A 226098-nucleotide genomic window follows, 5' to 3' on the forward strand; every position below is an offset into this window, starting at 1 on the left:
TCCTGCGGATGTCGGTCGAGCTGCCGCTGTGGCGTGCGCTCGCCGGCTACCGCGTCCTGACCCTGCTCTACGCCATCGGCCTGTGCGTCACCCGGTACGACCTCTACGTGCGCCCCTGGGTCGCCGTCGGCTACTTCGCCGTCCTGTTCGTCTGGACCCTCGCCACGTTGCCGTGCGTGCGCAACGCGGCGAGCTGCACCACGCCCTTCCTGGCCGCCGACCTGGTCATCGCCCTCACCGGCGTCCTGATCACCCCGCTCGCCGACAGCCACCAGCGGATCGCGGGCGGCCCCACGCTGCCGTCGATATGGACCGCGGGCGCGGTGCTGGCCTTCGCGATCAGGGGCGGCTGGCGCTGGGCAGCCGTCGCCGCCACGCCGGTCGCGCTGGCCAATCTGGCCGAACGCGGCCATCCCGCCCGGGACACGGTGCACAGTCTCATCCTCCTGTGGGTCTCCTGCCTCGCCATCGGCTACGTCGTCGAGGTCGCCCGCGCCTCCGAGCGCACCCTCGCGCGCGCCCTGGAGATCGAGGCCGCGACCCGCGAGCGGGAGCGGCTGGCCCGCGACATCCACGACGGCGTGCTCCAGGTGCTGGCGATGGTCAAGCGCCGGGGCACGGCCCTCGGCGGCGAGGCGGCCGAGCTGGGCCGGCTGGCCGGGGAGCAGGAGGTGGCGCTGCGCACGCTGGTCTCGGGCGGGCTGGTGCCGGTGTCCCGGGTGTCGGAGGACGCGGCCGCCGGGGCCGTCGTACGGATGGTGGAGGAGCCGGAGGACGAGGGGGCGGGCCATGACGTCGATCTGCGTTCCCTGCTCGCCCCCTACGCGTGCGGCCGGGTCAGCCTCGCCGAGCCCGGCGCCCCGGTGCCGCTGCCGCCCCCGGCGGCCCGGGAACTGGCCGCGGCGGTCGGCGCCGCCCTGGACAACGTGCGCTGGCACGTGGGCGAGGACGCCCGGGCCTGGATCCTGGTCGAGGACGAGCCGGACGAGATCGTCGTGACCGTCCGGGACGACGGCCCCGGCATCCCCGAGGGCCGGCTCGCGCAGGCCGAGAGCGAGGGGCGGCTCGGGGTCGCCCAGTCGATCCGCGGCCGGCTCCGCGATCTCGGCGGCAGCGCCGAGCTCCTCTCCGTCCCCGGGCAGGGCACGGAGGTCGAACTGAAGGTGCCGAAAACACCGAAAACACCGAAGAACGCGGAGGCAGGGCGTCGATGAGCGAGCAGCGGGACCCGATCAGGGTCATGGTGGTGGACGACCACCCCATGTGGCGCGACGCGGTCGCCCGTGACCTGGCCGAGTCCGGCTTCGAGGTCGTGGCCACCGCCGGGGACGGCGAGCAGGCGGTGCGCCGCGCCAGGGCCGCCGCGCCCGACGTCCTCGTCCTGGACCTCAACCTGCCGGCCAAGCCCGGCGTCCAGGTGTGCAAGGAACTGGTCGGCCACAACCCGGCGTTGCGCGTCCTCGTGCTGTCCGCGAGCGGTGAGCACGCCGACGTCCTGGAGGCCGTGAAGTCCGGGGCCACCGGCTATCTGCTGAAGTCGGCCTCCACCGGGGAACTGCTGGACGCCGTGCGCCGCACCGCCGTCGGCGACCCGGTGTTCACGCCGGGCCTCGCCGGACTGGTCCTCGGCGAGTACCGCCGCCTCGCCTCCGAACCGGCCCCCGCCCAGGGCGCCGACGAGCCCGGCGCACCCCGGCTGACCGACCGGGAGACCGAGGTGCTGCGCCTCGTCGCCAAGGGCCTGAGCTACAAGCAGATCGCCGAACGCCTCGTCATCTCCCACCGCACGGTGCAGAACCACGTCCAGAACACCCTCGGCAAGCTTCAGCTGCACAACCGGGTCGAACTGGTGCGGTACGCCATCGAGCGCGGCCTCGACGACGAGTAAGCCCCCCTTTCCGCGCCCCGGAATCACCCGTCCCGCCCCTCCCGGTGTGACCTGGGTCACCGTTAGCGTGACCAAATGTCAGGAAACCGTGGCGAAGGGACTTTTCCATGCGGGTCGGAGTACTGACCGGAGGCGGTGACTGCCCCGGGCTCAACGCCGTCATCCGGGGCATCGTCCGCAAGGGCGTGCAGGAGTACGGCTATGACTTCACCGGCTTCCGGGACGGCTGGCGGGGCCCACTCGAAGGCCGCGCCGTCCGCCTCGACATCCCCACGGTGCGCGGCATCCTGCCCCGGGGCGGCACCATCCTCGGCTCCTCGCGCACCAATCCCCTGAAGGCGGAGGACGGGATCCGCCGGATCAAGGACAACATGACCAAACTGGACGTCCAGGCCCTCATCGCGATCGGCGGCGAGGACACCCTGGGCGTCGCGGCCCGGCTGTCCGGCGAGTACGGGGTGCCCTGCGTCGGGGTGCCCAAGACGATCGACAACGACCTGTCGGCCACCGACTACACCTTCGGCTTCGACACCGCCGTCAACATCGCCACCGAGGCCATCGACCGGCTGCACACCACCGCCGAGTCCCATATGCGGGTCCTGGTCGTGGAGGTGATGGGCCGGCACGCCGGCTGGATCGCCCTGCACTCGGGCCTGGCCGGCGGCGCCAACGTCATCCTCATCCCCGAGCAGCGCTTCGACGTCGACCAGGTCTGCGCCTGGGTGACCTCCCGCTTCCGGGCGTCGTACGCCCCCATCGTGGTCGTCGCCGAGGGCGCCATGCCCAGGGACGGCGACATGGTGCTCAAGGACGGCTCGCTCGACTCCTTCGGGCACGTGCGGCTCTCCGGGGTCGGCGAGTGGCTGGCCAAGGAGATCGAGCGGCGCACCGGAAAGGAGGCCCGGACCACGGTCCTCGGCCACGTCCAGCGCGGCGGCACGCCGAGCGCCTTCGACCGCTGGCTCGCCACCCGCTTCGGCCTGCACGCCATCGACTGCGTCCACGACGGCGACTACGGCATGATGGTCGCCCTGCGGGCCACCGACATCGTCCGCGTCCCGCTGGCCGAGGCCACCGCCAGGCTGAAGACGGTGGACCCGAAGCTGTACACGGAGGTGGGGGTCTTCTTCGGCTGAGCGAGAGCTCGTCCTCAGCGCCGGTCGGCACAGGGCAGCCCGTCCGGCGTTCGGGGACGGGCCCCGCCGATCAACTCCCGCACGATCGCCGCCCCGTTCAGGCTGAGCACCGACTCCGGGTGGAACTGCACGCCCGCGAAGCCCGGTCCCCGTACGGCATGCACCTCGCCGTTCCCGGCCCGGCTCACCTCGATGCCGTGCGCGGCCAGCTCCCGGGCCGCCTCGTCGTCGCAGCGGGCGACGAAGCTGTTGTAGAAGCCGACCGTCTCCGCACGCCCGAACAGGTCCACGGCCGTCTGCGCCCCCTGGTACGGCACCTCCTTGCGCACGATGTCCAGGCCCAGCTCGGCCGAGATCAACTCGTGCCCGAGGCAGACGCCGAGCACCCCGTGCCGGTGCTCCCGCAGCACGGCCGCCGTCAGCTCCCGCAGGAACCGCATCTTCGGGTCGGCAGGGTCGGCCGGGTCGCCGGGGCCGGGGCCCAGCACGAGGGGACCCTCGTGCGCGAGCGCCGCCGCCCGCAGCCCCGGCTCGTCGTAGCGCCGGACGGTCACCTCCAGTCCGCCCGAGCGCAGCACGTGCGCCAGCATCGCCGTGAAGGTGTCCTCGGCGTCCACGACCAGGGCGTGCCGGTCGAGCGAGGGCAGCCGCTCCTGCATCCGCAGCCAGAACGGGGCCAGCGAGGACCGCCGTCCGTCCAGCGCGGCCCGCACCCGCGGATCGTCGGCGAGCCGGGGCGACTCCCGCTCCGCGCGCGGCCGGGCCGGCCGCACCCCGAGCGCCGCCAGCACGCCCGCCGCCTTCGCGTGGGTCTCCGCGACCTCGCTCGCCGGATCCGAACCGCGCACCAGCGTCGCGCCGACCCCGACCCGCAGCCGGCCGGCCGCGTCGATGTCGGCCGTGCGGATCAGGATGGGGGAGTCCAGGGTCTGCGCGCCCCCGGAATCCCGGCCGAGCAGCGCCAGCGCACCGGCGTAGTAGCCCCGGCCGCCCGGCTCGTACCGCTCGATGACCCGGCAGGCGTTCTGCACCGGCGAGCCGGTCACGGTCGCCGCGAACATCGTCTCCTTCAGCACCTCCCGCGCGTCCAGCGACGACTTCCCGCGCAACTCGTACTCGGTGTGCGCGAGATGGGCCATCTCCTTCAGCCGCGGTCCGACGACGACCCCGCCCATGTCGCCGACGGTGCACATCATCTTCAGCTCCTCGTCGACGACCATCGACAGCTCCTCGATCTCCTTGCCGTCGGCGAGGAAGGAGAGGAGACGCTCCGGGGTCGGGCCCTCGGCGGGATAGCGGTACGTCCCGCTGATCGGGTTCATCACGACCGTCCCGCCGGACATCCGCACGTGCACCTCGGGGCTGGCCCCGACCAGCGTGCGGTCCCCGGTGTGCACCACGAACGTCCAGTACGCGCCCCGCTCGCCCGCGAGCAGCCGGTGGAACAGCGCCAGCGCGTCCGCGCGCCCGAAGCCCGGGATCCCGCCCCCGTACGTCCGCCGGATCACGAAGTTGGCGCCCTCGCCCCGGCCGATCTCCTCGGCCAGCACCCGCCCGACGATCCCGGCGTACTCCTCGTCCTCGATGTCGAACCCGCCGCCCTCGACCCGGACTTCGTGCCCGGGAAGCTGCTCCAGGGCCTGCTCCAGCGGGATCTCGTACGACTCCTCGGGGATCAGCACCAGCAGCGGGGTGGCGTCGTCGCGGACGTCGAAGCCGCGCTCGCGGATCTGCCGGAACGGGACCAGCGCCAGGCCCTCGTCGGGGAGGTCGGCCAGCCGGTCGCGGGCCGAGACGGGGCCCCGCAGCAGCTCGACCATGTCGTGGTCGCGGCCCGGTGCGCGGCGGCGCAGGAGGGCGAACGGTCGGTCGTCGTCCAGCAGTCGGGTCAGGTCCATGGCTCCTCGGTTCCTCGTGCGGTGGGAGGAACGGCCCGGCCCTGGAAACACCGAAGGCCGCCCCTCGGGCGGCCTTCGCGATGTCTGGGTACGCGCAGTCAGTGGGCCGCCGGATGAGCGGTCCACCACCAGTTCTGGTTCATGGGCGAGTGCGCGAACATGTCCCGCACCCTACCCGATCCGGCCAAGCCTTGGCGGGTTCATCCGTCCGACACCCGCTTCCCGGAGGCTGTGTCCGGCCCCGTGCGCGTACGGCGACCCGCTGCTTCACGCCGTCCCCACAGTGCCCTCACGCCCGGCGCGCCGACACTCCGCAAACGGAAGTAGGCCGAAAAAACCGGCAATTGAGCGTCATTTATTGACGCGTACACGATCCGACTTCCAGTCTTCCCCCGGACCGCTTTCGTCCCACGGGGGAGGAGAAAGTCATTTCCACACCACTGTCCTCACGGCCGCACCCGCGGCCGAGACGGCGCGCCGCACGGGCGCTGACCGTCCTGGCCGCCGCGGCGGCACTCGGCGCCGCACCGCTCGCCACCGCGCAGGCCGCCACCGCGCCGGACACGACCGGCGGCGGCACCACCGCGATCCACTACCGGGGGCACACGTTCACCGTCCCCGCCGACTGGAAAGTCGTCGACCTCGGCAAGAACCCGGCCGCCTGCGTCCGCTTCGACCGGCACACCGTGTACCTCGGCACCCCGGGCGCCCGGCAGAACTGCCCCGCCGACGTGACCGGCCGCACCGAGGCGCTGCTCGTCCGGCCCTCGAACACCACCAAGGCCGCCGTCACCGAGAACCCCACCTCACGGACGTACAGCGCGACCGCCGCCGGCATCACCGTCACGGCCGGCTACGGCGGTGACCGTGCCGGGATCGAGCGGGTGCTCCGCAGCGCCGGGCTGCCGGTGGCCTCGGCGCGGACCGCGGCGCCGTCCGCCGCGCCGGCCGCGCTCGCCGTACCGGCCGACGCGACCTCGTACCAGGGCACCGGCTTCGACGCCTGCGACGCCCCGAGCCAGGCGGCGATGAACGCCTGGAAGGGCTCCTCCGGCTACGGCGCCGTCGGCGTCTACATCGGCGGCGAGAACCGCGGCTGCTCCCAGGCGAACCTCGACGCCCAGTGGGTGCAGACCCAGTACACGAACGGGTGGCGCTTCCTGCCGATCTACGTCGGCAAGCAGGCCACCGCCGACGCGGGCAGCTGCGGCGGGAGCTGCACGGTCATCACCGACCCGGCCCCGCAGGGCAGCGCGGCCGCCGACGACGCGGTCGCTCAGGCGAAGGCGCTGGGGCTCGGCGCGGGCTCGGTGCTCTACGAGAACATGGAGAACTACCCGCCCGGCGGCGACAACACCTCCCGGGTGCTCGCCTACCTCGACGCCTGGACCAAGCGGCTGCACGATCTGGGCTACCGCTCCGGCGCGTACGGCGGCGGGGCGTCCCTGACCCCCGACCTCGTCGCGGCGGCCGGGAAGATCACCCTGCCCGACGTGATCGACACCGCCCGCTGGGACGACCGGGCGACGACCGACGACCCGGCGATCCCGGCGGGCCTCTGGGCCGACCACCAGCGCGTCCACCAGTACGCGGGTGATCTGACCGAGAGCCACGGCGGCGCCACGATCGGCATCGACCGCGACTTCATCGACGTGGGAACCGGTGGCACGCCTCCGCCGCCCCCGCAGAAGAAGACGACCAAGCTCGCCTACACCGGCCCGAAGACCGTCTCCGACGGCTCCCCGGCCACCCTGTCCGCGACCCTCACCACCGACGCCGGCGCGCCCGTGGCCGGCAAGAAGGTGAGCCTCGCGCTCGGCGCCCAGACCTGCGACGGCACGACGGACGCCCAGGGCGCGGCGACGTGCACCATCGCCTCGGTCGACGCCCCGCTGAACGCCGACGCGACCGTCCCGGTCAAGGCGTCCTTCGCCGGCGACGACGGCTACCTGCCCGCCGAGACCACCGACACCGTGCGGCTCCAGTACGTCACCGGGCGGGCCTACGGCCTGTCGGCCGACGTCTCGCTGCTCGGCCTGCCGGTGGTGTCCGTCCCGCCGACGCCCGACACGGGCACCGTGCGCACCGCGGGCGCGAGCAGTACGGCCCCGCCCTGCACGGCCGACGTCAACACGCTCGTGCTCACCTCGAAGACGCTGTGCGCCCGGGTCGACACCAAGGCCGGACCCAGCGGCGCCACCTCCACGGCGTCCCTGGAGGAGACCACGGTCGGCCTGCCGGGCCTCCCCGTCCTCAAGGTGTCCGGGATCAAGGCCGTCTCGACCAGCACCTGCGGCGCGGTGTCGGGCAGCACGGACCTCACGCTCACCGTGGCCGGTGTCCCGGTCAAGCTCGACGGCAGCGTGAACGAGTCCGTCGATCTCGGTGTCGTGGGCGCCAAGCTCGTGGTGAACGAGCAGGTCAGGACGGCGGACGGCGGCCTCACGGTCGACGCCGTGCACCTGACCGCCCCCGGGGTGGACGTGGTCGTCGCGTCCAGCACCTCGGCGGCGCACAACTGCGGCTGACCGCCGCCGGGAACGGGCCCCCGTGCGCGGGGGCCCGTTTTCCACATCCGGGCGGGACGCGTCTCACTTGATGAGCGAATGAGGGGGTCGGTGACCGCACCCCGTAAGGTATAGAGGGTGACCGTGAACGCTAAGACCAGCGCGAGCGCTGGCAACACCTGGCGAGACCTGCCCGCGGCGCAGCAGCCCGAGTACCCCGACCTTGAGGCTCTGCGCGCAGTGATCGCGGACCTCGAGTCGTATCCGCCGCTCGTCTTCGCGGGCGAGTGCGACCAGCTGCGCGCCCGGATGGCGGCCGTCGCCAAGGGAGAGGCGTTCCTCCTCCAGGGCGGCGACTGCGCCGAGGCCTTCGACGCGGTGTCCGCGGACCACATCCGCAACAAGCTGAAGACGCTGCTCCAGATGGGTGCCGTCCTCACCTACGCGGCCGCCGTGCCCGTGGTGAAGGTCGGCCGGATCGCGGGGCAGTACTCCAAGCCGCGCTCCAAGCCGACCGAGACCCGCGACGGCGTGACCCTCCCGGTGTACCGGGGCGACTCCGTCAACGGCTTCGCCTTCACGCCGGAGTCCCGGATCCCGGACCCCGAGCGGCTGAAGCGCATGTACAACGCCTCGGCGTCCACGCTGAACCTGGTGCGTGCCTTCACCACCGGCGGTTACGCGGACCTGCGCCAGGTGCACGCCTGGAACCAGGACTTCGTGCGGACCTCGCCGTCGGGCCAGCGCTACGAGCAGCTCGCGCGGGAGATCGACAGCGCGCTGAACTTCATGCGGGCCTGCGGCACGGACCCGGAGGAGTTCAAGACCGTCGAGCTGTTCTCCTCGCACGAGGCGCTGCTGCTGGACTACGAGTCCGCCCTCACCCGGGTCGACTCCCGCACCGGCAAGCTGTACGACGTCTCGGGGCACATGGTCTGGGTCGGTGAGCGCACCCGCCAGCTGGACGGGGCGCACATCGAGTTCGCCTCGCGGATCAGCAACCCGATCGGCATCAAGCTCGGCCCGACGACGACGGCCGAGGACGCGCTGAAGTACATCGACCGTCTCGACCCCGAGCGGGAGCCGGGCCGGCTGACCTTCATCGTCCGCATGGGTGCCGACAAGATCCGTGACAAGCTCCCCGAGCTGGTCGAGAAGGTCACGGCGTCCGGTGCGACGGTGGCCTGGGTGACCGACCCGATGCACGGCAACACCTTCGAGGCGGCCTCCGGGCACAAGACCCGCCGCTTCGACGACGTGCTCGACGAGGTCAAGGGCTTCTTCGAGGTCCACAAGGGCCTCGGTACCCACCCGGGCGGCATCCACGTGGAGCTGACCGGCGACGACGTCACCGAGTGCGTGGGCGGCGGCGACGAGATCTTCGTCGACGACCTGCACCAGCGCTACGAGACGGCCTGCGACCCGCGGCTGAACCGCAGCCAGTCGCTCGACCTGGCCTTCCTGGTCGCGGAGATGTACCGGAACCAGTGACCGGCCTGCCGACAGGCCCGGGACGATCTGGGGCGCGGATCACATACGATCCGCGCCCCTTCCCACTTTTGCGGACCCTGCCCGACGGGTAAGGTTAGGTTTGCCTCACCGGTCAAGGGGACGGCGGCAATACGGAAATCCCGGCGGGAGGTGAATCCGCGTGTACGTGTGCAGCTGCTTCGGCATCACCGAGGAGCAGGTCAAGCAGCACGCGCAGGGCGGTGCCTGCACCCCCCGCCAGATAGCCTCCGCCTGCAAGGCGGGCACGGACTGCGGCTCGTGCGTCCGCCGTATCCAGGCCCTCCTCGGCCGCGGCGCCTGCCCCCGCCGCGAGCTCGCCGACCAGGGCAGGCCGGTGCTGGCCGAGCTGCCGCCGACGCCCGGGATCGCGGAAGCGGCCTAGCTCTCCGGCTGCTCGATGACCTGCGCGATGTAGAGCGCCTCGCCGAGCTTCTCCACCAGCTCCAGCTGGGTGTCGAGGTAGTCGATGTGGTTCTCCTCGTCGGCGAGGATGTCCTCGAAGATGTTCGCGGACGTGATGTCGCCCTTCTCGCGCATGACCTTGATGCCGCGCTTGAGCCGGTCGATCGCCTCCACCTCGATCTGCCGGTCCGCCTCGAACATCTCCTTCACGCTCTGCCCGACACGGACGTGGAACAGCCGCTGGTAGTTCGGCAGCCCCTCCAGGAACAGGATCCGGTCGGTCAGCACCTCCGCGTGCTTCATCTCGTCGAACGACTCGTGCCGGGTGTACTTGGCGAGCTTGTACCAGCCGAAGTTCTCCTGCATCTTCGCGTGCAGGAAGTACTGGTTGATCGCGGTCAGCTCGCCGGTGAGCTGCTCGTTGAGGAACTCGATGACCTCGGGGTCGCCCTGCATCGCAGCGGCTCCTTCCACGGGGGACGGGGGGAGGTGTGAGGCCGCATGATTGCATCGGCAACGAAGATCGTCCAGTAAGTGGACGCTTAGTAAGTTCGCCCTGACTTGACGCTCGATGTCCGGTTCGTGGGGAACGGCGGAGGGATGGTCAAGGGCACTGCCCGAGGTCTGTCAGGATGGATACATGGGTCATCCGGTGGAGCGAGAGTCTGGAGCGGCGACAGGGTCCGAGCTCCCGCCGGGTCAGCGGCTCCAGCGTGGCTGGCCGGTCACGCACTACGGACCCGTCCCGAAGTTCCGCCCCGAGCGCTGGGAGTTCCGGGTCTTCGGTGTCACCGCCGACGGCGACAAGCACACCTGGGGCCACGAGGAGTTCACGGCCCTGCCGTACACCACCGTGGTGGCCGATCTGCACTGCGTGACGAAGTTCAGCATGACCGGCGCCGAGTGGGGCGGCGTCCCGGCCGCCGCGATCCTGGACCTGGCCCCGCCCGCGCCGGACGTCACCCATGTGATGGTCTGGGCGGAGTACGGCTTCAGCTCCAACCTGCGCCTGTCGGACTTCGCCTCCGACCGCACGATCTTCGCCACCCACAAGGACGGCGAGCTGCTCACCGCCGAGCACGGCTTCCCGGTCCGCCTGATCGTCCCCCACCTGTACGCCTGGAAGGGCCCGAAGTGGGTCCGGGGCGTGGAGTACATGACCGCCGACCGCCGCGGTTTCTGGGAGGAACGCGGCTACCACAACATCGGCGACCCCTGGAAGGAACAGCGCTACTCCTACCAGGAGGAACCGGGGGAGGGCCCGGAGCTGTAGCGCCCGGCGCCCCGGTGCGGGGTCAGGCGTCGCGCAGCTTCTTCAGCCGCTCCACGTCCGCCGCGTGCCCCTCCCGGCCGCCGGGTGTCTCGATGATCAGGGGCACGCCCTCGGTCGCCGGATGCGCCATGAGCGCCCGGAACGGCTCCTCGCCGATGTGTCCGGCGCCGATGTTCGCGTGCCGGTCCTTGTGCGCGCCCACCACGTCCTGGGAGTCGTTGGCGTGGATCAGCTTCAGCCGCCCCTCGCCGACCGTCTCCACCAGCAGGTCCAGGGTCTGGTGCATGCCGCTCGGGCCGGTCAGGTCGTGGCCGGCGGCGAAGACGTGGCAGGTGTCCAGGCACACGCCCAGCTTCGGATGGGCGTCCAGCGCCTCGAAGTACGGCCCGAAGTCCCAGGTACGCGAGCACAGCGAGGCGCCCTGCCCGGCCGTGGACTCCAGCAGCAGGAACGGGTCGTCGTCGTGGGTCAGCTCGTCCAGCAGCGGCAGCATGCGCTCGCGCACCTGCCGCAGCGCCACCGACCGCTCGCGCCCGCCGGTCGCGCTCCCCGTGTGCACGACCACGCCCAGCGCGCCGATCTCCCGCCCGCGCCGCAGCGAGTGCCGCAGCGACTCCACCGACCGCTCCACGGTCGCCTCGGTGTGCGATCCGAAGTTGATCAGGTAGGGGGCGTGGACGTACGCCGGGATCGACTCCTCGGCACAGGCCGCGCGGAACGCCTCGTCCTGCCGGGGGTTGCCGACGGGCGTGGCCCAGCCGCGCGGGTTGGCCACGAAGACCTGCACGGTCTCCGCCTTCAGCGCGCGGGCGTACGACAGCCCGACCGTGTGCAGGCCGCCGGCCACGGGCACGTGCCCGCCGACGGGGTTGCGGGGCAGGGGGACACGGGGAAGCGGCGACTGCTGGGGACTCACCCGTTCAGGGTGTCATGCCCGCCCCGGCCGCCGGACCACGGTCCCCGTCGGCCCCCACGGGGCCACGGGTCAGCGGATGGTGATCGTGATCGTCGAACCCTTGGGGGCCGTGCCGCCGCCCGGCACCGACTGCTTCTTCACGGTGTCCCCGAACAGGCCGAGCAGACCGCGGTCCTCGCTCACCTTGAAGCCCGCGCCCTCCAGCGCCTTGTGCGCGTCGGCCACGCTGTCCCCGGTCACGTCCGGCACCTGGACCATCTGCGGGCCCTTGGACAGGGTCAGCGTCACCGTGTCGCCCGTCGCGGCCTGGCTGCCGTCGCCCGGGCTCTGCCGGGCCACCTTGCCGTTGTCGTACTCGGAGTTGATCCGGTCGGGCGCGATCACGACCTTCAGCCCGGCGTCGGTCAGCGTCTGCCGGGCGTCGGCCGGATCGTCGCCGGTGACGTCCGGGACGCCGACCGGGCTGCCCTTGCTGACGACCAGCGCGATGGCGGCGCCCGCGTGCCGCTTGGTGCCCGCCTGCGGGGTCGTGCCGATCACGGAGCCCTCGGTGACGCTGTCGCTGAACTCCCGGGTGACCATGCCCGGCTCCAGCCCGTCCGCCTTCAGCAGTCTGCGCGCCTCGGCCAGCGGCCGGCCCGTCACGTCCGGCACGTTCACCGTCTCCGGGCCCAGCGAGACGGTCAGGGCCACCGCGTCGTGGCCGCGGATGCGGGCGCCGGGCGCCGGGTCCGTGCTGATGACCGTGCCGCGCTGGACGGCGTCGTTGTACTGGCGCTTGATCGGCCCGACGTCGAGCCCGGCCGCCCGCAGCCGCTCGCGCGCCTGCGCCTCGGTCTTCGACAGCAGCGGCGGGACGTGCGTGAACTGGCCGGAGTTGATGTACCAGACGCCCGTGCCCAGGCCGAACACCACCAGGACAGCGGCGATGACGGTCAGCAGCAGGTGCTTCGGGCGCCTGCGACGCGGCACGGGCGGGGCCTGGAGCCGGCTGGTGCGCTGGACGCCGTCGAGGGACTCGTGCTCGCCCACGGGCAGCGGGCGGGGCACGGTGAGCGAGCGCGGGATCACGCTCGTACGGTCCCCGGCGTTGTCGTGCTCCGCGGACAGCGCCTGGGGCGGCACCGTGTCCAGCTGCTCGGCGCTCAGCCCCTGGCGCGCCTCGCGCACCCGGGCGAGCAGCGCCACGGCGTCCTGCGGGCGGACCTCCGGGGTGCGCGCGGTGGCCGCCGCGACCAGCCGGTCCAGCTCCGGCGCGAGCCCCGGCACCAGCGCCGAGGGCGGCGGCACGTCCTCGTGTATGTGCTTGTAGAGCACCAGGGCGGGGGAGTCCCCGGAGTGCGGCTTGTCCCCCGTCAGCATCTCGTAGAACACGACACCGCACGCGTACACGTCGACGCGCGGGTCCGCCGTGCCCTGCTCGATCTGCTCGGGCGCGAGATACGACACGGTCCCGAGCACGGCGCCCGTGGTGCTGGTCACGGTGTCCACGGAGCGCACGAGCCCGAAGTCGGCGACCTTGACCCGCCCGTCGTCGCCTATCAGCACGTTCTCGGGCTTCATGTCCCGGTGCACGAACCCGGCCCGGTGCGCGGCACCGAGCGCGGCGAGGACGGGCTCCAGGATGTCGAGGGCCGCGCGGGGCTGCAGCGCCCCCCGCTCGCGCAGCACGTCGCGCAGGGTGCACCCGGCGACGTACTCCATCGCCAGGTACACGTACGACCCGTCGGTGCCCTGGTCGAAGACCTGGACGACGTTGGGGTGGGCGAGCCGGGCGACCGACTTCGCCTCACGGATGAACCGCTCGACGAAGGTGCCGTCGGCCGCGAGCGTCGGGTGCATCACCTTCAGCGCGAGAACGCGGTCCAGCCGGGTGTCCAGGGCCCGGTAGACCGTGGCCATCCCGCCGACGGCGATCCGCGCGTCGACGCGATAACGGCCGTCGAGCACCTGCCCGACGAGGGGGTCCTGAAGGGTCGTATCCACGAGAGGGGAGTCTACGAGGACCGACCGACAAACCCCGATCCGAGCCCGCCTCCCGCCGGCTACTGAAGCCGACCTGTGACGCATCCCGCACGCCCGTCCGCCTGCACGGGCGTGCGCACAGACGCGCACAGACGCGCGGAGATCTAGAACGCCGGCCGCTCGGGATCCAGCCGGGCCATCCCCTCCGTGGGGGACGACGCCTCGGCGAAGTGCCTGCGGGGGATCCGCCCGGCCAGCCGGGCCAGCCGGCCGCCCTCGACCGCATGCCTCATCGCGGCGGCCATCAGCTCCGGCTCCTGCGCCCGGGTCACCGCCGAGGCGAGCATCACCCCGGCGCAGCCCAGCTCCATGGCCAGCGCCACGTCGGACGCCGTACCGGCCCCCGCGTCCAGGATCACCGGTACGCGCGCGTGCTCCACGATCAACTGGAAGTTGTGGGGGTTGCGGATACCGAGCCCCGACCCGATCGGCGAGCCCAGCGGCATCACCGCCGCGCACCCGGCGTCCTCCAGCTTCCGCGCGAGCACCGGATCGTCGTTGGTGTAGGGCAGCACCGTGAACCCCTCGTCCACCAGCGTCTCCGCCGCCTCCAGCGTCTCCACCGGATCCGGCAGCAGGGTGCGCTCGTCGGCGATGACCTCCACCTTGATCAGGTCCGTGCCCAGCGCCTCCCGGGCCAGCCGCGCGGTCAGCACCGCCTCCCCGGCGGTGAAACAGCCCGCCGTGTTCGGCAGCACGCCGATGCCCAGCTTCTCCAGCACCGACAGCACCGAGCCGTGCACGGAGGGATCCACCCGCCGCATCGCGACCGTCGTCAGCTCCGTGCCGGAGGCGATCAGCGCCCGCTCCAGCACCTCCAGGCTGGGCGCCCCGCCCGTACCCATGATCAGCCGCGACGAGAACGTCGTACCCCCGAGGACCAAGGAATCGTCGGCCATGCTTCAGCCCCCCTGTACGGCGGTGAGGACTTCCACGCGATCGCCCTCGCCCAGCGGTGTGTTCGCCCATTGCGCACGCGGGACGACGGTTTCGTTGACGGCCGCGGCCACCCCGGAGGGCGCGGCGACCAGGGAGCGGACGACGGAGTCGAGCGCGGTGCCCGCGGCGATCTCCCGGCGCTCTCCGTTGACGGAGATCGAGATGGTCATGCGGGCTGCTCCTGAAGGACGGCGGACGTGCCGACGGCGCCGAAGCGCCGCGGTGTGAACGGGCGGGCCTCCTCCGGCAGTTCGCCGTCGGCCAGCAGCCCTGCCATGACATCGCCGGTGACCGGCGTGAGCAGCACCCCGTTGCGGTAGTGCCCGGTGGCCAGCACCAGCCCGTCCAGCCCGGACGGGCCGAGCAGCGGCGCGTTGTCCGGCGAGCCGGGGCGCACTCCGGCGCGGGTCTCGGTGAGCGGCAGCTCGGTGATGCCCGGCACCAGCTCATGGGCGTCGCGCAGCAGCTCGTACACCCCGCCCGCGGTGACCGTCGTGTCCCAGCCCAGCTCCTCGCTGGTCGCGCCGACGACCAGCTCGCCGTTCTCCCGGGGCACCAGGTAGACATGGCCGCCGCGGACGACGGCTCGCACCGTGCGGCTCAGGAACGGCGCGTACGCGCGCGGTACGGCCAGCCGCAGCACCTGCCCCTTCACCGGCCGCACCGGCGGCAGCAGCGCCTCGGGCACGCCCGCGAGCCGCCCGCTCAGGCTGCCGGCCGCGAGCACCACCTGCCCGGCGCGCGGCGTGGTGCCGTCGGCGAGGGTGACCCCTGCGGCGCGGCCGGCCGTGACGTCCAGCCTCTCGGCCCACGCGCGGTGGAACACCACGCCGGAGCGCTCGCAGGCGACGACGAGCGCCGCCGCGAGCCGCCGCGGGTCGATCTGGTGGTCGCCGTCGACCCGCAGCCCGCCGCGTACCCCGGGCGCCAGCATCGGCTCCAGGCGCCGGCACTCCCGCCCGGACAGCCACTGCGACTCCAGGCCGCAGCGCTCCTGGAGGACGTGCAGTTCGCGCAGGTGGGCACGGTCGTCGGCGTCGAGCGCGACCTGGAGGGTGCCGCAGCGGCGGTAGCCGAGGTCGTGGCCGGTCAGCTCGGTCAGCTCGGCCGCGAAGTCCGGGTAGCGGCGCGCCGATTCGAGGTTGAGGGCGAGCAGGGTCTCCTCGCCGTAGTGCAGTTCGGTGACCGCGGCCAGCATCCCGGCCGCGACCCGCGCGGCCCCGCCGCCGGGCTCGGGGTCCACCACGGCCGTGGCGAGCCCGCGTTGCGCCGCGCGCCAGGCCGTGACCAGGCCGATGATTCCGCCCCCGATGACGAGGACGTCGGACGTGTCGGACGTACGTGACGACATGGGCGTCCAGCCCCTCCCTTCGCCGGCATGACCCGGATCAGGTTCGTACGGTCGGAGGCCGCCAGCCTCCCTCTCAGCCCGGTGCGTCCGGGCTCCCGCGAGTGCTTGTACGGTGGCCACCCTAGCCCGCAGCCCGCCTCACCCGTAAGGGAGCCCCTGCCCATGGCCCGCTCGCTCGACGGACTGATCCTCGCCCCGGTCGCGGACCAAGCCCCAGGTCAGGTGGGTACGCGCACCCGGTTCCTGTACCACGAGAAGGACGGCGAGATCTGGGCCGAGTACGCGGGCGGCGACGTGGTCCGCGGCCATCTGGTCGGCACCCGGGAGGGGGACCGGCTCGACTTCCGCTACGTCCAGCTGAAGACCGACGGGACGACCTCCAGCGGCCACTGCGTGTCCACGGTCGCGGAGCTGCCGGACGGGCGGGTGCGGCTCGCGGAGACCTGGGAGTGGGAGTCGCAGGCGGGGAGCGGGACGAGTGTTGTGGAACAGGTCACCGAGCACGCCCCATGACTGACGGATTGTCACGTGTCTATGGTGATCGGGTGAGCGAGCAGACAGCGGAAGAACGCACGTCACCGGGGCGGCGCGTGGTCGTCGTCGGCGCGGGCATGGCCGGGGTGCAGACCGCGGTCGCCCTGCGCGAGCAGGGCTTCAAGGGCGCCGTCACCCTGATCGGGGCCGAACCGCACCAGCCCTACGACCGGCCGCCGCTGTCCAAGGCCGTACTCCTCGGCAAGGCCGAGGACTCCGCCTTCGAGGTGGACTTCGAGTCGCTCGGCGTGGAGCTGCGGCTCGGCTGCGAGGCGCTGGGCGTGCGCCCCGCCGCGCACGAGCTGGACACCGAGGCGGGCCCGGTGCCGTACGACGTTCTGGTCCTCGCCACCGGCGCCGAGCCGATCACCCTGCCGGGCACCGAGGGCGTGCCGGGCGTGCATCTGCTGCGCACCCTGGACGACGCCGAGCGGCTGCGGCCGGTCCTGGCCGAGCAGCACGAGATCGTGGTCGTCGGCGCCGGCTGGATCGGCGCCGAGTTCGCCACCGCCGCGCGCGCGGCGGGCTGCGCCGTCACCGTCGTCGAGGCCGCCGACCGGCCGCTCGCGGGTGCCCTGCCCGCGGAGGTCGCGGCACCCATGGCCGCCTGGTACGCGGACAGCGGGGCCACCTTGCGCACCAACGCGCGCGTGGAGCGCGTCGAGCCGGGCGCGGTCGTGCTCGCCGACGGCACGCGGCTGCCCGCGGGCGCCGTCGTCGTCGGCATCGGCGCCCGCCCGGCCACCGGCTGGCTGGCCGGTTCCGGCATCGAGCTGGGCGCCCACGGCGAGATCGTCGCCGACGCCCGCCTGCTCACCAGCGTCGAGGACGTGTACGCCGTCGGCGACTGCGCCTCCTTCCCCTCGGCCCGCTACGGGGAGCGGCTGCTCGTCCACCACTGGGACAACGCCCTCCAGGGCCCGCGCACGGTCGCCGCGAACATCATGGGCGAGACCCCGACGGAGTACGACCCGGTGCCGTACTTCTGGTCCGAGCAGTTCGGCCGGTTCGTGCAGTACGCCGGGCACCACGCGGCGGCCGACCGACTGGTGTGGCGCGGCGACCCGGCGGGCCCGGCCTGGACGGTGTGCTGGCTGCGCGCGGACCGCCTGGTGGCCCTGCTGGCCGTGGGCCGCCCGCGCGACCTGGCCCAGGGACGCAGGCTGATCGAGGCGGGCCGCAGGATGGACGCGCGGGCGCTGGCGGATCCGGGCAGGCCCCTGAAGGACGCCGTCGCCGAATAGCACACCCTCCCACACCCTCCCGCCTGGACCTGCCTGACTTCCGACTGTCAGCGGGGGATGGCAGGCTTGTTCACGTGACCGAGATTGACGCAAAGATCGATGCTCTCGTCCCCGCCTGGCTCACCCTCCCCGACATCGCCGAGATGCTCGGCGTCGAGGTGACGCGTGTGCGGCAGCTGGTCAAGGAGGGCCAGCTCATCGCCGTACGCCGAGGGGAGAACCGGGCGCTGCACGTCCCCGCCGCCTTCATCGACGGGGACAAGGTCGTCAAGGGCCTGACCGGGACCCTGACGCTCCTGCGGGACGACGGCTTCACGGACGAAGAGATGCTCGAGTGGCTCTTCACTCCCGACCCGACCCTGCCCGGCACCCCCGCGCAGGCCCTGAGCGAGAATCGCGGCACGGAGGTGAAGCGCCGCGCCCAGGCGCTCGCCGTCTGAGCCGAGCCCTACCACGAGGGGGCGTACGGGCCGCAGCCGTGAGCAGTGGCCCGTACGCCACCCCGACGTCCGTCAGCGACACCGACCCCGGGGGGACCCACGCATGTCCGACATCGCACGCACCGCGCTCGCAGGCGCCCGCCTGTACCTGTGCACGGACGCGCGCAGGCGCCAGGGCGACCTGCCCGAATTCCTGGACGCGGTCCTGGCCGGCGGTGTCGACATCGTGCAGCTGCGCGACAAGGGCATGGAGGCCGCCGAGGAGCTGACGCACCTGGAGGTCTTCGCCGACGCCTGCGCCCGGCACGGCAGGCTCCTCGCGGTCAACGACCGCGCGGACGTCGCCCACGCCGCCCGCGCCGACGTGCTCCACCTCGGCCAGGGCGACCTGCCCGTCCCCGCGGCCCGCGCCGTCCTCGGCGACGAGGTGCTGATCGGCCGCTCCACACACGCCGGGTCCGAGGCCGCCGCGGCCGCCACGCAGGACGGCGTGGACTACTTCTGCACGGGCCCCTGCTGGCCCACCCCCACCAAGCCCGGCCGCCACGCCCCCGGCCTCGACCTGGTGCGCTACACGGCCGCCCTCGGCACCGAGCGCCCCTGGTTCGCCATCGGCGGCATCGACCTCGGCAACCTCGACGAGGTGCTGCAGGCCGGCGCCCGCCGGGTGGTCGTCGTCCGCGCGATCACGGAGGCGGACGACCCGGGTGCCGCCGCGGCCGAGTTCGCCAAGCGGCTGCGGCAGCTCTGAGGTCCGGCGCGGGTGATGCCGGGCCGGCCCTGTCCATGAATTTGTCCAAGGGGCGGACAGGAGAGCGACAATTCGGGCAAATTTCCGGCACCCGGTTGGGGGACCGCCGCCCCCTGGCTAACCTGCCCGTATGGCCCTCGGAACCGCATCCACCAGGACTGATCGCGCACGCACCGTGCGTGACATGCTCGCCGCCGGCAAGACGACGTACTCGTTCGAGTTCTCCGCGCCGAAGACCCCCAAGGGCGAGCGGAACCTGTGGAGCGCGCTCCGGCGGGTCGAGGCGGTCGCGCCCGACTTCGTCTCCGTGACCTACGGCGCCGGCGGCTCCACCCGCGCGGGCACGGTCAAGGAGACGCAGCAGATCGTCGCCGACACGACGCTCACCCCGGTCGCCCACCTCACCGCGGTCGACCACTCCGTCGCCGAGCTGCGCAACATCATCGGCCAGTACGCGGACGCCGGTATCCGCAACATGCTCGCCGTGCGCGGCGACCCGCCCGGCGACCCCATGGGCCAGTGGGTCCAGCACCCCAAGGGCCTGGCCTACGCGGCCGATCTCGTCCGGCTCATCAAGGAGTCGGGCGACTTCTGCGTCGGCGTCGCCGCGTTCCCGGAGATGCACCCGCGCTCCGCGGACTGGGACACCGACGTCGCCCACTTCGTGGACAAGTGCCGCGCCGGCGCCGACTACGCCATCACGCAGATGTTCTTCCAGCCGGAGTCGTATCTCCGGCTGCGCGACCGGGTGGCGGCCGCGGGCTGTGACACCCCGGTGATCCCCGAGGTCCTCCCTGTCACCAGCGTGAAGATGCTGGAACGGTTGCCCAAACTCAGCAATGCGGTCTTCCCGGACGCTCTGAAAGAGCGGATCCTCACAGCGAAGGACGATCCGGCGGCGGTACGCTCCATCGGTATCGAGTTCGCCACGGAGTTCTGCGCTCGGCTGCTCGCCGAGGGAGTGCCCGGACTGCACTTCATCACGCTCAACAACTCCACGGCGACCCTGGAAATCTACGAGAACCTGGGTCTGCACCACCCCCCGCAGGCCTAGACCGGCCGCACCGCGATAGGACACACTGCGTAGCGGTCACTGGGAGAGGGGCGTACATGGGCTGGACGGTCCTCTACATCGCGTTCGGTGTCGTCGCGCTGTGGTTGCTGGGCGAAGTGCTGCTTCAGTACAAGGCGCGGCTGCGGTGGCGGCTGCTCGCCTTCGCCGGGTTCCTCGGTGTCGTGGTCGGTGTGCTGTTGCCGTCCGTGATCGTGATCGGCGTGGGCGCCATCGCCTTCGCCGTCGGCCAGACCTACGTCACGCTGTCGTTCCGCCGCGGCTTCGCCGCCGGCTGGGCGGTCAAGCGGCCCGACGGCGAGAGCGACGCCGGCAGCGTCGGCAGCAAGCGCCGCCGCGGCAGGGCGGACCGGCAGGACCCGACGCTGGAGGTCTCCGACGCGGAGCCCGCCGCCCACGAGGACGAGCACGAGCCCGGGCAGCCCGGCTACGCGCAGGGCCACGAGGGCTACGACGACTACGACCGCGACGACGTCTTCACCCCGGCCCGGCCCGCGGAAAGTACCGCCGTCTACGAGCCCCAGCCCATGCCCGAGGACACCGGCTCCTACGGCGTCTACGGCGAGACCGCCACCCACGCGGCCCAGCCCCAGGGCACCGGCCAGCAGGCCTACGCCTACGATTACTCGGGCTACGGTCAGCAGGGCTACGGCTACGCCGCCGGCGATCAGCAGGCCTACGCCAACTACTCCGACCCGTACGTCGGCAGCCAGCCCTACGGCGGCGGGTACGACGCGGGCTACGCCGGGCAGTACGGCCAGCAGGGCTACGCCCAGGACCCGTACGCCGGTGGCGGCTACGGGGAGACCCCGCCCGGCGGGGTGTGGGTGCCGCAGCAGCGCACCGACGAGGCCTACGGCGGCGAACTCCCGCAGGAGCAGCCGTACCCCTACCAGGGCCAGGCGCACGGCCACGCGCAGCAGCCGCAGCCCGGCGCCGGGTACGACGAGCAGTACCGTTTCTGAGGCCGTTACCGCGCCTCGGGCCCGGGCCGGCTCACTGGGAGCCGCGGAACTCCGGGCCCTCCACGATCAGCCCCGCCACCAGCGCACCCGACATGCCCGCGTGCGCCAGGCCGCCGCCCGGGTGGGACCAGCCGCCGACCCGGTACAGCCCGGGCAGCCGGGTGGTGTTCGCCGGGTGCAGGTAACGGCCCCGGCCGGCGGCCAGCGCGGGGGCCGGCACCGCGCCGAGGAAGGCACTCGTCTCGTCGTCGGAGTCGTCCGGCGTGCGCACCTCCTGCCACAGGACGCGGTCCCGCAGGCCCGGTATCGCGGCCCCGGCGGCGTCGAGGAGATGGTCCGTGTACCGCCGGACCATGCCCTGGTCGTCCCAGTCGACGGCGCTCGGCACCACCGCGGACAGCACCATGGACTCGTGCCCGTCGTCCGGTCGGAGCGCGGGATCGTCGGGGCGCAGCACGGTCACCGTGGGCCACGGTGGCCGGTCCCCCTCCGCCGAGGCCAGGAAGTCCAGCTCGGACACCGGGTCCGGCGCGTGGACGACCGTGCGATGCGCGGCCCCGGCCTCGCGCCCGCCCCGCAGGGCCAGCAGCACGGCGAACCGCCCCGGACGGGTCGTGAACGGGTCGGCCCGGACATCTCCGTCCTGGTCGAGCGGACGATCCGTCATCACCTTCAGCCGCGCCGGGTCCACGTCCGCCACGACATGATCGGCCTCGGCCACCGTGCCGTCCCGCAGCTCCACGCCCGTGGCCCGCCCGTCCTGGTCCAGGATGCGCATGACCTCCGCGTCGAAGACGAACTCCACCCGCCGCTTCACACACCGCTCGTACACCGCCCGCGCCAACTCCCGGATGCCGCCGCGCACATACCAGGTGCCGAAGGCGTGCTCCATGTAGGGCAGCACGGCGGCGCTCGCCGGGGCGGTCCGCGGATCCAGGCCGTGGGCGAGCGCGCTGCTCGCCAGCAGGGCCGCCAGCCGCTCGTCGCGCAGCTCCCAGGCGCCGATCTCGGCCAGCGTGCTCGCGCGCCGCGTGCGCAGCAGCCGCTTGTGCGGGACGCCCGGGTACGGCTCCTTGTCGGCCAGCACCCGCCAGTTGGGCCACAGCGGCTCCTCCAGAAGCGGCCTGCGCGTGCGGTCCCAGGCCTCCCGCGCCCGTACCAGGAAGTCGCCCCAGCGCTCGCCCGCGCCCGCGCCCAGCGCCCCCTCCAGCGCCGAGACCACACCCGCGCGCGAGGCGTTCGGCACCGACACCTCCGTGCCGTCCGCGAAGACGTGCCGCGCGGACGGGTCGACCTGGACCAGCTCGACGCAGTCCTCCAGCGGCTCCTTGCCGGTCTTGACGAACAGATCGCGGTACACCGCGGGCAGTGTCAGCAGGCCCGGGCCGGTGTCGAAGGCGAACCCGTCCCGCTCCAGACGGCGCACCGCACCGCCGTACGTGTCCGTCCGCTCGTACACCGTCACCCGGTGGCCCGCGACGGCCAGCCGGGCGGCGGCCGCCATCGCGCCCATCCCGGCGCCGATCACCACAATCCGTGCCATGCCTGCGACTTTATCGACCGCCACTGACAATCCCGCCCGCGGGCGGCCCCCGTACAGGTCAGGGCGCCCGTGAGGCGAACCGGCGCTCCTCCCGGCGCTGGGCGCGGCGGCGCAGGAAGCGCCGGATGCGGGAGACCAGGAGGACCAGCACGGTCAGCCCGCCGGCCAGCAGGACGGCCGCGACGAGCGCCGCCGCCCGCGGGTGGAACATCGCGAGCGACACGACGCCGCCCACGCCGAGATCCTCGGCGAGGCTGAGCACGACGTTGCTGAACGGCTCCGGTGAGGTGTTGACCGCCATCCGCGTCCCGGCCTTCACCGTGTGGCTGGCCAGCGCCGTCGAGCCGCCGATCAGACCGGCCGCCACGTCCGACACCGAGCCGCTGTGCCCGGCGAGCAGGGCGCCCACCCAGCCGCCCGCGAGCGGCCGGACCACCGTGTGCACCGAGTCCCACACCGAGTCGACGTAAGGGATCTTGTCGGCGACCGCCTCGCACAGGAACAGCACGCCGGCGGCGATCAGCACCTCGGGACGCTGCAGCGTCTGCGGGACGTCGTCGCTCACCCCCGTCAGGCCGAACAGGCCGAGGAGCAGCACCACCGCGTAGGCGTTGACGCCGCTGGCCCAGCCGCTGGTGAAGACCAGGGGGAGTACGGACACGGACGCGATCGTAGCCAGGCGCGGGCCCGCGGGCGTGGGCACGCGCGCGTACGGCTGAGTATCCGTACCTAGGCGGCGAGATGAGTACCCGCGCGGATGGGCCGCGACCCGTGCGGACGGGACAGTGGAGGCACGGCAAGGGGGCGCGGCCCGGCACCGCCGACACGGGGCGGCGGAACGGCGCCCGCCACCTGGCCGCTCCTTCCGCCGATCCGTCGGCGGAAGCGAGACGGGGGCCCGGGGGAACGACCGCCCACGGGGGACCGACGGGGGAGAACCGTACGGGGAGTACGGGGAGCAAGGGGAAACCGGGGGAACAAGGGGAACGGGAAGGCGCCGGTCCGGCAAGGGACCGGCGCCTTTCCCCTGCTCTGCGACGGCGGCGCTCAGCCCCCGCCGCTCACGCGTCCCTGGAGCAGTCGGGACAGGGCCGCGTGGACGTCGTCCAGGGAGCGCTCCGGCTGGAAGGCCTTCCAGTCCAGCGCGGCCACCAGGACCATGCCGACCAGCGCGGCCGCCGTCAGCGGGACGTCGATCTCGTCGCTGAACTCCCCGCCCGCCACGCCCTCGCGCAGCACCCCCTCGACCACCGCGACGGCCTCCTGACGGACCACCATCAGCGTGGACTGCCAGGCCCGGTTGGTGCGCCAGAGCTCGGCCACGTACAGCTGGGTGAAGGCCGGGTAGCGGTCGATGAAGACCAGGCCCGCGCGGACCATCGCGTCCAGCGCGTCCACCTTGCTGCCGCCCACGCGCGCGGTGTCCTCCGCGGCCTCCTTCAGGGAGGCGGTGAGCAGGCCCACACCGTGCCGCAGCAGTTCCTCGAAGAGGACCGACTTGCTCGCGAAGTTGTAGTAGACCGTGCCTTTCGCGACCCCGGCCCGCTCGGCGATCTCGTCCACGGTGGTGGCGGAGAAGCCCTGCTCGGCGATGAGCGTGACGGCCGCCTCGTAGAGCTTCTGCCGGGTGGCCTCGCGGCGCGTGCTGCCGCCGGACCTGGCGCTGCTGCTTTCCATGGCCCCGATTCTCACAGGTACGCGCGCGTGCCGAGTCTCCTCGGGGATCACAGGCTCAGCTCCGGGTGCAGCCGGTCGAGCGTCCACACCTGGCGGCGCCGGGCCGCGACGGCGGTCAGCGCGAGCGCGCCCGCGGTGAACGCGGCCAGCACGGCGCACGCCTGCCAGACCGGGCCGAGCCCGCCGCCCGTGATCAGCCGGCGCAGCGCCCCCACGATGTAGCTCATCGGCAGGAACGGGTGGATCGCGTTGAAGAAGCCCGGACTGGTCTGCACGGGGTACGTGCCGCCCGCCGAGGTCAGCTGGAGCATCAGCAGGGCCAGCACCAGGATCCGGCCCGCCGCGCCGAAGCGGGCGTTCAGCCACTGGACGATCGCCCCGAAGCACGCGGTGACCAGGAACAGGAAGCCGACCGTGCCCGCCGCGTGCAGCATCTGGAGGCCGATCGCCCAGTGCAGCACGGCCATCAGCGCCGCCACCTGGAGCACGCCCACGGCGACCACCGGCAGCCAGCCGGCGAGCGCGATCCGCCAGGCCGGCGAACCGGCCGACAGGGCACGCCGGTTGAGCGGCTGGATCAGCATGTAGGCCACCATCGCGCCCACCCAGAGGGACAGCGGGATGAAGTACGGGGCGAACCCGGTGCCGTAGTTCGGTGCCTTGTGCAGGTCCTGGGAGGCCAGCTGGACCGGATCGGCCATCACGCCCGTGCGTGCGTCGCGTTGGCCCTTGTCGTAGTCCGGGATCTTCTTCGCCCCGTCGTGCAGCCCGCCGGCGAGCCGGTCGGAGCCGTCGGACAGTTTGTACATGCCGCCGTTCAGGGTCTGGGCGCCGGTGGCCGCCGTGCCGATGCCCCGGTCGAGCGTGTCCGCGCCGGTCCGGGCGGTGCCGAGGCCGGCGTGCAGCTTCTTGGCGCCCGCGGCGACCTTCTGGGCGCCGTCGTTCAGCTCGTCGATCTTCTTGACGGCGTCGTCGACGTCCTCGGACAGGTGCGGTGCGCGCGCGGCGAGGGCGTCGGCCTGCTTCTGGAGGGTGCCGAGGTTGGCCCGCATCGTCCTCAGGTCGCCGTCCTGGTCGGCGACCAGCGTGTCGAGGTCGTCGGCGACGGTGGCGACCTCGTCGGCGGCCGTCCTGGCCCGCTTGAGGTCCGGGCAGACGGGGTCCGGGAGGACGGCGGTCTCGCAGCGCGCCTTGTAGATCTCGTCGAGGAGGGCGGCGGAGCCGTGCGCGGTCTTGTCGGCGACGGGCGCGAGCTTCATCAGGACGTCGAGGTTGTCCTTGACGGTCTTCGCCGAGTCGGAGACCAGCCGGGCGGTGTCCCCGATGGTCTTCTCGTTGCCCTTCAGGAACGGTCCGGCCTTGTCGTGGACCCCGTCGACCTTGTCGGCGAGTTCCTGGGTGCCGTCGGCGACCTGCCGGGAGCCGTTCTGGAGGTCACCGGCGCCGGAGTCCAGCTTCTTCAGGCCCTTGGCCAGGCTGCCGCTGCCGGTCTTGGCGTCCTTCAGTCCGTCGGCGAGGTCCTTGGAGCCCTTCTCCGCCTTGCCGATGCCCGTGTTCAGCCTGTCGGCGCCCTCGGCGGCGGTGACGGTCTTGCCGTGGATGTCGGAGAACGAGACGAAGATCTTGTCGAGGAAGCTGCGGGAGGCCTTGGCGGAGGCGGCCGAGCGCACCTCGTTGAAGACGGTCCGGGAGATCTGGCCGACGATGTAGTTGTTCGCGTCGTTGGTACGCACGCGCAGGGCGCCGGTGACGGGGGTGTCTCCCGAACTGGACGCGATCCGGCGGCTGAAGTCGGCGGGCATCGTCAGCGACAGGTAGTACGTGCCGTTCTCGACGCCCGCGCGGGCCTCGTCGTCGCTCACCTCGTGCCAGTCGAAGGTCCGGCTGTCGCGCAGCCCGGCGACGATGTCGTCCCCGGCGGTGATCTCCTTCCCGCCCGCCGTGGCGCCCTTGTCGTCGTTCACCAGGGCGACCGGGATGCGGTCCAGGCGGCCGTACGGGTCCCAGAAGGACCACAGGTACAGGGCGCCGTAGAGCAGGGGCAGCACGAGCAGCGCGACCAGGGCGGCGCGGGGCAGCTTCCCGCGCCCGAAGCGCCTGAGTTCGAGCGCGGCCAGCCTAGGCGAGCGCATCGGCGTCCTCCTCGGTGTCGCTGGTGCCGCCGCTCCTGTCGGCCGCGGCTTCCTCGCCGGCCGGGGCCGCGGTGTCCCTCGCCCCGGTCCGCACGGCCACGCAGTCCGCGGGTGCGGTGCGGCAGACGGCCGCGACCGTCGCCCCCGTGCGCGTGACGGACCGCAGCAGGTCCCAGGCCTCGGCGCGCTCGGTGTCCGAGAGCTTCAGGTCGACGTCGTCGACACCGAGCAGCCCGGGCCGGCCGAGGAGGGCCAGGGCGATGGACAGGCGCAGCTCCTGGAGCCGCTCCAGGTCGCGGACGGCCGTCCGGGAGCCCTTGGGCAGCGTTTCGAGGTCGAGTCCGGCGGCGGCCAGCGCCGCGTCGACGCGCAGCCGCGCCTCGTGCGCGCGCTGGGGGCGGGGGCGCAGCAGCTCGCGCAGGGAGTCGCCGAACCGGCTCTGGAGCAGCGCCCGTTCGCGCAGGTGCTCGCCGACGGTCAGGGCCGGTTCCAGGTCGGTCACCCCGGCCGCGTTGGCCACCGCGCTGATCCTGCGCAGCGCGGCCATGCGCCGCGGGAGGGCGAGCCCGCCGACGGCAGCCGTGCCCTCGGTGGGCTTCATCCGCCCGGTGAGCGCGAGCAGCAGGCTCGTGCGGCCGGAGCCGGACGGTCCCTCGATCGCGATGAGCGAGCCGGGTTCCGCGTCGAAGGTGAGGCCGCGGAAGGCCCACCCCCGCGGTCCCTTGAGTCCGAGGCCCTCGGCCGTGACGTCCACGCCGTCCACAAGCCCCCCTGCCTGATCGCCGTTTTTGAACTGACTGGTCAGTGCAAAAATACGCCTGAACCTTCGATCGAAGCAAAACCCCAGGTCAGAACGGATTGTCAGTGGCATACCTCACGATGGGCACATACGGCGCACCCGTGTGAGGGCGTGCCGTCACCCAGACGACAGGAGGTTCGTCATGGCCAACCCGTCCGCCGCCGCCCGCCGGCGCCGCGCCACCGGCCCTGCCCCCTCACCGACCGGCCCGGCGAGCGACGTGCACCCCGTGCTCCGCCGGACCACGGCTCCACCCGCCGCCCTCGACCTGCTCGCCCAGGCCCGCGCGGGACTGGAGGAGACCGCCGTCCTGGAAACTCCGAACGAGCGCTATGCGACGGCTCACCTCGCCGCCCTGCGCACCGCCGCCGCCGTGCTCGCCGCCCGGGGCCGCCCCGAGACCAACCCGCGCCGCCGCGCGCGGATCCGCAGCGCCTGGGAGGTACTGCCCGAGATCGCCCCCGAACTGACCGAGTGGAGCGCGCTGTTCGCCTCCGGCGCCGCCCGCCGCGCCCGCGCCGAGGCCGGCATCCAGGGCGCGGCCGGACAGCGCGACGCCGACGACCTGATACGCGACGTCGCGATGTTCCTGCGCATCGTGGAGCGGATGCTCGTCCTCCAGCCGGTCCTGCCGCAGCCTCGCAGGGATGCCGGGGAGCCACCCGGCCCGAGCACCCGGGGAGGCCTTCCGGACGCGGGCTGACCCACGGCCCGGGGCGAGCCGGGGGCGAGCGCCCGCGGCGGCGGTCGGAGGGGCGGTCGAAGGGGACGACCGCAGCGGCGTCCGCCGTGCGAGACGCACCGCGACCTGCGCGGCCGTGGGTGACCGGCGGGGCATCCGAGGCAATAGGGTGGAGGTTGCCTGAAGCGTTCCGCCCTGCCGAGGAGTCAACTGCCGTGTCGGACCCGATGCGCCCGCCCGTCTCCCATCACCACCCGCAACGGGCGTCGCTGCGCTCCGACACCCCTCGCCCTCGCGCCTCCCTCCGTACGGCCGTGGTCTGGGAGGTCCTCCAGGACGCCCTCGACCGCCGGGTCAAGGCCACGGGACGGGACTGCCTGGACGTCCTCGACACCGGAGGCGGCAGCGGCAACTTCGCCGTGCCGCTCGCCCGCCTCGGCCACCGCGTGACCGTCGTCGACCCCAGCCCGAACGCGCTGTTCGCGCTGGAACGCCGGGCCGCCGAGGCCGACGTCGCCGACCGGGTCCGGGGCGTCCAGGGTGACGCACACGGCCTGTTCGACGTGGTCGAGCGCGGCGGCTACGACGCCGTGCTGTGCCACGGCGTCCTGGAGTACGTCGACGACCCGGCCGAGGGCGTGCGCAACGCCGTCGCCGCCCTGCGCGCGGAGGGCGTCCTCAGCCTGCTCGCCGCCGGCCTCGGCGGCGCCGTGCTCGCCCGCGCCCTCGCCGGCCACTTCACGGAGGCCCGGCAGGCGCTCCAGGACCCCGACGGCCGCTGGGGCACCGGCGATCCGATGCCGCGCCGCTTCACCGCCGAGCAGCTCACCGCGCTCGTCGAGGGCGCGGGCCTGGCCGTCGGCGCCGTGCACGGCGTGCGGGTCTTCGCCGACCTCGTCCCCGGTGTCCTGGTGGACACCGAGCCCGGCGCCCTCGACGCCCTCCTCAAGCTGGAGGCCGCCGCAGCGGAGTTGCCCGCGTTCCACTCCGTGGCCACCCAACTGCATGTGCTCGGTGAGACACCGGGTGCCGCAGGGGCCTGAGTCCACGGCCGGGACCCGCCGCTGATCAGGGCATCGACGGCGGATGGAGTACGACACAAGACCCCCGATCGTGGGGTTTGCGCCGTATGATCGAGGTACACCGCCCGGCATGACGGGCCGGTCGCAGGGGCATGGAAGCCTCAGCGAGCCGGGACGGCCATGGCGGAATCCGGTTGGCCAATTGGCGTAGAGGGGCGGGTTTCACGGGGGCGATTCCCTGCCTATCCTGAAGGGACCCCCCGGGTCGCCCCGGCGACTGCACGATGAGGAGGACTCCGTGCCGCTCTCGGAGCACGAGCAGCGCATGCTCGAGCAGATGGAGCGAGCGCTGTACGCCGAAGATCCCAAGTTCGCGTCGGCGCTTGAGGGAAGCGGTCTGCGTACGTACACCCGGCGTCGGGTCTACCAGGCGGTCGCAGGCTTCCTCGTGGGTATCGCGCTCCTCATGGCCGGAATGGTCGCGCAGCTGATCTGGGTCAGCGTGGTGGGTTTCCTCGTCATGCTGGGCTGCGCCGTACTCGCCGTGACCGGCTGGCGCAAGGCGCCGAAGCCGGGTGAGCAGCCCGCGGGCACCGCTCGCCGGCAGCCGCGTCCCAAGCGCTCCATGATGGACCGGATCGAAGAGCGCTGGCAGCGCCGCCGGGACGAGCAGGGCCGCTAGCGCCGCGCGGCGGATTCCGCCGGCACCGACAGACAACGTGCGAGGGGCGACCACCCGAGGTGGTCGCCCCTCACACGTTGTTGCGCCTCCTGGGCCGGTGGCGGCTCAGCTCTGCTGCTCCGACGGCCGGCGCAGGCTCGGCCGGACCGCCGTCACCCGGGCCCGCAGCGCCGACCAGCGGGCCGAGACCGCCCACAGCGCCCGCACCGACGAGCGGGGCAGGAACAGCGCCCGCAGCCGCGCACCCGTACCGACCGCGCCGCGCAGCCCCTCGATCACCCGGCGCACATCCTCCGCGGCTCCCGCCGCCGGGCGTGGCCGCGGCGCGTACAGCACCTGCTCCACGGCGTCCGCGACCCGGTGCACCGCCGCACCGGCCGCCGCGTCCAGCGCGCCGAGCCGGACGATCCGGTCGGCCGCTCTGCGCGCGGTCAGCGACTCGTCCGGTGTGATGCCGTGGTCCCAGGCGCTGTCCGTGAGCTCCTGCCAGGCCGCCAGGGTGTGCCGCGCCGCGCCCTCCTCGGTGCGGGCATGCGCCCCGAGCCGCACCGAGCGCACCCGCGCCCGCCACAGCAGCGGCGACAGCGGAACGGCCAGCACCACCAGCGCGGCCAACCCGATCAGCACGGCCCACCACGGGCCCGCGCCGCCGCCACCGCTCCCCGGCGCCGCCACGGCCGACGCGGTGTCGCAGCCCTGGATCTTGACCAGCGCCGCCGAGCAGCTCTCGCTCGGCGAGGCCGCCGTCGACGGCGCCGCGGACGAGTGGTGCGAGGGCAGGCCCTGGTCCGGGAGCGAGGTGCCGGGCGTGTCCGACACCGTGTACGACGGCGTGGTGCCCCGGGTCGGGGTCGGCTCGAAGCGGGTCCAGCCCACGCCCTCGAAGTACAACTCCGGCCAGGCGTGCGCGTCCCTCTGGCTCACCGTGACCGTGCCGTCGGTCTGCGGGGTGCCCGGGGCGAAGCCCACCGCGACCCGGGCCGGGATGCCGAGGGTGCGGGCCATCGCCGCCATGGCGAAGGAGAAGTGGACGCAGAAACCCTGCTTCTTCTTCAGGAAGTTGGCGATGGCGTTCGGCCCGCGGCCGACCTCCACCTGGGTGTCGTACTGGAAGCCGCCCGTGAGCGCGAAGTAGTCCTGGAGCTTGACCGCTTCCTCGTAGTGGTTGCGGGCGCCCGCGGTGATCTGCTTCGCCGTCTGCGCCACCACCTTCGGCAGCGCGGCCGGCACCTGCGTGTACTGGCGCTTCAGGACCGACGGCGGCTCCGGCGCGGCGGCCAGCTGCTCGGCCGTCGGCTGCACGTCAAGGCTGGTCACCTGGTAGGTTTCGCCGCGGGTGTTCTGGCCGTGGTCACCGACGAGGGTCATGCCGACCGGCTCGTAGCGCCAGCGGCCGGCGATCTTCACCGCGCTCGGCGGGTACGGCATCGGCAGCCAGTCCTGGGCGTACCAGTCCGCCGCCGAGATCGTCGTCGTCACCGCGCCCCGCTTGACGTCCGGGCTCAGGCCGATGGGCGTGGGGAAGGTGTCCGGCACGCCGACGATGTGCCGCTGGGCCGGTTTCCAGGTGGTGCCGTCGAAGTCGTCCAGGGAGACGATCCGCAGGTACAGGTCCGAGACGTCGTTCGTGCTGGTCTTCACGGACAGCACCTGACGGTCGTCGTTCGTGTTCAGACTGTCGCGCAGCGACACCAGCGGGTTGACCGCCGAGATGGTGCCGCCGTCGCCGTTGCCCGCACCCACCCCGGTGCCGGCGGCGCCCAGCAGGCCGCCGCTCATCGCGGGCAGGGTGAGCGGCACCAGCAGGGCCACGCCGAGCGCGAGCGCGCCGATCCGGCGTCCGCTGCGCACCGGGGCCACCGCGCCGCCCTCCGGGGCACCGGGGGAGCGGGGCCCGCCGCCGAAGACCCGGCCCCACTGCGCCAGCCGGTCGCGGCCCTCGGCGAGCAGCAGCATCAGATAGCCGGCCGCCGCCACCAGGAACCACAGCCAGTCGGCGCCGCCGCCGGACAGCCCGGCGGCCACCGAGTACAGCGCGAGCAGTGGCAGCCCGGCCGGGGCCGCGCTGCGGAAGGTCACCGCGAGGGTGTCCACCAGCAGGCCGACGATCAGGACGCCGCCGATCAGCATCAGCTTGATGCCGTCGGTGAGCGGCGCCGGTATCGCGTACTCGCTGACGTCGGTGGAGCCCTGCTGGAGCAGGTCGGCCAGATAGCGGAAGGTGCCCGGGCCCGGGATCAGCCCGATGAACGCGTGCCGGCGCGCGAAGACCAGGGTCAGCATGAGCAGGGTGACCAGCACCTGCGCGGCCACGGTCAGCGGCCGGCCGAGCGGCACCCGGCGGGCCGCCGCGCCGACTCCGGTCTGCACGGCCACCAGCGGGATCAGCTGGATCAGCCAGGTCGGCGCGGCCACCAGCGGCAGCAGCGCGCAGGAGGCCATCAGCGTGGCCGCGGCGGCGCACAGCGCCAGTCGTGCCCGCCCGCTCATCCCGAAGCCTCCCCGCGCACCGGGGCCGGCCCGGGCCATTCCCTCACGCCTCCGCCTCCCCGCGCACCGGCGCCCGACCGGAACGTTCGCTCATGCCCCCGCCCTCGGCTCACCACGGCCGCACCGCGCCGCCCGCTCATGCCCCCGTCTCCCCGCTCACGGCGGCCAGCCCGGACCGCACCCGGTCCGCCTGCTGCCACAACGCGTTCAGCGGGGCTCCGCGCGGCACGCTCAACACGGTCCAGCCCGCCTCACGCAGTACGCGCAGCCGCTCCTCGTGCCGGTCGCCCGGCCGGGGCACGTCGGTCGCCTCGCGCACCCAGGTGTCCGGGTCGAGCACGAAGGCGACGGCGCCGCCGGCACGCCGGCTCATCTTGGCGACGGTCGCGGCCTGTTCCTCGTCCAGGTCGCCCAGGAAGGCCACCAGCAGCCCCTCGTTGCCGCCGCGCAGCACGGCGTACGACCGGGACAGGCCCGTGCCGTCGGAGTGGTCGATCACCGCGAGGGTGTCCATCATCAGCCCGGCCGCGTCGGCGGTCTCCGGGCCGCTGCCCGAGAAACCGTCGCCGCCCTCGCCGGGCACCGCGCTGCCCGTGTCGGTCAGCAGCCGTACCGAGAAGCCCCGTTCGAGCATGTGCACCAGCACCGAGGCGGCGCCGGAGACGGCCCACTCGAAGGCCGAGTCGGGGCCCGCGCCCTCGTAGGCACCGCCCCGGGTGTCCAGCAGGACGGTGCAGCGGGAACGCCGGGGCTGTTCCTCGCGGCGGACCATCAGCTCGCCGTAGCGCGCGGTGGAGCGCCAGTGCACCCGGCGCAGGTCGTCGCCGTAGCGGTAGCCGCGCGGGATCACGTCGTCCTCGCCCGCGAGGGCCAGCGAGCGCTGCCGTCCGTCGCCGTAGCCCTTGGCCTCGCCGCTGAAGCGGACCGGGGGGAGCGGCTCCACGCGCGGGATGACCGTGAGCGTGTCGAACGCCGAGAAGGAGCGGGTCAGTTCGCACATCCCGAAGGGGTCGGTGAGCCGCAGCTGGAGCGGGCCCAGCGGGTAGCGGCCGCGCAGGTCGGAGCGGACCCGGTAGGAGACCTCGCGGCGGCCGCCCGGCTCCACGCGGTCCAGCACGAACCGGGGGCGCGGCCCGAGGACGTAGGGCACCCGGTCCTGGAGCATCAGCAGGCCGGTGGGCAGCCGGGAGACGTTGTCCATCCGCAGGTGCACCCGGGCCTCGCCGGCGGCCGGCACGCGCGCGGGGGCGAGCCGGCGGGTGGCGGCCACCCGGTAGCGCGTGCGGTAGAGCACGGTCGCGCAGAGCAGGGGCAGCACGGCCAGCAGCAGGCCGACCCGCAGCAGGTCGCGCTGGCCGAGGACGTACGCGCAGATCGCGGCGGCGATCCCGGCGGCCAGGAAGGAGCGGCCGCGGGTCGTCAGACCCGAAAGGGCCGTACGGACGCCGCCCGTCTCGCTCTGGTCGGCCGCCGCCTGCCCGGTCCCCCCGGCGCTCATCACAGGCTCCGCGGGGGCTGCTGGGGGTACGCCGGGACGGTGCGGCCGAGGCCGCCGAAGCCGCTCTGCCCGCCCTGCGCCGCGGGCACCGGGGTGTGCTGGAGGATCTCGTGCACGACCTGCTCGGCCGTACGGCGGTTGAGCTGGGCCTGGGCGGTGGGCAGCAGGCGGTGGGCGAGGACGGCGACGGCGAGCGCCTGGATGTCGTCCGGCAGCGCGAACTCCCGCCCGGCCAGGGCCGCGGTCGCCTTCGCCGCGCGCAGCAGATGCAGCGTCGCGCGCGGGGAGGCGCCGAGTCTGAGGTCGGGGTGCGTGCGCGTGGCGGCGACCAGTTCCACCGCGTAGCGCCGGACCGGCTCGGAGACGTGGACCCCGCGCACCGCCTCGACCAGCTTCACGATCTCGTGCGCGTGCGCCACCGGCTGGAGGTCCTCCAAGGGGCTCACGCCGCCGTGGACATCGAGCATCTGCAACTCGGCCTCCACGCTCGGGTAACCGACGGAGACGCGGGCCATGAAGCGGTCGCGCTGGGCCTCGGGCAGCGGATAGGTGCCCTCCATCTCGACCGGGTTCTGGGTGGCCACCACCATGAAGGGGCTGGGCAGTTCGTAGGTCTGCCCGTCGATGGTGACCTGGCGCTCCTCCATGGACTCCAGCAGCGCGGACTGGGTCTTGGGCGAGGCGCGGTTGATCTCGTCGCCGATCACGATCTGCGCGAAGATGGCGCCCGGCTTGAACTCGAAGTCCCGGCGCTGCTGGTCCCAGATGGAGACACCCGTGATGTCCGAGGGCAGCAGGTCGGGCGTGAACTGGATGCGCCGCACCGAGCAGTCGATGGACCGCGCGAGCGCCTTGGCGAGCATCGTCTTGCCCACTCCGGGGACGTCCTCGATCAGCAGATGACCCTCGGCGAGCAGCACGGTCAGCGCGAGCTGTACGACCTCGGGCTTGCCCTCGATCACGCCCTCCACCGAATCCCGCACCCGCTCCACCGTGGCGGTCAGATCAGTGAGGCTCGCTCGATCGTCATAGGTCGTCACCCGGCCCTCCTCGGCCCGTCTGTCCGGGCCGACGCTCTGTGACGCGTAACCGGCCCACCCCGAAACACGGACACCACGCGGGAACAGTTCCGCGTGACGTCACCCCCCGCATTCTTGCTGCCGTTACCGATTCGTGTCACTCGCCTGTGGACAACTGCCCGCACGATGTCGGTGTTACGGCCTTTTCGACCCTGTTTTCGATACAGGGACGGCGCGGAAGGCGCCGGGTTTCCGGGGCGGCCGGCCGGTCGGTGCGCTCAGGCCGGGTCGACCTCGCGCAGCAGGCCCGTGCGCACGTCGAACACGAAGCCGCGCACGTTGTCGGTGTGCAGCAGGAACGGCGAGGTGCGCACGCGCTGCATGGACTGGCGCACGTCCTGGTCGACGTCGCGGAAGGCCTCCACAGCCCAGGCGGGGCGCTGGCCGACCTCCATCTCCAGGTCGTGCCGGAAGTCCTCGGTGAGGGACTCCATGCCGCAGCCCGTGTGGTGGATCAGCACGATGCTACGGGTGCCGAGCGCGCGCTGGCTGATGGTCAGGGAGCGGATCACGTCGTCGGTGACGACCCCGCCGGCGTTGCGGATCGTATGGCAGTCGCCGAGCTGGAGGCCGAGAGCCTTGTGCAGGTCGAGGCGCGCGTCCATACAGGCCACGATCGCCACCTGGAGCACGGGGCGTGCGTCCATGCCCGGGTCGGCGAACTCGGCCGCGTACCGCTGGTTGGCCTCCACCAGACGGTCGGTCACAGTGCCGCCGTCGGTTATGGCGCCTTCGGATCCAGTGGGAACTGCTGCGGAAGTCGTCATAGTCATGACGTTACTGGTCACCTGCGGTACCGGCCCGCTGTGAGAGCGGACAAAGAACGCCATGGTGGCTTGTTGTGAGCTAACCCACACGGACGGCAAAACCTCGCCGAACGGGTGAATCATTTCGTATTGCAGCTTCCGCCACGATGCGGTACGCGACGCGCAGGCCGGTTGATTGACCGCGAGACAGGGTGGACTAAAGTGACGCGAAGCGGGAGGCGCGGCTCTCCCTGCTGGTGAAACCCCTGGAGACCCCGGAGAACACCCGGACCGTCTCCCCACGTGCGCGGCGCGTACGTACGGCTCGGCCTCCTCCCGCTCCCGGCCGGCCGACGCTTCCGGCGCCGGCAGGCCTCCCCTACACGAGCTGGCGGGGACCCGGCGGTGCGTACGGCCTCGCCGGAAGATGAGAGGCCCCCTTGAGCCAGAGTCGACACGTCCCGGTGATGCTCCAGCGGTGCCTGGACCTGCTGGCCCCCGCCCTGGAGCGGCCGGGAGCGGTGGTCGTCGACTGCACCCTCGGCCTCGGCGGGCACAGCGAGGCGCTGCTGACCCGGTTCCCCGAGGCCCGGCTGATCGGCCTCGACCGGGACAAGGAGGCGCTGCGGCTGTCCGGCGAGCGCCTCGCGCCCTTCGGCGAGCGCGCCACCCTCGTGCACGCCGTCTACGACGAGCTGCCCGACGTGCTGCGCCGGCTCGGCATCGCGCGCGTGCAGGGCATCCTGTTCGACCTCGGGGTCTCCTCGATGCAGCTGGACGAGGCCGACCGCGGCTTCGCCTACGCCCAGGACGCGCCCCTGGACATGCGCATGGACCAGACGACCGGCGTCAGCGCCGCCGAGGTCCTCAACACCTACCCGGCGGGCGAACTCGTGCGCATCCTGCGCGCGTACGGCGAGGAGAAGCAGGCCAAGCGGATCGTGTCCGCGATCGTGCGCGAGCGCGAGAAGGAGCCGTTCAGCAACAGCGCCCGGCTCGTGGAGCTGATCCGGGACGCCCTGCCGCAGGCGGCCAAGCGCACCGGCGGCAACCCGGCGAAGCGCACCTTCCAGGCGCTGCGCATCGAGGTCAACGGCGAACTGTCCGTCCTGGAGCGGGCGATCCCGGCCGCGGTGAAGGCCCTCGACGTCGGCGGACGCATCGCCGTGCTGTCGTACCAGTCGCTGGAGGACCGGCTGGTGAAGCAGGTGTTCGCGGCCGGTGCCGCGTCCACCGCGCCGCCCGGGCTGCCGGTCGTGCCCGAGCGGTACCAGCCGCGGCTCAAGCTGCTCACCCGCGGTGCCGAACTTCCCACCGAGGAAGAGGTCGCCGAGAACCGCCGGGCCGCCCCGGCCAGGCTGCGCGGCGCCGAGCGCATCAGGGAGGACGCCGAGTGAGCGAGACGGGCCGGTCGGACTTCCGGACTCACCAGGGGAGTCGGTTGGATTCCCGTACCCACCAGGGAAGCCGGTCGGATTCCCGCACCCACCGGGGGAGCAGTGAGTAGGAAACCCGAACTGAGGGGGCGGGCCGCGCGGCTTGCCCGGCTCATCCCGGCCGGCCGCGCACGCGCGGCCCGCACCCCGTTCGTCCTCCTCGTCGTGCTGCTCCTCGGCGGCGGCCTCATCGGGCTGCTGGTGCTGAACTCCGCCCTCAGCGAAGGCTCGTTCAAACTCGCCGACCTGCAGAAGCGGACGAAGAGCCTCACCGACGAGGAGCAGGCTCTCCAGCGGGACATCGACGACTACTCCTCGCCCGACGCCCTCCAGCGCCGCGCCCGCGAACTCGGCATGGTCCCCGGCGGCGACCCGGCCTTCCTCGGCCCCGACGGCAGGGTCAAGGGCGTCCCCGGCGCCGCCCCCGGGTCCGCCGCCCTCACCGACCCGGTGGCGCCCGAGGCCATGACCCCGGCCGTCGCCCGCTCGGCGTCCCCCTCCGCGTCGCTCCCGGCTCCGGCCCCCTCCGCCGCGGCCCCGCAGGCAGGCCCCCAGGCCGCCCCCGCGGACCCGGAGGCGGCCGTACCACCGCCCCCCACCCCCCAGCCCGCCTCCACCCCGACCCCCGGCAGGTGACGGAAGTGTCCGACAGGCAACCGCCGCGCCGTCGTGTGCCCGGGCCGGCCAGGCCGGTACGGCCCGGGAGTGCCGTGCGGCGGCCGGCCGGGCCCGGTGCCCGGCCGGCCCGCCGCCCCGGCGGCGCGCGGCCACTCGTCCAGCAAAAGCTCCGGCTCGGCAGCCCGCGGCCCCGGCTGCGCCTGGTCAGCCTCACCCTGACCCTGGTGCTGACCGCCTTCGTCGTACGGCTGTTCCAGGTCCAGGCCGTCGACGCGAGCGAGTACGCCGCCCGCGCCGACCAGAACCGTTACGTCGTGCACACCCTGACCGCCGAGCGCGGCGGGATCACCGACCGCAACGGTGTCGCCCTGGCCGTCAGTGAGGACGCCTACGACATCACGGCCGACCCGACGATGTTCAGCGCCAGGCAGCTGAAGATCGACGACGGTCCGGAGCAGGCCGCCGCGCTGCTCGCGCCGATCCTCGGGCAGGACCAGGCCACGCTCGTGCAGAAGCTGCGGCCCGCGAACAAGAACTCCCGCTACACCCGGCTCGCCACCCGCCAGACGCCGCAGGTCTGGAAGCAGATCAAGGACCTGCGCAGCGCGCTCACCGCGAAGGCGCAGACGGACAAGCACACCGTCAACGTGCTCGCCGGTGTCTTCGCCGACCCCAGCAGTCAGCGCGTGTACCCCAACGGCGACCTCGCCGCCGGGATACTGGGCTGGGTCAACGCCGACGGCCGGGGCGCCGGCGGCATCGAGCAGGAGCTGAACAAGGAGCTGTCGGGCAAGGACGGCGAGATCCGGTACGCCCAGTCCGGCGGGCGCGAGGTGCCCACGGCGGGATCGACGCAGACCCCGGCCGTGTCCGGCGCCGACGTCGAGCTGACCATCGACCGCGACATCCAGTGGGCCGCGCAGAACGCCATCACCCAGCAGGTGAAGAAGTCCCGGGCGGACCGCGGGTACGTGGTCGTCCAGGACACCCGGACCGGGCAGATCCTGGCGATGGCCAACTCGCCCGGCTTCGACCCCAACGACCTGTCCAAGGCGGACGCCGCCGCCATGGGCAACGCGGCCCTCCAGGACGCCTACGAACCCGGCTCCACCGCCAAGGTGATGTCCATGGCGGCCGTGCTGGAGGAGAACGCGGCCACCCCGCTCACCCACGTCGTCGTACCCAACCGGCTGCACCGCGGCGACCGGCTCTTCTCCGACGACGTCGACCACGACACCTGGTACCTCACGCTGAACGGCGTCCTCGCCAAGTCCAGCAACATCGGCACCATCCTCGCCACCGGCCAGCTCGGCAGGACACAGGCCGACGCCGACAAGGTCCTCTACTCGTACCTGCGCAAGTTCGGCATCGGCAGCTACAGCGGACTCGGCTTCCCCGGCGAGACCCCGGGCATCCTCGCGCCGTACCAGAAGTGGTCCACTTCGCAGCAGTACACGATCCCTTTCGGCCAGGGCTTCTCCATCAACGCGGTGCAGGCCGCCTCGGTGTACTCGACCATCGCCAACGGCGGGGTCCGCGTCGAGCCGACCCTGGTGCGCGGTTCCAAGGGCGCCGACGGGCGCTTCACTCCCGCGGCCAAGCCCAAGGAGACCCGGGTCGTCAGCGAGAAGACGGCCCGGACGGTCGCCCAGATGCTGGAGTCCGTCGTGGACGACGAGCAGGGCACCGGCATCAAGGCCCGCATCCCGGGCTACAACGTCGCGGGCAAGACCGGTACGGCCAACCGTGTGGATCCGGCCACCGGCAAGTACCACGGCTACACGTCGTCGTTCGCCGGCTTCGCACCCGCGGACAACCCCCGCATCACCGTCTACTGCGCCATCCAGAACGCCACCTCCGGCAGCTACTACGGCGGCCAGATCTGTGGCCCCATCTACAAGCAGGTGATGGAGTTCGCCCTCAAGACCCTCCAGGTCCCGCCGACCGGAGCGCCGGCCGCCAACCTGCCCGTCGCCTACAAGCCCTGATCAGCACACCGGACCACCAGGAACGAAACCCGTGACAACGATCACCCCGGAACCCGGGAACCGCGGCGCCCCCCGCCCCTCGCTTCGCTCCGGAGCGGGTGCGCCCGGTACGCTCACCGCCGTGCCACACGCTGATCAGTCCCAAACCACCCAGAAGGGCGCTTCCGTGACATATCCGGGACCGCCGCGACCGGTCCAGGTCTCCGCCACACCCCTCGCGGAGCTGGCCGATCAGCTGGGTGCCGCCGCTCCGGACAGCTCCGCCGAGATCACGGGGATCACCCACGACTCGCGCGCCGTCCGCCCCGGCGACCTGTACGCCGCCCTCCCGGGGGCCCGCCTGCACGGCGCCGACTTCGTCACCCAGGCCGCCGGCCTCGGCGCGGCCGCCGTGCTCACCGACCCGGACGGCGCCGAGCGCGCCACGGCGACCGGGCTGCCGGTCCTCGTCGTGGCCGACCCGCGCGCGCGGATGGGCGAACTGGCGGCGACGATCTACGGCCACCCGGGCCGCGACCTGCTCCAGGTCGGCATCACCGGCACCTCCGGCAAGACCACCACGGCCTACCTCGTCGAGGGCGGCCTGCGCATCGCGAAGGCCACCGGCCTCGTCGGCACGGTCGAGATGCGCATCGGTGACGAGCGCATCAAGTCCGAGCGCACCACCCCCGAAGCCACCGACCTCCAGGCACTGTTCGCCGTCATGCGCGAACGCGGCGTCGAGGCGGTCGCCATGGAGGTCTCCAGCCACGCCCTGGTCCTCGGCCGGGTCGACGGCTGCGTCTTCGACGTCGCCGTGTTCACCAACCTCAGCCCGGAACACATGGAGTTCCACTCCGACATGGAGGACTACTTCCGGGCCAAGGCGCAGCTGTTCACGCCGGAACGCAGCAGACTCGGTGTGATCAACGCCGACGACGAGTACGGCCGCCGGCTGGCGAAGGAGGCCACCGTCCCGGTCGTGACCTTCTCCGCCGAGGGCCACCCCGACGCCGACTGGCGCGCCGAGGACGTCCAGGTCGGCCCTATGGACTCGACGTTCACCGTCGTCGGTCCGAACGGCGAACGCGTCCACGCCCGCTCGCCCATCGCCGGCCCCTTCAACGTGGCGAACACCCTCGCCGCCGTCGTGTCCCTCGCCGCCGCCGGTCTCGACCCGCAGACCGCCGCCGACGGCATCGCCGCCGTACCGGGCGTCCCCGGCCGCCTGGAGCGCGTGGACGCCGGGCAGCCCTACCTCGCGGTCGTCGACTACGCCCACAAGACCGACGCGGTCGAGTCCGTACTCAAGGCGCTGCGCAAGGTCACCAAGGGCCGCCTGCACGTCGTCCTCGGCTGCGGCGGCGACCGCGACCGGACCAAGCGCGGCCCGATGGGCGCCGCCGCGGCCCGGCTCTCCGACACCGCCGTACTGACCTCCGACAATCCCCGCTCCGAGGACCCGCTCGCGATCCTCGCGGCCATGCTCCAGGGCGCGGCCGCCGTGCCCGCGCACGAGCGCGGCGAGGTGCTCCTCTTCGAGGACCGGGCCGCCGCGATCGCCGCCGCCGTGGGCCGCGCCGCGCCCGGCGACACCGTGCTGGTCGCGGGCAAGGGCCACGAGCAGGGCCAGGACATCGCCGGCGTGGTCCGTCCCTTCGACGACCGCCAGGTGCTCCGCGAAGCCATCCAGAAGACCCAGGGATGAAAATCCAGAAGACCCAGGGGATGAACTTGTGATCGCCCTCTCCCTCGCCGAGATCGCAGCAGTCGTCGGCGGGCAGACGCACGACATACCGGATCCGTCCGTCCAGGTCACGGGCCCGGTGGTCCGGGACTCCCGCGAGGTGGTGCCCGGCAGCCTGTTCGCCGCCTTCGTCGGCGAGCGCGTGGACGGCCACGACTTCGCACCGCAGGTGATCGAGGCGGGCGCGGTCGCCGTACTGGCGTCGCGCCCCGTCGGCCTGCCCGCGATCGTGGTCGAGGACGTGCAGACCGCCCTCGGCGCCCTCGCCCGGCACGTCGTACGCCGGCTCGGCGCGACCCTCGTCGCCCTGACCGGCTCGGCCGGCAAGACCAGCACCAAGGACCTGATCGCGCAGGTGCTCCGGCACAAGGCGCCGACCGTGTTCACGCCCGGCTCGCTCAACAACGAGATCGGGCTGCCGCTGACCGCCCTGTCGGCCACCGAGGAGACGCAGTTCCTCGTGCTGGAGATGGGTGCCCGCGGCCTCGGGCACATCCGCTACCTCGCCGGCCTCACCCCGCCGAAGATCGGCCTGGTCCTGAACGTCGGCACCGCCCACATCGGCGAGTTCGGCGGGCGCGAGCAGATCGCCGAGGCCAAGGGCGAACTCGTCGAGGGCCTGCCCCCGGCCGAGGACGGCGGCGCCGCGATCCTCAACGCCGACGACCCGCTGGTCCGCGCCATGGCCTCCCGTACCAAGGCGAAGGTGGTCCTTTTCGGAGAGTCGGCCGAAGCGGACGTACGCGCCGAGAACGTGCGACTCACGGACAGCGGACAGCCCTCGTTCAGGCTTCACACACCCTCCGGTGCAAGCGATGTGACCATGCGCCTGTACGGTGAGCACCACGTGTCGAACGCGCTCGCCGCGGCCGCCGTCGCCCATGAGCTGGGCATGTCCGCAGCTGAGATCGCCACCGCGCTCTCCGAGGCGGGCACCCTCTCCCGCTGGCGCATGGAGGTCACCGAGCGCCCGGACGGCGTGACCATCGTCAACGACGCCTACAACGCCAACCCCGAGTCCATGCGGGCCGCCCTGAGGGCGCTCGCGGCCATGGGCAAGGGACGGCGGACGTGGGCGGTGCTCGGCAAGATGGCCGAGCTGGGGGACGAGGCGCTCGCCGAGCACGACGCCGTCGGACGGCTCGCCGTCCGGCTCAACGTCAGCAAGCTCGTCGCCGTCGGGGGGATTGAGGCCTCCTGGCTGCAACTGGGCGCATATAACGAGGGTTCGTGGGGTGAGGAGTCGGTGCACGTGTCCGACGCACAGGCGGCGATCGACCTGTTGCGCAGCGAGTTGCGCCCGGGCGACGTCGTGCTCGTGAAGGCGTCCCGTTCGGTGGGGCTGGAGAGCGTTGCCCAGGCGCTGTCCGAGGCCGGTGCCGAGGGTGAGGTCGCCGCCCGATGATGAAGCAGATCCTGTTCTCAGGAGTCATTGGTCTGTTCCTGACGCTGATCGGCACCCCGCTGCTGATCAAGCTCCTCGCGCGCAAGGGGTACGGCCAGTACATCCGTGACGACGGACCGCGCGAGCACGCCAGCAAGCGCGGTACGCCGACCATGGGCGGTATCGCGTTCATCCTGGCGACGATCGCCGCGTACTTCCTGAGCAAGCTCATCACCGGTTACCCGCCCACCTACTCCGGCCTGCTGGTGCTCGGCCTGATGTCCGGCATGGGCCTGGTCGGCTTCCTCGACGACTACATCAAGATCGTCAAGCGGCGTTCGCTGGGTCTGCGGGCCAAGGCGAAGATGGCCGGCCAGCTGATCGTCGGCATCTCCTTCGCGGTGCTCTCACTGCAGTTCGCCGACGCGCGCGGCAACACCCCGGCCTCCACCAAGCTCTCCTTCATCGCGGACTTCGGCTGGACGATCGGCCCGGTGCTGTTCGTCGTCTGGGCGCTGTTCATGATCCTCGCGATGTCGAACGGCGTGAACCTCACCGACGGTCTGGACGGCCTCGCCACCGGCGCCTCCGTGCTCGTCTTCGGCGCCTACACCTTCATCGGGGTCTGGCAGTTCCAGGAGTCCTGCGCCAACACGCAGACCCTGACCAACCCGGCCGCCTGCTACGAGGTCCGCGACCCGCTCGACCTCGCGGTGATCGCCTCCGCTCTGATGGGCGCCTGCCTGGGCTTCCTGTGGTGGAACACCTCGCCGGCGAAGATCTTCATGGGCGACACCGGCTCGCTCGCCCTCGGCGGTGTCCTGACCGGTCTGGCCATCCTCTCCCGCACGGAGCTGCTGGTGGCCATCATGGGCGGCCTGTTCGTCCTCATCACCATGTCGGTCGTCATCCAGGTCGGCTCCTTCCGGCTCACCGGCAAGCGCGTGTTCCGGATGGCGCCACTCCAGCACCACTTCGAACTCAAGGGCTGGTCCGAAGTCCTGGTGGTGGTCCGATTCTGGATCATCCAGGGCATCTGTGTGATCGTCGGACTGGGCCTCTTCTATGCGGGATGGGCAGCGGACAAGTGACCTCCACCTCGGAGCCCTTCGACTTCCAGGGCACCCACGTCACCGTCGCCGGACTCGGTGTGTCCGGCGTCCCGGCGGCCAAGGTGCTGCACGCGTGCGGGGCGATCGTCACGGTCGTCAACGACGGCGACGACGCACGCGCGCGTGAGCAGGCCGCCGAACTGGAGGCGCTCGGCATCACCGTGCGCCTCGGCGACGGGGCGACCCTGCCGGAGGGCACCGAGCTGATCGTCACCACGCCCGGCTGGAAGCCGGACAAGCCGCTGTTCCTGGCGGCCGAGCAGGCGGGGGTGCCCGTCTGGGGCGACGTCGAACTGGCCTGGCGCCTGCGCGGCCGGGACGGTAGAAAGGCAGCCCCCTGGCTGGCCGTCACGGGCACCAACGGCAAGACCACCACCGTCCGCATGCTCGCCTCCATCCTCACCGCGGCCGGCCTGCGCACGGCCGCCGTCGGCAACATCGGCGTCTCCCTGCTGGACGTCGTCCTCGGCGAGGAGACGTACGACGTCCTCGCCGTCGAGCTGTCCAGCTACCAGCTGCACTGGTCGCCCTCCCTGCGCGCCGATTCCGCCGTCGTGCTGAACCTCGCGCCCGACCACCTCGACTGGCACGGCTCCATGGAGGAGTACGCGCGCGACAAGGGCCGGATCTACGAGGGCAATCGGGTCGCCTGCGTCTACAACGTCGAGGACAGGGCCACCGAGGACCTGGTCCGCGAGGCCGATGTCGAGGAGGGCTGCCGGGCCGTCGGGTTCACCCTCGGCGCCCCCGCGCCCTCCCAACTCGGCGTCGTGGAGGGCCTCCTGGTCGACCGCGCCTTCGTCGAGAACCGGCAGAAGAACGCGCAGGAGCTGGCCGAGGTCGCCGACGTGAACCCGCCGGCCCCGCACAACATCGCCAACGCCCTTGCCGCGGCGGCCCTCGCGCGCGCCTTCGGGGTGCCCGCCTCCGCCGTCCGCGACGGTCTGCGCGCCTTCCGCCCCGACGCCCACCGCATCGAGCACGTCGCCGACCTCGACGGGGTCGCGTACGTGGACGACTCCAAGGCGACCAACACGCATGCCGCCGAAGCCTCGTTGGCGGCATATGAACCGATCGTATGGATTGCGGGCGGTCTGGCGAAGGGCGCGACCTTCGACGAGCTGGTCGCCAACTCCGCCAAGCGGCTGCGTGCCGTCGTCCTCATCGGCGCCGACCGTGCGCTGATCCGTGACGCCCTCGCGCGACACGCGCCGGAAGTACCCGTGGTCGACCTCGACCGGACCGACACTGGGGCGATGCTCCAGGCGGTGACGGAAGCGAAGCGGCTTGCCCGGCCCGGCGACACGGTGCTCCTTGCCCCGGCCTGCGCCTCCATGGACATGTTCACCAACTACAACCAGCGCGGTGACGCGTTCGCGGCAGCGGTCCGCGAACTCGGAGCCTGACCCCGGCGCCGCCCGCCGGGCGGATCTTGGGAGGGACGCGTGGGACGGCTGACGCTACAGGGGCCTGTGGAACGGCCGAGGTCCAGGGGAGGCGCCGATGCCCGGTAGCAGTACCGGCAGGCCGCCCGTGCAACGGGCGCCCCGCCGTCCCGCCGTCTCCCGGCCGGCGCGCGAGAACCCGTTCCAGCGGTTCTGCACACGCGCGCGCAAGGCCTGGGACCGCCCGCTGACCGCCTACTACCTGATCTTCGGCGGCAGTCTGCTGATCATCGTGCTCGGCCTGGTCATGGTCTACTCGGCCTCCCAGATCACCGCGCTCCAGCTGTCGCTGCCGGGGTCGTACTTCTTCCGCAAGCAGTTCCTCGCCGCGATCATCGGCGGCGTCCTGATGTTCGTGGCCTCCCGGATGCCGGTGAAGCTGCACCGGGCGTTGGCGTACCCGATCCTCGCCGGTGCCGTCTTCCTGATGGCCCTGGTGCAGGTGCCGGGGATAGGGATGGCGGTCAACGGCAACCAGAACTGGATCTCCCTGGGCGGCTCCTTCCAGATCCAGCCCAGCGAGTTCGGCAAGCTCGCCCTGGTGCTGTGGGGCGCCGACCTGATCGCGCGCAAACAGGACAAGAAGCTGCTGACCCAGTGGAAACACATGCTGGTGCCGCTGGTGCCGGTCACGTTCATGCTGCTCGGGCTGATCATGCTCGGCGGCGACATGGGTACGACGATCATCCTGACGGCGATCCTGTTCGGGCTGCTGTGGCTCGCGGGGGCGCCGACCCGGCTGTTCTCCGGTGTGCTGGGCGTCGCCGCCGTCCTCGCCATCATCGCCATCCAGACCAGCCCGCACCGCCTCGCCCGCCTCAAGTGCATCGCCGCCACCGACCCCGGCCCGAACGACATGTGCTGGCAGGGCGCGCACGGCATCTACGCCCTCGCCTCTGGCGGACTCTTCGGATCGGGCCTCGGCGCGAGTGTGGAAAAATGGGGCCAACTTCCGGAAGCGCACACCGACTTCATCTTCGCGGTCACCGGTGAGGAACTGGGCCTCGCGGGGACACTGTCGGTGCTCGCCCTGTTCGCGGCTCTAGGCTATGCGGGTATCCGCGTGGCCGGACGCACGGAGGACCCCTTCGTGAGGTACGCCGCGGGAGGCGTGACCACCTGGATCACCGCCCAGGCGGTGATCAACATGGGTGCGGTGCTCGGCCTGCTGCCGATCGCCGGTGTCCCTCTCCCGCTGTTCTCCTACGGAGGGTCCGCGCTGCTGCCGACCATGTTCGCCATCGGGCTGCTGATCGCCTTCGCACGCGACGAGCCCGCTGCGCGGGCGGCGCTTGCGATGCGGCAACCTCGCTTTGGTAGAAAGCGGGGAGCCGGGGGCTCCGGGTCCGGTCGGAGTCCCCGGAGATGGAACACGATGCGACGGCGTGCCCCACGGGCGCGTCCGTCCGGAGAGCGGTGAATTTCGGTGCATGTCGTACTCGCCGGTGGGGGGACCGCCGGCCACATCGAGCCCGCGCTCGCCCTCGCGGACGCCCTGCGCAGGCAGGACCCGACCGTGGGGATCACGGCCCTGGGCACGGAGCGCGGCCTGGAGACCCGGCTCGTCCCGGAGCGCGGCTATGAGCTGGCGCTGATCCCGGCGGTGCCGCTGCCCCGCAAGCCCACGCCCGAGCTGATCACCGTCCCGGGCCGGCTGCGCGGCACGATCAAGGCCGCCGAGCAGGTCCTGGAGCGCACCAAGGCCGACTGCGTGGTCGGCTTCGGCGGTTATGTCGCGCTGCCCGGCTACCTCGCGGCCAAGCGCCTCGGTGTGCCCATCGTGATCCACGAGGCCAACGCCCGCCCGGGCCTGGCCAACAAGATCGGCTCGCGGTACGCGGCGCGGGTCGCCGTCTCCACGCCGGACAGCAAGCTGCGTGACGCCCGGTACATCGGCATCCCGCTGCGCCGCTCCATCGCCACCCTGGACCGCGCCGCGGCCCGCCCCGAGGCCCGCCACATGTTCGGCCTCGACCCGAACCTGCCGACGCTGCTCGTCACCGGCGGCTCGCAGGGCGCCCGCCGCCTCAACGAGGTCGTCCAGCAGGTCGCGCCCTGGCTCCAGCAGGCCGGCATCCAGATCCTGCACGCGGTCGGCCCGAAGAACGAACTGCCGCAGGTGCACCAGATGCCGGGGATGCCCCCCTACATCCCGGTAAGTTACCTGGACCGGATGGACCTCGCGTACGCCGCGGCCGACATGATGCTCTGCCGCGCGGGCGCGATGACCGTCGCCGAACTCTCCGCCGTCGGACTCCCGGCCGCCTACGTCCCGCTGCCCATCGGCAACGGCGAACAGCGGCTCAACGCCCAGCCGGTGGTGAAGGCCGGCGGCGGACTCCTCGTCGACGACGCGGAGCTGACGCCCGAGTGGGTACAGCAGAACGTCCTGCCCGTACTCGCCGATCCGCACCGGCTGTACGAGATGTCCCGCGCGGCAAGCGAGTTCGGCCGCCGGGACGCCGACGAGCTGCTCGTCGGCATGGTGTACGAGGCGATCGCCTCGCGCCGTTAGGACCGTATGACGAAAGGGCAGTGAGGGTGGCCGGACCGACTACCGCCGAGCGCGGAAAACGCCAACAGGAGTCGTCCGGCCCGCCGTCCGCCCGGCGCCTCAGAAGACGGCGCCTTCGTACGATCGTCATCCTGGCCGTGGTCGCCCTTCTCCTCGGCGGCGGTGGCACCTGGGTGTTGTACGGCTCCGCCTGGCTGCGCGTCGAGCACGTCTCGGTGTCCGGCACCCGGGTGCTGACCCCCGCCGAGGTGCGCGAGGTGGCGGCCGTGCCGGTCGGGGCACCGATGATTTCCGTCGACACCCACGGCATCGAAGCGCGACTTCGCCAGAAATTGCCCCGAATTGACACCGTTGACGTGGTCCGCGCCTGGCCCCACGGAATCGGTCTGAAAGTGATCGAGCGCACTCCCGTACTGCTCCTGCGCGACGGTGGGAACGTCGTCGAAGTCGACGGCAAAGGTGTCCGTTTCGCCACGGTTTCCCAGGCCCCGAAAAACATTCCGGCCCTGGAACTCTCCGTCTCCCGCACGGGTTCCGCGGCCGCGAGCCTGCGGCGCTTCGGCGTCGACCGGCTCGTGCGCGAGGCGGTGCGGGTCGCCGGTGACCTGCCGTCCTCCGTGGCCAGGGGCGCCCGGGCGCTCCAAGTCCGTTCCTATGACGACATCTCGCTGACGCTCGGCGACGGCCGCACGGTGGCATGGGGGAGCAGCGAGAGCGGCGGCGCCAAGGCGCGGGCCCTCACGGCTCTCATGAAAGCAGCTCCCCGCGCCCGGCACTTCGATGTCAGCGTTCCCACCGCCCCTGCGTCATCGGGGAGTTGACGCACATCAGCGCAGGCCAGCACCCTGGTTGGGCACTGCTATGGCTGATCACATAGGGTGAAAAGAAAAACGGGAGGTTCGGCGTGTTCGTTGAACGGGCGCCACTTGTCGACTTAGTGTCCTGTTCAGAAGACTTCAAGGAACAGACACACTGGTAACCCTAAACTTCAGGGTTAGGGTTCGGGTCGGCGCTACGGACCGTCCCATTCGGCATCTGCCGTCCCGGCGCGGGGCACCGCACGGCGACGGCAACGTAATTCGAGGCGAGAGGCCTTCGACGTGGCAGCACCGCAGAACTACCTCGCAGTCATCAAGGTCATCGGTGTCGGCGGCGGTGGTGTCAATGCCATCAACCGGATGATCGAGGTCGGTCTCAAGGGCGTCGAGTTCATCGCCATCAACACCGACGCACAGGCGCTGTTGATGAGCGACGCCGATGTCAAGCTCGACGTCGGCCGCGAACTCACCCGCGGACTCGGCGCCGGCGCCAACCCGGCAGTCGGCCGCAAGGCCGCCGAGGACCACCGCGAGGAGATCGAGGAGGTCCTCAAGGGGGCCGACATGGTCTTCGTGACGGCCGGTGAAGGCGGCGGCACGGGCACCGGCGGCGCGCCCGTCGTGGCCAACATCGCGCGCTCGCTCGGCGCCCTCACCATCGGCGTGGTCACGCGGCCGTTCACCTTCGAGGGACGGCGCCGCGCGAACCAGGCGGAGGACGGCATCGCCGAACTTCGCGAAGAGGTCGACACCCTCATCGTCATCCCCAACGACCGGCTGCTGTCCATCTCGGACCGCCAGGTCTCGGTCCTGGACGCGTTCAAGTCCGCCGACCAGGTCCTGCTCTCCGGTGTCCAGGGCATCACCGACCTCATCACCACCCCCGGTCTGATCAACCTCGACTTCGCCGACGTGAAGTCGGTCATGTCCGAGGCCGGTTCGGCCCTCATGGGCATCGGTTCGGCCCGCGGCGACGACCGCGCGGTGGCCGCCGCCGAGATGGCGATCTCCTCGCCGCTGCTGGAGGCGTCCATCGACGGCGCCCGCGGCGTCCTGCTCTCCATTTCCGGCGGCTCCGACCTCGGCCTGTTCGAGATCAACGAGGCCGCCCAGCTGGTCAGCGAGGCCGCCCACCCCGAGGCCAACATCATCTTCGGTGCCGTCATCGACGACGCCCTCGGTGACGAGGTCCGGGTCACCGTGATCGCGGCCGGCTTCGACGGCGGCCAGCCGCCGGCCCGCCGGGACAACGTCATCGGCTCGGCCTCGGCCTCGGTGCCGGCCCGCCGCGAAGACCCTGCTCCGGTACGGCAGTCCGAGCCCAGCCGGCCGACCTTCGGCTCGCTCGGCAGCGTGACGCCGAAGGAGGAGCCGGAGCCCGCGCCCGAGCCGGTGGCAGACATCCCGGTCGCCCCGCCGGTGCCGCCGTCGCGGACCTACTCGGACAGCGCCGCCGAGGAGCTGGACGTCCCGGACTTCCTGAAGTGATAGGACAGCGCGAGAGCGTGAGCGGCGCGCACTTCGCCTTCACCGACCGGTGGGGCGGGGTGAGCGCCGCTCCGTATGAGGAGCTCAACCTCGGCGGCGCCGTCGGCGACACGCCGGAGTCGGTCCTGACCAACCGGGAACTGGCCGCCAAGTCGCTCGGCCTCCCGGCCGATCGGGTCGTCTGGATGCACCAGGTGCACAGCGCCGACGTGGCCGTCGTGGACGAGCCCTGGGGCGAGCGCCCGGCGCCCGAGGTCGACGCCATCGTCACCGCCCGCCGTGGGCTCGCCCTCGCCGTGCTCACCGCCGACTGCGTGCCGGTGCTGCTGGCCGACCCCGTCGCCGGGATCGCCGCCGCGGCGCACGCGGGCCGGCCGGGCATGGTCGGGGGAGTCGTCCCCGCCGCCGTACGGGCCATGGTCGAACTCGGCGCCGAGCCGGGCCGGATCCTCGCCCGCACCGGACCCGCCGTGTGCGGCCGGTGCTACGAGGTGCCGGAGGCGATGCGCGCCGAGGTGGCCGCCGTCGAGCCGGCGGCGCGCGCCGAGACGAGCTGGGGCACGCCGGCGGTCGACGTGAGCGCCGGGGTGCACGCGCAGCTCGACCGGCTCGGGGTGCGCGACCGGGCGCAGTCACCGGCGTGCACGCTTGAGTCGCAGGACCACTTCTCGTACCGCCGCGACCGCACCACCGGGCGCCTCGCGAGCTATGTCTGGCTGGACTGATGGGGCATGACGGACCGTAAGACCGAACTCGCCGCAAACCTGGCGAAGGTGGAGGAGCGCATCACCGCCGCGTGTGCGGCGGCCGGGCGCGAGCGGGAGGAGGTGACCCTCGTCGTGGTCACCAAGACCTACCCGGCGAGCGATGTGCGGATCCTGTCGGAACTCGGTGTGCGTCACGTCGCCGAGAACCGCGACCAGGACGCGGCACCGAAGGCGGCCGCCTGTGCGGATCTGCCTCTTAAGTGGCATTTTGTCGGTCAACTACAGACCAACAAGGTGCGTTCCGTGGTCGGTTACGCCGATGTCGTGCAGTCCGTGGACCGTTCCCGGCTCGTCACGGCGCTGTCGAAGGAGGCGGTGCGGGTGGGGCGCGAGGTGGGGTGCCTGATCCAGGTCGCGCTCGACGCGGGGGCCAGTGGCCGGGGCGAGCGCGGTGGCGTCGGCCCGGACGGAATCGAAGAGTTGGCCGACCTCGTCGCGGACGCGCCCGGACTGCGGCTCGACGGTCTGATGACCGTCGCCCCGCTCACCGGGGAGTACGCGGGACGCGAACAGGCGGCGTTCGGGCGGCTCATGGATTTGTCGACCGACCTGCGCCGGACGCATCCGGCTGCAACCATGGTGTCGGCAGGGATGAGTGCGGACCTCGAACAGGCCGTGGCCGCCGGGGCGACACATGTGCGCGTCGGCACTGCGGTACTCGGAGTCCGCCCCAGGCTCGGGTAACGTCGCCAGGAAGTCGGACCACAGCAGAAAATATGGTCAATGCCTGCGAAGGCGGGCACAACGACCACGTGGATCGCGGGCACTTGGCAGTAGTCAGTCGATCCACCACAGAGCGGAGGACTCAGAGCATGGCCGGCGCGATGCGCAAGATGGCGGTCTACCTCGGCCTCGTGGAGGACGATGGGTACGACGGCCGCGGATTCGACCCCGACGACGACTTCGAGCCCGAGTTGGACCCGGAGCCGGAGCGGGACCACCGACGGCACGAACCGTCACACCAGTCGCACAGCGCACATCAGTCCCAAAGGGACGAAGAGGTGCGAATTGTCCAACCGCCCGCGCCCCGCGAGCCGGTGGCCCGTTCGACTTCGCTCGCCGCGGAATCAGGACGTCCGGCGCGCATCGCGCCCGTGGCATCCATCACACAAGAACGTCAGTCCCTGGAGAAGAACGCACCGGTGATCATGCCCAAGGTCGTGTCGGAACGAGAGCCGTACCGGATCACCACACTTCACCCGCGGACCTACAACGAGGCCCGTACCATCGGGGAACACTTCCGTGAAGGCACCCCGGTGATCATGAATCTGACTGAGATGGACGACACAGACGCCAAGCGACTTGTCGACTTTGCGGCCGGATTGGTGTTTGGTCTTCACGGCAGCATCGAGCGGGTGACGCAGAAGGTGTTCCTGTTGTCTCCTGCTAACGTCGATGTCACGGCGGAGGACAAGGCCCGCATCGCAGAGGGCGGGTTCTTCAACCAGAGCTGAGACGCACGACCGATCGACATTCGGAAGAGCACGGGAAACAGGGGAGAGGGAAGCGCAGGCCATGAGCGTGTTCGTCACGGTGGTCCACACCGCGCTACTGGTGTTCCTCGCCGTGCTCATTTTCCGGCTTGTCATGGACTACGTGTTCCAGTTCGCCCGCTCGTGGCAACCCGGCAAGGCCATGGTGGTCGTTCTGGAGGCCACCTACACTGTCACCGATCCACCGCTGAAGCTTCTGCGGCGGTTCATTCCGCCGCTGCGTCTCGGGGGCGTGGCGCTCGACCTGTCCTTCTTCGTACTGATGATCATCGTCTACATCCTCCTGTCCATCACGGGGAGCTTCGTGTGATGAGGGTGGACGATACGGTCTTGCCGACTGCCGATGACTACGTTGAGGTGAAGAGATGCCGTTGACCCCCGAGGACGTGCGGAACAAGCAGTTCACGACCGTCCGCCTCCGAGAAGGCTATGACGAGGACGAGGTCGATGCCTTCCTCGACGAGGTCGAAGCCGAGCTGACCCGTCTGCTCCGCGAGAACGAGGACCTGCGCGCCAAGCTGGCCGCGGCGACCCGTGCGGCCGCGCAGAACCAGCAGAACATGCGCAAGGGCCCGCCGGAGCAGGACCAGCAGCAGCATCCGCAGCAGCAGGGCATGCCGCAGCAGGGCATGCGAGGTCCCGGCGCGCCGGTGCCCGCCGGCATATCGGGCCCGCCGCAGCAGCAGATGGGTGGCCCCATGGGTGGCCCGCCCCAGCTGCCGAGCGGTGCCCCGCAGCTGCCCGCCGGTCCCGGCGGCGGTCAGGGTGGTCCCCAGGGTCCCGGTCCGATGGGTCAGGGTCCGATGGGTCAGGGTCCCATGGGCCAGGGTCCGATGGGTCAGGGTCCGATGGGCCAGGGCCCCATGGGCCAGGGCCCGATGGGCGGTCAGCCTCCCATGCAGCAGCAGATGGGTGGTCCGATGGGCGGCCCCATGGGCGGTCCGATGGGCGGCCCCGGTCAGGGCCCCGGTGGCGACAGCGCCGCCCGTGTCCTCTCGCTGGCCCAGCAGACCGCCGACCAGGCGATCGCCGAGGCCCGCTCCGAGGCCAACAAGATCGTCGGCGAGGCCCGCAGCCGCGCCGAGGGTCTGGAGCGTGACGCCCGTGCCAAGGCCGACGCCCTGGAGCGGGACGCGCAGGAGAAGCACCGCGTCGCGATGGGCTCCCTGGAGTCCGCCCGCGCCACGCTGGAGCGCAAGGTCGAGGACCTGCGCGGCTTCGAGCGCGAGTACCGCACGCGCCTGAAGTCGTACCTCGAGTCCCAGCTGCGCCAGCTGGAGACCCAGGCCGACGATTCCCTGGCCCCGCCGCGCACCCCGGCCACCGCGTCGCTGCCGCCGTCCCCGGCGCCCTCCATGGCTCCGGCCGGCGCGAGCGCCCCGTCCTACGGCGGCAACCAGACGATGGGCGGCAACCCCGCCCCGTCCGCCCCGTCCTACGGCGGCCAGCAGCAGATGACCCCGGCCATGACCCAGCCCATGGCCCCGGTCCGCCCGCAGGGCCCGTCCCCGATGGGCCAGGCACCCTCGCCGATGCGCGGGTTCCTGATCGACGAGGACGACAACTGAGCACCGGGCACGGTGAGTAGTACGCCTTAGGCGTCGGCAGCGTTCAGGGCGGGACCCCGGATCACATGATCCGGGGTCCCGCCCTTTTTACGCGCGTTGCGGACCCGTGAAGAGGACCGGCGAAGAGGGGCCCGGCCTCCGAACCGGAGACCGGGCCCTGCGCAAACCGCTCGGCGCTTACGCCTTCCGCAGCCGGAACGTGAGCGACAGCCCCTCGTCGGTGAACGGCTCGCCGTAGTTGTCGTCGGCCTCACCCTGGGCGAAGTCGGTCGCCAGAACCTCGTCCGCGATCAGCTCGCTGTGCTCGCTCAGCGCAGCGACCACCGCCGGGTCGGTCGACGCCCACCGCAGAGCGATCCGGTCGGCCACGTCCAGGCCGCTGTTCTTGCGGGCCTCCTGGATCAGCCGGATCGCGTCACGGGCCAGGCCCGCCTGCCGCAGCTCCTCGGTGATCTCCAGGTCCAGCGCCACCGTGGCACCGGAGTCGGACGCCACCGACCAGCCCTCGCGCGGGGTCTCGGTGATGATGACCTCGTCCGGGGCGAGGGTGACGGTCTCGCCGTCGACCTCCACCGAGGCCGTGCCCTCGCGCAGGCCCAGGGAGAGCGCGGCCGCGTCGGCGTTCGCGATCGCCCTCGCCACGTCCTGCACCCGCTTGCCGAACCGCTTGCCCAGCGCGCGGAAGTTGGCCTTGGCGGTGGTGTCCACCAGGGATCCGCCGACCTCGGACAGCGACGCCAGCGCGGAGACGTTCAGCTCCTCGGTGATCTGCGTGTGCAGCTCCGGGTCCAGTGCCTCGAAGCCGGTCGCCGCGATCAGCGCGCGGGACAGCGGCTGGCGGGTCTTGACGCCCGACTCCGCGCGCGTGGCCCGGCCCAGCTCCACCAGCCGGCGGACCAGGACCATCTGCTTCGACAGCTCGGGGTCGATCGCCGACAGGTCCGCCTCCGGCCAGGCGGCCAGGTGCACCGACTCCACGGCGCCCGGCGTCACCGGCACGACCAGGTCCTGCCACACCCGCTCGGTGATGAACGGGGTGATCGGCGCCATCAGCTTGGTGACCGTCTCCAGCACCTCGTGCAGCGTGCGCAGCGCCGCCTTGTCGCCCTGCCAGAACCGGCGGCGCGAGCGGCGGACGTACCAGTTGGACAGGTCGTCGACGAACGCGGACAGCAGCTTGCCGGCGCGCTGGGTGTCGAACGCCTCCATCGCCTGCGTCACCTGGTCGGTGAGGGCGTGCAGCTCGGACAGCAGCCAGCGGTCGATCAGCGGGCGCTCGGCCGGGGCCGGGTCCGCCGCGCTCGGCGCCCACTGGGACGTACGGGCGTACAGGGCCTGGAAGGCGACCGTGTTCCAGTACGTGAGGAGCGTCTTGCGGACGACCTCCTGGATGGTGCTGTGCCCGACCCGGCGGGCCGCCCACGGGGAGCCGCCGGCCGCCATGAACCAGCGCACCGCGTCCGCGCCGTTGGCGTCCATGAGCGGGATCGGCTGGAGGATGTTGCCCAGGTGCTTGGACATCTTGCGGCCGTCCTCGGCCAGGATGTGGCCCAGGCAGACGACGTTCTCGTACGACGACTTGTCGAAGACCAGCGTGCCGACGGCCATCAGCGTGTAGAACCAGCCGCGGGTCTGGTCGATCGCCTCGGAGATGAACTGCGCCGGGTAGCGGCTCTCGAACAGCTCCTTGTTCTTGTACGGGTAGCCCCACTGCGCGAACGGCATCGAACCCGAGTCGTACCAGGCGTCGATGACCTCGGGCACGCGCGTGGCCGTCTTGCCGCAGCGCTCGTGCGTGCAGGCGAAGGTGACCTCGTCGATGTACGGCCGGTGCGGGTCGAGGGCCGACTGGTCGGTGCCGGACAGCTGGGTCAGCTCCGCGCGCGAGCCGACGCAGGTGAGGTGATCGTCCTCACAGCGCCAGATCGGCAGCGGGGTGCCCCAGTAGCGGTTGCGGGACAGCGCCCAGTCGATGTTGTTGTTCAGCCAGTCGCCGTACCGGCCGTGCTTGACGGTCTCCGGGAACCAGTTGGTCTGCTCGTTCTCCTGGATGAGGCGGTCCTTGATCGCCGTCGTGCGGATGTACCAGGAAGGCTGGGCGTAGTACAGCAGCGCGGTGTGGCAGCGCCAGCAGTGCGGGTAGCTGTGCTCGTACGGGATGTGCCTGAAGAGCAGGCCGCGCTGCTGGAGGTCCTCGGTGAGCTTCTCGTCCGCCTTCTTGAAGAAGACGCCGCCCACCAGCGGGACGTCCTCCTCGAAGGTGCCATCCGGGCGGACCGGGTTCACGACCGGCAGGCCGTAGGAGCGGCAGACCTTGAGGTCGTCCTCACCGAAGGCGGGGGACTGGTGGACCAGACCCGTGCCGTCCTCGGTGGTGACGTAGTCGGCGTTGACCACGAAGTGGGCCGGAGCCGGGAACTCCACGAGCTCGAACGGACGTTGGTACGTCCAGCGCTCCATCTCGGCACCGGTGAAGGTCCGGCCCGTGGTCTCCCAGCCCTCGCCGAGCGCCTTGGCGAGCAGCGGCTCGGCGACGACGAGCTTCTCCTCGCCGTTGGTGGCGACGACGTAGGTGACCTCCGGGTGCGCGGCGACCGCCGTGTTGGACACCAGGGTCCAGGGGGTCGTCGTCCACACCAGGAGCGCGGCCTCGCCGGCGAGCGGACCGGAGGTGAGCGGGAAACGGACGTACACGGACGGGTCGACGACCGTCTCGTAGCCCTGCGCCAGCTCGTGGTCGGACAGGCCGGTGCCGCAGCGCGGGCACCAGGGGGCGACGCGGTGGTCCTGGACCAGCAGGCCCTTGCCGAAGATCTCCTTCAGCGACCACCAGACCGACTCCACGTACTCGGGGTCCATGGTCCGGTAGGCGTCGTCCATGTCGACCCAGTAGCCCATGCGGGTCGTCAGCTCGGCGAAGGCGTCGGTGTGCCGGGTCACGGACTCGCGGCACTTGGCGTTGAACTCGGCGATGCCGTACGCCTCGATGTCCTGCTTGCCGGAGAAGCCCAGCTCCTTCTCGACCGCCAGCTCCACGGGCAGGCCGTGACAGTCCCAGCCGGCCTTGCGGGCCACGTGGTAGCCCCGCATGGTGCGGAAGCGCGGGAAGACGTCCTTGAAGACGCGTGCCTCGATGTGGTGGGCGCCGGGCATGCCGTTCGCGGTGGGCGGGCCCTCGTAGAACACCCACTCAGGGCGGCCCTCGGACTGCTCCAGGCTCTTGGCGAAGATCTTCTGCTCGCGCCAGAAGTCGAGCACGGCGTGCTCAAGAGCGGGCAGGTCGACCTGTGCGGGCACCTGGCGGTACGTCGGCGCTGTCATCTGCGAGCATCCTCCAACGGACTTGCTGCCTTCCGTCGGAGGGACGAGAGCCTTCGATCCTGTCTACGCCGTGTGCGGCGCGCTCCCGCGGTACCACCCTCCTTGGCCCGCCGGTGCGCCCTGTGCTCCGGTGAGCCCCCTCATTGGGGTCGCGATGCCGGTTCTACTCGCCCCGGCCTCACGGCTGCGGCTTTCTTCCGGCGGCTCCGGGGTGATCTTCACGTCGCGCTCGCCCCCGGGCTCACACCGTCCCCGGGTCGCTCTCGGCCGCGTACGCCGCTACTCGTCCCCATCCACGCTTCTCGCTCCGCCCAGTGTACGGCGCCGCACGGACAGCGGCTGACCGGTTTTCCCCGCGCGCGGTTTCCGCGGGTCGGGGCCGTCCGCCCGGCGACCGGTCGGCATGACCCGAATGGCGAGGGCACGCGCGTGCGTGTCCGGCCGACGCGGCCGGGGCGGATTACCCGGCGGGGAGCTGGGCACAACCGATGCAGGCCCGCTGCTCGGGGGGTGCGGGCGGGCGAATCGGGCGGTGTGCCCCGTTGCCGCGGGACTCAAGTCGATTTATCGTCCCAGCACGATTCGCGAGCAAGATCACAATATGTGAAGGGGCCGCGGCCATGGTGGCGAAGAAGACCGCCGTAGAGCAGCCGGCGACCGGCCGGGCCAGGGGCGCGGCCGCGGAGAAGACGGCCGCGAAGGACGCCAAAGATGCGAAAGACGCCAAGGCCGTCAAGGATGTCAAAGCCGTCAAGTCCGTCAGGAAGGCGGCGGCCGAGACGACAGGCGTGAAGAAGGCCGCCCGGAAGACCGCGGAGGCCGCCGTGGCGCCGAAGGCCGGGAAGAAGCCCGCGGCCAAGACGGCGGCGGCCGGGAAGGCCGCCGGGAAGAAGGCGGCGGCGAAGGGGGTGGCGGTGGACAAGGCGGCCGTCGAGGCGCCGGCGGCGAAGAAGGCCGGCGCCCGCAGGACGGCTGCGGCGGCCGCCTCCACGGAGGCGGCCGGGAAGAGCACGGCCAAGAAAGCGGGCGCGGCGCGGGCCGCGAAGCAGACGGGAGCCACGACAGTGGTTGCGAAGAAGACTCCTGGCACGGCCACGGCAGAACAGACCGCCGTTCCCAAGGCACGGCTCGCCGCGGCGGAGCCCGGTGAGCTGGCGGTGCGTCCCGGAGAGGACCCCTGGACCCCGGAAGAGGTCGCGGACGCCCGCGCCGAGCTGCTGTCCGAGGTGGAGCGGCTGCGTGCCGAGATCAGCTCCTCCGAGGCGTCCCTGGTGGGCCTGATGCGGGACTCCGGGGACGGCGCGGGCGACGACCAGGCCGACACCGGGACCAAGAACATCACGCGCGAGCACGAGATGGCGCTTGCCGCCAACGCGCGCGAGATGCTGATCCAGAACGAGCACGCCCTGGAGCGGCTGGACGCGGGCACCTACGGACTGTGCGAGAACTGCGGCAATCCCATCGGCAAGGCACGGATGCAGGCCTTCCCGAGGGCCACCCTGTGCGTGGAGTGCAAGCAGAAGCAGGAACGTCGCTCCTGAGCGTGAGGGGCCGGACGGGCGTGCCGTAGTCTCGTCCTCAGTCAGGCACCTAGGTTGAGGGACTCACGTGGCAGAGGCGGAGCGCATCATCGGTACGCCGGACACCCCGGACGACGGCGGCGAGCACAGGGCGCCCGGCGCGCCGACGGGCTCCGGCGTGTCCGCCGCGACCGGCACCGGTGGGCAGGAGGCGCACGCGCGCAGTGGCCGCGGGCGCCGGATCGCCGTGCTGTTCGCGGTGGCCGCGTTCGCGTACGCCCTCGACCTGATCAGCAAGACGCTCGTGGTCGCCAAGCTGGAGGGCCACGAGCCGATCAAGCTGATCGGGGACCTGCTGGAGCTGCACGCCATCCGCAATCCGGGCGCCGCCTTCGGCTTCGGCGGCGCCTTCACTGTGATCTTCACGGTGATCGCCGCGGCGGTGATCGCGGTCATCATCCGGCTGGCCCGCAAGCTCTACAGCTTCCCCTGGGCGGTCGCCCTCGGCCTGCTGCTCGGCGGCGCGCTCGGCAACCTGACCGACCGGATCTTTCGGGCACCCGGCATCTTCGAGGGCCAGGTCGTGGACTTCATCGCGCCGAAGGGCTTCGCGGTGTTCAACCTGGCCGACTCGGCGATCGTGTGCGGCGGCATCCTGATCGTGCTGCTGTCCTTCCGCGGCCTGGACCCGGACGGCTCGATCCACAAGGACTAGCTAGGGGGTGTCGTTTGGATCACGCCGGCCGTGATGAACAGTGCGGACCGGCGGACCCGAGCGGGGTCTGGTGCGTGCAGCTGCAAGGCGGAGGAGTGAGTCGACGCGGAGCGTCGGCGTGACGACAACGCCGAAGGTGTGCGTGCCAGCCCCCGCGACGCCGGGATGATCCAAACGACACCCCCCCAGGCCGCCCGGAGTTGTCCACAGGCACGGTCGGGGGTGTCCGGGCCGTCCGGCATACTCGACGGGTGAGCACGATTCCCGAGATCCGTACCCTGCCCGTGCCCGACGGCCTGGAGGGCGAGCGCGTCGACGCCGCCATCTCCCGCATGTTCGGCTTCTCCCGCACGAAGGCGGCCGAGCTGGCCGCGGCCGGCAAGGTCCAGGTCGACGGCGCGGTGGTCGGCAAGTCCGAGCGGGTGCACGGCGGCGCCTGGCTGGAGGTCGAGATGCCGCAGGCGCCCGCGCCGGTGCAGGTGGTGGCCGAGCCGGTCGAGGGCATGGAGATCGTGTACGACGACGATGACGTGGTCGTGATCGTCAAACCGGTCGGCGTGGCCGCGCACCCCTCGCCGGGCTGGAGCGGCCCGACGGTCATCGGCGGCCTCGCCGCGGCGGGCTACCGCATCTCCACCTCCGGCGCCGCCGAGCGCCAGGGCATCGTGCACCGCCTGGACGTCGGCACCTCGGGCCTGATGGTGGTCGCCAAGTCGGAGCGGGCGTACACCTCGCTCAAGCGCCAGTTCAAGGAGCGCACGGTCGACAAGCGCTACCACACGCTGGTCCAGGGCCACCCGGACCCGACGAGCGGCACGATCGACGCGCCCATCGGCCGCCACCCCCAGCACGACTACAAGTGGGCGGTCACGGCCGACGGCAAGCCCTCCGTGACGCACTACGACCTCATCGAGGCCTTCCGCGCCGCCTCCCTGCTGGACGTGAAGCTGGAGACCGGCCGCACCCACCAGATCCGCGTCCACATGGCCGCCCACCGCCACCCCTGCGTCGGCGACCTGACCTACGGTGCCGATCCGACCCTCGCCAGGCGGCTGCGCCTGGCCCGCCAGTGGCTGCACGCGGTCCGGCTCGGCTTCGAGCACCCCGCGGACGGACAGTGGGTGGAGTTCGCGAGCGACTACCCCGAGGATCTCCAGCAGGCCCTCGACCAGGTCCGCGAGGAGACGTACGCGTGAGCGTGGCGTACACCGTCCGGATCGCCGCGGACTTCGCGGACCGCGAGGCCTGCTTCGCGGTCCGCAAGGAGGTCTTCGTGGGCGAGCAGGGCGTCCCCGAGGACCTGGAGTACGACGCCTACGACGCGGACGCCGTGCACGTACTGGCGATCCGCGAGGACGGTGTGCCGCTCGGCACCGGACGGCTGCTGCATGGCGCGGCGGCCGTGGCGAAGACCGGCGCGGATGCCTCGGTGGGCTGCCTGGGGCGGCTCGCCGTCTCCCGGGCGGCCCGCGGACTCGGCGTCGGCGCGGCCCTGGTGCGGGCCATCGAGGACGCGGCACGCGCGCGTGGCCTCACCGCCGTGGACCTGCACGCCCAGACCCAAGCCCTGGGTTTCTACGAGCGCCTCGGCTACGCGGCGTACGGCCCGGAGTTCCCGGACGCCGGCATACCGCACCGGGCGATGCGCCGCGCCCTGTAGCGGCGCGCGCTCACGGCGGCCGGATGGCAGGCTTGAGTCCAGCCGTGTGATCGTCGACCCCCGGAGCGCCGGCCGTGGATCAGTTGGCCCTGTTGTTCGTCCTGCTGCTCGGGGCCCTGGTGAGCGTGCCGGTCGGGGACCGGTTCGGGTTGCCGGCACCGGTGCTGATGACGGTCTTCGGCGGGCTCCTCGCGGTGGCCGACTTCGTGCCCAACGTGAACATCCCGCCGGAGCTGATCCTGCCCGGGCTGCTGCCGCCGCTGCTCTACGCCGCCGTGCGCCGCACCTCCTGGCGGCAGTTCGCGGCCAACATCCGGCCGATCTTCCTGCTCGCCGTCGCCCTGGTGTTCGTGACGACGGTGTGCGTGGCGTACGTCGCCAACGCGATCGTGCCCGGGCTGTCGATCGGTGCCGCCGTCGCACTCGGCGCGCTGATCGCCCCGCCCGACCCGGTCGCCGCGACCAGCGTCGCCGGACAGCTCGGGCTGCCGCGCCGGCTGGTGTCGATCCTGGAGGGCGAGGGGCTCTTCAACGACGTCACGGCCATCGTGCTCTACCACGTGGCGATCGCCGCCGTCGTGAGCGGCACTTTCTCGGCCTGGCAGGCAGGCCTGGACCTGGTGCTGTCCGCCGTGGTCGCCGTGGTCGTCGGGGTGGCGCTCGGCTGGGGCGCGAACAAGCTGATGGACCTGCTGGGTGATCCGACCCTCCAGATCGGCATGACCCTGCTGGTGCCCTACGCCTCGTACGTGCTCGCGGAGAAACTGCACGGCTCCGGGGTGCTCGCCGTGCTCACCACGGCGCTCTTCCTCTCCGAGTACGCCACCGACGCCGACGACGTGATGACCCGGCTGGCCGGGTACACCTTCTGGGACATCATCGACACCCTCGTCACGGGCGTGGCCTTCGGGCTCATCGGCCTGGAGCTGCACAACGCGATCCGTACGGCCCAGGGCCGCTGGGGCGAGCTGATCGGCTGGGCCGCCGCCGTCACGGGCGTGGTGATCGTCGTACGGCTGGTGTGGCTGCTTCCCGCGACCTGGCTGACCAAGCGGTTGCACGCGCGACGGGACTACGACGAGGAGATCCCGGTCAGCTGGCGGGAGACCGTCGTGATGTGGTGGTCCGGGATGCGCGGGGTGGCCTCGGTGGCGCTGGCGCTGGCCGTCCCGCTGACGCTCGACGACGGGTCTCCCTTCCCGGACCGGGACGAGATCGTCTTCATCGCCTTCGGGGTCATCGTCGTCACCCTGGTGCTTCAGGGGCTCACCCTGCCCTGGCTGGTGAAGCGGCTCGGGGTGCGGGCCGACTCCGAGCGGGAGAAGGAGTTCGAGAAGGAGCTGGCGGTGCGCGCGGCGAAGGCGGCGAAGGGCAGGCTGCGGGAGATCGAGCAGGTGGAGGACCTGCCCGAGGACCTGGCGGAGCAGATGCTGCGGCGCGCCTTCGACATCGGCATCCGGATCAGTCCGGACATGGGCGAGGAGGAGCGGCGCGAGGCACAGCACCAGCGGGCCAAGCGGCTCAGACGGATCCGGCGCATCCAGGGCGAGATGATGAGCGCGGCCCGGCACGAGGTCCTCGCGGCGCGGAGCGAGCCCGGGGCGGATCCGGAGATCGTGGACCGCGTGCTGCGCCATCTCGACGTGCGGAGCCTGCGGTGAACGGGTGCGCACGCCGACGCACAGGAGTGGCTCGATAGTCGTACGAATGTGTGGTGCCTGTGGAAAACTTCCGCGCCGCTCGGCGGTTCGTGCCTACGCTCGGATCATGACGCGGAACATTGTGATCAGTGGTGGGGGTACGGGCATCGGGCTGGCCACCGCCCGGGCGTTCGCGGCGGACGGGGACCAGGTGCTGCTCCTCGGGCGGCGGGCCGAGGTGCTGGAGAAGGCCGGTGTGCCCGGGGCGCTCACCTGTGCCGCGGACCTCGCCGAGCCCGATCAGGTCCGCAGGGTGGCCAGGTTCGTCGCCGAGGAGTTCGGCACCGTCGACGTCCTCGTGCACTGCGCGGGCGGCGCCGGGCAACTGGAGCCGCCGTCCGACAGCGACGACCCCCTGGACCGGGTGGCCCACGACTGGACCGTCAACTTCAGACAGAACGTGCTGACGGCAGCACTGCTCACCGAAGCGCTGAAGAACCGCCTCGCCGAGCCCGGCGGACGGGTGCTCTTCGTCAGCTCCATCGCCGCCTACCGCGGTTCGGGCAGCGGTGCCTACGCTGCGGCCAAGGCCGGCCTGCACCCCTACGCGCACGACCTGGCCCGGCAGCTGGGCCCGCACGGCATCACCGTGAACGTGGTCGCGCCGGGGTACGTCGAGGACACCGAGTTCTTCGGGGACATGATGGACGAGGCCCGGCGGGCGCGGCTCATCGGGGACACGGTGACCGGCCGCGCCGGGACACCGGGAGACGTGGCGTCGACCCTGCACTGGCTGGCCTCACCCGCCGCCGGGCACGTCACCTCACAGGTCGTGCAGGTGAACGGCGGTGCGGAGCGCGGAAACTGACGGCGGGCACCGCGTCGAAGGTGCTGTCAGGACGAGCCGGTAGGGGTGTCCCCGGCTCCGGCGGCTCCGGTGGCGTCGCACCGGCTGGCACCATGGCCTCATGAACATCATGCTCTTTCATTCGATCTACGGCCTCAGGCCCGCGGTGCGGGAGGCCGCGGACCGGCTGCGCGCGGCCGGCCACGAGGTGTGGACGCCGGACCTCTTCGAGGGGCGCACGTTCGACACCGTCGAGGAGGGCATGGAGTACCGGGGCGAGATCGGCAAGGACGAGCTGCTGAAGCGGGCTGTGCTGGCGGCGGCGCCGTACTCCGAGCGCGGGCTCGTGTACGCGGGCTTCTCGCTCGGCGCCTCGGTCGCCCAGACCCTCGCCCTCGGCGACGACAAGGCGCGCGGGCTGCTGCTCCTGCATGGCACGTCGGACATCGCGCCGAACGCGCAGGCGGAGGATCTGCCGGTGCAGCTGCACGTGGCCGAGCCGGACCCGTTCGAGACGGACGACTGGCTGAGCGCCTGGTATCTCCAGATGGGCCGGACCGGCGCGGACGTGGAGGTCTACCGGTACGCGGGCGCCGGGCACCTGTACACCGACCCGGAGCTGCCGGACTACGACGCCGAGGCCGCCGAGGCCACCTGGCGGGTGGCGCTGGGCTTCCTCGGCAGCCTGGAGAACGCGTAGTCGTACGCCCTACACGGGGTCGTACGTCCGCTCGACCTTCTGGGTGCCGCTGCGGGTGCGGTACGAACGCTCCCACGTCGAGGTCGCGTTCGGGTCGGTGCGGTCGGACAGGACGTAGTAGTCCATCTGCGCCCGGTCGGCGGTGATGTCCAGCACGCCGTAGCCGTGCCGGTCGGTGTCGACCCAGTGGACGTGCCGGTTGGCGGCCCGGATGAGCGGCGCGGCGACGGCGGAGACCGTGCTCTCGGGGACCTTGACGATGTCGTCGAGGTTGTCGGAGGTCACCGAGGTGATCACGAACTCGGTGGCCGCCGACGGCGACAGCGGGTAGGTGCCCGCGTCCACCGGCACGTCGTTGGCCCAGGACATGTGGATGTCACCGGTCAGGAAGACGGTGTTGCCGATGGCGTTCGCGCGCAGGTGGTCGAGGAGTTCACGGCGGTCGTGGGTGTAGCCGTCCCACTGGTCGGTGTTGACGCCGATGCCGCCCTGCGGCAGGTCGAGCAGCTTGGCGAGCGGCCCCAGCAGGTCGGCGGTGAGGGAGCCGATGACGAACGGCGCGATCATCACCGAGTTGCCGACCAGCCGCCACTTGGTGTCGGAGGCCTTCAAGCCGGCCTTCAGCCAGTCGAGTTGGGCGCGGCCGGTGATCGTCCGGTTTGGGTCGTCCACCGAGCCGCTGCCCGCCGACGCCTGCTGGGAGCGGAACGAGCGCAGGTCCAGCAGCGACAGATCGGCGAGCTTGCCGAAGCGCAGCCGCCGGTAGGTGGTGCCCTCGATCGCGGGGCGGACCGGCATCCACTCGAAGTAGGCCTGCTTGGCGGCGGCCTTGCGGGCGGTCCAGGTGCCCTCGGCGCCCTCGGTGTGGTTGACCGCGCCGCCCGACCAGGCGTTGTCGGCGAACTCGTGGTCGTCCCAGATCGCGACGACCGGCGCCTTCAGGTGCAGGGCCTGGAGGTCCGGGTCGGTCTTGTACTTGCCGTGCCGGGTGCGGTAGTCGGCGAGCGTGATGATCTCGTTGGCCGGCGCGTGCGGCCGGACGACCGTGCCGCGGGCCGCGTACTCGCCGGACTTGTACTCGTAGATGTAGTCGCCGAGGTGCAGCCACGCGTCGAGGTCACCGCGGGCGGCGAGGTGGCGGTAGGGGGCGAAGTAGCCTGCCTCCCAGTTGGCGCAGGTGACCACGCCGAAGCGCAGCCCGGACACGGCCGCGTCCGCCGCCGGGGCGGTGCGGGTGCGGGCCACCGGGGAGTCGGCGGCGCCGGCCGAGAACCGGAACCAGTAGTCGGTCGCCGGCTGCAGACCGCGCACGTCGGCCTTCACGGTGTGGTCGGAGGCGGCGGTCGCCTTGACGGTGCCCTTGGCGACGATGCTGGTGAACGCCTTGTCCTTGGCGACGACCCAGCCCACCTCGGTGTCCGGGCCGATCCCGGAACCCGGGACGGCCTGCGGGGTCGGAGTCACCCGGGTCCACAGCAGCACGCCGTCGGGCAACGGATCGCCGGAGGCGACACCGTGCAGGAAGGCGGGGGCCTGGCCGTCGGCGCGCGCCGGGAGGGTGGTGGCGAGCGGCGCGGCCAGCACAGCGGTCGCCGCCGCGGCCTTGACGACCGTACGGCGGCGGGGCGAGAGGGAGTTGAAGCGCTCGGAGGCCGAAAATGATCTCTGTCGACTGGTCACGACCGGTCATGTTACTGGCCGGTACGAACGCGAGGGCGGGCGAACTCCCCATGTTCGCCCGCTGTTCACGCGGAGGCCGGATTCCTCCGGGACGTCAGCCCTTCATGGCTGCGTCGAGCGCCTTGTCGAAGTCGGCCACGGTCATGGGCGGGTTCTTGCCGTCGGGGCCCGTCAGCGTCTTGCCGTCCATCTTCAGCGTCGGGGTGCCCGAGATGCCGTCCTTGTTGAAGATCTTGGACTCCTCCAGCGCCCACCGGTCGTAGGTGCCGTCCTTCACCGCCTTCTGGAAGGCCGCGTTGCCCTTCAGTGCCGGGACCGTGTCGGCGATCTGGAGCAGATAGGAGTCGTCCTTGAACTTGTCGTCCTGCTCGTCGGGGTGCCACTTCGTCGAGTACATCGCGGACCGGTACTCGATGAACGCCTCGGGGCTGACGTTGAGCGCGGCACCCAGGGCGCTGAGCGCGTTCTTGGAGCCCACGCCGGGCAGGTTCTGGTCGAGGAAGGTGGCGCCGACGTAGTGGAGCTTGATCTTGCCGTCGTCGACGTCCTTCTTCACCGTCGCGCCGACCGTCTGCTCGAACTGCGCGCAGATCGGGCAGCGCGGGTCCTCGTAGATGGTGAGGGTCTTCTTGGCGGTGCTCTTGCCGATGACGACGGTCGTGCCGTCCGAGCCCGAGGTGTTGGCCGGCTTCACGAGCGGCTGGGACTTCGCCGCGTCCCACCCGGTGGGCTTGTTGGCCTGGACGACGGCGTAGCCGATGCCGCCGGCCGCGGCCAGCACGGCCACGACCGAGGCGGCCACGATGACCTGCCGCTTGGCCTTGTCGCGCTTGGCCTGCCGCTCGCGCTCCTCGCGCAGCCGCTCGCGTGCCGCCGTCTTCGCCGTCTGGCTGTTCCGCTTGCTCATGTTGGTGATCTCCATGTGGGACGCGCACATGTCGTACGCGGGATACGTGTGGGGGACTGGATGTGCTCGGACGCCGCCGCGCACCGGCCGTTCAGGCGGTGGCGAGGGCGGGCGGGCACGGCGGTCCACGCCGTCCCAGGGAGTGCACGAGAAGCCGGTCGCGGGCTGTCGCCGGGCGGGGAGCCGGCCGCGGCAGCCGTACGGCCGGGGCCGGCCGTACGGCGGCGGAGGCCACCGCCAGCAGCAGCGGCCGGAAGGTGGTGGTGGCGACCGCCCGCAGCAGCTGCACCAGCGCCCGCTCGCCCCGGCGCAGCCAGGCGGCGGCGAGCAGCCCCACGCCGACGTGCGCGGCGAGCAGCAGCCAGGCGGCCGTCGGGCCGGCGTGCGCGAGCAGCGCCTCCGGGTGGCCCTGGCCCGCGGTCATCCGGGCGAGCGGGGTGCCGACGGCACCGCCCTGGCACAGCACGTCGAAGCCGAAGGCGTGCAGCGGGCCCGCGACCGGGCCGCCCGCCCGGCCGTAGCAGGTGTGCTGGCCCGTGGTGAACACGGTGTCTGCGGCCAGCTCCAGCGGGATCAGCAGGGCCGCGATCCGGCCGAAGCCGCGCTCGCGGCCCGCGAGCGCGTACGCGGCGGCGAAGACGCCGGCGCAGACCGCCAGCACCGTCCCCGCCGGCAGCGGGGCCTGGGACAGCAGCACGTGCGACGCGGTGCTGAGCGTCACGACGAAGGCCGTGAACAGCGCCGCGCGCACGGCTCTGAGCTGGGTCCCGGATATGTCCATAGCGATTGAAGAGTCTGTCACGTATGTGAGTAAGAGACCCCTAAAGAGGGTCTGTGAGTGTAACGAAAGTTGCCGGCTGAACGTGCCGCATGAGGCCAAGAAGGTAGGAGGGGAACGCCAGGTTTCTGTGCATGACGGCGTTGTTGTTGCCACCACAAGGCTTCCACACAGATCATTCGCGACAACCAAGCGGTGTACGTGGAAGACCTCGCGGTGTCCGGCCTCGGGCGCACCCGGCTCGCCAAGTCCGTGCACGACGCGGGATGGTCCGCGTTCGTCGGCATGCTGGAGTACAAGGCGGTCAAACACGGCCGCACCTTCGTCAAGGTGGGCCGGGCCTTCCCGTCCTCTCAGGTCTGCTCGGCCTGCGGATTCCGGGACGGCCCCAAGCCGCTGCACGTCCGGCAGTGGACCTGCGGCGCATGCGGCACCGTGCACGACCGCGACCACAACGCAAGCCGCAACGTCCTCTTCGAAGGACGCCGGATCGTCGCCACCGGACGGGTGGAGACGCTAAACGCCTCGTGGAGCGCTGGTAAGACCAGGACGAAGGTCCCGGCACAGCGCGTTGAAGCAGGAAGCCCCCGGAAGGGCCGGACGGCCCAGGCCGGAGTCCCTGGACTTTAGGCCAGGGAGCACGTCAAAGCCCCGGAATCCGGCCGTTGCGGAACAGGTCGACGAAGATCTGGTGGTCGCCGCGCGCGCGTGCGCCGTAGCTGTGCGCGAAGTCCACCAGCAGGGGCGCGAAGCCCTCCTCGTCGGCCGCGAGCGCCGCGTCGATGGCCCGCTCGGTGGAGAACGGCACCAGGGACTCGCCGGACTGGTCGTCCGCCGCCGCGTGCATCGCCGCCGTGGCCCGGCCCAGGTCGGCGACGACCTGGGTGATCTCCTCCGGGTCGTCGATGTCGCTCCAGTCCAGGTCCACGGCGTACGGCGAGACCTCGGCGACCAGCTGGCCCGCCCCGTCCAGCTCGGTCCAGCCCAGCCACGGGTCGGCGTGCGCCTGGAGGGCGCGCTGGGAGATCACCGTGCGGTGGCCCTCGTGCTGGAAGTAGCCCGCGATGGCCGGATCCGTGATGTGCCGGGAGACGGCCGGGGTCTGCGCCTGCTTGACGTAGATCACGACGTCGTTCTCCAGGGCGTCGCTGTGGCCCTCCAGGAGGATGTTGTACGACGGCAGGCCGGCCGAGCCGATGCCGATGCCCCGGCGGCCGACGACGTCCTTCACCCGGTAGGAGTCGGGCCGGGCCAGCGAGGCGTCCGGCAGGGTCTCCAGATAGCCGTCGAAGGCGGCCAGGACCTTGTAGCGGGTCGCGGCGTCCAGCTCGATCGAGCCGCCGTCCGGCGCGAAGCGGCGCTCGAAGTCGCGGATCTCGGTCATCGACTCCAGCAGCCCGAAGCGGGTCAGCGAGCGGGCGTCACGCAGCGCGTCGAGGAGCGGGCCCTCCGCCGTGTCCAGCGTGAACGGCGGCACCTCGTCGCTCTTGGCGCCCGTGGCCAGGGCGTGGATGCGCTCGCGGTACGCGCCCGCGTAGATCCGCACCAGCTCGGTGATCTGCTCGTCACCGAGCGCCTTCGCGTACCCGATGAGGGCGATCGAGGCCGAGAAGCGCTTCAGGTCCCAGGTGAAGGGGCCGACGTAGGCCTCGTCGAAGTCGTTGACGTTGAAGACCAGGCGGCCGCCTGCGTCCATGTACGTGCCGAAGTTCTCCGCGTGCAGGTCGCCGTGGATCCACACGCGCGAGGTGCGGTCGTCCAGGAACGGACCGCCGCGCTTCTCGGCGTCCAGGTCGTGGTAAAAGAGGCACGCCGTGCCCCGGTAGAACGCGAACGCCGAGGCCGCCATCTTCCGGAACTTCACCCGGAACGCGGCCGGGTCGGCGGCCAGGAGCCGGCCGAAGGCGGTGTCGAAGACGGCGAGGATCTCCTCGCCGCGCTGCTCGTCGTTGAGCCGGTGGACCGACATCGCGGGGTGCCTCCTGGTGCAAGTGCATGAGCGACAGCGTTTCTGTCGTCTCCAACGGGCGACGCCGCACGGGAGTGCCCGGTTCCGCCCGAAGGTACGCGCGAAGAGGCCGTGCGTGTCAGTGGCGAGGCATAGACTTCCCGCTGACCCCAGAACTCCCCGTCCGCCCCATGCCGAGCGTTTCCGTTGGAGGCCATACCGTGTCAAAGCCGCCCTTCACGCACCTGCACGTCCACACCCAGTACTCGCTGCTGGACGGTGCCGCGCGGCTCAAGGACATGTTCAACGCCTGCAACGAGATGGGCATGACGCACATCGCCATGTCCGACCACGGCAACCTCCACGGGGCGTACGACTTCTTCCACTCCGCGAAGAAAGCCGGAATCACCCCGATCATCGGGATCGAGGCGTATGTCGCCCCCGAGTCGCGGCGCAACAAGCGCAAGATCCAGTGGGGCCAGCCGCACCAGAAGCGGGACGACGTCTCCGGTTCCGGCGGTTACACCCACAAGACGATGTGGGCCGTGAACAGCACGGGCCTGCACAACCTCTTCCGGCTCTCCTCGGACGCGTACGCCGAGGGCTGGCTCCAGAAGTGGCCCCGGATGGACAAGGAGACGATCTCCCAGTGGTCCGAGGGGATCGTCGCCTCCACCGGCTGCCCCTCGGGTGAGCTCCAGACCCGGCTGCGTCTCGGGCAGTACGACGAGGCACTGAAGGCCGCCGCCGACTACCAGGACATCTTCGGCAAGGACCGGTACTTCCTGGAGCTGATGGACCACGGCATCGAGATCGAGCACCGGGTCCGCGAAGGCCTCCTGGAGATCGGCAAGAAGCTCGGCATCCCCCCGCTGGTCACCAACGACTCGCACTACACGTACGCGCACGAGGCGGCCGCCCACGACGCCCTGCTGTGCATCCAGACCGGCAAGAACCTCTCCGACCCGGACCGCTTCAAGTTCGACGGCACCGGCTACTACCTGAAGTCCACGGACGAGATGTACGCCATCGACTCCTCGGACGCCTGGCAGGAGGGGTGCGCCAACACCCTCCTGGTCGCCGAGATGGTCGACACGACCGGCATGTTCGAGAAGCGCGACCTCATGCCGAAGTTCGACATCCCCGACGGCTACACCGAGGTCACCTGGTTCCAGGAGGAGGTCCGCCGGGGCATGGAGCGCCGCTTCCCCGGCGGCATCCCGGACGACCGGCAGAAGCAGGCCGAGTACGAGATGGACGTCATCATCCAGATGGGGTTCCCGGGCTACTTCCTCGTCGTCGCCGACTTCATCATGTGGGCCAAGAAGAACGGCATCGCGGTGGGCCCCGGCCGAGGCTCGGCGGCCGGCTCGATCGTCGCGTACGCCATGGGCATCACCGACCTCGACCCGATCCCGCACGGCCTGATCTTCGAGCGGTTCCTCAACCCCGAGCGCGTCTCCATGCCCGACGTCGACATCGACTTCGACGAGCGCAGGCGCGTCGAGGTGATCAGGTACGTGACCGAGAAGTACGGCGCCGACAAGGTCGCCATGATCGGCACCTACGGCAAGATCAAGGCGAAGAACGCCATCAAGGACTCCGCGCGCGTGCTGGGCTACCCGTACGCGATGGGCGACCGCCTCACCAAGGCGATGCCCGCCGACGTCCTCGGCAAGGGCATCGACCTCGACGGCATCACCAACCCCTCGCACCCGCGCTACAACGAGGCGGGCGAGATCCGGGGGATGTACGAGAACGAGCCGGACGTCAAGAAGGTCATCGACACCGCGAAGGGCGTCGAGGGCCTGGTGCGGCAGATGGGTGTGCACGCCGCCGGCGTGATCATGTCCAGCGAGCCCATCGTCGACCACGCCCCGATCTGGGTGCGGCACACCGACGGCGTGACCATCACGCAGTGGGACTACCCGCAGTGCGAGTCGCTCGGCCTGCTGAAGATGGACTTCCTCGGCCTGCGCAACCTGACGATCATGGACGACGCCGTCAAGATGGTGAAGTCCAACAAGGGCATCGACCTCGACCTGCTGGCTCTGCCGCTCGACGACCCGAAGACCTTCGAACTCCTCCAGCGCGGTGACACCCTGGGCGTCTTCCAGTTCGACGGCGGCCCCATGCGCTCGCTGCTGCGGCTGATGAAGCCCGACAACTTCGAAGACATCTCCGCCGTCTCGGCGCTCTACCGTCCCGGCCCGATGGGCATGGACTCGCACACGAACTACGCGCTCCGCAAGAACAAGCTCCAGGAGATCACCCCGATCCACAAGGAGCTGGAGGAGCCCCTGGAAGAGGTCCTGGCCGTCACCTACGGCCTGATCGTCTACCAGGAGCAGGTGCAGAAGGCCGCCCAGATCATCGCCGGGTACTCGCTCGGCGAGGCCGACATCCTGCGCCGCGTGATGGGCAAGAAGAAGCCCGAGGAGCTGGCGAAGAACTTCACCATCTTCCAGGCGGGCGCCCGCAAGAACGGCTACAGCGACGAGGCCATCCAGGCCCTGTGGGACGTGCTGGTCCCCTTCGCCGGATACGCGTTCAACAAGGCGCACTCCGCCGCGTACGGCCTGGTCTCGTACTGGACCGCCTACCTGAAGGCGAACCACCCCGCCGAGTACATGGCCGGGCTGCTCACGTCGGTCAAGGACGACAAGGACAAGTCGGCCGTCTACCTCAACGAGTGCCGCCGCATGGGCATCAAGGTGCTCCCGCCGAACGTCAACGAGTCGGTGCACAACTTCGCCGCCCAGGGCGACGACGTGATCCTCTTCGGCCTCGAAGCCGTGCGCAACGTCGGCACGAACGTGGTGGAATCGATCATCAGGAGCCGCAAGGCCAAGGGCAAGTACAGCTCCTTCCCCGACTACCTCGACAAGGTCGAGGCGGTCGCGTGCAACAAGCGCACCACGGAATCGCTGATCAAGGCGGGCGCCTTCGACTCCCTGGGGCACACCCGCAAGGGCCTCACCGCGCACTTCGACTCGATGATCGACAACGTGGTCGCGGTCAAACGCAAGGAGGCCGAGGGCCAGTTCGACCTCTTCGGCGGGATGGGCGAGGAGGAGAGCGACGAGCCCGGCTTCGGACTCGACGTGCAGTTCACCGACGAGGAGTGGGACAAGACCTATCTGCTCGCCCAGGAGCGGGAGATGCTCGGTCTGTACGTCTCCGACCACCCGCTCTTCGGCCTGGAGCACGTGCTCTCCGACAAGGCCGACGCGGGTATCGCCCAACTGACCGGAGGCGAGCACGCGGACGGCGCGGTCGTCACGATCGGCGGCATCATCTCCGGCCTCCAGCGCAAGATGACCAAGCAGGGCAACGCCTGGGCGATCGCCACCGTCGAGGACCTCGCCGGCTCCATCGAGTGCATGTTCTTCCCGGCGACGTACCAGCTGGTCTCGACCCAACTCGTCGAGGACGCCGTGGTGTTCGTCAAGGGCCGCCTCGACAAGCGCGAGGACGTGCCGCGGCTCGTCGCGATGGAGCTGATGGTCCCGGACCTGTCCAACGCGGGCGCCAACGCGCCGGTGATCCTCACCATCCCGGCCACCAGGGTCACTCCGCCCATGGTCAGCCGCCTCGGCGAGATCCTCAGTCACCACAAGGGCGACAGCGAGGTCCGGATCAAGCTCCAGGGCCCGCGCAAGACCACCGTGCTGCGCCTGGACCGGCACCGCGTCAAGCCCGATCCTGCGCTCTTCGGCGACCTGAAGGTGCTGCTCGGCCCGTCCTGCCTGGCGGGCTAGCGAGCGGAGACGTACGAGGGGCGCACCCGTGGCGGGTGCGCCCCTCGTCGTGTGCCTGGGCTCAAGTGCCCTTTATGCAGATGTCAGTTGTGACCGAACCGCTTCTGCTTGCCCTTGCGCGCCAGGTCCCCGGGCGTCACCTGGGAGAGGTGCTGCTCGCTGCGCGCCTCCATCGAGGACTTCTGGGCCTGTTCCTGCCCGCGCTCGGCCTGCGAGGCGCGCTGCTGACCTCGGTCCTGCTTCTTGTTCTTGGCCATGGTGATCTGCCTCCTGTGGGGGATCTAGGGGCCAGGGCCGGATTCAGATTCACATACGCCGACATCAGGCGCATGTCGGATAATTACCGTGTGTGACAGGGCAGGTGGGCGTGCGTGCGCCGGAAACGCCACGCCGAAGATCCAGTTCCGGCCGTTAACCTCCGCGTGGTCGGGCAGACTCGAAGGAAGTCCGAAAACCAAAGCCTCCCGGGAAGAGGGTGAGTCGCGTGGACCGCTGCATCGTCCTGGTGGACGCCGGGTATCTGCTGGGCGCAGCCGCCAGCCTCCTCGCCGGTGAGCCCTCGCGGTCCCGGATCACCGTCGACCACACCGCGCTGATCCAGGCGCTGCGCGAGCGCGCGGAAGCCGAGACCGAGCGTCCGCTGCTGCGCATCTACTGGTTCGACGGCGCCCCCGACCGCGTTCCCCAGCCCGAGCACCGCCGGCTGCGCGTCATGCCCCGGGTCACCGTCCGGCTCGGCGCCCTCACCCGCAGCGACGGACGCTGGGCGCAGAAGGGCGTGGACGCCGCCATGCACGCCGAGCTGACCGAGCTGGCCCGCAACCGCGCCTGCTCCGACGTCGTCCTCGTCACGGGCGACGGCGATCTGCTGCCCGGCATGATGGCCGCCAAGGAGCACGGCGTCGCCGTCCACCTGTGGGCCGTCCAGGCCGCCGACGGCGACTACAACCAGTCCGAGGATCTGGTCGCCGAGGCCGACGAACGGCGTGTGCTGGACCGCGCCTGGATCACCCAGGCCGTCCGCGCCAAGGAGCTGACCGGCGTCTGCGCCCCGCCGCCCGTGCCCCGCCCCGAGATCGCCGCGATCCTCTCCGCGCCGCTGCCCGAGTCCGCACTCGCCGCCGCGGCCGAGCGCTCGGCCGAGCAGGGCCCGCCGCCGGCCACCGCGGCGAGCGCCAACGGCGCGCAGGAGCGGGCCGCCGCCTCCAAGGGCGTACCCACCCCCAAGGACCTCGCCGCCCTGCGCGCCCCCGGCACCCAGCCCGCCCAGCACCCGGCGACCGCGACCTTGCGCTGGTCCTCCGACAAGGGCTGGGTGGACCGCCCCGGCGTGGTCTCCGAGCCGCCCGAGGCCGCCGCCATGCCGACGCTCGCCCAGCTCACCACCGCCGAGCAGCGCTGGGCCGACCGCGAGGAGGACATCACGACGGTCGGCGGCGACCCGTACGAGGTGGGCCAGGTCTTCGCCCGGCGTTGGATCTCCCGCCTCGGCGACCAGGGCCACCTCCAGAAGCTGGCGCAGATGTACCCGCGCGTCCCGCACCGCATCGACGGGGAGCTGCTGCGCTACGCCGCCCGGTTCGGGCTGCTCGCCCACAAGGACGACCAGATCGACGAGCACGACCGTTACGCCATTCGGGCGGGCTTCTGGCGGGAGATCGACGTGCCCGCGGGGACGGAACCCGCTCCCACCGGGGGACTGAACCCGGGCGGAACCCCCATGGCTGGCCCCAAAGGCGAGTAAAGGTCCCGGACCCCGTACCCTCGTCCCTTGTGAACACGCGCGCGGTACAGGCCCCTCGGGAGGACGGGGAGGACGAGGTCGTACGCGTGCGCGGGCTCGCCAAGACCTACCCGGCCGTCAAGGGACGGCGCGGCACCCCCGGCACCCCCGAGGTGCGGGCCACCGACGGGATCGAGCTGAGCGTCCGGCGCGGCGAGGTCTTCGGGCTGCTCGGGCCGAACGGCGCGGGCAAGTCCACCCTCGTACGGCAGCTCACCGGACTCATGCGACCGGACTCCGGCAGCGTCGAGATCCTGGGCCACGACATCGTGCGCCACCCCGAGCGCGCCGCGCGCCTGCTCGCCTACCTCGGCCAGGAGTCCTCCGCACTGGACGAGCTGACCGTCTCCCTCGCCGTCGAGACGACCGGAGTCCTGCGCGGCCTCGACGTACGGCGGGCGCGGGCCGAGCGGGACACCGTGCTGGACGAGCTGGGGCTCGCGCCGATCGCCGGGCGGGCGCTGAAGAAGCTCTCCGGCGGGCAGCGCCGGCTCGCCTGCTTCGCCGCCGCCCTCGTCGGCCGGCGCCCGCTGCTCGTGCTGGACGAGCCCACCACCGGCATGGACCCGGTGGCCCGGCGCGCGGTGTGGGCGGCCGTGGACCGGCGGCGCGCCGAGCGCGGTACGACGGTGCTGCTGGTCACCCACAACGTCATCGAGGCCGAGACCGTCCTGGACCGGGTCGCCGTCATCGACCGGGGCCGGGTCATCGCCTGCGACAGTCCGGCCGGGCTGAAGGAACAGGTCTCCGGCGAGGTGCGGGTCGAGCTCGTGTGGCGGGAGCGGGCACCGCTGGAGGTGCCCGAGGTCGCCGCCCTGCGCGAGCGCGCGGCGGAGTCCGGCCGGCGCTGGACGCTGCGGCTCGCGCCCGAGGAGGCCCGGGCCGCCGTCGCCACCGTGACCGGCGGGGCCGCCTTCGCCGCGCTGGACGACTTCACCCTCGCCACGCCCAGCCTGGAGGACGTCTACCTGGCGCTCGGCGGTGCGGCCCGGCAGGGGCTGGTGAAGGCATGAGCGCGCCGGCCGCGACATGCGTATCGGTCGTAGAGGCGTACGGGGTGTACGCGACGGCCGCAGGGAAGAGGAGCAGCTCGACGTGAGTGTCGTACCCGCCCAGGTTCTGCCGGGCGGTGTCCCGGCCGTGCCCGAGACGGCACGGGACACGGACGGACTCGGTCCGCCCGCGCGGCTGTGGCCGTCGCTGGCGGCCGTCTACCGGGCGCAGCTGTCCCGGGCCCGGGTGGCGCGGATCCCGCTGCTGTTCGTGGCGACCTTCCAGTCCGTCGGCATCGCGGTGATGATGCGCGGCGTCGTCGACAGCGGTACCGAGGCCCAGTCCGTGGTGGCCGGGTCGGCGGTGCTGGTCGTCGCCTACGTCGCGCTGAACCTGCTCTCCCAGTACTTCGGGCAGCTGCGGGCCAGCGGCGGCCTGGACCACTACGCCACGCTGCCGGTGCCGCCGGCCGCGGTGGTGCTCGGCGCGGCGGCCGCCTACGCCTCCTTCACGGTGCCGGGGACCCTGGCGACCGCCGTCTTCGGGTGCGCGCTGTTCGGGCTGCCGCTGTCCAACCTGTGGATCCTGCTGCTCGTGATCCCGCTCGCCGGTGCCGCGCTGTCCGGGCTCGGCGCCGCCTGCGGGCTGCTCGCGCCGCGGCCCGAGCTGGCCACGCTGCTCGGTCAGCTGGGCATGTCCGCGGCACTGCTGCTCGGGGTGCTGCCGGCCGACCGGATGCCGGAGATCATCCGGCTCGCACGCGATCTGCTGCCGTCGACGTACGGCGTGGAGGCGTACGCCCGCACCTTCGCCGAGCGTCCGGACTGGTCCGTCGTCCTCGCCGACCTGGGGGTGTGCGCCGGTGTCGGGGTGGTCTCGCTGGCCGTGGCGACCTGGGCGTACCGCCGGGCCGCCGTCCGGTGACGCGGCGCACAGCGCGACCTGGCACGATGTCAGGGTGACCGCACCGCTGACTCCGCCACCGCCGCCGCACGACGACTCCGCGCACCACGCCTGGCAGGTTCCGCCTGCCGCGGGGCCGGGTGCGGGCACGTACGAAGAGGACGGGCCCGGAATGAAGACCGAGTTGCGGGAGGCCGCCGGCATCACGGTGGCCGTGGCGCTGGGCGGGGTGCTGCTGGGGCTGCTGTGGTGGTGGCTGGCGCCGCACGTGCCGCTGGTCGGCGACGAGGTGGACAAGAGCTGGGTGGTCTACCTCAAGGACAGCGAGGGGGAGCAGGCCATCGGGGTGGACGGCACCTTCACCCTGCTGGCGCTGGGCCTCGGGCTGGTCAGCGGGCTCGCCCTGTTCCTGTGGCGGCGACGCGGGGGCGTACCGGCCGTGGTGGGCCTCGGCGTCGGCGCGCTGCTCGCGTCACTGCTGGCGTGGCGGCTCGGGGTGTGGCTCGGGCCCACGTCCGACGTGATCGCGCACGCGCAGCAGGTGGGGAAGGGAGTCACCTTCCCGGCGCCGCTGAAGCTGGGCGCGAAGGGGGCACTGCTGGCCTGGCCGCTGGCCGCGCTGGTCGTCCACCTCGCGCTGACGGCGGCCTTCGGCCCCCGGGACCCCGAGCTCCCGTATCCGCCGGGACCGATGACCGAGGACCCCTACGGGGCGCCGCCGGCGTAGTCGGGCCCCTTCCTCCCCGCTCGGCCGGCAGCGCTGCTCGTCAGCCTCGTCCCACGGGTGCCAGCACCGCGTCCGTCAGCTTCGCCAGGTCGCCCGGTGCCAGCTCCACCTCCAGGCCCCTGCGGCCCGCCGAGACGCAGATGGTGGCGTGCGCCTCCGCCGAGTCGTCCAGGACCGTCCTGAGCCGCTTGCGCTGGCCCAACGGGGAGATGCCGCCGCGGACGTAGCCCGTCGTGCGTTCGGCCAGGGCCGGGTCGGCCATGGCCGCCCGCTTGCCGCCGACCGCCGCCGCCAGCGCCTTGAGGTCCAGGGAGCCGGAGACCGGGACCACGGCCACCGTCAGAGCGCCGTCGACGTCCGCGACCAGGGTCTTGAAGACGCGGTCCGGGGAGACACCCATCGCCTCGGCCGCCTCCTCGCCGTAGGAGGGGTGGGCGGGGTCGTGGTCGTAGGCGTGGACCGTGAAGTCCACGTCGGCCGACGTCAGGGCGACCGTCGCGGGCGTTCCCCCGGACTGCTGCGGCTTCTTCTGCTTCTTCGCCATCCGGCTTCCTCAGTTCAGGCTCGTCGGCGCCCGGGTCAGCTCGAACGCGGGCAGCGAGGGCAGATTACGGATGATGGCCGTCTCGGCGCGCAGCAGTTTCAGCTCGTCGCGCAGCCGCGAGGCGGTGTCCGGGGCCTGCAGCAGCCGTTGCTTCGTCGGGGTGTCGTGGACCATCGCGGCCGCCACCAGGTACGACACCACGCCCGGGTCGTCCGGCAGCTCCGCGCCCGAGGACAGCGAGCGCTCACGGGCGCCGGCCAGCCGCTTCTGGTACTGGCGGAAGGAGCGCAGGACGCCCTCGGCCAGCGCGCCGGCCTCGTCGCCCGGCTCCTCCGGCAGCTCCTCGCACTCCGCCGTCAGGAACGGGCCCGACGCGTCGATCGAGAGCAGACGCACGCGCGTCGTGCCCGTCGCGAGGACCTCGAACGTGCCGTCGGCCCGCTCCCGGATCGTCGCCGCGTCCGCCACACAGGCCGTCGTGTGGAGGGCCTTGAGCGGGTCCGGGCCGAAGCCCGCGGCCGGCCCGCGCTCCGGCTGCGCGGTCGGGTCCGGCATACCGGGGGCGCTCGGCGCCACCTCGTAGCCGTCGCGGATCGCCACGACCGCGAACCGGCGCGGTTCGTCCTCGGGTGTCTTGAGCAACTCGCGCATCACGGCGCGATAGCGCTCCTCGAAGACGTTGAGCGGCAGCACGAGTCCCGGGAACAGCACGGTGTTCAGCGGGAAGAGCGGGAGACGGACGGTGGTCACGGCGCCCCAGCCTAGTGGTCACCGGCGCGAACGTGTCCTTCGTGCCCGCCGAGCGGGACCGGGGACCAGGGCGCCGGCCTCGCGGGCAGGGGCCGCGCACCGGGTGCCAGCAGGTGCTCGCGCAGCCGCAGGAAGTGGCCCAGCGGGTCGTCCGAGAACCGGTCCCAGGGGAACGAGGTGGCGTACGGGCCGATGAGGACCAGCTGGGCGCGGGCGTCCTGCCACCGCTCCAGACGCAGCAGGACGTACAGGAGCTCGTTGCGGATCCCGGCCGGCCAGGGGTCGGCCGCGGGGAAGCGCTCCGACAGGGCGAGGGCCCGGTCGGCCGCCGCGTCCAGCCGGGCGCGCGGCACCTCGGGGCCACAGCCGTCGGTCAGATAGCCGAGGGCCGCGCGGGCCGGCAGCGCCTGGACCAGCGAGTCGGCGGGCGCGTCCTGCGCGGCCCGGTCGGCGAAGTCCAGGCACTCGCGGTGCGCGCCGTGCCAGGACGTGCCCAGATAGCGCAGGGCGGCCACATGGCAGCCGTGGTGGTGCGGGGCCCGCCGTACGGCCGCCTCCCACAGCTCCTCGACATAGCGATGCCCGGCCCCGGAGCCGCGCGCGTGGTCCAGCGCGATCCGCCAGGGCACCGGATCGCGGTCGTCGGCCCGGGCGGCGGCGGTGATCAGCGGGCTCACCTCGCGCAGCAGCTCGGCGCGGGCCGGGGAGGGCCAGACCCGGTCCACCGCGAGCTGCGTCCCGACCAGCAGCACGCCGGGATCCTGCGGGAGAGCCGTGTGCCAGGCGTCGAACCACTCGGGGCGCGAGCGGGCGAAGGCGGCCAGGTGCCGGACGTACCGGTCGTGGCTCTCCCAGGCGGCCGCGGTCCGGGTGGCGGTCAGCAGGGCGGCCGCCGTGGCGTACTCGCCCCGGCCGGCCGCGACCAGCGCGGGGGAGAGCCGGTCGTCGGGCGCGTCGAGTACGGCCTCGTCCCCGGCCTCGGGCCGGCCGGCCGGGCGCGCGGAGCGTCTGTTCATCAGGGCGCAGCGGATGAACGAGGGCAGCGGAGCCATGGTGTCGACCATTGAAAGTCCGCAGGTCGGGGGCGCGCCAGGGGGTTCGGGGAAGTCCAGGAAAGTTGTACGGCGCGAGGTCAAGGAGCGGTAAAGGTGCGGGTTCGTCTGGGTATCGGCTGTGGCCCACGCCCTCCTGGGTCCCCTCAGCCCCGCCGCAGCAGCCGCGTCGCCCCCGCCGCCACGGTCGTCGCGAGTATCCAGCCGAGCAGGATCATCGCGGCCTTCAGCCAGTCCCAGACGCCGTGCAGCTCCCACTCGCCCACCTGGCCCAGGTCGATCACCGGCAGCAGCAGGTCCAGCGTGAACAGGGCCGGGCTCCAGTAGGGGTGCTCGTCGTGGTTGGCCGGGAGGTGGTCCGCGTGGGCGAAGGCCAGCGTGCCCGCCGCCCACAGCACCGCCATCCACACCGCGGCCCGGCCCGGCCGGTAGCCGTAGGCGACCGTCCAGTCCTGGACGTACCCGAGGAACTTCGCGGCCAGTGGCAGCGTCTCGCGGCGCCGGCGCTGCTTGGCGAGCAGCACCTCGCGCGCGTCCTCGTCCTCGCCGGCCGCGCGCAGCACCGCCGCCAGCCGCTCGTACGGCTCCGGGGCGTACTCCGCCGTGGCCGCCGCTATCCAGTCCAGGCGCCGGGTCAGCGGGAAGGGGCCCTGCGGCACGAGGTTCTCGTACGTGAAGCCGCCCATGTGCAGGTTCCCGGTCCCCGGCCAGGCGCTCGCGCGGTCCACCAGGTTGACGATCCGCGCCCCGGACAGCAGGACCTTGCCGCGCTGCGGCCGGTCGCCGAGGAAGCGCAGCTCGGGCGTGTGCACCCGGCGCAGGGACAGCTCCTGGTCGTCGGTGAGGGCGAAGCGGGCCCGCTCCAGGTCCACGGCGTCCCCGAACCGCCCGTCGTCCAGCCGCAGTCCGCCCCGGCACTCGAAGCGCTGGATCCGCGTCCCGCGCGCGGGAGTCGTGCCGCTCAGCTGCGCGCCGCCGACGCCGGCCGGGGTCAGGTACAGGGTGCGCTCGACGGTCAGCTGCGGTGCGTTCAGGGCGAGCCGGGCGTAGGGATTGGCGAGTTTCGCGCCCCGCAGGCTGAGCGACACGCCGACCTTGGCGCTGCGCAGGCTCAGCTCGCCGTGCGACTCCAGCAGCTCCGCCTGGAGGTCCTGGCCGACGGTCATGCCGTCCGCCGCGATCGACCGGCCGCTGTGGTCGCGGTAGACGATCGCCTCGTTGAGCAGCAGATCGGTGCCGATGTGCGCGTCGGTCAGCCGGATCCCGTTCTGGAAGCGGCAGCGCGGCAGATGCAGATCGCCCTCGGTGTGCACCCGGGCGGCCTCCAGGCGCGGCACCGCGCAGTTCACCAGGCGCAGGGTCGTGAACCGGGCCTCCGGCAGCCGTACCTCGTCGTCGAAGCGGCAGCCGCGCAGCTCGACGTACGGCGTGATCTGGCCGCCCGCCAGCTCCATCGTGCCGGTGATCCGCACGCCGGCGAGCTTCAGCGCGGACACCCGGCCCGCGAGCGCCGGCGGCCCGTCCAGCAGCAGCCAGCACACGATCCGGGCCCGCACGGTCCGCTCGGGTCCCCAGGGATGCCCGCCGTGCGGATCGTCCACGACGGCGTCGCCGCTGTTCAGGTCGTACACACTGCCGTTGCGGAAGGCCTGCCACATGCCCGCCTCGGCCGCCGTCAGCTCGTCCGGCACGTCCCCGGCGACGAAGCCGGCCCCCTCGGTCACCGCCGTTCCTTCTCTCTTCCTCGCGCACGACGCTCGCGCATGACATTTCGTACAGCCGTTCATGCCCGCTGAGTGACTGCTGGAACACTAGAGGTGAAGGAGATCTTCCGAATCAGGCCACGTTCTGTATCAGCCATTGATACGCGCGCACGGTGCCCGACCCCGGTCTGAGAGAATTGAGTCCGTGATCTCCCGAATCGATCTGCGCGGCGACGCCCTTCCCGAGGGCCCCGCCCTGCGCGACCTGCTGCCCCGAGCCGACTTCGACGTCTCGGCCGCCCTGGAGAAGGTGCGTCCGATCTGCGAGGCCGTGCATCATCGTGGCGACGCGGCGCTGATCGACTTCGCCGAGAAGTTCGACGGAGTACGTCTGGAATCCGTCCGGGTGCCGGCCGAGGCCCTCACCGATGCCCTCAAGGCCCTCGACCCGGCCGTGCGCGCCGCGCTGGAGGAGTCCATCCGCCGCGCCCGCCTGGTCCACCGCGAGCAGCGCCGCGACACGCACACCACGCAGGTGGTGCCGGGCGGCTCGGTGACCGAGAAGTGGGTGCCGGTCGAGCGCGTCGGGCTGTACGCGCCGGGCGGCCGGTCCGTCTACCCCTCCTCCGTGATCATGAACGCCGTACCGGCCCAGGAGGCCGGCGTCGCGTCCATCGCGCTCGCCTCGCCGCCGCAGGCCGAGTTCGGGGGCCTGCCGCACCCGACGATCCTCGCGGCCTGCGCCCTGCTCGGCGTGGACGAGGTCTACGCCGCGGGCGGCGCCACCGCCGTCGCGATGTTCGCCTACGGCACCGAGTCCTGCGCCGCCGCCAACATGGTCACCGGCCCCGGCAACATCTGGGTCGCCGCCGCCAAGCGCTTCTTCACCGGCCGGATCGGCATCGACGCCGAGGCCGGCCCGACCGAGATCGCGGTCCTCGCCGACGACACCGCCGACCCGGTGCACGTCGCCGCGGACCTGATCAGCCAGGCCGAGCACGACCCGCTGGCCGCCGCGGTCCTCGTCACCGACTCCGTCGAGCTGGCGGACGCGGTGGAGAAGGAGCTGCGGCCGCAGGTCGAGGCCACCAAGCACGTCGAGGACCGGATCGTGCCCGCCCTTGAGGGCCGGCAGTCCGCGATCGTCCTCGTGGACGGCCTGGACGAGGGCCTGCGCGTGGTCGACGCCTACGGCGCCGAGCACCTGGAGATCCAGACCGCCGACGCCGCCGCGGTGGCCGACCGCGTGAAGAACGCGGGCGCGATCTTCATCGGCCCCTGGGCCCCCGTCTCCCTCGGCGACTACGCGGCCGGGTCCAACCACGTCCTGCCCACCGGCGGCTGCGCCTGCCACTCCTCGGGCCTGTCCGTCCAGTCCTTCCTGCGCGGCATCCACATCGTGGACTACACGAAGGACGCGCTCGCCGAGGTCGCCGCCCACGTGGTGACGCTGGCGGAGGCGGAGGACCTGCCGGCGCACGGCGCGGCGATCAAGGCGAGGTTCGGCTGGAAGGTACCGACGAGCAAGTGACCGGCATCGACGATCTGCCCGTACGGGACGAGCTGCGCGGCAAGTCCCCCTACGGCGCGCCCCAGTTGGACGTCCCCGTACGGCTGAACACCAACGAGAACCCCTACCCGCTGCCCGAGCCGCTGGTCGAGCGGATCGCGGAGCGGGTGCGCGAGGCCGCCCGCGACCTGAACCGCTACCCCGACCGGGACGCGGTCCAGCTGCGCGCCGAGCTGGCCAAGTACCTCACGAACACGGGCAAGTACCCCCTCGGCATCGAGAACGTCTGGGCGGCCAACGGCTCCAACGAGGTCATCCAGCAACTGCTGCAGACCTTCGGCGGACCGGGCCGTACGGCGATCGGCTTCGAGCCGTCGTACTCGATGCACGCGCTCATCGCGCGCGGCACGGGCACCGGCTGGATCTCCGGGCCCCGGAACGAGGACTTCACGATCGACCTCGCCGCCGCCGAGCGGGCCATCGCCGCGCACAAGCCCGACGTCGTCTTCATCACCACCCCCAACAACCCCACGGGCAACGCGGTTGCGCCCGAGACCGTCCTCGCGCTGTACGAGGCGGCCCAGGCGGCCAAGCCGTCGATGGTGGTCGTGGACGAGGCGTACATCGAGTTCAGCCACGGCGACTCGCTGCTGCCCCTCCTCGAAGGCCGCCCCCACCTCGTCGTCTCCCGCACGATGTCGAAGGCGTTCGGCGCGGCGGGCCTGCGCCTCGGTTACCTCGCCGCCGACCCGGCGGTCGTGGACGCCGTCCAGCTCGTCCGGCTGCCGTACCACCTGTCGGCCATCACCCAGGCGACCGCCCTGGCCGCCCTGGAGCACACCGACACCCTGCTGAAGTACGTCGAGCAGCTGAAGGCGGAGCGGGACCGGCTGGTCGCCGAGCTGCGCGCGACCGGCTACGACGTCATCGAGTCCGACGCGAACTTCGTGCAGTTCGGCCGGTTCACGGACTCCCACGAGGCCTGGCGGAAGATCCTCGACCGGGGCGTCCTGGTCCGGGACAACGGCGTACCGGGATGGCTGCGGGTCTCCGCCGGCACCCCGCAGGAGAACGACGCGTTCCTCGACGCGGTCCGTGAAGTCAAGAAGGAGCTTGAGGCATGACTCGCGAAGGTCGCGTAGGAAGAACCGAGCGTACGACGAAGGAGACGTCCGTCCTGGTCGAGATCGACCTCGACGGCACCGGGAGGACCGACATCGCCACCGGCGTCGGCTTCTACGACCACATGCTCGACCAGCTCGGCCGGCACGGTCTGTTCGACCTGACCGTGAAGACCGACGGCGACCTGCACATCGACTCCCACCACACCATCGAGGACACCGCCCTCGCGCTGGGCGCCGCCTTCAGGCAGGCCCTCGGCGACAAGGTGGGGATCTATCGCTTCGGCAACTGCACGGTCCCGCTGGACGAGTCCCTCGCCCAGGTGACCGTCGACCTGTCCGGCCGCCCCTACCTCGTGCACACCGAGCCCGAGAACATGGCGCCGATGATCGGCGAGTACGACACGACGATGACCCGGCACATCCTGGAGTCCTTCGTCGCCCAGGCGCAGATCGCGCTGCACGTGCACGTGCCGTACGGGCGCAACGCGCACCACATCGTGGAGTGCCAGTTCAAGGCCCTCGCCCGGGCGCTGCGCTATGCCTCCGAGCGCGACCCGCGCGCGGCCGGCATCCTCCCCTCCACGAAGGGCGCGCTGTAACCCCATGACCAGCCTTTCCACCATCCTGATCGTCGTCGGCCTCTTCCTGGTCGGCGGCATCATCTCCTTCGTCAAGCAGAAGATGCCCACGAGCCTCATCGTGCTGCTCTCCATCGGCGCGGCCATGTGCCTCGTCGCGGGCGTCATGCGGCTGGGGGTGTGGAATTGACCGCCCCCAAGAGGGTTGTCGTCTTCGACTACGGTTTCGGCAACGTCCGGTCCGCCGAGCGCGCCCTCGCGCGCGTGGGCGCCGATGTCGAGATCACGCGTGACTTCGACAAGGCGATGAACGCCGACGGCCTGCTGGTGCCGGGCGTCGGCGCGTTCGCCGCCTGCATGGAGGGCCTGCGCGCCGCGCGCGGCGACTGGGTGGTCGACCGCCGGCTGTCCGGCGGGCGCCCGGTGATGGGCATCTGCGTCGGCATGCAGATCCTCTTCGCGCGCGGCATCGAGCACGGCGTGGAGGCCGAGGGCCTGGACGAGTGGCCCGGCACGGTCGCGCCGCTGGAGGCCGACGTCGTGCCCCACATGGGCTGGAACACCGTCGAGGCCCCGGCCGACTCCCAGCTGTTCGCGGGCCTCGACGCCGACGCCCGCTACTACTTCGTGCACTCCTACGCCGTCCACGACTGGCAGTTGGAGTCGCACAACCCGCTGATCGCCGCCCCCAAGGTCACCTGGTCGACGCACGGCAGGCCGTTCGTGGCCGCGGTGGAGAACGGCGCCCTGTGGGCCACCCAGTTCCACCCCGAGAAGTCCGGCGACGCCGGCGCCCAGCTCCTCACCAACTGGATCGGAACCCTGTAGAGACATGGCCAAGCTCGAACTCCTCCCCGCCGTCGACGTCCGCGACGGCCAGGCCGTCCGCCTCGTGCACGGGGAGTCCGGCACGGAGACCTCGTACGGCTCCCCGCTGGAGGCCGCCCTCGCCTGGCAGCGCTCCGGCGCCGAGTGGCTGCACCTGGTCGACCTGGACGCCGCGTTCGGCACCGGTGACAACCGCGAGCTGATCGCCGAGGTCGCGCGGGCGATGGACATCAAGGTGGAGCTGTCCGGCGGCATCCGTGACGACGCCTCGCTGGCCGCCGCCCTGGCCACCGGCTGCACCCGGGTGAACCTGGGCACGGCCGCCCTGGAGACCCCCGAGTGGGTCGCCGAGGTCATCGCCGAGCACGGCGACAAGATCGCTGTCGGCCTGGACGTGCGCGGCACGACGCTGCGCGGCCGCGGCTGGACCCGTGACGGCGGCGACCTCTACGAGACGCTGGACCGCCTGAACAAGGAGGGCTGCGCCCGCTACGTCGTCACCGACATCGCGAAGGACGGCACGCTCCAGGGCCCCAACCTGGAGCTGCTGCGCAACGTCTGTGCCGCCACCGACCGTCCGGTCGTGGCCTCCGGCGGCGTGTCGTCGCTGGACGACCTCCGTGCCATCGCCGAGCTGGTACCCCTCGGTGTCGAGGGCTCCATCGTCGGGAAGGCCCTGTACGCGAAGGCGTTCACCCTGGAAGAGGCCCTGGAGGCTGTGTCGTCATGACGTCCGATGCCGTGCGGCGGGTGCAGAGCGGAAGTCCCTGGGAAGAGAGTTTCGGCTTCGCACGCGCCGTCGCGGCGGGGGACCGGGTGTCGGTGGGCGGCACCACGTCCTTCAAGGGCACGGTGCTGCACGGCGAGGGCGACCCGTACGAGCAGACCAAGGTCGCCTTCGGCAACGCCCTCGAAGCGCTGGAGGAGTTCGGGCTCGGCATCGAGTCCGTGATCCGTACCCGCATGTACCTGAGCCATGTGCGCGACGTCGACGAGGCGGGCCGGGCCCACAAGGAGCTGTTCGACTCCGTGCGCCCGGCGACGACCCTTCTCGTGGTCGAGGGCTTCGTCGACCCGCGCATCCTGGTCGAAGTAGAACTCGAAGCATTCAGAGGAGCCTGAGCAGTCATGACCCTGGCGGTCCGAGTCATCCCCTGCCTGGACGTGGACAACGGCCGGGTCGTCAAGGGCGTCAACTTCCAGAACCTGCGCGACGCGGGCGACCCCGTCGAGATGGCGAAGGTGTACGACGCCGAGGGCGCCGACGAGCTGACGTTCCTGGACATCACCGCGTCCTCGGGCAACCGGGAGACGACGTACGACGTGGTGCGCCGCACCGCCGAGCAGGTCTTCATCCCGCTGACCGTCGGCGGCGGCGTCCGTACGGCCGAGGACGTGGACAAGCTGCTGCGGGCGGGCGCCGACAAGGTGGGCGTGAACACGGCCGCGATCGCGCGCCCCGAGCTGATCCGCGAGATCGCGGAACGCTTCGGCCGCCAGGTCCTGGTCCTCTCGGTGGACGCCCGCCGCACCGCGTCGGGTTCCTTCGAGGTCACCACCCACGGCGGCCGCAAGGGCACCGGCATCGACGCCGTCGAGTGGGCGCACCGGGCGGCCGAGCTGGGCGCGGGCGAGATCCTGCTGAACTCGATGGACGCCGACGGCACCAAGGACGGCTACGACCTGGAGATGATCGCGGCCGTTCGCAAGCACGTCACCGTCCCGGTCATCGCCTCGGGCGGCGCCGGCAAGCTGGCCGACTTCCCGCCGGCCGTCGCGGCGGGCGCGGACGCGGTGCTCGCGGCCTCCGTCTTCCACTTCGGCGACCTGCGGATCGGCCAGGTGAAGCAGACCCTGCGGGAGGCCGGCCACCCCGTGCGCTGACGCTGCGCCGGGCTTCGTAGATGCGAAAGAGAAGTTGCGCAAAATCTGTTGTGCAATTTCTCTTTCGTATCTACGGTCGTGCCCATGGCAAGCAAAGAGAACCGGCGGATCACCGACGTCGGCACGCTCAAGGCGCTCGCGCATCCGCTGCGCATGAAGCTCTACCGACTGCTGTTCGTCGCCGAGACGGCCACCGCCTCCCATCTCGCCGAGCAGGTCGACGAGGCCGTCTCGCTGGTCAGCTATCACCTGCGCAAGCTCGCCGAGCACGGCCTGGTCGAGGAGGCCGAGTCGCGCAGCGCGGACGGCCGTGAGCGCTGGTGGCAGCCGTCCTCCGACGGCGTCTCCATCCGCGACGGAGACTTCCAGGACGCCCCGGAGAAGGCGGCGGCGCATCTCGCGGCCTCCCGGATGTTCCTGGAGCAGCGCGCCGAGATGTACCGGAGGTACCTGGACGAGCGCGCCCACTGGGGCCCGGAGTGGAGTGAGGCGGCCCATGACTCCGAGTCGCTGCTCAGGCTGACCGCCGCGGAACTGGCGGAGCTGAAGAAGGACCTGCACGACCTGCTCAAGCGCTACGACGAGCAGGGGCGAGCCCATCAGGCCGCCGGCGAGACCGAAGGGCGCGAGCATGTCGCGCTGCACGTGTACGGCTTCCCGTTCCGCGTCTGAGAGGACCCCTCCCGTGACCGCCACGCTCGCCGCGCCGCCGACCTCGACCGCCACGCCCGCCCACCGCGACGGCAACGTCCGCCGCTGGCTCGCCGCCTACACCTCCTCGATGCTGGGCGACAGCGTCTACTACCTCGCCCTGTCCTGGGCCGCCGTCCGGGCCGGAACCCCGGCGCAGGCCGGTCTCGTGATGTCGGCGAGCGCGCTGCCCCGGGCCGTACTGATGCTCGGCGGCGGAGTGATCGCCGACCGGTTCGGGCCGCGTCGGGTGGTCATCGGCAGTGATGCCGTGCGCTGTGCGGCCGTCCTCGCCGTGTCCGCCCTGCTGTTCCTCACCAGCCCGGGGCTGTGGCCGCTCGCCCTGCTGGCGCTGGTCTTCGGCGCCGTCGACGCCGTCTTCGTGCCCGCCGTGGGCGCCCTGCCGTCCAGGCTCACCGCGCAGGACCAGCTCGGCCGGGTCCAGGGCATGCGCAGCCTCGCCATCCGGTTCGCGAGCGTCGTCGGCGCCCCGCTCGGCGGGCTCGGGGTGGCCACCGGCGGCGCCCCGGCCGCGTTCGCCCTCGCCGGGCTGCTCATCGCCGTGTCCGTGCCGCTGCTGGTCCGCGTGCGCGTACGGGACCTGCCGACGCGGGACGCCGCACCGAAGGGCACGGCCTGGGCGGACCTCAGGTCCGGGCTGCGCCACATCCGCGGTCACCGCGTCCTCGCCCCGCTGATGCTCGCCATCGCCCTCGGCGACCTGGGGTTCGTCGGCCCCCTGAACGTCGGACTGACCCTGCTCGCCGACCATCGCGGCTGGGGTGCCTCCGGCATGGGCTGGATACTCGCCGGGTTCGGCACCGGCGCGGGCGCCGCCTCGCTGCTGCTGGCCGTCCGGGGGCGGCTGCCCCGCGCCGGACTCGTCGCCGGGTGCACGATCATCGCCGGCTCGATCGCCGTCGGCGCCCTCGCCTATGCCCCCACCCTGGTGACCGCCGTCGGTACGGCCCTGCTCGTCGGCCTGCTCACCGGGCTGAGCGGGGTGATGTGCGGCGCGCTGCTCCAGACCCGGTCCGACCCCGCCTTCCTGGGCCGCGTCACCGCCGTCTCCAGCCTGGTCAGCCTCGGTCTCACCCCGCTCAGCATGCCGTTCGCCGCCGCCGCTGTCGGAGCCTGGGGACTGCGCCCGGTCTACGTCGTCAGCGCCGCCGTCTGCGGACTCGGCGGGGTCGTCGCCCTCGCCGTACCGGCCCTGCGCACCGCCGAACTGCCCCGCTGAACATCACTCCCGCGACTGAATCAGCTGCACCAGATTGCCGCACGTGTCGTCGAACACCGCCGCGAGGACCGGCCCCTGCCGCTGCGGCGGGTGCGTGAACCGGACGCCCAGGGCGCGCAGCCGCACGTACTCCGCCGGAAGGTCTTCCACGGAGAAGACGATGCACGGGATGCCCGCGTCGTACAGCGCGCCGCGGTACGCCTGCGCGATCGGGCCCTGCCCGGGCTCCAGCAGCAACTGGAGATCCGGCTGGGCCCCGGGCGCGCCGACCGCGACGAACAGGGCGTCGTCACCCAGGTCCCGGTGGACCCGCGTCTCGAAGCCCAGGACGTCCGTGTAGAAGGCGTGGGCCGCCGCGACGTCGTCCACGTACACACCCGTCATCGCGACCTTGATCATGGCATCAGAACCCGAGCTGCTTGGTGCCCTGCACCTTCTCGATGGCGTCCGCGTCGCCCTCCAGGTCCACCCGGGCCGCGCTCTGCCGGCCGAAGGCGAACATGAGCAGCTCGGACGGCTCGCCGGTCACCGTCACCACCGGCGCACCCCGGTGCGCCACCGCCGTCTGCCCGTCCGGGCGGCGCAGCACCAGACCCGTCGGCACCCCCCGGCCCAGCAGCCGCGCGGTGCGCTCCAGCCGGGACCACAGGGCGTCCTGGAAGACCGGGTCCAGCTCGCGCGCGCTCCAGTCCGGCTGCGCCCGGCGCACGTCCTCGGTGTGGACGTAGAACTCGACGATGTTGGCCGCCTCGTCGACCTGCTTCAGCTGGAACGGCGAGAACCGCGGCGGGCCGGTGCGGATCAGCTGGATCAGCTCGTCGTACGGCTTCGCGGCGTACTCGGCCATCACCTTCTCCAGGCGCGGCAGGAGCTGCTTGACCAGCGTGCCCCCGGCCGCGTCCGGGCGGCGTTCGCGCACGATCACGTGCGCGGCCAGGTCCCGGGTGTGCCAGCCCTCGCAGAGGGTCTCGGCGTCCGGTCCGACGGTCTCCAGCAGGTCCGCGAGCAGCAGCCGTTCACGCTTGGCGAAGGTCGACATGGGAATCAGCCTACGACCGGTCCGAAAGTCCGCCCAGCGGACGTACTCCCCGCGTTGTCGGTGCCGCGCGGCACAATGGCACCCATGACCAGCACGACCGGAACGCCCCGGCCCAGCAGCCTCGCCCCGGAGATCGCCGCGCGCCTCAAACGCAGCCCCGACGGACTCGTCCCCGCCATCGCCCAGCAGTACGACACCGGAGAGGTGCTCATGCTCGGCTGGATGGACGACGAGGCGCTGCATCGCACGCTGACCACCGGCCGCTGCACCTACTGGTCCCGCAGCCGCCAGGAGTACTGGGTCAAGGGCGACACCTCGGGCCACTTCCAGTGGGTGAGGTCGGTCGCGCTCGACTGCGACGCCGACACCGTGCTCGTCAAGGTCGACCAGGTCGGCGCCGCCTGCCACACCGGCGCGCGCACCTGCTTCGACGAGGACGTGCTGCTCAAGGACGGCGCCGGCGACATCGATTCCGGCCCGGCCGGCTCCGATCAGTAAGGTCAGCGGCCATGGACCTCGAGACCTTCCGCAAGCTCGCCGTCGACCGGCGCGTCATCCCGGTCACGCGCAAGCTCCTCGCCGACGGCGACACCCCGGTGGCGCTCTACCGCAAGCTCGCCGCCGAGCGCCCCGGCACCTTCCTCCTGGAGTCCGCGGAGAACGGCCGCTCCTGGTCCCGGTACTCCTTCGTGGGCGTCCGCAGCTCCGCCACGCTCACCACCCGCGACGGCCAGGCCCACTGGCTGGGCACCCCGCCCGTCGGCGTCCCCGTCGACGGCGACCCCCTCCAGGTGCTGCGCGCCACGCTCCAGACCCTGCACACCCCGAACCAGGAGGGCCTGCCGCCCTTCACCGGCGGCATGGTCGGCTACCTCGGCTACGACATCGTCCGCCGCCTGGAGAAGATCGGCCCCGGCGAGCGCGACGACCTCGGGCTGCCCGAGCTGACCATGCTCCTGACCAGCGACCTCGCCGTGATGGACCACTGGGAGGGCTCGGTCCTGCTGATCGCCAACGCGATCAACCACAACGACCTCGCCACCGGCGTGGACGAGGCCTACGCCGACGCCGTGGCCCGCCTCGACGCGATGGAGGCCGACCTCACGCGCGCGGTGGCCCAGCCCCCGGCCGTCCTGCCGCCCTCGGAGCTGCCCGAGTACACCGCGCTGTGGGGCGGCCCCGACTTCCAGGCCGCCGTCGAGGACGTCAAGGAGCGCATCCGCGCGGGCGAGGCCTTCCAGGTCGTGCCGTCCCAGCGCTTCGAGACCCCGTGCACGGCGAGCGCCCTGGACGTCTACCGGGTGCTGCGGACCACCAACCCCTCGCCGTACATGTACCTCTTCCGCTTCGACGGGTTCGACGTCGTCGGCTCGTCCCCCGAGGCCCTGGTGAAGGTCGAGGACGGGCGGGCCATGGTCCACCCCATCGCCGGCACCCGCCCGCGCGGGGCCACCCCGCAGGAGGACCAGGCCCTCGCCGAGGAGCTGATGGCCGACCCCAAGGAGCGCGCCGAGCACCTGATGCTGGTCGACCTCGGGCGCAACGACCTCGGCCGGGTCTGCGAGCCCGGCTCGGTCGAGGTGGTCGACTTCATGTCCGTCGAGCGGTACTCCCACGTGATGCACATCGTCTCGACCGTCACCGGCCGGGTCTCCGCGGGCCGCACGGCCTTCGACGTGCTCACCGCCTGCTTCCCGGCGGGCACCCTCTCCGGCGCCCCCAAGCCCCGCGCGATGCAGATCATCGACGAACTGGAGCCCTCCCGCCGCGGCCTGTACGGCGGCTGTGTCGGCTACCTCGACTTCGCGGGCGACTCCGACACCGCCATCGCCATCCGCACGGCCCTGCTGCGCGACGGCACGGCCTACGTCCAGGCCGGCGCCGGCATCGTCGCCGACTCCGACCCGGTGGCCGAGGACCAGGAGTGCCGCAACAAGGCGGCGGCGGTGCTGCGCGCGGTCCACACGGCCAACCGGCTGGGCGCATAGGCGCCTTCCGCCCGTAGGGCACGTCTCATCCGAACCCCCGGGTGAGGGTTCGCCCGGGGTTCAGGCGATAGTGGAGTACGTGACTGCCGTTCCTCACCCCCGTTCCGAAGCCGCCGAGCCCGTCCGGTCCGGCCGCCGGAGCCTCGCCCTGGCCCTCCTGTGCGGTGCGCTCGGCGCGGCCGTGGCGCTGCTCGCGACCCGGCAGCGCTGGGCGGAGGGCACCGCGACGGTGGCCGGCGGAGCGTTCCCGCTCACCGCGAAGGGCAGCGACGTCACGGGCGTCCCGGCGGCCCTCGCCATAGTGGGCCTCGCCGCGCTCGTCGCCGTCTTCGCCGTCCGCCGGGCCGGCCGCCTCGTCGTCGCCGGGCTGCTCGCGCTGTCCGGCGCCGGGATCGCGGCCGCCGCCCTCGTGTCCGCCTCCGACAGCTCCGCGCTGGACGACAAGGCCGCCCAGGCCAGCGGCGACACCTCCGCCACGGTCGAGGCGCTCAGCCACACCGGCTGGCCCTACGTCGCGGCCGTCGGCGGGGCTCTGATCCTGCTGGCCGGCCTGCTCGCGCTGCGCTACGGCAGCCTGTGGCCCGCCATGTCCGGCCGCTACGAGCGCGGCACCGACCGCCCGCGCCGCAAGGCCCGCCCGGTCGACCCCGAGCGGCCCGAGGAGATGTGGAAGGCCCTGGACCGCGGCGAGGACCCGACCGGGGCCTGAGCCGTCGGCCACCATCGGGCGCGGCCGGTGTGGCCAGGTGCGGCCAGGTGTGGCGAACCAGACGCCCACCCCCGCGTCCGGAGCGCGCGCCCGTACGGGACAATGGGGGGAGCGTCCGGCTCGGACACTGACGGGCGGGCTCGGAGCCGTACGACACGTACGCCGCTCTCCCGGGACACGTACACAGCAACGAGGAGCACAGACATGGCGGGCAGCAGCCACGGCCACGGTCACACCCCGGCCGCCTGGACCGGCGTCATCATTTCCTTCATCGGTTTCCTGGTCGCGGGCGCCTTCATGGTGATGGCCAACACCGTCGGCTTCTGGGCCGGCATGGTGCTCATCCTCGCCGGCGCTGTGGTCGGCGGCATCATGCGCGCCATGGGCCTCGGCGCCGACCCGAAGCCGCTGAAGATGGTCGGCGGCTCCGTCGCGACTCCCGAGCCGGTGGCCGTGGAGGGCTGAGCCCTCCCGCTCCCGCCTTCGAGGGGCGGTCCGGCACCCGCAGAGGTGCGGGGCCGCCCCTCGGCTTTCCCCCGTACGCCCGCGACGACGCGCGGGCGGCACCGGCCCGCGGCACAATGCGAACGTGAACGCCGACAGCCGCGCGGCCCCGCCCGCGACAGCCGCGACCGCACCGCTCGGACGGCGGCTCGCCGTCCCGGGCGCGCTGTTCGCGGTCGTCGCCGCGGCCTTCGCGTACGTCGGCGCCGTCGACCCGAACGAGCCCGGCCACTACCCGGTCTGCCCGCTGTACCGGCTCACCGGTCTGTACTGCCCCGGCTGCGGCGGACTGCGCAGTGCGCACGCCTTCGTCCACGGCGATCTGCTCACCGCGCTGCACGACAACGCGCTGGGCGTGGCCGGCTACCTGGGCTTCGCGGTGCTGTGGAGCGTCTGGGCGGTCCGTACGGCGCGCGGCCGGCCGCTGCGGCCGGACCTCGGCCGGGCCCACCTGTGGGGCGTCGGCGTGTCGCTGCTGGTGTTCACGGCTGTCCGGAACCTGCCGTCGGGCGACTGGTTGCATCCTTGATCACCGGGGGAAGGTTCAGTATGGGGGAAGGACCGGCGTCCACTGGATGCGAAGGCACCGGCCCGCTGCGGATACCATCGCAATGACCACGGGTTTTCAGAACGTGAAGAGCCCGGGGCCCGAAGAACCTGATGAACCTGAAGGAACCACCGTCTGGAAGGGGGCCGCTCGCGTGAGTGTGCTCGACGAGATCATCGACGGAGTCCGTGCCGACCTCGCGGAGCGGCAGGCGCGCGTCAGCCTCGACGAGCTCAAGGAGCGCGCGGCCAAGGCACCCGCCGCGAAGGACGGAGTGGCCGCGCTCAAGGGCGACGGCGTCAAGGTGATCTGCGAGGTCAAGCGCTCCAGCCCCTCCAAGGGCGCGCTGGCCGCGATCGCCGACCCGGCCGGGCTGGCCGCTGACTACGAGGCGGGCGGTGCGGCCGTCATCTCCGTCCTCACCGAACAGCGCCGCTTCGGCGGCTCGCTGGCCGACCTGGAGGCCGTCCGCGCGCGCGTGGACATCCCGGTCCTGCGCAAGGACTTCATCGTCACCTCGTACCAACTGTGGGAGGCCCGGGCCTACGGCGCCGACCTCGCGCTGCTGATCGTGGCCGCGCTGGAGCAGCCCGCCCTGGAGTCCCTGATCGAGCGCGCGGTCTCCATCGGCCTGACCCCGCTCGTCGAGGTGCACGACGAGGACGAGGTCGAGCGCGCGGTGGACGCGGGCGCCAAGGTGATCGGTGTCAACGCGCGCAACCTGAAGACGCTGGAGGTCGACCGCGGCACGTTCGAGCGGGTCGCCCCGGAGATCCCGAACCACATCGTCAAGGTCGCCGAGTCCGGCGTCCGCGGCCCGCACGACCTGATCGCCTACGCCAACGCCGGCGCCGACGCGGTCCTGGTCGGCGAGTCCCTCGTCACCGGCCGCGACCCGAAGACCGCCGTCGCCGACCTGGTCGCCGCGGGCGAGCACCCCGCGCTGCGGCACGGCCGGAGCTGATCACCCGGTAGGCTGACCCCGATGACTCTCACCGTGACGACCGTGGACCGGTACGCCCGCCTGGCGCGCGGCTGCCGCCCCCGGGGCTGCCGCGCCCCGGCGAGGCGTGTCCACGGCCGCAGGGTGCGGTACGTCATCGGTGACGAACCCGGGCAGGTCAATGGCATGCGATGGCAGCAGCCAACCTGAGGGGCGCGGGGCTCTGTTTGATATGCGGCTACCGCCGCGCGGGCGCGATCAACCACAGCGATCCCGCAGTCGACTGATCACCCCGTCGCCCCACGGCGAACAGTGTCTTTTCACGCACTCACCGTGAGGTTTCGGCATGCCCAGCAACTTCTTCTTCCCTGACCCGGAGGGTCAGGTCCCCACCGCCGAAGGCTACTTCGGCGTGTTCGGCGGCAAGTTCATCCCGGAGGCCCTCGTCGCCGCCGTCGACGAGGTCGCCGTCGAGTACGACAAGGCCAAGCAGGACCCCGAGTTCGCCCGGGAACTCGACGACCTGATGGTCAACTACACCGGCCGCCCCAGTTCGCTCACCGAGGTCCCCCGCTTCGCCGAACACGCCGGCGGCGCCCGGTTGTTCCTCAAGCGCGAGGATCTCAACCACACCGGCTCGCACAAGATCAACAACGTGCTCGGCCAGGCCCTGCTCACCAAGCGCATGGGCAAGACCCGGGTCATCGCCGAGACCGGCGCCGGCCAGCACGGCGTCGCCACCGCCACCGCCTGTGCCCTGTTCGGCCTGGACTGCACCATCTACATGGGCGAGATCGACACCGAGCGCCAGGCCCTGAACGTGGCCCGCATGCGCATGCTCGGCGCCGAGGTCGTCGCGGTGAAGTCCGGCAGCCGCACCCTGAAGGACGCCATCAACGAGGCGTTCCGCGACTGGGTCGCCAACGTCGACCGCACCCACTACCTCTTCGGCACCGTCGCCGGCCCGCACCCCTTCCCGGCCATGGTCCGCGACTTCCACCGGGTCATCGGCGTCGAGGCCCGCCGCCAGATCCTGGAGCGCGCCGGGCGGCTGCCCGACGCGGCCGTCGCCTGCGTCGGCGGCGGCTCCAACGCGATCGGCCTCTTCCACGCCTTCATCCCCGACACGGACGTCCGCCTCATCGGCTGCGAACCGGCGGGGCACGGCATCGAGACCGGCGAGCACGCGGCCACCCTCACCGCCGGCGAGCCCGGCATCCTGCACGGCTCCCGGTCCTACGTGCTCCAGGACGAGGAGGGCCAGATCACCGAGCCGTACTCGATCTCGGCCGGTCTGGACTACCCCGGCATCGGCCCCGAGCACTCCTACCTGAAGGACTCGGGCCGCGGTGAGTACCGCGCGGTCACCGATGACGCGGCCATGCAGGCCCTGCGCCTGCTGTCGCGCACCGAGGGCATCATCCCGGCCATCGAGAGCGCGCACGCCCTCGCCGGCGCCCTGGAGGTCGGCAGGGAGCTGGGCAAGGACGGCCTGATCGTCGTCAACCTCTCCGGCCGCGGCGACAAGGACATGGACACCGCCGCGCGCTATTTCGGCCTGTACGACGCCGACGCCGCGGTCGCCGCCGACGCGACCGACACCGCCGAGATCGAGGGGGACGCCAAGTGAGCGGGAACATTCGGCTGCTGTCCGACACCCTCGCCGGCGCCAGGGCCGAGGGCCGCTCCGCGCTGATCGCCTACCTCCCGGCCGGGTTCCCGACCGTGGACGGCGGCATCGAGGCGATCAAGGCCGTCTTCGACGGCGGGGCGGACGTCGTGGAGGTCGGTCTGCCGCACAGCGACCCCGTCCTCGACGGCCCCGTCATCCAGACCGCCGACGACATCGCCCTGCGCGGCGGCGTCAAGATCGCGGACGTCATGCGGACGGTCAAGGAGGCCCACGGGGCCACCGGCAAGCCCGTCCTGGTCATGACGTACTGGAACCCGATCGACCGCTACGGCGTCGAGCGCTTCACCGCCGAGCTGGCCGAGGCGGGCGGCGCGGGCTGCATCCTGCCCGACCTGCCCGTCCAGGAGTCGGCGCTGTGGCGCGAGCACGCCGACAAGCACGGCCTCGCCACCGTGTTCGTCGTCGCCCCCAGCAGCAAGGACGAGCGGCTCGCACAGATCACCGCCGCGGGCAGCGGCTTCGTCTACGCCGCCTCGCTCATGGGCGTCACCGGCACCCGTGAGTCGGTCGGCGCGCAGGCCCAGAACCTGGTCGGACGCACCCGGGCCACCGGCACCGACCTGCCCGTCTGCGTCGGGCTCGGCGTCTCCAACCGCGTCCAGGCCGCCGAGGTCGCCGGCTTCGCCGACGGCGTCATCGTCGGCTCGGCGTTCGTGAAGCGGATGCTCGACGCGCCCGACCACGCGTCGGGCATCGAGGGGGTCCGCGAGCTGGCCGGAGAGCTCGCCAAGGGCGTGCGCGGACAGGCGTAACCGTCAGCAATCATCCGTAGTCACCTACAACGGAACATTCGGTCACTCGAACGGGTGGACCTGAGGCCGGGGAGGCGCGCTGCGCCTCCCCGGTTCGTTCTGGGGGTGTGAGCGAGAAAAACCGTGACGGAAAGCGCACCGCCCGGGAGCGGCTGGCGGTCGAGCGCGAGAAGCAGAAGTCCGCTGACAGGCGGCGGCGCACGCTGATCGTGGGCGCGAGCGTGGTCTGCGTCCTCGGACTCGCGGCGGTGATCGGCGTGATCGCCGCGAACGCGGGCAAGAGCGGGAGCAGTGCGAAGGCGGGCCCGGTCGTGGCGCCCTCGGGCGCGCAGGGCAAGGACAGCCTCGCGATCCCGGTCGGCAAGGACGGCGCCAGGTCGACGCTCACCGTCTGGGAGGACATGCGCTGCCCGGCCTGCCAGGCCTTCGAGACGGCCTACCGCCCGACGCTCCACGAACTGGTGGACTCCGGCAAGCTCCGAATCGAGTACCACCTGGTCCGGCTGATCGACGGCAACCTCGGCGGCACCGGCTCCCTGCGCGGCGCCAACGCCGTGGCCTGCGCCCAGGACGCCGGAAAGTTCCGCGACTACCACGACGTGCTGTACACGAACCAGCCGAAGGAGACCGACGACGCGTTCAGCAGCAACGACAAGCTGATCGCGCTGGCCGGCAAGGTGGGCGGCCTCGCCACCCCGGCCTTCCGCACGTGTGTGAACGACGGCACCCACGACAGCTGGGTGGACAAGAGCCACAAGGCCTTCCAGTCCAGCGGCTTCAGCGGCACGCCCACGGTCCTGCTCGGCGGGAAGAACATCTACGAGAACCAGAGCATGACCCCCGCCAAGCTGAAGCAGATGGTCGAGGCGGCCGGCCGCTGACCGGCGATTTCCGGACGCCCCCGTTATGGACCCGTAGCCGGGCTGCTTGCCGTCCCCACGGCCCGGCACGGTAGCGTCGGACCTGCCATGGAACTTGCCTACATTCCCAGCCCGTCGCGCGGGGTGCTGTACCTCGGCCCCATCCCGCTGCGCGGCTACGCCTTCTGCATCATCATCGGCGTCTTCGTCGCCGTCTGGCTCGGCAACAAGCGCTGGGTCGCCCGGGGCGGCCGGGCCGGCACGGTCGCGGACATCGCCGTCTGGGCGGTGCCGTTCGGCCTGGTCGGCGGTCGGCTGTACCACGTGATCACGGACTACGAGCTGTACTTCAGCCCGGGCCGTGACTGGGTGGACGCCTTCAAGGTGTGGCAGGGCGGCCTGGGCATCTGGGGCGCGATCGCGCTCGGCGCGCTCGGCGCGTGGATCGGCGCGCGGCGCCGGGGCATCCCGATGCCCGCGTACGCCGACGCCGTCGCGCCCGGCATCGCCTTCGCGCAGGCCATCGGCCGCTGGGGCAACTGGTTCAACCAGGAGCTGTACGGCCGTGAGACGCATGTTCCCTGGGCGCTGCACATCACCTCGTCCGAGGGCGGCCGGGTGCCGGGCTACTACCACCCGACCTTCCTCTACGAGTCCCTGTGGTGCATCGGCGTGGGCTTCCTGGTGATCTGGGCCGACCGCCGATTCAAGCTGGGCCACGGCCGGGCGTTCGCCCTGTACGTCGCCGCGTACTGTGTGGGCCGCGGCTGGATCGAGTACATGCGCGTGGACGACGCCCACCACATCCTGGGCCTCCGCCTCAACGACTGGACCGCGATGATCGTGTTCCTGCTGGCGGTGGCCTACATGGTGGTGTCCGCGAAGCTGCGGCCGGGCCGTGAGGCCGTGGTGGAACCGGGTGCCTCGGAGGCCGTGGCCGACGGTACGGAAGAGGCCGCCGAGAGCGGGACCGAGGACGTCGAGGACAAGGTCGAGGACAAGACCGAGCCCGATGCCGAGCCCGCTGCCGCGGAGGCGAAGGCCGAGGCCGAGGCCGAGTCGGGGACGTCGAAGACCTGACGGCAGGCCGTACGAGTACAGGGCGCCCTGACCGGGGCGCCCTTCGCGTGTGCGGTCAGCTCCGGCGTGCCGGCGCCAGCGTGCGCTGGGCCACGGCCACCAGCGCTGTGCCGACGAAGCGCCCGTCCGGCAGGGCCCGGGCGCCCGCTTCCGTCGCCGCTGCCTCAAGAACCGTCTGTCCCGCCTCGATCTCCTCCGGCGTGGGCAGGCAGGCCCGTTCGATCACCGGCAGCTGGCGGGGGTGGATCGCGGCGCGGCCCAGGAAGCCGAGGGCGCGGCCGTGGGCGCAGGAGGCGGTGAGGCCGGCCAGGTCGCGGGTGTCGGGGTGGGCCGACCGGGGCGGTGGCGCGAGCCCCGCCGCGCGGGCGGCGACGATCACCCGGGAGCGCGGCCGGTCGAGGCCCGCGTCGGCCCCGTACCCCCAGGTCGGCCCGGAGATCCGCCCCGCCGAGGGCGATGCCCCGCAGGGCGGGGTGCGCGGTGGCGACGGCGTAGGCGCGCTCGATGCCGAGGGCCGTCTCCAGCAGGGTGGCGGCGAGCGGACCGGCGAAGAGGGTCGCGAGATCCAGCACCCGCAGACCGGCGAGGGGCGGTGCCGACGGGAGTGTCGTCGGGGGTGCCGTCGAGGGTGTCGCCGTCCTCATGCGTGGTACTGGTCCTCGATCTCCGGGCGGTACGGCATCGACGCCGACGCCCCGGCCCGCTGGACGGAGATCGCCGCCGCGGCGGCCGCCCAGGACAGGGCCTCCCGCACCGGCTTCTCCTCGGCGAGGGCCACGGCGAGCGCGCCGACGAAGGTGTCCCCGGCGCCCGTGGAGTCGACGGCGGTCACCTGCGGCGCGGCGACGACGAGCGGTTCGGTGCCCCGGGACCGGTACAGACAGCCGGTCGAGCCCAGGGTGACGACGACCTCCGGCACCAGTTCCAGCAGCGCGGCGGCGGCCTCGCGCGGGTCGGTGCGGCCGGTGAGGGTGACCGCCTCGTACTCGTTGGGCACCAGCAGGTCGGTCGCGGCGAGGAGTTCGGGCGGCAGCGGCTGGGCGGGGGACGGGGTGAGCACCGTACGGATGCCGTGCCGTCGGGCGGCCTGCGCGCCCGCGACGACCGCGGCCAGCGGGATCTCCAGCTGGAGCAGCAGCGCGTCGGCGGAGGCGATCAGTCCCTCGTCGCCGGGGGAGAGGTGGTCGACGGTGCCGTTCGCGCCGGGGATGACGACGATCGCGTTGCCGCCCTCGTCGTCGACCACGATGTGCGCGGTGCCGGACGGGCCCTCGACCGTGCGCAGGAAGTCGGTGTCCACGCCGGAGTGTTCGAGGGTGTCGCGCATCCGCAGCCCGAAGGCGTCGTTGCCGACCGCGCCGACCATCGAGACGGTGGCGCCGGCGCGGGCCGCGGCGATCGCCTGGTTGGCGCCCTTGCCGCCGGGGATCGTGCGGAACTCCCGTCCGGTCACGGTCTCGCCGCGCTGCGGGGCCTTCGCGACGTAGGTGACGAGGTCCATGTTCGTACTGCCGAGGACGACGATGTGGGTCATGAGCGGGTCGTCTCCACAAGGGTGAGGTGGGCGAGGGTGTCGAAGCCGGTGCCGTCGAAGTCGGCGACGGTGCTGGCGAGCCGGTTCTTCAGCGGGGCCCGCCAGTGTTCGGGGAGCGCCGCCGGGCCGCCCGCGAGGAGACCGGCGACGCTGCCGGCCGTGGCACCGTTGGAGTCGGTGTCCCAGCCTCCGGACACCGCACGGCGGATCGAGCCGGTGAAGTCGCCGTCGGCGTGGGCGAGGGCGGCGACGGTCAGGGCGGTGTTGGGGACGGCGTGCACCCAGTGGTGGGTGGACCCGTACAGGGCGTGCAGCTCGTCCACGACCGCGTCGAAGTCCTCGTGGGAGCAGGCGAGTCGCAGTGCGTGGTCGATCGCCTGCGCGAGCCGTGAGCGGGGCGGGACCACGCTGCGGCCGGTGCGCAGACAGGCGTGGACGTCCTGGGTGCCGGTGGCGGCGGTGGCGATGACGGCGGCTGTGAACATCGCCGCGTAGACGCCGTTGGCGGTGTGCGTCAACGCCGCGTCGCGGTAGGCCTGTTCGGCGGCGCCGGCCGGGTCGCCGGGGTTGGTCCAGCCGTGCACGTCGGCGCGGATCAGGGCGCCGATCCACTCGCGGAAGGGGTTGCGGTGCCGGGCCGTGTACGGGGGTTCGATGCCGGAGAGGAGGTTGCGGTAGGCGATGCGCTCGGCGGTGAACGTGCGGCCGGGCGGGAGTTCGTCCAGCCAGAGCCGGGCCACGTCCGTGGTGGTGAACGTCCGTCCGTGCCGCCGCAGGAGCAGCAGGTTCAGCAGGGGGTAGTTGAGGTCGTCGTCCTCCGGCATGCCGTCGATGTTCTCGGCGAGGGAGGTGGTGGCCGAGCGGCGGTTCCAGGGGTGCTCGGCGAGCAGGTCGTCCGGTACGCCGACGGCGGTGAAGTAGCCGGCGAGTGGCCAGTTTCCGGCGGCGCGGGCGAGGGCGCGCAGGGCGTCGAGGGGGAGTTTCTCGACGGGTTTGCCGAGCAGACAGCCGACGGCCCGGCCGAGCCAGGCGGCTTCGAGCGCGGCGCGGGTGGCGGTACCGCCGGACGGGGCGGGCCACTGGGGGCACCGGGACCTGATCCCGTCCAGGTCCGTCGGCTCGTCGTCGGCCAACCGGCTGGGCAGGTCGGCCAGTTCGTCCAGCAGGTCCTCCGCCAGCAGCCGCAGATACCGGGACACCCGGTGCGGCGACGCCCCCGCCCGTTCCGGCGCGTCCGGGCCGCCGGCCGCCCGCCAGCGGGCCTCGATCGCCGAGGGCGACCGGCCGTCCAGGCGGGCCTGGCGGAGTTCGTGGCCGAGCAGGTCCTCCGGCTGGACCCAGGTCAGTCGGAGCATGCGGCGCCTCCGAGTGCCGTGACGGCCCGCTCGTGCGCACGGCGGCGGCGTACGTCCGCCGCGAAGATCTCGCGCGTGACCTCGGTGAGCGTGCGGGCAGGCGCCCACAGGTCGAGCCGGCTGGCCTCCGCGACCGTCTTCGCCCACTCCTCGGGGACGGGCGAGCCGAGGGCGCCCGCGAGGGCACCGGCCATCGTGGCGATCGAGTCGCAGTCGCGGCCGTAGTTGACCGCGCCGAGCACGGCGTGCCGGTGGTCGCCGCCGGAGACGAGCAACATGCCGAGCGCGACGGGCAGTTCCTCGATCGCGTGCAGCCGGGAGGGGCGCCGGGCGGCGAGCGAGGGGGCGCGGTAGTCCGGGCCGACGGTGTCGTACGGGGCGACCGCCGCGCGCAGCGGCCCGAGCGCCGACTCGAAGTCCCGGTGCCGTACCGCGACTTCGCAGACCTTCTCGATCGCCTCGCGCGTGCCGTCCTTCGCCAGGGCGAGGCAGGCCGCGACGACCGAGTCGGGGGTCGCGCCCGGGGTCGCGGCGGCGGCGACGGCCGCGGCGAGGACACCGGCTGCCTCCCGGCCGTACGACGACTGGTGCGCACCGGCGATGTCCAGCGCCTCGGCGTAAGCGGCGGCCGGGTTGGCCGCGTTGACCAGGCCGACGGGAGCCATGTACATCGCCGCACCGCAGTTGACGATGTTGCCGACGCCCGCCTCCCGGGGGTCGGCGTGACCGTGGGCGAGCCGGGCCACCAGCCACTTCTCGGCGAGGAAGAGGCGGTGCAGGGGCAGGGCCTCGGCCTCCAGCTCCGGGATCCAGCGGGGGGTGGTCATCAGGTCCGGGACCAGGTGCTCGGCGACGGCGTACGCGTCGAGGTGGTCGCGGACGCGGGCGTAGACCCGGACCAGCGCATGGGTCATCAGCGTGTCGTCGGTGACGTGGCCGTCGCCCTTGTGGTACGGCGCGATCGGGCGGGCGGTGCGCCAGGCGTCGCCGTGCCAGGGGCCGACGACGCCGTGCACCCGGCCGCCGTGGCGTTCGGCGATCTGCTCGGGGGAGTACCCCTCGACCGGGCCGCCGAGGGCGTCGCCGACGGCGGCGCCGACGAGGGCCCGGGTGATGCGTTCGTCGAGACCGACGGGGTCTGTTTCATGAATTAGTTCTGTTTCACAGCTCAGTTCATGTTCTGTGACGGCATGGGAATTTCTGGGCGTCATGCCCCGAATCATCCTCCTGGCCGGGCCGGTTGTGCGGCTTCCAGGAGTCCGGCGAGTTCCACCAGGTCGGTGCCGGTGAGGCGGGGCAGGGCGCAGCCGGACAGGGTGCGGCAGGCGTCCCGCCAAGCCTGCGGGATGCAGGCGCCGCCGCCCAGCGCCCCGGTGAGGGCACCCGCGAGGGCGGGCGCCGAGTCGGCGACACGGGACAGACAGGCGGCGGCGGGTACGGCCGTGTCGATCCGGCCGCCGGCCGCGGTGGCGAGGGCGAGGGCGACCGGCACGGTTTCCGCGGCGGCGATGCCGTAGCTGTAGACGTGGTCGACGATCTGGTGCTCCAGCAGCGGGACGAGGGCGAAGGCGGACTCGCAGCCTTCGGCGAGGGCCAGGGCGTGGCGCGCGTTGCGGCCGATCTCGGAGTCGGCGGGGAGCTCCGCGAGCGCGGCGCCCACGCAGCGCTCCGGGCCGGCGCCGGTGAGGGCGAGCGCGAGTGCCGCGGCCATGGCGCGGGCGCCGTGCACGCCGTCGCCGTCCTGGGTGTAGCGGGCGTCGAACTCGGCGAGTGCGGCGGCGCGTTCGGGATCGCCGGGGTGGGCGACGGCGAGGACGCAGGCACGGACGCAGGCGGCGTCGTCGAAGTAGTGCGGGTTGTCGTGGCCGGTGGCGGGCGGGCGCAGGCCGGCGGCGAGGTTGCCGAGACCGGCGCGGACCGAGATGCGGGCGCGCAGCGGGAGGACGGCGGACTCGATCTCGGGCGCGCGCTCGGCCGCGGCGGCGACCTCCGCGGCCACGGCGGTCCAGGTGAGGTCGATGGCGGCGCGGGTACGGCGCTCCCGGCTGAGGTCGCCGAGGACGTCGTCGTCGCCGGCCCGCAGCACCGCCTCCGCGGCGAAGGCCGCCCACTCGGCGTCGTCGGAGGGGCCGAGGTGCAGCGGCTCGGGCGGCTGGTTGAGGGCGATCGGCACCGGGAGAGTGGTGGTGGCGTTCTGCTCGGCGAAGGTGTCCAGCTCGCGGGTGAGCCGGCGGGTCCACTCGGGCATACGGGCGGCGCGGTGTCGCGCGGCCGGCCAGCCGGCGGCGTCGCCTGCCGCGAGGCCGAGCAGGAGCCCCTCGATACGGCGTACGGTCATGACAGCACCTCACTGTCCGAGTGCCCGGCCAGCGGGCTTCGTACCGTGGGGCGGGGCGGTCCGGGTTCGGGTACCAGCAGCTCCGCCACCTCCAGCACATGGTGGCCCGCCATCGACGGCAGACAGCGGCCCCGGGACGGGCCGATCGCCGCGGACCAGTGGGCGGGGATCGCCGCCGCGCCCCGGGTCGCGCCGGACAGGGCGCCCGCCACCGCCGCCGTCGTGTCCGCGTCGCGGCCCATGTTGACAGCCGTCAGGACCGACTCCCGGAAGTCGCCGTCGGCCGCCGCGTACGCGCCGAAGGCGAGGGCGACCGCCTCGGGCGCCAGGTCGGTCCAGGGGTAGCCGCCGATGACCACCGCGCAGCGCACCGCCCGTGCGCCGCGGTGGGCCACCGCCACCGCACGCCGCAGGGAGCGTGCCGTCCAGGAGTCCTCGGGGATCACCGCCAGGGCCGCGGCGATCACCAGCGGGAGCGGGGCGCCGGTCATCGCCGCCGCCACGCCCGCCGCCACCGCCTGGCCGCCGTAGATGCCCTCGCCCTCGTGGCTCACCGAGCCGTCGATCGCCACGAGGCGGGCGGCCTCGGCGGGGCGGCCGGCCGCGAAGACGCCGAACGGTGCCGCCCGCATCGCCAGACCGTCGCTCCAGGCGTGGCGGTGCTGGGCGGAGATCGGGGCCGCGAGGCCCCGGCGCAGGTTCTCCAGCGTGCCGCGCTCGCTGAAGCCGGCGCCGCGGAAGGGGCCTTCGGCCCGGTCGGCGATCCACTCGTGCCAGGCCGCCTCCACATGGGCCGGGGTGAGCGCCGAGCCGTGCCGGGCGAGCAGCAGTCCCGAGAAGAGCGCGTACTCCGTGTCGTCCGTCCCGCAGGGGTGCTCGGTGACGTAGTCCGTGATGCGGCCCCAGCGGGCGCGGATCTCGGAGGGCCTGAGGTTCTCCGCGGGCGCGCCCAGCGCGTCGCCCACGGCGAGGCCGAGCAGCGCGCCGCGCGCCCGTTCGCGCGGCCCGGCGGTGTCCCCGGCCCCGGCCCCGTCCCCGGCGGCCGGGGCCGGGGACGGGGGAGTGCAGGCGATCGATGCCATGGCGGGCTCCTTCGGCGGGACCACGAACACGCTTTGCGGATGTGTCCCACGGGTCGCCGTCGGGTGTGCCTCCGAGCGGCTCCCGTCACCCAGTCGGCATCTGAGCCTCAGTCGGCACGGATGAGCAAAGTCGGGTAAAGCCGCAGGTTAGCCCAGCCTTCCCTTGCTGGCGAAGAGGAAGTGATCGGCGTACCTTCGCTGTTGTCGAAGAATAGAACTCGTCCAAAGTTAGCTTTGGCTAAGCTATCCCGGGGGCTCCCATGGCCATCATCGAAACCGAGGCCGCGCTGCACGAGGCGCACCGCGACAACCACACGCACCGCGATGTCAACGGCGGCTGGCTGCGCCCCGCCGTCTTCGGTGCGATGGACGGCCTGGTCTCCAACCTCGCCCTGCTGACCGGCGTGGCCGGCGGTTCCGTCGGCCACCAGACGATCGTCATCACCGGGCTGGCGGGGCTCGCCGCCGGTGCCTTCTCGATGGCCGCCGGCGAGTACACCTCCGTCGCCTCCCAGCGCGAGCTGGTCGAGGCCGAGCTCGACGTCGAGCGCTGCGAGCTGCGCAAGCACCCGCAGGACGAGGAGAACGAGCTCGCCGCACTCTACGTCTCCCGGGGCGTCGAGCCCGGGCTGGCCCGTGAGGTCGCGCGGCAGCTGTCCAAGGACCCCGAGCAGGCGCTGGAGATCCACGCCCGCGAAGAACTGGGGATCGACCCCGGCGACCTGCCGTCGCCGCTGGTCGCGGCCGTCTCGTCGTTCGGGTCCTTCGCGCTCGGCGCGCTGCTGCCCGTGCTGCCGTTCCTGCTCGGCGCGACCGCGCTGTGGCCCGCCCTGCTGCTGGCCCTCGTCGGGCTGTTCGGCTGTGGTGCCGTGGTGGCCCGGGTGACCGCGCGGAGCTGGTGGTACAGCGGCCTGCGGCAGCTCGCGCTCGGCGGTGCGGCCGCCGGTGTGACATACGCCCTGGGCAGCCTGTTCGGAACGGCCGTAGGATAGTGCTACCGGTACTTATGCGATGGGCCGCATAAGTACCCGTTACTCGCTGGTTTCGAATGCTTAACCACCGGGCATGAGCCGTAAGCGCCGCGGGCAACGACGCCTGTCGCACCCCCATGGGGCGAGTGAAGACGCTCTCCCCGCCCCCCGTGGGCCGCCGGACGCCGATCCGATCGATCTTTGTCCGCGACGGTCCCCTCGCCATGTCGCCGCCCCGCGCGGTACCGCCGTCACCCCGCGGCACCACTCGCCGTCTCGTGCGGCACCGCTGCCATGTACCCCGTGGCGTCCGCATGTTGGAACGCGGTATCCGGTTCCCGAGAATCGCTCCATCATGTAACCTGCACGAAATTTTGATCTCACATAGAGATCTTTCGCAGAGGGCCAACGTCGTCCCTCGGCACCTGCCACATGCCACATGACGACGACGGGAGAGCCGATGCGTACGCCGCGCCAGCCGTCCCAGCACTCCGCGAATGGCCAGAACTGGTCGTTCATGGATGCTCGCCCTGCTGCGCAGGGTATGTACGACCCCCGCAACGAACACGACGCGTGCGGCGTCGGTTTCGTCGCCACCCTCACCGGCGAGGCGTCCCACACGCTGGTCGAGCAGGCCCTCACCGTCCTGCGCAACCTGGAGCACCGCGGTGCCACCGGCTCCGAGCCCGATTCGGGGGACGGCGCCGGCATCCTCTCGCAGGTGCCCGACGCCTTCTTCCGTGAGGTGGCCGGATTCGACCTTCCCTCGGCCGGCTCGTACGCGGTAGGCATCGCCTTCCTTCCCGAGGAGGGGACCGAGGACGCCGTCTCACGGATCGAGACGATCGCCGGTGAGGAGGGCCTCACCGTCCTCGGCTGGCGCGCGGTCCCGGTCGCGCCCGAACTGCTCGGCGCCACCGCCCGCTCCACCATGCCGGTCTTCCGGCAGGTCTTCGTCACCGACGGCGCCAGCGAGGGCATCGCGCTGGACCGCAAGGCCTTCGTGCTGCGCAAGCGCGCCGAGCGCGAGGCCGGTGTCTACTTCCCGTCCCTGTCCGCGCGCACGATCGTCTACAAGGGCATGCTGACCACCGGCCAGCTGGAGCCCTTCTTCCCGGACCTGTCCGACCGCCGCTTCGGCTCCGCGGTCGCGCTCGTCCACTCGCGCTTCTCCACGAACACCTTCCCGTCGTGGCCGCTCGCGCACCCGTACCGCTTCGTCGCGCACAACGGTGAGATCAACACCGTCAAGGGCAACCGCAACTGGATGCGCGCCCGCGAGTCCCAGCTGGTCTCCGACCTGTTCGGCCCCGGCGACCTCGACCGCGTCTTCCCGGTCTGTACGCCGGACGCCTCCGACTCCGCCTCCTTCGACGAGGTCCTGGAGCTGCTGCACCTCGGCGGCCGTTCCCTCCCGCACTCCGTGCTGATGATGATCCCGGAGGCGTGGGAGAACCACGTCTCCATGGACCCGGCCCGGCGCGCCTTCTACGGCTTCCACTCCACGATGATGGAGCCCTGGGACGGCCCCGCCTGCGTCACCTTCACCGACGGCACCCAGGTCGGCGCCGTGCTCGACCGCAACGGTCTGCGCCCCGGCCGCTACTGGGTCACCGACGACGGCCTCGTCGTCCTCGGCTCCGAGGTCGGCGTCCTCGACATCGACCCCGCCAAGGTCGTCCGCAAGGGCCGCCTCCAGCCGGGCCGGATGTTCCTCGTCGACACCGCCGAACACCGCATCATCGAGGACGACGAGATCAAGGCGACGCTCGCCGCCGAGCAGCCGTACGCCGAGTGGGTCGAGGCCGGCGAGATCGAGCTGGGCGACCTGCCCGAGCGCGAGCACATCGTCCACACCCACGCCTCGGTCACCCGCCGCCAGCAGACCTTCGGTTACACCGAGGAGGAGCTGCGCGTCATCCTCGCCCCGATGGCCCGCACCGGCGCCGAGCCGATCGGCTCGATGGGCACGGACAGCCCGATCGCCGCTCTCTCCGAGCGCCCGCGGCTGCTCTTCGACTACTTCACCCAGCTGTTCGCGCAGGTCACCAACCCGCCGCTGGACGCGATCCGCGAGGAACTGGTCACCTCCCTGCGCTCGTCGCTGGGCCCGCAGGGCAACCTCCTCGACCCGACCGCCGCCTCCTGCCGGTCCGTCACGCTGCCCTTCCCGGTGATCGACAACGACGAGCTGGCCAAGCTCATCCACATCAACGCCGACGGCGACATGCCGGGCTTCAAGGCCGCGACCCTCTCCGGTCTGTACCGGGTCTCCGGCGGCGGCGACTCCCTCGCCGCGCGCATCGCCGAGATCTGCGCCGAGGCCGACGCCGCCATCGACAGCGGCGCCCGCCTGATCGTCCTGTCCGACCGGCACTCCGACGCCGAGCACGCGCCGATCCCGTCGCTGCTGCTCACCGCGGCCGTCCACCACCACCTCATCCGCACCAAGCAGCGCACCCATGTGGGCCTGCTGGTCGAGGCCGGTGACGTCCGCGAGGTCCACCACGTCGCCCTGCTCATCGGCTTCGGCGCCGCCGCCGTCAACCCGTACCTGGCGATGGAGTCGGTCGAGGACCTGCTGCGCGCCGGTACGTTCCTGAACGACGTCGAGCCCGAGAAGGCCATCAAGAACCTGATCTACGCCCTCGGCAAGGGCGTACTGAAGGTCATGTCGAAGATGGGCATCTCCACCGTCGCCTCCTACCGCGGCGCCCAGGTCTTCGAGGCCGTCGGCCTGGACGAGGCCTTCGTCGAGAAGTACTTCAACGGCACCGCCACCAAGATCGGCGGCGTCGGCATCGACGTCATCGCCGAGGAGGTCGCCGCCCGCCACGCCAAGGCCTACCCCGCCTCCGGCATCGCCCCCGCGCACCGTGCGCTGGAGATCGGCGGCGAGTACCAGTGGCGCCGCGAGGGCGAGCCGCACCTGTTCGACCCGGAGACGGTCTTCCGCCTCCAGCACGCCACCCGCACGGGCCGCTTCGACATCTTCAAGAAGTACACGGACCGCGTGAACGAGCAGTCCGAGCGTCTCATGACGCTGCGCGGCCTCTTCGGCTTCACCTCCGGCCGCGCCCCGATCTCCGTCGACGAGGTCGAGCCGGCGAGCGAGATCGTCAAGCGGTTCTCGACGGGCGCCATGTCGTACGGCTCCATCTCCAAGGAGGCGCACGAGACCCTCGCCATCGCCATGAACCAGCTGGGCGGCAAGTCCAACACCGGTGAGGGCGGCGAGGACCCGGAGCGCCTGTACGACCCGGCGCGTCGCTCGGCGATCAAGCAGGTCGCCTCCGGCCGCTTCGGCGTGACCTCGGAGTACCTGGTCAACGCGGACGACATCCAGATCAAGATGGCCCAGGGCGCCAAGCCCGGCGAGGGCGGCCAGCTGCCCGGCCACAAGGTCTACCCGTGGGTCGCGAAGACCCGGCACTCGACGCCGGGCGTCGGCCTGATCTCCCCGCCGCCGCACCACGACATCTACTCCATCGAGGACCTGGCCCAGCTGATCCACGACCTGAAGAACGCGAACCCGCAGGCGCGGATTCACGTGAAGCTGGTCTCCGAGGTCGGCGTCGGCACGGTCGCGGCCGGTGTGTCCAAGGCGCACGCGGACGTCGTCCTCATCTCCGGCCACGACGGCGGCACGGGCGCATCCCCGCTCACCTCGCTGAAGCACGCGGGCGGCCCCTGGGAGCTCGGCCTCGCCGAGACCCAGCAGACCCTGCTGCTCAACGGCCTGCGCGACCGCATCGTCGTGCAGACCGACGGCCAGCTGAAGACCGGCCGCGACGTCGTCATCGCCGCGCTGCTCGGCGCCGAGGAGTTCGGTTTCGCGACCGCGCCGCTCGTCGTCTCCGGCTGCGTCATGATGCGCGTCTGCCACCTGGACACCTGCCCGGTCGGCATCGCCACCCAGAACCCGGTGCTGCGCGACCGCTTCGCCGGCAAGGCCGAATACGTGGTGAACTTCTTCCGGTTCATCGCGGAGGAGGTCCGCGAGCTCCTCGCCGAGCTGGGCTTCCGCTCCATCGAGGAGGCCGTCGGCCACGCCGAGGTCCTCGACGTCCAGCGCGCCGTCGACCACTGGAAGGCGCAGGGCCTGGACCTGGAACCGCTGTTCCACGTGCCGTCGCTGCCCGAGGGCGCCGTCCGCCACCAGCTGATCGCCCAGGACCACGGCCTGGAGAAGGCGCTCGACAACGAGCTGATCAAGCTCGCCGCCGACGCGCTGAGCGCGGGCTCGGCCGAGGACGCCCAGCCGGTGCGCGCCCAGGTCGCCATCCGCAACATCAACCGCACGGTCGGCACCATGCTCGGCCACGAGGTGACGAAGAAGTTCGGCGGTGCGGGCCTGCCCGAGGACACCATCGACATCACCTTCACCGGCTCGGCCGGCCAGTCCTTCGGCGCGTTCCTGCCGCGCGGTGTCACGCTGCGCCTGGAGGGCGACGCCAACGACTACGTGGGCAAGGGCCTGTCCGGCGGCCGGATCGTCGTCCGCCCGGACCGCGCGGCCGACCACCTCGCCGAGTACTCGACCATCGCGGGCAACACCATCGGCTACGGCGCCACCGCCGGCGAGCTGTACCTGCGCGGCCGTACCGGTGAGCGGTTCTGCGTCCGCAACTCCGGCGCGCTGGTCGTCTCCGAGGGCGTGGGCGACCACGGCTGCGAGTACATGACCGGCGGCCGCGCGGTCGTCCTCGGCCCGACCGGCCGTAACTTCGCGGCGGGCATGTCCGGCGGCATCGCGTACGTCATCGACCTCGACCGCGACAACGTCAACGTCGGCAACGTCGATGCCGTCGAGGCGCTGGACGACACGGACAAGCGGTGGCTGCACGACGTGGTGCGCCGCCACGCCGAGGAGACCGGCTCGACGGTCGCCGAGAAGCTGCTCGCCGACTGGGACGCGGCCGCGGCCCGGTTCAGCAAGATCATCCCCAGCACGTACAAGGCAGTGCTCGCCGCCAAGGACGCCGCCGAGCGAGCGGGTCTCACCGAGACCGAGATCACCGAGAAGATGATGGAGGCGGCGATCAATGGCTGACCCGAAGGGCTTCCTGAACCACGGCCGCGAGGTCGCCCGGACCCGTCCCGTCGGTGAGCGCGTCAAGGACTGGAACGAGGTCTACGTCCCCGGCTCCCTGCTGCCGATCATCAGCAAGCAGGCCAGCCGCTGCATGGACTGCGGCATCCCGTTCTGCCACAACGGCTGTCCGCTGGGCAACCTCATCCCCGAGTGGAACGACTACGCCTACCGCGAGGACTGGGCGGCCGCCCAGGAGCGCCTGCACGCGACCAACAACTTCCCGGAGTTCACCGGTCGCCTCTGCCCGGCCCCCTGCGAGTCGGCCTGCGTGCTCGGCATCAACCAGCAGCCGGTCACCATCAAGAACGTCGAGGTCTCGATCATCGACAAGGCGTGGGAGACCGGGGACGTCGCCCCGCAGATCCCCGAGCGCCTGTCCGGCAAGACGGTCGCGGTCATCGGCTCCGGCCCCTCGGGTCTCGCCGCCGCCCAGCAGCTGACCCGGGCCGGCCACACGGTCGCCGTCTACGAGCGCGCGGACCGCATCGGAGGCCTGCTGCGGTACGGCATCCCCGAGTTCAAGATGGAGAAGCGGCACATCAACCGCCGTATCGAGCAGATGCGCGCGGAGGGCACCCGCTTCCGTACCGGCGTCGAGATCGGCCGCGACATCAACGCGCGCGACCTGAAGAAGCGGTACGACGCGATCGTGATCGCCGCCGGTGCCACCATGGCCCGCGACCTCCCGGTCCCCGGCCGCGAGCTCAAGGGCATCCACCAGGCCATGGAGTACCTGCCGCTGGCCAACAAGGTCCAGGAGGGCGACTACGTGGCGCCCCCGATCTCGGCCGAGGGCAAGCACGTCGTCGTGATCGGCGGCGGTGACACCGGCGCGGACTGCGTGGGCACCGCCCACCGCCAGGGCGCGGCCTCCGTCACCCAGCTGGAGATCATGCCCCGCCCGAACGACGAGCGGCACCCGACCGGCCAGCCCTGGCCGACCTTCCCGATCCTGTACAAGGTCACCTCGGCCCACGAGGAGGGCGGCGAGCGGATCTACTCCGCCTCCACCACCCACTTCGAGGGCGACGAGGACGGCAACGTGCAGTGGCTGCACCTCGCCGAGGTCGAGTTCGTCGACGGCAAGCTGACCTCCAAGCCGGGCACCGAGCGCAGGATCCCGGCCCAGCTGGTCACCCTCGCCATGGGCTTCACCGGCACCGACCGGGAGAACGGCCTGGTCGAGCAGTTTGGTCTGGACCTCGACGAGCGGGGTAACATCGCCCGGGACGCCGACTTCCAGACCAACGTGCCGGGTGTGTTCGTCGCCGGTGACGCCGGCCGCGGGCAGTCCCTCATCGTGTGGGCGATCGCGGAGGGCCGCTCGGCCGCCCGCGGTGTCGACCGCCACCTGACCGGTGCCAGCGACCTGCCGGCCCCGATCCGCCCGACGGACCGCGCCCTGTCGGTCTGACCCCGGACCCCTCGGGTCCCCTGCAGACGTCCCGTACAACGGCGTACGGAACACTGACGACGCCTGCCCGACTGTCCCCGACCGGACGCTGGGCAGGCGTCGTCGCATGTCCGCACAGCCGAGGGGAAAGCATGACCGCGATCAGCCTGCGCAAGGTGGAGGAGACGGCCCCGGCGCTGGTCAGCCTGTACAAGACCGCCGGCGTGTCCCTGCGCGAGCACGGCCTGGACGGGCAGCGCGCCGCTGTCTACCTCGTGCTCGACCACTCGGGCTCCATGCGGCCGTACTACCAGGACGGCAGCGTGCAGGCGCTCGCCGACCGGGTGCTGGGGCTGTCCGCGCACCTCGACGACGACGGCCGGGTGCCGGTGGTGTTCTTCTCCACGGACGTCGACGCGGTCACCGACATCGCCCTCGACCGCCACGAGGGCGCCGTCGAGCGGATCGTGGCCGGGCTCGGGCACATGGGGAAGACCAGCTACCACCTGGCGATGGACGCCGTCATCGACCACTACCTGGACAGCGGCGCCACCGACCCCGCCCTCGTCATCTTCCAGACCGACGGCGGTCCGATCAGCCGGCCCGCCGCCGAGCGGTATCTGTGCAAGGCGGCGAAGCTCCCGCTGTTCTGGCAGTTCGTCGGCTTCGGCGACCCGGGCAGCCGGCAGTTCGACTTCCTGCGGAAACTGGACGAGCTGGCCGTCCCCGGCAAGCGGATCGTGGACAACGCCGGCTTCTTCCACGCCGGCGAGGACCCGCGGCGCCTGTCCGACGCCGAGCTGTACGACCGGCTCTGCGGGGAGTTCCCGCAGTGGCTGGCGGCCGCCCGCGCCGCCGGGATCCTCCGGACGCCCGCCGCGTGAACCGGCCGTCGGTCAGGGCGAGTCCGAGGGCGCCGGCGTCTTGAGCGCGTCCTCCAGGAACACCTCCCGGCACTCCTCGGGGCTGCCCCACGCGGTGCGCAGCGCACGGGCCTTGGTCAGCCACAGGGACAGGTCGTACTCGGCGGTGTAGCCGATCGCGCCGTGCAGTTGCAGCGCCGTGCGGGCCGTCGTGTACGCCGCCTCGCAGGCCGTGAGCTTGGCGGCGGCCACGTCCGCCGGGCGCAGCGATATCGCCGCGCCGAACAGCAGCGGGCGCGCGAACTCCAGGGCCGTCGCGGCGTCGGCGAGGCGATGCTTGACCACCTGGAAGGAGCCGACGGGGACGCCGAACTGGGTGCGCTGCCCGACGTACGCCACGGTGCGGTCGAGCAGCGCCAGCCCGACCCCGAGGGCCTGGGCGGCGACGGCCAGCCGGGCCCACGTGAGCGCGCGGTCGAACGGCGGGCCGGGGTCGAGGAGTTCGCCGTCCGGCGCGAGCGGGGTCAGGCGGCGGGCCGGGTCGAGGGAGCGGCGCACCGGGCCTGCGGAGGCCAGGCGCAGCCCGTCGGGGGCGCGGGCGAGGCGGACCGCGGCCGCGTCGCCGTCGAGGGCATGGCCGTGCGGCACCACTGCCGTCGTCGCGAGGTCCGTACCCGCCAGGAGGCCCGGCAGGAACCGCTTCGCGAGCGGGGGATCGGCAAGCAGTACGGCCGCCGCGACCGTCTCCGCCAGCGGACCCGGCACCGCATGCCGCCCCAACTCCACGAACGCGAGGGCCAGTTCCACCGGATGCCGACCCAGGCCGCCGTGCTCCTCCGGCACCGCCAGGCCGAACACCCCCGCCCGGGCGACACGGCGCCACAACGCGCGCCCGCGCGCATGGTCGCCGCGGCTCCAGTCGCGGATCACCGCCGGGGTGTCCGCTGCCGTCAGCATCGCGTGCAGCGAGTCGGTGAAGGCGCGCTGCTCGGCGTCGGGCAGGAAGCGCATCAGCGGCGTCCCTTCGGCAGGCCGAGCAGCCGCTCGGCGACGATGTCGCGCTGGATCTCGTTGGTACCGGCGTAGATGGGCCCGGCCAGCGCGAACACATACCCCTCCGACCAGCCGGAGCCGGCCGACTCGCCCTCGCCGTCCAGCAGATCGAGCGCCGTCTCGTGCAGCGCGAGGTCCAGCTCGGACCAGAACACCTTGTTCATGCTGGACTCGGGGCCGAGCCGCTCGCCCTCCAGGAAGCGGGCGGCGGTCGCGTAGGTGAACAGCTGGTAGGCACGGGCGCCGATCAGGGCGTCGGCCACGCGTGCGCGTGCGTGCTCGGGGCAGCCGCGCTCCCGCCACAGCTCGGCCAGCCGGCCGGCCGCGGCGAGGAAGCGGCCCGGGGAGCGCAGGGTGAGCCCGCGTTCGTTGCCCGCCGTGGACATCGCGATCCGCCAGCCCTGGCCGGGCTCGCCGATCACGTCCTCGTCCGGGACGAACACGTCGTCCAGGAACAGCTCCGCGAAGGCCGGTCTGCCGTCCAGGCGGCCGACGGGGCGGACGGTGACACCGGGCGCGCGCAGGTCGAACATCAGGTACGTGAGCCCCTGGTGGGGTTTCGGGGCGTCGGGGTGGCTGCGGAACAGCCCGAAGGCCCGGTCGGCGAAGGCCGCCCGCGAGGACCAGGTCTTGTGCCCGTTGAGCAGCCAGCCGCCCTCCGTCCGCGCCGCACGGGAGGTGAGGGCGGCCAGGTCGGAGCCCGCCTCCGGTTCGGACCAGGCCTGCGCCCAGACCACCTCGCCGGTGGCCATCGGGGGCAGCACGCGCGCGCGTTGCTCCTGCGTGCCGTGGTCGAAGAGCGTCGGCGCGAGCAGGCTGACGCCGTTCTGCCCGACCCGGCCCGGCGCGCCCGCCGCCCAGTACTCCTCCTCGAAGACCAGCCAGCGCAGCAGACCGGCGTCCCGGCCGCCGTACCGCTGCGGCCAGGACACCACCGACCAGCGGTCCGCGGCCAGTTCGGCCTCCCAGGCGCGGTGCGCCGCGAAGCCCTCCGCCGTCTCCAGGGACGGCAGCGGTGTGCGCGGCACGTGCGCACGGAGCCAGGCGCGGGCCTCGGCGCGGAACTCCTCGTCGGCTTCGGTATGGGTCAGGTCCACGGCGGCTGCCCCTTTCTCCAGCGGCCTTCCCTAACAAGTGTTTGGTAGGTTAGCGTGCCTCCATGACAGGCGTCGAGAGCCCGGCCTACGTCGTCGGGCACGGACTGCTCCGGGGCCGCACCGCCGTCATCACCGCGGCGGCCGGCGCCGGCATCGGCGGGGCGACCGCGCACCGCTTCCTGGAGGAGGGCGCGCGCGTACTGATCAGCGACGCGCACACACGCCGGCTGCAGGAGCACGAGAGCGAGCTGCGCCGCAAGTTCCCGGGCCGGGTGGCGGCGGTGCCGTGCGACGTCACCGACGAGGCGCAGGTGCGGACCCTGTTCGAGACGGCCGCGCAGGAGCACGGCAGACTCGACATCGTCGTCAACAACGCCGGCCTGGGCGGCACTTCGGACCTCGTCGACATGAGCGACGAACAGTGGTCCCGGGTCCTGGACGTGACCCTGAACGGCACCTTCCGCTGCACGCGCGCCGCCCTGCGGTCCATGCGCGAGACCGGCGGCGGGGTGATCGTCAACAACGCCTCCGTCGTCGGCTGGCGCGCCCAGGCCGGGCAGGCGCACTACGCCGCCGCCAAGGCCGGGGTGATGGCGCTGACCCGCTGCGCGGCGATCGAGGCCGCCGCCTACGGCGTCCGGGTCAACGCGGTCGCCCCCAGCCTCGCCATGCACCCCCACCTGGTGAAGGTCACCTCCGCCGAACTGCTGGAGGAGCTGACCGGGCGGGAGGCCTTCGGACGCTGGGCGCAGCCCTGGGAGGTGGCCAACGTGATCGTGTTCCTGGCGTCCGGCTACTCCTCGTACCTGACCGGCGAGGTCGTCTCCGTCAGCAGCCAGCATGCCTAGGGCCTGTCGTCGAATTCCCGCCTGCCGTGCGACGCCTGGCACGCGCTCCCCCGGAGGGGGCACCCCCAGCCGCGTTGTCGTCGGCCGCCGACTTCCCCGCGCTCGGCTTCGCTCGGGCGGGAGGGGCCCCATCGCGTCGACTCCCTCCTCCGCCGTGCAGCCGCACGCACCGGACGCCGCGCGGCCCGCCCTTCGGGCGGACGACGGGAAGGTGACGACAGGCCCTAGGCCCACCGGTCCCGGCACCGGAAAGTGGCCGGGTACCAGAATGGGTCCGTGCCGACCAAGAAGAAGCCCCAGGTGACCCCGGCAGCGGCCCGGCGCGGCGAACTCCTCACCACCGCCGCCGAGGTCTTCGCCGAGCACGGCTACAACGCCACCACCGTCCGCAAGATCGCCGACCACGCCGGGATGCTCGCGGGCAGTCTCTACTACCACTTCGACTCCAAGGAGTCGATGCTCGAGGAGATCCTGCGGACCTTCCTCGACGAGCTCTGGGACGGCTACGACACCGTCCTCGACTCCGCACTCGGCCCCCGCGAGACGCTGGAGGCCCTGGTCACCGAGTCCTTCCGGGAGATCGACCGGCACCGCGCGGCCGTCGCCATCTACCAGAAGGAGAGCCGGCAGCTCGTCGCCCAGGACCGGTTCGCGTTTCTCGCGGAGTCCCAGCGCCGGTTCGAGAAGGCCTGGCTGTCCACGCTGGAACGCGGCGTGGCCGAGCACGTCTTCCGCGCCGACCTGGACGTCCGCCTCACCTACCGGTTCGTCCGCGACACCGTCTGGGTCGCCGCCTCCTGGTACCGGCCCGGCGGACAGCACAGCCCGGAGGAGATCGCCCGCCAGTACCTGTCGATGGTGCTGGACGGGATCGCCGTACGCGAGTGACACCGTCTGCATCACGCCCCTTTCCTGTGAGGGAGTTGTCATGGCCGAGGCCTACATCGTCGAAGCGGTCCGCACGCCCGTCGGGCGGCGCGCGGGAGGGCTCAGCGCGGTCCACCCGGCCGACCTGGGCGCACACGTGCTCACCGCGCTGGTGCGACGGGCCGGGATCGACCCGGCCGCCGTGGAGGACGTGGTCTTCGGCTGCCTGGACACGGTGGGGCCGCAGGCCGGGGACATCGCCCGCACCTGCTGGCTGGCCGCAGGCCTGCCGGAGGAGGTGCCGGGCGTGACCGTCGACCGGCAGTGCGGGTCCTCCCAGCAGGCCGTGCACTTCGCCGCGCAGGCCGTGCTCTCCGGCACCCAGGACCTGGTGATCGCCGGCGGGGTGCAGAACATGTCCCAGATCCCCATCGCCTTCGCCTCCCGGCAGGCCGCCGCCCCCCTCGGCCTCACCGACGGTCCCTTCCTCGGCAGCTCCGGCTGGCGCGCCCGCTACGGCGACCGGCCCGTCAACCAGTTCGCCGGCGCCGAGATGATCGCCGCCAAGTGGGGCATCAGCCGCGAGGACCAGGAGAAGTTCGCCCTGCGCTCGCACCGGCGCGCCCTCCACGCCCTCGACACCGGCCGCTTCGAGCGCGAGACCGTCCCCCACGGCGAGGTCACCGTGGACGAGGGCCCCCGCCGGGACACCTCCCTGGAGAAGATGGCCGCGCTGAAACCCGTCCTCGAAGGCGGCACCATCACCGCGGCCTGCTCCTCCCAGGTCTCCGACGGCGCCGCGGCCATGCTGCTCGCCTCGGAGCACGCCGTCCGCGAGCACGGGCTGCGCCCCCGCGCCCGCGTCCACCACCTCTCCGTGCGCGGCGAGGACCCGATCCGCATGCTCTCCGCGCCGATCCCGGCCACCGCCCACGCCCTGAAGAAGACCGGCCTGACGCTGGACGCCATCGACCTCGTCGAGATCAACGAGGCCTTCGCCCCGGTCGTCCTCGCCTGGCTGAAGGAGACCGGTGCCGATCCCGACAAGGTCAACGTCAACGGCGGCGCGATCGCCCTCGGCCACCCCCTCGGCGCGACCGGCGTCCGCCTGATGACGACCCTGCTCCACGAACTGGAACGCACCGGCGGCCGCTACGGCCTCCAGACCATGTGCGAGGGCGGCGGCCAGGCCAATGTGACGATCATCGAACGCCTCTGAGTCCCGGCAGACGAGCCAGCACCTCCTCCGCCTCCTTCGCGATCCGCTCCACCAGCTCCGCGCACGACGGCAGGTCGTCGATCACCCCGGCGACCTGCCCGGACGCCATCACCCCGAGATCCGTACGGCCGTCCACCATCGCGGATCTCAGCAGCATCGGCGTGTTCGCCGCCAGCAGCACCTGGCTCCAGCTCAGCTCCCTTCCGTGCTTCATGGCCAGGCCCTCCCGCACCATCTCCCGCCAGCCGAGCCCCGACAGCCGCCGGAAGCCCGCCGCCTTCCGCACCGCGTGGGCCAGGGCCCGGATCCGGCCCGACCGCTCCAGCGCGGCCACCAGGTCCGTGCGCAGCATCCGGTGCGGCAGACCGTCCACCGCCCGGGTGACCGTGATGTCCCGGACCGTCGCGGCCAGATAGCGGGCTTTCACCGCGTCCGGCACCGTCGAGTCGGAGGTGAGCAGGAACCGTGTGCCCATCGCCACCCCGGCCGCCCCGTACGCCAGCGCCGCCACCAGGCCCCGCCCGTCGAAGAAGCCGCCCGCCGCCACCACCGGTATGTCCACCGCGTCCACGACCTGCGGCAGCAGCACGCTCGTCGCCACCTCGCCGGTGTGGCCGCCGCCCTCGCCGCCCTGCACGATCACCGCGTCCGCACCCCACGCGGCGACCTTCTCCGCATGCCGCCGCGCCCCGACGGACGGGATGACGACCACGCCCGCCTCCTTCAGCCGGGCGATCAGCCCGGCCGAGGGGGCCAGGGCGAAGGAGGCCACCCGGACGCCCTCCGCCAGCATGATCTCCACCCGGTCGGCCGCGTCGCCCGCGTCGGCCCGCAGGTTCACCCCGAACGGCGCGTCGGTGCGCGACCTCACCTCCCGTATCGCGTCCCGCAGTTGACCGGGCGTCATCGTCGCCGAGGCCAGGATGCCGAGCGCGCCCGCGTTCGCCGCCGCCGAGACCAGCCGGGGGCCGGCCACCCAGCCCATCCCGGTCTGCACGATCGGATGCCGTATGCCGACCAGCCGGGTCAGCGCCGTCTCCATCCGCCCTTCACCCCCCGGCCGCCTCGGGGACCTCGCGCGTCCGCGCGCCGCTCGGGTCCAGCACCTCGCGGATCAGCCGCAGTTCCGCCTCCGCCGGCTCCCGGGTGCGGGGCACCTCGTCCGGCACGGCGAGCGCGAAGCCCGTCGCCTCGCGCACCTGCTCCACGCTCACCCCGGGATGCAGCGAGGCCAGCCGCATCGAGTGGTCGGGGGTGGCGAAGTCGAAGGCGCCGAGGTCGGACACCACCCGCCCGAGGCGGTGGAAGCGAGCCGCGCCGCCCAGCCCGGCCGCCCGGTCGTACCCCACCCCGCAGACCACGTCCACCCGCTCCACGAACACCCGACGGGAGTGTCTCGGGATCCAGTAACTCGTCGGATTGTTCAGTGTGTTGAGCGGTGCTCCGCGCATTCCGAGCAACTGGCGGCGGGGGTGCGCCCAGTCGCCGATGCAGGAGATGTTCTGGTTGCCGTACCGGTCGATCTGGCTCGCGCCCATCATCACGTGCCGGCGCCCGCCCGCCACCAGCTCCAGATGCTGCCGGTACGGCAACCAGCCCTCGGGTGTGCCGTCCGGGCCGACCAGCAGGGCCTCGCCGTCGGTCAGCAGCAGATCCGGCGCGAAGGTCAGCCGGGCCAGCCGCGCCCCCAGCGAGGGGATCAGACCCATCGGGCTCGCCAGGATCTCCCCGGCCCCGCGCCAGGCCTCGGCGCAGGCGATCACGCAGTACTCGGCGCGGGTGGGCGGGGGAAGGGGGGCCCGCGTGCCCGCCGTCTCCGGTGTGTTCGTCTTCGGTGTGCTCATCCCGTCTGCTCCTTCCGCCACTCCCGCACCCCCGCCCGGTAGGCCTCCTCGTCCGGGCCGAGGAACCGCTCGGCGAACTCCGGCCAGGGCGTGGTGGCGTAGAGCCGCTGGAACTCCTCGTCCCTGTCGTAGTCCGGTGCGCAGGACGTGAAGTGCGCGCCGTTCGGGGCCTCCACCACGCCGGTCACCGCGAGGCGTTTGAGCAGCAGCGACTGCGGAGGCGCCGCCTTGGTCAGCTCGGCCGTGTCCACGATCCGTTCGCAGGAGACGTAGGCCGCGTCCGCCGCCGCGCAGAACAGGTCGTCGAAGTAGGGATCCGGGCCCAGGTACTGTCCGTTGCCCAGCCGGTCGGCGCGGCCCATGTGGACCAGGGCCGCGTCCAGCCGCAGGGCGGGCATCGCCACCAGCGTCTCGCCGTCCTCGTAGGGCGACGTGACCGTCTTCAGGTGGGGGTTGATCCGCATGACGTCCGAGCCGAGGCCCGCCCGCACCGGCAGGAAGGGCAGCCGGTGCGCGGCCGCGCGCAGGCCTGAGAGGAACATCCCCTCGTCGACCTCCGTCAGCTCGAACCCGGCCCGCTCGCGCGCCGCCCGGTAGTGCGGTTCGAGCGGGATCGAGTCGAGGGTGACGAAGGCGGTGACCAGCTTGCGGATCCGGCCGGCCGCGGCCAGCATCCCGACGTCAGGGCCGCCGTACGACACGACCGTCAGGTCCGTGATGCCCGTGCGCAGCAGGGCTCTGACCAGCGTCATCGGCTTGCGCCTCGATCCCCAGCCGCCGATGCCGAGCGTCATCCCGCTCCGCAGCCGGGAGACCACCTCGTCCGCGCTCATCGTCTTGTCGCCCACCTACGCGCCCTCCTTCCCTGACGTTTCGCTCTCTGCTGATGCGCCGCCGTTCCCGGCTGTGCCGCCGCTCCGGGCCGTGCCGTCCCTGACGTCCGCACCGCCCCTGCCCGCCGCACCGCTCCCGTCGTCCGCGCCATCCCTACTGCCCCCCGCACCCCCGCCCCCGTCACCCGTCCCGAACGTGTCGCGGACCCGGTCCGCCAGTCCGCTGAGGTTGGCCTCGAAGGTGAAGCCCTGTTCGAAGCGGTAGCTGCGGCGGACGTCGACCGGGTCGATGCCATTGATCGCGGCCTTCGCCATGCGCAGCAGCCGACCGTCCTTCGCGGCGATCTCGCGCGCCAGAGCCAGCGCCGCCTCCCGCAGTTCCGGCCGGGGCACCACCTGCCACACCGAGCCGTGCCGGTGCAGCTCGGCGGCGCTCGCCGTGCGCCCCGTGTAGTACAGGGCGCGCATGAGGTGCTGCGGGACCAGCCGGGCCAGATGGGTCGCGGCGCCCAGCGCGCCCCGGTCCAGCTCGGGCAGTCCGAAGGTGGCGTCCTCGCTCGCCACGATCGCGTCCGCGTTGCCCACCAGGCCTATGCCGCCGCCCAGACAGAAGCCCTGCACCGCTGCGACCACCGGGACCGCGCACTCGTACACCGCCGCGAAGGCCTCGGCGCAGCCGTGGTTGGCACCGATCAGGGCCTCCTGGCCGGCCGCCTGTATCTCCTTGATGTCCACGCCCGCGTTGAACCCCCGGCCCTCGGCGGCCAGCACGACACAGCGGACGTCCGCGTCACGGCCGGATTCGCGCACGGCCGCGGCCAGCTCGGACCAGCCGCGCACCGGCAGCGCGTTCACCGGCGGGAAGTCGACCGTGACGACGGAAATCCCTTTTTCCGGGGACGAACGGGAGACACCCATGGCCGCATCAGCTACCTTTCCACCAAACATTTGTTAGGTGCGATGGCTTCGAAGCTAGCAGCCTGCGCAGACAAGCGGGAGGCCCTGTGGACAACTCGACGGCGCGCCCTGTGGACGACGCATCGCGCGCCACCACCGTGGTGGTCACCGGCGGCACCCGGGGCGTCGGCGCCGGAATAGCGCGGGCCTTTGCCGAGGCCGGAGCCCGTGTCCTGGCCTGCGCCCGCCGCCCGCCCGAACTCCTCGTCGCCGGCGTGGAGTTCGCCCCCCTCGATCTGCGCGATCCCCCTGCCGTGCGGGACTTCTTCGCCGGGCTGCCCCAGCTGGACGTGCTCGTCAACAACGCCGGAGGCACCCCGTACCGGCTGCTGGCCGACGCCGACGCCGAGCGGCACGCCAGAGTCGTCGAGCTGAACCTGATCGCCCCGCTGACCGCGTCCCTCGCCGCGTACGAGCACCTGCGGCGCAGCCGGGGCTCGGTCGTCATGGTCGGCAGCGTCAGCGGCACCCGGCCCTCGCCCGGCTCGGCCGCGTACGGCGCCGCCAAGGCGGGCCTGGCGAACCTGGCCGCCTCCATGGCCGTGGAGTGGGCGCCCGAGGTCCGCGTCAACACGCTCGTGGTCGGCATGGTCCGCACCGAACTGGCACATCTGCACTACGGCGGCCCGGACGGCGTCGACGCCGTCTCCCGCACCGTCCCGCTCGGCCGGCTCGCCGCCCCCGCCGACGTCGGCGGCGCGGCGGTCTTCCTCGCCTCCGACGCGGCCGCCTACATCAGCGGAGCGAGCCTGCACGTGCACGGCGGCGGGGAGCGGCCCGCCTTCCTGAACGCCACAACAGCCAACCGTCAACCGGGAGATGTGAGATGAGCGCACTCTGCGACGGCCGGGTCGTCGTCGTCACCGGCGCCGGCCGCGGTCTCGGCCGTGCCCACGCCCTCGCCTTCGCGGCCGAGGGGGCCCGGGTGGTCGTCAACGATCTGGGGGTCGGACTGGACGGAGCCCGCGACGCGAAGAGCCCGGCCGAGACCGTCGTCGCCGAGATCCGGGCCGCCGGCGGCGAGGCGGTGGCGCACGGCGGCGACATCGCCACGGCCGGGGGCGCCGCGTCCCTGGTCCGGACGGCACTGGAGGCGTACGGCCGGCTCGACACGCTCGTCAGCAACGCCGGTTTCCTGCGCGACCGGATGCTCGTCAATCTCGACGAGGACGACTGGGACGCCGTGATCCGCGTCCACCTCAAGGGGCACTTCCTGCCGCTGAGACACGCGGCCGCGCACTGGCGGGCCGAGGCCAAGGCCGGGCGCACGCCGGTGGCCCGGATCGTCCACACCAGTAGCGGCGCCGGACTGCTGGGCTCGGTCGGACAGGGCAACTACAGCGCGGCCAAGGCCGGGATCGTCGGCCTGACCCTGGTGGCGGCCGCCGAGCTGGCCCGCTACGGCGTCCAGGTCAACGCCGTCGCGCCCGCCGCCCGCACCCGTATGACGGAGCGCACCTTCGCGGAGACGATGGCGGCACCGGCGACCGGTTTCGACGTCATGGCGCCCGGGAACGTCTCGCCGCTCGTGGTCTGGCTGGGCTCCGCCGCGAGCGAGGGCGTGACGGGCCGGGTGTTCGAGGCGGAGGGCGGCCGGATCACGGTCATGGAGGGCTGGCGGCCGGGCCCCACCGCCGACAAGGGAGCACGCCGGACCCCGGCCGAGGCGGGCGAGACGGCGCGCGAACTCCTGGCGGCGGCGCGGGAACCGGGGCCGGTGTACGGCGCGTGAACCCCTCGGGGCTCCGGCCCACCGGCGGAAGACGGGCTACGTGTCGCACTCCAGCACCGTCCGGCACACCCCGCACCGCGCGCGGACGCGCCCTTTCACCGGCACCCGGATCCGCTGGTGGCAGGTGGGACAGGGGAAGCTGACGCGGAGGTGGCCGGCGGGGTCGGGGGTGAAGGCGTAGGAGGCGCCCGGCGTGGTGGAGGGCGCGTGCCGGCGGTCGTGGGCGTAGCGGCGCCGGCCCGCCCAGCCCGCGCCGGTCAGCGGTGGCTGCTGCTCGTCCCGGCGGGCCTGGGCCATGCCCTTGGTGTAGGCGGTGTAGGCCTGCGGGCTGGTGAACCACACCGACGGGTCCTCCTGGAACAGCAGCGCCCGCTTGGCCAGGACGTAGCCGAACTCCTCGGGGGTGAGATAGCCGAGCTTCTGCGAGGAGACCGCGTCCTCCCGGTAGGCGTCCAGCAGCAGCCAGCCCGCCCCCAGGTAGGTCGTCACCGTGTCCGTGAGGATCTCGTTCTCCGCCGTGGTCGGGAAGGAGAGGTCCAGCCGGTGCAGATAGACGTGCGCCACCTCGTGCGCGAGGGCGGCGCCGATGTCCCGGCGATGCGTGCGGAAACGGTCGTTCAGCTCGACGAAGTACTCGGGACCCGCCGCCAGTTCGACGTTCGCCGCGTGGGTCATCTCCCGGAAGCCGACGATCAGCCGCGCGTCCGGCAGCCGGAAGTGCCGCACGATCTCGTGGGCCACGCGCTGAGCGCCCAGGTGCAGGTCGTCGGTGTCGCAGAAGGCCACGTCGGCGGGGGCCAGACTGGTCGAGAACGTCTGGACGGTGTCGTAGGACAATCGCCTGTACAGCGCGTTGACGGCGGCCCGCACCGTCTCCAGGTGCGGGTAGCCGTGCTCGACGGGTCCGCCGTTCGCCACGTCCGCACCCCCAATGACGCCGGAACTCCTCTCCACTCTAGGCGCGGCGGGCCGCCGGTCATACGGGGCACAGGCGGGGCGCCCGCCGGGCCGGGGTGCTCTCCTCCAGCTCCAGCACCCACAGCTCGTTGTCGCCCTCCCGCAGCACCGGACCGGGGACGTACAGGGACCGCTGGGGGCCCGCCGACCAGTAGCGGCCGAGCCCGAAGCCGTTGATCCAGACGAAGCCGCGCGTCCAGCCGGGCAGCTCCAGCCGGGCGTCCCCGGCCCCGCGCACGGTGAGCGTGCCCCGGTACAGCCCCGGGGCGCCCTCCTGCGGCGGCGGGCCGAACGGCACCGCGTCCACGCCGGCGTCGAAGGCGTCCAGATCCAGCCCACGCGCGCGTACCCCGTGCAGGAACTGCCGCTCGTGCACGATGCCGCCGGTGACGCCCTTCGCCTCGCCGAGCCGGGGTCCGTAGTTCACCCGGCCCAGGGACTCCACCCACAGCTCCACGCGCGCGGGGCCCGCGACGGGCTCCTTCAGGGCCGGCTCCTCCTCGGTGAGCACCCCGGCCCGCGCCCCGTCGACGTACACCACCGCCAGATCCCGCAGCCCGCGCACGCCGAGCGGGTACGGCTGCCGCGGCCCCGGAACCTCCACCACGTAGCGCACCAGGCCCCGGGTGACCCCCAGCTCCTCGAAGGACGGCGGCACGGGCGTCGCACGCTCCTCGCCGCCCAGCGTCTCCAGTACGGCGTCCAGCCCTGCCCAGCCGGTGAGTGACGCCTCGGACGGTGACTCCAACACGGGTGGCCGCGGCGGGAGTTCGGGCAGCGGGCCGGAGCGGTACGCGGCGAGGACCTCGCGGAACGCCCAGAACTTCGCGGTGGAGCGACCCTGTTCGTCGACCGGGGCGTCGTAGTCGTACGACGTCACGTCCGGCTCCAGCGGGCCCTCGTGCAACGCGCCGCCGCCCCGGTTGGCGCCGGCCCAGCCCCCGAAACTCGTGCCGCCGTGCGCCATGTACAGGTTCACCGAGGCCCCCGCGTCGAGGATCTCCCGCAGCGCCCCCGCGGCCTCGTCGGGGTCGCGCACGACGTGCTCGCCGGACCAGTGGTCGAACCAGCCGCACCAGAACTCCATGCACATCAGCGGGCCCTCGGGGCGGTGGCGGCGCAGCGTCTCGAAGGCCACGCGCGCGTGCGAGCCGAAGTTCACCGTGGCGAGCACCCCGGGCAGCGAACCCCCGGTCAGCATGTGGTCCTCGGGCCCGTCCGAGGTGAACAGCGGGACCGTGATCCCTCCCGCACGCAGCAGGTCGGCCAGCTCGCCCAGATGGCCGGTGTCGCTGCCGTAGCTGCCGTACTCGTTCTCGACCTGGACCATGAGCACCGGGCCGCCGCGGTCCAGTTGCCGGGGCACGATCTCGAGCAGCAGACGGCGGAACCAGGCACGTACATGCGACAGATACCGTTCGTCGCGCGTACGCGCGCGTGTGCCCACCTCATGTGTCAGCCATGCCGGCAGGCCGCCGTTCTCCCACTCGGCGCAGATGTAGGGGCCGGGCCGCACGATCGCCCACAGGCCCTCTTCCCGGACCGCGTCGAGGAACCGGCCGAGCGCCGGCACGTCCCGGAACGTGCCGGGGCGCGGCTGGTGCAGATTCCACGGGACGTACGTCTCCACGCAGTTCAGGCCCATCGCCCGCAGCATCGCCAGCCGGTGCCGCCACTGCGCCTCGTGCACCCGGAAGTAGTGCAGGGCCCCGGACAGCAGCCGTACCGGTCGCCCGTCCAGCAGGAAATCGCTTTCCCCCACCGTGAACTCGCTCATGCCGCCCAGCCTCGCCCCTGGCGGAGCGCCACGCCATGGACGAAGATCGGCGGTGCTTGGACAAAACGCCGCTCGGCGGGAATCCGTGGTGGCCGACGCCGGGAGGAGCGCCGATGTACCAGACCTGGATGCGGTTCTTCAGCCCCGCTCCCGCCCACCACCGCCTCGGCCTGGTCTGTCTCGGCGTCGGCCTCCAGCACGGCGCGCTGCCCACGGTCGGCCCGCGCACCCTCGACCACCACGTGGCCGTCGTGATCAGCTCGGGCGGCGGCTGGTACCGGGCCGCCGACGGCCGCCGTACGGCCGTCGCCGGGCCCGCGCTGCTCTGGCTCACGCCCGGCGTGCCCCACCACTACGCGCCCGACCCGGGCACCGGCTGGGACGAGGGCTTCGTCGACTTCACCGGGCCCGCCGCCGCGACGTACACCGAGCTCGGCTACATCGAGCCCGATCGGCCCGTCGTGCCGCTCTCCGACGCCTCCGGGCCCCGCGCGGTGGTCGCCCGCATCGTCCGCGCCGCCCGCCGGGGCAACCCCCTGCTGGAGGTGGAGACCGGCGCCGCCGTGCACGAACTCCTCGTCGCCCTGCGCCGGGCCCGCGCCGACCTCGCCCCGGACGGCGACCAGGTGCTGGAGGCCCTCGCCCGGGACGCCTGCACCCCGATGAGCGTCGCCGACCACGCGCGCGTGCACGGCATGACCCCCGCCGAGCTGCGCGGCGCCGTCCGCCGGGCCGCCGGGTGCAGCCCCAAGGACTACCTGCTCGGCATCCGCCTCGCCCGTGCCAAGGAACTGCTCGCCGCCACCGAGCTGCCCGTCGTGGCCGTCGCACGCCGCGTGGGCTACGACGACCCCGCCTACTTCTCCCGGCTCTTCACGCGCCGTGTGGGCCTCGCCCCCGTCCGCTTCCGCGCCCAGCAGGGCCGTGCCGTCCCCGGCGGCTGGAGCGACCGGGTGCCGGACCCCGCCGACCCCCCGATGATCCACTCTCCGGACACGCCGTAGACGTGGGCCGACAACCGCATAGGGTTGACGGCCATGACCACCAGCAACACCGGCACCGGTGACATGCAGCCCGAGGTCCGTCAGGAACTGGAGCGGCTGCGCGACAGCATCGACAACATCGACGCGGCCGTCGTCCACCTGCTCGCCGAGCGGTTCAAGGCCACCCAGCAGGTCGGCCGGCTCAAGGCCGTGCACCAGCTGCCGCCCGCCGACCCGGGCCGTGAGTCCCGCCAGATCGAGCGGCTGCGCCGGCTCGCCGAGAACGCCAAGCTCGACCCGGCCTTCGCCGAGAAATTCCTGAACTTCATCATCGCCGAGGTCATCCGCCACCACGAGCGGATCGCCGAGGACACCGCCAACGCCCAGCCCGCGGAAGACTGACCCGGGGGCGGGCGCGGGGTAGGGGGCGGAGCGGGCGCGGGGCGCTCCGGTGATCGGAACGGGCCCGGTCGACGATCCGGACATATGCGGCGAACCAGTCCACCCCCTGTCCGCTGTCAGTGCCATCGGGCAGCATGGCCTGCATGTCCGTACTCACGCGCGACGAAGCGCAGCTCCGAGCACAGCTCCTCGACGTCCACCGCTACACGGTCGAACTGGACCTGACGACCGGGGACGAGACCTTCGCCTCCCGCACCGTGATCCGCTTCACCGCGCGGTCCGCCGGGGACACGTTCGTCGAGCTGAAGCCCGCGGAGCTGCGCACGGTCACGCTCGACGGACAGCCCCTCGACCCGGAGTCGCTCGCCGACGGCCGGCTGCCGCTGAAGAACCTCACCGCGGGCCAGCACGAACTGCGTGTCGACACGGCCATGCGCTACTCCCGCACCGGCGAGGGCATGCACCGCTTCACCGACCCCAGCGACGGCGAGGCGTACGTCTACACGCAGATGTTCATGGACGACGTCCAGCGTGTCTTCGCCGCCTTCGACCAGCCCGACCTCAAGGCCGTCTTCGAGGTCTCCGTCAGGGCGCCCGAGGGGTGGACCGTCCTCGCCAACGGCGTCACCGAGCAGCGCGCCGACGGGGTCTGGGAGGCCACGCCCACCCCGCTGATCTCGACCTACCTCGTCGCCGTCGCCGCCGGCCCCTGGCACTCGGTGCGCACCGAGCACCGCGGACTCCCCTTCGGCATCCACTGCCGCCGCTCCCTCGCGCCGTACCTCGACACCGACGCCGACGAGATCTTCGAGGTCACGCGTGCGTGTTTCGACCGCTACCACGAGGAGTTCGAGGAGCCGTACCCCTTCGACTCCTACGACCAGGCGTTCGTCCCCGAGTTCAACGCGGGCGCCATGGAGAACCCGGGCCTGGTCACCTTCCGCGACGAGTTCGTCTACCGCTCCGCCGTCACCGACACCGAGCGGCAGACCCGCGCCATGGTCATCGCGCACGAGATGGCCCACATGTGGTTCGGCGACCTCGTCACCCTCAAGTGGTGGGACGACATCTGGCTGAACGAGTCCTTCGCCGAGTACATGGGCTACCAGACCATCGCCGAGGCCACCCGTTTCACCGACCCCTGGACCGAGTTCGGCGTCACCCGCAAGGCCTGGGGCTACGACGCCGACCAGCGCCCCACCACCCACCCGGTCGCCCCCGAGAACGTCGACGACACCGCCTCCGCGCTGCTCAACTTCGACGGCATCTCCTACGCCAAGGGCGCCTCCGCGCTGCGCCAACTGGCCGCCTGGCTCGGCGAGAAGGACTTCCTCGCCGGCATCAACACCCACTTCGCGCGGCACAAGTTCGGCAACGCCACCCTCGCCGACTTCATCGACTCCCTCGCCTCCGCCACCGACCGGGACGTGCCCGGCTGGGCCGACAGCTGGCTGCGCACCACCGGCGTCGACACGCTCACCCCCCGGATCGCCGCCGCCGACAGCACCTTCACCCTGACCGTCGACCGCACGGGCAGCCGCCCGCACCGCCTCACCGCCGGCCTGTACGACCGCGACGTCGCCGACGAGGGCCGCCTGGTGCTGCGCGAGCGCCGCGACCTCGACGTCCCGCAGAGCGACCCACAGCCCCTCGGCAGGCGCCCCGCACTGCTCCTGCTCAACGACGGCGACCTCACCTACGCCAAGGTCCGCTTCGACGCCGACTCCTTCGAGGCGCTGCACGCCGGACTGTCCGGCCTGCCCGACCCGCTCACCCGCGCGGTCGTCTGGAACGCCCTGCGGGACGCCGTGCGCGACGGCGAACTGCCGCCCGCCGCCTACCTGGAGACGGCCCGCGCCCACCTGCCGCGCGAGACCGATCTGGCGATCGTCCAGGGCGTCCTCGCCTTCGCCTCCGGTCAGATCGCCGACCAGTACCTGAGCGCGCGGGAACGCCCGGCGGCCCTGTCCACCCTCACCTCCCTCTGCCGCGACCTGCTGCGCCGCACCGAGGACGGCGACCACCCCGGCCTGCGCCTGATCGCCGTACGGCACCTGATCGGCGTCGCCGCCCACCCCGACACCATCGCCGCCTGGCTCGCCGACGGCACGGTGCCCGGCGGGCCGGAGATCGACCCGGAGCTGCGCTGGCGCATACTCGCCCGGCTCGCCGTCCTCGGCGCCACCGACGAGGCCACGATCGCCGCCGAGCTGGAGCGCGACCCGAGCGCCACCGGCCGGGAGGGCGCCGCCCGCTGCCGCGCGGCCCTGCCGGAACCGGAGGCCAAGCAGGCGGCCTGGGAGGCCATGTTCGCGGGCGATGACCTGTCCAACTACCTCTTCACGGCCACCGCACAGGGCTTCTGGCAGCCCGAACAGGCCGATCTGGTACGCGAGTACGTGCCGCGCTTCTACCCGGACGCGGTCGCCGTCAGCGCCCGCCGCGGCCCCGCCATCGCGCAGGCCGCCGCTCGCTGGGCCTTCCCGGTGCACGCCGTCGACGCCGAGAACGTGGCCCTCGGCGAGGCCTGTCTGCGCGACGCCGATCCCACCCCGGCCCTGCGCCGGACCCTCGCCGACCGCCTCGACGACCTCTCCCGCGCCCTGCGCGTGCGCGGCGGGCAGGAGGCACCGGGGGAGCCGCACGAGACGCGGGAGGCCTAGGGGCTGTCGTCACCTTCCCGTCGTCCGCCCGAAGGGCGGGCCGCGCGGCGTCCGGTGCGTGCGGCTGCAAGGCGGAGGAGGGAGCCGACGCGTGGGGGCCCCTCCCGCGCGAGCGAAGCCGAGCGCGGGGGAGCCGGCGACCGACGACAACGCGGCTGGGGGTGCCCCCTCCGGGGAAGCGCGTGCCAGACGCCGCACGGCGGGCGGGAATGTGACGACAGGCCCTAGGGGGCGTAGAGGCAGCACCGCGATCGCAGTGACCGGAGCGGCCGGCGACGTCGGCCGCGCCCTCCGCCTCAACGCGCGGGCGGGCATGACCTCGCAGGCATAATCCCAACGCATTTTCCCCGCACGGCAGTACCCACTTTCGGGTTCTGATCGTCGGTATTTCGGGACACACGGGCCACTTCCCGTACAAGCTGGAAAGCGAAGGCCGGCCCGAGAGCGCCCGAAAGCGGAGGACAGCCGATGCCCGGTGACCACCCTCTGCCCGCCCCGGCCCTCGCCTCGGGATCCGGGAGACCTGACGGCCCCGCAGCCCTGCGCCCCCTGCTCGGCACCGTCCTCGACGCGCTCGCGGCCGGTGCCCGGGCGCGGGGCGGGCCGCTGCCCGCCGGGGGACCCGAGGCGGTCGCGGCGCGCGTCGCCGACGTGCTCGGGGACGCGCTGCCGGAACGCGGTGACCCCGACGCCCTGCGCACCCTCGTGCAGGCCCTCGCCGAGGGTGCCGCCGACCCCGCCGACCCATTGTGCGCGGCCCACCTGCACTGCCCGCCGCTCGCCGTGGCCACCGCCGCCGACCTCGCGGCGAGCGTGCTCAACCCGTCCCTGGACTCCTGGGACCAGGCCCCGGCCGCCTCCGTCCTGGAAGCCGCGGTCACCCGCGCGCTCGCCCACGCGGCCGGGCTCGCCGACGCCCTGGTCACCACCGGTGGCACCGAGTCCAACCAACTCGCCCTGCTGCTCGCCCGCGAGGCGCACGGCGCCGGCGTCCGGCTGGTCTGCGGGACGAACGCCCACCACTCGCTCGCCCGTGCCGCATGGCTCCTCGGCCTGCCCGATCCGGTCGTCGTCCCCGCGCCGAGCGGCATCCTCGACCCGGCCGCCCTGGACGACGCCCTCACCATGCTCCCCGGTCCGCTGCTGGTCGCCGCCACCGCCGGCACCACCGACGCCGGCCTCATCGACCCGCTCCCCGAGATCGCGGGCCTGTGCGCCGCCCACGGCACCCGGCTGCACATCGACGCCGCCTACGGCGGAGGCCTGCTGTTCAGCGACCGGCACCGGGACCGACTCGCCGGACTCGAAGCCGCCCACACCGTCACCCTCGACCTGCACAAGCTCGGCTGGCAGCCGGTCGCCGCGGGCCTCCTCGCCCTCGCCCGCCCCGCCGAACTCGCCGCGCTGCACCAACGCGCCGACTACCTGAACGCCGACGACGACATCGAGGCAGGCTTCCCCGACCTGCTCGGCCGTTCCCTGCGCACCACGCGCCGCCCCGACATCCTCAAGATCGCCGTCACCCTGAAGACCCTCGGCCGCACCGGACTCGGCGCCCTGGTGGACCAGGTCTGCGCCCACGCATGCGCGTTCGCCGCCCTGGTCGACGCGCACCCCGGCTTCGAGCTGTACGACCGGCCGGCGATCAGCACGGTGCTGTTCCGGCCGGCGGGAGCCGACGACGACGCCGTGGCCGCCGTACGCCGCCGGCTGCTGCACGAGGGCCGGGCCGTCCTCGGCCGGGCCCGGCTCGACGGCCGACTCTGGCTCAAGGCCACCTTCCTCAACCCCCGCACCCGGCCGGACGACCTGACCCGGCTGCTGGAACTCACACACACCCGGCCGGTGAACCCCGCAGAAGCCGGTCGGACGGAACCCGCAGAAGAAGGCACCCCCGCATGAGCAACCCCCCACGCCACGAGCCCGCCTCCCCCCGCGACCTCGTCGGCATCGGCATCGGCCCCTGCAACCTCTCCCTGGCCGCGCTCGCCCACCCGCTCACCGAACTCGACGCCGTGTTCTACGAACAGCGCCCGGGCTTCGACTGGCACCCCGGCCTGCTCATCGAGGGCGCCACCATCCAAGTCCCGTTCCTCGCCGACCTGGTGACCCTCGCCGACCCCACCAGCTCCTGGAGCTTCCTGAGCTTCCTGCGGTCCCGCGAGCGGCTCTTCCCCTTCTACTTCGCCGAGCGCTTCCACATCCAGCGCGCCGAGTACGACGCATACTGCCGCTGGGTCGCGCAGAACCTGCCCGGGCTGCACTTCCGGCACCAGGTCGACTCGGTGCGCTGGAACCCCGAACGGGACGTGTTCGAGGTCGACTTCGCCCAGCAGGGCGCCGAGGGCGAGGCCGAGGCCCTCGGCCGTACGTACACGCGCAACATCGTCCTCGGAGTCGGCACCGCACCCCATGTGCCCGACCCGCTCAAGCCGCTGGTGGACGCCCCGGGGGTGCCGGTCGTCCACGCCGCCGACTACCTGGACCACCGCGCCGCCGTCCTGGCCGCCGAACACGTCACCGTCGTCGGCTCCGGACAGTCCGGCGCCGAGGTCTTCCTCGACCTGCTGCGCCACCGCCCGGCGGGCCGTGAGCAGTTGCACTGGATCGGCCGCAGCGAGGCGTTCGCGCCGATGGAGTACTCCAAGCTGGGCCTGGAGCACTTCACGCCCGACTACACGCGCTACTTCCACGCCCTCGCCGAGCCTGTCCGCGACCGGCTGATCGCCGCCCAGTGGCAGCTGCACAAGGGCATCGACGCGGGCACCCTCGCCGCCATCCACGACGAGCTGTACCGGCGCACCCTGCACGGCGGCTGGCCCGACGCCGTCCTGACCCCCGGCGTCCGGGTCCGCACGGCCGGCCGGATCGCGACCACCCAGGTCGAACTTCACCTGGAACACCTCCAGCAGGGCACCCGCACCCGGCTCACCACCGGCGCCGTCGTCCTCGCCACCGGCTACCGGGAGCGCCCGCTCGACCGCATCCTCGCCGGACTCGACCCCTACATGCGCCGCGACAGCAGCGAACGTCCGCGCATCGACGAGGAGTTCCGGCTCGTCCTCGACCCGTCCGTGACCGGCTCGGTCTACGTCCAGAACGCCGAGCTGCACACCCACGGCGTCGGCGCGCCCGACCTCGGCCTCGCCGCTTGGCGCAGCGCCACCATCCTCAACTCGCTCACCGGAAAGAACCCTTACCCGCTGGCCGAGCGAACGGCCTTCACCACCTTCGGACTTCAGGACGGTCTGCCGCGGGTGCCGCAGGCCCGGCAGGCCGTCCGGCAGCTGACGCCCCTCGCCGACGGGAGGTGAGAACCTCGCGAGGCCGGAAGAATCCCAGCGACGGCGGTGTTGGCGGCTTCCATGACCACGACATGGATCGCCGCTCACCGCACCGCCGTCATCGACCCCGACGAGGACTTCGCGCTCTTCCAGAGCCGGGGCTTCACCGATCAGACCGTACGGCAGACCCTGCGGCTGGCCGGGGGAGGCGAGGCGGTACGGATCACCCTCAGCAACCGTTACGGCAAGCAACCACTGGAGATCGGCGGCGCGCACGTCCGGGGCGACGGGATCGACACCCCGCTCACCTTCGACGGCACCGGGGCCGTCACGGTCCCGGCGGGCGGGGACCTCGTCTCCGACCCCGTCGAGCGGCCCGTCACCGCGGGCCAGGTGCTCACGGTCGGCCTCTATCTGCCCGGTGACACCGGTCCGACGACCTTCTCCGCGGTGCCGTACGACGTCGGCCGGGCGGCCCCCGGAGACCAGCTGACCGCGCGGACCCTGCGGGATGCCGAGGAGGTGCCCACCGGGCACTTCGGGATCGGCGCCGACGTCCGCGCGCCCGAGGGCACCCGGATCGCGGTCGCCTTCGGGGACTCCTGGATCGAGGGCGCGGCCACCACGCCCGGCCTCGACAACAGCTTCCCCTCCCAGCTCGGCCGCCGGCTGCCCCACGGCTGGATCGTCAACCAGGGCATCTCCGGCAACCGCCTGCTGACCGACCAGATCGGCGAGCGCCTCCTCGCCCGCGTCGACCGGGACGTCCTCGCGGTGCCGGGCGTGAGTCACGTCCTGATCCACATCGGCCTCAACGACCTCGGCCTGCCGGGCCACATCGCCTTCCCCGACCCCGGCGAGCCGCCCACGGCCGACGCGCTCATCGCCGGGCTCACGGCCCTCGCCGACCGGCTGCACGCCGCCGGGCTGACCGTCGTCGGCTCCACCATCGGCCCGTACCGCGGCACGGTCTACGACGGCTACGACAGCGAGGCCGGGCAAGCCGTCCGTCGCGAGGTCAACGCCTGGCTGCTGGGACAGGAGCACCCCTTCGACGGCATCGTGGACGTCGCCGCCGCCGTCGCGGACCCGGCCGAACCCGACCGGATCCGCGAGGAGTTCGACAGCGGTGACGGCCTGCACGTCAACGACGCCGGCGCGAAGGCGATCGCCGAGGCCGCCGAGCTGTCCCTGCTGAGGCTCTGAAGGCTGCGGAAGTCTTGCCGGATGCCCCGCCGGATGCACCGCCGGGAAATTCGCTCATCGGAGCGAGTGACCGCACAATTCAACACTTGTCAACGGCCCTTTACTCAAAGGTTGTTGAGTGGTCATGTGGGGCCGATTCTCTACCGGCGGGTAAGGCCTAGGCTCAAGGTATGCGCCGAGCAAAGATCGTCTGTACTCTGGGGCCCGCCACCGACTCGTACGACCAGATCAAGGCACTGGTCGAGGCCGGAATGGACGTCGCCCGCCTCAACCTCAGCCACGGCACGCACGCCGATCACGAGGAGCGCTATCAGCGCGTACGAAAGGCGGCCGACGAGACCGGCCGCAGCGTCGGAATTCTCGCCGACCTTCAAGGTCCGAAGATCCGGCTCGGCCACTTCGGCGAAGGCCCCGTACTCCTTGAACGCGGCGACGAGTTCACCATCACCGTCGAGGAGGGCGTCGCGGGCGACCGCCACCGGTGCGGCACCACCTACGCCGGCCTCGCCGCCGACGTCACCCCCGGTGAGCGCGTCCTCGTCGACGACGGCAAGGTCTGCCTGGAGGTCACCGCTGTCGACGGCCCGTGCGTGCACACCCGGGTGGTCGAGGGCGGCATGGTCTCCGACCACAAGGGGCTGAACCTCCCCGGCGTCGCCGTGTCCGTCCCCGCCCTCTCCGCGAAGGACGAGGACGACCTGCGCTGGGCGCTGCGCACCGGCGTCGACGTCATCGCCCTGTCCTTCGTGCGCAGCGGCAGGGACGCCGAGGACGTGCACCGCATCATGGCCGAGGAGGGCCGCCTCCTCCCGGTGGTCGCCAAGGTCGAGAAGCCGCAGGCCGTCGAGAACCTCGACGAGATCGTCGCCGCCTTCGACGGGATCATGGTCGCGCGCGGCGACCTGGGCGTGGAGATGCCGCTGGAGCAGGTGCCGATCGTGCAGAAGCGCGCGGTCAAGCTCGCCCGGCGCAACGCCAAGCCGGTCATCGTGGCCACCCAGATGCTCGACTCGATGATCGAGAACTCCCGCCCGACCCGCGCCGAGGCCTCCGACGTGGCCAACGCCGTCCTCGACGGCACGGACGCGGTGATGCTCTCCGGCGAGACCAGTGTCGGCAGGTACCCGGTCGAGACCGTGCGCACCATGGCGAAGATCGTGGAGGCCGCCGAGGAGGGCATGCTCGCGGCGGGCCTGCCCCCGCTGACCGAGAGCAACAAGCCGCGTACCCAGGGCGGCGCGGTCGCCCGGGCCGCAGCCGAGATGGGCGACTTCCTCGGCGCGAAGTTCCTGGTCGCGTTCACCCAGTCGGGAGACACCGCCCGCCGGCTGTCCCGCTACCGCTCGCCGATCCCGCTGCTCGCGTTCACGCCGGAGCCGGCCACCCGCTCCCAGCTCAGCTTCACCTGGGGCGCGGAGACCTTCCTCGGCCCGCACGTCGACTCCACCGACGCCATGGTCGACCAGGTGGACGAGCTGCTCCTGAAGTACGGCCGCTGCCGCGAGGGCGACGTCGTGGTGATCACGGCCGGCTCCCCGCCCGGGGTCTCCGGCTCGACCAACATGGTCCGGGTCCACCACATCGGTGAGGACGACAGCCCGAAGTAATCACGGGTGACACGAAAAGGGCCCCTCGGTCGAGGGGCCTTTCATGTCTTTCTGCACTGACCTTGGGATCCAAGGAAAAGTGCCCCGGGTCGGACTCGAACCGACACTGTACGGGTTTTGAATCCGTTGCCTGCTGCCAATTGGGCTACCGGGGCTCGCAGAATCCAAGGTTTCCCCCGACCCTCCGCGCGTCCACCATACCGTAGCTAGGTAGGCTCTTGTCAGCAGTACCCGTGCCCTGAACGAGGAGCCCCCGTGACCGCCGAGTCGCCCCAGCCCGTAGACGCGCCCGACGACGACAAGTCGCACGTGCCTCCGCTGACGACCCGCGTCGTCATCGCCGAGGACGAGGCCCTGATCCGGCTCGACCTGAAAGAGATGCTCGAAGAAGAGGGGTACACGGTCGTCGGCGAGGCCGGAGACGGCGAGCAGGCCGTCGAGCTGGCCCGCGAGCACCGGCCGGACCTCGTCATCCTGGACGTGAAGATGCCCAAGCTGGACGGCATCTCCGCGGCCGAGAAGATCGCCGAGGAGTCCATCGCCCCGGTCCTCATGCTCACCGCCTTCTCCCAGCGCGACCTCGTGGAGCGCGCCCGGGACGCCGGTGCCATGGCGTACCTGGTCAAGCCGTTCAGCAAGAGCGACGTCGTGCCGGCGATCGAGATGGCCGTCTCCCGCTTCACCGAGCTGAAGCAGCTGGAGCAGGAGGTCGCCGACCTCACCCAGCGCCTGGAGACCCGCAAGCTGGTCGACCGCGCGAAGTCCATCCTCCAGACCGAGTACGGCCTGACCGAGCCGGCCGCCTTCCGCTGGATCCAGAAGACCTCCATGGACCGCCGCATGTCGATGCAGCAGGTCGCGGAGGCGGTGATCGCGGACAGCGAGGAGAAGAAGGCGGGCAGGAAGGGCTGAGCCCACCGCTCGTACGACGAGGCCCGCGCCCCGGAGAAGAGGGCCCGGGCCTCGCCGTCGTCCTGGTCGGTCCTGGTCGGTCCTCGTCAGTCCTCGCCCAGATAGGCCTTGCGCACCGACTCGTCGTGCAGCAGGTCCTGTCCGGTCCCGGACAGCACGATCGTGCCGACCTCCATCACATGCCCCTGGTCGGCCAGCGACAGCGCGGCCTGCGCGTTCTGTTCGACCAGCAGGATCGTCGTGCCCTGGGACTTCAGCTCGGCGATCGTCGACATGATCTTCTGCATCATGATCGGCGACAGACCCATCGACGGCTCGTCCAGCATCAGCAGCTTCGGCTGGGACATCAGCGCCCTGCCCATCGCCAGCATCTGCTGCTCACCGCCGGAGAGGGTGCCCGCGGCCTGCTTCCTGCGCTCCCCGAGGATGGGGAAGAGGTCGTAGGCGCGCTGGATGTCCTTCTCGACGCCCGGCTTGTCGCTGCGCAGGAACGCGCCGAGGCGCAGATTGTCCTCGATCGTCATGCGCGGGAAGATGTGCCGCCCCTCGGGGGAGTGGGCGAGGCCCAGCGCGACGATCTGATGGGCCGGGACCTTCTTCAACGACTTTCCGTTGAACCGGATCTGGCCGCCGACCGGCCTCAGCAGCCCGGAGAGCGTGCGCAGCGTGGTGGTCTTGCCGGCCCCGTTGGTGCCGATGAGGGTGACCACCTGACCGGCCTCGACCGTGAACGAGATGCCCTTGACGGCCTCGATCTTGCCGTAGGCGACCCTCAGGTCCTCGACTTCGAGCAGTGCGGTCATCGGTCGTTCTCCTTGCCGGGCGCGGCGTCGGTCGTGTTCTCGGAGTCCGCCGCGTCCGCTTCCGCGGGCTCGGCCGCCGCGGCCGTCTCGGTCTCGGCCGCCGCCTCCGCCGCCTCGACCTCGGCCACCTCCTCGTCGCCGGGCGCGTCCTCGAAGGGTTCGCCGAGGTAGGCCGCGATCACGCGCTCGTCGCCCTGGACGGTCGCGCTGTCGCCCTCGACCAGCTTCTCGCCCTGCACCAGGACGGCCACCCGGTCGCAGAGGTTGAAGATGAAGCGCATGTCGTGCTCGATGACGAGGACGGCGATGCCCTGGTCCCGGATGGCGAAGACCAGTTCCTCGGTGGCCCGGGTCTCCTGCGGGTTCATGCCGGCCGTCGGCTCGTCGAGCAGCAGCAGACCGGGCTCGCTGGCCAGGGCGCGGGCGATCTCCAGCTTGCGCTGCTCGCCGTAGGGGAGGTTGCGGGCGAGGTGCTCGGCCTTGCGGTCCAGGCCCACGAACCGGAGCAGTTCCATGGCCCGTTCGCGCGAGGCCGCCTCGGCGCGGTGGAATCCCGGGCCGCGCAGCAGCGCGGACCACAGGCCCTCCTTGGTACGGGTGTGGCGGCCGACGAGGACGTTCTCCAGCACGGTCATGTTGGCGAACAGCCGGATGTTCTGGAAGGTACGGGCGATGCCGGCCGCGGTGACCTTGAAGGACTTCGGCGGCAGCACCTGGCCCCGGTAGCGGACCTCGCCCTCGGTCGGCACGTACAGGCCGGTCAGGCAGTTGAAGAAGGTCGTCTTCCCGGCGCCGTTGGGGCCGATCAGGCCGACGATCTCGCCGCTGTTGACGGTCAGGTCCACATCGCGTACGGCGGTCAGACCGCCGAAGCGCATGGTCACGCCGCGGGCGTCGAGGACGACCTGGCCGGGGGCGGGTGCGCCGGGGGCGGCGTCCTTCGTGGTGGTGTCGGTGGTCATCGTGGTCAGGCCCCTGCCTTGCTGAGGACGGCGGGCGTCTCGGACTCTTCGTGGAACTCCAGCTGGCGGCGCCGGTTCGGGATGAGCCCCTCCGGGCGGAAGCGCATCAGCAGGATGAGGGTGACGCCGAACGCGAAGAGCTGGTAGTCGCCCAGGAACTGGAGCTTGGCCGGGATCAGGTACAGCAGGGACGCGCCGACCAGCGGACCGGAGATGGTGCCCATGCCGCCGAGGACCACCGCGGCGAGCAGGAAGGCCGAGTTGGGCGGCACGGCGTAGGCGAACTGGTACTGCTCCGGGGTCACCGTGTAGGTGACGTGGCCCTGGACGGAGCCGGAGAGCCCGGCCAGGCAGGCGCCGAGCGCGAAGGCGATGAGCTTGACCCGGAAGCCGTTGATGCCCATGGCGAGTGCGGCGGTCTCGTCCTCGCGGATGGCGACCCAGGCGCGGCCGATCCGGGAGTCGCTGCTGCGCCGGAACACCACGACCACCACGAGGGTGATGATCAGCATCAGCAGCAGGTAGTTGGCGAACCGGCCGATGGTGGTGCCGAGGATCTGGTGCTGCGCGCCGAAGTCGAAGCCGAGGATGTTCAGGTTCGGGATCGAGGAGATGCCGTTGGAGCCGTTGGTGACGTCCGGGCCCGAGGTGCCGTCCATGTTGAGGACGGTGATCCGGAAGATCTCACCGAAGCCGAGCGTCACGATGGCCAGGTAGTCGCCGCGCAGCCGCAGGGTCGGGGCGCCGATGATGACGCCGAAGACCATGGCCACGACCGCGCCGAGCAGCGCCGAGGCCCAGAACGGCCAGTGCACGTGCAGCGGCGAGGACGGCGAACCGGAGACCAGGGCCGCGGTGTAGGCGCCGACACCGAGGAAGGCGACGTAACCGAGGTCGAGGAGGCCGGCGAGGCCGACGACGATGTTCAGGCCCAGCGCGACGGTCGCGAAGATCAGGATGTAGACGCCGATCGTCGCGTACTGGTCGCTGGTCTGGGTGAACGGGAAGGCCGCGGCGGCGACGAAGGCGCCGATCATGGTGATGTTCCGGTGCTTCGCGGTGATCGCCGAGACACGGGCCACGAGCCCGGCCTTGGAGACCGCGGCGAAACCGAAGCCGGCGGTGATCAGGAAGCCGACGAACAGCTCGTCGTACGCCGTGCCGACGCCGTAGCTGAAGACGGTCAGCCCCACGGCCATGACGGCGACGATGACGAGGATCTCGGCCCAGGAGGGCAACGGGCGCGCCGGGGCCGGGGTTTCGGCGGCGAACGCCGCGCGGAACGTGCTCCAGCGCTGGCGGGCCTTGTGCCGGAACAGCTCCCAGCCGGTGTCGTCGGGGTCGACCGGGTCCGGCTCCGGCCGCGTGAACGGCAGGGCCAGCGCGCCGATCAGGGCGACGAGCGTGGCGATCGCGACGACGACGCCGCCCGGGTCCAGGTTGACCAGGCCGCCGAGTTCCACGCTGATGGCGATGACGGTGTACCAGGCGGCGCCGAAGGTGCCGAGCGCGGCCATCTTCAGCGCGGCGTCGGCGCTGCCGGGCGCCAGTGCGCGAAGGCCCCTGACGCCGTAGGAGGCGAGGCCGAACAGGGTGGTGAGGACGCCGCCGATCAGGACGAGGACCTGGAGGCCGCCCGGGTAGCCGTAGACGGTGAGGTCGCCGGGAAAGTCGGTGGTCCAGGTCCAGGACAGGAAGGTGGAGGCGATGGTGAGGACGCCGCCGCCGGTGGCGAGGGCCCGGCCGAGCGACGCCGGAAGGCCGATGAGGCCGGTGCGGGCGGCGGCGGGGGTGCTCGAAGTCTCCGGGGTCCCGGGGGACTCGGGGGACTCGGACGGTGTGGTCTGTGTGGTCATCGCTGTCACGCCCTGTCCGCGACGCGCTCGCCGAGCAGGCCCTGTGGCCTGAACAGCAGCACGAGGATGAGGAGTACGAACGCCCAGACGTCTGCCCAGGACTGGCTGCCGAACTTGTCCATACCGGGGATGTTCGCGATGTAGGCGGTGGACAGGGCCTCGGCCACACCGAGGACGAGGCCGCCGAGCATGGCGCCGTAGATGTTGCCGATGCCGCCGAGGACGGCCGCGGTGAAGGCCTTGAGTCCGAGGAGGAAGCCCATCTTGAAGTCGATCTGCCCGTACTTGAGGCCGTAGGCCACGCCTCCGACGGCCGCGAAGGCGGCGCCGAGGGCGAACGCGATCACGATGATGCGGTCGGTGTTGACGCCCATCAGCCGTGCGGTGTCCGGATCCTGGGCGGTGGCCTGCATGCCGCGGCCGGTACGGGTGCGCATCACGAAGTAGGCGAGGAACGCCATGCTGAGCGGGGCCGCGACCACCAGGAAGATGTCACCGGTCTGGATCGTGACGTTGCCTATGTCGAAGGGGCCGCCCGGAATGGTGGGGAACGTGCGGGCGGACTTCGCCTGCGGGTACCAGGCCCACACCGCCTGCTGGAGCGCCAGGGACAGACCGATGGCGGTGATGAGGGGCGCGAGGCGCGGCGCGGTGCGCAGCGGGCGGTAGGCGAACCGTTCCGCCCCGACGGCGACGGTGACGGAGACCAGGACGGCGCCGATCAGCATCAGCGGCAGGGCCACCCACATCGAGGTGCCGTCGGGAAGGATGTAGACGTAGACCGTGAGCGCGCCGAACGCGCCGGTCATGAAGATCTCGCCGTGGGCGAAGTTGATGAGCTGGACAATGCCGTAGACCATTGTGTAGCCGATGGCGACCAGCCCGTACATGGATCCCAGTAGCAGGCCGTTGACCAGCTGCTGCGGCAGTTCGTTCACCGCATGTCCTCCGAGATGTTCGGACGTTCGACGGATGGAGCCGGATGCGAGTGCGCGCGGGGCGCCAGTGGAACAGCGCCCCGCGCGGCTCGGTCGGTGCGGATGGGTGGGGTCAGCCGCCGTTGTAGGTGCCGGACTCCACGGCCTTCCAGGCGCCGCCCGTCACGGCGTAGACGGTGAGCTGCTTGTTGGTCGCGTCACCGTACTGGTCGAAGGAGACCTTGCCGGTCACGCCGTCGAAGGACACGTTCTGCACCGCGGCGGCCACCTTCGCGCGGGCGTCGGACGGAAGCTTGCCGCCGTTGTCGTCGACGACCTTCTTCACGGCCTCGATGATCGACCAGGCCGAGTCGTAGGAGTAGCCGCCGTAGGCCGCGTAGTCCTCCTTGTAGCCCCCCGCCTTGTAGTCGGCGACGAACTGCTTGGCGGAGGCCAGCGTCTCGACCGGCGCGCCGACCGAGGTGGCGAAGTCGCCGGTGGCGGCGGAGCCGGCCAGCTTGATGAAGGTCGGGTCGTAGATGCCGTCGCCGCCGATCAGCGGGATGTTGGCGCCGGCGGACTTGATCTGCTTGCTGAGCGGACCGGCCTGCGGGTACTCGCCGCCGTAGTAGACCACCTCGGCGCCGGAGCTCTTGACCTTGGTGGCGACCGCGGAGAAGTCCTTGGTGTCGGGGTTGATGTGCTCGGTGCCGACCACCTTGCCGCCGAGCTTCGTGAACTCCTCGGTGAAGGTCTTGGCGAGACCGGCGCCGTAGGTCTTCTTGTCGTCGATGACGAAGACCTTGCTCTTCTTGGCCTTGTTGAAGATGTACTGGGCGGCGAACGGGCCCTGGACGGCGTCCGTGGTCGCCGTGCGGAAGTACGACTTGTACGGACGCACCTTTGTCTGCTGCCAGTTGGTGCCCTGGGTCAGGTCCGGGCTGGTGTTGGCGGGCGAGACCTCCACCAGCTTGTTGTCGTCGAAGACCTTCTGCATCGACTGTGCGACCGAGGAGTTGAGCGGGCCGACGACGCCGAGGACGGAGGTGTCGCCGACGAACGCGGTGGCGTTCTGCTGGCCGGAGGAGGGCTGTGCCTGGTCGTCCTTGGCCGAGATCGCGAAGGTGACGCCCTTGACGAGGTTCTGCTTGTTGGCCGTCTTGACAGCGAGGTCCACGGAGTTCTTGATACCCAGGCCGAGCGCGGACAGGTCGCCGGTCAGCGGGGCGTCGACGCCGATGGTGACGGTGGTGCCGCCCTTTCCGGAGTCGGAACCCTTGTCGCCGCCGCCGCCGCGCGAGCCGCAGGCGGTGAGGGTGAGTGCTCCCGCTGCCAGCGCGGCGGTGATGGCGATGAGCGAACGTTGACGCACGATCAGTCCTTTCCCCAGGACGACCGCCTCCCCATGGAGACGGCCGAGCCGCGCGCCTGAACGACATGACAAGCCCTGAAGGCGAGTCGAAGCGGTAATCCGACGGGCGCGGTGACTGGCGGTGACTCTAGGCGTGTGCAGGGAACGTGGAGGAGTACCTGTCCGAGGCTGTGACTCTCTTGTTATGACACGACGTAATGCAGAGCGGTACGCGCTGGGCGGAAGGTCGGAATTCCGTCCGGTTCGCCCTGTCCGGATGATGAGAACCCGCAGGAATTACCATGATCAATTCAGGCGTCTCGGGGGTTTTGGTGATGACGTGATCTCGTTGTCGCAGGCGGCTTTCAACGCCTGGGAGAGGTGGTGCGCATACTGCGAACCGAGGATGAAGCTCTGAATCTGCATTGCGCGCACATTACGCAGGGTTACGTCCAGGAAAGGGAGTCCGGCGTCCTTGGGCACTTTTCCGCATTCCGTCACGTGCATCGTTATCGTGATCTTGCGCTCGGAACTCTCCTTGGCGGCAAAGGGGGTTCGCGGGGTCGTCACCAGCGACAGGCCCGCGTAGGGCTGGGTCACCCGGGCCACGGTGACCGCGGGCCCGGACTCCACTCTCAGTAGCACTGCGAAGCTGAAACTGCGGGGCGGTGCGCCGGGCGGAGTGGGCCGGCCGCCCGCGTAGAACATGTCCACCATCTGAGCGGGATACGGCGTAGGCGGCGGTGGGGGAGACGCGGCCTGCCGGGGGCGGGTGGCGTAGAGGTAGCCGCCACCGCCCAGGAGTGCGGCGGCCGCGGTGAGGGCGAGGGCGGCGCGGCGGTGGCGGTCGAACCGGGCCGCCGCGGCCCTGCGGATCCGGCTCGCTGGACCGGGAGCCGGGCCGGCCGTTTCCACGGTGTCCCACGCGCGCGTGCCCTCGCCGGGCTCCAGGGGGCCGATGGCGTTCACTGCCAGGCGCTTTCGCTCGGAGCGCCGTACCGGTAGCGGTCGGCGCAGGCCTGCCGCGCCCGACGGTCGAGCAACGTGTCTGCCGCAGCGGCTCCTTGGCGCCGTTTCACCACCCTTGCGGCGTCCACGACTTCACGCAGGATCTCGTACTGCCCGTTGGACAGCCCCATCGACTGGTAGTCGCCGTAGGTGGTGCCGTCCAGCACCGCGCGCGACCAGTGGGAGACCAGGCGGGTGCACAGGTCGGCGGGGGAAGTGGGGCCGGGGGAGGGCGAATCGGAGCCCGTGGGGTGCGCGGAGGTGTGCTGCGAGGGGGCGTGCTGCGAGGGGGCGTGCTGTGAGGAGGTGCGCTGCGCGGATGTGTGGCGTCCGGTGCCGCCGGTCCCGTGGCAGGCCGTGGCGAGCAGCACCAGCAGCGCGGGCAGCACCGGCCCGAGCAGCGGGAACCTCACCCCCGGCCGGGGGTCCCCTCGCTGTCCCATGCCCTGAAGCTAAGGGGCGGGACGGCGCGGGGCAACGGCCCGGCGAGAGACGCTCAGCCCGCGGTGGGCGGCACCTGCGCCGCGTCGCCCGGCCGCGCGTCCCGCAACAGGCAGGTCAGCCGGGCACTGCACACCCGGCGGCCCTCCTCGTCGCTGATCACGATCTCGTACGTCGCCGTCGACCGGCCCCGGTGCACGGGCGTGGCCACACCGGTCACCAGGCCCGAGCGCACCCCGCGGTGATGCGTGCAGTTCAGGTCGACGCCGACCGCGATCTTCGAGCTGCCGCCGTGCAGCATGGAGCCGACCGAGCCCAGGGTCTCCGCCAGCACCGCGGAGGCGCCGCCGTGCAGCAGTCCGTACGGCTGGGTGTTGCCCTCCACCGGCATGGTCCCGACGACCCTGTCCGCCGAGGCCTCCAGGATCTGCACGCCCATCCGTGTGCCCAGGTGTCCGGCCGAGAACAGGGCGGGCAGGTCGACACCGAGCGCCGCGTACTCGTCGATGACCTCCTGCGGGAACTTCACTCGCTGCTGCTCACCCATGATCCCGGCTCCGTTCGTCGGCCAGCTGTCCGCTCACAGCTGTCTGCTCGCTGAGCAAACGCTCAGTCGGTCGCTGATTGTTCCAGACGACCCGCCGTCGCACCGGTGTGATCTTCGAGACGTACGACGACGGACTTGCTGGCCGGAGTGTTGCTGGTGTCGGCGGTGGCGTCGAGCGGGACCAGGACGTTCGTCTCGGGGTAGTAGGCCGCCGCGCAGCCCCGTGTCGTCGGGTAGTGCACGACGCGGAAGCCGGGTGCCCGCCGCTCCACGCCGTCCTTCCACTCGCTGACCAGGTCGACGTACGCCCCCTCGGCGAAGCCGAGCGCCCGCGCGTCCTCGGGGTGCACCAGCACCACCCGGCGGCCGCCCCTGATACCCCGGTAGCGGTCGTCGAGGCCGTAGATCGTGGTGTTGTACTGGTCGTGCGAGCGCAGGGTCTGCAACAGCAGCCGGCCCTCGGGCAGTTCGGGGTACTCCACCGGCGCCGCCGTGAAGTTCGCCCTGCCCGTGGCGGTCGGGAAGCGGCGCTCGTCGCGCGGGGCGTGCGGCAGCGTGAAACCGCCGGGCCGGGCCACGCGCGTGTTGAAGTCCTGGAAACCGGGGACCACGCGCGCGATGCGGTCACGGATCGTCGCGTAGTCCTTCTCGAACTCCTCCCACGGCACCACGCTGTGCCCGCCGAGCACCCGGCGGGCGAGGCCGCAGACGATCGCGGGCTCGGAGCGCAGCAGCGGGCTCGCGGGCGCGAGTCGCCCGCGCGAGGCATGCACCATGCCCATCGAGTCCTCGACGGTCACGAACTGCTCGCCGGCGGCCTGGAGATCCCGCTCGGTGCGGCCCAGCGTGGGCAGGATCAGCGCCCGCGCGCCGGTGACCACGTGCGAGCGGTTGAGTTTGGTCGACACGTGCACCGTCAGCCGCGCGCGCCGCATCGCGGCCTCGGTCACCTCGGTGTCCGGGGAGGCGGAGACGAAGTTGCCGCCCATGGCGAAGAACACCTTCGCCTCCCCGTCGCGCAGGGCGCGGATGGCCCGTACGACGTCGAAGCCGTGCGCGCGCGGCGGCGCGAACCCGAACTCCTTCTCCAGCGCGTCCAGGAATGCCGGGGCGGGCCGCTCGAAGATGCCCATCGTGCGGTCGCCCTGCACGTTGGAGTGGCCGCGCACCGGGCACACGCCGGCGCCCGGGCGGCCGATGTTGCCGCGCAGCAGCAGGAAGTTGACCACCTCGCGGATGGTCGGGACCGCGTGCTTGTGCTGGGTGAGGCCCATGGCCCAGCAGACGATGGTGCGCTTCGAGGCGAGGGCCATGGACAGGGCCCGCTCGATCTCCGCGCGCGTGAGGCCCGTCGCCGCCAGAGTCTCGTCCCAGTCGGCGGCCCGGGCGGCCTCGGCGAACTCCGCGAAGCCGTGGGTGTGTTCGCGGACGAACTCCTCGTCGACCGCACCCTCCGTCTCCAGGATCAGCTTGTTCAGGAGCCGGAAGAGCGCCTGGTCGCCGCCGATGCGGATCTGCAGGAACAGGTCGGTGAGGGCGGCGCCCTTCAGCAGGCCCTGCGGGGTCTGCGGGTTCTTGAACCGTGCCAGGCCGGCCTCGGGCAGCGGGTTGACGCTGATGATCTTCGCGCCGTTCGCCTTGGCCTTCTCCAGCGCGGAGAGCATCCGGGGATGGTTCGTGCCCGGGTTCTGGCCCGCGACGATGATCAGGTCGGCCTGGTGGAGGTCCTCCAGCAGGACGCTGCCCTTGCCGATGCCGATGGTCTCCGAGAGCGCCGAACCGGACGACTCGTGGCACATGTTGGAGCAGTCCGGCAGGTTGTTGGTGCCCAGCTCGCGCGCGAAGAGCTGGTACAGGAACGCGGCCTCGTTGCTGGTACGGCCCGAGGTGTAGAAGACGGCCTCGTCGGGGGAGGCGAGGGCCGCGATGTCCTCGGCGACGATGTCGAAGGCGCGCTCCCAGGTGACCGGCTCGTAATGGGTGCCGCCCTCGGGGAGGTACATGGGGTGCGTGAGCCGCCCCTGCTGGCCCAGCCAGTAGCCGCTGCGGCCGGCCAGGTCCGACACCGGGTGCGCGGCGAAGAACTCCGGCGTGACCCGGCGCAGGGTGGCCTCCTCGGCGACCGCCTTCGCGCCGTTCTCGCAGAACTCCGCCGCGTGCCGGTGGTCCGGCTCCGGCCAGGCGCAGCCCGGGCAGTCGAACCCGTCCTTCTGGTTCACCCGCAGGAGCGTCAGCGCCGTGCGCCGCACGCCCATCTGCCGCTGGGCGATGCGCAGGGTGTGGCCGATGGCCGACAGCCCCGCGGCCGCGTGCTTCGGCTCCTCGACCTGCGGCGCGTCCTGGACCGGATCACCCTTGGGCGGCTTCGTCGCCATCGCCCGCTCCCCTCCGACTGCGTGTGCGTGTGCGTCGCCGATCCTCCCACGGGCCACCGACAACGGTGCCGCCCCGGTCTCCTCCTCTCCGTGTCCCCTGCTCCTCCCCGCTCCCGCGACACCGCCCGCACAGCGAGTGACCGCGCCGCGACCCTCGGCCGCCCCGGAACGGAGTGTCAGTGCGGCGTGGCAGGATCGGGGACGTGGCAGAGACAGCAGCGAAGAAGACCGACCAGACCCCCGGCGCCGCCCGTCCCCGGCTGATGCTCATGGACGGGCACTCGCTGGCCTATCGCGCGTTCTTCGCGCTGCCCGCGGAGAACTTCACGACCGCGACCGGCCAGCCGACGAACGCGATCTACGGCTTCGCGTCGATGCTGGCCAACACCCTGCGTGACGAGGCGCCCACGCACTTCGCGGTCGCCTTCGACGTCTCGCGCAAGACCTGGCGCTCCGAGCGCTTCACCGAGTACAAGGCGAACCGGTCCAAGACCCCGGACGAGTTCAAGGGCCAGGTCGAGCTGATCGGCGAGCTGCTCGACGCGATGCACGCGCCCCGCTTCGCCGTCGAGGGCTTCGAGGCGGACGACATCATCGCCACCCTTGCCACGCAGGCCGAGGCAGCGGGCTTCGAGGTGCTCATCGTCACCGGCGACCGCGACTCCTTCCAGCTGGTCACCGAGAACATCACGGTGCTCTACCCGACGAAGGGCGTCTCGGAGCTGACCCGGTTCACCCCGGAGAAGGTTTTCGAGAAGTACGGCTTGACGCCCGCCCAGTACCCCGACTTCGCGGCCCTGCGCGGCGACCCCTCCGACAACCTCCCCGGCATCCCCGGCGTGGGCGAGAAGACCGCCGCGAAGTGGATCAACCAGTTCGGCTCCTTCGCCGAGCTGGTCGAGCGCGTCGAGGAGGTCAAGGGCAAGGCCGGGCAGAACCTCCGCGACCACCTGGAGTCGGTCAAGCTCAACCGCGTCCTGACCGAGCTGGAGCGCGCGGTCGAGCTGCCGAAGACGGTCGCCGAGCTGGAGCGGGCGCCGTACGACCGCAAGACCGTCGCGATGATCCTGGACACCCTGGAGATCCGCAACCCGTCGCTGCGCGAGCGGCTCTACGCCGTCGACCCCGGCGCGGAGGAGGCCGAGACCACCCCGGTCACCACCGAGGGCGTGGAGATCGACGGCGCGGTCCTGGGCACCGGCGAGCTGGCTCCCTGGCTCACCGGGCACGGTGCCGACACCCTGGGCGTGGCCACGGTCGACACCTGGGCGCTGGGCACCGGCTCGGTCGCCGAGGTGGCCCTCGCCGCGGCCGGGGGAGCGGCCGTCTGGTTCGACCCGGCCGAGCTGGACGAGGCCGACGAGAACGCGTTCGCGGCCTGGCTGGCCGACTCCGCCCGCCCCAAGGTGTTCCACAACGCCAAGGGCGCCATGCGCGTCTTCGCCGAGCACGGCTGGAGCGTCGACGGCGTCGCCATGGACACCGCGCTCGCCGCGTACCTGGTCAAGCCGGGCCGCCGCTCCTTCGACCTGGACGCGCTGTCCCTGGAGTACCTGCACCGCGAGCTGGCCCCGGCCGCCGCGGCCGACGGCCAGCTCGCCTTCGGCGCGGACGACGGCGCCGAGGCCGAGGCCCTGATGGTCCAGGCCCGCGCGGTCCTCGACCTGGGCGGGGCCTTCGGGACCCGCCTGGCGGAAGTCGGCGCGGCGGACCTGCTGCGCGACATGGAGCTGCCCACCTCCGCCCTGCTCGCCCGTATGGAGCGGCACGGCATCGCGGCCGACCGGGCGCACCTGGAAGCCATGGAGCAGACCTTCGCGGGCGCGGTGCAGCAGGCCGTGAAGGAGGCCCACGCCGCCGCCGGCCGGGAGTTCAACCTGGGCTCGCCCAAGCAGCTCCAGGAGATCCTCTTCGACGAGCTGGCCCTGCCGAAGACCAAGAAGACCAAGACCGGCTACACCACGGACGCCGACGCCCTGGCCTGGCTCGCCACCCAGACCGACAACGAACTGCCGGTCATCATGCTCCGCCACCGCGAGCAGGCCAAGCTGCGCGTCACGGTCGAGGGCCTGATCAAGACCATCGCGGCCGACGGCCGTATCCACACGACCTTCAACCAGACGGTGGCCGCGACCGGCCGGCTGTCCTCCACGGACCCGAACCTGCAGAACATCCCGGTGCGCACCGACGAGGGCCGGGCGATCCGCCGCGGCTTCGTGGTCGGCGACGGCTTCGAGTCCCTGATGACCGCCGACTACAGCCAGATCGAGCTGCGCGTGATGGCCCACCTCTCCGAGGACGAGGGCCTGATCGAGGCGTTCACCTCCGGCGAGGACCTGCACACCACGGTCGCCTCCCAGGTGTTCGCGGTCGAGCGGGACGCGGTGGACGCGGAGATGCGCCGCAAGATCAAGGCGATGTCGTACGGCCTCGCCTACGGCCTGTCCGCGTTCGGCCTCTCCCAGCAGCTGAACATCGACGCGGGCGAGGCACGCGCCCTGATGGACACCTACTTCGAGCGCTTCGGCGGGGTTCGCGACTACCTCCGCCGCGCGGTCGACGAGGCCCGGGCGACGGGCTACACGGCGACCCTCTTCGGCCGCCGCCGATACCTCCCCGACCTCAACAGCGACAACCGCCAGCGCCGCGAGGCGGCCGAGCGCATGGCCCTCAACGCCCCCATCCAGGGGACGGCGGCGGACATCGTCAAGATCGCCATGCTCAAGGTGGACAGCGCGCTGCGGGCGGCGGACCTGAAATCCCGGATGCTCCTCCAGGTCCACGACGAAATCGTCCTGGAGATCGCCCCCGGCGAGCACCGGGCCGCGGAGGAGCTCGTCCGCCGCGAGATGGCGAACGCCGTCCATCTCAAGGCCCCCCTGGACGTCTCGGTGGGCGCGGGCCCGGACTGGGAGTCCGCGGCGCACTAGCCCGCGGTGCTTCGGCGGAGGGGCGTTGCCGGCGAAGGCCCGGGATGGCGCCCCTCTTCGGGTGCGGGGACTTTCTCCGCACCCGCCGAAGCCCACCCGCCGAAACCCACCCGGACCCCACCCGCCCGGACCCCCACCCACCCGCAGCACCCGACCGACACCACCACGGCGAACCGGCCAAGCCTCCCCCGCAAGGGCCGTCACTCACGTGGCCCCCGCCAAAACGCCCCGCACCCCCCGCAGCCGCAACACTGCGGGCATGGGTATACGCATGCTTCACCGCCGGACGCCCGAGGCCCACACCCGGGCGGCCTGGCAAGGCATCTCCTCGACGCAGGCCCGGCTGCCTGTCTCGCCGGTCCCACCCCTCGCGGCCGGCGCCAGCACAGCCCGTGTCCCCGTCGACCTCGCGAGGACCGTCCGTACGGCCACCGCGGACCTGCGCCGCAGGTGCGCCGGTCCGGCCGCCCGTGCGGACCGCGTTCCGGACTGGCGCCAGTGGGCCGACCTGGCCCGCGGCTACCTCGCCCTCGCGCTCAGCCTCGTCCCGAGAGCGCGCCCCCGGCCCACCCTCACGGTCTTCGTCGCCTCCCTCACCGACCGGCGGGCCGGCGCCGGGCCGCAGCGGCCGCCGCGCCGCGATCCCCGGGACCGTCCGGCGCCGGGACCGGACGCCACGCCCTGACCCCGGCGGCGTACAGCAGCAGCCCCGGGACCAGCCCCGCACCCACCCCGAAACACAGGGCCGCCACCAGGTCCCCCGGCCGGGCCGGAGCACCCCCGCCCGCCCACTCCCGCGCCACCCGCTGCACCGCCCCGGCCGCCGCGCAGCCGCCGACGAGCACCCCGGCCCACCAGCGGTCCCGCACGGACAGCACCGGCACCCCCGCCGGCTCCCCGCCGGGCAGCCTGCGCAGCGCCCGTACGGCGAACGCGGCGAGCACGGCCGCACCCGCCACGGACGAGCCGTACCGGAGCCACGCGACCAGCGGCACGCCCAGCGGCCGGTCCCGTTCGACGTCCGGAATCAGCCGGGTCCGTGGCGGGCTCCTTCGCACCCGACATGACCTTCTGCGCGGCGAATGTCCTGCCCGGTGGCATGGAGTTCGGCGCGGTCACACACGCGTTCTTCGGGGTCGTCACGGTCGATGTGCTCATCGCCTGGGCGCTGGTGGGACTGTGGCTGCTTGGTCCGCGAACCATTGCTCGCGCTGTTGCCCCGGGCCGCGCAGGGGCGGCCGGCCGCGCTGCTGCGCTGCGGTGCGCCACGCGAGCACCGCCGTTACCAGCGGGCCGCGCCCGGTCCCGTCCCGGCGCACCGCCGGCTGGACGGCCGCCGCATGGCTGAGTGTGAACGGCAACAGGGCCCCCTCGAAGGGTCCTTGGCCGTGCCACCGGTGGCGGTGATCAGGCCCGTTCAGTGTGCGGGACCTCCCTGAGCGCCCGCGGGCAGGAACGAGAGTCGGCCAACCGGTGAAAACCGGACGTGAACAGGTGCCCGTGTCAGACAAGTTGCCGTAGGGTCGCGAGCGGCGCCGGACCGGCGCGCCGGGCGCACGCACCGCACAGCGGGCACGGTGCAACAGACGCAACCGGAGCGCCGGGTCAACCGTCACACCAGAGCGAGACGGACGGACGGAGACGGACGCAGGGGCGTCCACAGGAGGGGTCACTTTATGGCGGCGCATTTCGGCAGGCGGCTGCGCAAGGGGGCGGCGACCACCGCCGTGGCCGCGGCGGCGGTCGCGGCTCTGTCCGCGTCCCAGGCTCCGGGAGCGACCGGCGGGGACCACGGCAGACAGACGGCGGCCGGGGCCTCCGCTCCCGTACCCGGCGCGGACGGAGGCGGCGCCACCGGCAACTCGCCGTACTACACGGACCTTCCGCCGCTGAACAGCCCCAACCCCAGCCCGAGCCCCAGCTCCACGCCGACCGCGGGCACCCCGGTCCCCCAGGGCGACGGGGAGGCCGGCATACCCGCGACGGTCCTCGACGCCTACAAGAAGGCCGAGGCCGAACTGCGCTCCTCCAAGCCCGACTGCAACCTGCCCTGGCAACTGCTCGCCGCCATCGGCAAGGTCGAGTCGGGCCAGGCCGACGGCGGCCGGGTCAGCGCCGACGGCACCACGTTGACCCCGATCCTGGGCCCGGTGCTCGACGGCAACGGCTTCGCGCTCATCAAGGACACCGACCACGGGGCGTACGACGGCAGCGCCGCGTACGACCGGGCCGTCGGCCCGATGCAGTTCATCCCGTCGACCTGGGCCTGGGCCGGCCGCGACGGCAACGGCGACGGCAAGAAGGACCCCAACAACGTCTACGACGCCGCCCTCGCCGCAGGGCACTACCTGTGCCGCAACGGCTGGGACCTTTCGCGCGAGGCCGACCTGAGCAGCGCGATCCTCAGCTACAACAATTCGCAGGACTACCTGAACACGGTTCTGAGCTGGCTGGAGTACTACCGCAAGGGCAGCCACTCCGTGCCCGACGGCACCGGCGGCCTGCCCAGCCACCGCAGCGACGACGGCACCGGGCGCACCACGTCACCGTCGCCGACGCCCTCTGGCCCACCGAAGGCCGAGCCCGGCCCGAAGCCGCACCCGAAGCCCAGCGCACCGGGCAAGCCCGGCGGAGGCGGCAGCCCCGGCCCGACCCCGTCCAAGCCGCCCGCGCCGACGCCCACACCGACCCCCACGGACACGGTGGACCACCTGGAGAACGCGGGCACCACCCAGCTCACCGCGATGGCCGGCGACACCTTCACCGAGCGGATCTCCACCCGCGCCGCGACCAAGCTGGGCAACGCCGTCGCCAAGGTGCGCATCCGGTTCACGATCAGCGGCGACACCGACACCGCGTTCGCCGGCGGCGAGAGCGTCGCCACGGTCGTCACGGACGCCAAGGGCGTCGCCCTCGCCCCCGCGCTCCAGGCGGGCGAGAAGACCGGCGACTTCAAGGTCACCGCGACCGTCGTGGGCCGCTCGACCCAGGGCGTCGACTACACGGCCACCGTCACCGCGCGCGCCGCCGACACCCTGACCCGCACCGGCGACACCCCGCTGACCTGCACTCCGGGCGGCGAGTTCGCCGACCAGGTCCAGGTGAAGGCGACGTACAAGGGCGCCGTCGCGGACAGGGTCGCGGCCACCGCCACCCTGATCAAGTCGCCCCTCGACCCGAGCGAGAACGACAAGGGCCCCTACTTCAAGGACGCGAAGGGCAAGACGGTCCGCACCCTCACCGGTCTCCAGACCGACGCCAAGGGCCTGCTCACGCTGCCGAAGCTGTACGCCGACGACGCCACCGGCACCTTCCTGCTCCGGATCACCACCACCGGCGGCGCGGTCCTCACGGTCGAGCTGAAGGTCGCCGCCGCCGACACCTCGGCGAGCCCCAGCCCGTCGCCGAGCCCGTCCGCGTAACCGCTCGTCGCCCGAGGGGCGTTCCTCCGCCACGGCGGTGGGGCGCCCCTCATCCATGCGTGCAACGTGTTCTCTTCTCGCCCGGGCGTTGCTACGGTGCCGGACCTGACGGAGTATCAGCTCAGGCCTGTCGGGAGGCCGTATGCGCGCCCTGATCGCCGCCGCGACCGGTCTCGTCGTCGCGGTCGCCCTGGTCCTCACGATCACCGCGATGGGCACACCGGACGGCGCGACCTCCCCGAAACCGCTGCTGACCACGGTGCCCGCGCACCCCTAACCGACCGGCAGGGAGGCCGAGATGCGCCGCAAGGCCAGTCTGATCCTGCTCGCCTGCGCCGTCTTCTGCGCGGCGCTGTCCCCGCTGATGCGCTGGTACGCCTTCCCGCGCCTGGCGAGGATCCCCGCGAACCAGTACCAGGACATGGTCCTGGAGGCCAAGGACGCCACCCTCCTCGACTACGGCACCATGCAGGCCAGGAAGGTCCCCGAGGTCACCATCGTGCAGACCCTCAAGGGCAACGTGGCGGCCGCGAAGAGGATCGAGAAGACGGCGGGGCGGCCGGTCGTCGTCTGGGACAGCCTGTCCTTCGTCCAGGGCCCCGACGGCAAGATGGTCTCCAAGGTCCCCGAGCGCTACATCTTCGACGCCCACACCCAGGACCCCGTGCACGCCACCGGCGAGATGGTCGACGGCGACCCGGTCACCCGCCAGGGCATCGAGTTCAAGTGGCCCTTCCTGACCCAGAAGCGCGACTACGAGTACTTCGACGCCCAGACCCGCACCACCAGCCCCATCCACTACAAGGGCACGCAGACCTTCCGCGGCCTGAAGGTCTACTACTTCGAGCAGACCATCCCCTGGACCAAGGTCCCCATGCCGAAGACGATGCCCGTGCAGGGCATCACGCCGGAGTCGGTGGCCAGGACGGGCACGACCCGCTGGTACAGCACGGTCCGCAAGTTCTGGGTCGAGCCCGTCACCGGCGCGCCCGTCTACGGCGAGGAGGACCACAAGGAGGAACTGCGCGGCGGCACCCTGCTCGGCGGCCGGGCGAGTGTCACGGCGTTCGCCGGTACCGTGAAGATGCGCGAGGACTACATCGAGCACACGGTCGCCCTGGTCAAGCACAACCGCACCCTCGTCCTGGCGCTCACCTCCTACGTCCCCTGGGGCTCGCTCGTCCTGGGGATCCTGCTCCTGGCGCTCTCCCTCCTCCTGGAGGCCCGCTCCCGCCACCCCCAGGATCCCGCCCCGGCGCAGTCGGCGGAGCCGGAGCCGGTCAGCGCCTGAGCCGCGCGTTGGTGTGCCGGGTGGGCTCGGCGGTCGCCGGGTCCTCGGGCCACGGATGCTTCGGATACCGTCCGCGCAACTCCGCGCGGACGCCCTTGTAGCCGTCCTTCCAGAAGGAGGCCAGGTCGGCCGTGACAGCGGCGGGACGCCCGGCAGGGGAGAGCAGATGCACCAGGAGCGGCACCCCCGCCACGGCCGGTGTCTCGTCCAGCCCGAACATCTCCTGCAACTTGACGGCGAGCACCGGCCGTTCGGGATCGTCGTAGTCGATCCGGATGCTGGATCCGCTGGGTACGGCGATCCGCTCCGGCGCCAGCTCGTCGAGCCGGCCCGCCTCCCCGCTCGCCCACGGCAGCAGCCGCGTGAGCGCCTGTCCGGCGTCGATCCGCGCGAGATCGGCCCGCCGGCGAGCCCGGCTCAGCTCCGGCTCCAGCCACTCGTCCACGCGCGCGTGGAGCGCGTCGTCGGACACGTCCGGCCATGGCTCCCTGAGATGCGTTCGCAGAAAGGCCAGCCGCCGGCGCAGCGTCTCCGCCCCCGGCGACCAGCGCAACAGCCCGAGCCCGTCCTGCCGGAGGCCGTCGAGGAGAGCGGCGCGCACGAGGGCGGGCTCGGCGTCCCGCAGCGGCCGCACGGCCAGCTCGATCGCCCCCAGCCGCTCGACCCGCCGGGCCACGACATCCCCGCCGTCCCAGCGCACCTCGTCCCGCTCGCTCAGCAGGGACCCGGCGGCGGACCGGGCCACGTCCTCCCGCACCGCAGCCGCGAGCCGCACACGCGCGTGCCCCGTGCCGCCGGGCCGGTCGGCGACGGCCACCACGATCCACGGCGCCCCGCGCAACGCCGACCCGTCGGCCGGCTCGGCCCGGTTCCCGGAAGCCATGAGGTACGACCCGCCGTCGAGCTTGGCCACCCGCTCGGGAAAGGCGAGCGCGGCGACGAGTCCGGCGAGCTGGTCGACCTCGGTGCCCGGCCCCACGTGAACGGCACTCTCCGACCGGAAGCCGTCCGCTCGGGAGTCATCCGACCCGGAGTCCCGGGCCGGCGGGCGGGCAGGATCGGCGGCGACGGCCCGCAGCCGCCGAACCTCCGCGGCCCACCGCCCGGCGTAGGCATCACCCCCACGCCGCGCACGTCGCAACGCACCGGCAAGATCGTCCCCGTAGTCCCGCGGCACCTCCTCGGAGAGCAGCGCGACCACCTCCGCACCCGCACCCGAGGTGTCCAGCAACGCCCGCCCCAGCCGGGGGTGCACCCCCAGCCGCGCCAACCGCACCCCGAGCCCCGTGGCCCGCCCGGCGGAGTCCACCGCCCCCACGGCCGCCAGCGCAGAGCGCCCGGCCGCCATCGCCCCACCCGGCGGTGGATCCAGCAGCGCCAGCCCGGAGGCGTCGGGATCGCCCCAGCAGGCCGTCTGAAGGGCGAACGCGGTCAGGTCGGCCAGCTTGATCTCCGGCGCCGGATACGCGGGCAGACGGCCGTCCTCGGCCTCGGTCCAGCACCGGTACACCGCCCCCGGCGCCTCACGCCCCGCGCGCCCGGCCCGCTGCCGCCCGGCCGCCCGCGACGCCCGTACGGTCGTCAGCCCGCTCAGTCCGCGCGCGTGGTCCACCCGCGGCTCCCGCGCCAGCCCCGCGTCGACCACCACGCGCACCCCGGGCACGGTCAGCGACGACTCGGCGACGGACGTGGCCAGCACGACCCGGCGCCGCCGCCCGCCCGCCAGCACCGCGTCCTGCACCGCGGCCGGCGCCCGCCCGTGCACCTGGAGCACCTCGACGTCCCCCAGGTCCCCGAGCTGCCCGGCCACGCGCGCGATCTCGCCGACACCGGGCAGGAAACACAGCACGTCGCCCGCCCGCTCGGCCAGCGCCCGCCGCACCACCGACGCCACGTGCGCCAGCATCGCCGGATCGACCCGCATCCCGTGCGGCGGCCGTACCGGCCGCGCCGGGGGCGCCCACACCACCTCCACCGGATGCGCGACGCCCGCCGCCTCGACCACCGGTGCCCCGCCGAGCAGCCGGGCCCAGCCCGCCGCGTCCGTCGTCGCCGACGCGGCCACGAGCCGCAGCTCCGGCCGCAGCGTCTGGCGCACGTCCCAGAGGAAGGCGGCCGCCGTGTCGGCGTCCAGATGCCGTTCATGGCACTCGTCGAGCACGACGACGTCGACGCCCGGCAGCTCCGGGTCCCGTTGCAGCCGCTGGAGGAGCATACCGGTCGTCACGACCTCCACGCGCGTGTGCCGCCCCACGGCCCGCTCACCGCGCACCGTGAAGCCCACGCTCTCACCGGGCTTCTCGCCCAGCAGCCACGCCATCCGCCGGGCCGCCGCCCGCGCCGCGATCCGCCGCGGCTCGGCCACCACGACCCGCCGCGCCGTACCGCCACCGACCAGCCCCGCCAGCACCAGCGGCACCAGCGTCGTCTTGCCGGTGCCGGGCGGCGCCACCAGGACGGCGGTGCCGCCCGCCTCCAGGGCGTCGGTCAGGTCGGGCAGGGCGGAGCGCACGGGCAGCGCGTCCAGGGCGTCGTAACGGATCACGCCCCCCAGTGTCGTACGACGGGAAACGGGCCCCACGCGCGCGTGTGCCTCCCTTCGCAGGCGAAGAGAGGCACGGAGAACGCCGGTGAGGGTCAGTCGCGCTCGCACACGAAGATCGCCGTGCCCGGGAGCAGGCTCCCGCGCAGCGGGGACCAGCCGCCCCACTCCGAGGTGTTCCAGGCCGGCCACTCCGGCTCCACGAGGTCCACCAGCCGGAAACCGGAGGCCACGACGTCCCGGACGCGGTCGCCGAGCGTCCGGTGGTGCTCGACGTAGACCGCCCGGCCCTGCTCGTCCTGCTCCACGTACGGCGTGTGGTCGAAGTACGAGGAGGACACCGACAGGCCCTCGGGGCCCGGCTCGTCCGGGAACGCCCAGCGGATCGGGTGCGTCACCGAGAAGACGAACCGCCCGCCCGGCCGCAGCACCCGGCGCACCTCGCGCAGCACCAGCCGCGGGTCCGCGACGAAGGGCAGCGCCCCGTACGCGGAACACGCCAGGTCGAAGGAGCCGTCCGCGAACGGCAGCGCGGAGGCGTCCGCGCAGACGAGGGGAAACGATCCGCCGATCCGCAGGGCGTGCTGGAGCTGGCGGTGCGAGAGGTCCAGCGCCACCGGCCGGGCCCCCTGGGCGGCCAGCCAGCGTGCGCACTGGCCCGCGCCCGCGCCGATCTCCAGGACCCCCTTGCCCTTCAGCTCCTCCAGCGGGCCGAGCAGCTCGGCCTCCACCTCGTCCAGGCCCTCCGGACCCCACACGAAGCGGTCGTCGCCGAGGAACGTGCCGTGTTCGACCTGGTACTCGTCCGCGTTACGGTCCCACCAGCCCCGATTGGCCCGCGCGCTCTCCGTGACACCGGCGTCACGCCGTGTGGCTTCCGAGGTGGAATCCACGGTGTTGCCCGGGTCATAGCTTTCCGGCTCTTGGATGATCGGCTCCCTCGTCGTACTCTTCCGTCCAACCCGCCGGGGTCTGCCACGGAAGGGTCCCGGAGGCCTGCGTACGGCCACCCGGGACGTTTCTTCTGCCGGGTATACGGCGATCCGCCCCCCGTGTGCGCCTTCGCGCATTGACCCTGTCCGGCTGCCCCCGTATGCTACAAGTTGCGCTGCGGGCCTGCGCACCTCAGACGTAGCAGGCTGCGCTCGCATCTGTTGTATGTCCCCTCGGTTGTCGAGGCGCCACCAGCGGTTTTGTGTGGCGCTTCCTTGGCTGTCCGGCTTCATCAGAGCGATACGGGCTCCCGGCGTAGCAGTACCTACGACTTCAATGTCCGTACCGGAGCCCTTTCCCACATGACGAGCAGCACCGAGACCACCGCCACCACCCCGCAGGTTGCGGTCAACGACATCGGTAACGAGGAAGCCTTCCTCGCCGCGATCGACGAGACGATCAAGTACTTCAACGACGGCGACATCGTCGACGGCGTCATCGTGAAGGTCGACCGGGACGAGGTCCTGCTCGACATCGGTTACAAGACCGAAGGTGTCATCCCGAGCCGCGAGCTCTCGATCAAGCACGACGTCGACCCCAACGAGGTCGTCGCCGTCGGTGACGAGATCGAGGCCCTCGTCCTCCAGAAGGAGGACAAGGAAGGCCGCCTGATCCTCTCGAAGAAGCGCGCCCAGTACGAGCGTGCCTGGGGCACCATCGAGAAGATCAAGGAAGAGGACGGCATCGTCACCGGTACCGTCATCGAGGTCGTCAAGGGTGGTCTCATCCTCGACATCGGCCTCCGCGGCTTCCTCCCGGCCTCCCTGGTCGAGATGCGCCGCGTCCGCGACCTCCAGCCCTACGTGGGCAAGGAGCTCGAGGCGAAGATCATCGAGCTGGACAAGAACCGCAACAACGTGGTCCTGTCCCGCCGTGCCTGGCTGGAGCAGACCCAGTCCGAGGTCCGCCAGACGTTCCTCACGACCCTCCAGAAGGGTCAGGTCCGCTCCGGCGTGGTCTCCTCGATCGTCAACTTCGGTGCCTTCGTGGACCTGGGTGGCGTCGACGGTCTGGTCCACGTCTCCGAGCTGTCCTGGAAGCACATCGACCACCCGTCCGAGGTCGTCGAGGTCGGCCAGGAGGTCACCGTCGAGGTCCTCGACGTGGACATGGACCGCGAGCGCGTCTCCCTGTCGCTGAAGGCGACCCAGGAAGACCCGTGGCAGCAGTTCGCCCGGACCCACCAGATCGGTCAGGTCGTCCCGGGTAAGGTCACCAAGCTGGTTCCGTTCGGTGCGTTCGTCCGCGTGGACGAGGGCATCGAGGGTCTGGTCCACATCTCCGAGCTGGCCGAGCGCCACGTGGAGATCCCGGAGCAGGTCGTCCAGGTCAACGACGAGATCTTCGTCAAGGTCATCGACATCGACCTCGAGCGTCGTCGCATCAGCCTCTCGCTGAAGCAGGCCAACGAGTCCTTCGGTGCCGACCCGGCCTCGGTCGAGTTCGACCCGACCCTGTACGGCATGGCCGCGTCCTACGACGACCAGGGCAACTACATCTACCCCGAGGGCTTCGACCCCGAGACCAACGACTGGCTCGAGGGCTACGAGAAGCAGCGCGAGGAGTGGGAGCGCCAGTACGCCGAGGCGCAGACCCGCTTCGAGCAGCACCAGCAGCAGGTCATCAAGTCCCGCGAGGCCGACGCCGCTGCCGCGGCCGAGGGCGGCGAGGCTGCGGCTCCGGCCGCGACCGGTGGCTCGTACTCCTCCGAGGGCGCCGACACCTCCGGTGCGCTGGCCTCGGACGAGGCGCTGGCCGCGCTGCGCGAGAAGCTGGCGGGCGGCCAGAGCTGAACGCTCACCGCTGAGGCCTAGCCGATAGCTGGTCCTGAGGGGCCGTACCTTCCGAGGTGCGGCCCCTCAGGCGTTCTCCGGGGACTGACGCCTGCTTCCTTGATCAGGAAAGTGCCGGGCGGGAATGCCCCCGGTCCAGAGGGCGTTGACCCTGAGGAACACGAGGAGGAGCGGTCACAGTGCTTGATCCGCAGGGTTTGTACGCATGGGAGCCGAAGGGCCTCGCCGTTGTCGACATGGCGCTCGCCCAGGAGTCGGCCGGCCTTGTCATGCTCTACCACTTCGACGGATACATCGACGCGGGTGAGACCGGCGACCAGATCGTCGACCGGCTGCTCGACTCACTGCCCCACCAGCTCGTCGCCCGTTTCGACCACGACCGGCTCGTGGACTACCGGGCCCGCCGGCCTCTGCTGACCTTCAAGCGGGACCACTGGACCGAGTACGAGGACCCGACCCTGGAGGTCCGCCTCGTCCAGGACACCACGGGCGCCCCCTTCCTGCTGCTGTCCGGGCCCGAGCCCGACGTGGAGTGGGAGCGCTTCGCCGCCGCCGTACGGCAGATCGTGGAGCGGCTCGGCGTGCGCCTGTCCGTGAACTTCCACGGCATCCCCATGGGCGTGCCGCACACCCGCCCGGTCGGCCTCACCCCGCACGGGAACCGCACCGATCTCGTCCCCGGCCACCGCAGCCCCTTCGAGGAGGCCCAGGTGCCCGGCAGCGCCGAGTCGCTGGTGGAGTACCGCCTCAGCGAGGCCGGGCACGATGTCCTGGGCGTCGCCGCGCACGTCCCGCACTACATCGCCCGCTCCCCGTACCCGGACGCGGCCCTCACCGTGCTGGAGGCCATCACGGCCGCCACCGGCCTGGTCCTCCCGGGCGTGGCGCACGCGCTGCGCACGGAGGCGCACCGCACGCAGACGGAGATCGACCGCCAGATCCGGGAGGGCGACGAGGAACTGACCGCGCTCGTCCAGGGCCTGGAGCACCAGTACGACGCCGCGGCCGGCGCCGAGACCCGGGGCAACATGCTCGCGGAGCCGGCGGAGATTCCGTCCGCCGACGAGATCGGCCGGGAGTTCGAGCGCTTCCTGGCCGAGCGGGAGGGCGACAACTGACCTCCGCCGGTTCCGTTGTCAGTGGCAGGGCCTAAGCTTCGGCACATGCTGAAAGTGGGCCTGACCGGTGGCATCGGCGCCGGCAAGAGCGAGGTGTCCCGGCTGCTCGTGGAGCGCGGCGCCGTGCTGATCGACGCGGACCGCATCGCGCGCGAGGTCGTGGCGCCGGGCACCCCCGGTCTCGCGTCCGTGGTCGAGGCCTTCGGCACGGACGTCCTCGCGGCCGACGGCGGCCTGGACCGGCCCCGGCTCGGGTCCGTCGTCTTCGCCGACCCCGAGAAGCTCGCCGTGCTGAACTCGATCGTGCATCCCCTGGTCGGTCTCCGCTCCCGTGAACTGGAGGAGGCCGCGGCCCCCGATGCCGTCGTGATCCATGACGTACCCCTCCTCACCGAGAACGGTCTGGCGCCGCTCTACGACCTCGTGATCGTCGTGGACGCGAGCCCCGAGACCCAGCTCGACCGGCTGGTACGGCTGCGCGGAATGACCGAGGAGGACGCACGCGCACGCATGGCCGCGCAGGCCACGCGCGCACAGCGCAGGGAGACAGCGGACATCGTGATCGACAACGACGTCCCCCTGGACACGCTGCACAAGCGTGTCGCCGACGTGTGGGACGAGCTCGTACGACGCGCTCGCGAGGCGTCCGCGGAATAGCGGGCCCCTGACCGGGCGTTGAACGCTCCGAGTGAGGGAAGGACTCTGCCGTGCCCGAGACCAGCGGTTCCACCGGACGTACTCCGGAAACGCATGTCATCGACTTCCGTGCAGCCGAGCAGCTGCTCAACTCACGGGACCCGCGGGGCGCGGTGAAACTTCTCGACGGAGTCATCGCCGCACACCCGGAGAACACCGCAGCCCGACTGCTCCGCGCGCGAGCCTTCTTCGCGGCGGCGCAACTGCGGCCCGCCGAGCTGGAGTTCACCATCGTGCTGGAGCGCGAGCCGGACAACGCGTTCGCGCACTTCGCGCTGGCCCGCACCTACGAACGCCAGGGCCGCTCCGACCAGGCCAAACGCCATTTCCGGCTGGCGGCCGCGCTCGACCCGAATCCGCAGTATCTGAAGGCGGCCCGCTTCGACGACTGACCGGCCCCGCGATCGGCGTCCCGTGCCGGGGGCGGTCACGGATGCCGGTGCCTCGGCCAGTGCGGGTACGGCGGCCGGTTCCGCGGCGGCCGGTAGGGCGGCACGTCGTCCGGCGGCGGGTACGGCGGTACGTCACGGCCCGGCTGGTAGTGCGGCCCCTGCCGCATGTGCCGGAGGATCATGGTCATGTCGACGGTGACGACCAGCCACAGCACCCCGCAGGCCGCCGCCCAGCCGGGGCGCCCGGCCAGCACGAACGCGGCCGTGCCGAAGATCGACCAGACCAGCCCCCACACGCTCAGCCAGAACCGCGCCCGCAGCGCACTGCGCGCGGTCGACGGTTCACTGCCCGTACGCATGGGACACCACCACTCCTCCCTGCAACGTACTCTTCGGGAACGACGTTCACCAACGCTGCGCATCGGGCCCTCGCATGCCGGTGGCACGTCGTTCACCGAAGGGGGATCCCGTGCTGCCGGACGCCGACGACCTGCCCGAACTGCTCCTCGACCTCGCCGTGCCGCACGAGGACATCAACGGCCTGGTGGCCGGGCTGCGCAGCATCGCCGCCGATCCGGGCCTGCTGCGGCTCGTGGAGGAGTGCGTCGAGGTGCTGTTCCGCGGCCCGGAGGGCACCGGCCACCCGCCCGACCTGGCGGAACCCTTCGACGCGGCGCCGCAGGAGCTGAGCCGTACCTTCCCCGCATACGTCTTCCTCGCCGCGACCCCGCGCACCCTCGCCCGGCACCGGGACCGCGGCATCCCGCCCGAGATCTCCCGGCGCACCCTGGCCGACCTGGGCCGGCACATGGCGGCACACCGCAGACGGCACGGGACGACCGGCGTGCAGGCGCGGTGCTGGCTGGTCCGGCACTTCCGTGGTGAGCTGTTCCAGCTGGGCCGGTTGCAGTTCGAGCGGGCGCGGCTCGGGCAGCGCTCGGCGCCGGTGATCGCGGCGGCCGGAGCGGCCGCGGTGCCCGGCACACCCTGTCTGAACCTGCACATCCCCGACTTCCACGGCCCGCTGACCCCGGCCGCCTGCGACCGCTCGCTCGCGTGGGCCCGTGAGTTCTTCGCCCGGCACTTCCCCGAGGAGCGGCCGGTGGCGGCGCTGTGCCACTCCTGGCTGCTGGACCGGCAGTTGAGACGCTATCTGCCGGCCGACTCCCACATCATCCGGTTCCAGGACCGGTTCCGCACCGCTCGCGAGGACTGCGAACCGGCCGACACCGAGCCCGTCCAGTTCGTCTTCGGGGATCCCGGACTGCCGGTCGCGGAGCTGCCGCGACGCACGTCCGTGGAGCGTGCGGTGGGGGACCATCTGCGGGCCGGCGGCCACTGGTACATCGGGCACGGATGGTTCCCGTTCCCCGGCTGAACGGCACAGGCCGGGCGCGGGGTAACTCGAACGGGTGAACTGGCGAGGAAGGGGAACGGGCTTGCGGGGACCGGCCGTTGTTCGGGCATGACGGTCGAAATGCGTGAGGGACACGAGGGCACGGGACCCGGAGCCATCACCCCGGACGGCTGCGCGGTCGAGCTGTACGAGCGGCTGCCGGCGGGCGACGCGCCGGACATCATCGCCGCGGCGGTGCCGGCGGGGGCACACATCCTGGAACTGGGCAGCGGAGTGGGCCGGATGACCCACCCCCTGCTCGAACGGGGCTTCACGGTCACGGCGGTGGACGAGTCCGCCGACATGCTGGCCCGCGTCCGAGGGGCACGCACGGTGTGCGCTCCGATCGAGGAACTGGACCTGGGCGGTGAGCGGTTCGACGTGGTGATGCTGGCGTCGTGCCTCGTGCACGCCGGCGACGAGGAGGTCCGCCGCGGCCTGCTGCGCACCTGTGCCCGGCATGTGGCGAAGGGCGGCTGGGTGCTCATTCAACGGGAGGGCGAGGACTACCACACGAACGTGCCGAGGGAGCGGGTCGACCCGAGTGGCTTCACGATACGGATCGCCTCGGTGGAGCCCGTCGGAGACGGGGTGAACTCGGTCCGGGCCGAGTACACGTTCCCGGACGCGGCCTGGACCCAGACCTTCCTGGCCCGGCCCCTGACGAAGCAGGCGTTCGAGTCGGCACTGGCGGAGGCGGGACTGGGGGTGGACACGTACCTGACACCGGACCGGACGTGGGTGCGGGCCGTATCGAAGCCGTAGCGAACGTGCCGGTGTTGGCACCGACGCCGGTGCCGGCGTCGGCGGTGGGCGGAAAGGCGGAAGGGTGGAGGTGATGAGCGATGAGTTCCCGGGACTCGTCGGGTCTACCTCGGTGAAAGCACACAGTACCGCTTCACCCAGGAGACCCTCATGTCCCAGACTGCCGCTTCCACCAGCGCCACGACGTCCGCGTCCCCCGTCGGCACGCACACCGGCCGGGCCCGATGGGCCGGGGTCGCGCTGCGCTCGGTGCAGGTGTTGCTCGCCCTGTTCTACGGCATCGCGAGTGCCCTGCCCAAGCTCATCGCACACCCCTCCGCCGTCGAGTCCTTCGACAGGATCGGCTGGGGCAGCGGGGCCATGTACACCATCGGCGCGCTCGAACTCGCCGGAGCCGTCGCCCTGTTGATACCGCTGCTCCAGTCCGTGGCTGCGATCGCCCTCAGCGCGCTGATGGTGGGCGCGTTCATCGTCCAGCTCACCGCCTTCCACGGCCAGAACGCGGCGACCCCGCTGATCCTGATGGTGCCGCTGATCATGATCGCCTGGGCGCGCCGTGGGTCCAACCGTGCGTTGCTGGGGTTGGTTCGGCGGGGGTGAGCAGGGAGACGAGCCGAGAGGAGAGACGGGAGGAGAGACGGGCGGCGGATCACCGACCCCGAGAGCGCCCACCCGATCCACCACGCCCACCGGAGCCACCGGCCTGATCCCGCCCACCGGTTCCGCCGGGCCTGCCCGATCCGCCACCTCGGCCCGCACGGCCACCGGCTCCCCCGGACGTGCCCCGCCCGCCCGCAGCACCGGAGCCACCACGGCTACCCCGTCCACCGCGCTCACCGGCGCCACCCGGGTCGCCCGGGTCGCCCGGACCACCAGGTCCGGCGAAGCCATCAGGCCTCGCGAAGCCGCCGAGGCCGCCGAAGCTTCCAGGGCCGGAGAAGCCTCTTGGTCCCGCGAGGCCGCTCGGGGCGCCGGGCAGGCCGCCGAGGCCGCGGAGGCGTTCCATCTCGCGGCGGTCTCGCTTGGTGGGACGGCCGGTGCCCCGGTCGCGGAGGCCGGCCGGGGCCATGACATCGCGGGGCGGGGGCGGCGGTGAGTTGTCGACGTAGCACTGGACGGCCACGGGGGCGCCGACCCGCTTGCGGATCAGGCGCTTGACGATCACGACTCGTTCCCGGCCCTCGTGCCGCAGACGCACCTCGTCGCCGACGTGCAGGGAGTAGGCGGGCTTCACCCGCTCGCCGTTCACGTGCACGTGGCCGCCCCGGCAGGCGGTCGCGCCGAGGGAGCGCGTCTTGATCAGGCGTACGGCCCAGATCCAGCTGTCGATCCGGACCGATTCGCCGGTCGACGGCCCCGCGGCCTCGGCGGCGGCCACCGCGGCGGTGATCTCGGGATCCAGGGGGTGGGCGGCCGGTGTTCCGGAGCCGGAGGTGTTCGGGGCGGGGCTCGTTCCGCCCGGTCCGGCGGTCTCACGGTTCACGCTGTCGTCCGCATCCTCGGAAGCCATGTCCCGACCTTAACTCCCTGGGCGGACCGAGCCGGCCGTGTTTTTCCGGGGCGCGCTCCACAGCGAGAGGAGACGCGCAAGCGCGTCGAGCGCCGCCCGGTAGGACGGACCGCCGGTGACGGCCTCGAACCCCGGGGCATACGGTGACGGTATGGACGACTGCGCTGCCCTCGCCAGGCTCGACCGGCGCGTCGCGGACTGCCGGGCCTGCCCCCGGCTGGTGGAGTGGCGCGAGGAGGTGGCCCGGACGAAGCGGGCCGCGTTCGCCGACTGGACGTACTGGGGGCGACCGGTGCCCGGCTTCGGCCCGGCCGACGCCCGGCTGGTGATCATCGGTCTCGCCCCCGCCGCGCACGGCGGCAACCGCACCGGCCGCATGTTCACCGGCGACCGCTCCGGGGACGTGCTCTACCAGGCGCTGTACGACGTGGGGCTCGCCTCGCAGCCCACCTCGGTCAGCGTCGACGACGGACTGGAGCTGTACGGCGTCCGCGTCACCGCGCCCGTGCACTGCGCGCCGCCCGCCAACAGGCCGACGCCCGGCGAGCGCGACACCTGCCGCCCCTGGCTGGTCCAGGAGCTGAAGCTGCTGCGCCCGACGCTCAGGGCCGCGGTCGTCCTCGGTGCCTTCGGCTGGCAGGCCGCGCTGCCCGCGTTCGCCGGGGCGGGCTGGGCCGTACCCCGGCCGCGCCCGGCCTTCGCCCACGGCACCCGGGTCGCGCTCGACGGCCTCGACCTCTTCGGCTGTTTCCACGTCAGCCAGCGCAACACCTTCACCGGCAGGCTCACCCCCGAGATGCTGCGCGAGGTGCTGCGCATGGCGGCGCGGACGGCGGGACTGCCGTGACCGGTAACGCACCTCGGTCAGACGGCGTCGTCCCCGAAGAGGTGCCGGACCGTCGAGCGGTAGTTGGCGCGGACATGGTCCAGCGCGTGGGCGCGGGCGCGGTCCGGGTCGCCGGAGGCGATGGCGTCGTACAACTCGCGGTGTTCGCCGAGTAGTTGGGGCCATTCCTCGTTCTGGCGGGTAAGCCAGCGCAGGCGGCCGTCGACCGGCTCCATGACCGAGATCAGCAGGCTGTTGCCGGCCAAAGCGCGGATGCGGTCGTGGAAGCGGGTGTTGATGTCCGTGATCGCCTCGGCGTCCCCCTCGTTCGTCGCCCGCGCCGCCTGGTCCAGCAGTGCGCGCAGCTCCGCCAGGGCCTGCGGCGTCACCCGGCTCGCCGCCAGCCCCGCCGCGTACACCTCCAACGCCTCGCGCAGTTCGAAGAGTTCCCGGACGTCGGTCGGGGTCAGCCGCCGTACGACCGTGCGCCGGGCCGACTCGAACAGGACGAAACCCTCGGCGACCAGTGCGCGGATCGCCTCGCGCACCGGCACCCGCGAGACGCCGAACCGCTCGGCCAGCTCCCGTTCGACGAGCCGGTCACCGGGTGCCAGGCGCCCGGCGATGATGTCCTCCCGCAGGCTCGCCAGCACGCGTTCGCGCACCGCGCCGAGGGGTTCGGTCTTCGTCGTAGAGGCCGTCGTGGGGGTCATGAGCCCATCTTCGCCGACCCGGCGGCGCTTTTACGGGGCCGTAACGGCAACGACATCGGTCCGAACGGTTGACGGCGGGACCATGACAGGAGTTTGGTATACCAAACGGCTGCCGCCCTCCGTCTCCCCCTTGCCCCTGGAGGCCCCGTGTCCCTCGCCGATCGCGCCGAAGCCACCGGCGCCACCGCGTTCGTCCCCGACCCGCGCCTCGTCAACGAGGACCTCGCCCCCGCGAAGCAGCGGAACTGGAAGGTCTTCGACCTGTTCGCCATGTGGATGTCGGACGTCCACAACCTCGGCAACTACACCTTCGCCGCAGGCCTGCTGGTCCTCGGCATGAACGTCTGGCAGGTCTTCACGGCCCTGCTCGCCGGCTTCGTGCTCATCTACATCGGCATGAACCGCATGGGGCAGATCGGCCAGCGTCACGGCGTGCCGTTCCCCGTGGTCAGCCGCATCAGCTTCGGCATCTGGGGTGCCAACATCCCGGCGCTGATCAGAGCCGTGATCGCCATCATGTGGTACGGCATCCAGACCTATCTGGCCTCCGTCGCCGTCAACGTGATGCTGCTCGCCGCCTGGCCGGGCTTGGCGTCCCTCACCCACCACTCCTTCCTCGGCCTGGACGCGCTGGGCTGGATCTCCTTCGTCTCGCTCTGGCTGCTCCAGTGGGTGATCATCAGCCAGGGCATGGAGGCGGTGCGCAAGTTCCAGGACTTCTGCGGCCCGGTGATCTGGCTCGTGATGATCGCACTCGCGGTCTGGGTCCTGGCCAAGGCCGGCTGGAGCATCTCGCTCACCTCCACCCCGCACCCGGTGTCCACGGGCGAACAGTGGCGGCAGTGGTTCGGCGCGATCGGCCTGATCCTCGCCACCTACGGCACGCTGATGCTCAACTTCTGCGACTTCTCCCGCTTCGCACCCGACAACAGGACCGTCCGGCGCGGCAACTTCTGGGGCCTGCCCGTCAATTCCACCGCCTTCGTCGTCGTCTCGGTGATCGTCACGGCCGGTTCGCTGAAGGCGTTCGGGCAGGCCATCACCGACCCGGCGGAACTGGTCGCCAAGGTGGGCAACACCTGGGTGCTGGTCGTGGCCGCGTTCGCCTTCGCGGTGGCGACCATGGGCGTCAACATCGTCGCCAACTTCGTCTCCCCGGCGTACGACCTCGCCAACGTCTGGCCGCAGAAGATCACCTTCAAGGTCGGCGGCATGATCAGCACGGTGGCCGCGCTGGTCGTCACCCCCTGGAACCTCTTCTCCAACCCGACGGTCGTCAACTACTTCCTCGGCGGCCTCGGCGCCTTCCTCGGACCGCTGTTCGGCGTGATCATGATCGACTACTACTGGGTCAAGCGCGAGAAGATCGACGTCGACGCGCTGTTCGACGCCCGGCCGGGCAGCCCGTACCACTACCGCAAGGGCGTCAACCCCCGGGCGCTGTGGGCGTTCCTGCCCTCCGCGGCGGTCGCGGCCGTGCTGGCGCTGGTGAAGAGCTTCAGCGACGTGGCGCCGTACTCCTGGTTCATCGGCACCGCGCTCGGCGCCGGTCTCTACGCGCTGCTCAACCGGCGTGACCGCGCGGTCCGTACGACGGAGGAGGTCTGACGAGCGTGCGGATCATCGTCACCAACTGCAACACCACGCAGGAGATGACCGAGGAGATCGTGCGAGGTGCCCGGGCCGCCGCCGGCCCGGGCACCGCCGTCACCGGTCTGACCCCGGCCTGGGGCCCCGCGTCCGCCGAGGGCTGGCTCGACAGCTACCTCTCGGCGGCGGCCGTCCTCGACACCCTGCGCACCTACGACGGTCCCGCGTACGACGCCGTCGTCCTGGCCGGCTTCGGCGAGCACGGCCGGGAAGGCGTACGGGAGTTGGTGGACGTCCCGGTCGTGGACATCACCGAGGCCGCCGCCCATCTGGCCTGTCTGCTCGGCCGCCGCTACGGCGTCGTCACCACCCTCGACCGCTCCCGCGGCCAGATCGAGGACAGCCTGGAGACCGCCGGCGTGGCCCGCAACTGCGCCGCCGTCGTCGGCACCGGCCTCGGGGTCCTCGACCTCGCCGAGGACCCCGGCCGCACCGAGTCCGCGTTCCTGTCCGCGGCCGAGCGGGCCCGGGACGCCGGCGCCGAGGTCCTGGTGCTGGGCTGCGCCGGGATGACGGGCCTGCAGCGGACGGTGGGCGAGAAGCTGGGGCTGCCGGTGGTCGACGGCGTGGCCGCGGCGGTCCGGCTGGCCGAGTCCCTGGTGGCCCTCGGCCTGACGACCAGCCGGGCGGGCAGCTACGAGAAGCCGCTGCCGAAGGAGCGGAGGTGGGGGCGGCCCCGCACCGATCAATAGGGGTCAGTCCTGGGGGTGCCAGACGTACCGCACATCCGGCTCCCGCTCCTCGTTCCCGCTCCCGTCGGTGAACTCGACGGCCGTGAAGCCGTGCCGCTCGTAGAAACGGTGGGCGGGCTTGTTGACCTGGAAGGTCCACAGGGTCAGCCCGCCCGGGCTGCGCCCCTTGGCCAGCGCGACGAACCGGTCACCGAGGCCCCGGCCCCGCCACGCGGGGTCCAGGTACAGCTGGGACAGCTCCTGCTCGTGCAGGACCATCACCCCGACGACCCCGCCGCCGGCCGCCTCCGCCAACCAGGTCTCCCGCGCCGGTACGACGACGTTCTCGAAGTAGTCCCGGACGTCGTCGTCGGAGCGCGGCCGGACGACGGTGGGCAGCGCGGCGGTGAAGGAGCGCAGCCAGACGTCGGCGACGGCCCGGGCGTCCGCCGGGACGGCCCGCCGGAGCACGACATCCGCCACACCCGCCACATCCGGTTCGTCGGTCCTGGTCGGCACGGCGCTCGCGACGACCTGCTCGTCCGTCTTCGTGGGCACCACGGCCGTGGCCGTGATCTCCACCAGTTGCCCGGGGTATCCGAGACAGGTGACACCGAGCAGCGTCGAGGAGTGCGGCCCCGTGCTCAGCCCCGAGGCCTCCACCACGTCCCACACCGCCGACAGGTCGGCCGTATCGCCGCTGACGACGTACACGTCGGTCGCGATCACGTGCTCCAAGTCGCTGCCGACGGCGCGCAGTTGCGCTCGCAGATTGGCGAGCACCCGCTCGGCCTGCAGTACGGGGTCGCCCGGGCCGACGATCTCCCCCTTCTCGTCGAGCGGCACCGAGCCGGCGAGGAAGGCGAGCCTGGTGCCCGTCTCCACCACCGAGGCGTGCGCATAGGTGGGCGGCGGGAAGAGGCCGGGTGCGTTCACTCGGCGGATCATGGCGGCTCCTGGGGTGGCGGTCGACGCCTCCCGATCATCCGCGTCCGACGGCACCGACGCATCCCGGTTTCCCGGCTCGTACAGCGGTGAGGGATCCGCGAACACGTCCAGCCGGCCCGCCTGCGGCGGGCGATCCACCGTCGGACGAGACTTCAGCAGGTCACATCATGTACACAACGCCCGTTGACAGCAGGGGGGTTGAGCTGGTGTGGGGCCCTTGTCGCGGCAGAGGAGCGGGCTGGCACATAGCCGAACGGTGAGTGATGTGGAGCGGTCCGGAGAGGACGGCCGGTGGCAGGTCATTGTCGTGATGGTTCTCCTGGGCACGGTGTTGCGCGGGCTCACCACGATGTGGGCCTTCACCGCGTCGGTCAACATGCTCAATCGGGACTCCGAGTCCGGCGTCGGAGGCGCTGGGTGCGCGTGGTCCCTCTTCGGAGGCGTCGTGCTTCTGGTGGCGGCGTTCTGGGCACCCCTGAGCGCGCCGGGCCCCGCCGGTGCCTGGGGACAGGGTCTCGCCGCCCTCGTGGGTTTGCGGTGACCATACCCTCGTGTCGGACAACGGGTGCGGACTTCGGGATGGCTGCGGCAGGCTGAAAGGCATGCCCAGTTCTTCCCATGCCGAGCCCGCAGACCGTGAGTTCCCGGACCGTGAGTTCCCGGACCGTGAGTTCCCCGATCCCGAGCGCTCCGATCGCGAGTTCCTCGCCGCCACCGCCGACCGTCTCGCCGCCCTTCCCACCGTCCGGGCGGTCGCCCTCGGCGGCTCCCGCGCACAGGGCGTCCACCGCCCCGACAGCGACTGGGACATGGCGGTCTACTACCGCGGCTCCTTCGACCTCGACGACCTGCGGGCCGTCGGCTGGGAGGGGGAGGTGTCCGAGGTCGGCGGCTGGGGCGGCGGCGTGTTCAACGGCGGGGCCTGGCTGCAGGTCGACGGGCGCCGGGTCGACGTGCACTACCGGGACCTCGACGTGGTCGAGCACGAGCTGGCCGAGGCGGCGGAGGGCCGGTTCCGGGTGGAACCGCTGCTCTTCCATCTCGCCGGCATCCCCACCTACCTGCTCGTGGCGGAACTGGCCGTCAACCAGGTGCTGCGCGGTCAACTGCCGCGCCCGGCGGGCTATCCGGACAAGCTGCGCGTGAGCGCCGCCGAGCGCTGGCACGGCACGGCCCGCGCCACCCTCGACTACGCCGGGACCAACCACGCCCCGCACGGCCGCCTCACCGAGACCGCCGGGGCCCTCGCCACGGCCGCCGCGCAGGCCGCGCACGGCGTGCTCGCGGCACGCGGGGAGTGGGTGACCAACGAGAAGCGGCTGCTGGAGCGGGCCGGGCTGCGCGGGATCGACGCCGTGGTGGGCGCGTTGCGCCCCGAGCCCGAGGCCCTCGTCCACGCCGTCGTCCATGCCGGAGAAATTCTGGCGGAAGCCCGGCCGTAACGGCGGCCGGAACCGTTTCATCGGGGCAGTCGGGGCAGTCGGGGCAGTCGGGGCAGTCGGGACGTTGCGTTCATAAAGAAACCGGGCGTCCCGGGCACTTTCACCTTCCCGAAACGTGATCGCCCCGCTCGCCCGGCGAACCCGCCCTACCGTGGAAGCACGGTCCGCCGGCCACCGTCGTCCGAAGGCACCCCACCCCGACCCGGCCCACGCCACCCCGCCCTCGGACGAACAGGAGCCCCGTGTCCCGGCCCGCCGCACCCCTCTGGCTCGCCCACGCCCTGCGCGCCCAGCGCGGTCCCGTGCCCTGGAGCGCGGTGACCCGGGGTGCGCTCGCGGCCGGGCCGCTGCTGCTCGCCGGGCTGCTGGCCGACCGGCTGCCCAGCGGTGTCCTCGCCGCCATCGCCGCGATGCTCGCCGGCATCAACGACCGCCCCGGCAGCCGGCGCGCCTCCGTCAGGCGGCTCGGGATGCCCGCGCTGGCCGGTGCGCTGGGGCTGCTCGCGGGGACGTACTCCGGGCAGGGGCTGTCCGCCGTACCGCTCACCCTGGTGCTCACCCTGCTGGGGCTGGTCGCCGGCGGCATCAGTGCCGTCGGGCCCGTCGCCTCCGCCGCCGGGACGCAGTTGCTCGTCGGAGCCGCGCTCGGCGCCGGGATGCCCGCGGCCGCGAGCGGCTGGCAGCGGGCGCTCGCCTTCCTCGCCGGGGCCGGCTGGCTGATCCTGCTGCGGCTCGCGCTGCCCACGCCCGGTTCGCTCGCCGGGGACTTCCGGTTCGACGGGGAGCGGGAGGCGGTCGCCGACGTGTACGGCGCCGTCGCCGATCTGCTCGACGCCGTGGGCGGTGACCTCGCCACCGCCCGCCGGGCCGCGCTGACGGCCGCGCTCGACCATGCGCAGGACGCCCTCGCCGGACCCCGGTTGCGCCGCTACGCGAGCTCCGCCGCCGAGCGCCGGCTGCACGCCCAGTACGTGGCCGCGCTGCCCCTCGCCGAGGCCGCCACCGCCCTGTTCTGGGCAGGGGAGCCGGTCTCCGCGCGGGCCGCGGAGGGGCCACGCAGGCTCGCCGCCGCGGTCCGCGGCAATACCGGCACCGGCCCGCTGCCCGCCCCCAGCCGGTCCGTACCCGCCCTGCGCGCCCTGGACGACGCCCTGCTGCGCGCCGCCGAGGCCTTCGACCGGGCCGAGGGCCCGCACCAGCGGCTGCCCGCCCGGCGGCGCGGCCGCCGGGACGCCCTGCGCGCCGCGTTCGGCACCGGCGGGCGCGAGTACGGGCTGCGCGTCGCCCTCTGCTTCGGGGCCAGCGCCGCCATCGCCCAGGCGCTGCACCACACCCGCTGGTACGGCCAGCACCAGCACTGGTACTGGCTGCCCGCCACCGCCGTCTTCCTCGTCAAGCCCGACCTCGGGCCGCTCGCCTCCCGGGTGCTGTGCCGGGCCGCAGGGACCGTGCTGGGCGCCCTGGTGTTCGCCGGGTTCGCCGTGCTGCTGCCGCGCCCTGCGGGGCTGATCGCGCTGGTCGCGGTCTGCGGGGCGCTCGTCCCGGTCGCCACCCGGCACTTCGCCGCGCTGACCGCCGTCGTCACCGTCCTCGTCCTCGCCCTCGTCATGGTCGGCGGCGAACCGCAGGCCTCCGCCGGCCGGATCGGCGAGACGCTGCTCGCCTGCGCGCTCGTGCTCGTCGTCGGGCACCTGCCGATGCCGGGGGAGCGGGGCGGCGGGGTGCGGGCCCGGCTCGCGGCGGCCGGGAGCGCCGCGCACGCCTACCTCGTGCATGTCCTCGGCGAGTCCGGCGACCTCGGCGAGCCCGCCACCCGCGCTGCCGACGAGTCCTTCGACGCCCGCGCCGAGCGCTGGGCGCTGCGCCGGGAGGCCTACCGCACCCTCGCCGAGGCCCGCACCGCCATCGCGCTCGCCGCCGCCGAACTGCCCGCACTGGCCCGGCACTCCGCGGGCACCGAGGCCGTCGCGGACGTCCTGGAGCGACTTGTCGACACAACCACAGCCTGCGCCGTACACCTCGACGACACCGGCCGCCTCACTCCCCGGCATGTCAGGCAACTACGGGACGCCCTGGGTGAGTTGGAACTCCAGGGGATCGAGGTGCCGCTGCCCGCCGCCGCATAGCCGTACGCCGGCATGCGTCGGCCGACACCTGCCCGACGTGATCGGACGTGGCGTCCACTGCTGCCTCGGCGTGCCGCCGAAGGTGCCGGAAAATTCTTCGCGGACAGCGATGAGTTCCGCTCCCGGCGACGGTCACCACCCCGAACCGACCGTCGGACAGGAGGGCCCATGTCGCTTCCGGAGATCGTCTCGCGCGAGCGGTGGCGCGCGGCGCGCGAGGAGTTGCTGCGCAATGAGGAGGCGGTCCGACGGGCGCGCGAGGCACTCGTCGCGCAGCGGCGGCGGCTGCCCATGGTCGAGGTCGACACGGAGTACGTCTTCGAGGGCGGTGACGGCAAGGCCACGCTCCTCGACCTCTTCGAGGGCAGGTCCCAGCTCATCGTGCACCACTTCATGTTCGCCCCGGAGTGGCGGACCGGCTGCCCGTGCTGCTCGGCCTTCCTGGACCAGCTCGGCCACCTCGCCCATCTGCGCGCCCGGAACACCGCGTTCGCGTCCGTCTCCCGGGCCCCGTTCACCCGCATCCTGCCGTTCAAGGCACGGATGGGCTGGGCGGTGCCCTGGTACTCGTACGCGGCGTCCAACGGCGACTTCAACCGCGACTTCGAGGCCACCGTGGAGTCGGACCGGGGCCCGGTCGAGCGCGCGGGCATCAGCTGTTTCCTGCGCGACCACGACCGGGTCTTCCACACCTACTCGGCCTTCGACGACGGGCTGGACGGCGCCTGCACCATCGCCGGCCTGCTCGATCTCACCGCGCTGGGCCGCAGCCCCGCCGGCAGCGACCGGCTCCGGCTGCACGACGAGTACGACTGACGAGTACGACTACCGACGCGAAGCGTGCGGTTCACCTACGCAGCGTGTGCGCTTCATGCCGTAACGTGAACGGATTTTTCTGATTCGCGCCGAACGAGTGTAGGTAATGTCTCAGTGCCATCACTGAGCGAAGCGTTCGCCGTCCCCAGGGCGTTAACTCCTCCAAGAGTGACGCTTTCTGGAGGTGCGCGATGGTGAACGGGCGAACGGTGCTCGAGCGCTTTCCCGCCGGTGGTCCGCGGGGATCCTGGCCCGCGGAGGAGTTCGCGTACGCGCGGCGTATGGAAGGCCTGCCCGCCGAGGTCGTCATGGACCTCGCGACGGACACGTTCCTGGTGATCGTGCGCGGCGGCGACGGCTCGGAGTGACCGCCCCGAGGTTCGGGCGCAGGGGGCTTACGCCGAGACCGCCCGCGACCAGTCCGGGGCCGTGCCGAGCACCCGGCACAGGGCCAGGTACAGCGGGATCGGCGGGGTGTACGGGACCGTGCCCTCGGGGCGGTGGACGAGCCGCGCGGGTCCGGTGATCAGCGCGCCGGAGGCGTACCGGGCCGGAGCCGGCCAGGGCAGGGCGTAGTCGGAGTCCGACGGAACGATCCACCACCACTGCGCGCCGTCGGTGTACACACAGCCCAGCCGGGGCAGCCGCGGTACGACCAGCGGGCCCAGGCGGTCCGGCACGGCCACGGCGTCACAGCCCAGCGGGGCCGTCATGCCCTCGGGCAGCAACAGCCGACGGGGTGCGGCCGGGACGGGCCGCCGGCGTTGCAGCCGTACGAGCGTGTCGAGACCGATCGCGCGCTCGGAGCCGGAACCGGCGCCGGAAGGCGGGCCGTTGTGCTCCGTGCCCGTGCTGTCGGGTCCGCCGCCGGTCACGGCCGCTCCCCGGTGCGGCGCTGTTCGGGGGCCCGGTGCAGCGGCTGGTGCCGAGGGCGGTCCGGGGGCCGGTGCTGGTGGGGCTCCGGACCGCCGTGCCGGTGCTGCTCGGATATCCCGAGGCGGTGCTGCTCGGACACCTGGTGCACCCGGTACTCGACCGTCGCGGGCCGGTGCTGCCGCTCGGGCGACCGGGGCGGCGACTGTTCCGGAGTCCCCTCGCTCCCACGGCCGAGCGCCTCGGCGGACATGCGGTCGTCGCGGCGGGGCTGCTCGGGGATCGTGCGTTTCCCGTGGACCTCGTCGGCGGGCCGCTCCGCGTCCTCGTGACTGGCCCCGGCCGGGCCGTCCTCGCGGGTGTCGGCAGGCCGGCCCGGTTTCGGGCGCGCACCCCAGCCGAGATCGTTGCACGGCTCGGCGGTGTCGTGGGTCGCGTCGCTCCGGCGCGGCAGGTCGGCCCAGACCAGTAGGCCGGAGCCGTGCTCCTGCGCACCCCAGGCCCGGCACAACGCGTCGACGAGAAACAATCCCCTCCCGTGCTCCTCGTCCGGCCGCTGCGGGGACGGGTGGGGTTCGCCGGGAGCGCAGCCCTCGTCGAGGACGGCCATGCGCACGATGTCCTCGTGATCGTGCAGCTCGCACACGACATGGCTGCTCGCGGTGTGCACGATCGCGTTCGTGACCAGCTCGGAAATGACCAGGACCGCGCTGTCGCAGGTGTCCGCGCCGACGGACCAGCCGGTCAGCCGGGCATGCGCCAGGCGTCTCGCCTGGGCGACGGAACCCGGATGTGCGGCCAGCTCGAAGCGGAACCGGCGTTCGGCAGCGCCCCACCGGGGGGCCGCTCCCGACGCGGCACCGAGACCGGAACGGTCTGCGGCGGCATCTGTTCCTAAGGGCGCGGACGGAATCACGCTTGCCACTATCTCCCCGCCGTGAACACTTGGCAAGTGTCACTCTGAAAATTGCAGAGTGCTGTGTGACTCGGTCAGAGGCCGTGGCACACTGCTCGCAACAGCACGTCGAGCGGCGCCAATTGGGGTCATCGGAGATCCGCCCCGGTCTTCGAATGAGTCTTCGAATGGCGCCGCAGGGCTGTCCGGAGAGAGCGCGGTGTCAGGTGGAGTGGTGGGGCTTTCGGTGGATTCCGTGGAGGTGACAGCGTGAGCGAGCCGCGGTCCGCGCCGACGGTGGGCCAGGTGGTCCTCGGCCGGCGCCTGCTGGACCTGCGGGAACGCGCCGGGCTGAAGCGCGAGGAGGCCGCCCGCGTGCTGCGTGTCGCCCCCGCCACCGTCCGCCGTATGGAGATGGCCGAGGTCGCTCTCAAGATCCCGTACCTGCAACTGCTGCTCAAGGCATACGGCGTACCGGACGACGAGGCCGACGTGTTCGTCCAGCTCGCCGAAGAGGCCAACAGACCCGGCTGGTGGCAGCGGTTCCACGACATCCTGCCGGGCTGGTTCTCGATGTACGTCAGCCTGGAGGGCGCGGCCGGCCTGATCCGCTCCTACGAGCCGCACTTCGTCCCCGGCCTGCTCCAGACCGAGGACTACGCGCGCGGTGTGCTGAAGTCCGGTGCCATCGGCCAGACCAGCCCGGACGACATCGAACGGCACGTCGCGCTGCGCATGCAACGTCAGAGCCTGCTCAACCGTTCCGACGCCCCCCGCTTCTGGGCGGTGATGGACGAGACCGCCCTGCGCCGGCAGGTCGGCGGCCCGGAGGTGATGCGCGCGCAGATCGACAAGTTGCTGGAGGCGACGAAGCTGCCCCATGTGACGCTCCAGGTGGCCCCGTTCGCCCACGGGCCGCACCCGGGGACGTACGGGCCCTTCGTGCTGTTCCGATTTGCCATGTCAGAACTGCCGGACATGGTCTACAGCGAGTACCTGACCGGCGCGGTCTACCTGGACGCGCGCACCGAGGTGGCGACCCACCTCGAGGTCATGGACCGCATGGCGGCGCAGGCCGCTACGGCACAACGCACGAAGGAGATCCTCCAGGATCTCCGCAAGGAGCTGTGAATGGATCGCATCAAGCCGCGCGGACACGTCTACAACGGCATGCCCGCGCGGGAGCTGGGCAGCGAGGGGTGGCACAAGCCCTGGAGCGGCGGCAACGGCGGCAACTGCCTGGAGGCGATGAAGCTGGCCGACGGCCGGATCGCCGTACGCCAGTCCACCGACCCGGACGGGCCGGCGCTGATCTACACCACGGACGAGATGACCGCCTTCATCGAGGGCGCCAAGGCGGGGGAGGCCGACTTCCTGCTGTCCTGAGCCTGCCCGTGTTTCTCGTTGTTCGGCCGACTTCCTTACCCGGGCACCGACTTGACCCTGCCCTTGACCTTGCCCTCGATCATCCCCTCGAACCTCGCTCGTCCCGCGCCCCGGTAGCCATCTGATGACGACCCGCGCGACGGCCGACTCCATTCCGCAGGAGTCGCCGCCCCGCAGGATTCGGCCACCCCGCAGAAGTCGGCGGCCGCCGTCGAGAGGCCCCGTCCGGCCGGCGTCCCCCTCGCCCCGCGCCGCTGTCCCTCACCCCGGTGGCAGCACCGCGCACAGCGCCTCCAGCGCCGCGCCGTAGGCGTGCTCGGCGGGGGCCGCGTATCCGACCACCAGCCCGTCGCCCGCCGTCGGCTCGCCCTGCGGATGGCGGAACGCGGCGAGGCCGTCCAGGGCGACGCCCTGCCAGGCGGCGGCCTTCACCGTGGACCGTTCGGTGCCCGGCGGCAGCCCCAGCACGGCATGCAGACCGGCCGCGAGGCCCGCCACCTCGACGTGCGGTGCGTGCGCCGCGAGTGCGGCCACGAGCCGGTCGCGCCGGTGCCGGTAGCGCTGCCGCATGCGCCGCACATGACGGTCGTACGCCCCGGAGACGATGAACTCCGCGAGCGCGAGCTGGTCCAGGACACTCGCCCAGGCCTCCCGCTCGCCCTTCGCCGCGAGCACCGGCCCGACGTACCGCTCCGGCAGGACCATCCAGCCCAGCCGCAGCGCCGGCGACAGGCTCTTGCTGACCGAGCCGATATGGATCACACACTCCGGATCGAGGCCCTGGAGCGCGCCGACGGGCCTGCGGTCGTAGCGGAACTCGCCGTCGTAGTCGTCCTCCAGCACCACCGTCCCGCGCGCGCGACCAGTCGATCACGGCCGCCCGGCGCTCCGGGTGCAGCGGCCCTCCGGTCGGGAACTGGTGCGCGGGCGTGAGCAGCACGGCCCGCTCCCGCCCGAGGACGTCCACGCGCGCGCCGTCCTCGTCCAACGGCAGCGGCACCGTGCGCACCCCGGCCGTCGCGAGCAGCTCCCGGTGGAAGCCCAGCCCGTACGCCTCCACACCCAGCGGACCGCGCAGCACTCCGCCCGCGCCCTGCCCGAACAGCAGCCGCAGCGCGTGCGCGAAACCCGAGCAGACGACGATCCGGTCCGGCTCGGTGCGCACTCCACGCGCGCGTGCCAGATATTCCGCCAGCGCCTCGCGCACCTCCCGGCGCCCGGCCGGATCCCCGGGCCCGAACGCCTCGCTCGGCGCCACCTGCACCGCCCGCCGGTACGCGGCCGCCCACGCTGCCCGCGGGAACGCCGACGCGTCCGGCGCGCCCTGCCGCAGGTCGTGCCGCGGCCCACGCGCGCGTACGGGCGTTCTCACCGGCGTCCGTACGGCACCCCGCAGCGGCTCCGCCCGGTCGGCCACCCGGGTGCCCGACCCCTGCCGGGCGGTCAGCCAGCCCTCCGCGACCAGCTCGGCGTACGCGTCCGCCACCGTGTTGCGGGCCACGCCCAGATCCGCGGCGAGCGAGCGGTACGGCGGCAGGCGGGTGCCCGGAGCCAGCCGCCCACTGCGCACGGCCTCCCGCAGCGCCCGGGTCAGCGCGGCCCGCCGACCGCCCGGACCCGACAGCTCCAGATGCAGGTCGACGCCGATCCGCTCGGCCGAATTGACCCACGACTCCGTCATGAAAATGCACCCTACAGCCGGTCTTTCCGGCTCGTAGGTTGAAGCCATGACGACGCACACGATCACCAGCACCGCCCATGTGACCAGCGCGATCACCGCCGCCGAGGCCGCCCGTACCCGACTCGACCTCGCGACGTCCGCGCCGAAGGTCTTCCGTGCCATCGTCGGCTTCGACGCCGCCGCCCGCGAAGGCCTCGACCCCGGGCTGGTCGAGCTGATCCAGATCCGCGCCTCGCACCTCAACCACTGCGCCTACTGCCTGCACATGCACACCAACGACGCCCGCAAGGCCGGCGAGAGCGAGGACCGGCTCCACATGGTCGCCGTCTGGCGCGAGGCACGGCACTTCTTCACCCCGAAGGAACAGGCCGCCCTCGCCCTGACGGAGGCCGTGACCCTGGTCGCCGGCGGAGGCGTCCCCGACACGGTCTACGCCGAGGCCGCCGCCCGGTTCGACGAGCAGGAACTGGCCCACGTCCTCGCCCTGATCCTCGCGATCAACACCTGGAACCGGGTCGCCCTGTCGACGGGCAAGGTGGCGGGCACGGACGAGCGCAAGGGCTGACTGCCCGCCCGTCGCCGCGCCGGTCCACCACGACGGCGCACGGTGCACGACGCGTCCCGGTGGTGCCGGACCGTCCACCGGCACAGCCGGGAACGACGAACGGTCACGACAACCGTCGGCCGAGGATTACACCCTCATCGGCCGGTCTCCCGGAGAGACCGGCGCGGGCAGCCGCCAAGCGCCCGTCAGATAGTGGTCGACGGCCGCCGCCACCGCCCGGCCCTCCGCGATCGCCCAGACGATGAGCGACTGGCCGCGTGCCGCGTCCCCGGCGGCGAACACCCCGGGGACGTTGGTCGCGAAGCCGTCGTCCCGGGCGATCGTGCCGCGCGGAGTGAGCGCCAGCCCCAACTGCGCGATCATCCCGTTCTCCTGGTCCGGCCCGGAGAACCCGAGGGCGAGCAGCACGAGGTCGGCCGGGAGCGTCCGCCCGGTGCCCTCCACCGGCTCCCGCCGCTCGTCGACCTCCACCACATGCAGCGACCGCACCCGCCCGCTCTCGTCCCCGGCGAAGTGGAGCGTGGACGCCGCGAACAGTCGCGCGTCCGCGTCCGCCGCCGGAGCCGTACGCAGATCCCGCGCCTCCTCGTGCGCGGCCGACAGCCGGTAGACCTTCGGGTACGTCGGCCACGGCTCGGTGTCCTCGTCCCGCTCGGCGTCCGGCTGTGCGTAGATGTCCAGCTGGGTCACGGACGCGGCCCCCTCGCGCACCGCGGTGCCCAGACAGTCCGCTCCCGTGTCCCCGCCGCCGACGATCACGACGTGCCGCCCGGCCGCCGACAGCGGTGATACCTCCAGATCCCCCTCGCACACCCGATTGGCCAGCGGCAGGTACTCCATCGCCTGGTGTATCCCGTCCAACGCCCGGCCCGGCACCGGAAGTTCCCGCCACGCCGTGGCCCCCGTGGCGACGACGACCGCGTCGTACCGCCCGCGCAGCTCCACCGCCCCGACATCCCGGCCGACCACCGTCGACGTGCGGAACTTGGTCCCCTCGGCCCGCATCTGCCCGATCCGCCGTTCCAGATGACGCTTCTCCATCTTGAACTCGGGGATGCCGTACCGCATCAGCCCGCCGAGCCGGTCGTCCCTCTCGTACACCGCGACCGTGTGTCCGGCCCGCGTCAGCTGCTGCGCCGCCGCGAGTCCGGTGGGCCCGGAGCCGATGACGGCGACCGTCATCCCCGACAGCCGCTCCGGCGGCCGTGCCGGGACGAAACCCTCCTCCCAGGCCCGGTCGGCGATCGCGCACTCGACGTTCTTGATGGTCACGGCCGGCTGGTTGATCGCCAGCACGCACCCCGCCTCGCACGGCGCCGGGCACAACCGCCCGGTGAACTCGGGGAAGTTGTTCGTCGCGTGCAGCCGGTCGCTCGCCGCCCGCCAGTCCTCCCGCGAGACCAGGTCGTTCCACTCGGGGATCAGATTCCCCAGCGGGCACGCGTCGTGGCAGAAGGGGACGCCGCAGTCCATGCAGCGGTCGGCCTGCTTGCTGATGATGGGCAGCAGCGCGCCCGGGACATACACCTCGTCCCAGTCCCGTACTCGTTCTTCGACGGGCCGCCGCGGCCACTCCTGGCGCGGCGTGGTCATGAAACCCTTGGGATCGGCCATGATCGTCGCCACTCTCCCGGCACTCTTCCGGCCACGATACGTCCGTACCGTGGACCGCGCAGAGCGGCGGAGAGCGCTTTCTCGCGCGCCCTCGGAGACGGGCCCGGGGAAAGGGCGGGTCGGGCGGTCGGGCAGAGGTGGGGCAGGTCAGGTGAGGGCCAGGACGTAGACGAGGGCGGACGCGGCGGAGGCGGCGGTACGCACGTGGTTCCAGAACGTCCACTCGCGCACATACACCGGCCAGTACACCGCGGCCTCCGGCGCACCCGGGGTCAACCGGGCCAGCCTGTCGTTGCGGGGCACGTTCGCGACCACCGTCAGTCCGAACGAGCCGAACAGATACAGCGCGCTGCCCAGCAACAACTCGACCGTCCCGTCCCCCGGCCACACCACGAACGTCACCACCGCGATCATCGCGCTCAGCACCGCCGCGCCCCCGAACACCGTCATGAAAGGGGGCCGCACCGCGGCCACGTTGATCGACTTCATCGCTGCGACCCCCTGCGCAGGCGGCAACGCCGCGAGCCCCCGCATCACGAAGACCGAGAAGGCACAGAAGACCCCGGCCATCAGCCCGGTGCCGAGAACACCCGCCACGACCAGCACGAAGAACGGCCCGTCGATCATCCCCACGCCCTCATCCCGTCTCGTCCCGCCCACCGGGCCGGGCCCGGCAGCACCGTCACCTCCGGTCGACGCCCAGGACGGCGCACCGACCATGGCCGAACCGCCCGCCTCCATGAGCAGGCGTCTTCCTCGAACGCCCTCCCTCCGCTCGTCCTCTCCCGCTCATCCGACGTCCGCGCCCGCGCCCTGCCACGCCCGCAGCACCGCCTCCACGGCCGGGGCGATCCGGCGCCGTGCCTCGTACCGCGGCACCCCGCGCATCAGCAACTGGTCGTACGGCGTGTCCACGTGCCGCACGGCCGCCACGACCGCCGAGATCACCGCCCCCTCCGTCAGCGCCCGCCCCGCCGCGCTGCGCCCGACCCGCCCACTGCCCCGCACGGACGCGTGCGCCGCGACGGCCCGGGCCCGCTCGGCCGGGCAGCGCGGGAACAGCCGGAGGATCTCGGCCGCGAACGCCGCCACGAACCGCTCGTCCTCCACCGCCCTGCGCCGCGCGTCCCGCGCCCGCCGCCGGCGCCGCGCCTCGGCGTCCGCCAGACAACGGGCCTCCGCCCGGGCCAGCGCCTCCTCCTCCACGAGCACGCCCTGCCGCTCGTAGCGACTCCTGCGCCGGTTGAACCGCACCACCACCGCCGACAGCGCGCTCTCCTCCCGCGATCTGCGGGTCAGCGCCGTGTCACCGCGCGACAGGAACACCAGGTGCCCGAGGTCGGCACAGTCCAGACAGCGCGGTGCCCCGTCCTCCAGCACGAGCAGCGACAGCGGCCCGCCCCGGCAGACGGAACAGCGCTTGCGCTTGGCGCTCTGGACGACCACAAGCTGCCCGGGGGAGTGGGGAGTTGGCATCGAGGGAAGGTCCATACGCGGTACTTTCCCCGTCACCGCCGCCTGACTCCGTGTCCTTGCCTGCCGTCCTCCCTACCTCATCCCGTCCCGCATGTTGAACACCGAGACCCGCGCACGGTGCCGTACGGGCGTCTCGATCTCGTCCACCACCGCCACCGCGAGATCGGCGTACGACAGCCACGGCTCACCATCGCCGTCACCGTCACTGTCGCTCTGCTCACCGCTCTCGCCCGCCCCGACGGGCACCCGCTCCCCGCCGACGCGGTACCGCCCCGTCCGCGGCCCGCCGGGCTCCAGGAACCCGGCCGGTGTCAGCATCACCCAGTCGACGGGTCCGCCCCCGCGCTCCCGCAGCCGGTCCAGCCCGGCGGTGTGCGCCAGCGCGAAGGGCCGCAGCGCCGATGGGAAGGCCGCCGGGTCGTCCAGCACCATCCGTCCGTCCGTGCCGAGCAGGTTCGCACCGAGCCCCACGGCGACGAGCCGCGTCACCCCGGCCGTGCCGAGCCCGTCGAGCAGCGCGTCGGCGGCCTGCACGAAGAACCCCGGGTCCACCGCGTCGACCCCGTCGTCCGGCCCGCCCGCCGGTGAGACGGCGTGCACGGCACCGACATGCCCGGCGGCGACCCTGGCGACCGACCCGGCGTCCAGGACGTCACCCCGCACGACCGTCACGCCCCGCGCACCCAGATGCGGATACCGTGCCGGCTCCCGCACCACCGCCGTCACCGTCAGATCCCGGGCCCGCGCCTCGGCCGTCACCGCCCGCCCGGCCCGGCCTCCAGCACCGAAGACCACGATCCCGCTCATCCCCAACCTCCATGTCCTGCCCGGCTGTTCGTGTCGGACCAGGACGTTAGAGAGCGGACCCCCGGTTACTTCAACGGTATCGGCGCTACCCTCGACGCATGCCCGACACACCCCGCAGGACGGCCAGCGGTCTTCGGCGGACAGCCGATGTGTCTCGGGAGACGGCCGACGGTCTTCGGCGGACAGCCGACGCGTCTCGCGGGATGTCGGGGATCTCTCGCGGGATACCGGACGTGTCTCGGGGGACGGCGGGCGCGGTACAGCCCGGCGCCGGTACGCCGGACGCCGACCGGCCCGCGCCTCTCGATCCCGACATGTTCCACCCCCTCTGTCCGTCGTCCGTGATGCCGGTCCGCGTGGGCGACAAGTGGGCCGGTATGGTGATCCGCTGCCTCCAGGACGGCCCGCGCCGCTTCGGCGAACTGCGGGTCCCGCTCAGGGCCGTCACCCCAAAGGTCCTCAGCGAGACCCTGCGCGCCATGGAGCGTGACGGCCTGATCACCCGCACCGCCTACGACGAGAACCCCCCGCGCGTCGAATACGCCCTCACCTCTCTCGGCCGCACCCTGATCCCGCTCCTCGACGCGGCCCGTGCCTGGAGCGAGACCCATCTCCCGTCCCTCCTGGCGGCCCGGCAGACAGCTGTTGCCGATGCTGCCGCTGCCGCGGCGGACCAGGACTGAACCCGCCGCTCGCCGCCGAGCAGCCCGCCACCGACCACAGCGCGCCCCCGTCCCCGTCCTCGGCAGGCGCCCCGTTCCGGCACGCGCCCCGACCCTGGCAGGCGCCGCGTCCCAGGCAGGCGCTGCCGCCCCGCTCTCGGCCACCCGGCATCATGGGCCGTGTGCGACTCGAAGCGATCACCTGGGACCGGCTCGCCGAGCTGCTTGCCGACCGGCTGGCCGGTGTGGAGCCGGCCGACGGAGGCGCCTGGCCGCGCGTCGGCTTCGACGGTGCCCCGGCCGCCCGCCCCGGAGACCTCGCCGAACGCGTGGGCGAGGCGCTGCGCGTGCGCGGCCGGCCCTCGCTCGTGGTCGGTACCGAGGGCTTCCTCCGGCCCGCCTCGCTGCGCCTCGAACACGGCCGGCGGGACGCGGAGTCGTACTTCGGCGGATGGTTCGACACCGGCGCCCTGTGGCGCGAGGTGTTCGGGCCCCTCGACCCCGGAGGCAGCGGGCGCGTCCTGCCCGACCTGTGGGACCCGGCCACCGACCGCGCCACCCGCAGCACCTACGTCCAACTCCCGCCCGGCGGAATCCTGTTGCTCCACGGCCCCCTCCTGCTGCACCACTGGTTCCCCTTCGACCTGACCGTGCACCTCCTCCTCTCCCCGGCCGCTCTGCGCCGCCGTACCCCGGAAGCCGACCACTGGACGCTGCCCGCCTTCGAGCGCTACGTCTCCGAGACGGATCCCGCCGGTACGGCGGACGTCCTGGTGCGCGCCGACGACCCGCGCCATCCCGCCTGGAGCGGCTGATCCGAGTGGCCCGTCGAGCCGGTCGACGGGTCCCTGCGGCTCCCCCCGCTGTTCTCTCCGCTGTTTCTCGCGCCGCTTGTGCCGCTTGCCGCTGCCTGCCTGTCGCTGCCTGGTGCCGCTCAGAGCCAGCCGTTGCGCCGGAAGCCCCGGTACAGCACCACGCACGCTCCCGCCATGACGGCCATGGCCAGCGGATATCCGAACTGCCAGTGCAACTCGGGCATGTGGTCGAAGTTCATGCCGTACACACCACACACCATCGTCGGAACGGCGATGATCGCGGCCCAGGCGGTGATCTTCCGCATGTCCTCGTTCTGTGCGACGGTCACCTGCGCGAGGTGTGCCTGGAGGATGGAGTTGAGCAGTTCGTCGAAGGCGGCGATCTGGTCCTTGGCCCGGATCAGATGGTCGAGCACATCGCGGAAGTAGGCCTGTATCTCCGGCGGGACGACCCGTATGGGCCGGGTGGCCAGGTCCTCCACCGGACGGCTCAACGGCACCACCGCCCGCTTCAGCTCCAGCAGTTCGCGCTTCATCTGATAGATGCGGCCGGGGTCGAGCCGAGCGCCGTTCTCCGAGAACACATCCGTCTCGACCTGGTCGATGTCGGCCTGCACCGCGTCTGTGACGCTCAGGTAGTCGTCCACGACATGGTCGGCGATCGCGTGCAGCACCGCCGCCGGCCCCTTCGACAGCTGGTGCGGATGCGCCTCCAGTTCCTCGCGCAGCGGGCCCAGCGAGCCGTGCCGGCCGTGTCGCACCGTGATGACGAAGTCCTCGCCGACGAACACCATGATCTCGCCGGTGTTCACCACTTCGCTGGTCGCCGTCAGCCGTTCGTGCTCGACGTAGCAGACGGTCTTGAAGACAGCGAAGAGCGTGTTGCCGTAATGCTCCAGCTTCGGGCGCTGATGGGCCTCGACCGCGTCCTCCACCGCCAGCGGATGCAGATCGAACAGCTCCGCGATCCCGGCGAACTCACGGTCCGTCGGCTCGTGCAGCCCCAGCCAGACGAAGCCCTCGCCGGTCTTGCGCACCATCTTCACGGCGTCCACGAGGTCGTGGCAGGTCGGGATCCGCACGCCGTCCTGATACGTCACGCAGTTGACCACCGAGGACCCCAGCGGTGATCTGGCGGGATGGCTCAGGTCCACGCGCGGCTGCCGCCGGGCCAGCCGCGCCACCTTGCGCAGGCCGGAGGCTTTGCCCAGTCCCGTGACCTTGCGCAGATTCCCTGCCATGGACATCTGGGTCTCCTCGCTCGGATCTCCTCGCGTAACGCTTTTCGCGCCTTGCCCGAGCAGTTTGCCAGGCGAGAGCAAAACGCGGGTGAGCCTGTGGGAACACAAGGTTCCGCTTGGTTCCCGCCTGTGGACAAAGGGCCGGCTCCACCGGTCTCCCGCGCTCGGAGAGTGGGCGGATCCGGACAAGCCGGGTGGGATGATCCTCACATGACGCGATCCGACGGGTACCTTCTGGACAACCGGCAGAACGAGGCGGGACAGCGCTTCGACGCCTTCGCCACGCTCTTCGACCCGACGACCTTCCGGCACATCGAGGGCCTCGGTATCGGACCGGGGTGGCGTTGCTGGGAAGTCGGGGCCGGCGGCACCTCCGTGGTGTCCTGGCTCGCCGAGAAGGTCGGCCCCGCCGGCAAGGTCGTCGCCACCGACATCGACACCTCGTTGATCGCCGCCGTCGCGCACCCACCGGTCGAGGTCCGCGTCCACGACGTGGGCACCGAGGAACCGCCGGCCGAGGGCTTCGACCTGGTCCACGCCCGGCTCGTGCTCGTCCATGTCCCGGACCGCGAAAGGGCGTTGCGGTCCATGATCCAGGCGCTGCGCCCCGGCGGCCTGCTGCTGGTCGAGGACGCGGACCCTGCCCTCCAACCCCTGATCTGCCCCGACGAGTACGGCCCCGAGCAGCGGCTCGCCAACCGGCTGCGCCAGGGCTTCCGCAAGCTTCTCGCCGAACGGGGCGCCGACCTCTCGTACGGCCGCAGGCTGCCGCGCCTGCTCCGCGAGGCCGGGCTGAGCGAGGTGGCGGCCGACGCGTACTTCCCGATGACCTCGCCCGCGTGCACCGCGCTGGAGGCCGCGACCGTTCGTCAGATCCGCAGCCGCCTCGTCGCCGCCGGACTCGCCACCGACGAGGAGATCGACCAGCACCTGGCCCACGTCGAGACCGGCTCCATGGACCTGGCCACCGCACCGATGATCTCGGCGTGGGGGAGGAAGGCGTAGGAGACGGCACGGGGAAGGGCGTCGGGGACGCGGGCGACCGTACGGCTTGGGCCGCCACAATCAACCCCACGGGCGGACAGAGCCCGAGCTGTCCGCCGAGCGGGCCATGGCCCGCGACCGGTCGACATGGCCCGCGACCGGTCGAGGCCCGGCGGCCATGGCCCGGGATCGATCAGGGCCCGAGCTGTCCGCAGGCCCCGGCAATCGGCGTCCTGCGGCGGCTTGTCCGGGCGTTCGCGGCATCGGGGACCTGCGGAGCGCGCACGGCGCCGACGTAGTCCGGCCGCGGCCGTCCGAGCGTGCGTGGCACCGGGCCGTCGCCACGGCTGGGCCATCTGCGGCGCCCTGCGACGTCGCCAGGCCATGCACGTCGTATGGCCTGGCACGCCGCCCGGCATCTCGCCGCAGCCTCCCCGGCCTGCTCTGCCCCCTGGACCCGCGGCATCCGCCCGACATGCACCGTCCTCGGTACCCGCCGCAGTGGTCCGGGAGTGCGCAGAGCCCAGCTTCCGTCACCGTCGACCGAACGTGCACTGTGGCCGGAGGCCCCTGCTGACGGCCCCGCCGCCTACCCCCCCGCCGCACCGCCGCCGGGCGCCCGACGTCTAGACGCCGCTCCCCGGAATCGGTGGTCTGGCTCCCACTCGGCCCACCGCTCGCGCGCCCGCCCGGCAGCCCTGGGTCGCCGCCTCCTGCGGATCCGCGCCCGCGAGCAGGGCGGCGAGGAATGCGCCGGTGAAGGCGTCGCCGGCGCCCGTGGTGTCCCGGGGGACCGCCGGCGAGGCCGGGATGCGCGTCGGTGAGGCGCCGGAACGGGCCACCAGGGCCCCGTCCGCGCCCGCCTTGGCCACCACCAGCGGCACCAGACGGCTCAGCTTGGCCGCCGCGTCCGCCGGATCCGGCAGGCCGGTCAGCAGGCATGCCTCGTCCCGGCTGGGCAACAGCACGTCCAGCTCCTCCGCGAACGCGAGGAACCGGTCAACACCCAGCTGCGTCAGGAAGCCGGCGGAGGCCGGATCCAGACTGACGGGCACTCCACGCGCGCGTGCCGCCGCGAGTGCGGTACGTGCCAGGGCCCGGCTCGGCTCGGTGAACAGCAGATAGCCCGACAGGTGCAGCCGGGCGACCCCGTCGAGCAACGTGTCGGACCAGTCGTCGGGTTCGAGCCGCACAGAGGCCCCGCTGTCCGTGAGGAACGTGCGCTCGGCCGCCGCCCTCGTGTCGACGAGGCAGATCACCGTCCCGCTCGCCGCCTCCGGATCGACCACCAGCCGGGGCCGCACACCGGCGGCGAGCAGCTCCCGCTCGTGCCAAGCGGCTGTGTCCGCGCCCACCCGTCCCAGCAGCCGTACGTCCGCACAGCCCGCGTGGGCGGCCCAGCAGGCCACGTTCGCGCCCGCCCCGCCGGGCAGCGTACGGATCGAGGCGACCGTGTCGGTGCCGGCCGCGAGCGGCCCCCGGTGCCGGGCGACCACGTCCGTGATCACGTCCCCGACGACCAGCAGGGCCCCGTTCCGACGCGTGGTCACTCCCTGGTCCAGGCCGTGGCGATCCGAGCCGCCAGCCGTACGTTGCCGCGCACGGCCGCCAGATTGGCGCCCAGGGAAGCGCCGTCCGTGTGCCGGACCAGGTAGTCCAGCAGGAACGGGGTCACGGCCTGCCCGCTGACGCCCTGCTCCGCGCAGGCCCGCAGCGCGTCGGCGAGCACGCGCGCGTGCAGCTCGGGATCGAGCTGTTCCGCCTCCGGGACGGGGTTGGCGACGATCAGCGCCGACTCCACGGCGCCCAACGCGTCCTGGGCCCGCATGACCTCGGCGACCTCGTCCGGGCCGTGCAGGGTCCAGTCGACGGGATGCCCCGAGTCGGAGAGGTAGAAGCCGGGGAAGCGTTCCGTGCCGTACCCCGCCACGGCCACGCCGAGGGTCTCCAGCCTCTGGAGCGTCGCCGGCACGTCCAGGATCGACTTCACGCCCGCGCAGACCACCGTGATCCTCGTGCGCGCCAGCAGCCCCAGGTCGGCCGACTCGTCCTGTGTCACCGTCCACTCCCGGTGCACACCGCCCAGCCCGCCCGTGGCGAACACCCGGATGCCCGCGAGCGCGGCCAGCTGCGCCGTGGCCGACACCGTGGTCGCTCCGCTCACCCGCGCGGCCACGGCGAGTGGCAGGTCGCGGTGGCCCAGCTTGCGGATCCCGTCCTCGTTCGCGACGCGCTCCAGCTGCTCCTTGTCCAGCCCGACATGAGGGCGTCCGTCCAGGACGGCGATCGTCGCCGGTACGGCGCCCTCCCGCCGCACCGCGTCCTCCAGCTCCCGCGCCACGTGCAGATTGCGGGGACGAGGCAGGCCGTGCGCGATGATGGTGGACTCCAGGGCCACCACCGGCCGCCGCGCGTCGATCGCTTCCCGGACCTCTTCCGACACCACGAGCACCACGCGCATCGCCTCCTGTCCGTCGGCTCTTCGTACCTGGATCTCTGGCGGGCGCCGGGCGCGCCCAAACGCTTGCGGCCTGTGGGAGACGCCACCAGCCTGGAGCGCATGACGAAGAACAGCACGCGTCTCGACCATGTCGTCCTGTGGGTGGCCGATCCGGTGGCCGCGGCCCGTTTCTACACCGAGGCCGTCGGTCTGGAGCCCGTCAGACTCACCGAGTTCGTCGAGGGGAAGGTGCCGTTCCCCTCGGTGCGCGTCAACGAGGAGACAATTTTCGACCTCGCCCCGCACACCTTCGCGGACCGCATGAGGATGCTGCCCGGCGCGGCCGACAGCGCGGGCCATCCGGTCAACCACGTCTGCCTGTCCCTGTCGGCCGACGCCTTCGAGGCCCTGCGCGCCCGGCTGGAGAGCAACGGCGTCCCCCTGTCCGACATCGGTCACGACTCCTTCGGCGCCCGCGGCAGCGCCCCGCGATCGTTCTATTTCCGGGACCCCGACGGCAATGTTTTCGAGGCCCGGCACTACGACGCGTAGCAGCCGAGCAGTCCCCGGGAGCGGTCAGAACAGCGGCTCGGGCAGCACGCCCTCCAGGGCGAGCAGCTTCCGCTTGGTCTCCAGCCCGCCCCCGAAGCCGCCGATACCGCCGTCGCTCTCCACCACCCGGTGGCACGGCACGACCACCGGCAGCGGATTGGCGCCCATGGCCGCGCCGACCGCCTGCGCCCCGCCGGGCTGCCCGACCCGCCCCGCGAGATCGCCGTACCCCACCACCGTGCCGTACGGCACCCCGGAGGCCAGCTCGCGCAGCACCTGGCGGTTGAAGCCGGAGATCAGCGACCAGTCCAGCGGCAGGTCGAAGTCGTGCCGCTCGCCCGCGAAGTACGCGCGCAACTGGCGTATGGCCTCGGTGAGCGGTGGCGCGTCCGGATCCTCGACGGGGGCGGCGCCGAACCGGGACGCCAACCGCTCCAGCGCCCGGTCGCGCACCGCGTCCGTGGCGTGGAAGACGACGTTGACCAGGCCGTCCCGGGTCGCGGCCAGCATCAGCGGACCGATGTCGCTGCCGACGACGGCCCATACGACGCGCTGCTCATCCTGCCGTTCGCTGTCCATGCGACCACCGTACGGCCCGCCACTGACAACGCCCGTCCCGGCTCAGTGCGACCCCAGCGCCGCGCGCACCACGTCGGCCTTGTTGGTGATGATCCCGTCGACGCCGTACTCCGTGGCCGTGCGGGCGCCGGCCGCGTCGTCCACCGTCCAGGCGAACACCTTGAGCTTCCTGCCGTGCGGCCCCTTGAACGTGTGCACGGCCGCGACATAGCCGCGCGAGAGTGACCCGTACGAGGGATTGATGAGATCGGCGAAGCGCGCGTCCTGGTACAGCTGCTCCACCTTGGGTGAGCCGAGCAGGGCCGTGGTGACCGCGGGCTTCAGCTCGTGGACGGTCCGGATGCTGTCGGCGCTGAAGCTCTGCACGATCAGCCGCTCCAGATGGCTCCCGTCCAGCCAGCCTTCGTTGCCGAGGAGCTTCAGGGTCTGCTGCTCGATGCCCGGGTACAGCTCGGGATTCTTGATCTCCAGGAGCAGTTTCTCGTGGTTGTGCTCGATCCGCCGCATGTACTGCGCGAGCGTCGGCACGCGGGTGCCCGCGTAGGCGGGGGAGTACCAGCTGCCCGCGTCCAGCCGGGCGATCTCGGCCGCGGTGAAGTCCTTCACCTTCCACGGCGCCCGCCCGGGGAAGACCTGCTCGACGTCGGTGGTGCGCTTCAGGCTGTCGTCGTGGATGACGACCAGCTCGCCGTCCTTGGTGCGCTGGACGTCGTTCTCGACCCAGGTGATGCCCAGCGTCGCGGCCTTGTCGATCGAGGGCAGTGTGTTCTCGGGCGCGTAGGCGGCGGCGCCCCGGTGCCCGACCACCGTCGGCTCGCCGGAACCGCCGGCCCGGGCGTCGGGGGTGGTGATCAGCAGGACCGTCGCGATCCCCAGGACCGCGGCGGCGGTGGCCACTACGCGCGCGTGCATACAGACTCCTCGCGTCGAGTTGATACCGACTGCCACAAGAGTGACAGCAGACGACCGATGGCACCGGGCACACGAGAAGCGCACAACGCGGACAAACACCCAAGTCCGCTCACGGGTACCGCACAAGTGCGGCAACGCCGTGTTTCTTTGCCGGAAAATCGTTCGACCATTCCGGTGGGGGTCATACTCTCTGCGACAACCCTGACCGCCCGCGCGGTCCTGGGGCAGGGGGAACGTTTCAGGTGATCCAGGACGCAAGAGGGCGGAAGGGCAGCCGCGGATGCAAGGCACGGTCGACGGATTCAGCTACGGGGCCGTCACCCCGTTGGCGGCCTATCTGATGGCCTGCCTGGGTGGTGCCCTCGGCCTGCGCTGCACCACGCGCGCGCTGCTGGTCTCCCACTCTCGGCGGCCCGCCTGGCTGGCCCTCGGCTCCGCCGCGATCGGCTCCGGCATATGGACCATGCACTTCGTCGCCATGATGGGCTTCGCCATCAAGGAGGCGCCGATCGACTACGACAAGCCGATCACCTACGCGAGCCTCGGCCTCGCCATCGTCATGGTCGGCGTCGGAATCTTCATCGTCGGCTACCGCGGGGCCACGGGTGCCGCGCTGTTCACCGGCGGCACGGTCACCGGTCTGGGCGTCGCCTCCATGCACTACCTGGGCATGGCCGGAGTCCGCTTCCACGGCCGGTTCACGTACAACACCGTCACGGTCGCGGCCTCCGTCGCCATAGCGGTCGTGGCCGCCACCGCCGCCCTGTGGGCCGCCGGACGCGTGCGCGGCTTCCTGTGGAGTGTGGGGGCGAGCCTCGTCATGGGGCTCGCGGTCAGCGGCATGCACTACATGGGCATGGCAGCCCTGGGAGTCCACCTCGACGGCCACTCCCACGCCGTCGGCGGCGCGCCGGAGCCGTCCGCGCTCGTGCCCATGCTGATCGGCCCGCTCGTCTTCCTGCTCCTCGCGGCCGTGGTCGTGGTCTTCGACCCGATGATGGTCATGGGCCGGCCCGTCCGTACGCCCGCCGAGCGGAAACCGGGCGTCCCGGCCGCCGCCGTCGCCTCTCACCTGGACCGCCGGCCCGCGCTCCACGAGGGGCGCCGGCCCGAGCACCATGGCTCCAGGACGCCGTAGAACCGCTGATCGGGACCCGTTGTCAGTGCGGGGTCGTACGGTGGATGACATGCGGCCCGTTTCCCACATCGAACGCACGGTGGCGCCCTTCGAGGTCGTCAGCCCCTACCAGCCCAGCGGCGACCAGCCGGCAGCCATCGCCGAGCTGGCCAAGCGCATCGAGGCCGGTGAGAAGGACGTCGTCCTGCTGGGCGCGACCGGCACCGGCAAGTCCGCCACCACTGCGTGGATGATCGAGAAGCTCCAGCGCCCCACGCTCGTGATGGCGCCGAACAAGACCCTGGCCGCCCAGCTGGCCAACGAGTTCCGCGAACTCCTGCCGAACAACGCGGTCGAGTACTTCGTCTCCTACTACGACTACTACCAGCCCGAGGCCTACGTCCCGCAGTCGGACACCTACATCGAGAAGGACTCCTCGATCAACGAGGAGGTCGAGCGCCTGCGCCACTCGGCGACGAACTCGCTGCTCACACGGCGCGACGTCATCGTGGTCGCCTCGGTCTCCTGCATCTACGGCCTCGGTACGCCGCAGGAGTACGTGGACCGGATGGTCCCCCTCCGGGTCGGCGACGAGATCGACCGGGACGATTTGCTGCGCCGCTTCGTCGACATCCAGTACACGCGCAACGACATGGCCTTCAGCCGCGGCACCTTCCGGGTCCGCGGCGACACCATCGAGATCTTCCCGGTCTACGAGGAGCTGGCCGTCCGCATCGAGATGTTCGGCGACGAGATCGAGGCGCTGTCCACGCTGCACCCGCTGACCGGTGAGATCATCAGCGACGACCAGCAGCTGTACGTCTTCCCCGCCTCCCACTACGTCGCCGGCCCCGAGCGCATGGAGCGGGCCGTCAACGACATCGAGAAGGAGCTGGGGGAGCGCCTCGCCGAGCTGGAGAAGCATGGCAAGCTCCTGGAGGCCCAGCGCCTGCGGATGCGCACGACGTACGACATCGAGATGCTCCGCCAGATCGGCACCTGCTCCGGCGTGGAGAACTACTCGATGCACTTCGACGGCCGCTTGCCCGGCTCCCCGCCGAACACCCTGCTCGACTACTTCCCGGACGACTTCCTGCTCGTCATCGACGAGTCGCACGTCACTGTCCCGCAGATCGGCGCCATGTACGAGGGCGACGCCTCTCGCAAGCGCACCCTGGTGGACCACGGCTTCCGTCTGCCGTCCGCGCTGGACAACCGCCCCCTGAAGTGGGAGGAGTTCCAGGAGCGCATCGGCCAGACCGTCTACCTGTCGGCCACCCCGGGCGCGTACGAGCTGTCGCGTTCCGACGGTGCGGTCGAGCAGATCATCCGCCCCACGGGCCTCGTCGACCCGGAGGTCGTCGTCAAGCCCACCGAGGGTCAGATCGACGACCTGGTGCACGAGATCCGCAAGCGCACCGAGAAGGACGAGCGCGTCCTCGTCACCACGCTGACCAAGAAGATGGCCGAGGACCTCACCGACTACTTCCTCGAACTGGGCATCCAGGTCCGCTATCTGCACAGCGACGTCGACACCCTGCGCCGCGTCGAGCTGCTGCGCGAGCTGCGCGCCGGCGAGTTCGACGTTCTGGTCGGCATCAACCTGCTGCGTGAGGGCCTCGACCTGCCGGAGGTGTCCCTGGTGGCGATCCTGGACGCCGACAAGGAGGGCTTCCTGCGCTCCGGCACCTCGCTGATCCAGACGATCGGCCGCGCGGCGCGCAACGTCTCCGGCCAGGTCCACATGTACGCCGACAAGATCACCCCGGCGATGGAGAAGGCCATCGAGGAGACCAACCGCCGCCGGGACAAGCAGATCGCCTACAACAAGGCCAACGGCATCGACCCGCAGCCGCTGCGCAAGAAGATCAACGACATCGTCGCGCAGATCGCCCGGGAGGAGGTCGACACCGAGCAGCTCCTCGGCAGTGGCTATCGCAAGTCCAAGGACGGCAAGGGCGCCAAGGCACCCGTCCCGTCGCTGGGCGACAAGGCGGCCAAGGGCGTGAAGGCCGGCAAGGCGGCCAAGGGCCAGGCGGTGCCCACGGACCGTCCGGCGGCCGAACTCGCCGAGCAGATCGAGGAGATGACCGAGAGGATGCGCGCCGCCGCCGCGGAGCTCCAGTTCGAGATCGCGGCCCGGCTGCGCGACGAGGTCTCGGAGATGAAGAAGGAGCTGCGCCAGATGCGGGAGGCCGGGCTCGCCTGAGCCCGTGACACCCTGCCGGACCTCGGCATACGCGCCAAGTGTTGCAACACCGACACAAAGCGCGGGCCGGGGTTCGGCACTGTCGGTGCGCCTGCGTAGGGTTTTGGTCAACCGCGCACTGCGCGGCAACAGGGGACCATCGAGAGGGGAAATCAGCGGTGTCCGTCAACTTGAGCAAGGGTCAGGCCATCAGCCTGGAGAAGAAGGACGGGGCCACCCTGACCGCGGTCCGCATGGGGCTCGGCTGGCAGGCGGCGAAGCGGCGTGGTCTCTTCGGCTCCCGCACCCGGGAGATCGACCTCGACGCCTCTGCGGTGCTCTTCGCCGAGAAGCAGCCGGTCGACGTCGTCTTCTTCCGCCACCTGGTGAGCGACGACGGCTCCGTCCGCCACACCGGCGACAACCTCGTCGGCGGTGCCGGCCAGGGCGGGGACGACGAGTCGATCCTGGTGGACCTCCAGCGCGTTCCGGTCCACATCGACCAGATCGTCTTCACCGTGAACTCCTTCACGGGCCAGACCTTCCAGGAAGTGCAGAACGCGTTCTGCCGCCTCGTGGACGAGACCAACGGCCAGGAACTCGCCCGCTACACACTGGACGGCGGCGGCGACTACACGGCTCAGATCATGGCGAAGGTGCACCGCGCGGGCCCGGGCTGGACGATGACCGCCCTGGGTTCCCCGGCCAACGGCCGCACCTTCCAGGACCTGATGCCGTCGATCCTGCCGCACCTGTAGGCCCGATCGCTCGACCGGCAACGCGCACAACACAACGACACAGGGGGCACGGCGATGACGGCCGAGCTGGTGCGGGGGCAGAACCACCCGCTGTCCCAGATCCGGCTGACGGTCCGGATCTCGGCCGGGGTGCCGGTCCTGGCCGGAGCTACGCTCGGCGACGAGAACGGCACGGTGCCCGGCCCCCAGTGGGTGGCCCATCCCGGCGCCCCCGCCCTGCCGGGCGTCGAGGTGCGCCGGCAGACCGCCGCCGAACACCGGCTGGCCGTCGACCTAGGTGCCCTGCCCGAGGCCGTGCACCGCGTCGGTGTGTTCCTCGCGCTGCCCACCGGGCCCGCCGGCCCCCTCCGGTTCGGTGCCGTCGCCGCCCCGCACACCACGGTCGACGGCCCCGACGGCACCGAGATCGTCAGCTACACCTTGACGGGCCTGGACACCGAGACGGCCGTGGTCGCCCTGGAGCTGTACCGCAGACAGGGCGCCTGGAAGGTCCGCGCGATGGGTCAGGGCTACGCGGCCGGCCTTCCCGCACTCCTGGCCGACCAGGGCCTGCCGGAGTCCGCGGACCTGGTGGCCACCATCCAGCGGACACCGGCCCCCGCCCCGGTTCCACCCCTGCCGACGCCCACCCCCGCGCCCGGCCCGGGGACGCCGACACACTCGTACGCACCCCAACTCCCGGAGCCCGCACCGTCGTACGAGGCACAGAGCCCGTACGACGTGCAGAACCCGTACGACACCCAGGCACCCGGCGCCGCTCCGGCGGACCCCGAAGCTCCGCGAACTCCCGGGGCCCCGGTGGACTACACACACCCGCGCCGCCGCCCACCCGGCACCGCGCAGTCTCCGGCGCCCGCGACGGATGCCGCCACCGACGACCGGCCCGCGCAGCCGGTCGCGGGGGACGCCGTGGGCTGGTCGATGGAGGAGCGGCTGTACAACCAGGTCTGGGGCATGTTCGAGGACCTGGCCCGCACCACGGCCGCGTACCGCAGCGCCGTCGAGTTCGCCGACTCCCGTCTGGAGAGGGAACTGGACCAGGTGCTGGCCGACCCCGGCAGCCGGCTCGGCGCGGCGGGCGACACCGCGCGCGAGGCGGCCCACGCCCGCCGGACGCAGCTGATCGACCAGGCCCGCGCGGTCCTCGACCGCGACCTCGTCCAGCTCTCCGCCGAGTCCGATGTGGTCGAGCCCGCGCTGCCGCCCGCGTACGCCCGCTGGGACAACCCGGTCTGGCACGGCTACCGGGTGCCGGACGAGCAGCCGATGGCCCTGCGGCTGGGCGATCTTCACCTGCCGGAGAGCAAGCCGCTGCGCATTCCCATGCTGGTCAGACTGCCGCTGGAGCGTGGCCTGTGGCTCGACAGCGGCAGGGCGAACGCCCACGGTTTCCCGGACTCCGCCGAACTGCGGCACCTGGCCATGGAGGCGGCGGTCGCACTCGCCGCGCGGCTGCTCGCCGTGCATCCACCGGGCGATTTCGCCCTCCAGGTCATCGACCCGGCCGGTGCCGGGGCGGCGGCGCTCGGCGTGCTGACCAGTACCGGGGCGCTCGCCGTGCCGCCCGCGACCGGGGCGGCGGGTGTCACGGAGGTGCTGGAGAGACTCACCCGTCGGGTCGACCTGGTGCAGATGGCGGTGCGCGGTGGTACGCCCGACTCACTGCCGCCCGACGTCGACACCGCGCAGCAGTTGCTGATCGTCAACGACTTCCCGCACGGCTTCGACGATCGTGCGGTGACCCGGTTGCGCTACCTCGCCGACGAGGGGCCCGCCGTCGGCGTGCACCTGCTGCTGGTGGCGGACCGCGAGGACGCCGCTGCCTACGGCCCGTTGCTCGATCCGCTGTGGCGTTCGCTGACGCGACTCACACCCGTCGCCGACGACCATCTCGCCGACCCCTGGGTCGGGCACGCCTGGACCTACGAGCCTTCGCTGGTGCCGACCGGCAGCCAGATCGTGCAGCACGTGCTCGCCGAGGCGACCAAGGCCAGGGGCAAGTACAAGTAAAGCCGCTATGACCAGGTAATTTTGTCTTTACTTTACCTTTAGCTTTACCTTTTCTTGGTTATTGGATAGGGTCTTCCGTGCGGAGGGGAGTATTCCCTGACTGCGGCGCACCCGTCAGTACGGACCGGTTCCGGTCCCGGGGCGTCGGCCCCGAGCGGGTGGAAGAGACCTCCGGCAGCGACAGCGCTGAAAGTGTTTGCCGTTACGTAATGCCGGAGGAACAGTGGACGTTTCCGTGACCCTGTGGGTCCTGACCATCGCGGGCCTGGCCGCCCTGATCGCGGTCGACTTCTTCATCGGCCGCAAGCCGCATGAGGTGTCGATCAAGGAAGCCGGTATCTGGACCGTCGTCTGGATCGCCCTGGCCGGACTCTTCGGCCTCGGCCTGTTCCTCTTCGGCGGCGGACAGCCGGCCGGTGAGTTCTTCGCCGGCTTCATCACCGAGAAGTCGCTCAGCGTCGACAACCTCTTCGTCTTCGTCCTGATCATGGCGAAGTTCGCGGTGCCGACCCGGTACCAGCAGCGCGTCCTGCTCGTCGGCGTGCTCATAGCCCTGGTGCTGCGGGCGATCTTCATCGCCGCGGGAGCCGCCATCCTCGCCAGCTTCTCCTGGGTGTTCTACCTCTTCGGTGCCTTCCTGATCTGGACGGCCTGGAAGCTCATCCAGGAGGCCCGCGCGGACGGGGAGGACGAGGAGTTCGAGGAGAACAAGCTGCTGAAGGCCGCGGAGCGCAGGTTCGGCGTGGCGGACCGCTACCACGGCACCAAACTGTGGATCCAGGAGAACGGCAGGCGGGTCATGACCCCGATGCTGGTCGTGATGCTCGCCATCGGCACCACGGACGTCCTGTTCGCCCTGGACTCCATCCCCGCGATCTTCGGCCTGACCCAGGATCCGTACATCGTCTTCACCGCCAACGCCTTTGCCCTGATGGGTCTGCGGCAGCTGTACTTCCTCATCGGCGGCCTGCTGCGGAAGCTGGTCCACCTCTCGTACGGCCTGTCGATCATCCTCGGCTTCATCGGCGTCAAACTGGTGCTGCACGCCCTGCACGAGTCCGGTGTCCACGTGCCCGAGATCAGCATCCCGGTCTCGCTCGGCGTGATCTGCGCCGTCCTGATCGTCACCACGATCACCAGCCTGATGGCCGGCAAGAAGCAGACGACCGCCGAGGCGGCGGGTGCCGACGGTGAAGATGCCGCGAGGGGCAGCGTCGACGCCTGACCCGGCCGGCGGCAGAAGCGCCCGCCGGCGGGAGCGGGACCGTGCCACGCGGTTCCCGCTCCCGCGGGTGGGATGAGGGCAACGGAAGGATGAGAGGTATCCGAAAAGAGCAGAATGCGAATCCTGTACGCCTCTGCGACGATCGCCGCATGATCAGTAGGCTGCGGTCGCTCACCCGGCAATGGACGACGCTCGTGCCGGTGCTCGCGATCGTGCTCCTGGTCTTCACCTGGGGCCGTGGCCTGCCGGGCGCAGTCGTCGCCCTGGTCACCCTCGTGCTCGCCGGGTCCGTTCTCGCGGCGGTGCACCACGCCGAGGTCGTCGCCCACCGCGTCGGTGAACCCTTCGGATCCCTCGTCCTGGCCATCGCCGTCACGATCATCGAGGTGGCGTTGATCGTCACCCTCATGGCCGACGGCGGCGACAAGAGTTCCACCCTGGCGCGGGACACCGTCTTCGCCGCCGTGATGATCACCTGCAACGGCGTCGTCGGGATCTGCCTGCTCGCCGCTTCCCTGCGGCACGGCACCGCGGTCTTCAACCCCGAGGGCACCGGCGCCGCTCTGGCGACCGTGGCGACGCTGGCCACGCTGAGCCTGGTCCTGCCGACGTTCACCACCAGCAAGCCCGGGCCCGAGTTCTCCTCGGTGCAGCTGACCTTCGCCGCGTTGTCCTCGCTGATCCTGTACGGCCTGTTTGTGGCCACGCAGACCGTGCGCCACCGCGACTACTTCCTGCCGATCACCCGGCAGGGCGAGGCCATCACCGCCGAAGAGCACGCGCGGCCGCCGTCCACGCGCACCGCCTGGACCAGCCTCGGTCTGCTCGGACTGGCCCTCATCGGCGTGGTCGGTCTGGCCAAGGGCGTGTCACCCGCCATCGAGTCTGGCGTGGCGGCCGCGGGCCTGCCCCAGGCGGTCGTCGGCGTGATCATCGCCCTGCTCGTGCTGCTTCCCGAGACGATCGCTGCGCTGCGCTCCGCCCGCCGCGACCGGGTTCAGACCAGCCTCAACCTCGCGCTGGGCTCGGCCATGGCCAGTATCGGCCTGACCATCCCCGCAGTCGCCCTCGCCTCCGTCTGGCTGTCCGGCCCGCTCGTCCTCGGCCTCGGCTCGACCCACATGCTGCTGCTCGCGCTGACCGTGGTGGTCAGCTCTCTGACGGTCGTGCCGGGCCGGGCCACCCCTCTGCAGGGCGGCGTCCACCTGGTGCTCTTCGCGGCCTATCTGGAGCTGGCGATCAACCCGTGACCGGCTCCACCACCGGCATCGGCACCGGGCGGGTCTCGGGCAGCAGGGCGAAGCAGGCGAGGCTGAGCAGCGCGACGCCCGTCAGATAGACGCCCACGCCCCAGGGGACCCGCCCGCCGTGTTCCGCGAGCGCCGTGGCCACGATCGGGGTGAGAGCGCCGCCGAGTACTCCGCCGAGGTTGTAGCCCACCGCGGCACCCGTGCAGCGCACCCGCGCCTCGTACAGCTCCGGCAGATACGCGGCGATCACCGCGAACATGGTGATGAACGAGACCAGCGCGCCCAGGATGCCGAGGAACATCAGCAGCGGCTGACCGGTGCCCAGCAACGCGACCATCGGCAGCATCCACAGGCCGCATGCCGCGCATCCGGTGAGGCACATCGGCCGGCGTCCGAAGCGGTCGGCGAGCAACGCCATGAACGGCGTGAGGGACGCCTTCACCACCACCGCGGCCATGACACAGGTCAGCATCACCGTCCGGCTCACCCCGAGCCGCTCCGTCGCGTACGTCAGCGACCAGGTCGTCACCGTGTAGAAGACCGCGTACCCGGCGGCCAGCGCCCCGGCCGTCAGCAGCACCAGCCGCCCGTGATGCCGTACGACCTCGACGAACGGCACGCGCGCGTGGTCGTCGATCTCCAGGAACCGGGGGCTCTCCACGATCGACCAGCGCAACAACAGCCCGCCCAGCGCCAGCGCCCCAGCCGCCCAGAACGGCACCCGCCAGCCCCAGCGAGCGAACTCCGCGTCGGACAGCGTCGCCGACAGCGCGAGCACCACCCCATTGGCGAGCACGAACCCGATCGCCGGGCCCACCTGCGGAAAGCTCGACCACAGGGCGCGACGTCCGGGCGGCGCGTGCTCGGCGGTCAGCAGCACCGCTCCGCCCCACTCCCCGCCGAGCCCCAGACCCTGGAAGAAGCGCAGCACGAGCAGCAGCACCGGCGCGGCGGCACCGATCGACCCGTACGACGGCACACAGCCCACCGCGACCGTCGAGGCGCCTGTGAGCAGCAACGACAGGACCAGCACCGGCCGGCGTCCGCGCCGGTCACCGAGGTGCCCGAACAGCACCGAGCCGAGTGGCCTGGCCAGGAACCCGACCCCGAACGTCCCGAACGCCGCCAGCGTCCCGGCGAGCGGTGAGAACGTCGGGAAGAACAGCGGTCCCAGGACCAGGGCCGCCGCGGTCCCGTAGACGAAGAAGTCGTAGAACTCGATCGCGGTCCCCGCGAGGGAGGCGGCGGCGAGCCGCGGCATCGACGGTGTGCTTACGGTGCGTACAGGCTCCATGACGCGTCAACTACCCCTAGTGATCAGGGGTTACGGGGGCGCATGGGGGTGCTGAAGTCACCGGAGTGCACGCCGAGGCGACGGCGCACGCGGCGCGTCGTCCGCCGTGGTCACCGTGATAGACCGGGTGCGAGCGGCGGTCGTCGACGCACCGCCCCGAACGGACCGGAGGAACCGTGCCCCGCACCCTGGCCAACGCCCCGATCATGATCCTCAACGGGCCCAACCTGAATCTGCTCGGCCAGCGCCAGCCCGAGATCTACGGCAAGGACACGCTGGCCGACGTGGAGGCGCTGTGCGCCAAGGCGGCGGCCGCACACGGGGGCACGGTGGATTTCCGGCAGTCCAACCACGAGGGCGAACTGGTCGACTGGATCCACGAGGCACGCCTGAACCACTGCGGGATCGTCATCAACCCCGCTGCCTACTCCCACACGTCGGTCGCGATTCTGGACGCACTCAACACCTGCGACGGCCTGCCCGTCCTGGAGGTGCACATCTCCAACATCCACCGGCGCGAGTCGTTCCGGCATCACTCCTACGTCTCGCTGCGCGCCGACGGCGTGATCGCGGGCTGTGGCGTCCAGGGCTACGCCTTCGGCGTCGAGCGGGTCGCGGCCCTGTTGGAAGCCGTGCAGGCCGAGGCGTAGCGGCCACGCACGCGTGGTGGCCGCCCGCCGGGCGTCGCGCTACGACCTCACAGACGGCCGGCCTCCACGATGCGCCGCAGAAAGCGCCGCGTGCGCTCCTGCTGCGGATCGCCGAAGACCTCATCGGCGGTGCCGCGCTCCAGCACGACGCCACCGTCCAGAAAACAGACCTGGTCGGCGACGTCCCGCGCGAAGCCCATCTCGTGCGTCGCCAGGACCATGGTCATGCCGTCGCCCTTGAGGTCGCGGACCACCGCCAGCACCTCGCCGACGAGTTCGGGGTCGAGTGCCGCCGTGATCTCGTCCAGCAGCAACAGCCGGGGCCGTACGGCGAGGGCCCGTACGATCGCCACGCGCTGCTGCTGACCGCCGCTGAGCCGGTCGGGGTAGGCCATTGCCTTGTCACCCAGTCCGAGGCGCTCCAGCAGCTCCCTGGCGCGTTCCTCGGCCTCCTCGCGGAGGACGCCGTGCACCCGCCGCGGCGCCAGCGTCACGTTGTCCAGCACGGTCATGTGCGGGAAGAGATTGTATGCCTGGAAGACGACGCCGATCCTGCGCCGCACCGCGTCGTGGTCGACGCGCGGATCGGTGATCTCCTCGCCGTCCAGCCAGATCGCGCCGTCGTCGATCTCCTCCAGCAGGTTGGCGCAGCGCAGCAGCGTCGACTTGCCCGAACCGGAGGCGCCGATCAGGGCGGTCACCGTGTGCGGGGCGACCTCCAGGCCGACGTCGCGCAGGACGACGGAGCCGGCGAAGGTCTTGCGGACGGACTCCATGCGCAGCACGGGTGCGTCGCTCATAGGGATCCTCCCTGGGCCCGCTGCCGGTCCGTCCGGGCCGTCACCCAGTCCGTGAAGCGGGTCATCGGAATGGTCAGCGCCACGAACACCAGCCCGGCGACGATGTACGGCGTGTAGTTCAGACTGCGGCCCACGATGATGTCGGCCGCCCGGACGGCGTCCACCGCGCCGCCGATCGACACCAGACCGGTGTCCTTCTGGAGCGACACCAGGTCGTTGAGCAGCGGCGGCACCTGACGGCGCACCGCCTGCGGCAGCACCACGTGGCGCAGCGCCTGTCGGCTGGTCAGGCCCAGCGAGCGGGCCGCGGCGAGCTGCGAGGGGTGCACGGACTCGATGCCGGCGCGGAACACCTCGGCCACGTACGCCGAGTACGTGAGCGTCAGCGCGGTACCGCCCAGCAGCACCGGATCGACCGTCACGCCCTGAAGACGCAGCGCCGGTACGCCCAGGACCACGATCATCAGGTTGATGATCAGCGGAAGTCCGCGGAAGAAGTCGGTGTACGCCGCCGCCAGCACGCGCAGCGGGAAGAACACGGGTCCGCGCAGGGTACGCGCGATGGCGATCAGCATGCCGAGGACCAGGACGGCGGCGCCGCAGATCGCCAGCAGACGGACGTTCAGCCACAGCCCTTCGAGGACTTTCGGCAGCGCCTCGCGTGCGTACTGCGCGCTGAAGAACGTCTCCTTGGTGCGTGGCCAGCCCGGTGCGTTGACGACGACGAGGTAGAGCACGACGGCTGTGACGAGCGTCGAGAGTGCCGCGACGGCCGTGGCACGCCGCGCACGCGCGCGTTTGTGGCGTTCGCGCTCCAAACGTCGCTCGGAGGGCGCGTAGTTGTCGTCGACGGCGCCGGTCATGTCTCCCTTGCCGTCGGCTCCCTCCGGGGCCGGCTCGCCTTTGGTGACCGTCACTTGAGCACCGGCGCGTCGACGGCGTCCGAGAGCCACTGCTTCTCGAGCCGGGCCAGTGTGCCGTCCTTGCGCAGGGCGTCGACGGCGCCGCTCACGCACGGGGTCAGCGCACTGCCCTTGTCCAGCACCAGCCCGAACTGCTCGGGCGTGCCGCCCTGGTTCTCGAACTGGCCGACGACCTTCGCGTCCGTCACCTCGGCCGAGGTGATGTAGAACGCGGTCGGCAGGTCGACCACGATGGCGTCCACCTGGCCGTTCTTCAACGCGGACTTGGCCTGGTCGTTCTTGGCGAACGCGGCCGCCTCCTGCTTCGGCTTCACCACGTCGGTGATGTAGTCCAGGCTCGTGGTGCCCACCTGGGCGCCCAGCTTGAGGCCCTTCAGATCCGCGATGCTCGCCGCCTTGGCCGCCTTGCTGCCCTTCAGCGCGATCACCGCCTGGCGCACGTCGTAGTAGCCGGAGGAGAAGTCCACGGCCTTCTTGCGCTCGTCGCTGATCGACACCTGGTTGATGTCGAAGTCGAAGGTCTTCACGCCGGGCGCGAACGCCTTGTTGAACGGCACGCTCTGCCACACGACCGCGTTCTTGCCGTATCCGAGCTGTTTGGCCACGGCATAGGCGACCGAGGACTCGAAGCCCTTGCCGTCGGCGGGCTTGTCGTCCTGGAACCAGGGCTCGTACGCCGGTTCGTCCGTCGCGATCGTGAGCTTTCCGGACGTCCTGGTGGCCAACTTGCCCGGGGCGCAGCTCTTCGCGGCCGATCCGGACGCAGGGGGCGACGCCTTCCCGTCGGGCTGCGGAGCACAGCCGACAGCGGTGGCGAGCAGGGCTACGGTGGCGGCGGCCACCGCGTGGCGCAGGGTGCGAGGGGCAGGATGCATGGCGGGAGATTGGCAGCGAACCCGGCGTTTGTCCAGGTCACAGCGGTAACTGTCCGCATGGTGGGAACGGGTGTTGCGGCTGCGTGAACAGCTTCCGTGAACCTCGCCGCGTGTGTGCCGCGGGCCTGGGCCGCCGGTCGAGGGGCGGGGTGGGAAGACCGGCGGCCCTTCCCGCACAGGAGCCGTCGGCCTGCGCGGTACTGCCACCAGTTGACCGCATGGCGGCGTCGCCCGGGAGCGTGCGCAGGGATCCGGCACGTGTGAAGCGTTCACACGGGGTGCGCGCAGGAGAAAGCGCGCCGGGCGCATGCGAGAGACGTGCGCGCCCGGCGCGCGAACTCCGTGCCATGGAGCGCGCGATGGACCGTGGCGCGCTCGGTCTCCAGGATGCCGCGCTTCACCACCCGCGCGCGTGCCACTCCGGCAACTGCGGCCGCTCCGCGCCCAGCGTGGTGTCCTTGCCGTGCCCGGGGTACACCCAGGTCTCGTCGGGCAGCACGTCGAAGATCTTCGTCTCCACGTCGCGGATGAGGCTGGCGAACGCCCCCGCGTCCTTGAACGTGTTGCCGACCCCGCCTGGGAAGAGGCAGTCGCCGGTGAAGACGTGCGGGTGGCCGTGCGGGTCGTCGTAGACCAGGGCGATCGAACCCGGGGTGTGCCCGACCAGGTGCCGCGCGGTGAGTTCCACGTTGCCCACCTTGATGACATCGCCGTCGTCCACGAGCACGTCCGTGGGCACCGGGATGCCGGAAGCGTCCTCGCGGCCCGCGTACGTACGCGCGCCCGTGGCCGCGACGACCGCGGCCAGCGCCTGCCAGTGATCGCCGTGCCGATGGGTGGTGACGACGGACGCGATGCCGTCGTCACCGATCATGCCCAGGAGCGTCTCCGCCTCGTTGGCGGCGTCGATCAGAAGCTGCTCGTCGGTGGCGCGGCAGCGCAGCAGATAGGCGTTGTTGTCCATCGGGCCGACCGCGATCTTCGTGATCATCAGGTCTTTCAGCTCGTGCACGTCCGCCGGTCCGCCGACCTTGACCTCTCCGGTGTACGTCATGGCGATCAGCCTATAGCGGGGGCGGGGCCCGCGGACCGTCGTCGGCCTACAGGGGAGGCAGCTTGGGCAGCGTGCCGTCCGTGGTCAGACCGGAACCGTCGCGCCGTCCGGCGAGCCAGCCCAGCAGGTCGGCGGGCGTGCCCTCGGCCGCGACCGGTACGCCGTCGGCGCCGCCGCCCGTGGTCCAGTTCCGGCCGTCCCCGGAGGACAGACCGGTCGACGGGACCTCCTTGTGCCCGGCGAAGCGCCGGGCCAGGAAGTCGATCTCCCGCTCGGTGAACTCCGCCGGGAGATCCTCCAGCTCGTACCCGATCCCGAGATCCGCGTGGTGCAGCTCCACCTCGGCCCACCGGCGGAACGGCACCCGGGACGCGGAGTCGGTGACCCCGTTGCGCAGCTCGACGGTGCGCGACCAGTCCGCCGGCGCGTCCCCCAGCGCCTGGAGGCGAGCCGCGCTCTCGCGCAGGTCGGTGAGCTGGACGTCGAGGGGGCGCGGGGCGTCGCGTTCGATGTCGGCGTCGCGCACCTCGGCGCTCGCGTACATGGGCCGGCCTTCGAGAACGTTCACGAGCGCGTCCGCGTTGCGGGAGAGGTGGGCGAGGACGTGCCCGCGGCTCCAGCCCGGAAGCCGTGACGGCTCGGCGAGCGAAGCGTTGTCCAGTTTGGCGACCGCGGTGAGGAGCCGTTCGGTCGCGTCACGTACACATGCCAGGTCATGAGCGTGATCGGTCATGGACCTGACCCTAGCCCCACCACACCTTTGGGTGAAGGTGGTGAAGCTCGTCCGCGAATCGAAAGCACGTGCTATATCGTCGAGAGCGGCGTCGGGCATGCTGGATGGCCGGGGGTTGTTATGCAACCGGGCAATCCGACCGGCGTTGTCAGTGGCTCCCCCTAGTCTGAAGAAGCACGGGGGCCCCGCCCCTGTCACTTCTCTCAAGAAAGGTGCGGACCGGCGTGGCCGACCGTCTCATCGTCCGTGGCGCGCGCGAGCACAACCTCAAGAATGTCTCGCTCGACCTGCCTCGCGACTCGCTCATCGTCTTCACGGGCCTGTCCGGGTCGGGCAAGTCCTCCCTGGCCTTCGACACGATCTTCGCGGAGGGCCAGCGCCGCTACGTGGAGTCGCTCTCCTCGTACGCCCGGCAGTTCCTCGGCCAGATGGACAAGCCGGACGTCGACTTCATCGAGGGCCTCTCCCCGGCGGTCTCCATCGACCAGAAGTCGACCTCGCGCAACCCGCGCTCGACGGTCGGCACCATCACCGAGGTCTACGACTACCTGCGTCTGCTCTTCGCACGCATCGGCAAGCCGCACTGTCCCGAGTGCGGCCGCCCGATCTCGCGCCAGTCGCCCCAAGCCATCGTGGACAAGGTCCTGGAGCTGCCGGAGGGGAGCCGCTTCCAGGTGCTCTCGCCGCTCGTGCGCGAGCGCAAGGGCGAGTTCGTCGACCTCTTCGCCGACCTCCAGACCAAGGGCTACTCCCGCGCGCGCGTGGACGGCGAGACGATCCAGCTCTCCGACCCACCGGCGCTGAAGAAGCAGGAGAAGCACACCATCGAGGTGGTCGTCGACCGCCTCACGGTCAAGGACTCCGCCAAGCGCCGCCTCACCGACTCCGTGGAGACCGCCCTCGGGCTGTCCGGCGGCATGATCGTGCTCGACTTCGTCGACCTCCCCGAGGACGACCCCGAGCGTGAGCGCATGTACTCGGAGCACCTCTACTGCCCGTACGACGGCCTGTCCTTCGAAGAGCTGGAGCCCCGCTCCTTCTCCTTCAACTCGCCCTTCGGTGCCTGCCCCGAGTGCACCGGTATCGGCACGCGCATGGAGGTCGACCCGGAGCTGCTCGTCCCGGACCCGGACAAGTCCCTGGACGAGGGCGCCATCCACCCCTGGTCGCACGGGCACACCAAGGACTACTTCGGCCGGCTGATCGGCGCCCTCGCCGACGCGCTCGGCTTCCGCACGGACATCCCCTTCGCGGGCCTGCCCCAGCGCGCCAAGAAGGCCCTGCTCCACGGCCACAAGACCCAGATCGAGGTGCGGTACCGCAACAGGTACGGCCGCGAGCGCGTGTACACCACCCCCTTCGAGGGAGCGGTGCCGTTCGTCAAGCGCCGGCACAGCGAGGCCGAGAGCGACGCCAGCCGCGAGCGCTTCGAGGGCTACATGCGCGAGGTGCCCTGCCCCACCTGCGAGGGCACGCGCCTGAAGCCGATCGTCCTCGCGGTCACGATCATGGACAAGTCGATCGCGGAAGTCTCCGCGATGTCGATCAGCGACTGCGCGGACTTCCTGGGCCGGCTGACGCTGAACGCCCGCGACAAGAAGATCGCCGAGCGGGTGCTGAAGGAGGTCAACGAGCGGCTGCGCTTCCTGGTCGACGTCGGCCTCGACTACCTCTCCCTCAACCGCGCGGCCGGCACGCTCTCCGGCGGCGAGGCCCAGCGCATCCGCCTGGCCACCCAGATCGGCTCCGGCCTCGTCGGCGTGCTCTACGTCCTCGACGAGCCGTCCATCGGTCTGCACCAGCGGGACAACCACCGGCTGATCGAGACCCTGGTCCGGTTGCGCGACATGGGCAACACGCTCATCGTGGTGGAGCACGACGAGGACACCATCAAGGTCGCCGACTGGGTCGTGGACATCGGCCCCGGCGCCGGTGAGCACGGCGGCAAGGTCGTGCACAGCGGCTCTCTGAAGGAGCTGCTCGCCAACACCGAGTCGCAGACCGGCGCGTACCTGTCGGGCCGCAAGGCGATCCCCCTGCCCGACATCCGCCGTCCCCGCGACCCCTCCCGCCGGCTCACCGTGCACGGCGCCCGTGAGAACAACCTTCAGGACATCGACGTGTCCTTCCCCCTGGGCGTCTTCACGGCCGTCACGGGCGTGTCCGGCTCCGGCAAGTCGACGCTGGTCAACGACATCCTCTACACGCACCTGGCCCGCGAGCTGAACGGCGCGAGGAATGTCCCGGGACGGCACACGCGTGTGGACGGCGACGACCTCGTCGACAAGGTCGTGCACGTCGACCAGTCGCCGATCGGCCGCACCCCGCGGTCCAACCCGGCGACGTACACCGGCGTCTTCGACCACGTCCGCAAGCTGTTCGCCGAGACCACCGAGGCGAAGGTCCGCGGCTACCTGCCCGGACGATTCTCCTTCAACGTCAAGGGCGGCCGCTGCGAGAACTGCGCGGGCGACGGCACGATCAAGATCGAGATGAACTTCCTCCCGGACGTCTACGTCCCGTGCGAGGTCTGCCACGGCGCCCGGTACAACCGGGAGACCCTGGAGGTCCACTACAAGGGCAAGTCCATCGCCGACGTGCTGAACATGCCGATCGAGGAGGCCACCGACTTCTTCGAGGCGGTCCCGGCGATCTCCCGGCACCTGAGGACGCTGAAGGACGTCGGCCTCGGCTATGTCCGCCTCGGCCAGTCCGCCACGACCCTCTCCGGTGGTGAGGCCCAGCGGGTGAAGCTGGCCAGCGAGTTGCAGAAGCGCTCCACCGGACGCACGGTCTACGTCCTCGACGAGCCGACCACCGGCCTGCACTTCGAGGACATCAGCAAGCTGCTGAAGGTGCTCGGCGGCCTGGTCGACAAGGGCAACACGGTCATCGTCATCGAGCACAACCTCGACGTGATCAAGACCGCAGACTGGGTCGTGGACATGGGCCCGGAGGGCGGCGCCGGCGGTGGCCTTGTGGTCGCCGAGGGCACGCCCGAAGAGGTGGCCGGGGTACCAGCCAGCCACACCGGCAAGTTCCTGCGCGAGATTCTCGGTGCCGACCGCATCAGCGACGCGGAGCCGGTCAAGGCGTCCCGGAGCACCCCGGCCCGGAAGACGGCCGCGGCCAGGTCGACTGCGAAGAAGACGGTGACGGCGAAGGCCAACAACACGGCGACCAAGAAGGCCGCCGGGGCCGCCAAGAAGGCCCCTGCGGCGAAGAAGGCGACGCGAGCCCGCAAGGCCTGACGACACATCACCACATGGGCTGACGCAATACCAAAAAAACGGCGCCCCGCGGGAACTCCCCGCGGGGCGCCGTTCGTTCATCCATCAGCCAGCCCGGTTCTGCGGTGCAGCAGGTCTCCGCACACCACAGTCCCGGCCGCACCTTGTCAACAGCACAGAGAAGACGGGGCGTTCACCACTCACCCAGCTCGGCCGCATAAGGCGGCTCGGCCCCGGCCCGCGAGCAGGTGATCGCCGCCGCCCGTGCCGCGAAGCGCAGCAGCCGTGCCCAGCCCTGTGTCCCCAGGGCGGCGAGCGCTTCCGCGGACAACGCGTCCTGGGCGGAAAGCCCGTGCAGCAAGGCCGCGTTCACCGTGTCACCGGCGCCGATGGTGTCCACCACGGCGACCTTCTCACCCGGCACGGAGTGCTCCCCTCCGTCACGGGTGAACACGGTCAGCCCGTCCCCGCCCCGGGTCACCACGACGGCCGACGGTCCCGAGGCCAGCCACTCGCGCGGCGTGCCGCCCAGCCACGCCGCGTCCTCCGCGGACAGCTTCAGCAGCGTCACCGAGGGCAGCCAGCTCTTGAAACGTGCCCGGTAGGCGTCCGCGTCCGGGATCAGCCCCGCCCGGATGTTGGGATCGAGCGCGGTGAACAGCCCCTGCCCGGCCGCCGCGTGCATCAGCTCCTCATAGGCGCTCGCCCCCGGTTCCAGGACCAGCGAGCAGGTGCCGAACGACACCGCGCGCGTGCCGGCAGGCAGTGCGGCGGGCGCGGTGAACAGACGGTCGGCGGTGCCGTCGACATAGAAGGAGTACGCGGCGGAGCCGGTGGCGTCGAGCGTGGCCACCGCGAGGGTCGTCGGCTCCGGCCCGCGCTGGACGGCCGACACATCGACCTCCGCCCGTCGTAGCCCGTCGAGCAGCGCCGCACCGAAGGCGTCGTACGAGGCTCGCGAACAGAACGCGGTGCGGGAGCCGAGCCGGCCCAAGGCCACGGCGGTGTTGTACGGGCCGCCGCCGAGCGCCGGCTTCAGGTCCGCGAGGGCCCCGGGGCCCTGTGGTACCAGGTCGATCAGTGCCTCACCGGCGACGACGATCACGAGACGGTTCCCTTCTCGGACAGCGTGGATGGTTCGCGGTGCTCGGGTCTCCCGGCCGCGCCGGGCTGCTCCGGGCAGCCGCAGGACGTGCGATGCACGAACGTGCACGGCAGTCGCACCGTCCGGGCGGGACGCCGGGGCTCGCTCAGCCGGTCCAGGAGAACCCGCACGGCCTGCGTGCCCAGTTCTCTGCTGGGCTGGGCGACGGCGGTGAGCCGGGGCGAGAACAGGTCGGCCCAGGCGAAGTCGTCGAAGCAGCACAGGGCGAGGTCGTCCGGGACGGACCGGCCGAGCCGGCGCAGTGCGCGCAGCGCCCCGATGGTCATCGCGTTGTTGGCGGTGACGAGGGCCGTGGGCGGATCGGGCAGCGTGAGCAGGGCCACCGTCGCCTGCTCGGCACCGGCGGACTCCGAGTCGCCGGACACGAGGAGCCGCTCGTCAAGCGCCAGGCCGGCGGCGGCGAGGCCGTCCCGATAGCCGGCGACGCGCTCTTCGGTGGTGCTCAGCCCGGGCAGACCCGCGACCATGCCGATCCGCCGGTGGCCCAGGGCGGCGAGATGAGCGACGAGGCGGGAGGTCGGCCCGGCGCTCTCGGCACAGACCTGGTCGCACCACGACACGCCCCCGTCGGGGGACGCACCCTCGTCACCGCAGGCCGGGGTGCCGTCCAGCACGCGCGCGTCGATCACCCGGTCGAGGAACACGGTGGGGACGGCGTGGCGGCGGAGGTAGCCGACGAGGTCGTGCGGATGTGCGGAGGGGGCGACGATCATGCCGTCCACGCGGCGCTCATGGAGGAGCTGAGCGACCTTGCGTTCGTGCCCGGGGTCGTCGTGCGGGTCGGCGATGAGCAGGCTGTACCCCGCTTCCAGGGCGGCCGCCTCGACTCCCTGGAGGATCTCCGTGAAGTAGGGGTTGCTGACCGCCGACACGGCGAGCCCGATGGAGCGGGTACGGGAGGTCACCAGGGAGCGGGCCAGGGTGTTGGGCGTGTAGCCGAGGTTGTCGACGGCGTCCAGCACGGCCTGGCGGGTGTGCGGCAGCACCGGGCGCGTGCCGTTGAGGACGTGGGAGACGGTCGCCACGGAGACACCGGCGCTGCGAGCGACGTCCGCCATGGTGGCCATCGGCCTTTCCTCCCTGGGCCGACGAGGCCGGGCGTTCCCGGCCCCTGTTGCGGGGGCTCTGGCCGGGAACGTATCCCATCGACCGGCCCCGCGTAAACGCTTGCGCAAGCGTTTACGTCCTCCACGCGGGCAGCCCCGGCCCATCCCCCGCCCGGCTCCCCGTCCACTGGCCTGCCCCCGCCCACCGAGCGTTCCGCTCCAGGGCGCCCTCGCCGTCCCTCCGGGGAGCCACCCTGCCGCAGAACCTGCACCCTTGCCCGGGTATGGTCGCCCTGCCCAGCCCTTGATCCGTGGAGTTCCAGATGCCCGCCCGACCGTCCGCGAGCCGTCGTACCGTCCTTCGAGGGGCCGCTGTGGCCCCGGTCGCCGGGCTCGGCCTGGCCGCGTGCTCGGCGCCGGGCGGTGCCTCGGCGGCGGCCACCCCGACCGCGCCCGTCGACCTCGGTGCCGAGAGCGAGGTCGCCCAAGGCGCAGCCAAGCTCTACCGGGATCACAACGTGGTCGTCAGCCGTGACAGGAACGGCGCACTGAAGGCGTACAGCACGATCTGCACGCACGCGGGGTGTCCCATCGACAAGCTCCAGGGGACGACCTTGGTCTGCCCCTGCCACGGCAGCGAGTTCGACGCCACGACCGGCAAGGTGGTCCAGCAGCCGGCCACCGAGCCCCTCACCGAGCTGCCGGTGAAGACCACCAACGGCAGGATCGTCGCCGGGCCCGGCGCCTGACCGGAAGCCGACGCCGGCCGAGCCACCGTCCTGGCGGTCGCCAGTGGCCAACAGGCCTGCAACGGCCAACAGGCCTACGGCGTAGGGGACTTCACTCCCAGTCCCACGCGATGCCGATGATGCCCGGCCGGATCCGCGGCTCGACCACGTGGACGCAGTGGTGCGGTCCGGTGACCGGCAGTTCCTGTCGGCCGCTGCGGGGGGCCGCCGCCGAGGGCTGGGTGAAGCGGTGGCAGCGTGCCGGGAGTGCGGCCGTGTCGAAGCGCACCTGGAGTGCGTACTGGCCGCCGGGGGAGCAGAACCGGTGAAGATGTTCACGGGAGGTTCCGGCCGTGCCGTCCTCGATGCCGTACCGGAAGAGGAAGGTGTCGCCGGAGCGCAGCCGGGTGCCGAAGAGCAGCTCGGCCACCAGCAGGCCGGCGTCCTGGTCCCAGCGGACGCGTCCCGTGCGGCAGTTCTCCAGGGCCCGCACCCTGATGTCCGGCGGGCGGCAGCCGGGGTCGCCGTGGTGCACGGCGAGGAAGCGGTCGACGCCGTCGTGCTGGGCCCGCACGATGTGCTGGGCCTCGCGGCCCGCCAGTTCGCGCCGGGCGCCGATCCGGACGTATTCGTGATGGCCGAGGGTGTGCAGTCCGCCGTCGGCGGACCAGCCGAGACCGGCCCGGAGCCGGTCGAGGACGTCCGAGGCCTCGATCAGGGAGCGGTAGGAGCGGGCCCCGGGGCGGCCGGACACCCTGTGCTCGTGGGTGTCGGCGAGCAGCCGGATCAGCGATTCGTCCGGCAGGTGGAGGATCTCCTCCAGCGCGCGCACGGCCCGCAGTGACTCGGGGCGCTGCGGGCGGCGGGCGCCCTGCTGCCAGTAACTCAGGCTGGTCACACCGACCTTGACCCCGTGGCGGGACAGATGGTGCTGGACACGCTGGAGCGGCAGCCCGCGTGCGGCGATGGCGGCGCGCAGCGCCGCATGGAAGGGGCCGCCCCGAAGGACCATGTCCAGTTCCGTGGTGAGGACGTCCGCGTGCTCGGTGGCATGCCGCATGCCGAGGCGCCTTTCTATGAGGTGTCGCTACGGCTGGTCGGGCCGTCTGCGCTGGTGTGCGGGACCACCCCCGTGGGCGCTGTGAGCACCCCTGACTGCGCACGCCGCATCCCGTTGTGCGGGCGTGCCCGGCCCCGAGTTCCCCCGCATTGAAGCGTGTTGACCTGGCCCCGACAACACCTCGAACCCGCCATGGCCCCGCCCGGCCGGACCGCGGCGCGCCGCCGGAACCGTCGCACCCCCGGGCCGTGCCGGTGCCCGTCGCGCCATGGGAGGATCGACGCGTGGCGGAGACCTGGGCCTTCGCCGGTGACGACACCGCTGTGACGCCGGAAGAGGCGGTCGCCGGGCTGCGGCGTCGGATCGCAGCGGGGTGTCTCGAAGCCCGTTCACCGGTTCCGCCCGACGCCTGCTGAGCGTGCTGACCAACACCGAACGCGCGCTGGTGATGCTCCTCGAAGCGGACGGCGGTCCGGGCGGTCACGCGGTCACCCTCGGGGCCGCGGGCGTGAGCGGGGGCTTCCGGCTCGCGAACGGGCAGTGCGACACGTATCCCGACGAGGACACCGTGCCGCTCGACGAGGGGCTCAGGATCGTCCGGCAGGTGATCGGCACCGGTGCGTCCCCGGCCGACGTGGGACGGTGCCGGGACGGGTGAACGGCGCGGGCGCGGACGTTGTCCACAGGCCCGACGCGGTGTCGGCGCTCGCCAGTAGGGTGTGAGACATGGCCGACCCCTCCAGCTACCGCCCCAGGCCGGGTGAGATCCCGGACTCTCCGGGGGTGTACAGGTTCCGTGACGAGCACCGCCGGGTGATCTACGTCGGAAAGGCGAAAAGCCTGCGCCAGCGCCTGGCGAACTACTTCCAGGACCTGGCGAACCTGCACCCGCGCACCCGGACGATGGTGACCACCGCCGCGTCCGTGGAGTGGACCGTGGTGTCCACGGAAGTCGAGGCGCTCCAGCTGGAGTACTCCTGGATCAAGGAGTACGACCCCCGGTTCAACGTCAAGTACCGCGACGACAAGAGCTATCCGTACCTCGCGGTGACGATGAACGAGGAGTTCCCGCGTGTGCAGGTGATGCGCGGTCACAAGAAGAAGGGCGTGCGGTACTTCGGGCCCTACGGGCACGCGTGGGCCATCCGGGACACCGTCGACCTGCTGCTGCGCGTCTTCCCGGTGCGTACCTGCTCGGCCGGTGTCTTCAAGAACGCCGCCCGCACCGGCCGGCCGTGCCTGCTGGGCTACATCGGCAAGTGCTCGGCACCCTGTGTCGACCGGATCAGCCCCGAGGAGCACCGGGAGCTGGCCGAGGAGTTCTGCGACTTCATGGCGGGTCGCACGGGCACGTACCTCCGCCGCCTGGAGAAGCAGATGATGACGGCGGCCGAGGAGATGGAGTACGAGCGGGCCGCCCGGCTGCGCGACGACATCGAGGCCCTGAAGAAGGCCATGGAGAAGAGCGCGGTCGTGCTCGCCGACGCGACCGACGCCGACCTCATCGCCGTCGCGGAGGACGAGCTGGAGGCGGCCGTCCAGATCTTCCACGTGCGCGGGGGCCGGGTGCGCGGCCAGCGCGGCTGGGTGACCGACAAGGTCGAGGACGTCACCACCGCAGCCCTCGTCGAGCACGCGCTCCAGCAGCTGTACGGCGAGGAGACCGGGGACGCCGTCCCCAAGGAGGTCCTGGTCCCGGCGCTGCCCGAGCCCGTCGCACCGGTCCAGGAGTGGCTGGCCGGCCGCCGCGGCGCGAACGTGTCGCTGCGCATCCCGCAGCGTGGCGACAAGAAGGCGCTCATGGAGACCGTGCAGCGCAACGCCCAGCAGGCCCTGGCGCTGCACAAGACCAAGCGCGCCTCCGACCTGACCACACGCTCGCGTGCCCTGGAGGAGATCGCCGAGGCCCTCGACCTGGACAGCGCCCCGCTCCGGATCGAGTGCTACGACATCTCGCACCTCCAGGGGGACGACGTGGTCGCCTCCATGGTCGTCTTCGAGGACGGCCTCCAGCGCAAGAGCGAGTACCGCCGCTTCCAGATCAAGGGCTTCGCGGGCCAGGACGACGTCCGCTCCATGCACGAGGTGATCAGCCGGCGCTTCAGGCGCTACCTCGCCGAGAAGGAGAAGACGGGGGAGTGGTCCGACGGCGAGGAGGCCGCCGCCGACGGTTCCCTCCCCATCGGTGCGGACGAGATCACCGACTCCCTCAAGGACGACGACGGCCGGCCCAAGAAGTTCGCCTACCCGCCGCAGCTCGTCGTCGTCGACGGTGGCCAGCCGCAGGTCGCGGCGGCCCGGCGCGCCCTCGACGAGCTGGGGATCGACGACATCGCCGTCTGCGGCCTCGCCAAGCGCCTGGAGGAGGTCTGGGTGCCGGGCGAGGACGACCCGGTGGTCCTGCCGCGCACCAGCGAGGGCCTCTATCTCCTCCAGCGCGTGCGGGACGAGGCCCACCGCTTCGCGATCACCTACCAGCGCGTCAAACGGGCCAAGCGCTTCCGCGCCGGCCCCCTGGACGACGTGCCCGGCCTCGGCGAAACCCGCAAACAGGCGCTCATCAAGCATTTCGGCTCGGTGAAGAAGCTCCGGTCCGCCACAATCGAACAGATCCAGGAGGTGCCCGGGATAGGCCGGAAGACGGCCGAGACCATCGCCGCGGCCCTCGCCCAGGCGGCCCCGGCCGCACCCGCCGTGAACACGGCGACCGGAGAGATCATTGAAGACGAGGAACCCGACACGACGGGCGGTTCCTCGGGGGAGCCCGCGATCGCGGGTCTCCCGGACGAACGACGGGGGCAGGAGACATGACCGAGCACGAGACACACCCGACGCCCGAGCGAGATCGGGCGCACAACGAAGCGGGCCGGGACCGGCCACAGCCCGCGGCGGGCGATCAGCACGCGGTCCAGGAAAACGGAGCACAGGTGAGTACGGACGTCACGGCGGCCGCGGCCCCCGAAGCGGCCATCCCCGAACTGGTGATCATCTCCGGCATGTCCGGAGCGGGCCGGTCGACGGCCGCGAAATGTCTGGAGGACCTCGGCTGGTTCGTCGTGGACAACCTCCCGCCCGCCCTCATCCCCACCATGGTGGAGCTGGGTGCCCGCTCGCAGGGCAACGTGGCGCGGATCGCGGTCGTCGTGGACGTGCGCGGCCGGCGCTTCTTCGACAACCTCCGCGAGTCCCTCGCCGACCTGGACACCCGGGGCGTCACCCGGCGCATCGTGTTCCTGGAGTCCTCCGACGAGGCGCTGGTGCGCCGCTTCGAGTCGGTGCGCCGCCCGCATCCGCTCCAGGGCGACGGCCGCATCGTGGACGGCATCGCCGCCGAGCGAGAGCTGCTGCGAGAGCTGCGCGGGGACGCCGACCTGGTGATCGACACCTCCAGCCTCAACGTGCACGAGCTGCGCGCCAAGATGGACGCCCAGTTCGCCGGCGAGGAGGAGCCCGAGCTGCGGGCGACCGTCATGTCGTTCGGCTTCAAGTACGGTCTGCCGGTCGACGCCGACCTGGTCGCGGACATGCGGTTCCTGCCCAACCCGCACTGGGTCCCCGAACTGCGCCCGTACTCGGGCCTCAACGAGGAGGTCGCCGCCTACGTCTTCAACCAGCCCGGCGCCAAGGAGTTCCTCGACCGCTATGCCGAGCTGCTGCGCCTCATCGCGGCCGGCTACCGGCGCGAGGGCAAGCGGTATGTGACCATCGCCATCGGCTGTACCGGCGGCAAGCATCGCTCGGTGGCGATGTCGGAGAAGCTCGCCGCGCGCCTCGCGGCCGAGGGCGTGGAGACGGTGATCGTGCACCGGGACATGGGACGGGAATGACGGAACGTACACCGCGGCTGAGCAGACTGCGCCGGATGGTGCCCGAGTCGCGCACCGGCCGCCCGGCCGAGTCGCGCGGCGCCCGGCCCCGCCGCCGGGGCGCCCAGCCCAAGGTCGTCGCGCTCGGCGGCGGCATGGGCCTGTCCGCCTCGCTCGCCGCACTGCGCCGGATCACCGGCGACCTCACCGCCGTCGTCACCGTGGCCGACGACGGCGGCTCCAGCGGCCGGCTGCGTGACGAGCTGGGCGTGCTCCCGCCCGGCGATCTGCGCAAGGCGCTGGCCGCGCTCTGCGGTGACGACGACTGGGGCCAGACCTGGGCCCGGGTCATCCAGCACCGCTTCCAGTCCAAGGGCGACCTGCACGAGCACGCGGTCGGCAATCTGCTGATCGTCGCCCTGTGGGAGCAGCTCGGCGACCATGTGCAGGCCCTGGACCTGGTCGGCAAGCTGCTCGGCGCGCACGGCCGCGTGCTGCCCATGTCGGCCGTGCCGCTGGAGCTCCAGGCCCTCGTCAAGGGGCACGACCCGGAGCGCCCGGACGACGTGGACACCGTGCGCGGGCAGGCGACGGTCGCGCTCACGCCGGGGGAGGTTCAGTCGGTGCACGTCGTGCCGAACGACCCGCCGGCCGTGCCCGAGGCCGTGGCGGCGGTCCAGGACGCCGACTGGGTGGTGCTCGGCCCCGGTTCCTGGTTCTCCTCGGTGATCCCGCACCTGCTCGTCCCCGAGCTGCTGGACGCCCTCACCGAGACCAAGGCGCGCAAGGTGCTCTCCTTGAACCTCGCTCCGCAGCCGGGAGAAACCGAGGGCTTCTCTCCGCAGCGTCATTTGGAGGTTTTGGGGCGACACGCCCCTAAACTCGCCCTGGACGTGGTGCTGGCCGACGAGGCCGCCGTACCCGACCGCGACTCGCTCACCGAGGCCGCCAAGCGGCTGGGGGCCGCGGTCGAGCTGGCGCCCGTGGCCCGGACCGACGGTTCACCGCGGCACGACCCGGAGCTGTTGGCCGCCGCGTACGACCGTATTTTTCGGATGCATGGAAGGATCGGCCCATGGCGATGACGGCAGCGGTGAAGGACGAGATCTCCCGGCTCCCCGTCACCCGGACCTGTTGCAGGAAGGCGGAGGTCTCCGCCATTCTGCGGTTCGCCGGCGGCCTTCACCTGGTGAGCGGGCGCATCGTGATCGAGGCGGAGCTGGACACCGCGATGGCGGCTCGCCGCCTCAAGCGGGACATCCTGGAGATCTTCGGGCACAGCTCCGAGCTGATCGTGATGGCGCCTGGCGGACTGCGCCGCGGCTCGCGCTATGTCGTACGGGTCGTCGCGGGCGGTGACCAGCTGGCCCGCCAGACCGGTCTGGTCGACGGCCGGGGCCGCCCGATCCGGGGTCTGCCTCCGCAGGTGGTCTCCGGGGCCACCTGCGACGCGGAGGCGGCCTGGCGTGGGGCCTTCCTGGCGCACGGCTCGCTGACCGAGCCCGGCCGTTCCTCCTCCCTGGAGGTGACCTGCCCGGGTCCGGAGGCCGCGCTCGCGCTGGTCGGCGCCGCCCGCCGGCTGTCGATCGCCGCGAAGGCCCGTGAGGTGCGGGGCGTGGACCGGGTGGTCGTTCGCGACGGCGACGCGATCGGCGCGCTGCTGACCCGGCTCGGTGCGCACGAGTCGGTGCTGGCCTGGGAGGAGCGCCGGATGCGCCGCGAGGTGCGGGCCACGGCCAACCGGCTCGCCAACTTCGACGACGCCAACCTGCGCCGCTCGGCCCGCGCCGCCGTGGCAGCCGGGGCGCGGGTGCAGCGGGCCCTGGAGATTCTCGGCGAGGAGGTGCCCGAGCACCTCGCGGCCGCCGGCCGGCTGCGCATGGAGCACAAGCAGGCCTCGCTGGAGGAGCTGGGCGCGCTCGCCGACCCGCCGCTGACCAAGGACGCGGTCGCGGGCCGGATCCGCCGCCTGTTGGCGATGGCCGACAAGCGCGCCGCCGACCTGGGCATCCCGAGCACGGAGGCCAACCTCAGCGAGGAGCTGGCGGACAACCTGGCCGGCTGACCGGCGCACGCTCAACACGCCGGTGCCGGGCTCCAGTCGAGACCCCGGCACCGGCTTTCTCACACCCACCGACCCGCACGAAACCGCCCCTCGTGAAGTGCCATGACCCTGACGAGTTCGTTCGCCGTCATGGCGGGCCATCGCGGATCACCGTCGCCCCGGCGAAGGAGTCGGCAAGGAACGGGACGTCAACGGTGACGAAGTGGGGCTACGACGACGAGGGTTCGTCCCCGGACCCCGCAAGTGAGACCTGCCAGGGCGACGACCTCTACAAGGCGCTCGTCGCCACGCCCGGCGATCCAGTCATCCTCGGCGCGCTGTTCCCAGGTCTCCTCGGAGCTGTACACCACCGACGGCGAGGAGGACGGGCACCCCTCCGACGTCAACGGCGTCGCGATGTTCACAACGTCCGCTTCGCGCTCTCCGTCGCCGAGTCCGCCGTACACCCGGACCGGCCGTCCTCCGCGGGCGGTCCGAGCGCCGCCGACGTCGCCCCGGCCGCGTTCCCCACGTCGTACTCCCGGGGCGCGCGTCGACGGCGGCGAGGGCGATCTGTCCTTCGACGAGTACCGGGCCACAGTGCGGGACGGCGTTCCGGGCGACCGGGTCGAGGTGTGGTTCACGGGGGAGAGTGGCGACGGGCCGAATGTCTCCGGAGCGCACGGCCCCGGCAATGCCGTCGGCTCAGGCTTCACTCCTTGGAGTGGCGGTGGCGCATCCATGCGGGCAGCGATGCCACGTTCGCCTTCCCGGCGCGTGAGCCCCTGGAGGCACCACCCCGGCCGGCGTCCAACTGCCGCTGTAGCAGGGGGGATTGACCGTACCCCACACCCGCACCCGCACCCGCACCCGCATGCGCATGCGCCGGGCGCCCTGCGACGTCTCACCGGCGGCGCTGACACCGGTGAGGTCGATGGTGCGGGTGAGGCGCTTTGCCGGACCGCCCGTCGGCAGCCCGGCCGCGTGGAAGGAGCGGACGCGTACCGGGCGCTGTTCCGGACGTACGCGGCGGGGCTCGGGGGCGTGAGGGCCGCCACGTTGACAGATCTCGCCCGCCTTGTTCCAACAGGTGAGCGGGAGCCCTCTCAACGGTGCGCAAACGCGCCCCTCGTGGGTGCTGATCAAGTGAGCCGACCCGCTCACGAACGAGTGAAGTCGGAGTAAAAATTGCCCGGCATTTCATATCGAATACGGGCAAAACAACAGTCGATCCGAGGCGGTCCGTACCTCTACTGGCGGGTACGGAACGCCTGCCCGTGTATGGGGCATCTCGATGTCACCCCAGGGCTTCCAGAGAGGTAGGGTCGGTGGTGGTCGGGGACATCCCAAACAGAGCTCGCCGGCACCGCATGGCCGGCGTACCAACGAGGAGATCGGTTCGTGACGATCCGCGTAGGCATCAACGGCTTCGGCCGCATCGGTCGTAACTACTTCCGCGCGCTGCTGGAGCAGGGTGCCGACATCGAGGTTGTGGCTGTCAACGACCTGGGTGACACGGCGACCACCGCGCACCTGCTCAAGTACGACACGATCCTGGGCCGCCTCAAGGCAGAGGTCTCCCACACCGCCGACACCATCACCGTGGACGGCCACACCATCAAGGTGCTCTCCGAGCGCAACCCGGCCGACATCCCCTGGGGCGAGCTGGGCGTCGACATCGTCATCGAGTCGACCGGCATCTTCACCAAGAAGGAAGACGCCGCCAAGCACATCGCCGGCGGCGCGAAGAAGGTCCTCATCTCGGCCCCGGCCAAGGACGAGGACATCACCATCGTGATGGGCGTCAACCAGGACAAGTACGACCCGGCGAACCACCACGTCATCTCCAACGCCTCCTGCACCACCAACTGTGTGGCCCCGATGGCGAAGGTCCTCGACGAGAACTTCGGCATCGTCAAGGGTCTGATGACCACGGTGCACGCGTACACGAACGACCAGCGCATCCTGGACTTCCCGCACAAGGACCTGCGCCGCGCCCGTGCCGCCGCCGAGAACATCATCCCGACCACCACCGGTGCCGCCAAGGCCACCGCCCTGGTGCTCCCGCAGCTCAAGGGCAAGCTGGACGGCATCGCCATGCGCGTCCCGGTCCCGACCGGCTCGGTCACCGACCTGGTCGTCGAGCTCGGCCGCGAGGTCACCAAGGAAGAGGTCAACGCCGCCTTCCAGAAGGCCGCCGAGGGCGAGCTGAAGGGCCTCCTCGACTACACCGAGGACCCGATCGTCTCCTCCGACATCGTCAACGCCCCGGCGTCCTGCACCTTCGACTCCTCCCTGACCATGGTCCAGGAGGGCAAGAACGTGAAGGTCATCGGCTGGTACGACAACGAGTGGGGCTACTCCAACCGCCTCGTGGACCTCACGGTCTTCGTCGGCAGCCAGCTCTGATCGTCGAAGCACACCTTGAAGTGAGAGCAGGGCCCGGGCAGCGCAGGGACGCGCTGTCCGGGCCCTGTCCCACGCCCGGACAGCGTCCTTTTACGATCAGGTGCACCACGAGCCCTCCTTTGGAGTCCACTCAATGAAGACGATCGACGAACTTCTCGCCGCCGGCGTGAGCGGCAAGCGGGTCTTCGTCCGCGCCGACCTCAACGTGCCGCTGGACGGCGCGACCATCACCGACGACGGCCGTATCCGAGCCGTCCTGCCCACCATCAAGGCCCTTGCCGAGGCCGGCGCCAAGGTGGTCGTCGCCTCGCACCTGGGCCGGCCCAAGGGCGCACCGGACCCCGCCTTCTCGCTGCTGCCCGCCGCCGAACGCCTCGGCGAGCTGCTCGGCGCCCCGGTCGCCTTCGCCCAGGACACCGTCGGCCCCGCCGCCCACGACGCGGTCGACGGCCTCCAGCCCGGCCAGGTCGCGGTCATCGAGAACCTGCGCTTCAACCCCGGCGAGACGTCCAAGGACGACGCCGAGCGCGACGCCTTCGCGGACCAGCTGGCCGCCCTCGCCGACGTCTACGTCGGTGACGGCTTCGGTGCCGTGCACCGTAAGCACGCCTCGGTCTACGACCTGCCGAAGAAGCTGCCGCACCACGCCGGCTACCTCATCGCCACCGAGGTCGGCGTCCTGAAGAAGCTCACCGAGGACGTCAAGCGCCCCTACGTCGTCGCGCTCGGCGGCGCCAAGGTCTCCGACAAGCTCGCCGTCATCGACGAGCTCCTCGGCAAGGCCGACCGCCTGCTCATCGGCGGCGGCATGGCGTACACCTTCCTCAAGGCCAAGGGCCACGAGGTCGGCATCTCCCTCCTCCAGGAGGACCAGATCCCGGCCGTCACGGAGTACATGGAGCGCGCCGAGAAGAACGGCGTCGAGCTGGTGCTCCCCGTCGACGTCCTCGTCTCGCCGGAGTTCCCGGACCTGAAGACGAAGGCCCCGGCCAACCCCACCACCGTCGCCGCGGACGCCATCCCGGCCGACCAGGAGGGCCTGGACATCGGTCCGGAGACCCGCAAGCTCTACGCCTCGAAGCTCGCCGACGCCGCCACCGTCTTCTGGAACGGCCCCATGGGCGTCTTCGAGCACCCCGACTACGCCGAGGGCACCAGGGCGGTCGCCCAGGCCCTCGTCGAGTCCAAGGGCTTCACCGTCGTCGGCGGTGGTGACTCCGCCGCGGCCGTGCGTACGCTCGGCTTCGACGAGAACGCGTTCGGCCACATCTCGACCGGTGGCGGTGCCTCCCTCGAATACCTTGAGGGCAAGACGCTCCCCGGCCTCGCCGCACTGGAGGACTGACCCCGTATGACCACCCGCACGCCGCTGATGGCGGGCAACTGGAAGATGAACCTCAACCACCTGGAGGCCATCGCACACGTCCAGAAGCTCGCCTTCGCCCTGGCCGACAAGGACTACGAGGCCGTCGAGGTCGCCGTCCTGCCGCCCTTCACCGACCTGCGCTCCGTGCAGACTCTGGTCGACGGCGACAAGCTCAAGATCAAGTACGGTGCCCAGGACATCTCGCAGCACGACTCCGGTGCCTACACCGGCGAGATCTCCGGCCCGATGCT

203 protein-coding genes, 1 tRNA gene, 6 pseudogenes and 1 riboswitch (2 of these 211 running past the window's edge) are annotated in these 226098 nt (G+C 72.0%); of the genes and pseudogenes, 129 read left to right on the plus strand and 81 right to left on the minus strand.

Going from position 1 to position 226098, the window contains the following annotated elements:
• The 3 genes from macS to ACZ4MF_RS01890 all read left to right on the plus strand — a co-directional run.
• Positions 1 to 1214 carry the 3' portion of a MacS family sensor histidine kinase gene (gene macS / locus ACZ4MF_RS01880; protein ID WP_467488856.1) on the plus strand. Its footprint begins 19 nt before the window's first position, so only the last 1214 of its 1233 coding nucleotides appear in the window; its start codon lies beyond the left edge, outside the window; it ends in the stop codon at positions 1212 to 1214.
• A complete protein-coding gene (locus ACZ4MF_RS01885; RefSeq protein ID WP_356020934.1) occupies positions 1211 to 1888 on the plus strand; it encodes a response regulator transcription factor in 678 nt (225 codons plus the stop codon). The genes macS and ACZ4MF_RS01885 overlap by 4 nt, the downstream gene beginning before the upstream one ends.
• 107 nt (positions 1889 to 1995) lie before the next feature.
• Positions 1996 to 3024: a 6-phosphofructokinase gene (locus ACZ4MF_RS01890; protein ID WP_467488858.1), complete on the plus strand. Its 1029-nt coding sequence runs from the start codon at positions 1996 to 1998 to the stop codon at positions 3022 to 3024.
• Positions 3025 to 3038: 14 nt separating this feature from the next.
• Here ACZ4MF_RS01890 and ACZ4MF_RS01895 read toward each other — a convergent pair whose 3' ends face one another.
• Positions 3039 to 4922: an anthranilate synthase family protein gene (locus ACZ4MF_RS01895; protein WP_467488860.1), complete on the minus strand. Its 1884-nt coding sequence runs from the start codon at positions 4920 to 4922 to the stop codon at positions 3039 to 3041.
• A gap of 98 nt (positions 4923 to 5020) precedes the next feature.
• Positions 5021 to 5083, minus strand: coding sequence for a trp operon leader peptide (locus ACZ4MF_RS01900; RefSeq protein WP_356021349.1), 63 nt, complete (start codon positions 5081 to 5083; stop codon positions 5021 to 5023).
• A gap of 525 nt (positions 5084 to 5608) precedes the next feature.
• Between ACZ4MF_RS01900 and ACZ4MF_RS01905 the strand changes: the two genes are divergently transcribed.
• From ACZ4MF_RS01905 to ACZ4MF_RS01915, 3 genes are all read left to right on the plus strand, one after another.
• Entirely contained in the window at positions 5609 to 7450 is a 1842-nt protein-coding gene (locus tag ACZ4MF_RS01905; RefSeq protein ID WP_467488862.1) for a choice-of-anchor P family protein, read from the plus strand.
• Positions 7451 to 7567: 117 nt separating this feature from the next.
• Positions 7568 to 8920: a class II 3-deoxy-7-phosphoheptulonate synthase gene (locus tag ACZ4MF_RS01910; RefSeq protein ID WP_467488864.1), complete on the plus strand. Its 1353-nt coding sequence runs from the start codon at positions 7568 to 7570 to the stop codon at positions 8918 to 8920.
• Between the two features lie 160 nt (positions 8921 to 9080).
• Positions 9081 to 9323: a (2Fe-2S)-binding protein gene (locus tag ACZ4MF_RS01915; protein WP_467488866.1), complete on the plus strand. Its 243-nt coding sequence runs from the start codon at positions 9081 to 9083 to the stop codon at positions 9321 to 9323.
• Here the strand turns inward: ACZ4MF_RS01915 and bfr are convergent.
• Positions 9320 to 9799 (minus strand): bacterioferritin, encoded by a 480-nt coding sequence (gene bfr / locus ACZ4MF_RS01920; RefSeq protein ID WP_467488868.1) that lies wholly within the window; start codon positions 9797 to 9799, stop codon positions 9320 to 9322. The two genes, ACZ4MF_RS01915 and bfr, sit on opposite strands and share 4 nt — an antisense overlap.
• Positions 9800 to 9983: 184 nt before the next feature.
• On the opposite strand from bfr, the gene ACZ4MF_RS01925 reads away from it, so the two are divergent.
• Positions 9984 to 10616, plus strand: coding sequence for a sulfite oxidase-like oxidoreductase (locus ACZ4MF_RS01925; RefSeq protein ID WP_467488870.1), 633 nt, complete (start codon positions 9984 to 9986; stop codon positions 10614 to 10616).
• 22 nt (positions 10617 to 10638) lie between these two features.
• Here the strand turns inward: ACZ4MF_RS01925 and ACZ4MF_RS01930 are convergent, their stop codons facing one another.
• The 5 genes from ACZ4MF_RS01930 to thiO all read right to left on the minus strand — a co-directional run bounded on the left by ACZ4MF_RS01930 (position 10639) and on the right by thiO (position 15847).
• Entirely contained in the window at positions 10639 to 11532 is an 894-nt protein-coding gene (locus ACZ4MF_RS01930) for a deoxyribonuclease IV (RefSeq protein WP_467488872.1), read from the minus strand.
• Between the two features lie 69 nt (positions 11533 to 11601).
• Entirely contained in the window at positions 11602 to 13518 is a 1917-nt protein-coding gene (gene pknB, locus ACZ4MF_RS01935; RefSeq protein WP_467488874.1) for a Stk1 family PASTA domain-containing Ser/Thr kinase, read from the minus strand.
• Between the two features lie 143 nt (positions 13519 to 13661).
• Entirely contained in the window at positions 13662 to 14456 is a 795-nt protein-coding gene (locus tag ACZ4MF_RS01940) for a thiazole synthase (protein ID WP_356020954.1), read from the minus strand.
• A 3-nt stretch (positions 14457 to 14459) separates the two neighbouring features.
• A complete protein-coding gene (thiS, locus tag ACZ4MF_RS01945) occupies positions 14460 to 14666 on the minus strand; it encodes a sulfur carrier protein ThiS (RefSeq protein ID WP_467488876.1) in 207 nt (68 codons plus the stop codon).
• Positions 14663 to 15847, minus strand: coding sequence for a glycine oxidase ThiO (gene thiO, locus ACZ4MF_RS01950; protein ID WP_467488878.1), 1185 nt, complete (start codon positions 15845 to 15847; stop codon positions 14663 to 14665). The genes thiS and thiO overlap by 4 nt, the downstream gene beginning before the upstream one ends.
• A riboswitch (TPP riboswitch) is annotated at positions 15845 to 15956 on the minus strand. It overlaps the preceding gene by 3 nt.
• A gap of 53 nt (positions 15957 to 16009) precedes the next feature.
• On the opposite strand from thiO, the gene ACZ4MF_RS01955 reads away from it, so the two are divergent.
• The 6 genes from ACZ4MF_RS01955 (at position 16010) to ACZ4MF_RS01980 (ending at position 20853) form a co-directional block, all read left to right on the plus strand.
• Complete coding sequence (locus ACZ4MF_RS01955) at positions 16010 to 16360, plus strand: avidin-fold protein (protein WP_467488880.1); 351 nt, start codon at positions 16010 to 16012, stop codon at positions 16358 to 16360.
• Between the two features lie 32 nt (positions 16361 to 16392).
• Positions 16393 to 17625 carry an NAD(P)/FAD-dependent oxidoreductase gene (locus ACZ4MF_RS01960; protein WP_356020960.1) on the plus strand — a complete coding sequence of 411 codons (1233 nt, stop codon included), beginning with the start codon at positions 16393 to 16395 and terminating at the stop codon, positions 17623 to 17625.
• 74 nt (positions 17626 to 17699) lie between these two features.
• Entirely contained in the window at positions 17700 to 18065 is a 366-nt protein-coding gene (locus ACZ4MF_RS01965; protein ID WP_158919883.1) for an Rv2175c family DNA-binding protein, read from the plus strand.
• A gap of 103 nt (positions 18066 to 18168) precedes the next feature.
• A complete protein-coding gene (gene thiE, locus ACZ4MF_RS01970) occupies positions 18169 to 18816 on the plus strand; it encodes a thiamine phosphate synthase (protein WP_467488883.1) in 648 nt (215 codons plus the stop codon).
• Positions 18817 to 18946: 130 nt separating this feature from the next.
• Positions 18947 to 19870 carry a methylenetetrahydrofolate reductase [NAD(P)H] gene (gene metF, locus ACZ4MF_RS01975; protein WP_467488885.1) on the plus strand — a complete coding sequence of 308 codons (924 nt, stop codon included), beginning with the start codon at positions 18947 to 18949 and terminating at the stop codon, positions 19868 to 19870.
• A 56-nt stretch (positions 19871 to 19926) separates the two neighbouring features.
• Positions 19927 to 20853: an SCO2102 family sporulation regulator gene (locus ACZ4MF_RS01980; protein ID WP_467488887.1), complete on the plus strand. Its 927-nt coding sequence runs from the start codon at positions 19927 to 19929 to the stop codon at positions 20851 to 20853.
• Between the two features lie 31 nt (positions 20854 to 20884).
• Here the strand turns inward: ACZ4MF_RS01980 and ACZ4MF_RS01985 are convergent, their stop codons facing one another.
• From ACZ4MF_RS01985 to ACZ4MF_RS02005, 5 genes are all read right to left on the minus strand, one after another.
• Positions 20885 to 22396 (minus strand): phytoene desaturase family protein, encoded by a 1512-nt coding sequence (locus tag ACZ4MF_RS01985; protein WP_467488889.1) that lies wholly within the window; start codon positions 22394 to 22396, stop codon positions 20885 to 20887.
• Between the two features lie 58 nt (positions 22397 to 22454).
• Positions 22455 to 23057 (minus strand): DUF4126 domain-containing protein, encoded by a 603-nt coding sequence (locus ACZ4MF_RS01990; protein WP_467488891.1) that lies wholly within the window; start codon positions 23055 to 23057, stop codon positions 22455 to 22457.
• Positions 23058 to 23443: 386 nt separating this feature from the next.
• Positions 23444 to 24073 carry a TetR/AcrR family transcriptional regulator gene (locus ACZ4MF_RS01995; RefSeq protein ID WP_467488893.1) on the minus strand — a complete coding sequence of 210 codons (630 nt, stop codon included), beginning with the start codon at positions 24071 to 24073 and terminating at the stop codon, positions 23444 to 23446.
• 47 nt (positions 24074 to 24120) lie between these two features.
• Entirely contained in the window at positions 24121 to 26205 is a 2085-nt protein-coding gene (locus ACZ4MF_RS02000) for a YhgE/Pip family protein (protein ID WP_467488895.1), read from the minus strand.
• Positions 26192 to 26968 carry an ATP-binding cassette domain-containing protein gene (locus tag ACZ4MF_RS02005; RefSeq protein ID WP_467488897.1) on the minus strand — a complete coding sequence of 259 codons (777 nt, stop codon included), beginning with the start codon at positions 26966 to 26968 and terminating at the stop codon, positions 26192 to 26194. Before ACZ4MF_RS02005 ends, ACZ4MF_RS02000 begins: the two co-directional genes overlap by 14 nt.
• A 178-nt stretch (positions 26969 to 27146) precedes the next feature.
• Here ACZ4MF_RS02005 and ACZ4MF_RS02010 point away from each other — a divergent pair, with 178 nt between their 5' ends.
• The 3 genes from ACZ4MF_RS02010 (at position 27147) to ACZ4MF_RS02020 (ending at position 29390) form a co-directional block, all read left to right on the plus strand.
• Entirely contained in the window at positions 27147 to 27707 is a 561-nt protein-coding gene (locus tag ACZ4MF_RS02010; protein ID WP_356020982.1) for an SAV_6107 family HEPN domain-containing protein, read from the plus strand.
• Between the two features lie 194 nt (positions 27708 to 27901).
• Entirely contained in the window at positions 27902 to 28729 is an 828-nt protein-coding gene (locus tag ACZ4MF_RS02015) for a class I SAM-dependent methyltransferase (protein ID WP_356020984.1), read from the plus strand.
• 277 nt (positions 28730 to 29006) lie between these two features.
• A complete protein-coding gene (locus tag ACZ4MF_RS02020) occupies positions 29007 to 29390 on the plus strand; it encodes a DUF3040 domain-containing protein (RefSeq protein WP_358650293.1) in 384 nt (127 codons plus the stop codon).
• 105 nt (positions 29391 to 29495) lie between these two features.
• Here ACZ4MF_RS02020 and ACZ4MF_RS02025 read toward each other — a convergent pair whose 3' ends face one another.
• From ACZ4MF_RS02025 to ACZ4MF_RS02040, 4 genes are all read right to left on the minus strand, one after another.
• A complete protein-coding gene (locus tag ACZ4MF_RS02025) occupies positions 29496 to 31880 on the minus strand; it encodes a transglutaminase TgpA family protein (RefSeq protein ID WP_467488900.1) in 2385 nt (794 codons plus the stop codon).
• A 136-nt stretch (positions 31881 to 32016) separates the two neighbouring features.
• Positions 32017 to 33378: a DUF58 domain-containing protein gene (locus ACZ4MF_RS02030; protein ID WP_467488902.1), complete on the minus strand. Its 1362-nt coding sequence runs from the start codon at positions 33376 to 33378 to the stop codon at positions 32017 to 32019.
• Positions 33378 to 34418 (minus strand): AAA family ATPase, encoded by a 1041-nt coding sequence (locus ACZ4MF_RS02035; RefSeq protein WP_467488904.1) that lies wholly within the window; start codon positions 34416 to 34418, stop codon positions 33378 to 33380. The genes ACZ4MF_RS02030 and ACZ4MF_RS02035 overlap by 1 nt, the downstream gene beginning before the upstream one ends.
• A gap of 257 nt (positions 34419 to 34675) precedes the next feature.
• Positions 34676 to 35224: a beta-class carbonic anhydrase gene (locus ACZ4MF_RS02040; RefSeq protein ID WP_467488906.1), complete on the minus strand. Its 549-nt coding sequence runs from the start codon at positions 35222 to 35224 to the stop codon at positions 34676 to 34678.
• Between the two features lie 419 nt (positions 35225 to 35643).
• Between ACZ4MF_RS02040 and rsmH the strand changes: the two genes are divergently transcribed.
• The 16 genes from rsmH (at position 35644) to ACZ4MF_RS02120 (ending at position 53561) form a co-directional block, all read left to right on the plus strand.
• A complete protein-coding gene (rsmH, locus tag ACZ4MF_RS02045) occupies positions 35644 to 36600 on the plus strand; it encodes a 16S rRNA (cytosine(1402)-N(4))-methyltransferase RsmH (protein ID WP_362820587.1) in 957 nt (318 codons plus the stop codon).
• A gap of 102 nt (positions 36601 to 36702) precedes the next feature.
• Positions 36703 to 37275 (plus strand): cell division protein FtsL, encoded by a 573-nt coding sequence (ftsL, locus tag ACZ4MF_RS02050; protein WP_467488909.1) that lies wholly within the window; start codon positions 36703 to 36705, stop codon positions 37273 to 37275.
• Between the two features lie 5 nt (positions 37276 to 37280).
• Positions 37281 to 39245, plus strand: coding sequence for a peptidoglycan D,D-transpeptidase FtsI family protein (locus tag ACZ4MF_RS02055; protein WP_467488911.1), 1965 nt, complete (start codon positions 37281 to 37283; stop codon positions 39243 to 39245).
• Between the two features lie 166 nt (positions 39246 to 39411).
• Positions 39412 to 40932: a UDP-N-acetylmuramoyl-L-alanyl-D-glutamate--2,6-diaminopimelate ligase gene (locus ACZ4MF_RS02060; RefSeq protein ID WP_467488913.1), complete on the plus strand. Its 1521-nt coding sequence runs from the start codon at positions 39412 to 39414 to the stop codon at positions 40930 to 40932.
• Positions 40933 to 40960: 28 nt separating this feature from the next.
• Positions 40961 to 42376 carry a UDP-N-acetylmuramoyl-tripeptide--D-alanyl-D-alanine ligase gene (locus ACZ4MF_RS02065; protein WP_356021005.1) on the plus strand — a complete coding sequence of 472 codons (1416 nt, stop codon included), beginning with the start codon at positions 40961 to 40963 and terminating at the stop codon, positions 42374 to 42376.
• Positions 42373 to 43446: a phospho-N-acetylmuramoyl-pentapeptide-transferase gene (gene mraY / locus ACZ4MF_RS02070; RefSeq protein WP_467488915.1), complete on the plus strand. Its 1074-nt coding sequence runs from the start codon at positions 42373 to 42375 to the stop codon at positions 43444 to 43446. The genes ACZ4MF_RS02065 and mraY overlap by 4 nt, the downstream gene beginning before the upstream one ends.
• Complete coding sequence (gene murD, locus ACZ4MF_RS02075; RefSeq protein ID WP_467488917.1) at positions 43428 to 44873, plus strand: UDP-N-acetylmuramoyl-L-alanine--D-glutamate ligase; 1446 nt, start codon at positions 43428 to 43430, stop codon at positions 44871 to 44873. Before mraY ends, murD begins: the two co-directional genes overlap by 19 nt.
• Before the next feature lie 97 nt (positions 44874 to 44970).
• The gene (ftsW, locus tag ACZ4MF_RS02080) at positions 44971 to 46332 is read left to right on the plus strand and encodes a putative lipid II flippase FtsW (protein WP_467488919.1); all 1362 of its coding nucleotides are present in this window, start codon (positions 44971 to 44973) and stop codon (positions 46330 to 46332) included.
• 6 nt (positions 46333 to 46338) lie between these two features.
• Positions 46339 to 47427, plus strand: coding sequence for an undecaprenyldiphospho-muramoylpentapeptide beta-N-acetylglucosaminyltransferase (murG, locus tag ACZ4MF_RS02085; protein WP_071375415.1), 1089 nt, complete (start codon positions 46339 to 46341; stop codon positions 47425 to 47427).
• 26 nt (positions 47428 to 47453) lie between these two features.
• Positions 47454 to 48248 carry a cell division protein FtsQ/DivIB gene (locus ACZ4MF_RS02090; protein WP_467488921.1) on the plus strand — a complete coding sequence of 265 codons (795 nt, stop codon included), beginning with the start codon at positions 47454 to 47456 and terminating at the stop codon, positions 48246 to 48248.
• A 279-nt stretch (positions 48249 to 48527) separates the two neighbouring features.
• Positions 48528 to 49733: a cell division protein FtsZ gene (gene ftsZ / locus ACZ4MF_RS02095; RefSeq protein WP_362820592.1), complete on the plus strand. Its 1206-nt coding sequence runs from the start codon at positions 48528 to 48530 to the stop codon at positions 49731 to 49733.
• Positions 49730 to 50458 (plus strand): peptidoglycan editing factor PgeF, encoded by a 729-nt coding sequence (gene pgeF, locus ACZ4MF_RS02100; protein ID WP_467488924.1) that lies wholly within the window; start codon positions 49730 to 49732, stop codon positions 50456 to 50458. The genes ftsZ and pgeF overlap by 4 nt, the downstream gene beginning before the upstream one ends.
• A gap of 6 nt (positions 50459 to 50464) precedes the next feature.
• On the plus strand, positions 50465 to 51184 hold the full coding sequence (locus tag ACZ4MF_RS02105) for a YggS family pyridoxal phosphate-dependent enzyme (protein ID WP_467488926.1): 720 nt from the start codon (positions 50465 to 50467) through the stop codon (positions 51182 to 51184).
• A 128-nt stretch (positions 51185 to 51312) separates the two neighbouring features.
• The gene (locus tag ACZ4MF_RS02110; protein WP_071375419.1) at positions 51313 to 51954 is read left to right on the plus strand and encodes a cell division protein SepF; all 642 of its coding nucleotides are present in this window, start codon (positions 51313 to 51315) and stop codon (positions 51952 to 51954) included.
• 61 nt (positions 51955 to 52015) lie between these two features.
• Positions 52016 to 52303: a YggT family protein gene (locus ACZ4MF_RS02115; protein WP_071375420.1), complete on the plus strand. Its 288-nt coding sequence runs from the start codon at positions 52016 to 52018 to the stop codon at positions 52301 to 52303.
• Positions 52304 to 52358: 55 nt separating this feature from the next.
• A complete protein-coding gene (locus tag ACZ4MF_RS02120; protein WP_362820596.1) occupies positions 52359 to 53561 on the plus strand; it encodes a DivIVA domain-containing protein in 1203 nt (400 codons plus the stop codon).
• Positions 53562 to 53738: 177 nt separating this feature from the next.
• Here the strand turns inward: ACZ4MF_RS02120 and ileS are convergent, their stop codons facing one another.
• On the minus strand, positions 53739 to 56882 hold the full coding sequence (gene ileS, locus ACZ4MF_RS02125) for an isoleucine--tRNA ligase (RefSeq protein ID WP_467488929.1): 3144 nt from the start codon (positions 56880 to 56882) through the stop codon (positions 53739 to 53741).
• 620 nt (positions 56883 to 57502) lie between these two features.
• On the opposite strand from ileS, the gene ACZ4MF_RS02130 reads away from it, so the two are divergent.
• The 7 genes from ACZ4MF_RS02130 to ACZ4MF_RS02160 all read left to right on the plus strand — a co-directional run bounded on the left by ACZ4MF_RS02130 (position 57503) and on the right by ACZ4MF_RS02160 (position 63964).
• Positions 57503 to 58423: a TraR/DksA family transcriptional regulator gene (locus tag ACZ4MF_RS02130; RefSeq protein WP_467488931.1), complete on the plus strand. Its 921-nt coding sequence runs from the start codon at positions 57503 to 57505 to the stop codon at positions 58421 to 58423.
• 67 nt (positions 58424 to 58490) lie between these two features.
• Positions 58491 to 59117: a signal peptidase II gene (gene lspA / locus ACZ4MF_RS02135; protein ID WP_467488933.1), complete on the plus strand. Its 627-nt coding sequence runs from the start codon at positions 58491 to 58493 to the stop codon at positions 59115 to 59117.
• 251 nt (positions 59118 to 59368) lie between these two features.
• Positions 59369 to 60313, plus strand: coding sequence for an RluA family pseudouridine synthase (locus ACZ4MF_RS02140; protein WP_467488935.1), 945 nt, complete (start codon positions 59369 to 59371; stop codon positions 60311 to 60313).
• Positions 60310 to 60777, plus strand: a complete 468-nt coding sequence (locus ACZ4MF_RS02145) for a GNAT family N-acetyltransferase (RefSeq protein ID WP_467488937.1) — start codon at positions 60310 to 60312, stop codon at positions 60775 to 60777. The genes ACZ4MF_RS02140 and ACZ4MF_RS02145 overlap by 4 nt, the downstream gene beginning before the upstream one ends.
• A gap of 74 nt (positions 60778 to 60851) precedes the next feature.
• Positions 60852 to 62438, plus strand: coding sequence for a Na+/H+ antiporter (locus tag ACZ4MF_RS02150; RefSeq protein ID WP_467488939.1), 1587 nt, complete (start codon positions 60852 to 60854; stop codon positions 62436 to 62438).
• Between the two features lie 106 nt (positions 62439 to 62544).
• On the plus strand, positions 62545 to 63285 hold the full coding sequence (locus ACZ4MF_RS02155; RefSeq protein ID WP_467488941.1) for an SDR family NAD(P)-dependent oxidoreductase: 741 nt from the start codon (positions 62545 to 62547) through the stop codon (positions 63283 to 63285).
• A 100-nt stretch (positions 63286 to 63385) separates the two neighbouring features.
• Complete coding sequence (locus ACZ4MF_RS02160) at positions 63386 to 63964, plus strand: dienelactone hydrolase family protein (protein WP_467488943.1); 579 nt, start codon at positions 63386 to 63388, stop codon at positions 63962 to 63964.
• A 9-nt stretch (positions 63965 to 63973) separates the two neighbouring features.
• On the opposite strand, the gene ACZ4MF_RS02165 is transcribed toward ACZ4MF_RS02160, so the two are convergent.
• The 3 genes from ACZ4MF_RS02165 to ACZ4MF_RS02175 all read right to left on the minus strand — a co-directional run bounded on the left by ACZ4MF_RS02165 (position 63974) and on the right by ACZ4MF_RS02175 (position 67332).
• Positions 63974 to 65644: an alkaline phosphatase D family protein gene (locus ACZ4MF_RS02165; protein WP_467488945.1), complete on the minus strand. Its 1671-nt coding sequence runs from the start codon at positions 65642 to 65644 to the stop codon at positions 63974 to 63976.
• Positions 65645 to 65738: 94 nt separating this feature from the next.
• On the minus strand, positions 65739 to 66551 hold the full coding sequence (locus ACZ4MF_RS02170) for a DsbA family protein (protein ID WP_467488947.1): 813 nt from the start codon (positions 66549 to 66551) through the stop codon (positions 65739 to 65741).
• A 91-nt stretch (positions 66552 to 66642) separates the two neighbouring features.
• Positions 66643 to 67332 (minus strand): hypothetical protein, encoded by a 690-nt coding sequence (locus tag ACZ4MF_RS02175; protein WP_467488949.1) that lies wholly within the window; start codon positions 67330 to 67332, stop codon positions 66643 to 66645.
• A 135-nt stretch (positions 67333 to 67467) separates the two neighbouring features.
• On the opposite strand from ACZ4MF_RS02175, the pseudogene ACZ4MF_RS02180 reads away from it, so the two are divergent.
• Positions 67468 to 67959 (plus strand): annotated as a pseudogene (locus ACZ4MF_RS02180) (RNA-guided endonuclease TnpB family protein); the annotation flags it as partial.
• Positions 67960 to 67972: 13 nt separating this feature from the next.
• On the opposite strand, the gene ACZ4MF_RS02185 reads toward ACZ4MF_RS02180, so the two are convergent.
• Complete coding sequence (locus tag ACZ4MF_RS02185; protein ID WP_467488951.1) at positions 67973 to 69298, minus strand: DUF2252 domain-containing protein; 1326 nt, start codon at positions 69296 to 69298, stop codon at positions 67973 to 67975.
• A 200-nt stretch (positions 69299 to 69498) separates the two neighbouring features.
• Here ACZ4MF_RS02185 and dnaE point away from each other — a divergent pair, with 200 nt between their 5' ends.
• Entirely contained in the window at positions 69499 to 73038 is a 3540-nt protein-coding gene (gene dnaE / locus ACZ4MF_RS02190; protein WP_467488953.1) for a DNA polymerase III subunit alpha, read from the plus strand.
• Between the two features lie 83 nt (positions 73039 to 73121).
• Here dnaE and ACZ4MF_RS02195 read toward each other — a convergent pair whose 3' ends face one another.
• Complete coding sequence (locus ACZ4MF_RS02195; RefSeq protein WP_177235455.1) at positions 73122 to 73295, minus strand: hypothetical protein; 174 nt, start codon at positions 73293 to 73295, stop codon at positions 73122 to 73124.
• 227 nt (positions 73296 to 73522) lie between these two features.
• On the opposite strand from ACZ4MF_RS02195, the gene ACZ4MF_RS02200 reads away from it, so the two are divergent.
• The 4 genes from ACZ4MF_RS02200 to ACZ4MF_RS02215 all read left to right on the plus strand — a co-directional run bounded on the left by ACZ4MF_RS02200 (position 73523) and on the right by ACZ4MF_RS02215 (position 77444).
• On the plus strand, positions 73523 to 74782 hold the full coding sequence (locus tag ACZ4MF_RS02200; protein WP_467488955.1) for an NYN domain-containing protein: 1260 nt from the start codon (positions 73523 to 73525) through the stop codon (positions 74780 to 74782).
• Between the two features lie 29 nt (positions 74783 to 74811).
• The gene (locus ACZ4MF_RS02205; protein WP_467488957.1) at positions 74812 to 75834 is read left to right on the plus strand and encodes an ABC transporter ATP-binding protein; all 1023 of its coding nucleotides are present in this window, start codon (positions 74812 to 74814) and stop codon (positions 75832 to 75834) included.
• 82 nt (positions 75835 to 75916) lie between these two features.
• The gene (locus ACZ4MF_RS02210; RefSeq protein WP_467488959.1) at positions 75917 to 76738 is read left to right on the plus strand and encodes an ABC transporter permease; all 822 of its coding nucleotides are present in this window, start codon (positions 75917 to 75919) and stop codon (positions 76736 to 76738) included.
• 34 nt (positions 76739 to 76772) lie between these two features.
• Positions 76773 to 77444, plus strand: a complete 672-nt coding sequence (locus tag ACZ4MF_RS02215) for an AAA family ATPase (protein ID WP_467488961.1) — start codon at positions 76773 to 76775, stop codon at positions 77442 to 77444.
• A gap of 40 nt (positions 77445 to 77484) precedes the next feature.
• Here ACZ4MF_RS02215 and ybaK read toward each other — a convergent pair whose 3' ends face one another.
• The 4 genes from ybaK to ACZ4MF_RS02235 form a co-directional block, all read right to left on the minus strand.
• Positions 77485 to 77988 (minus strand): Cys-tRNA(Pro) deacylase, encoded by a 504-nt coding sequence (gene ybaK / locus ACZ4MF_RS02220; RefSeq protein ID WP_467488963.1) that lies wholly within the window; start codon positions 77986 to 77988, stop codon positions 77485 to 77487.
• Between the two features lie 9 nt (positions 77989 to 77997).
• Complete coding sequence (locus ACZ4MF_RS02225; RefSeq protein ID WP_362823618.1) at positions 77998 to 78738, minus strand: LON peptidase substrate-binding domain-containing protein; 741 nt, start codon at positions 78736 to 78738, stop codon at positions 77998 to 78000.
• A gap of 11 nt (positions 78739 to 78749) precedes the next feature.
• Entirely contained in the window at positions 78750 to 79802 is a 1053-nt protein-coding gene (locus ACZ4MF_RS02230) for a hypothetical protein (protein WP_467488965.1), read from the minus strand.
• A gap of 134 nt (positions 79803 to 79936) precedes the next feature.
• Positions 79937 to 81514 carry an oxidoreductase gene (locus ACZ4MF_RS02235; protein WP_467488967.1) on the minus strand — a complete coding sequence of 526 codons (1578 nt, stop codon included), beginning with the start codon at positions 81512 to 81514 and terminating at the stop codon, positions 79937 to 79939.
• A gap of 184 nt (positions 81515 to 81698) precedes the next feature.
• On the opposite strand from ACZ4MF_RS02235, the gene hisD reads away from it, so the two are divergent.
• From hisD to ACZ4MF_RS02285, 10 genes are all read left to right on the plus strand, one after another.
• Entirely contained in the window at positions 81699 to 83024 is a 1326-nt protein-coding gene (gene hisD, locus ACZ4MF_RS02240; RefSeq protein ID WP_467488969.1) for a histidinol dehydrogenase, read from the plus strand.
• Positions 83021 to 84127 carry a histidinol-phosphate transaminase gene (locus tag ACZ4MF_RS02245; RefSeq protein ID WP_467488971.1) on the plus strand — a complete coding sequence of 369 codons (1107 nt, stop codon included), beginning with the start codon at positions 83021 to 83023 and terminating at the stop codon, positions 84125 to 84127. The genes hisD and ACZ4MF_RS02245 overlap by 4 nt, the downstream gene beginning before the upstream one ends.
• Positions 84124 to 84726 (plus strand): imidazoleglycerol-phosphate dehydratase HisB, encoded by a 603-nt coding sequence (gene hisB / locus ACZ4MF_RS02250; protein ID WP_467488973.1) that lies wholly within the window; start codon positions 84124 to 84126, stop codon positions 84724 to 84726. Before ACZ4MF_RS02245 ends, hisB begins: the two co-directional genes overlap by 4 nt.
• A 4-nt stretch (positions 84727 to 84730) precedes the next feature.
• Positions 84731 to 84895, plus strand: a complete 165-nt coding sequence (locus tag ACZ4MF_RS02255) for a hypothetical protein (RefSeq protein ID WP_356021076.1) — start codon at positions 84731 to 84733, stop codon at positions 84893 to 84895.
• Positions 84886 to 85533, plus strand: coding sequence for an imidazole glycerol phosphate synthase subunit HisH (gene hisH / locus ACZ4MF_RS02260; protein WP_467488975.1), 648 nt, complete (start codon positions 84886 to 84888; stop codon positions 85531 to 85533). The genes ACZ4MF_RS02255 and hisH overlap by 10 nt, the downstream gene beginning before the upstream one ends.
• Positions 85534 to 85537: 4 nt before the next feature.
• A complete protein-coding gene (gene priA / locus ACZ4MF_RS02265) occupies positions 85538 to 86263 on the plus strand; it encodes a bifunctional 1-(5-phosphoribosyl)-5-((5-phosphoribosylamino)methylideneamino)imidazole-4-carboxamide isomerase/phosphoribosylanthranilate isomerase PriA (protein WP_356021080.1) in 726 nt (241 codons plus the stop codon).
• Complete coding sequence (locus ACZ4MF_RS02270; protein WP_467488977.1) at positions 86260 to 86655, plus strand: RidA family protein; 396 nt, start codon at positions 86260 to 86262, stop codon at positions 86653 to 86655. The genes priA and ACZ4MF_RS02270 overlap by 4 nt, the downstream gene beginning before the upstream one ends.
• A 6-nt stretch (positions 86656 to 86661) precedes the next feature.
• Positions 86662 to 87417 (plus strand): imidazole glycerol phosphate synthase subunit HisF, encoded by a 756-nt coding sequence (hisF, locus tag ACZ4MF_RS02275; RefSeq protein ID WP_356021082.1) that lies wholly within the window; start codon positions 86662 to 86664, stop codon positions 87415 to 87417.
• Positions 87418 to 87501: 84 nt separating this feature from the next.
• On the plus strand, positions 87502 to 88089 hold the full coding sequence (locus tag ACZ4MF_RS02280; RefSeq protein WP_467488978.1) for an ArsR/SmtB family transcription factor: 588 nt from the start codon (positions 87502 to 87504) through the stop codon (positions 88087 to 88089).
• A gap of 13 nt (positions 88090 to 88102) precedes the next feature.
• Positions 88103 to 89347: an MFS transporter gene (locus ACZ4MF_RS02285; RefSeq protein ID WP_467488980.1), complete on the plus strand. Its 1245-nt coding sequence runs from the start codon at positions 88103 to 88105 to the stop codon at positions 89345 to 89347.
• Between the two features lie 3 nt (positions 89348 to 89350).
• Here ACZ4MF_RS02285 and ACZ4MF_RS02290 read toward each other — a convergent pair whose 3' ends face one another.
• Entirely contained in the window at positions 89351 to 89746 is a 396-nt protein-coding gene (locus ACZ4MF_RS02290) for a VOC family protein (protein ID WP_467488982.1), read from the minus strand.
• 4 nt (positions 89747 to 89750) lie between these two features.
• Entirely contained in the window at positions 89751 to 90386 is a 636-nt protein-coding gene (locus ACZ4MF_RS02295; protein ID WP_467488984.1) for a TIGR03085 family metal-binding protein, read from the minus strand.
• A gap of 84 nt (positions 90387 to 90470) precedes the next feature.
• On the opposite strand from ACZ4MF_RS02295, the gene hisI reads away from it, so the two are divergent.
• From hisI to lgt, 11 genes are all read left to right on the plus strand, one after another.
• Positions 90471 to 90884 carry a phosphoribosyl-AMP cyclohydrolase gene (gene hisI / locus ACZ4MF_RS02300; protein WP_467488986.1) on the plus strand — a complete coding sequence of 138 codons (414 nt, stop codon included), beginning with the start codon at positions 90471 to 90473 and terminating at the stop codon, positions 90882 to 90884.
• Positions 90885 to 90895: 11 nt separating this feature from the next.
• On the plus strand, positions 90896 to 92374 hold the full coding sequence (locus ACZ4MF_RS02305) for an anthranilate synthase component I (RefSeq protein WP_467488988.1): 1479 nt from the start codon (positions 90896 to 90898) through the stop codon (positions 92372 to 92374).
• Positions 92375 to 92444: 70 nt separating this feature from the next.
• Positions 92445 to 93083, plus strand: a complete 639-nt coding sequence (locus tag ACZ4MF_RS02310; protein ID WP_467488990.1) for a TIGR02234 family membrane protein — start codon at positions 92445 to 92447, stop codon at positions 93081 to 93083.
• Positions 93084 to 93287: 204 nt separating this feature from the next.
• Entirely contained in the window at positions 93288 to 93548 is a 261-nt protein-coding gene (locus ACZ4MF_RS02315; RefSeq protein WP_467488992.1) for an HGxxPAAW family protein, read from the plus strand.
• Between the two features lie 124 nt (positions 93549 to 93672).
• Complete coding sequence (locus ACZ4MF_RS02320; RefSeq protein ID WP_467488994.1) at positions 93673 to 94116, plus strand: DUF2752 domain-containing protein; 444 nt, start codon at positions 93673 to 93675, stop codon at positions 94114 to 94116.
• 172 nt (positions 94117 to 94288) lie between these two features.
• Positions 94289 to 95098 carry an indole-3-glycerol phosphate synthase TrpC gene (gene trpC / locus ACZ4MF_RS02325; RefSeq protein ID WP_071382776.1) on the plus strand — a complete coding sequence of 270 codons (810 nt, stop codon included), beginning with the start codon at positions 94289 to 94291 and terminating at the stop codon, positions 95096 to 95098.
• A 21-nt stretch (positions 95099 to 95119) separates the two neighbouring features.
• Positions 95120 to 95287, plus strand: a complete 168-nt coding sequence (trpM, locus tag ACZ4MF_RS02330) for a tryptophan biosynthesis modulator TrpM (RefSeq protein ID WP_351800536.1) — start codon at positions 95120 to 95122, stop codon at positions 95285 to 95287.
• 136 nt (positions 95288 to 95423) lie between these two features.
• Positions 95424 to 96707: a tryptophan synthase subunit beta gene (gene trpB / locus ACZ4MF_RS02335; RefSeq protein ID WP_467488997.1), complete on the plus strand. Its 1284-nt coding sequence runs from the start codon at positions 95424 to 95426 to the stop codon at positions 96705 to 96707.
• Complete coding sequence (gene trpA / locus ACZ4MF_RS02340; protein ID WP_467488999.1) at positions 96704 to 97522, plus strand: tryptophan synthase subunit alpha; 819 nt, start codon at positions 96704 to 96706, stop codon at positions 97520 to 97522. The genes trpB and trpA overlap by 4 nt, the downstream gene beginning before the upstream one ends.
• Before the next feature lie 107 nt (positions 97523 to 97629).
• A complete protein-coding gene (locus ACZ4MF_RS02345; RefSeq protein ID WP_467489001.1) occupies positions 97630 to 98403 on the plus strand; it encodes a DsbA family protein in 774 nt (257 codons plus the stop codon).
• Between the two features lie 87 nt (positions 98404 to 98490).
• A complete protein-coding gene (lgt, locus tag ACZ4MF_RS02350) occupies positions 98491 to 99462 on the plus strand; it encodes a prolipoprotein diacylglyceryl transferase (RefSeq protein WP_467489003.1) in 972 nt (323 codons plus the stop codon).
• 55 nt (positions 99463 to 99517) lie between these two features.
• On the opposite strand, the pseudogene ACZ4MF_RS02355 reads toward lgt, so the two are convergent.
• The 6 genes and pseudogenes from ACZ4MF_RS02355 to ACZ4MF_RS02380 form a co-directional block, all read right to left on the minus strand.
• A pseudogene (locus ACZ4MF_RS02355) lies at positions 99518 to 100067 on the minus strand (aldolase/citrate lyase family protein); the annotation flags it as partial.
• A 35-nt stretch (positions 100068 to 100102) separates the two neighbouring features.
• The gene (gene rbsK / locus ACZ4MF_RS02360) at positions 100103 to 100996 is read right to left on the minus strand and encodes a ribokinase (RefSeq protein WP_356021114.1); all 894 of its coding nucleotides are present in this window, start codon (positions 100994 to 100996) and stop codon (positions 100103 to 100105) included.
• On the minus strand, positions 100993 to 102351 hold the full coding sequence (locus tag ACZ4MF_RS02365) for an ADP-ribosylglycohydrolase family protein (RefSeq protein ID WP_467489005.1): 1359 nt from the start codon (positions 102349 to 102351) through the stop codon (positions 100993 to 100995). The genes rbsK and ACZ4MF_RS02365 overlap by 4 nt, the downstream gene beginning before the upstream one ends.
• Positions 102339 to 103562 carry an ADP-ribosylglycohydrolase family protein gene (locus tag ACZ4MF_RS02370; RefSeq protein WP_467489007.1) on the minus strand — a complete coding sequence of 408 codons (1224 nt, stop codon included), beginning with the start codon at positions 103560 to 103562 and terminating at the stop codon, positions 102339 to 102341. The genes ACZ4MF_RS02365 and ACZ4MF_RS02370 overlap by 13 nt, the downstream gene beginning before the upstream one ends.
• A gap of 8 nt (positions 103563 to 103570) precedes the next feature.
• A complete protein-coding gene (locus ACZ4MF_RS02375) occupies positions 103571 to 104689 on the minus strand; it encodes an ADP-ribosylglycohydrolase family protein (protein WP_467489009.1) in 1119 nt (372 codons plus the stop codon).
• Positions 104686 to 105771, minus strand: a complete 1086-nt coding sequence (locus ACZ4MF_RS02380; RefSeq protein ID WP_467489011.1) for an ADP-ribosylglycohydrolase family protein — start codon at positions 105769 to 105771, stop codon at positions 104686 to 104688. Before ACZ4MF_RS02380 ends, ACZ4MF_RS02375 begins: the two co-directional genes overlap by 4 nt.
• Before the next feature lie 260 nt (positions 105772 to 106031).
• Here ACZ4MF_RS02380 and ACZ4MF_RS02385 point away from each other — a divergent pair, with 260 nt between their 5' ends.
• The 4 genes from ACZ4MF_RS02385 to ACZ4MF_RS02400 all read left to right on the plus strand — a co-directional run bounded on the left by ACZ4MF_RS02385 (position 106032) and on the right by ACZ4MF_RS02400 (position 114114).
• Positions 106032 to 106763, plus strand: coding sequence for a VIT1/CCC1 transporter family protein (locus ACZ4MF_RS02385; protein WP_467489013.1), 732 nt, complete (start codon positions 106032 to 106034; stop codon positions 106761 to 106763).
• Positions 106764 to 107202: 439 nt separating this feature from the next.
• The gene (gltB, locus tag ACZ4MF_RS02390) at positions 107203 to 111795 is read left to right on the plus strand and encodes a glutamate synthase large subunit (RefSeq protein WP_467489464.1); all 4593 of its coding nucleotides are present in this window, start codon (positions 107203 to 107205) and stop codon (positions 111793 to 111795) included.
• Entirely contained in the window at positions 111788 to 113251 is a 1464-nt protein-coding gene (locus ACZ4MF_RS02395) for a glutamate synthase subunit beta (RefSeq protein WP_467489015.1), read from the plus strand. The genes gltB and ACZ4MF_RS02395 overlap by 8 nt, the downstream gene beginning before the upstream one ends.
• Before the next feature lie 131 nt (positions 113252 to 113382).
• Positions 113383 to 114114 carry a vWA domain-containing protein gene (locus ACZ4MF_RS02400; RefSeq protein WP_467489017.1) on the plus strand — a complete coding sequence of 244 codons (732 nt, stop codon included), beginning with the start codon at positions 113383 to 113385 and terminating at the stop codon, positions 114112 to 114114.
• A gap of 12 nt (positions 114115 to 114126) precedes the next feature.
• Here the strand turns inward: ACZ4MF_RS02400 and ACZ4MF_RS02405 are convergent, their stop codons facing one another.
• Positions 114127 to 115104, minus strand: a complete 978-nt coding sequence (locus ACZ4MF_RS02405) for an acyl-CoA dehydrogenase family protein (protein ID WP_467489019.1) — start codon at positions 115102 to 115104, stop codon at positions 114127 to 114129.
• Positions 115104 to 116243 (minus strand): acyl-CoA dehydrogenase family protein, encoded by a 1140-nt coding sequence (locus ACZ4MF_RS02410; RefSeq protein ID WP_467489021.1) that lies wholly within the window; start codon positions 116241 to 116243, stop codon positions 115104 to 115106. The genes ACZ4MF_RS02405 and ACZ4MF_RS02410 overlap by 1 nt, the downstream gene beginning before the upstream one ends.
• A gap of 62 nt (positions 116244 to 116305) precedes the next feature.
• Between ACZ4MF_RS02410 and ACZ4MF_RS02415 the strand changes: the two genes are divergently transcribed.
• From ACZ4MF_RS02415 to ACZ4MF_RS02425, 3 genes are all read left to right on the plus strand, one after another.
• The gene (locus ACZ4MF_RS02415) at positions 116306 to 117091 is read left to right on the plus strand and encodes an SDR family oxidoreductase (RefSeq protein ID WP_356021137.1); all 786 of its coding nucleotides are present in this window, start codon (positions 116306 to 116308) and stop codon (positions 117089 to 117091) included.
• A gap of 276 nt (positions 117092 to 117367) precedes the next feature.
• Positions 117368 to 117979, plus strand: coding sequence for a TetR/AcrR family transcriptional regulator (locus tag ACZ4MF_RS02420; RefSeq protein WP_356021139.1), 612 nt, complete (start codon positions 117368 to 117370; stop codon positions 117977 to 117979).
• Positions 117980 to 118019: 40 nt separating this feature from the next.
• Positions 118020 to 119177, plus strand: coding sequence for an acetyl-CoA C-acetyltransferase (locus ACZ4MF_RS02425; RefSeq protein WP_467489023.1), 1158 nt, complete (start codon positions 118020 to 118022; stop codon positions 119175 to 119177).
• Here the strand turns inward: ACZ4MF_RS02425 and ACZ4MF_RS02430 are convergent.
• The 4 genes and pseudogenes from ACZ4MF_RS02430 to ACZ4MF_RS02445 all read right to left on the minus strand — a co-directional run.
• Entirely contained in the window at positions 119161 to 120219 is a 1059-nt protein-coding gene (locus tag ACZ4MF_RS02430; protein ID WP_467489025.1) for an NAD(P)H-dependent flavin oxidoreductase, read from the minus strand. The genes ACZ4MF_RS02425 and ACZ4MF_RS02430 overlap by 17 nt on opposite strands.
• A gap of 7 nt (positions 120220 to 120226) precedes the next feature.
• Positions 120227 to 121021: a CoA-transferase subunit beta gene (locus ACZ4MF_RS02435; RefSeq protein ID WP_467489027.1), complete on the minus strand. Its 795-nt coding sequence runs from the start codon at positions 121019 to 121021 to the stop codon at positions 120227 to 120229.
• A complete protein-coding gene (locus ACZ4MF_RS02440) occupies positions 121018 to 121869 on the minus strand; it encodes a CoA transferase subunit A (RefSeq protein ID WP_467489029.1) in 852 nt (283 codons plus the stop codon). Before ACZ4MF_RS02440 ends, ACZ4MF_RS02435 begins: the two co-directional genes overlap by 4 nt.
• A 168-nt stretch (positions 121870 to 122037) precedes the next feature.
• Positions 122038 to 122772 (minus strand): annotated as a pseudogene (locus tag ACZ4MF_RS02445) (enoyl-CoA hydratase family protein); the annotation flags it as partial.
• Between the two features lie 110 nt (positions 122773 to 122882).
• On the opposite strand from ACZ4MF_RS02445, the gene ACZ4MF_RS02450 reads away from it, so the two are divergent.
• Both ACZ4MF_RS02450 and ACZ4MF_RS02455 read left to right on the plus strand, forming a co-directional pair.
• The gene (locus tag ACZ4MF_RS02450; protein WP_467489031.1) at positions 122883 to 123641 is read left to right on the plus strand and encodes an SDR family oxidoreductase; all 759 of its coding nucleotides are present in this window, start codon (positions 122883 to 122885) and stop codon (positions 123639 to 123641) included.
• A complete protein-coding gene (locus ACZ4MF_RS02455) occupies positions 123638 to 124543 on the plus strand; it encodes an SDR family oxidoreductase (protein ID WP_467489033.1) in 906 nt (301 codons plus the stop codon). The genes ACZ4MF_RS02450 and ACZ4MF_RS02455 overlap by 4 nt, the downstream gene beginning before the upstream one ends.
• A 36-nt stretch (positions 124544 to 124579) precedes the next feature.
• Here ACZ4MF_RS02455 and ACZ4MF_RS02460 read toward each other — a convergent pair whose 3' ends face one another.
• On the minus strand, positions 124580 to 125461 hold the full coding sequence (locus ACZ4MF_RS02460) for a hypothetical protein (protein WP_467489035.1): 882 nt from the start codon (positions 125459 to 125461) through the stop codon (positions 124580 to 124582).
• Positions 125462 to 125519: 58 nt separating this feature from the next.
• Positions 125520 to 127277: a glycoside hydrolase family 35 protein gene (locus tag ACZ4MF_RS02465; protein WP_467489037.1), complete on the minus strand. Its 1758-nt coding sequence runs from the start codon at positions 127275 to 127277 to the stop codon at positions 125520 to 125522.
• Between the two features lie 113 nt (positions 127278 to 127390).
• Between ACZ4MF_RS02465 and ACZ4MF_RS02470 the strand changes: the two genes are divergently transcribed.
• From ACZ4MF_RS02470 to pyk, 7 genes are all read left to right on the plus strand, one after another.
• On the plus strand, positions 127391 to 128281 hold the full coding sequence (locus ACZ4MF_RS02470; protein ID WP_467489039.1) for a helix-turn-helix domain-containing protein: 891 nt from the start codon (positions 127391 to 127393) through the stop codon (positions 128279 to 128281).
• Positions 128282 to 128314: 33 nt separating this feature from the next.
• Positions 128315 to 128662: a chorismate mutase gene (locus ACZ4MF_RS02475; RefSeq protein ID WP_467489041.1), complete on the plus strand. Its 348-nt coding sequence runs from the start codon at positions 128315 to 128317 to the stop codon at positions 128660 to 128662.
• A gap of 143 nt (positions 128663 to 128805) precedes the next feature.
• The gene (gene pepN / locus ACZ4MF_RS02480) at positions 128806 to 131325 is read left to right on the plus strand and encodes an aminopeptidase N (RefSeq protein WP_467489043.1); all 2520 of its coding nucleotides are present in this window, start codon (positions 128806 to 128808) and stop codon (positions 131323 to 131325) included.
• Between the two features lie 468 nt (positions 131326 to 131793).
• Positions 131794 to 133227 carry a pyridoxal phosphate-dependent decarboxylase family protein gene (locus ACZ4MF_RS02485; protein WP_467489045.1) on the plus strand — a complete coding sequence of 478 codons (1434 nt, stop codon included), beginning with the start codon at positions 131794 to 131796 and terminating at the stop codon, positions 133225 to 133227.
• On the plus strand, positions 133224 to 134639 hold the full coding sequence (locus ACZ4MF_RS02490; protein WP_467489047.1) for a lysine N(6)-hydroxylase/L-ornithine N(5)-oxygenase family protein: 1416 nt from the start codon (positions 133224 to 133226) through the stop codon (positions 134637 to 134639). Before ACZ4MF_RS02485 ends, ACZ4MF_RS02490 begins: the two co-directional genes overlap by 4 nt.
• A gap of 51 nt (positions 134640 to 134690) precedes the next feature.
• Positions 134691 to 135815 carry a GDSL-type esterase/lipase family protein gene (locus ACZ4MF_RS02495; RefSeq protein WP_467489049.1) on the plus strand — a complete coding sequence of 375 codons (1125 nt, stop codon included), beginning with the start codon at positions 134691 to 134693 and terminating at the stop codon, positions 135813 to 135815.
• A 170-nt stretch (positions 135816 to 135985) separates the two neighbouring features.
• On the plus strand, positions 135986 to 137422 hold the full coding sequence (gene pyk, locus ACZ4MF_RS02500; RefSeq protein WP_467489051.1) for a pyruvate kinase: 1437 nt from the start codon (positions 135986 to 135988) through the stop codon (positions 137420 to 137422).
• Between the two features lie 80 nt (positions 137423 to 137502).
• Here the strand turns inward: pyk and ACZ4MF_RS02505 are convergent.
• A tRNA-Leu gene (locus tag ACZ4MF_RS02505) sits at positions 137503 to 137577 on the minus strand.
• Positions 137578 to 137677: 100 nt separating this feature from the next.
• Here ACZ4MF_RS02505 and ACZ4MF_RS02510 point away from each other — a divergent pair.
• On the plus strand, positions 137678 to 138334 hold the full coding sequence (locus ACZ4MF_RS02510) for an ANTAR domain-containing response regulator (RefSeq protein WP_467489053.1): 657 nt from the start codon (positions 137678 to 137680) through the stop codon (positions 138332 to 138334).
• A gap of 86 nt (positions 138335 to 138420) precedes the next feature.
• On the opposite strand, the gene ACZ4MF_RS02515 is transcribed toward ACZ4MF_RS02510, so the two are convergent.
• The 9 genes from ACZ4MF_RS02515 to ACZ4MF_RS02555 all read right to left on the minus strand — a co-directional run bounded on the left by ACZ4MF_RS02515 (position 138421) and on the right by ACZ4MF_RS02555 (position 148594).
• Complete coding sequence (locus ACZ4MF_RS02515) at positions 138421 to 139137, minus strand: ABC transporter ATP-binding protein (protein ID WP_467489055.1); 717 nt, start codon at positions 139135 to 139137, stop codon at positions 138421 to 138423.
• Entirely contained in the window at positions 139134 to 140099 is a 966-nt protein-coding gene (locus ACZ4MF_RS02520; RefSeq protein ID WP_467489057.1) for an ABC transporter ATP-binding protein, read from the minus strand. The genes ACZ4MF_RS02515 and ACZ4MF_RS02520 overlap by 4 nt, the downstream gene beginning before the upstream one ends.
• Before the next feature lie 5 nt (positions 140100 to 140104).
• A complete protein-coding gene (locus tag ACZ4MF_RS02525; protein ID WP_467489059.1) occupies positions 140105 to 141955 on the minus strand; it encodes a branched-chain amino acid ABC transporter permease in 1851 nt (616 codons plus the stop codon).
• A 5-nt stretch (positions 141956 to 141960) separates the two neighbouring features.
• Positions 141961 to 142893 carry a branched-chain amino acid ABC transporter permease gene (locus ACZ4MF_RS02530; protein WP_467489061.1) on the minus strand — a complete coding sequence of 311 codons (933 nt, stop codon included), beginning with the start codon at positions 142891 to 142893 and terminating at the stop codon, positions 141961 to 141963.
• A 112-nt stretch (positions 142894 to 143005) separates the two neighbouring features.
• Positions 143006 to 144244, minus strand: a complete 1239-nt coding sequence (locus tag ACZ4MF_RS02535) for a branched-chain amino acid ABC transporter substrate-binding protein (RefSeq protein ID WP_467489063.1) — start codon at positions 144242 to 144244, stop codon at positions 143006 to 143008.
• A gap of 285 nt (positions 144245 to 144529) precedes the next feature.
• Positions 144530 to 145192: a Tat pathway signal sequence domain protein gene (locus tag ACZ4MF_RS02540; protein WP_467489065.1), complete on the minus strand. Its 663-nt coding sequence runs from the start codon at positions 145190 to 145192 to the stop codon at positions 144530 to 144532.
• On the minus strand, positions 145189 to 145674 hold the full coding sequence (locus tag ACZ4MF_RS02545; protein WP_467489067.1) for a hypothetical protein: 486 nt from the start codon (positions 145672 to 145674) through the stop codon (positions 145189 to 145191). Before ACZ4MF_RS02545 ends, ACZ4MF_RS02540 begins: the two co-directional genes overlap by 4 nt.
• Before the next feature lie 53 nt (positions 145675 to 145727).
• Positions 145728 to 146219: a PaaI family thioesterase gene (locus tag ACZ4MF_RS02550; RefSeq protein ID WP_356021186.1), complete on the minus strand. Its 492-nt coding sequence runs from the start codon at positions 146217 to 146219 to the stop codon at positions 145728 to 145730.
• Between the two features lie 62 nt (positions 146220 to 146281).
• Positions 146282 to 148594 (minus strand): FdhF/YdeP family oxidoreductase, encoded by a 2313-nt coding sequence (locus tag ACZ4MF_RS02555; RefSeq protein WP_467489069.1) that lies wholly within the window; start codon positions 148592 to 148594, stop codon positions 146282 to 146284.
• A 203-nt stretch (positions 148595 to 148797) separates the two neighbouring features.
• On the opposite strand from ACZ4MF_RS02555, the gene polA reads away from it, so the two are divergent.
• Together polA and ACZ4MF_RS02565 are read left to right on the plus strand one after the other, a co-directional pair.
• Entirely contained in the window at positions 148798 to 151524 is a 2727-nt protein-coding gene (polA, locus tag ACZ4MF_RS02560; RefSeq protein WP_467489071.1) for a DNA polymerase I, read from the plus strand.
• A 259-nt stretch (positions 151525 to 151783) separates the two neighbouring features.
• Positions 151784 to 152209: a hypothetical protein gene (locus tag ACZ4MF_RS02565; protein WP_467489073.1), complete on the plus strand. Its 426-nt coding sequence runs from the start codon at positions 151784 to 151786 to the stop codon at positions 152207 to 152209.
• On the opposite strand, the gene ACZ4MF_RS02570 is transcribed toward ACZ4MF_RS02565, so the two are convergent.
• Positions 152118 to 152582, minus strand: a complete 465-nt coding sequence (locus tag ACZ4MF_RS02570; protein WP_467489075.1) for a hypothetical protein — start codon at positions 152580 to 152582, stop codon at positions 152118 to 152120. The two genes, ACZ4MF_RS02565 and ACZ4MF_RS02570, sit on opposite strands and share 92 nt — an antisense overlap.
• On the opposite strand from ACZ4MF_RS02570, the pseudogene ACZ4MF_RS02575 reads away from it, so the two are divergent.
• The 4 genes and pseudogenes from ACZ4MF_RS02575 to pgfA all read left to right on the plus strand — a co-directional run.
• Positions 152564 to 152807, plus strand: a pseudogene (locus tag ACZ4MF_RS02575) (DUF4184 family protein); the annotation flags it as partial. The gene ACZ4MF_RS02570 and the pseudogene ACZ4MF_RS02575 sit on opposite strands and share 19 nt — an antisense overlap.
• A gap of 393 nt (positions 152808 to 153200) precedes the next feature.
• Entirely contained in the window at positions 153201 to 154946 is a 1746-nt protein-coding gene (locus ACZ4MF_RS02580; protein WP_467489077.1) for a lytic transglycosylase domain-containing protein, read from the plus strand.
• Between the two features lie 142 nt (positions 154947 to 155088).
• The gene (locus tag ACZ4MF_RS02585) at positions 155089 to 155223 is read left to right on the plus strand and encodes an SPW_0924 family protein (RefSeq protein WP_467489079.1); all 135 of its coding nucleotides are present in this window, start codon (positions 155089 to 155091) and stop codon (positions 155221 to 155223) included.
• A 21-nt stretch (positions 155224 to 155244) separates the two neighbouring features.
• Entirely contained in the window at positions 155245 to 156237 is a 993-nt protein-coding gene (pgfA, locus tag ACZ4MF_RS02590; protein WP_467489081.1) for a cell envelope lipid trafficking protein PgfA, read from the plus strand.
• Here pgfA and hrpB read toward each other — a convergent pair.
• Complete coding sequence (gene hrpB / locus ACZ4MF_RS02595) at positions 156227 to 158782, minus strand: ATP-dependent helicase HrpB (protein ID WP_467489083.1); 2556 nt, start codon at positions 158780 to 158782, stop codon at positions 156227 to 156229. The genes pgfA and hrpB overlap by 11 nt on opposite strands.
• A gap of 92 nt (positions 158783 to 158874) precedes the next feature.
• Positions 158875 to 159849 (minus strand): class I SAM-dependent methyltransferase, encoded by a 975-nt coding sequence (locus ACZ4MF_RS02600; protein ID WP_467489085.1) that lies wholly within the window; start codon positions 159847 to 159849, stop codon positions 158875 to 158877.
• A 225-nt stretch (positions 159850 to 160074) separates the two neighbouring features.
• On the opposite strand from ACZ4MF_RS02600, the gene rpsA reads away from it, so the two are divergent.
• From rpsA to ACZ4MF_RS02620, 4 genes are all read left to right on the plus strand, one after another.
• Positions 160075 to 161565, plus strand: a complete 1491-nt coding sequence (gene rpsA / locus ACZ4MF_RS02605) for a 30S ribosomal protein S1 (RefSeq protein WP_201838872.1) — start codon at positions 160075 to 160077, stop codon at positions 161563 to 161565.
• A gap of 179 nt (positions 161566 to 161744) precedes the next feature.
• A complete protein-coding gene (locus ACZ4MF_RS02610) occupies positions 161745 to 162683 on the plus strand; it encodes a PAC2 family protein (RefSeq protein WP_356021206.1) in 939 nt (312 codons plus the stop codon).
• Between the two features lie 45 nt (positions 162684 to 162728).
• Positions 162729 to 163340, plus strand: a complete 612-nt coding sequence (gene coaE, locus ACZ4MF_RS02615; RefSeq protein WP_467489088.1) for a dephospho-CoA kinase — start codon at positions 162729 to 162731, stop codon at positions 163338 to 163340.
• Positions 163341 to 163390: 50 nt separating this feature from the next.
• Positions 163391 to 163771 (plus strand): tetratricopeptide repeat protein, encoded by a 381-nt coding sequence (locus ACZ4MF_RS02620; protein ID WP_356021210.1) that lies wholly within the window; start codon positions 163391 to 163393, stop codon positions 163769 to 163771.
• 35 nt (positions 163772 to 163806) lie between these two features.
• On the opposite strand, the gene ACZ4MF_RS02625 is transcribed toward ACZ4MF_RS02620, so the two are convergent.
• Positions 163807 to 164130: a DUF6343 family protein gene (locus ACZ4MF_RS02625; protein WP_467489090.1), complete on the minus strand. Its 324-nt coding sequence runs from the start codon at positions 164128 to 164130 to the stop codon at positions 163807 to 163809.
• A gap of 110 nt (positions 164131 to 164240) precedes the next feature.
• Between ACZ4MF_RS02625 and ACZ4MF_RS02630 the strand changes: the two genes are divergently transcribed.
• The 3 genes from ACZ4MF_RS02630 to ACZ4MF_RS02640 all read left to right on the plus strand — a co-directional run bounded on the left by ACZ4MF_RS02630 (position 164241) and on the right by ACZ4MF_RS02640 (position 166532).
• A complete protein-coding gene (locus ACZ4MF_RS02630) occupies positions 164241 to 165149 on the plus strand; it encodes an acyltransferase domain-containing protein (RefSeq protein ID WP_467489092.1) in 909 nt (302 codons plus the stop codon).
• A gap of 99 nt (positions 165150 to 165248) precedes the next feature.
• Positions 165249 to 165932, plus strand: a complete 684-nt coding sequence (locus ACZ4MF_RS02635) for a class I SAM-dependent methyltransferase (protein ID WP_467489094.1) — start codon at positions 165249 to 165251, stop codon at positions 165930 to 165932.
• Positions 165933 to 166082: 150 nt separating this feature from the next.
• The gene (locus tag ACZ4MF_RS02640) at positions 166083 to 166532 is read left to right on the plus strand and encodes a DoxX family protein (RefSeq protein ID WP_467489096.1); all 450 of its coding nucleotides are present in this window, start codon (positions 166083 to 166085) and stop codon (positions 166530 to 166532) included.
• A gap of 49 nt (positions 166533 to 166581) precedes the next feature.
• Here the strand turns inward: ACZ4MF_RS02640 and ACZ4MF_RS02645 are convergent, their stop codons facing one another.
• Complete coding sequence (locus tag ACZ4MF_RS02645) at positions 166582 to 167442, minus strand: RNA-binding S4 domain-containing protein (protein ID WP_467489098.1); 861 nt, start codon at positions 167440 to 167442, stop codon at positions 166582 to 166584.
• Between the two features lie 151 nt (positions 167443 to 167593).
• On the opposite strand from ACZ4MF_RS02645, the gene ACZ4MF_RS02650 reads away from it, so the two are divergent.
• Entirely contained in the window at positions 167594 to 168289 is a 696-nt protein-coding gene (locus ACZ4MF_RS02650) for a uracil-DNA glycosylase (protein ID WP_467489100.1), read from the plus strand.
• A gap of 17 nt (positions 168290 to 168306) precedes the next feature.
• Here ACZ4MF_RS02650 and ACZ4MF_RS02655 read toward each other — a convergent pair whose 3' ends face one another.
• Positions 168307 to 168981 carry a GntR family transcriptional regulator gene (locus ACZ4MF_RS02655; protein ID WP_467489102.1) on the minus strand — a complete coding sequence of 225 codons (675 nt, stop codon included), beginning with the start codon at positions 168979 to 168981 and terminating at the stop codon, positions 168307 to 168309.
• 147 nt (positions 168982 to 169128) lie between these two features.
• On the opposite strand from ACZ4MF_RS02655, the gene ACZ4MF_RS02660 reads away from it, so the two are divergent.
• Positions 169129 to 170589, plus strand: a complete 1461-nt coding sequence (locus ACZ4MF_RS02660; RefSeq protein ID WP_467489104.1) for an NCS1 family nucleobase:cation symporter-1 — start codon at positions 169129 to 169131, stop codon at positions 170587 to 170589.
• A 5-nt stretch (positions 170590 to 170594) separates the two neighbouring features.
• Complete coding sequence (locus ACZ4MF_RS02665) at positions 170595 to 171323, plus strand: aspartate/glutamate racemase family protein (protein ID WP_467489106.1); 729 nt, start codon at positions 170595 to 170597, stop codon at positions 171321 to 171323.
• Between the two features lie 3 nt (positions 171324 to 171326).
• Here the strand turns inward: ACZ4MF_RS02665 and ACZ4MF_RS02670 are convergent, their stop codons facing one another.
• Positions 171327 to 172250, minus strand: coding sequence for a GNAT family N-acetyltransferase (locus tag ACZ4MF_RS02670; RefSeq protein WP_467489108.1), 924 nt, complete (start codon positions 172248 to 172250; stop codon positions 171327 to 171329).
• Between the two features lie 307 nt (positions 172251 to 172557).
• Between ACZ4MF_RS02670 and ACZ4MF_RS02675 the strand changes: the two genes are divergently transcribed.
• The 5 genes from ACZ4MF_RS02675 to ACZ4MF_RS02695 all read left to right on the plus strand — a co-directional run bounded on the left by ACZ4MF_RS02675 (position 172558) and on the right by ACZ4MF_RS02695 (position 177002).
• Positions 172558 to 172791: a hypothetical protein gene (locus ACZ4MF_RS02675; RefSeq protein WP_467489110.1), complete on the plus strand. Its 234-nt coding sequence runs from the start codon at positions 172558 to 172560 to the stop codon at positions 172789 to 172791.
• A 52-nt stretch (positions 172792 to 172843) separates the two neighbouring features.
• Positions 172844 to 173692, plus strand: a complete 849-nt coding sequence (locus tag ACZ4MF_RS02680; RefSeq protein ID WP_467489466.1) for a nucleotidyltransferase domain-containing protein — start codon at positions 172844 to 172846, stop codon at positions 173690 to 173692.
• 242 nt (positions 173693 to 173934) lie between these two features.
• Positions 173935 to 175818, plus strand: coding sequence for an FUSC family protein (locus tag ACZ4MF_RS02685; RefSeq protein ID WP_467489112.1), 1884 nt, complete (start codon positions 173935 to 173937; stop codon positions 175816 to 175818).
• Between the two features lie 168 nt (positions 175819 to 175986).
• Entirely contained in the window at positions 175987 to 176634 is a 648-nt protein-coding gene (locus tag ACZ4MF_RS02690) for a DUF899 domain-containing protein (RefSeq protein WP_467489114.1), read from the plus strand.
• Between the two features lie 191 nt (positions 176635 to 176825).
• Positions 176826 to 177002: a hypothetical protein gene (locus ACZ4MF_RS02695; protein WP_356021240.1), complete on the plus strand. Its 177-nt coding sequence runs from the start codon at positions 176826 to 176828 to the stop codon at positions 177000 to 177002.
• A 27-nt stretch (positions 177003 to 177029) separates the two neighbouring features.
• On the opposite strand, the gene ACZ4MF_RS02700 is transcribed toward ACZ4MF_RS02695, so the two are convergent.
• Together ACZ4MF_RS02700 and ACZ4MF_RS02705 are read right to left on the minus strand one after the other, a co-directional pair.
• Positions 177030 to 177428, minus strand: a complete 399-nt coding sequence (locus ACZ4MF_RS02700; RefSeq protein ID WP_467489468.1) for a hypothetical protein — start codon at positions 177426 to 177428, stop codon at positions 177030 to 177032.
• Positions 177429 to 177505: 77 nt separating this feature from the next.
• On the minus strand, positions 177506 to 178423 hold the full coding sequence (locus ACZ4MF_RS02705) for an ATP-binding protein (RefSeq protein ID WP_467489116.1): 918 nt from the start codon (positions 178421 to 178423) through the stop codon (positions 177506 to 177508).
• Positions 178424 to 178672: 249 nt separating this feature from the next.
• On the opposite strand from ACZ4MF_RS02705, the gene ACZ4MF_RS02710 reads away from it, so the two are divergent.
• Both ACZ4MF_RS02710 and ACZ4MF_RS02715 read left to right on the plus strand, forming a co-directional pair.
• Positions 178673 to 179533, plus strand: coding sequence for a helix-turn-helix domain-containing protein (locus tag ACZ4MF_RS02710; RefSeq protein WP_467489118.1), 861 nt, complete (start codon positions 178673 to 178675; stop codon positions 179531 to 179533).
• Positions 179534 to 179788 (plus strand): DUF397 domain-containing protein, encoded by a 255-nt coding sequence (locus ACZ4MF_RS02715; protein WP_071382716.1) that lies wholly within the window; start codon positions 179534 to 179536, stop codon positions 179786 to 179788.
• 261 nt (positions 179789 to 180049) lie between these two features.
• Here ACZ4MF_RS02715 and pdxR read toward each other — a convergent pair.
• Positions 180050 to 181469 (minus strand): annotated as a pseudogene (pdxR, locus tag ACZ4MF_RS02720) (MocR-like pyridoxine biosynthesis transcription factor PdxR).
• 46 nt (positions 181470 to 181515) lie between these two features.
• Here pdxR and ACZ4MF_RS02725 point away from each other — a divergent pair.
• A complete protein-coding gene (locus ACZ4MF_RS02725) occupies positions 181516 to 182034 on the plus strand; it encodes a carboxymuconolactone decarboxylase family protein (RefSeq protein ID WP_467489120.1) in 519 nt (172 codons plus the stop codon).
• A gap of 126 nt (positions 182035 to 182160) precedes the next feature.
• On the opposite strand, the gene ACZ4MF_RS02730 is transcribed toward ACZ4MF_RS02725, so the two are convergent.
• The 4 genes from ACZ4MF_RS02730 to ACZ4MF_RS02745 form a co-directional block, all read right to left on the minus strand.
• Positions 182161 to 183648: a glutamate synthase subunit beta gene (locus ACZ4MF_RS02730; protein ID WP_467489122.1), complete on the minus strand. Its 1488-nt coding sequence runs from the start codon at positions 183646 to 183648 to the stop codon at positions 182161 to 182163.
• Positions 183649 to 183795: 147 nt separating this feature from the next.
• The gene (locus ACZ4MF_RS02735; protein ID WP_467489124.1) at positions 183796 to 184275 is read right to left on the minus strand and encodes an anthrone oxygenase family protein; all 480 of its coding nucleotides are present in this window, start codon (positions 184273 to 184275) and stop codon (positions 183796 to 183798) included.
• 162 nt (positions 184276 to 184437) lie between these two features.
• Positions 184438 to 185139: a DUF2293 domain-containing protein gene (locus ACZ4MF_RS02740; protein WP_467489126.1), complete on the minus strand. Its 702-nt coding sequence runs from the start codon at positions 185137 to 185139 to the stop codon at positions 184438 to 184440.
• Between the two features lie 57 nt (positions 185140 to 185196).
• Positions 185197 to 185931, minus strand: coding sequence for an NAD(P)-dependent oxidoreductase (locus ACZ4MF_RS02745; RefSeq protein ID WP_467489128.1), 735 nt, complete (start codon positions 185929 to 185931; stop codon positions 185197 to 185199).
• Positions 185932 to 186245: 314 nt separating this feature from the next.
• Here ACZ4MF_RS02745 and ACZ4MF_RS02750 point away from each other — a divergent pair, with 314 nt between their 5' ends.
• Positions 186246 to 186614 carry a winged helix-turn-helix transcriptional regulator gene (locus tag ACZ4MF_RS02750; RefSeq protein ID WP_467489470.1) on the plus strand — a complete coding sequence of 123 codons (369 nt, stop codon included), beginning with the start codon at positions 186246 to 186248 and terminating at the stop codon, positions 186612 to 186614.
• Positions 186615 to 186766: 152 nt separating this feature from the next.
• Positions 186767 to 187408, plus strand: a complete 642-nt coding sequence (locus ACZ4MF_RS02755; RefSeq protein WP_467489130.1) for a nucleoside/nucleotide kinase family protein — start codon at positions 186767 to 186769, stop codon at positions 187406 to 187408.
• Positions 187409 to 187527: 119 nt separating this feature from the next.
• On the opposite strand, the gene corA is transcribed toward ACZ4MF_RS02755, so the two are convergent.
• Positions 187528 to 188655: a magnesium/cobalt transporter CorA gene (gene corA / locus ACZ4MF_RS02760; protein WP_467489132.1), complete on the minus strand. Its 1128-nt coding sequence runs from the start codon at positions 188653 to 188655 to the stop codon at positions 187528 to 187530.
• Between the two features lie 204 nt (positions 188656 to 188859).
• Here corA and ACZ4MF_RS02765 point away from each other — a divergent pair, with 204 nt between their 5' ends.
• Positions 188860 to 189654, plus strand: a complete 795-nt coding sequence (locus tag ACZ4MF_RS02765) for a methyltransferase domain-containing protein (RefSeq protein WP_467489134.1) — start codon at positions 188860 to 188862, stop codon at positions 189652 to 189654.
• Between the two features lie 605 nt (positions 189655 to 190259).
• Here ACZ4MF_RS02765 and ACZ4MF_RS02770 read toward each other — a convergent pair.
• Positions 190260 to 191195 carry a carbohydrate kinase family protein gene (locus ACZ4MF_RS02770; protein WP_467489472.1) on the minus strand — a complete coding sequence of 312 codons (936 nt, stop codon included), beginning with the start codon at positions 191193 to 191195 and terminating at the stop codon, positions 190260 to 190262.
• Positions 191180 to 192085 carry a pseudouridine-5'-phosphate glycosidase gene (locus ACZ4MF_RS02775; protein ID WP_467489474.1) on the minus strand — a complete coding sequence of 302 codons (906 nt, stop codon included), beginning with the start codon at positions 192083 to 192085 and terminating at the stop codon, positions 191180 to 191182. The genes ACZ4MF_RS02770 and ACZ4MF_RS02775 overlap by 16 nt, the downstream gene beginning before the upstream one ends.
• A gap of 108 nt (positions 192086 to 192193) precedes the next feature.
• Between ACZ4MF_RS02775 and ACZ4MF_RS02780 the strand changes: the two genes are divergently transcribed.
• Entirely contained in the window at positions 192194 to 192625 is a 432-nt protein-coding gene (locus tag ACZ4MF_RS02780; protein ID WP_467489136.1) for a VOC family protein, read from the plus strand.
• A 24-nt stretch (positions 192626 to 192649) separates the two neighbouring features.
• On the opposite strand, the gene ACZ4MF_RS02785 is transcribed toward ACZ4MF_RS02780, so the two are convergent.
• Positions 192650 to 193204, minus strand: coding sequence for a methylated-DNA--[protein]-cysteine S-methyltransferase (locus ACZ4MF_RS02785; protein WP_071370825.1), 555 nt, complete (start codon positions 193202 to 193204; stop codon positions 192650 to 192652).
• A 42-nt stretch (positions 193205 to 193246) separates the two neighbouring features.
• Positions 193247 to 194116, minus strand: a complete 870-nt coding sequence (locus ACZ4MF_RS02790) for a glycerophosphodiester phosphodiesterase (protein ID WP_467489139.1) — start codon at positions 194114 to 194116, stop codon at positions 193247 to 193249.
• Positions 194117 to 194396: 280 nt separating this feature from the next.
• On the opposite strand from ACZ4MF_RS02790, the gene ACZ4MF_RS02795 reads away from it, so the two are divergent.
• From ACZ4MF_RS02795 to ACZ4MF_RS02820, 6 genes are all read left to right on the plus strand, one after another.
• On the plus strand, positions 194397 to 195254 hold the full coding sequence (locus tag ACZ4MF_RS02795; RefSeq protein WP_467489141.1) for an MHYT domain-containing protein: 858 nt from the start codon (positions 194397 to 194399) through the stop codon (positions 195252 to 195254).
• Positions 195255 to 195303: 49 nt separating this feature from the next.
• Entirely contained in the window at positions 195304 to 197442 is a 2139-nt protein-coding gene (uvrB, locus tag ACZ4MF_RS02800; RefSeq protein WP_467489143.1) for an excinuclease ABC subunit UvrB, read from the plus strand.
• A 158-nt stretch (positions 197443 to 197600) separates the two neighbouring features.
• Complete coding sequence (locus tag ACZ4MF_RS02805; protein WP_071370829.1) at positions 197601 to 198179, plus strand: TerD family protein; 579 nt, start codon at positions 197601 to 197603, stop codon at positions 198177 to 198179.
• A gap of 54 nt (positions 198180 to 198233) precedes the next feature.
• On the plus strand, positions 198234 to 200189 hold the full coding sequence (locus ACZ4MF_RS02810; protein ID WP_467489145.1) for a TerD family protein: 1956 nt from the start codon (positions 198234 to 198236) through the stop codon (positions 200187 to 200189).
• Between the two features lie 223 nt (positions 200190 to 200412).
• Positions 200413 to 201414, plus strand: coding sequence for a TerC family protein (locus ACZ4MF_RS02815; RefSeq protein ID WP_467489147.1), 1002 nt, complete (start codon positions 200413 to 200415; stop codon positions 201412 to 201414).
• A 149-nt stretch (positions 201415 to 201563) separates the two neighbouring features.
• Complete coding sequence (locus ACZ4MF_RS02820) at positions 201564 to 202664, plus strand: calcium:cation antiporter (RefSeq protein ID WP_467489149.1); 1101 nt, start codon at positions 201564 to 201566, stop codon at positions 202662 to 202664.
• Here ACZ4MF_RS02820 and ACZ4MF_RS02825 read toward each other — a convergent pair.
• Positions 202654 to 203925: an MFS transporter gene (locus tag ACZ4MF_RS02825; RefSeq protein ID WP_467489476.1), complete on the minus strand. Its 1272-nt coding sequence runs from the start codon at positions 203923 to 203925 to the stop codon at positions 202654 to 202656. The two genes, ACZ4MF_RS02820 and ACZ4MF_RS02825, sit on opposite strands and share 11 nt — an antisense overlap.
• 209 nt (positions 203926 to 204134) lie before the next feature.
• Here ACZ4MF_RS02825 and aroQ point away from each other — a divergent pair, with 209 nt between their 5' ends.
• Complete coding sequence (gene aroQ, locus ACZ4MF_RS02830; protein ID WP_467489151.1) at positions 204135 to 204608, plus strand: type II 3-dehydroquinate dehydratase; 474 nt, start codon at positions 204135 to 204137, stop codon at positions 204606 to 204608.
• A 47-nt stretch (positions 204609 to 204655) separates the two neighbouring features.
• On the opposite strand, the gene ACZ4MF_RS02835 is transcribed toward aroQ, so the two are convergent.
• The 5 genes from ACZ4MF_RS02835 to ACZ4MF_RS02855 all read right to left on the minus strand — a co-directional run bounded on the left by ACZ4MF_RS02835 (position 204656) and on the right by ACZ4MF_RS02855 (position 208993).
• Positions 204656 to 205408 (minus strand): amino acid ABC transporter ATP-binding protein, encoded by a 753-nt coding sequence (locus ACZ4MF_RS02835; RefSeq protein ID WP_467489153.1) that lies wholly within the window; start codon positions 205406 to 205408, stop codon positions 204656 to 204658.
• On the minus strand, positions 205405 to 206271 hold the full coding sequence (locus ACZ4MF_RS02840; RefSeq protein ID WP_467489478.1) for an amino acid ABC transporter permease: 867 nt from the start codon (positions 206269 to 206271) through the stop codon (positions 205405 to 205407). The genes ACZ4MF_RS02835 and ACZ4MF_RS02840 overlap by 4 nt, the downstream gene beginning before the upstream one ends.
• Positions 206272 to 206321: 50 nt before the next feature.
• Complete coding sequence (locus ACZ4MF_RS02845) at positions 206322 to 207206, minus strand: ABC transporter substrate-binding protein (protein ID WP_467489155.1); 885 nt, start codon at positions 207204 to 207206, stop codon at positions 206322 to 206324.
• A gap of 397 nt (positions 207207 to 207603) precedes the next feature.
• Complete coding sequence (locus ACZ4MF_RS02850) at positions 207604 to 208260, minus strand: MBL fold metallo-hydrolase (RefSeq protein WP_467489157.1); 657 nt, start codon at positions 208258 to 208260, stop codon at positions 207604 to 207606.
• A 46-nt stretch (positions 208261 to 208306) separates the two neighbouring features.
• A complete protein-coding gene (locus ACZ4MF_RS02855; protein WP_467489159.1) occupies positions 208307 to 208993 on the minus strand; it encodes a maleylpyruvate isomerase family mycothiol-dependent enzyme in 687 nt (228 codons plus the stop codon).
• A gap of 224 nt (positions 208994 to 209217) precedes the next feature.
• On the opposite strand from ACZ4MF_RS02855, the gene uvrA reads away from it, so the two are divergent.
• A complete protein-coding gene (gene uvrA / locus ACZ4MF_RS02860) occupies positions 209218 to 212244 on the plus strand; it encodes an excinuclease ABC subunit UvrA (protein WP_467489161.1) in 3027 nt (1008 codons plus the stop codon).
• 172 nt (positions 212245 to 212416) lie between these two features.
• On the opposite strand, the gene ACZ4MF_RS02865 is transcribed toward uvrA, so the two are convergent.
• Positions 212417 to 213328 (minus strand): carbohydrate kinase family protein, encoded by a 912-nt coding sequence (locus tag ACZ4MF_RS02865; protein ID WP_467489163.1) that lies wholly within the window; start codon positions 213326 to 213328, stop codon positions 212417 to 212419.
• The gene (locus ACZ4MF_RS02870) at positions 213325 to 214455 is read right to left on the minus strand and encodes a LacI family DNA-binding transcriptional regulator (RefSeq protein ID WP_467489165.1); all 1131 of its coding nucleotides are present in this window, start codon (positions 214453 to 214455) and stop codon (positions 213325 to 213327) included. Before ACZ4MF_RS02870 ends, ACZ4MF_RS02865 begins: the two co-directional genes overlap by 4 nt.
• A 302-nt stretch (positions 214456 to 214757) precedes the next feature.
• Between ACZ4MF_RS02870 and ACZ4MF_RS02875 the strand changes: the two genes are divergently transcribed.
• On the plus strand, positions 214758 to 215183 hold the full coding sequence (locus ACZ4MF_RS02875; RefSeq protein WP_467489167.1) for a Rieske (2Fe-2S) protein: 426 nt from the start codon (positions 214758 to 214760) through the stop codon (positions 215181 to 215183).
• A gap of 91 nt (positions 215184 to 215274) precedes the next feature.
• On the opposite strand, the gene ACZ4MF_RS02880 is transcribed toward ACZ4MF_RS02875, so the two are convergent.
• Positions 215275 to 216222, minus strand: coding sequence for a hypothetical protein (locus ACZ4MF_RS02880; protein WP_467489169.1), 948 nt, complete (start codon positions 216220 to 216222; stop codon positions 215275 to 215277).
• Positions 216223 to 216595: 373 nt separating this feature from the next.
• Here ACZ4MF_RS02880 and ACZ4MF_RS02885 point away from each other — a divergent pair, with 373 nt between their 5' ends.
• The 9 genes and pseudogenes from ACZ4MF_RS02885 to tpiA form a co-directional block, all read left to right on the plus strand.
• Complete coding sequence (locus ACZ4MF_RS02885) at positions 216596 to 216880, plus strand: hypothetical protein (RefSeq protein WP_467489171.1); 285 nt, start codon at positions 216596 to 216598, stop codon at positions 216878 to 216880.
• A gap of 68 nt (positions 216881 to 216948) precedes the next feature.
• The gene (gene uvrC, locus ACZ4MF_RS02890; protein WP_467489173.1) at positions 216949 to 219033 is read left to right on the plus strand and encodes an excinuclease ABC subunit UvrC; all 2085 of its coding nucleotides are present in this window, start codon (positions 216949 to 216951) and stop codon (positions 219031 to 219033) included.
• Positions 219030 to 220049: an RNase adapter RapZ gene (rapZ, locus tag ACZ4MF_RS02895; RefSeq protein WP_467489175.1), complete on the plus strand. Its 1020-nt coding sequence runs from the start codon at positions 219030 to 219032 to the stop codon at positions 220047 to 220049. Before uvrC ends, rapZ begins: the two co-directional genes overlap by 4 nt.
• Entirely contained in the window at positions 220046 to 221113 is a 1068-nt protein-coding gene (locus ACZ4MF_RS02900) for a gluconeogenesis factor YvcK family protein (RefSeq protein WP_467489177.1), read from the plus strand. The genes rapZ and ACZ4MF_RS02900 overlap by 4 nt, the downstream gene beginning before the upstream one ends.
• Positions 221104 to 222093, plus strand: a complete 990-nt coding sequence (whiA, locus tag ACZ4MF_RS02905; protein WP_356021315.1) for a DNA-binding protein WhiA — start codon at positions 221104 to 221106, stop codon at positions 222091 to 222093. The genes ACZ4MF_RS02900 and whiA overlap by 10 nt, the downstream gene beginning before the upstream one ends.
• Positions 222094 to 222293: 200 nt before the next feature.
• Positions 222294 to 222747 (plus strand): annotated as a pseudogene (locus ACZ4MF_RS02910) (hypothetical protein); the annotation flags it as partial.
• 726 nt (positions 222748 to 223473) lie between these two features.
• Positions 223474 to 224481 (plus strand): type I glyceraldehyde-3-phosphate dehydrogenase, encoded by a 1008-nt coding sequence (gap, locus tag ACZ4MF_RS02915; protein ID WP_467489179.1) that lies wholly within the window; start codon positions 223474 to 223476, stop codon positions 224479 to 224481.
• A gap of 133 nt (positions 224482 to 224614) precedes the next feature.
• Positions 224615 to 225826, plus strand: coding sequence for a phosphoglycerate kinase (locus tag ACZ4MF_RS02920; RefSeq protein WP_467489181.1), 1212 nt, complete (start codon positions 224615 to 224617; stop codon positions 225824 to 225826).
• Between the two features lie 6 nt (positions 225827 to 225832).
• Positions 225833 to 226098 carry the start of a triose-phosphate isomerase gene (gene tpiA, locus ACZ4MF_RS02925; protein WP_467489183.1) on the plus strand. 511 nt of this gene lie beyond the right edge of the window, so 266 of the gene's 777 nt are visible here — the first part of the coding sequence; the start codon lies at positions 225833 to 225835; the stop codon falls past the right edge of the window.

It is taken from the genome of Streptomyces sp. NPDC025793, from assembly GCF_055558375.1.

What these genes read in the sequence shown, in the direction of transcription:
- ACZ4MF_RS02725 (WP_467489120.1), top strand. Translation starts at nt 181,516, where the DNA reads ATGACGACGCACACGATCACCAGCACCGCCCATGTGACCAGCGCGATC.
- ACZ4MF_RS02375 (WP_467489009.1), bottom strand. Translation starts at nt 104,689, where the DNA reads ATGACCGTACGCCGTATCGAGGGGCTCCTGCTCGGCCTCGCGGCAGGC.
- corA (WP_467489132.1), bottom strand. Translation starts at nt 188,655, where the DNA reads ATGTCCATGGCAGGGAATCTGCGCAAGGTCACGGGACTGGGCAAAGCC.
- ACZ4MF_RS02290 (WP_467488982.1), bottom strand. Translation starts at nt 89,746, where the DNA reads ATGATCAAGGTCGCGATGACGGGTGTGTACGTGGACGACGTCGCGGCG.
- ACZ4MF_RS02655 (WP_467489102.1), bottom strand. Translation starts at nt 168,981, where the DNA reads ATGACCCCCACGACGGCCTCTACGACGAAGACCGAACCCCTCGGCGCG.
- mraY (WP_467488915.1), top strand. Translation starts at nt 42,373, where the DNA reads ATGATGAAGCAGATCCTGTTCTCAGGAGTCATTGGTCTGTTCCTGACG.
- uvrC (WP_467489173.1), top strand. Translation starts at nt 216,949, where the DNA reads ATGGCCGACCCCTCCAGCTACCGCCCCAGGCCGGGTGAGATCCCGGAC.
- ACZ4MF_RS02280 (WP_467488978.1), top strand. Translation starts at nt 87,502, where the DNA reads ATGGCAAGCAAAGAGAACCGGCGGATCACCGACGTCGGCACGCTCAAG.
- ACZ4MF_RS02000 (WP_467488895.1), bottom strand. Translation starts at nt 26,205, where the DNA reads ATGCGCTCGCCTAGGCTGGCCGCGCTCGAACTCAGGCGCTTCGGGCGC.
- ACZ4MF_RS02465 (WP_467489037.1), bottom strand. Translation starts at nt 127,277, where the DNA reads ATGAGCGAGTTCACGGTGGGGGAAAGCGATTTCCTGCTGGACGGGCGA.
- ybaK (WP_467488963.1), bottom strand. Translation starts at nt 77,988, where the DNA reads ATGGCGAAGAAGCAGAAGAAGCCGCAGCAGTCCGGGGGAACGCCCGCG.
- ACZ4MF_RS01895 (WP_467488860.1), bottom strand. Translation starts at nt 4,922, where the DNA reads ATGGACCTGACCCGACTGCTGGACGACGACCGACCGTTCGCCCTCCTG.
- murD (WP_467488917.1), top strand. Translation starts at nt 43,428, where the DNA reads ATGGGCAGCGGACAAGTGACCTCCACCTCGGAGCCCTTCGACTTCCAG.
- ACZ4MF_RS02550 (WP_356021186.1), bottom strand. Translation starts at nt 146,219, where the DNA reads ATGGGTGAGCAGCAGCGAGTGAAGTTCCCGCAGGAGGTCATCGACGAG.
- ACZ4MF_RS02755 (WP_467489130.1), top strand. Translation starts at nt 186,767, where the DNA reads ATGGGCCGTGTGCGACTCGAAGCGATCACCTGGGACCGGCTCGCCGAG.
- trpM (WP_351800536.1), top strand. Translation starts at nt 95,120, where the DNA reads ATGACTCTCACCGTGACGACCGTGGACCGGTACGCCCGCCTGGCGCGC.
- ACZ4MF_RS02175 (WP_467488949.1), bottom strand. Translation starts at nt 67,332, where the DNA reads ATGGACATATCCGGGACCCAGCTCAGAGCCGTGCGCGCGGCGCTGTTC.
- pgfA (WP_467489081.1), top strand. Translation starts at nt 155,245, where the DNA reads ATGCGCCGCAAGGCCAGTCTGATCCTGCTCGCCTGCGCCGTCTTCTGC.
- ACZ4MF_RS01980 (WP_467488887.1), top strand. Translation starts at nt 19,927, where the DNA reads ATGGGCTGGACGGTCCTCTACATCGCGTTCGGTGTCGTCGCGCTGTGG.
- ACZ4MF_RS02435 (WP_467489027.1), bottom strand. Translation starts at nt 121,021, where the DNA reads ATGAGCACACCGAAGACGAACACACCGGAGACGGCGGGCACGCGGGCC.
- ACZ4MF_RS02520 (WP_467489057.1), bottom strand. Translation starts at nt 140,099, where the DNA reads ATGACCACCGACACCACCACGAAGGACGCCGCCCCCGGCGCACCCGCC.
- ACZ4MF_RS02795 (WP_467489141.1), top strand. Translation starts at nt 194,397, where the DNA reads ATGCAAGGCACGGTCGACGGATTCAGCTACGGGGCCGTCACCCCGTTG.
- rbsK (WP_356021114.1), bottom strand. Translation starts at nt 100,996, where the DNA reads ATGACCCACATCGTCGTCCTCGGCAGTACGAACATGGACCTCGTCACC.
- ACZ4MF_RS02735 (WP_467489124.1), bottom strand. Translation starts at nt 184,275, where the DNA reads ATGATCGACGGGCCGTTCTTCGTGCTGGTCGTGGCGGGTGTTCTCGGC.
- ACZ4MF_RS02855 (WP_467489159.1), bottom strand. Translation starts at nt 208,993, where the DNA reads ATGACCGATCACGCTCATGACCTGGCATGTGTACGTGACGCGACCGAA.
- ACZ4MF_RS02780 (WP_467489136.1), top strand. Translation starts at nt 192,194, where the DNA reads ATGACGAAGAACAGCACGCGTCTCGACCATGTCGTCCTGTGGGTGGCC.
- ACZ4MF_RS02870 (WP_467489165.1), bottom strand. Translation starts at nt 214,455, where the DNA reads ATGGCCACCATGGCGGACGTCGCTCGCAGCGCCGGTGTCTCCGTGGCG.
- ACZ4MF_RS02600 (WP_467489085.1), bottom strand. Translation starts at nt 159,849, where the DNA reads ATGCGCGAAGGCGCACACGGGGGGCGGATCGCCGTATACCCGGCAGAA.
- ACZ4MF_RS02820 (WP_467489149.1), top strand. Translation starts at nt 201,564, where the DNA reads ATGATCAGTAGGCTGCGGTCGCTCACCCGGCAATGGACGACGCTCGTG.
- ACZ4MF_RS01985 (WP_467488889.1), bottom strand. Translation starts at nt 22,396, where the DNA reads ATGGCACGGATTGTGGTGATCGGCGCCGGGATGGGCGCGATGGCGGCC.
- rapZ (WP_467489175.1), top strand. Translation starts at nt 219,030, where the DNA reads ATGACCGAGCACGAGACACACCCGACGCCCGAGCGAGATCGGGCGCAC.
- ACZ4MF_RS02475 (WP_467489041.1), top strand. Translation starts at nt 128,315, where the DNA reads ATGACCACCAGCAACACCGGCACCGGTGACATGCAGCCCGAGGTCCGT.
- ACZ4MF_RS02030 (WP_467488902.1), bottom strand. Translation starts at nt 33,378, where the DNA reads ATGAGCGCCGGGGGGACCGGGCAGGCGGCGGCCGACCAGAGCGAGACG.
- pyk (WP_467489051.1), top strand. Translation starts at nt 135,986, where the DNA reads ATGCGCCGAGCAAAGATCGTCTGTACTCTGGGGCCCGCCACCGACTCG.
- rpsA (WP_201838872.1), top strand. Translation starts at nt 160,075, where the DNA reads ATGACGAGCAGCACCGAGACCACCGCCACCACCCCGCAGGTTGCGGTC.
- ACZ4MF_RS02850 (WP_467489157.1), bottom strand. Translation starts at nt 208,260, where the DNA reads ATGACGTACACCGGAGAGGTCAAGGTCGGCGGACCGGCGGACGTGCAC.
- ACZ4MF_RS02370 (WP_467489007.1), bottom strand. Translation starts at nt 103,562, where the DNA reads ATGACGCCCAGAAATTCCCATGCCGTCACAGAACATGAACTGAGCTGT.
- ACZ4MF_RS02810 (WP_467489145.1), top strand. Translation starts at nt 198,234, where the DNA reads ATGACGGCCGAGCTGGTGCGGGGGCAGAACCACCCGCTGTCCCAGATC.
- hisI (WP_467488986.1), top strand. Translation starts at nt 90,471, where the DNA reads ATGACCAGCACGACCGGAACGCCCCGGCCCAGCAGCCTCGCCCCGGAG.
- ACZ4MF_RS01925 (WP_467488870.1), top strand. Translation starts at nt 9,984, where the DNA reads ATGGGTCATCCGGTGGAGCGAGAGTCTGGAGCGGCGACAGGGTCCGAG.
- ACZ4MF_RS02525 (WP_467489059.1), bottom strand. Translation starts at nt 141,955, where the DNA reads ATGACCACACAGACCACACCGTCCGAGTCCCCCGAGTCCCCCGGGACC.
- ACZ4MF_RS02255 (WP_356021076.1), top strand. Translation starts at nt 84,731, where the DNA reads ATGACCAGCCTTTCCACCATCCTGATCGTCGTCGGCCTCTTCCTGGTC.
- ACZ4MF_RS02395 (WP_467489015.1), top strand. Translation starts at nt 111,788, where the DNA reads ATGGCTGACCCGAAGGGCTTCCTGAACCACGGCCGCGAGGTCGCCCGG.
- uvrB (WP_467489143.1), top strand. Translation starts at nt 195,304, where the DNA reads ATGCGGCCCGTTTCCCACATCGAACGCACGGTGGCGCCCTTCGAGGTC.
- metF (WP_467488885.1), top strand. Translation starts at nt 18,947, where the DNA reads ATGGCCCTCGGAACCGCATCCACCAGGACTGATCGCGCACGCACCGTG.
- ACZ4MF_RS02105 (WP_467488926.1), top strand. Translation starts at nt 50,465, where the DNA reads ATGACGGACCGTAAGACCGAACTCGCCGCAAACCTGGCGAAGGTGGAG.
- ACZ4MF_RS02690 (WP_467489114.1), top strand. Translation starts at nt 175,987, where the DNA reads ATGTCGCTTCCGGAGATCGTCTCGCGCGAGCGGTGGCGCGCGGCGCGC.
- ACZ4MF_RS02555 (WP_467489069.1), bottom strand. Translation starts at nt 148,594, where the DNA reads ATGGCGACGAAGCCGCCCAAGGGTGATCCGGTCCAGGACGCGCCGCAG.
- ACZ4MF_RS02230 (WP_467488965.1), bottom strand. Translation starts at nt 79,802, where the DNA reads ATGGTCGACACCATGGCTCCGCTGCCCTCGTTCATCCGCTGCGCCCTG.
- ACZ4MF_RS02825 (WP_467489476.1), bottom strand. Translation starts at nt 203,925, where the DNA reads ATGCCGCGGCTCGCCGCCGCCTCCCTCGCGGGGACCGCGATCGAGTTC.
- ACZ4MF_RS02415 (WP_356021137.1), top strand. Translation starts at nt 116,306, where the DNA reads ATGACAGGCGTCGAGAGCCCGGCCTACGTCGTCGGGCACGGACTGCTC.
- ACZ4MF_RS02115 (WP_071375420.1), top strand. Translation starts at nt 52,016, where the DNA reads ATGAGCGTGTTCGTCACGGTGGTCCACACCGCGCTACTGGTGTTCCTC.
- ACZ4MF_RS02840 (WP_467489478.1), bottom strand. Translation starts at nt 206,271, where the DNA reads ATGACCGGCGCCGTCGACGACAACTACGCGCCCTCCGAGCGACGTTTG.
- ACZ4MF_RS02565 (WP_467489073.1), top strand. Translation starts at nt 151,784, where the DNA reads ATGGGTATACGCATGCTTCACCGCCGGACGCCCGAGGCCCACACCCGG.
- ACZ4MF_RS02645 (WP_467489098.1), bottom strand. Translation starts at nt 167,442, where the DNA reads ATGGCTTCCGAGGATGCGGACGACAGCGTGAACCGTGAGACCGCCGGA.
- ACZ4MF_RS02745 (WP_467489128.1), bottom strand. Translation starts at nt 185,931, where the DNA reads ATGAGCGGGATCGTGGTCTTCGGTGCTGGAGGCCGGGCCGGGCGGGCG.
- ACZ4MF_RS02515 (WP_467489055.1), bottom strand. Translation starts at nt 139,137, where the DNA reads ATGACCGCACTGCTCGAAGTCGAGGACCTGAGGGTCGCCTACGGCAAG.
- bfr (WP_467488868.1), bottom strand. Translation starts at nt 9,799, where the DNA reads ATGCAGGGCGACCCCGAGGTCATCGAGTTCCTCAACGAGCAGCTCACC.
- ACZ4MF_RS01890 (WP_467488858.1), top strand. Translation starts at nt 1,996, where the DNA reads ATGCGGGTCGGAGTACTGACCGGAGGCGGTGACTGCCCCGGGCTCAAC.
- ACZ4MF_RS02750 (WP_467489470.1), top strand. Translation starts at nt 186,246, where the DNA reads ATGTTCCACCCCCTCTGTCCGTCGTCCGTGATGCCGGTCCGCGTGGGC.
- gltB (WP_467489464.1), top strand. Translation starts at nt 107,203, where the DNA reads ATGCGTACGCCGCGCCAGCCGTCCCAGCACTCCGCGAATGGCCAGAAC.
- lgt (WP_467489003.1), top strand. Translation starts at nt 98,491, where the DNA reads ATGGAACTTGCCTACATTCCCAGCCCGTCGCGCGGGGTGCTGTACCTC.
- ACZ4MF_RS02430 (WP_467489025.1), bottom strand. Translation starts at nt 120,219, where the DNA reads ATGGAGACGGCGCTGACCCGGCTGGTCGGCATACGGCATCCGATCGTG.
- ACZ4MF_RS02185 (WP_467488951.1), bottom strand. Translation starts at nt 69,298, where the DNA reads ATGTCGGTCCACCGGCTCAACGACGAGCAGCGCGGCGAGGAGATCCTC.
- ACZ4MF_RS02580 (WP_467489077.1), top strand. Translation starts at nt 153,201, where the DNA reads ATGGCGGCGCATTTCGGCAGGCGGCTGCGCAAGGGGGCGGCGACCACC.
- ACZ4MF_RS02120 (WP_362820596.1), top strand. Translation starts at nt 52,359, where the DNA reads ATGCCGTTGACCCCCGAGGACGTGCGGAACAAGCAGTTCACGACCGTC.
- ACZ4MF_RS01885 (WP_356020934.1), top strand. Translation starts at nt 1,211, where the DNA reads ATGAGCGAGCAGCGGGACCCGATCAGGGTCATGGTGGTGGACGACCAC.
- ACZ4MF_RS02900 (WP_467489177.1), top strand. Translation starts at nt 220,046, where the DNA reads ATGACGGAACGTACACCGCGGCTGAGCAGACTGCGCCGGATGGTGCCC.
- ACZ4MF_RS02875 (WP_467489167.1), top strand. Translation starts at nt 214,758, where the DNA reads ATGCCCGCCCGACCGTCCGCGAGCCGTCGTACCGTCCTTCGAGGGGCC.
- ACZ4MF_RS02160 (WP_467488943.1), top strand. Translation starts at nt 63,386, where the DNA reads ATGAACATCATGCTCTTTCATTCGATCTACGGCCTCAGGCCCGCGGTG.
- ACZ4MF_RS02880 (WP_467489169.1), bottom strand. Translation starts at nt 216,222, where the DNA reads ATGCGGCATGCCACCGAGCACGCGGACGTCCTCACCACGGAACTGGAC.
- ACZ4MF_RS02640 (WP_467489096.1), top strand. Translation starts at nt 166,083, where the DNA reads ATGTCCCAGACTGCCGCTTCCACCAGCGCCACGACGTCCGCGTCCCCC.
- ACZ4MF_RS02295 (WP_467488984.1), bottom strand. Translation starts at nt 90,386, where the DNA reads ATGTCGACCTTCGCCAAGCGTGAACGGCTGCTGCTCGCGGACCTGCTG.
- ACZ4MF_RS02110 (WP_071375419.1), top strand. Translation starts at nt 51,313, where the DNA reads ATGGCCGGCGCGATGCGCAAGATGGCGGTCTACCTCGGCCTCGTGGAG.
- ACZ4MF_RS02495 (WP_467489049.1), top strand. Translation starts at nt 134,691, where the DNA reads ATGACCACGACATGGATCGCCGCTCACCGCACCGCCGTCATCGACCCC.
- thiE (WP_467488883.1), top strand. Translation starts at nt 18,169, where the DNA reads ATGTCCGACATCGCACGCACCGCGCTCGCAGGCGCCCGCCTGTACCTG.
- ACZ4MF_RS02380 (WP_467489011.1), bottom strand. Translation starts at nt 105,771, where the DNA reads ATGGCATCGATCGCCTGCACTCCCCCGTCCCCGGCCCCGGCCGCCGGG.
- ACZ4MF_RS02040 (WP_467488906.1), bottom strand. Translation starts at nt 35,224, where the DNA reads ATGACGACTTCCGCAGCAGTTCCCACTGGATCCGAAGGCGCCATAACC.
- ftsW (WP_467488919.1), top strand. Translation starts at nt 44,971, where the DNA reads ATGCCCGGTAGCAGTACCGGCAGGCCGCCCGTGCAACGGGCGCCCCGC.
- ACZ4MF_RS02790 (WP_467489139.1), bottom strand. Translation starts at nt 194,116, where the DNA reads ATGCACGCGCGCGTAGTGGCCACCGCCGCCGCGGTCCTGGGGATCGCG.
- ACZ4MF_RS02625 (WP_467489090.1), bottom strand. Translation starts at nt 164,130, where the DNA reads ATGCGTACGGGCAGTGAACCGTCGACCGCGCGCAGTGCGCTGCGGGCG.
- ACZ4MF_RS02650 (WP_467489100.1), top strand. Translation starts at nt 167,594, where the DNA reads ATGGACGACTGCGCTGCCCTCGCCAGGCTCGACCGGCGCGTCGCGGAC.
- ACZ4MF_RS02455 (WP_467489033.1), top strand. Translation starts at nt 123,638, where the DNA reads ATGAGCGCACTCTGCGACGGCCGGGTCGTCGTCGTCACCGGCGCCGGC.
- thiO (WP_467488878.1), bottom strand. Translation starts at nt 15,847, where the DNA reads ATGTCGTCACGTACGTCCGACACGTCCGACGTCCTCGTCATCGGGGGC.
- ACZ4MF_RS02195 (WP_177235455.1), bottom strand. Translation starts at nt 73,295, where the DNA reads ATGGCCAAGAACAAGAAGCAGGACCGAGGTCAGCAGCGCGCCTCGCAG.
- ACZ4MF_RS02920 (WP_467489181.1), top strand. Translation starts at nt 224,615, where the DNA reads ATGAAGACGATCGACGAACTTCTCGCCGCCGGCGTGAGCGGCAAGCGG.
- ACZ4MF_RS02765 (WP_467489134.1), top strand. Translation starts at nt 188,860, where the DNA reads ATGACGCGATCCGACGGGTACCTTCTGGACAACCGGCAGAACGAGGCG.
- ACZ4MF_RS02545 (WP_467489067.1), bottom strand. Translation starts at nt 145,674, where the DNA reads ATGGGACAGCGAGGGGACCCCCGGCCGGGGGTGAGGTTCCCGCTGCTC.
- ACZ4MF_RS02470 (WP_467489039.1), top strand. Translation starts at nt 127,391, where the DNA reads ATGTACCAGACCTGGATGCGGTTCTTCAGCCCCGCTCCCGCCCACCAC.
- ACZ4MF_RS02010 (WP_356020982.1), top strand. Translation starts at nt 27,147, where the DNA reads ATGGCCAACCCGTCCGCCGCCGCCCGCCGGCGCCGCGCCACCGGCCCT.
- pepN (WP_467489043.1), top strand. Translation starts at nt 128,806, where the DNA reads ATGTCCGTACTCACGCGCGACGAAGCGCAGCTCCGAGCACAGCTCCTC.
- trpB (WP_467488997.1), top strand. Translation starts at nt 95,424, where the DNA reads ATGCCCAGCAACTTCTTCTTCCCTGACCCGGAGGGTCAGGTCCCCACC.
- ACZ4MF_RS02740 (WP_467489126.1), bottom strand. Translation starts at nt 185,139, where the DNA reads ATGGACCTTCCCTCGATGCCAACTCCCCACTCCCCCGGGCAGCTTGTG.
- whiA (WP_356021315.1), top strand. Translation starts at nt 221,104, where the DNA reads ATGGCGATGACGGCAGCGGTGAAGGACGAGATCTCCCGGCTCCCCGTC.
- ACZ4MF_RS02170 (WP_467488947.1), bottom strand. Translation starts at nt 66,551, where the DNA reads ATGAGCAAGCGGAACAGCCAGACGGCGAAGACGGCGGCACGCGAGCGG.
- ACZ4MF_RS02025 (WP_467488900.1), bottom strand. Translation starts at nt 31,880, where the DNA reads ATGAGCGGGCGGGCACGACTGGCGCTGTGCGCCGCCGCGGCCACGCTG.
- ACZ4MF_RS02695 (WP_356021240.1), top strand. Translation starts at nt 176,826, where the DNA reads ATGGTGAACGGGCGAACGGTGCTCGAGCGCTTTCCCGCCGGTGGTCCG.
- ACZ4MF_RS02155 (WP_467488941.1), top strand. Translation starts at nt 62,545, where the DNA reads ATGACGCGGAACATTGTGATCAGTGGTGGGGGTACGGGCATCGGGCTG.
- ACZ4MF_RS01955 (WP_467488880.1), top strand. Translation starts at nt 16,010, where the DNA reads ATGGCCCGCTCGCTCGACGGACTGATCCTCGCCCCGGTCGCGGACCAA.
- ACZ4MF_RS01995 (WP_467488893.1), bottom strand. Translation starts at nt 24,073, where the DNA reads ATGGAAAGCAGCAGCGCCAGGTCCGGCGGCAGCACGCGCCGCGAGGCC.
- ACZ4MF_RS02715 (WP_071382716.1), top strand. Translation starts at nt 179,534, where the DNA reads ATGGATCGCATCAAGCCGCGCGGACACGTCTACAACGGCATGCCCGCG.
- ACZ4MF_RS02490 (WP_467489047.1), top strand. Translation starts at nt 133,224, where the DNA reads ATGAGCAACCCCCCACGCCACGAGCCCGCCTCCCCCCGCGACCTCGTC.
- hisF (WP_356021082.1), top strand. Translation starts at nt 86,662, where the DNA reads ATGACCCTGGCGGTCCGAGTCATCCCCTGCCTGGACGTGGACAACGGC.
- thiS (WP_467488876.1), bottom strand. Translation starts at nt 14,666, where the DNA reads ATGACCATCTCGATCTCCGTCAACGGAGAGCGCCGGGAGATCGCCGCG.
- ACZ4MF_RS02585 (WP_467489079.1), top strand. Translation starts at nt 155,089, where the DNA reads ATGCGCGCCCTGATCGCCGCCGCGACCGGTCTCGTCGTCGCGGTCGCC.
- ACZ4MF_RS02400 (WP_467489017.1), top strand. Translation starts at nt 113,383, where the DNA reads ATGACCGCGATCAGCCTGCGCAAGGTGGAGGAGACGGCCCCGGCGCTG.
- ACZ4MF_RS02835 (WP_467489153.1), bottom strand. Translation starts at nt 205,408, where the DNA reads ATGAGCGACGCACCCGTGCTGCGCATGGAGTCCGTCCGCAAGACCTTC.
- ACZ4MF_RS02425 (WP_467489023.1), top strand. Translation starts at nt 118,020, where the DNA reads ATGGCCGAGGCCTACATCGTCGAAGCGGTCCGCACGCCCGTCGGGCGG.
- ACZ4MF_RS02365 (WP_467489005.1), bottom strand. Translation starts at nt 102,351, where the DNA reads ATGCTCCGACTGACCTGGGTCCAGCCGGAGGACCTGCTCGGCCACGAA.
- ACZ4MF_RS02635 (WP_467489094.1), top strand. Translation starts at nt 165,249, where the DNA reads ATGCGTGAGGGACACGAGGGCACGGGACCCGGAGCCATCACCCCGGAC.
- ACZ4MF_RS02270 (WP_467488977.1), top strand. Translation starts at nt 86,260, where the DNA reads ATGACGTCCGATGCCGTGCGGCGGGTGCAGAGCGGAAGTCCCTGGGAA.
- ACZ4MF_RS02405 (WP_467489019.1), bottom strand. Translation starts at nt 115,104, where the DNA reads ATGCGCTTCCTGCCCGACGCCGAGCAGCGCGCCTTCACCGACTCGCTG.
- ACZ4MF_RS02315 (WP_467488992.1), top strand. Translation starts at nt 93,288, where the DNA reads ATGGCGGGCAGCAGCCACGGCCACGGTCACACCCCGGCCGCCTGGACC.
- ACZ4MF_RS02485 (WP_467489045.1), top strand. Translation starts at nt 131,794, where the DNA reads ATGCCCGGTGACCACCCTCTGCCCGCCCCGGCCCTCGCCTCGGGATCC.
- priA (WP_356021080.1), top strand. Translation starts at nt 85,538, where the DNA reads ATGGCCAAGCTCGAACTCCTCCCCGCCGTCGACGTCCGCGACGGCCAG.
- ACZ4MF_RS02785 (WP_071370825.1), bottom strand. Translation starts at nt 193,204, where the DNA reads ATGGACAGCGAACGGCAGGATGAGCAGCGCGTCGTATGGGCCGTCGTC.
- ACZ4MF_RS02305 (WP_467488988.1), top strand. Translation starts at nt 90,896, where the DNA reads ATGGACCTCGAGACCTTCCGCAAGCTCGCCGTCGACCGGCGCGTCATC.
- ACZ4MF_RS02130 (WP_467488931.1), top strand. Translation starts at nt 57,503, where the DNA reads ATGGTGGCGAAGAAGACCGCCGTAGAGCAGCCGGCGACCGGCCGGGCC.
- ACZ4MF_RS02730 (WP_467489122.1), bottom strand. Translation starts at nt 183,648, where the DNA reads ATGGCCGATCCCAAGGGTTTCATGACCACGCCGCGCCAGGAGTGGCCG.
- ACZ4MF_RS02670 (WP_467489108.1), bottom strand. Translation starts at nt 172,250, where the DNA reads ATGATCCGCCGAGTGAACGCACCCGGCCTCTTCCCGCCGCCCACCTAT.
- hisB (WP_467488973.1), top strand. Translation starts at nt 84,124, where the DNA reads ATGACTCGCGAAGGTCGCGTAGGAAGAACCGAGCGTACGACGAAGGAG.
- coaE (WP_467489088.1), top strand. Translation starts at nt 162,729, where the DNA reads ATGCTGAAAGTGGGCCTGACCGGTGGCATCGGCGCCGGCAAGAGCGAG.
- ACZ4MF_RS02845 (WP_467489155.1), bottom strand. Translation starts at nt 207,206, where the DNA reads ATGCATCCTGCCCCTCGCACCCTGCGCCACGCGGTGGCCGCCGCCACC.
- ileS (WP_467488929.1), bottom strand. Translation starts at nt 56,882, where the DNA reads ATGACAGCGCCGACGTACCGCCAGGTGCCCGCACAGGTCGACCTGCCC.
- ACZ4MF_RS02385 (WP_467489013.1), top strand. Translation starts at nt 106,032, where the DNA reads ATGGCCATCATCGAAACCGAGGCCGCGCTGCACGAGGCGCACCGCGAC.
- ACZ4MF_RS01940 (WP_356020954.1), bottom strand. Translation starts at nt 14,456, where the DNA reads ATGGCCGACGATTCCTTGGTCCTCGGGGGTACGACGTTCTCGTCGCGG.